General features: G+C 57.8%; 223 protein-coding genes, 4 pseudogenes and 1 riboswitch (2 of these 228 running past the window's edge). Of the genes and pseudogenes, 132 read left to right on the forward strand and 95 right to left on the reverse strand.

What is annotated here, in order from left to right; translation table 11 throughout:
* The 7 genes from VHE58_05380 to VHE58_05410 all read left to right on the forward strand — a co-directional run.
* A protein-coding gene (locus tag VHE58_05380) for a TRAP transporter large permease subunit (protein ID HVS26713.1) crosses the window boundary here: on the forward strand, positions 1–1,579 show its 3' portion. 89 nt of this gene lie to the left of the window's left edge; 1,579 of the gene's 1,668 nt are visible here — the last part of the coding sequence; its start codon lies beyond the left edge, outside the window; the stop codon is at positions 1,577–1,579.
* Between the two features lie 37 nt (positions 1,580–1,616).
* On the forward strand, positions 1,617–2,033 hold the full coding sequence (locus VHE58_05385; protein HVS26714.1) for a hypothetical protein: 417 nt from the start codon (positions 1,617–1,619) through the stop codon (positions 2,031–2,033).
* 80 nt (positions 2,034–2,113) lie between these two features.
* Positions 2,114–3,436: an amidase gene (locus tag VHE58_05390; GenBank protein HVS26715.1), complete on the forward strand. Its 1,323-nt coding sequence runs from the start codon at positions 2,114–2,116 to the stop codon at positions 3,434–3,436.
* A 33-nt stretch (positions 3,437–3,469) separates the two neighbouring features.
* Complete coding sequence (locus VHE58_05395; protein ID HVS26716.1) at positions 3,470–4,339, forward strand: 2-hydroxy-3-oxopropionate reductase; 870 nt, start codon at positions 3,470–3,472, stop codon at positions 4,337–4,339.
* Between the two features lie 552 nt (positions 4,340–4,891).
* Positions 4,892–5,320 (forward strand): CBS domain-containing protein, encoded by a 429-nt coding sequence (locus VHE58_05400; protein HVS26717.1) that lies wholly within the window; start codon positions 4,892–4,894, stop codon positions 5,318–5,320.
* Positions 5,317–6,069, forward strand: a complete 753-nt coding sequence (locus tag VHE58_05405; protein HVS26718.1) for a molybdopterin-binding protein — start codon at positions 5,317–5,319, stop codon at positions 6,067–6,069. The genes VHE58_05400 and VHE58_05405 overlap by 4 nt, the downstream gene beginning before the upstream one ends.
* The gene (locus tag VHE58_05410; GenBank protein ID HVS26719.1) at positions 6,066–6,878 is read left to right on the forward strand and encodes an amidohydrolase family protein; all 813 of its coding nucleotides are present in this window, start codon (positions 6,066–6,068) and stop codon (positions 6,876–6,878) included. Before VHE58_05405 ends, VHE58_05410 begins: the two co-directional genes overlap by 4 nt.
* 60 nt (positions 6,879–6,938) lie before the next feature.
* On the opposite strand, the gene VHE58_05415 is transcribed toward VHE58_05410, so the two are convergent.
* Positions 6,939–7,376 carry a hypothetical protein gene (locus VHE58_05415; GenBank protein HVS26720.1) on the reverse strand — a complete coding sequence of 146 codons (438 nt, stop codon included), beginning with the start codon at positions 7,374–7,376 and terminating at the stop codon, positions 6,939–6,941.
* A 139-nt stretch (positions 7,377–7,515) separates the two neighbouring features.
* On the opposite strand from VHE58_05415, the gene VHE58_05420 reads away from it, so the two are divergent.
* Positions 7,516–7,647 carry a hypothetical protein gene (locus VHE58_05420; protein HVS26721.1) on the forward strand — a complete coding sequence of 44 codons (132 nt, stop codon included), beginning with the start codon at positions 7,516–7,518 and terminating at the stop codon, positions 7,645–7,647.
* Here VHE58_05420 and VHE58_05425 read toward each other — a convergent pair whose 3' ends face one another.
* The 7 genes from VHE58_05425 to VHE58_05455 form a co-directional block, all read right to left on the reverse strand.
* Entirely contained in the window at positions 7,648–8,037 is a 390-nt protein-coding gene (locus tag VHE58_05425; protein ID HVS26722.1) for a S4 domain-containing protein, read from the reverse strand.
* A 29-nt stretch (positions 8,038–8,066) separates the two neighbouring features.
* Positions 8,067–8,729, reverse strand: coding sequence for a class I SAM-dependent methyltransferase (locus tag VHE58_05430; protein HVS26723.1), 663 nt, complete (start codon positions 8,727–8,729; stop codon positions 8,067–8,069).
* A gap of 12 nt (positions 8,730–8,741) precedes the next feature.
* On the reverse strand, positions 8,742–9,644 hold the full coding sequence (gene gluQRS / locus VHE58_05435) for a tRNA glutamyl-Q(34) synthetase GluQRS (protein ID HVS26724.1): 903 nt from the start codon (positions 9,642–9,644) through the stop codon (positions 8,742–8,744).
* An 86-nt stretch (positions 9,645–9,730) separates the two neighbouring features.
* A complete protein-coding gene (locus VHE58_05440) occupies positions 9,731–10,543 on the reverse strand; it encodes a formylmethanofuran dehydrogenase subunit C (protein HVS26725.1) in 813 nt (270 codons plus the stop codon).
* A complete protein-coding gene (fhcD, locus tag VHE58_05445) occupies positions 10,540–11,436 on the reverse strand; it encodes a formylmethanofuran--tetrahydromethanopterin N-formyltransferase (protein ID HVS26726.1) in 897 nt (298 codons plus the stop codon). Before fhcD ends, VHE58_05440 begins: the two co-directional genes overlap by 4 nt.
* 129 nt (positions 11,437–11,565) lie before the next feature.
* Positions 11,566–13,233 (reverse strand): formylmethanofuran dehydrogenase subunit A, encoded by a 1,668-nt coding sequence (locus VHE58_05450; GenBank protein HVS26727.1) that lies wholly within the window; start codon positions 13,231–13,233, stop codon positions 11,566–11,568.
* A 122-nt stretch (positions 13,234–13,355) separates the two neighbouring features.
* Positions 13,356–14,624, reverse strand: a complete 1,269-nt coding sequence (locus VHE58_05455; protein HVS26728.1) for a formylmethanofuran dehydrogenase subunit B — start codon at positions 14,622–14,624, stop codon at positions 13,356–13,358.
* A gap of 304 nt (positions 14,625–14,928) precedes the next feature.
* Here VHE58_05455 and VHE58_05460 point away from each other — a divergent pair, with 304 nt between their 5' ends.
* From VHE58_05460 to fae, 7 genes are all read left to right on the forward strand, one after another.
* On the forward strand, positions 14,929–15,933 hold the full coding sequence (locus VHE58_05460; GenBank protein HVS26729.1) for a beta-ribofuranosylaminobenzene 5'-phosphate synthase family protein: 1,005 nt from the start codon (positions 14,929–14,931) through the stop codon (positions 15,931–15,933).
* 21 nt (positions 15,934–15,954) lie between these two features.
* On the forward strand, positions 15,955–16,857 hold the full coding sequence (locus VHE58_05465; protein HVS26730.1) for an NAD(P)-dependent methylenetetrahydromethanopterin dehydrogenase: 903 nt from the start codon (positions 15,955–15,957) through the stop codon (positions 16,855–16,857).
* Entirely contained in the window at positions 16,847–17,965 is a 1,119-nt protein-coding gene (locus tag VHE58_05470) for an ATP-grasp domain-containing protein (GenBank protein ID HVS26731.1), read from the forward strand. The genes VHE58_05465 and VHE58_05470 overlap by 11 nt, the downstream gene beginning before the upstream one ends.
* Positions 17,962–18,975 carry a methenyltetrahydromethanopterin cyclohydrolase gene (gene mch, locus VHE58_05475; protein ID HVS26732.1) on the forward strand — a complete coding sequence of 338 codons (1,014 nt, stop codon included), beginning with the start codon at positions 17,962–17,964 and terminating at the stop codon, positions 18,973–18,975. The genes VHE58_05470 and mch overlap by 4 nt, the downstream gene beginning before the upstream one ends.
* Positions 18,968–19,882: a RimK family alpha-L-glutamate ligase gene (locus VHE58_05480; GenBank protein ID HVS26733.1), complete on the forward strand. Its 915-nt coding sequence runs from the start codon at positions 18,968–18,970 to the stop codon at positions 19,880–19,882. Before mch ends, VHE58_05480 begins: the two co-directional genes overlap by 8 nt.
* Positions 19,876–20,805, forward strand: a complete 930-nt coding sequence (locus tag VHE58_05485; protein ID HVS26734.1) for a triphosphoribosyl-dephospho-CoA synthase — start codon at positions 19,876–19,878, stop codon at positions 20,803–20,805. Before VHE58_05480 ends, VHE58_05485 begins: the two co-directional genes overlap by 7 nt.
* A 70-nt stretch (positions 20,806–20,875) precedes the next feature.
* Complete coding sequence (gene fae, locus VHE58_05490; GenBank protein HVS26735.1) at positions 20,876–21,385, forward strand: formaldehyde-activating enzyme; 510 nt, start codon at positions 20,876–20,878, stop codon at positions 21,383–21,385.
* Between the two features lie 31 nt (positions 21,386–21,416).
* Here fae and VHE58_05495 read toward each other — a convergent pair whose 3' ends face one another.
* A complete protein-coding gene (locus tag VHE58_05495) occupies positions 21,417–22,148 on the reverse strand; it encodes a HisA/HisF-related TIM barrel protein (protein ID HVS26736.1) in 732 nt (243 codons plus the stop codon).
* A gap of 20 nt (positions 22,149–22,168) precedes the next feature.
* Between VHE58_05495 and VHE58_05500 the strand changes: the two genes are divergently transcribed.
* The 4 genes from VHE58_05500 (at position 22,169) to VHE58_05515 (ending at position 26,770) form a co-directional block, all read left to right on the forward strand.
* A complete protein-coding gene (locus VHE58_05500; protein HVS26737.1) occupies positions 22,169–23,173 on the forward strand; it encodes an ATP-grasp domain-containing protein in 1,005 nt (334 codons plus the stop codon).
* The gene (locus tag VHE58_05505; protein HVS26738.1) at positions 23,163–24,218 is read left to right on the forward strand and encodes a hydantoinase/oxoprolinase family protein; all 1,056 of its coding nucleotides are present in this window, start codon (positions 23,163–23,165) and stop codon (positions 24,216–24,218) included. Before VHE58_05500 ends, VHE58_05505 begins: the two co-directional genes overlap by 11 nt.
* 411 nt (positions 24,219–24,629) lie before the next feature.
* Complete coding sequence (pabB, locus tag VHE58_05510; protein HVS26739.1) at positions 24,630–26,015, forward strand: aminodeoxychorismate synthase component I; 1,386 nt, start codon at positions 24,630–24,632, stop codon at positions 26,013–26,015.
* A 143-nt stretch (positions 26,016–26,158) separates the two neighbouring features.
* Complete coding sequence (locus VHE58_05515) at positions 26,159–26,770, forward strand: aspartate kinase (GenBank protein ID HVS26740.1); 612 nt, start codon at positions 26,159–26,161, stop codon at positions 26,768–26,770.
* Here the strand turns inward: VHE58_05515 and VHE58_05520 are convergent.
* Entirely contained in the window at positions 26,767–26,961 is a 195-nt protein-coding gene (locus VHE58_05520; protein ID HVS26741.1) for a hypothetical protein, read from the reverse strand. The genes VHE58_05515 and VHE58_05520 overlap by 4 nt on opposite strands.
* Before the next feature lie 74 nt (positions 26,962–27,035).
* Here VHE58_05520 and VHE58_05525 point away from each other — a divergent pair, with 74 nt between their 5' ends.
* The 14 genes from VHE58_05525 to VHE58_05590 all read left to right on the forward strand — a co-directional run bounded on the left by VHE58_05525 (position 27,036) and on the right by VHE58_05590 (position 35,276).
* A complete protein-coding gene (locus VHE58_05525) occupies positions 27,036–27,431 on the forward strand; it encodes a phage holin family protein (GenBank protein HVS26742.1) in 396 nt (131 codons plus the stop codon).
* Positions 27,432–27,442: 11 nt separating this feature from the next.
* The gene (locus VHE58_05530; GenBank protein ID HVS26743.1) at positions 27,443–28,489 is read left to right on the forward strand and encodes a phospholipase A; all 1,047 of its coding nucleotides are present in this window, start codon (positions 27,443–27,445) and stop codon (positions 28,487–28,489) included.
* 82 nt (positions 28,490–28,571) lie between these two features.
* Positions 28,572–28,700: a hypothetical protein gene (locus VHE58_05535; protein ID HVS26744.1), complete on the forward strand. Its 129-nt coding sequence runs from the start codon at positions 28,572–28,574 to the stop codon at positions 28,698–28,700.
* Between the two features lie 220 nt (positions 28,701–28,920).
* Positions 28,921–29,277: a hypothetical protein gene (locus tag VHE58_05540; GenBank protein HVS26745.1), complete on the forward strand. Its 357-nt coding sequence runs from the start codon at positions 28,921–28,923 to the stop codon at positions 29,275–29,277.
* A 97-nt stretch (positions 29,278–29,374) separates the two neighbouring features.
* Entirely contained in the window at positions 29,375–30,067 is a 693-nt protein-coding gene (locus VHE58_05545) for an MIP family channel protein (GenBank protein HVS26746.1), read from the forward strand.
* Positions 30,064–30,495, forward strand: a complete 432-nt coding sequence (locus VHE58_05550; GenBank protein ID HVS26747.1) for an arsenate reductase ArsC — start codon at positions 30,064–30,066, stop codon at positions 30,493–30,495. Before VHE58_05545 ends, VHE58_05550 begins: the two co-directional genes overlap by 4 nt.
* 429 nt (positions 30,496–30,924) lie before the next feature.
* Positions 30,925–31,209, forward strand: coding sequence for a hypothetical protein (locus VHE58_05555; GenBank protein HVS26748.1), 285 nt, complete (start codon positions 30,925–30,927; stop codon positions 31,207–31,209).
* Between the two features lie 92 nt (positions 31,210–31,301).
* Entirely contained in the window at positions 31,302–31,775 is a 474-nt protein-coding gene (locus tag VHE58_05560) for a hypothetical protein (GenBank protein ID HVS26749.1), read from the forward strand.
* Between the two features lie 135 nt (positions 31,776–31,910).
* Complete coding sequence (locus VHE58_05565; protein HVS26750.1) at positions 31,911–32,267, forward strand: hypothetical protein; 357 nt, start codon at positions 31,911–31,913, stop codon at positions 32,265–32,267.
* 95 nt (positions 32,268–32,362) lie between these two features.
* Positions 32,363–32,743, forward strand: a complete 381-nt coding sequence (locus tag VHE58_05570) for a hypothetical protein (protein HVS26751.1) — start codon at positions 32,363–32,365, stop codon at positions 32,741–32,743.
* An 88-nt stretch (positions 32,744–32,831) separates the two neighbouring features.
* Entirely contained in the window at positions 32,832–33,461 is a 630-nt protein-coding gene (locus VHE58_05575; protein ID HVS26752.1) for a hypothetical protein, read from the forward strand.
* An 88-nt stretch (positions 33,462–33,549) separates the two neighbouring features.
* Positions 33,550–34,176, forward strand: coding sequence for a hypothetical protein (locus VHE58_05580; GenBank protein HVS26753.1), 627 nt, complete (start codon positions 33,550–33,552; stop codon positions 34,174–34,176).
* A gap of 104 nt (positions 34,177–34,280) precedes the next feature.
* Positions 34,281–34,676 (forward strand): SRPBCC domain-containing protein, encoded by a 396-nt coding sequence (locus tag VHE58_05585; protein HVS26754.1) that lies wholly within the window; start codon positions 34,281–34,283, stop codon positions 34,674–34,676.
* Positions 34,677–35,003: 327 nt separating this feature from the next.
* Positions 35,004–35,276, forward strand: coding sequence for a type II toxin-antitoxin system Phd/YefM family antitoxin (locus VHE58_05590; GenBank protein ID HVS26755.1), 273 nt, complete (start codon positions 35,004–35,006; stop codon positions 35,274–35,276).
* A 57-nt stretch (positions 35,277–35,333) separates the two neighbouring features.
* Here the strand turns inward: VHE58_05590 and VHE58_05595 are convergent, their stop codons facing one another.
* The 6 genes from VHE58_05595 to VHE58_05620 all read right to left on the reverse strand — a co-directional run bounded on the left by VHE58_05595 (position 35,334) and on the right by VHE58_05620 (position 42,433).
* Positions 35,334–36,722: a hypothetical protein gene (locus VHE58_05595; GenBank protein HVS26756.1), complete on the reverse strand. Its 1,389-nt coding sequence runs from the start codon at positions 36,720–36,722 to the stop codon at positions 35,334–35,336.
* Between the two features lie 15 nt (positions 36,723–36,737).
* Positions 36,738–37,442 carry a (5-formylfuran-3-yl)methyl phosphate synthase gene (locus VHE58_05600; protein ID HVS26757.1) on the reverse strand — a complete coding sequence of 235 codons (705 nt, stop codon included), beginning with the start codon at positions 37,440–37,442 and terminating at the stop codon, positions 36,738–36,740.
* A complete protein-coding gene (locus VHE58_05605) occupies positions 37,439–38,014 on the reverse strand; it encodes a DUF447 domain-containing protein (protein ID HVS26758.1) in 576 nt (191 codons plus the stop codon). Before VHE58_05605 ends, VHE58_05600 begins: the two co-directional genes overlap by 4 nt.
* Positions 38,015–38,112: 98 nt before the next feature.
* Positions 38,113–39,519 carry a DUF6513 domain-containing protein gene (locus tag VHE58_05610; GenBank protein ID HVS26759.1) on the reverse strand — a complete coding sequence of 469 codons (1,407 nt, stop codon included), beginning with the start codon at positions 39,517–39,519 and terminating at the stop codon, positions 38,113–38,115.
* 406 nt (positions 39,520–39,925) lie between these two features.
* Positions 39,926–40,477 carry a flavoprotein gene (locus VHE58_05615; protein ID HVS26760.1) on the reverse strand — a complete coding sequence of 184 codons (552 nt, stop codon included), beginning with the start codon at positions 40,475–40,477 and terminating at the stop codon, positions 39,926–39,928.
* Positions 40,478–42,433 carry a sigma-54-dependent Fis family transcriptional regulator gene (locus VHE58_05620; GenBank protein HVS26761.1) on the reverse strand — a complete coding sequence of 652 codons (1,956 nt, stop codon included), beginning with the start codon at positions 42,431–42,433 and terminating at the stop codon, positions 40,478–40,480.
* Between the two features lie 190 nt (positions 42,434–42,623).
* Here VHE58_05620 and VHE58_05625 point away from each other — a divergent pair, with 190 nt between their 5' ends.
* Positions 42,624–42,956, forward strand: a complete 333-nt coding sequence (locus tag VHE58_05625) for a hypothetical protein (protein HVS26762.1) — start codon at positions 42,624–42,626, stop codon at positions 42,954–42,956.
* Positions 42,941–43,471 carry a DUF3280 domain-containing protein gene (locus VHE58_05630; GenBank protein ID HVS26763.1) on the forward strand — a complete coding sequence of 177 codons (531 nt, stop codon included), beginning with the start codon at positions 42,941–42,943 and terminating at the stop codon, positions 43,469–43,471. The genes VHE58_05625 and VHE58_05630 overlap by 16 nt, the downstream gene beginning before the upstream one ends.
* Positions 43,472–43,473: 2 nt before the next feature.
* Here VHE58_05630 and VHE58_05635 read toward each other — a convergent pair whose 3' ends face one another.
* Complete coding sequence (locus VHE58_05635) at positions 43,474–44,328, reverse strand: quinoprotein dehydrogenase-associated SoxYZ-like carrier (GenBank protein ID HVS26764.1); 855 nt, start codon at positions 44,326–44,328, stop codon at positions 43,474–43,476.
* 62 nt (positions 44,329–44,390) lie between these two features.
* The gene (locus VHE58_05640) at positions 44,391–45,359 is read right to left on the reverse strand and encodes a quinoprotein relay system zinc metallohydrolase 2 (GenBank protein ID HVS26765.1); all 969 of its coding nucleotides are present in this window, start codon (positions 45,357–45,359) and stop codon (positions 44,391–44,393) included.
* Between the two features lie 70 nt (positions 45,360–45,429).
* Here VHE58_05640 and VHE58_05645 point away from each other — a divergent pair, with 70 nt between their 5' ends.
* Positions 45,430–46,734, forward strand: coding sequence for an NAD(P)/FAD-dependent oxidoreductase (locus tag VHE58_05645; protein ID HVS26766.1), 1,305 nt, complete (start codon positions 45,430–45,432; stop codon positions 46,732–46,734).
* Positions 46,735–46,740: 6 nt separating this feature from the next.
* Here VHE58_05645 and VHE58_05650 read toward each other — a convergent pair whose 3' ends face one another.
* Positions 46,741–47,520: a pentapeptide repeat-containing protein gene (locus VHE58_05650; protein HVS26767.1), complete on the reverse strand. Its 780-nt coding sequence runs from the start codon at positions 47,518–47,520 to the stop codon at positions 46,741–46,743.
* Positions 47,521–47,653: 133 nt separating this feature from the next.
* On the opposite strand from VHE58_05650, the gene VHE58_05655 reads away from it, so the two are divergent.
* The gene (locus VHE58_05655) at positions 47,654–47,920 is read left to right on the forward strand and encodes a hypothetical protein (protein HVS26768.1); all 267 of its coding nucleotides are present in this window, start codon (positions 47,654–47,656) and stop codon (positions 47,918–47,920) included.
* Here VHE58_05655 and VHE58_05660 read toward each other — a convergent pair.
* Entirely contained in the window at positions 47,904–48,284 is a 381-nt protein-coding gene (locus VHE58_05660) for a 4a-hydroxytetrahydrobiopterin dehydratase (protein ID HVS26769.1), read from the reverse strand. The two genes, VHE58_05655 and VHE58_05660, sit on opposite strands and share 17 nt — an antisense overlap.
* A 371-nt stretch (positions 48,285–48,655) precedes the next feature.
* Between VHE58_05660 and VHE58_05665 the strand changes: the two genes are divergently transcribed.
* From VHE58_05665 to VHE58_05690, 6 genes are all read left to right on the forward strand, one after another.
* The gene (locus VHE58_05665) at positions 48,656–50,470 is read left to right on the forward strand and encodes a methanol/ethanol family PQQ-dependent dehydrogenase (protein ID HVS26770.1); all 1,815 of its coding nucleotides are present in this window, start codon (positions 48,656–48,658) and stop codon (positions 50,468–50,470) included.
* 109 nt (positions 50,471–50,579) lie between these two features.
* Positions 50,580–50,963, forward strand: coding sequence for a cytochrome c (locus VHE58_05670; GenBank protein ID HVS26771.1), 384 nt, complete (start codon positions 50,580–50,582; stop codon positions 50,961–50,963).
* A 61-nt stretch (positions 50,964–51,024) separates the two neighbouring features.
* Positions 51,025–51,876: a substrate-binding domain-containing protein gene (locus VHE58_05675; GenBank protein ID HVS26772.1), complete on the forward strand. Its 852-nt coding sequence runs from the start codon at positions 51,025–51,027 to the stop codon at positions 51,874–51,876.
* A complete protein-coding gene (locus VHE58_05680) occupies positions 51,873–52,901 on the forward strand; it encodes a trypsin-like peptidase domain-containing protein (protein ID HVS26773.1) in 1,029 nt (342 codons plus the stop codon). Before VHE58_05675 ends, VHE58_05680 begins: the two co-directional genes overlap by 4 nt.
* Before the next feature lie 50 nt (positions 52,902–52,951).
* On the forward strand, positions 52,952–53,641 hold the full coding sequence (locus VHE58_05685) for a hypothetical protein (protein ID HVS26774.1): 690 nt from the start codon (positions 52,952–52,954) through the stop codon (positions 53,639–53,641).
* A 27-nt stretch (positions 53,642–53,668) separates the two neighbouring features.
* Positions 53,669–54,040: a thioredoxin family protein gene (locus VHE58_05690; protein ID HVS26775.1), complete on the forward strand. Its 372-nt coding sequence runs from the start codon at positions 53,669–53,671 to the stop codon at positions 54,038–54,040.
* Positions 54,041–54,143: 103 nt separating this feature from the next.
* On the opposite strand, the gene VHE58_05695 is transcribed toward VHE58_05690, so the two are convergent.
* The 3 genes from VHE58_05695 to VHE58_05705 all read right to left on the reverse strand — a co-directional run bounded on the left by VHE58_05695 (position 54,144) and on the right by VHE58_05705 (position 58,987).
* Positions 54,144–57,248 (reverse strand): efflux RND transporter permease subunit, encoded by a 3,105-nt coding sequence (locus tag VHE58_05695; protein ID HVS26776.1) that lies wholly within the window; start codon positions 57,246–57,248, stop codon positions 54,144–54,146.
* An 8-nt stretch (positions 57,249–57,256) separates the two neighbouring features.
* Positions 57,257–58,390: an efflux RND transporter periplasmic adaptor subunit gene (locus tag VHE58_05700; GenBank protein ID HVS26777.1), complete on the reverse strand. Its 1,134-nt coding sequence runs from the start codon at positions 58,388–58,390 to the stop codon at positions 57,257–57,259.
* Positions 58,391–58,555: 165 nt separating this feature from the next.
* A complete protein-coding gene (locus VHE58_05705) occupies positions 58,556–58,987 on the reverse strand; it encodes a MarR family transcriptional regulator (GenBank protein HVS26778.1) in 432 nt (143 codons plus the stop codon).
* Between the two features lie 382 nt (positions 58,988–59,369).
* Here VHE58_05705 and VHE58_05710 point away from each other — a divergent pair, with 382 nt between their 5' ends.
* On the forward strand, positions 59,370–60,083 hold the full coding sequence (locus VHE58_05710) for a serine protease (protein HVS26779.1): 714 nt from the start codon (positions 59,370–59,372) through the stop codon (positions 60,081–60,083).
* Between the two features lie 275 nt (positions 60,084–60,358).
* Here VHE58_05710 and VHE58_05715 read toward each other — a convergent pair whose 3' ends face one another.
* The 5 genes from VHE58_05715 to VHE58_05735 are packed head-to-tail and all read right to left on the reverse strand — an operon-like array spanning position 60,359 to position 63,571.
* Positions 60,359–61,711, reverse strand: a complete 1,353-nt coding sequence (locus VHE58_05715; protein HVS26780.1) for an ATP-binding protein — start codon at positions 61,709–61,711, stop codon at positions 60,359–60,361.
* Positions 61,712–62,428 carry a response regulator transcription factor gene (locus VHE58_05720; GenBank protein HVS26781.1) on the reverse strand — a complete coding sequence of 239 codons (717 nt, stop codon included), beginning with the start codon at positions 62,426–62,428 and terminating at the stop codon, positions 61,712–61,714.
* Positions 62,403–62,681 carry a hypothetical protein gene (locus VHE58_05725; protein HVS26782.1) on the reverse strand — a complete coding sequence of 93 codons (279 nt, stop codon included), beginning with the start codon at positions 62,679–62,681 and terminating at the stop codon, positions 62,403–62,405. Before VHE58_05725 ends, VHE58_05720 begins: the two co-directional genes overlap by 26 nt.
* Positions 62,682–62,731: 50 nt before the next feature.
* Complete coding sequence (locus tag VHE58_05730; protein HVS26783.1) at positions 62,732–63,259, reverse strand: glycine zipper 2TM domain-containing protein; 528 nt, start codon at positions 63,257–63,259, stop codon at positions 62,732–62,734.
* A 39-nt stretch (positions 63,260–63,298) separates the two neighbouring features.
* Positions 63,299–63,571, reverse strand: coding sequence for a hypothetical protein (locus VHE58_05735; protein HVS26784.1), 273 nt, complete (start codon positions 63,569–63,571; stop codon positions 63,299–63,301).
* 201 nt (positions 63,572–63,772) lie between these two features.
* On the opposite strand from VHE58_05735, the gene VHE58_05740 reads away from it, so the two are divergent.
* The 3 genes from VHE58_05740 to VHE58_05750 are packed head-to-tail and all read left to right on the forward strand — an operon-like array spanning position 63,773 to position 65,982.
* The gene (locus VHE58_05740) at positions 63,773–64,471 is read left to right on the forward strand and encodes a pirin family protein (protein ID HVS26785.1); all 699 of its coding nucleotides are present in this window, start codon (positions 63,773–63,775) and stop codon (positions 64,469–64,471) included.
* A 27-nt stretch (positions 64,472–64,498) separates the two neighbouring features.
* A complete protein-coding gene (locus VHE58_05745; protein ID HVS26786.1) occupies positions 64,499–64,915 on the forward strand; it encodes a DoxX family protein in 417 nt (138 codons plus the stop codon).
* A 2-nt stretch (positions 64,916–64,917) separates the two neighbouring features.
* Positions 64,918–65,982: a nitroreductase family protein gene (locus tag VHE58_05750; protein ID HVS26787.1), complete on the forward strand. Its 1,065-nt coding sequence runs from the start codon at positions 64,918–64,920 to the stop codon at positions 65,980–65,982.
* A 7-nt stretch (positions 65,983–65,989) separates the two neighbouring features.
* Here the strand turns inward: VHE58_05750 and VHE58_05755 are convergent, their stop codons facing one another.
* From VHE58_05755 to VHE58_05785, 7 genes are all read right to left on the reverse strand, one after another.
* Positions 65,990–67,204 carry an MFS transporter gene (locus VHE58_05755; protein HVS26788.1) on the reverse strand — a complete coding sequence of 405 codons (1,215 nt, stop codon included), beginning with the start codon at positions 67,202–67,204 and terminating at the stop codon, positions 65,990–65,992.
* 93 nt (positions 67,205–67,297) lie between these two features.
* Positions 67,298–68,026: an amino acid ABC transporter ATP-binding protein gene (locus tag VHE58_05760; GenBank protein HVS26789.1), complete on the reverse strand. Its 729-nt coding sequence runs from the start codon at positions 68,024–68,026 to the stop codon at positions 67,298–67,300.
* A 2-nt stretch (positions 68,027–68,028) separates the two neighbouring features.
* Positions 68,029–68,709: an ABC transporter permease subunit gene (locus VHE58_05765; GenBank protein ID HVS26790.1), complete on the reverse strand. Its 681-nt coding sequence runs from the start codon at positions 68,707–68,709 to the stop codon at positions 68,029–68,031.
* A complete protein-coding gene (locus tag VHE58_05770; GenBank protein HVS26791.1) occupies positions 68,706–69,449 on the reverse strand; it encodes an amino acid ABC transporter permease in 744 nt (247 codons plus the stop codon). The genes VHE58_05765 and VHE58_05770 overlap by 4 nt, the downstream gene beginning before the upstream one ends.
* A gap of 88 nt (positions 69,450–69,537) precedes the next feature.
* Positions 69,538–70,437, reverse strand: coding sequence for a glutamate/aspartate ABC transporter substrate-binding protein (locus VHE58_05775; protein ID HVS26792.1), 900 nt, complete (start codon positions 70,435–70,437; stop codon positions 69,538–69,540).
* Between the two features lie 259 nt (positions 70,438–70,696).
* The gene (locus VHE58_05780) at positions 70,697–70,885 is read right to left on the reverse strand and encodes a hypothetical protein (protein ID HVS26793.1); all 189 of its coding nucleotides are present in this window, start codon (positions 70,883–70,885) and stop codon (positions 70,697–70,699) included.
* Positions 70,882–71,754 carry an alpha/beta hydrolase gene (locus tag VHE58_05785; GenBank protein ID HVS26794.1) on the reverse strand — a complete coding sequence of 291 codons (873 nt, stop codon included), beginning with the start codon at positions 71,752–71,754 and terminating at the stop codon, positions 70,882–70,884. Before VHE58_05785 ends, VHE58_05780 begins: the two co-directional genes overlap by 4 nt.
* Before the next feature lie 85 nt (positions 71,755–71,839).
* On the opposite strand from VHE58_05785, the gene VHE58_05790 reads away from it, so the two are divergent.
* Positions 71,840–72,721: a TraB/GumN family protein gene (locus tag VHE58_05790; GenBank protein ID HVS26795.1), complete on the forward strand. Its 882-nt coding sequence runs from the start codon at positions 71,840–71,842 to the stop codon at positions 72,719–72,721.
* Position 72,722: 1 nt separating this feature from the next.
* On the opposite strand, the gene VHE58_05795 is transcribed toward VHE58_05790, so the two are convergent.
* Complete coding sequence (locus tag VHE58_05795; GenBank protein ID HVS26796.1) at positions 72,723–72,962, reverse strand: hypothetical protein; 240 nt, start codon at positions 72,960–72,962, stop codon at positions 72,723–72,725.
* A gap of 75 nt (positions 72,963–73,037) precedes the next feature.
* Here VHE58_05795 and dnaE point away from each other — a divergent pair, with 75 nt between their 5' ends.
* Positions 73,038–76,508: a DNA polymerase III subunit alpha gene (gene dnaE / locus VHE58_05800; protein ID HVS26797.1), complete on the forward strand. Its 3,471-nt coding sequence runs from the start codon at positions 73,038–73,040 to the stop codon at positions 76,506–76,508.
* A gap of 275 nt (positions 76,509–76,783) precedes the next feature.
* Here the strand turns inward: dnaE and VHE58_05805 are convergent, their stop codons facing one another.
* Entirely contained in the window at positions 76,784–77,053 is a 270-nt protein-coding gene (locus tag VHE58_05805) for an acylphosphatase (protein ID HVS26798.1), read from the reverse strand.
* Positions 77,054–77,098: 45 nt separating this feature from the next.
* Positions 77,099–79,273 (reverse strand): methionine--tRNA ligase, encoded by a 2,175-nt coding sequence (metG, locus tag VHE58_05810; GenBank protein HVS26799.1) that lies wholly within the window; start codon positions 79,271–79,273, stop codon positions 77,099–77,101.
* Positions 79,274–79,379: 106 nt separating this feature from the next.
* Between metG and apbC the strand changes: the two genes are divergently transcribed.
* From apbC to VHE58_05825, 3 genes are all read left to right on the forward strand, one after another.
* On the forward strand, positions 79,380–80,468 hold the full coding sequence (apbC, locus tag VHE58_05815) for an iron-sulfur cluster carrier protein ApbC (protein ID HVS26800.1): 1,089 nt from the start codon (positions 79,380–79,382) through the stop codon (positions 80,466–80,468).
* A gap of 14 nt (positions 80,469–80,482) precedes the next feature.
* The gene (gene dcd, locus VHE58_05820; protein ID HVS26801.1) at positions 80,483–81,049 is read left to right on the forward strand and encodes a dCTP deaminase; all 567 of its coding nucleotides are present in this window, start codon (positions 80,483–80,485) and stop codon (positions 81,047–81,049) included.
* 287 nt (positions 81,050–81,336) lie between these two features.
* Positions 81,337–82,512: a type III PLP-dependent enzyme gene (locus VHE58_05825; protein ID HVS26802.1), complete on the forward strand. Its 1,176-nt coding sequence runs from the start codon at positions 81,337–81,339 to the stop codon at positions 82,510–82,512.
* 47 nt (positions 82,513–82,559) lie between these two features.
* Here the strand turns inward: VHE58_05825 and VHE58_05830 are convergent, their stop codons facing one another.
* The gene (locus tag VHE58_05830; GenBank protein ID HVS26803.1) at positions 82,560–83,096 is read right to left on the reverse strand and encodes a dihydrofolate reductase; all 537 of its coding nucleotides are present in this window, start codon (positions 83,094–83,096) and stop codon (positions 82,560–82,562) included.
* Positions 83,097–83,164: 68 nt separating this feature from the next.
* Between VHE58_05830 and VHE58_05835 the strand changes: the two genes are divergently transcribed.
* From VHE58_05835 to VHE58_05855, 5 genes are all read left to right on the forward strand, one after another.
* The gene (locus VHE58_05835; protein HVS26804.1) at positions 83,165–84,604 is read left to right on the forward strand and encodes an ATP-binding protein; all 1,440 of its coding nucleotides are present in this window, start codon (positions 83,165–83,167) and stop codon (positions 84,602–84,604) included.
* A complete protein-coding gene (locus VHE58_05840) occupies positions 84,601–85,164 on the forward strand; it encodes a hypothetical protein (protein ID HVS26805.1) in 564 nt (187 codons plus the stop codon). The genes VHE58_05835 and VHE58_05840 overlap by 4 nt, the downstream gene beginning before the upstream one ends.
* Entirely contained in the window at positions 85,161–86,516 is a 1,356-nt protein-coding gene (locus VHE58_05845; GenBank protein ID HVS26806.1) for a sigma 54-interacting transcriptional regulator, read from the forward strand. Before VHE58_05840 ends, VHE58_05845 begins: the two co-directional genes overlap by 4 nt.
* A gap of 223 nt (positions 86,517–86,739) precedes the next feature.
* The gene (locus tag VHE58_05850; GenBank protein ID HVS26807.1) at positions 86,740–87,234 is read left to right on the forward strand and encodes a BON domain-containing protein; all 495 of its coding nucleotides are present in this window, start codon (positions 86,740–86,742) and stop codon (positions 87,232–87,234) included.
* Between the two features lie 24 nt (positions 87,235–87,258).
* On the forward strand, positions 87,259–87,792 hold the full coding sequence (locus tag VHE58_05855) for a hypothetical protein (protein ID HVS26808.1): 534 nt from the start codon (positions 87,259–87,261) through the stop codon (positions 87,790–87,792).
* A gap of 55 nt (positions 87,793–87,847) precedes the next feature.
* Here the strand turns inward: VHE58_05855 and VHE58_05860 are convergent, their stop codons facing one another.
* Positions 87,848–88,642, reverse strand: coding sequence for a thymidylate synthase (locus tag VHE58_05860; GenBank protein ID HVS26809.1), 795 nt, complete (start codon positions 88,640–88,642; stop codon positions 87,848–87,850).
* 80 nt (positions 88,643–88,722) lie between these two features.
* Between VHE58_05860 and VHE58_05865 the strand changes: the two genes are divergently transcribed.
* Both VHE58_05865 and VHE58_05870 read left to right on the forward strand, forming a co-directional pair.
* Positions 88,723–90,171 (forward strand): leucyl aminopeptidase family protein, encoded by a 1,449-nt coding sequence (locus tag VHE58_05865; protein HVS26810.1) that lies wholly within the window; start codon positions 88,723–88,725, stop codon positions 90,169–90,171.
* A 525-nt stretch (positions 90,172–90,696) separates the two neighbouring features.
* Complete coding sequence (locus tag VHE58_05870) at positions 90,697–90,888, forward strand: hypothetical protein (GenBank protein HVS26811.1); 192 nt, start codon at positions 90,697–90,699, stop codon at positions 90,886–90,888.
* A 47-nt stretch (positions 90,889–90,935) separates the two neighbouring features.
* Here the strand turns inward: VHE58_05870 and VHE58_05875 are convergent, their stop codons facing one another.
* Complete coding sequence (locus VHE58_05875; protein ID HVS26812.1) at positions 90,936–91,124, reverse strand: hypothetical protein; 189 nt, start codon at positions 91,122–91,124, stop codon at positions 90,936–90,938.
* A gap of 70 nt (positions 91,125–91,194) precedes the next feature.
* Here VHE58_05875 and aroC point away from each other — a divergent pair, with 70 nt between their 5' ends.
* The 20 genes from aroC (at position 91,195) to VHE58_05975 (ending at position 112,088) form a co-directional block, all read left to right on the forward strand.
* Positions 91,195–92,355 (forward strand): chorismate synthase, encoded by a 1,161-nt coding sequence (aroC, locus tag VHE58_05880; GenBank protein ID HVS26813.1) that lies wholly within the window; start codon positions 91,195–91,197, stop codon positions 92,353–92,355.
* 19 nt (positions 92,356–92,374) lie between these two features.
* On the forward strand, positions 92,375–93,535 hold the full coding sequence (locus VHE58_05885) for an MFS transporter (protein ID HVS26814.1): 1,161 nt from the start codon (positions 92,375–92,377) through the stop codon (positions 93,533–93,535).
* 67 nt (positions 93,536–93,602) lie between these two features.
* A complete protein-coding gene (gene leuC, locus VHE58_05890) occupies positions 93,603–95,018 on the forward strand; it encodes a 3-isopropylmalate dehydratase large subunit (protein ID HVS26815.1) in 1,416 nt (471 codons plus the stop codon).
* 14 nt (positions 95,019–95,032) lie between these two features.
* Complete coding sequence (locus tag VHE58_05895) at positions 95,033–95,170, forward strand: entericidin A/B family lipoprotein (GenBank protein ID HVS26816.1); 138 nt, start codon at positions 95,033–95,035, stop codon at positions 95,168–95,170.
* The gene (gene leuD / locus VHE58_05900; protein ID HVS26817.1) at positions 95,170–95,808 is read left to right on the forward strand and encodes a 3-isopropylmalate dehydratase small subunit; all 639 of its coding nucleotides are present in this window, start codon (positions 95,170–95,172) and stop codon (positions 95,806–95,808) included. Before VHE58_05895 ends, leuD begins: the two co-directional genes overlap by 1 nt.
* Before the next feature lie 187 nt (positions 95,809–95,995).
* Positions 95,996–97,060 carry a 3-isopropylmalate dehydrogenase gene (gene leuB / locus VHE58_05905; protein ID HVS26818.1) on the forward strand — a complete coding sequence of 355 codons (1,065 nt, stop codon included), beginning with the start codon at positions 95,996–95,998 and terminating at the stop codon, positions 97,058–97,060.
* Positions 97,061–97,158: 98 nt separating this feature from the next.
* Positions 97,159–98,184 (forward strand): aspartate-semialdehyde dehydrogenase, encoded by a 1,026-nt coding sequence (locus VHE58_05910; protein HVS26819.1) that lies wholly within the window; start codon positions 97,159–97,161, stop codon positions 98,182–98,184.
* A gap of 140 nt (positions 98,185–98,324) precedes the next feature.
* Positions 98,325–100,865, forward strand: a complete 2,541-nt coding sequence (locus tag VHE58_05915) for a FimV/HubP family polar landmark protein (protein ID HVS26820.1) — start codon at positions 98,325–98,327, stop codon at positions 100,863–100,865.
* A gap of 39 nt (positions 100,866–100,904) precedes the next feature.
* Complete coding sequence (locus tag VHE58_05920) at positions 100,905–101,474, forward strand: CbiQ family ECF transporter T component (protein HVS26821.1); 570 nt, start codon at positions 100,905–100,907, stop codon at positions 101,472–101,474.
* A complete protein-coding gene (truA, locus tag VHE58_05925) occupies positions 101,471–102,253 on the forward strand; it encodes a tRNA pseudouridine(38-40) synthase TruA (protein HVS26822.1) in 783 nt (260 codons plus the stop codon). The genes VHE58_05920 and truA overlap by 4 nt, the downstream gene beginning before the upstream one ends.
* Positions 102,254–102,268: 15 nt before the next feature.
* Positions 102,269–102,886 carry a phosphoribosylanthranilate isomerase gene (locus VHE58_05930; GenBank protein HVS26823.1) on the forward strand — a complete coding sequence of 206 codons (618 nt, stop codon included), beginning with the start codon at positions 102,269–102,271 and terminating at the stop codon, positions 102,884–102,886.
* Between the two features lie 89 nt (positions 102,887–102,975).
* Entirely contained in the window at positions 102,976–104,169 is a 1,194-nt protein-coding gene (trpB, locus tag VHE58_05935) for a tryptophan synthase subunit beta (GenBank protein ID HVS26824.1), read from the forward strand.
* Between the two features lie 97 nt (positions 104,170–104,266).
* Positions 104,267–105,070 carry a tryptophan synthase subunit alpha gene (gene trpA / locus VHE58_05940; GenBank protein ID HVS26825.1) on the forward strand — a complete coding sequence of 268 codons (804 nt, stop codon included), beginning with the start codon at positions 104,267–104,269 and terminating at the stop codon, positions 105,068–105,070.
* Between the two features lie 4 nt (positions 105,071–105,074).
* Entirely contained in the window at positions 105,075–105,944 is an 870-nt protein-coding gene (accD, locus tag VHE58_05945) for an acetyl-CoA carboxylase, carboxyltransferase subunit beta (protein HVS26826.1), read from the forward strand.
* Between the two features lie 437 nt (positions 105,945–106,381).
* On the forward strand, positions 106,382–107,647 hold the full coding sequence (folC, locus tag VHE58_05950) for a bifunctional tetrahydrofolate synthase/dihydrofolate synthase (protein HVS26827.1): 1,266 nt from the start codon (positions 106,382–106,384) through the stop codon (positions 107,645–107,647).
* A gap of 26 nt (positions 107,648–107,673) precedes the next feature.
* Entirely contained in the window at positions 107,674–108,267 is a 594-nt protein-coding gene (locus VHE58_05955; GenBank protein ID HVS26828.1) for an SPOR domain-containing protein, read from the forward strand.
* A 5-nt stretch (positions 108,268–108,272) separates the two neighbouring features.
* On the forward strand, positions 108,273–108,764 hold the full coding sequence (locus tag VHE58_05960) for a CvpA family protein (protein HVS26829.1): 492 nt from the start codon (positions 108,273–108,275) through the stop codon (positions 108,762–108,764).
* Between the two features lie 12 nt (positions 108,765–108,776).
* Complete coding sequence (gene purF / locus VHE58_05965; GenBank protein ID HVS26830.1) at positions 108,777–110,303, forward strand: amidophosphoribosyltransferase; 1,527 nt, start codon at positions 108,777–108,779, stop codon at positions 110,301–110,303.
* Positions 110,304–110,325: 22 nt separating this feature from the next.
* Positions 110,326–110,398, forward strand: a riboswitch (SAM riboswitch).
* 47 nt (positions 110,399–110,445) lie between these two features.
* Positions 110,446–111,624, forward strand: a complete 1,179-nt coding sequence (locus tag VHE58_05970; GenBank protein ID HVS26831.1) for an O-succinylhomoserine sulfhydrylase — start codon at positions 110,446–110,448, stop codon at positions 111,622–111,624.
* 197 nt (positions 111,625–111,821) lie between these two features.
* The gene (locus VHE58_05975; GenBank protein ID HVS26832.1) at positions 111,822–112,088 is read left to right on the forward strand and encodes a redoxin domain-containing protein; all 267 of its coding nucleotides are present in this window, start codon (positions 111,822–111,824) and stop codon (positions 112,086–112,088) included.
* Positions 112,089–112,223: 135 nt separating this feature from the next.
* Here VHE58_05975 and VHE58_05980 read toward each other — a convergent pair whose 3' ends face one another.
* The 4 genes from VHE58_05980 to VHE58_05995 all read right to left on the reverse strand — a co-directional run bounded on the left by VHE58_05980 (position 112,224) and on the right by VHE58_05995 (position 115,804).
* Complete coding sequence (locus VHE58_05980; protein HVS26833.1) at positions 112,224–112,946, reverse strand: UDP-2,3-diacylglucosamine diphosphatase; 723 nt, start codon at positions 112,944–112,946, stop codon at positions 112,224–112,226.
* A 91-nt stretch (positions 112,947–113,037) separates the two neighbouring features.
* Positions 113,038–113,529 (reverse strand): peptidylprolyl isomerase, encoded by a 492-nt coding sequence (locus VHE58_05985; protein HVS26834.1) that lies wholly within the window; start codon positions 113,527–113,529, stop codon positions 113,038–113,040.
* 47 nt (positions 113,530–113,576) lie between these two features.
* Complete coding sequence (locus VHE58_05990) at positions 113,577–114,809, reverse strand: L,D-transpeptidase family protein (GenBank protein HVS26835.1); 1,233 nt, start codon at positions 114,807–114,809, stop codon at positions 113,577–113,579.
* A complete protein-coding gene (locus tag VHE58_05995) occupies positions 114,806–115,804 on the reverse strand; it encodes a tetratricopeptide repeat protein (GenBank protein HVS26836.1) in 999 nt (332 codons plus the stop codon). Before VHE58_05995 ends, VHE58_05990 begins: the two co-directional genes overlap by 4 nt.
* A gap of 158 nt (positions 115,805–115,962) precedes the next feature.
* On the opposite strand from VHE58_05995, the gene cysS reads away from it, so the two are divergent.
* The 3 genes from cysS (at position 115,963) to VHE58_06010 (ending at position 121,785) form a co-directional block, all read left to right on the forward strand.
* Positions 115,963–117,390 carry a cysteine--tRNA ligase gene (gene cysS, locus VHE58_06000; protein ID HVS26837.1) on the forward strand — a complete coding sequence of 476 codons (1,428 nt, stop codon included), beginning with the start codon at positions 115,963–115,965 and terminating at the stop codon, positions 117,388–117,390.
* Positions 117,391–117,511: 121 nt separating this feature from the next.
* Positions 117,512–118,687 (forward strand): efflux RND transporter periplasmic adaptor subunit, encoded by a 1,176-nt coding sequence (locus tag VHE58_06005; GenBank protein HVS26838.1) that lies wholly within the window; start codon positions 117,512–117,514, stop codon positions 118,685–118,687.
* Positions 118,684–121,785 (forward strand): multidrug efflux RND transporter permease subunit, encoded by a 3,102-nt coding sequence (locus VHE58_06010; GenBank protein HVS26839.1) that lies wholly within the window; start codon positions 118,684–118,686, stop codon positions 121,783–121,785. Before VHE58_06005 ends, VHE58_06010 begins: the two co-directional genes overlap by 4 nt.
* Before the next feature lie 72 nt (positions 121,786–121,857).
* Here the strand turns inward: VHE58_06010 and dnaJ are convergent, their stop codons facing one another.
* The 6 genes from dnaJ to hrcA form a co-directional block, all read right to left on the reverse strand.
* Complete coding sequence (gene dnaJ / locus VHE58_06015; protein HVS26840.1) at positions 121,858–122,982, reverse strand: molecular chaperone DnaJ; 1,125 nt, start codon at positions 122,980–122,982, stop codon at positions 121,858–121,860.
* Positions 122,983–123,032: 50 nt separating this feature from the next.
* Entirely contained in the window at positions 123,033–123,398 is a 366-nt protein-coding gene (locus tag VHE58_06020; protein ID HVS26841.1) for a four helix bundle protein, read from the reverse strand.
* Between the two features lie 36 nt (positions 123,399–123,434).
* The gene (gene dnaK / locus VHE58_06025) at positions 123,435–125,357 is read right to left on the reverse strand and encodes a molecular chaperone DnaK (protein ID HVS26842.1); all 1,923 of its coding nucleotides are present in this window, start codon (positions 125,355–125,357) and stop codon (positions 123,435–123,437) included.
* 63 nt (positions 125,358–125,420) lie between these two features.
* Positions 125,421–125,978 carry a nucleotide exchange factor GrpE gene (gene grpE, locus VHE58_06030; protein HVS26843.1) on the reverse strand — a complete coding sequence of 186 codons (558 nt, stop codon included), beginning with the start codon at positions 125,976–125,978 and terminating at the stop codon, positions 125,421–125,423.
* Positions 125,979–126,063: 85 nt separating this feature from the next.
* Positions 126,064–127,164 (reverse strand): ferrochelatase, encoded by a 1,101-nt coding sequence (gene hemH / locus VHE58_06035; protein HVS26844.1) that lies wholly within the window; start codon positions 127,162–127,164, stop codon positions 126,064–126,066.
* Between the two features lie 108 nt (positions 127,165–127,272).
* On the reverse strand, positions 127,273–128,292 hold the full coding sequence (gene hrcA, locus VHE58_06040; GenBank protein HVS26845.1) for a heat-inducible transcriptional repressor HrcA: 1,020 nt from the start codon (positions 128,290–128,292) through the stop codon (positions 127,273–127,275).
* Between the two features lie 87 nt (positions 128,293–128,379).
* Here hrcA and VHE58_06045 point away from each other — a divergent pair, with 87 nt between their 5' ends.
* The 5 genes from VHE58_06045 to VHE58_06065 all read left to right on the forward strand — a co-directional run bounded on the left by VHE58_06045 (position 128,380) and on the right by VHE58_06065 (position 132,907).
* The gene (locus VHE58_06045) at positions 128,380–129,288 is read left to right on the forward strand and encodes an NAD kinase (protein ID HVS26846.1); all 909 of its coding nucleotides are present in this window, start codon (positions 128,380–128,382) and stop codon (positions 129,286–129,288) included.
* A gap of 2 nt (positions 129,289–129,290) precedes the next feature.
* Positions 129,291–130,964: a DNA repair protein RecN gene (recN, locus tag VHE58_06050; GenBank protein HVS26847.1), complete on the forward strand. Its 1,674-nt coding sequence runs from the start codon at positions 129,291–129,293 to the stop codon at positions 130,962–130,964.
* A gap of 84 nt (positions 130,965–131,048) precedes the next feature.
* The gene (locus tag VHE58_06055) at positions 131,049–131,702 is read left to right on the forward strand and encodes a hypothetical protein (protein HVS26848.1); all 654 of its coding nucleotides are present in this window, start codon (positions 131,049–131,051) and stop codon (positions 131,700–131,702) included.
* Between the two features lie 61 nt (positions 131,703–131,763).
* Positions 131,764–132,510: an SDR family oxidoreductase gene (locus VHE58_06060; protein HVS26849.1), complete on the forward strand. Its 747-nt coding sequence runs from the start codon at positions 131,764–131,766 to the stop codon at positions 132,508–132,510.
* Between the two features lie 190 nt (positions 132,511–132,700).
* Positions 132,701–132,907, forward strand: coding sequence for a cold-shock protein (locus VHE58_06065; protein ID HVS26850.1), 207 nt, complete (start codon positions 132,701–132,703; stop codon positions 132,905–132,907).
* A 503-nt stretch (positions 132,908–133,410) separates the two neighbouring features.
* Here VHE58_06065 and gloA read toward each other — a convergent pair.
* Together gloA and VHE58_06075 are read right to left on the reverse strand one after the other, a co-directional pair.
* Positions 133,411–133,800 carry a lactoylglutathione lyase gene (gene gloA, locus VHE58_06070; GenBank protein HVS26851.1) on the reverse strand — a complete coding sequence of 130 codons (390 nt, stop codon included), beginning with the start codon at positions 133,798–133,800 and terminating at the stop codon, positions 133,411–133,413.
* Positions 133,801–133,810: 10 nt separating this feature from the next.
* Entirely contained in the window at positions 133,811–133,975 is a 165-nt protein-coding gene (locus VHE58_06075) for a rubredoxin (protein ID HVS26852.1), read from the reverse strand.
* A 48-nt stretch (positions 133,976–134,023) separates the two neighbouring features.
* Here VHE58_06075 and VHE58_06080 point away from each other — a divergent pair, with 48 nt between their 5' ends.
* From VHE58_06080 to VHE58_06095, 4 genes are all read left to right on the forward strand, one after another.
* Positions 134,024–134,857 carry a hydroxymethylpyrimidine/phosphomethylpyrimidine kinase gene (locus VHE58_06080; GenBank protein HVS26853.1) on the forward strand — a complete coding sequence of 278 codons (834 nt, stop codon included), beginning with the start codon at positions 134,024–134,026 and terminating at the stop codon, positions 134,855–134,857.
* A 295-nt stretch (positions 134,858–135,152) separates the two neighbouring features.
* Positions 135,153–135,842 (forward strand): thiamine phosphate synthase, encoded by a 690-nt coding sequence (thiE, locus tag VHE58_06085; GenBank protein ID HVS26854.1) that lies wholly within the window; start codon positions 135,153–135,155, stop codon positions 135,840–135,842.
* Positions 135,839–137,119 (forward strand): glutamate-1-semialdehyde 2,1-aminomutase, encoded by a 1,281-nt coding sequence (gene hemL / locus VHE58_06090; GenBank protein HVS26855.1) that lies wholly within the window; start codon positions 135,839–135,841, stop codon positions 137,117–137,119. The genes thiE and hemL overlap by 4 nt, the downstream gene beginning before the upstream one ends.
* Entirely contained in the window at positions 137,116–137,706 is a 591-nt protein-coding gene (locus VHE58_06095) for a GNAT family N-acetyltransferase (GenBank protein HVS26856.1), read from the forward strand. Before hemL ends, VHE58_06095 begins: the two co-directional genes overlap by 4 nt.
* Position 137,707: 1 nt before the next feature.
* On the opposite strand, the gene ccsB is transcribed toward VHE58_06095, so the two are convergent.
* From ccsB to VHE58_06110, 3 genes are read right to left on the reverse strand one after another with little or no spacing between them, the layout of a single operon-like run.
* Entirely contained in the window at positions 137,708–138,853 is a 1,146-nt protein-coding gene (gene ccsB / locus VHE58_06100; protein ID HVS26857.1) for a c-type cytochrome biogenesis protein CcsB, read from the reverse strand.
* A 1-nt stretch (position 138,854) separates the two neighbouring features.
* Positions 138,855–140,906, reverse strand: coding sequence for a cytochrome c biogenesis protein ResB (locus tag VHE58_06105; GenBank protein ID HVS26858.1), 2,052 nt, complete (start codon positions 140,904–140,906; stop codon positions 138,855–138,857).
* Between the two features lie 42 nt (positions 140,907–140,948).
* Positions 140,949–141,572 carry a c-type cytochrome gene (locus tag VHE58_06110; GenBank protein HVS26859.1) on the reverse strand — a complete coding sequence of 208 codons (624 nt, stop codon included), beginning with the start codon at positions 141,570–141,572 and terminating at the stop codon, positions 140,949–140,951.
* Between the two features lie 125 nt (positions 141,573–141,697).
* Here VHE58_06110 and yihA point away from each other — a divergent pair, with 125 nt between their 5' ends.
* Together yihA and hemB are read left to right on the forward strand one after the other, a co-directional pair.
* Positions 141,698–142,303 (forward strand): ribosome biogenesis GTP-binding protein YihA/YsxC, encoded by a 606-nt coding sequence (yihA, locus tag VHE58_06115; protein HVS26860.1) that lies wholly within the window; start codon positions 141,698–141,700, stop codon positions 142,301–142,303.
* A gap of 379 nt (positions 142,304–142,682) precedes the next feature.
* Complete coding sequence (gene hemB, locus VHE58_06120; protein ID HVS26861.1) at positions 142,683–143,684, forward strand: porphobilinogen synthase; 1,002 nt, start codon at positions 142,683–142,685, stop codon at positions 143,682–143,684.
* A gap of 7 nt (positions 143,685–143,691) precedes the next feature.
* Here hemB and VHE58_06125 read toward each other — a convergent pair whose 3' ends face one another.
* Complete coding sequence (locus VHE58_06125; protein HVS26862.1) at positions 143,692–144,297, reverse strand: UDP-N-acetylmuramate--alanine ligase; 606 nt, start codon at positions 144,295–144,297, stop codon at positions 143,692–143,694.
* Between the two features lie 11 nt (positions 144,298–144,308).
* On the reverse strand, positions 144,309–146,642 hold the full coding sequence (locus VHE58_06130) for a penicillin-binding protein 1A (GenBank protein HVS26863.1): 2,334 nt from the start codon (positions 146,640–146,642) through the stop codon (positions 144,309–144,311).
* Positions 146,643–146,796: 154 nt separating this feature from the next.
* Here VHE58_06130 and VHE58_06135 point away from each other — a divergent pair, with 154 nt between their 5' ends.
* From VHE58_06135 to VHE58_06190, 12 genes are all read left to right on the forward strand, one after another.
* Positions 146,797–147,879 carry a pilus assembly protein PilM gene (locus VHE58_06135; protein ID HVS26864.1) on the forward strand — a complete coding sequence of 361 codons (1,083 nt, stop codon included), beginning with the start codon at positions 146,797–146,799 and terminating at the stop codon, positions 147,877–147,879.
* A complete protein-coding gene (locus VHE58_06140) occupies positions 147,876–148,466 on the forward strand; it encodes a PilN domain-containing protein (protein HVS26865.1) in 591 nt (196 codons plus the stop codon). The genes VHE58_06135 and VHE58_06140 overlap by 4 nt, the downstream gene beginning before the upstream one ends.
* A complete protein-coding gene (locus VHE58_06145) occupies positions 148,463–149,086 on the forward strand; it encodes a type 4a pilus biogenesis protein PilO (protein ID HVS26866.1) in 624 nt (207 codons plus the stop codon). Before VHE58_06140 ends, VHE58_06145 begins: the two co-directional genes overlap by 4 nt.
* Positions 149,083–149,607, forward strand: a complete 525-nt coding sequence (locus tag VHE58_06150) for a pilus assembly protein PilP (protein HVS26867.1) — start codon at positions 149,083–149,085, stop codon at positions 149,605–149,607. Before VHE58_06145 ends, VHE58_06150 begins: the two co-directional genes overlap by 4 nt.
* A complete protein-coding gene (locus VHE58_06155; protein HVS26868.1) occupies positions 149,604–151,727 on the forward strand; it encodes a type IV pilus secretin PilQ in 2,124 nt (707 codons plus the stop codon). Before VHE58_06150 ends, VHE58_06155 begins: the two co-directional genes overlap by 4 nt.
* Before the next feature lie 98 nt (positions 151,728–151,825).
* The gene (locus VHE58_06160) at positions 151,826–152,386 is read left to right on the forward strand and encodes a shikimate kinase (protein HVS26869.1); all 561 of its coding nucleotides are present in this window, start codon (positions 151,826–151,828) and stop codon (positions 152,384–152,386) included.
* A 27-nt stretch (positions 152,387–152,413) separates the two neighbouring features.
* Positions 152,414–153,502, forward strand: a complete 1,089-nt coding sequence (gene aroB, locus VHE58_06165; GenBank protein HVS26870.1) for a 3-dehydroquinate synthase — start codon at positions 152,414–152,416, stop codon at positions 153,500–153,502.
* Positions 153,495–154,622, forward strand: coding sequence for a deoxyguanosinetriphosphate triphosphohydrolase (locus VHE58_06170; protein ID HVS26871.1), 1,128 nt, complete (start codon positions 153,495–153,497; stop codon positions 154,620–154,622). Before aroB ends, VHE58_06170 begins: the two co-directional genes overlap by 8 nt.
* Before the next feature lie 203 nt (positions 154,623–154,825).
* Positions 154,826–159,511, forward strand: a complete 4,686-nt coding sequence (gltB, locus tag VHE58_06175) for a glutamate synthase large subunit (GenBank protein HVS26872.1) — start codon at positions 154,826–154,828, stop codon at positions 159,509–159,511.
* Complete coding sequence (locus tag VHE58_06180) at positions 159,504–160,925, forward strand: glutamate synthase subunit beta (protein ID HVS26873.1); 1,422 nt, start codon at positions 159,504–159,506, stop codon at positions 160,923–160,925. The genes gltB and VHE58_06180 overlap by 8 nt, the downstream gene beginning before the upstream one ends.
* A gap of 195 nt (positions 160,926–161,120) precedes the next feature.
* A complete protein-coding gene (hemE, locus tag VHE58_06185) occupies positions 161,121–162,182 on the forward strand; it encodes a uroporphyrinogen decarboxylase (protein HVS26874.1) in 1,062 nt (353 codons plus the stop codon).
* A gap of 336 nt (positions 162,183–162,518) precedes the next feature.
* Positions 162,519–164,693 (forward strand): primosomal protein N', encoded by a 2,175-nt coding sequence (locus tag VHE58_06190; GenBank protein ID HVS26875.1) that lies wholly within the window; start codon positions 162,519–162,521, stop codon positions 164,691–164,693.
* 128 nt (positions 164,694–164,821) lie between these two features.
* On the opposite strand, the gene VHE58_06195 is transcribed toward VHE58_06190, so the two are convergent.
* From VHE58_06195 to VHE58_06215, 5 genes are all read right to left on the reverse strand, one after another.
* Positions 164,822–165,268, reverse strand: coding sequence for an SRPBCC family protein (locus tag VHE58_06195; protein ID HVS26876.1), 447 nt, complete (start codon positions 165,266–165,268; stop codon positions 164,822–164,824).
* Positions 165,269–165,477: 209 nt separating this feature from the next.
* On the reverse strand, positions 165,478–166,263 hold the full coding sequence (locus tag VHE58_06200) for an SDR family oxidoreductase (GenBank protein ID HVS26877.1): 786 nt from the start codon (positions 166,261–166,263) through the stop codon (positions 165,478–165,480).
* A gap of 68 nt (positions 166,264–166,331) precedes the next feature.
* Positions 166,332–167,333: an NADP-dependent oxidoreductase gene (locus VHE58_06205; protein HVS26878.1), complete on the reverse strand. Its 1,002-nt coding sequence runs from the start codon at positions 167,331–167,333 to the stop codon at positions 166,332–166,334.
* Positions 167,334–167,927: 594 nt separating this feature from the next.
* The gene (locus VHE58_06210) at positions 167,928–168,608 is read right to left on the reverse strand and encodes an ATP-binding protein (GenBank protein HVS26879.1); all 681 of its coding nucleotides are present in this window, start codon (positions 168,606–168,608) and stop codon (positions 167,928–167,930) included.
* Positions 168,609–168,668: 60 nt separating this feature from the next.
* Positions 168,669–169,133, reverse strand: a complete 465-nt coding sequence (locus VHE58_06215; protein HVS26880.1) for a hypothetical protein — start codon at positions 169,131–169,133, stop codon at positions 168,669–168,671.
* 171 nt (positions 169,134–169,304) lie between these two features.
* Here VHE58_06215 and VHE58_06220 point away from each other — a divergent pair.
* From VHE58_06220 to VHE58_06240, 5 genes and pseudogenes are all read left to right on the forward strand, one after another.
* Positions 169,305–170,278 (forward strand): annotated as a pseudogene (locus VHE58_06220) (integron integrase).
* 56 nt (positions 170,279–170,334) lie between these two features.
* Positions 170,335–172,056: an arginine--tRNA ligase gene (gene argS / locus VHE58_06225; protein ID HVS26881.1), complete on the forward strand. Its 1,722-nt coding sequence runs from the start codon at positions 170,335–170,337 to the stop codon at positions 172,054–172,056.
* Between the two features lie 20 nt (positions 172,057–172,076).
* The gene (locus VHE58_06230; GenBank protein ID HVS26882.1) at positions 172,077–172,685 is read left to right on the forward strand and encodes an SPOR domain-containing protein; all 609 of its coding nucleotides are present in this window, start codon (positions 172,077–172,079) and stop codon (positions 172,683–172,685) included.
* Positions 172,686–172,709: 24 nt separating this feature from the next.
* On the forward strand, positions 172,710–173,354 hold the full coding sequence (locus tag VHE58_06235; GenBank protein ID HVS26883.1) for a thiol:disulfide interchange protein DsbA/DsbL: 645 nt from the start codon (positions 172,710–172,712) through the stop codon (positions 173,352–173,354).
* Positions 173,351–174,109 carry an SDR family oxidoreductase gene (locus VHE58_06240; protein ID HVS26884.1) on the forward strand — a complete coding sequence of 253 codons (759 nt, stop codon included), beginning with the start codon at positions 173,351–173,353 and terminating at the stop codon, positions 174,107–174,109. Before VHE58_06235 ends, VHE58_06240 begins: the two co-directional genes overlap by 4 nt.
* 2 nt (positions 174,110–174,111) lie before the next feature.
* Here the strand turns inward: VHE58_06240 and VHE58_06245 are convergent, their stop codons facing one another.
* The 3 genes from VHE58_06245 to VHE58_06255 are packed head-to-tail and all read right to left on the reverse strand — an operon-like array spanning position 174,112 to position 175,962.
* On the reverse strand, positions 174,112–174,372 hold the full coding sequence (locus tag VHE58_06245) for a DUF167 domain-containing protein (protein ID HVS26885.1): 261 nt from the start codon (positions 174,370–174,372) through the stop codon (positions 174,112–174,114).
* Positions 174,369–174,893: an O-acetyl-ADP-ribose deacetylase gene (locus tag VHE58_06250; GenBank protein HVS26886.1), complete on the reverse strand. Its 525-nt coding sequence runs from the start codon at positions 174,891–174,893 to the stop codon at positions 174,369–174,371. The genes VHE58_06245 and VHE58_06250 overlap by 4 nt, the downstream gene beginning before the upstream one ends.
* 4 nt (positions 174,894–174,897) lie before the next feature.
* The gene (locus tag VHE58_06255) at positions 174,898–175,962 is read right to left on the reverse strand and encodes a DUF2235 domain-containing protein (protein ID HVS26887.1); all 1,065 of its coding nucleotides are present in this window, start codon (positions 175,960–175,962) and stop codon (positions 174,898–174,900) included.
* 67 nt (positions 175,963–176,029) lie between these two features.
* Between VHE58_06255 and VHE58_06260 the strand changes: the two genes are divergently transcribed.
* Together VHE58_06260 and VHE58_06265 are read left to right on the forward strand one after the other, a co-directional pair.
* Complete coding sequence (locus tag VHE58_06260) at positions 176,030–176,449, forward strand: secondary thiamine-phosphate synthase enzyme YjbQ (GenBank protein ID HVS26888.1); 420 nt, start codon at positions 176,030–176,032, stop codon at positions 176,447–176,449.
* Between the two features lie 97 nt (positions 176,450–176,546).
* Positions 176,547–177,296 carry a metallophosphoesterase gene (locus VHE58_06265; GenBank protein HVS26889.1) on the forward strand — a complete coding sequence of 250 codons (750 nt, stop codon included), beginning with the start codon at positions 176,547–176,549 and terminating at the stop codon, positions 177,294–177,296.
* A 95-nt stretch (positions 177,297–177,391) separates the two neighbouring features.
* On the opposite strand, the gene VHE58_06270 is transcribed toward VHE58_06265, so the two are convergent.
* The gene (locus VHE58_06270) at positions 177,392–178,396 is read right to left on the reverse strand and encodes a Fic family protein (GenBank protein ID HVS26890.1); all 1,005 of its coding nucleotides are present in this window, start codon (positions 178,394–178,396) and stop codon (positions 177,392–177,394) included.
* Between the two features lie 251 nt (positions 178,397–178,647).
* Here VHE58_06270 and VHE58_06275 point away from each other — a divergent pair, with 251 nt between their 5' ends.
* Entirely contained in the window at positions 178,648–178,788 is a 141-nt protein-coding gene (locus tag VHE58_06275) for a hypothetical protein (GenBank protein HVS26891.1), read from the forward strand.
* Positions 178,789–178,821: 33 nt separating this feature from the next.
* On the opposite strand, the gene glmS is transcribed toward VHE58_06275, so the two are convergent.
* The 19 genes from glmS to VHE58_06370 all read right to left on the reverse strand — a co-directional run bounded on the left by glmS (position 178,822) and on the right by VHE58_06370 (position 198,291).
* On the reverse strand, positions 178,822–180,651 hold the full coding sequence (gene glmS, locus VHE58_06280; protein HVS26892.1) for a glutamine--fructose-6-phosphate transaminase (isomerizing): 1,830 nt from the start codon (positions 180,649–180,651) through the stop codon (positions 178,822–178,824).
* A 10-nt stretch (positions 180,652–180,661) separates the two neighbouring features.
* Entirely contained in the window at positions 180,662–182,026 is a 1,365-nt protein-coding gene (gene glmU / locus VHE58_06285; GenBank protein ID HVS26893.1) for a bifunctional UDP-N-acetylglucosamine diphosphorylase/glucosamine-1-phosphate N-acetyltransferase GlmU, read from the reverse strand.
* A 42-nt stretch (positions 182,027–182,068) separates the two neighbouring features.
* Positions 182,069–183,574, reverse strand: coding sequence for a glycerol-3-phosphate dehydrogenase (gene glpD, locus VHE58_06290; protein ID HVS26894.1), 1,506 nt, complete (start codon positions 183,572–183,574; stop codon positions 182,069–182,071).
* Between the two features lie 78 nt (positions 183,575–183,652).
* Positions 183,653–184,072: a F0F1 ATP synthase subunit epsilon gene (locus VHE58_06295; protein ID HVS26895.1), complete on the reverse strand. Its 420-nt coding sequence runs from the start codon at positions 184,070–184,072 to the stop codon at positions 183,653–183,655.
* Positions 184,073–184,184: 112 nt separating this feature from the next.
* Positions 184,185–185,594 carry a F0F1 ATP synthase subunit beta gene (atpD, locus tag VHE58_06300; GenBank protein ID HVS26896.1) on the reverse strand — a complete coding sequence of 470 codons (1,410 nt, stop codon included), beginning with the start codon at positions 185,592–185,594 and terminating at the stop codon, positions 184,185–184,187.
* A gap of 250 nt (positions 185,595–185,844) precedes the next feature.
* Entirely contained in the window at positions 185,845–186,708 is an 864-nt protein-coding gene (gene atpG, locus VHE58_06305) for a F0F1 ATP synthase subunit gamma (protein HVS26897.1), read from the reverse strand.
* An 11-nt stretch (positions 186,709–186,719) separates the two neighbouring features.
* Positions 186,720–188,261 (reverse strand): F0F1 ATP synthase subunit alpha, encoded by a 1,542-nt coding sequence (gene atpA / locus VHE58_06310; protein HVS26898.1) that lies wholly within the window; start codon positions 188,259–188,261, stop codon positions 186,720–186,722.
* Positions 188,262–188,294: 33 nt separating this feature from the next.
* A complete protein-coding gene (locus tag VHE58_06315) occupies positions 188,295–188,831 on the reverse strand; it encodes a F0F1 ATP synthase subunit delta (protein HVS26899.1) in 537 nt (178 codons plus the stop codon).
* A gap of 6 nt (positions 188,832–188,837) precedes the next feature.
* On the reverse strand, positions 188,838–189,308 hold the full coding sequence (locus VHE58_06320; protein ID HVS26900.1) for a F0F1 ATP synthase subunit B: 471 nt from the start codon (positions 189,306–189,308) through the stop codon (positions 188,838–188,840).
* Between the two features lie 18 nt (positions 189,309–189,326).
* Positions 189,327–189,629, reverse strand: coding sequence for a F0F1 ATP synthase subunit C (gene atpE / locus VHE58_06325; protein ID HVS26901.1), 303 nt, complete (start codon positions 189,627–189,629; stop codon positions 189,327–189,329).
* A gap of 50 nt (positions 189,630–189,679) precedes the next feature.
* Positions 189,680–190,462: a F0F1 ATP synthase subunit A gene (atpB, locus tag VHE58_06330; GenBank protein ID HVS26902.1), complete on the reverse strand. Its 783-nt coding sequence runs from the start codon at positions 190,460–190,462 to the stop codon at positions 189,680–189,682.
* 13 nt (positions 190,463–190,475) lie between these two features.
* Positions 190,476–190,823, reverse strand: coding sequence for an ATP synthase subunit I (locus VHE58_06335; GenBank protein HVS26903.1), 348 nt, complete (start codon positions 190,821–190,823; stop codon positions 190,476–190,478).
* 304 nt (positions 190,824–191,127) lie between these two features.
* Positions 191,128–191,379, reverse strand: a complete 252-nt coding sequence (locus tag VHE58_06340; protein ID HVS26904.1) for a hypothetical protein — start codon at positions 191,377–191,379, stop codon at positions 191,128–191,130.
* Between the two features lie 37 nt (positions 191,380–191,416).
* A complete protein-coding gene (locus tag VHE58_06345; GenBank protein HVS26905.1) occupies positions 191,417–192,262 on the reverse strand; it encodes a ParB/RepB/Spo0J family partition protein in 846 nt (281 codons plus the stop codon).
* Between the two features lie 33 nt (positions 192,263–192,295).
* Entirely contained in the window at positions 192,296–193,078 is a 783-nt protein-coding gene (locus tag VHE58_06350; GenBank protein HVS26906.1) for a ParA family protein, read from the reverse strand.
* Positions 193,079–193,702 (reverse strand): 16S rRNA (guanine(527)-N(7))-methyltransferase RsmG, encoded by a 624-nt coding sequence (gene rsmG, locus VHE58_06355; protein ID HVS26907.1) that lies wholly within the window; start codon positions 193,700–193,702, stop codon positions 193,079–193,081. It abuts the gene before it with no gap.
* On the reverse strand, positions 193,699–195,594 hold the full coding sequence (mnmG, locus tag VHE58_06360; GenBank protein HVS26908.1) for a tRNA uridine-5-carboxymethylaminomethyl(34) synthesis enzyme MnmG: 1,896 nt from the start codon (positions 195,592–195,594) through the stop codon (positions 193,699–193,701). Before mnmG ends, rsmG begins: the two co-directional genes overlap by 4 nt.
* 100 nt (positions 195,595–195,694) lie before the next feature.
* A complete protein-coding gene (locus VHE58_06365) occupies positions 195,695–196,453 on the reverse strand; it encodes a TSUP family transporter (protein HVS26909.1) in 759 nt (252 codons plus the stop codon).
* 5 nt (positions 196,454–196,458) lie between these two features.
* Positions 196,459–198,291 (reverse strand): phosphoenolpyruvate carboxykinase (GTP), encoded by a 1,833-nt coding sequence (locus VHE58_06370; GenBank protein HVS26910.1) that lies wholly within the window; start codon positions 198,289–198,291, stop codon positions 196,459–196,461.
* Between the two features lie 263 nt (positions 198,292–198,554).
* Between VHE58_06370 and VHE58_06375 the strand changes: the two genes are divergently transcribed.
* Positions 198,555–199,547, forward strand: coding sequence for an aldo/keto reductase (locus VHE58_06375; GenBank protein ID HVS26911.1), 993 nt, complete (start codon positions 198,555–198,557; stop codon positions 199,545–199,547).
* A gap of 100 nt (positions 199,548–199,647) precedes the next feature.
* Here the strand turns inward: VHE58_06375 and mnmE are convergent, their stop codons facing one another.
* The 5 genes from mnmE to rpmH are packed head-to-tail and all read right to left on the reverse strand — an operon-like array spanning position 199,648 to position 203,330.
* Positions 199,648–200,988: a tRNA uridine-5-carboxymethylaminomethyl(34) synthesis GTPase MnmE gene (gene mnmE / locus VHE58_06380; GenBank protein ID HVS26912.1), complete on the reverse strand. Its 1,341-nt coding sequence runs from the start codon at positions 200,986–200,988 to the stop codon at positions 199,648–199,650.
* Complete coding sequence (gene yidC, locus VHE58_06385) at positions 200,975–202,618, reverse strand: membrane protein insertase YidC (protein HVS26913.1); 1,644 nt, start codon at positions 202,616–202,618, stop codon at positions 200,975–200,977. The genes mnmE and yidC overlap by 14 nt, the downstream gene beginning before the upstream one ends.
* A gap of 15 nt (positions 202,619–202,633) precedes the next feature.
* Entirely contained in the window at positions 202,634–202,843 is a 210-nt protein-coding gene (gene yidD, locus VHE58_06390) for a membrane protein insertion efficiency factor YidD (protein HVS26914.1), read from the reverse strand.
* Positions 202,825–203,178 carry a ribonuclease P protein component gene (rnpA, locus tag VHE58_06395; protein HVS26915.1) on the reverse strand — a complete coding sequence of 118 codons (354 nt, stop codon included), beginning with the start codon at positions 203,176–203,178 and terminating at the stop codon, positions 202,825–202,827. The genes yidD and rnpA overlap by 19 nt, the downstream gene beginning before the upstream one ends.
* A gap of 17 nt (positions 203,179–203,195) precedes the next feature.
* A complete protein-coding gene (rpmH, locus tag VHE58_06400; GenBank protein ID HVS26916.1) occupies positions 203,196–203,330 on the reverse strand; it encodes a 50S ribosomal protein L34 in 135 nt (44 codons plus the stop codon).
* Between the two features lie 163 nt (positions 203,331–203,493).
* Here rpmH and dnaA point away from each other — a divergent pair, with 163 nt between their 5' ends.
* The 3 genes from dnaA to gyrB all read left to right on the forward strand — a co-directional run bounded on the left by dnaA (position 203,494) and on the right by gyrB (position 208,576).
* On the forward strand, positions 203,494–204,816 hold the full coding sequence (gene dnaA, locus VHE58_06405) for a chromosomal replication initiator protein DnaA (protein HVS26917.1): 1,323 nt from the start codon (positions 203,494–203,496) through the stop codon (positions 204,814–204,816).
* Between the two features lie 208 nt (positions 204,817–205,024).
* Entirely contained in the window at positions 205,025–206,125 is a 1,101-nt protein-coding gene (gene dnaN / locus VHE58_06410) for a DNA polymerase III subunit beta (protein ID HVS26918.1), read from the forward strand.
* Between the two features lie 42 nt (positions 206,126–206,167).
* Positions 206,168–208,576 (forward strand): DNA topoisomerase (ATP-hydrolyzing) subunit B, encoded by a 2,409-nt coding sequence (gyrB, locus tag VHE58_06415; protein HVS26919.1) that lies wholly within the window; start codon positions 206,168–206,170, stop codon positions 208,574–208,576.
* 6 nt (positions 208,577–208,582) lie between these two features.
* Here the strand turns inward: gyrB and topA are convergent, their stop codons facing one another.
* From topA to VHE58_06430, 3 genes are all read right to left on the reverse strand, one after another.
* The gene (gene topA, locus VHE58_06420) at positions 208,583–210,862 is read right to left on the reverse strand and encodes a type I DNA topoisomerase (GenBank protein HVS26920.1); all 2,280 of its coding nucleotides are present in this window, start codon (positions 210,860–210,862) and stop codon (positions 208,583–208,585) included.
* A 100-nt stretch (positions 210,863–210,962) separates the two neighbouring features.
* A complete protein-coding gene (gene dprA / locus VHE58_06425) occupies positions 210,963–212,042 on the reverse strand; it encodes a DNA-processing protein DprA (protein ID HVS26921.1) in 1,080 nt (359 codons plus the stop codon).
* 23 nt (positions 212,043–212,065) lie between these two features.
* On the reverse strand, positions 212,066–213,127 hold the full coding sequence (locus VHE58_06430; protein HVS26922.1) for a LysM peptidoglycan-binding domain-containing protein: 1,062 nt from the start codon (positions 213,125–213,127) through the stop codon (positions 212,066–212,068).
* A 121-nt stretch (positions 213,128–213,248) separates the two neighbouring features.
* Between VHE58_06430 and def the strand changes: the two genes are divergently transcribed.
* The 14 genes and pseudogenes from def (at position 213,249) to VHE58_06500 (ending at position 228,702) form a co-directional block, all read left to right on the forward strand.
* Positions 213,249–213,752: a peptide deformylase gene (gene def, locus VHE58_06435; GenBank protein ID HVS26923.1), complete on the forward strand. Its 504-nt coding sequence runs from the start codon at positions 213,249–213,251 to the stop codon at positions 213,750–213,752.
* A 391-nt stretch (positions 213,753–214,143) separates the two neighbouring features.
* The gene (fmt, locus tag VHE58_06440) at positions 214,144–215,073 is read left to right on the forward strand and encodes a methionyl-tRNA formyltransferase (GenBank protein ID HVS26924.1); all 930 of its coding nucleotides are present in this window, start codon (positions 214,144–214,146) and stop codon (positions 215,071–215,073) included.
* A 75-nt stretch (positions 215,074–215,148) separates the two neighbouring features.
* Positions 215,149–215,994, forward strand: a complete 846-nt coding sequence (gene htpX, locus VHE58_06445) for a zinc metalloprotease HtpX (protein ID HVS26925.1) — start codon at positions 215,149–215,151, stop codon at positions 215,992–215,994.
* Positions 215,995–216,013: 19 nt separating this feature from the next.
* Positions 216,014–217,273, forward strand: coding sequence for a 16S rRNA (cytosine(967)-C(5))-methyltransferase RsmB (rsmB, locus tag VHE58_06450; protein HVS26926.1), 1,260 nt, complete (start codon positions 216,014–216,016; stop codon positions 217,271–217,273).
* Positions 217,274–217,328: 55 nt separating this feature from the next.
* The gene (locus VHE58_06455) at positions 217,329–217,847 is read left to right on the forward strand and encodes a DUF4390 domain-containing protein (GenBank protein ID HVS26927.1); all 519 of its coding nucleotides are present in this window, start codon (positions 217,329–217,331) and stop codon (positions 217,845–217,847) included.
* Between the two features lie 13 nt (positions 217,848–217,860).
* A complete protein-coding gene (locus VHE58_06460) occupies positions 217,861–219,984 on the forward strand; it encodes an ATP-binding protein (protein HVS26928.1) in 2,124 nt (707 codons plus the stop codon).
* Between the two features lie 12 nt (positions 219,985–219,996).
* A pseudogene (locus tag VHE58_06465) lies at positions 219,997–220,344 on the forward strand (response regulator).
* Positions 220,321–220,803: pseudogene (locus VHE58_06470) on the forward strand (sigma 54-interacting transcriptional regulator). The pseudogenes VHE58_06465 and VHE58_06470 overlap by 24 nt, the downstream one beginning before the upstream one ends.
* 273 nt (positions 220,804–221,076) lie before the next feature.
* Positions 221,077–221,265 (forward strand): annotated as a pseudogene (locus VHE58_06475) (helix-turn-helix domain-containing protein).
* Between the two features lie 453 nt (positions 221,266–221,718).
* Positions 221,719–223,710, forward strand: a complete 1,992-nt coding sequence (gene tkt, locus VHE58_06480) for a transketolase (protein HVS26929.1) — start codon at positions 221,719–221,721, stop codon at positions 223,708–223,710.
* Positions 223,711–223,779: 69 nt separating this feature from the next.
* Entirely contained in the window at positions 223,780–224,793 is a 1,014-nt protein-coding gene (gap, locus tag VHE58_06485; GenBank protein ID HVS26930.1) for a type I glyceraldehyde-3-phosphate dehydrogenase, read from the forward strand.
* Positions 224,794–224,822: 29 nt separating this feature from the next.
* Positions 224,823–226,004: a phosphoglycerate kinase gene (locus VHE58_06490; protein ID HVS26931.1), complete on the forward strand. Its 1,182-nt coding sequence runs from the start codon at positions 224,823–224,825 to the stop codon at positions 226,002–226,004.
* 81 nt (positions 226,005–226,085) lie between these two features.
* Positions 226,086–227,519 (forward strand): pyruvate kinase, encoded by a 1,434-nt coding sequence (gene pyk, locus VHE58_06495; protein ID HVS26932.1) that lies wholly within the window; start codon positions 226,086–226,088, stop codon positions 227,517–227,519.
* A gap of 154 nt (positions 227,520–227,673) precedes the next feature.
* Positions 227,674–228,702, forward strand: coding sequence for a class I fructose-bisphosphate aldolase (locus tag VHE58_06500; protein ID HVS26933.1), 1,029 nt, complete (start codon positions 227,674–227,676; stop codon positions 228,700–228,702).
* Between the two features lie 43 nt (positions 228,703–228,745).
* Here VHE58_06500 and VHE58_06505 read toward each other — a convergent pair whose 3' ends face one another.
* Positions 228,746–229,660 carry a LysR family transcriptional regulator gene (locus VHE58_06505; GenBank protein ID HVS26934.1) on the reverse strand — a complete coding sequence of 305 codons (915 nt, stop codon included), beginning with the start codon at positions 229,658–229,660 and terminating at the stop codon, positions 228,746–228,748.
* A gap of 124 nt (positions 229,661–229,784) precedes the next feature.
* On the opposite strand from VHE58_06505, the gene VHE58_06510 reads away from it, so the two are divergent.
* Positions 229,785–230,686, forward strand: the 5' portion of a protein-coding gene (locus VHE58_06510) for a form I ribulose bisphosphate carboxylase large subunit (GenBank protein ID HVS26935.1). The gene runs 574 nt beyond the window's last position; 902 of the gene's 1,476 nt are visible here — the first part of the coding sequence; its start codon is at positions 229,785–229,787; the stop codon falls past the right edge of the window.

Below are 230,686 nucleotides of genomic sequence, written 5' to 3' on the forward strand. Positions count from 1 at the left end.
GTTGGGCATGTTTTTTGGCTTTATTGCTTTCTACGACCCCAGCCAACCGTGGTTCCAGAATAAAATATTCTACCTGATGGTGCAGCGCGCTTACGGGGTGATGACCAACGACGCCTTGCTGTCGCTCCCGCTCTTCGTGTACATGGGCTATATCATCGAGCGCGGAGCGCTGGTGGACAAGATGTTCCACAGCATTCAGGTCGCGTTCCGCAGAATACCCGGCTCGCTTGCGGTAACGACCCTGATCATCTGCACTTTCTGGGGCATCGCCAGCGGAATCGTGGGCGCGGTGGTGGTGCTGATGGGGGTTATCGCCATGAAACCCATGCTGAACGCCGGCTACGATATCCGGCTCGCATCCGGGGTAATCACGGCAGGCGGTACTTTAGGTATCCTGATACCCCCCAGCGTCATGATCATCGTGTACGCTGCTGTCGCGGGCCAATCCGTGGTCAAGCTTTACGCTGCGGCCATGTTTCCGGGCTTTTTCCTTTCTTTCCTGTACCTGCTTTACGTAATCGGGTGGGCGGTGCTCAACCCAAGGGGCGCCCCGAAGTTGTCTCCCGATGAATATAAGGTGACGGTGCCCGCATGGGTGACGCAAATGGTTCAGGCGTACTCGCGCAATGTCTGTCTTAGCCTTGCGCTGGCGATGGTGAATCCGTCCAAGATTGCCGGCAAGGCGTCAACCGAGAAAGGCCCAATCGGATATTACTTCATCGCGAAGAATTTTGCCGCCGCGATGTCCCCGCTGGTTCTGACCGTCGCGACATTCGCAATCGTGTGGTGGTTTGTCGTGATCCATCAGGAGACGCCTCCCGCGAAAGAGTTCTATACCTATTTCTGGGGCACGGCGGTTGCATCAGGCGTCCCGCTCCTGATCTATTACTGGCATATGGGCCCGGAGCGGTTTGAAATTCTGAAGGCGTTGGTCGAATCGGTCATGCCCCTTTCAATCCTCACCTTCGTGGTGCTGGCCGTCATTTTTTTCGGTATCACCACGGCCACGGAATCTGCGGCGGTGGGCGCCGCAGGCGCATTGCTGCTGGCTTGGCAAGCCAAGAAATTGAACTGGGAACGCATCAAGGAGTCCGTGTTTCTTACGGCAAAGACCACGGCCATGGTGTGCTGGCTATTCGTCGGATCCGCCCTGTTTTCCGCCGTGTTCGCCATCTTGGGCGGGCAGCAGCTTGTTGAGACATGGGTGCTGAGCTTTAATCTCACACCGGTACAGTTCCTGTTGATGTCCCAGGCGATCATCTTCCTGCTGGGCTGGCCGCTGGAATGGACCGAGATTATCGTGATCTTCGTGCCGATCTTCCTGCCGATGCTGCACCTCTTTCATGTTGATCCGATCCTGTTCGGCACGTTGGTCGCCGTCAATCTGCAAGCGGCCTTCCTGTCCCCGCCCGTCGCCATGTCGGCGTTTTATCTCAAGGGTGTTTCGCCTCCCCATGTCACTCTCAATCAGATTTTCGCCGGCATGATGCCGTACATGGCTATCATCATCTTGTGCATGGTGATCATGTATCTCTGGCCCGGTCTGACGCTGTGGCTGCCGAACTATCTGTACAGGTAGTTGGATCTGAATAAGTTAGGAAAACGAGGGGATAAACATGTCGGATACCGTGATTTCAGTGATCATCGTCGTGGTACTCTTCGGGGGGATATGGTGGAACTACAGACTTTTTATGAGAGGGAACTGGCCGGAACAAAAAACCAAGGCGATGCTTCCCCAAAATTTCAGCCCGGACTTCTTCCATGTGAAGGCCGATACCTACGTCGGCTACGAGAAAAAGACGAACAAAATCGCAGTGGTCGAGGGGCAGCATGCCAGGATGATTGAACCCAAGGACGTCGTATCCGTAGAACCTGAGGAAGAGAGCATATGGGGAATCCGCCATCAGTGGCTGGTCGTCAGTGTCCGGGACCGCGCTTTTCCCCGGTACAGGATCTGGTTCAGGTTCGACCGGGGAGCGCGGGATGAATGGCGCCAGCGCCTCAAGGAAATTTGCGGTGCGCACAATCTTTGAACAGGCAGTGGGTGCAAACCTGCAAACTGCGTTGCTTTCGCCGCCGGTAGCCATGTCTGCTTTTTTCTTGCTTGTCCGTTATGAAGGAGCTTTTCAAACTTGGTCTGCGCGAAGCGGCGCGGGGCATTGCCGAAGGGCAGTTCACCAGCGCTGATTACGCCCGTTCCTGCCTGCAGCGCATCTGGCTGATGGAGGAGCAGGTCCAGGCCTGGCAATGGCTGGACCATGAGCGGGCGATGGAGCTAGCGGAACAAGCCGACCGCAGAAAAAACGAAGGACAGGCGACGGTTCCGCTGCAGGGCTTGCCTCTAGGCATCAAGGACATTTTTGATACGCGGGTGATACCTACAGAGTTCGGCTCGCCGCTTTTTGCCGGAAACATGCCAAAGACTTCCGCGCGTGTTGTAGAAAAACTGGAAGCAGCCGGCGGCTTTGTCATGGGCAAGACAGTCACCGCCGAGTTCGCCTTCCTTCATCCCGGTAAAACCCGCAATCCTTGGAATCCGTTGCACACGCCGGGCGGCTCCTCCAGCGGCTCCGCCGCTGCGGTGGCGGCGGGTTTCGTTCCCGCGGCGCTGGGAACGCAAACCAACGGCTCCATCATCCGCCCCGCGGCGTTTTGCGGAGTAATCGGCTTCAAGCCCAGCCAGGGCACGATTTCCAATCACGGCACTCTGGATTACAGCCCGACACTGGATCAGAGCGGCGTGTTTACGCGCAGCGTAGCCGATGCCGCCTGGGTGATTTCATGCGTTGCGGAAACGCAAAATCCCGTGAGCCGCGAAATCCAGGCGCTCGCGAAAAAGCCCAAATTGGCCGCCGTGCGCTCTCCGGTATGGACGCGTGCCGAGGAAGCGCAACGCAGAATCTTTGCCGATAACGTGAAAAAGCTCCGTGAAGCGGGGGCGGAGGTGGTAGAAACTGAGCTTCCCGCCGCGTTCAATCAAGCCCACCCCTGTCTGCGGCACATCATGGCTTATGAAGCGGCGCGATTTTTCCGGGAACTGCAGGCGCGGGGCCGTGAAAAAATCAGTGCAGGGCTTAACGTTTTTCTGGATGAAGGCCGGACAATTTCCGATTCCGCTTATCAGGATGCTCTGAGTTTTCGCCGTGAGTTGCAGGAGGATCTTTCCGCCTTCCTGAAAGTGTTCGACGCCATCCTCACGCCGCCAGCCAACGGGGAAGCGCCCGCCACTCTGGACAGCACCGGCGATCCCGCCTTCTGCACCATCTGGACCCTGTGCGGCGTGCCTGCCGTCACGATTCCCACTAGGCTGGGGCCCCAGGGTCTGCCGCTGGGGTTGCAGATGGTTGGGCCTTTTCGGGAAGATGACAAGTTGCTGGGGGTAGCGCAATGGTGTGAGGAACAATTACCATTCAAGTCATTAGTGGGACGGGAATAGTGTTCAAAAGCAACAACTGAAAGGAGAAGCAAGATGAAAGTCGGATTTGTAGGACTTGGCATCATGGGCAAACCCATGGCGCTCAATCTCATCAAGGGCGGCCACTCGCTTTCCGTTTATGCGCGCCGCGCGGAATCCATGAAGCCGTTGAAAGACGCGGGAGCAATGGCTTGCGGCTCACCAAAGGAAGTGGCGGAAAAGTCGGAGGTAACGATTGTGATGGTCTCTGACACTCCGGACGTAGAAGAGGTGGTGCTGGGGTCAAATGGTTTGATTCACGGCGGGAAACCCGGCTCGGTGGTGGTGGACATGAGCACGATTTCTCCCGTCGCCACGCGCGAGATGGCGGAAAAACTCGCACAGAAGAAAGTGGAGATGCTCGATGCGCCGGTCTCGGGCGGAGAAATCGGCGCGATTAACGGCACACTGTCCATCATGGTCGGCGGCAAGCCGGAAGTGTTTGCTCGCGTCAAGCTGCTGTTCGAATGCCTGGGTAAAAACATCGTGCATACCGGCGGCAACGGCGCGGGACAGGTGACCAAAGCCTGCAATCAGATCGTGGTGGCCTTGACCATCGAAGCGGTTGCCGAGGCGCTCACCTTTGCGCGCAAGAACGGCGTGGACGCCGCCAAGGTTCGCGAGGCGCTGCTGGGCGGTTTCGCCAACAGCAAAATTCTGGAGGTGCATGGCAAGCGCATGCTGGATAACGAATTCAAACCCGGCTTCAAGGTGAGGCTGCACCAGAAAGACATGCGCATCGTGATGGAAACCGCGCACAAGCTGGGACTCGCGCTCCCCGGCGCGGCTATGGTGACACAGCATATGAATGCGCTGATGGGCACCGGCGATGGGGAGCTTGATTCCGCCGCGCTGGTGAAAGTGGTTGAGCGAATGTCGCGCTGAGCGCGAGCAAAACGCAAAAGCCATACTCAGACCGCCGCACAAAGGCGGCCCGAGCACAGCAGCAAGTTTACTTGCAGGTTACTTCTTAAGCGGCCCAGGATTGGCGGCCAGCCATTTCTCCATTTCCTCGGGGGAAATCAGGGTGTCATGGTTGGTATCAATCTGGCTTCAATTACGGCCTTGTTCCGTGGACCCAGTTGATTTGTGGTATTTGGCCGCCAGCACTATCGTGGAAGCCAACGCCAGTGCAACAGCAAGAACAACAGGTACGGTCATCTGCTTGGTCATCTTTTGACTCCTTTTTCGAAATTGAAAAAAGATAAGCATAAGCACACAACCCGGGTTAGTGCATGCATACGATGATATTCTCCGCATCAAAAAAAGTTTCCGGCAATATGATATTGAACATGAAGCAGTCGGGCCAGCCCGCTGTATGGTTTTAGGGCGCTGAAGCGAACCGAAAATTTGTTGATAATCTAGCCTTCTACTATCGAACGAACTGGCTATAATAGGATTGATTGCCTGCGTGTCTTGTTAAACCGGGAGCCCAGCATGAAAACTGTAAAGCAAATTTTGCAGAGCAAAACCCATGGTATTCTCTCCATTTCGCCAGACGCCACCGTGTATGATGCGCTCAAGCTGATGGCGGAAAAAGAAGTCGGCGCGCTCCTGGTGATGGAGGCGGACAAACTGGTGGGTATCATCTCCGAGCGCGACTACGCACGCAAGGTGATTCTGCACGGCAAATCCTCCAAGGAAATCCACGTCAGCGATATCATGACCAGCAAAATTGTCTACGTGAACACCACGCAAACCGTGGACGAATGCATGGCGCTGATGACCGACAAGCGCGTCCGGCATTTGCCGGTTTACGAGGGTGACCGGCTCATCGGTGTGGTGTCCATCGGCGACCTGGTGAAGGAAGCGATTTCCGAGCGCGAATACATCATCAAGCAGCTCGAGAGCTACATAATGGGATGACGCATTTCGGCGCCATCATCATTGGCGATGAAATCCTGAGCGGCAAGCGCCAGGACCAACATTTCGGCCAAATCGTCAAAACGCTGGGGGAGCGTGGACTGGAGTTGAGCTGGTGCCAGTACTTGGGCGACGACCCGCAGCTCATCACCGCCACCTTGCGCCGCACCCTCGCCACTCCCGATATTGTGTTTTCTTTTGGCGGCATCGGCGCTACGCCAGATGACCACACCCGGCGCTGCGCTGCGAAAGCCGCTGGCGTGGAGCTCTACCGCCATCCCGATGCGCTTGCAGAAATCGTGGCGCAGTTTGGCGAAGCCGCATACCCCAAACGCGTGCTGATGGCAGATCTCCCTCAGGACAGCCGCATCATTCCCAATCCCTACAACCGCGTGCCGGGTTTCAGTCTAAACCACCATCATTTCCTGCCGGGCTTTCCGGAAATGGCCTGGCCGATGCTGGAATGGGTGCTGGATGCGCATTACCTGTATTTGCAGCATCGGACGCAAATTTCCGAGCAGGCGATTCTCGTGCATGGCGCGAGGGAAAGTTTGCTTTTAGATCTGATGAACGACTGCGTCGCGCGCTTTCCGGAATTAAAGCTCTTCAGCCTGCCGCATCTTGCCGAGAAAAATTATCAGATCGAGCTGGGCGTGCGCGGTGATGTAATGCGGGTGCCGGAAGCCATGCAATTTCTGAAGCAGGGTGTCGTCGCGCTGGGATTCCAGTGGGAAGAGCAGCAGAGCGGATGAAAAGTGAACTTGTAGGGGCGCTTTGGTTTTGCATTTACGTCGTCACCGCATCAGCGGGGGACGAGTTGCCGTTGTTCGACGCACACATTCATTACAACCGCGATGTCTGGGAGGAATACCCGCCCGCGAAAGCGCTGCAAATCCTGGAACAGGCGGGTGTGCAGCAGGCGCTGGTTTCGAGCACGCCGGATGACGGGACGCTCAAGCTTTATGAATCCGATCCGCGGCGCGTCGTGCCATTCCTGCGCCCTTACCGCACGCAGTCTGATTTGCGCACCTGGTTCAAGGACCCCGCGATCCTCGCCTATGTCGAGGAACGGCTCAAGCACAATGTTTACCGCGGCATAGGCGAATTCCATTTGTTTTCCGGAGAGGTCGATACGCCGGTGGTCAGGCGCATTGTCGCGCTGGCAGTGGAAAAAAACCTGATGCTGCATGCTCACTCGGATGAGAAAGTGGTGGAGGAATTGTTCCGGCAGCAGCCCCGGGCGAAAATCCTTTGGGCGCACGCCGGATTGACCAGTATGCCCACAACGGTCGGCAACATGCTGGAGCGTTATCCCGGCCTGTGGGTGGAGCTTTCCTCGCGCGACGATATCGCGCCTGACGGAAAACTGGATGCAGGCTGGCGGGGACTGTTTCTGCGTTACCCGACACGGTTCCTGATCGGGACGGATACCTGGACCGCTTCCCGCTGGCGCGATTTGCCGTTGATTGCACAAACTACACGGCAGTGGCTTGCCCAATTGCCGCGCGAGGTGGCGGAAAATATCGCTTACCGCAACGCGGAAACATTGTTCAAGCCCTAAAAATTCCGGCAAACAAAAACCCGGCGTGAGGCCGGGTTTTTTATTTCACTTAAGCTTGCTTCAGTTTTTGGTTTCCTGCGATTCCTTCTTGTCTTTGTGCAGTTCACGCCGGTCGTGACGGCGGTCATGCCGGTCCTTGTGCAGGTCTTTCTTGTCGGCGCGCAAATCTTTGCGATCCTTGCGGATATCGGCGTTGTCTTCCTTGAGTTCCGCTTTTTCCTTGGCTACTTCGGCCTGGTTGCCCTCGCGCTTGGCTTCGCGCAATTCACGGCGGTCGCGGTTGCGCTCGCGCACCTCCTTGTTGCGGTCGCGCTGGTTTTCGCGGATGTCGCGCTTGTCTGAATTGATATCGCGCCTGTCACTGCGGATGTCGCGAGTGTCCTGGCGGATGTCCTGCCGATCCTGCTTCACGTCGTTATCCGCTGCGAAGCTGGCAGGCGCGGCAACCGCAAAGACGGCAGCCAGTGCAATAGCTAAAATGCTTTTGTTAAACATCATGGGTCTCCTGTTGAGATTTAAGGCGGGGCGCCAAGGCGAATAACGCGCCGTACTCTACACCGTTTACAGTCATTTTTGTGAATTTTGTCACACTTGTCATATCAAACCACGAGTTTTAAGATGAAACCCTGGTGAAGAAATGACGCAATTGCAAAAAACTCTGTTGTGGGTAGTATCGCTGGTGGTGGCGACCGGCATTATTTATCTCTGCTTCAGGGCTTATATCAGCCCGGCCTCGATGATTGACTTTGCCAACACCCAGTTGTGTTGACTAACGATAGTAATCGGTGAATTTCTGCAACTGGCGGCGTGCCCTCTTGGTGGGGCGACCTTTGTGGAACGGACGCGATTGCATCTGCAGTTGGGCTTTAAGCTGCTCCCGGGCTTTTTTGCTTTCTTCATTTTCTGCATAAAGCTGGGAGGCTAGTGCCGCAGATCCCCGGCGATCGGATAACTCCCGCACCATGATGCTGTAGCGGTAAGGCCCCTGGCGGATTTCCAGTGCATCGCCCGGGCGCAGCGTTTTCGAGGGTTTCACCCGCGCGCCGTCCAGCCGCACCTTGCCGCCTTCGACCGCGCCCGCCGCGAGCGCACGGGTTTTGTAGAAGCGCGCCGCCCACAGCCATTTATCGATGCGTACTTTGTCGCCGTTGTCTTGCATGTGGCTGCTCGGGGCGTTTCTGCTCGGGATCAGTTTTTAAGCGCCAGTGTCAATCCGTCGGCAACCGGCAGAAGCGAAAGCGCGACTCGGGTGTCGCTGTGCAGTTTCTCGTTGAATTCGCGCAACGCAAGTGTATCCGCTTCGCGGTTAGCCGGTTCGGCCAGGCGCCCCGACCACAAGGTGTTGTCAATCGCGATTAATCCGCCCGGTCGCAGCAATTTCAAACAGCGCTCGTAATAAGCGGTGTAGTTTTCCTTGTCGGCGTCAATGAAGGCGAAATCAAACGTTCCCGACTGGTTTTCCTCAAGCAGCGCATCCAGCGTTTTCAGCGCAGGTTGCAGGCGCAGCTCGATTTTCTCCGTCACCCCCGCTTCTTTCCAGTAACGGCGCGCGATTTGCGTCCACTCCTCGCTCACGTCGCAGGCGATGATTTTGCCATCTTGCGGAAGGGCAAGGGCGACGCACAGGGAGCTGTAGCCGGTGAAAACGCCGATTTCTATGCATTTTTTCGCGCTCATCAGCTTTATGAGCAGCGCCATGAATTGGCCCTGTTCCGGAGCAATTTGCATGCGGCTGTCGGGCAATTTGGCTGTTTCCCTGCGCAGTCTGCTTAAGATTTGCGGCTCTCGCAGCGACGCCGACAGGAGATAGCTGTAAACGGTGTCGGTTAAGCCAAAGGTCTTGTTGGCCATGATGAGCGGGTTCTAATGCGCCTGCAATGCGCGCGCTTGTGGAATTTTTTTGGCGTCCCAGTGCAATACCGCCCACTCCCAGAAGCTGACAAGACTGGCCTTGGCCAGCCTGGGCGGCGGATTTTGCCCGAGGAAGCGCAATGCGTGGTAAAGCCAGGGCATTTCCTGCCCCAGGCCCACTGCGGGTGCGTAAGTTTGCTTGCTGAGTTTTTTGCCGGAACTGTCGAGCGCCACCGGCAGATGCAGATAGTACGGCGTGGGCAGGCCCAGAAGTTTCTGGAGGTAAATCTGCCGCGGCGTCGAAGTCAGCAGATCCGCGCCGCGCACCACGTGAGTAATTCCCTGCTCCGCGTCATCCACCACCACCGCGAGCTGATAAGCGTAAACCCGGTCCACGCGATAAAGCACGTAATCGCCGATTTCTTTTTCCAGATGCTGCTTGATGCATCCTTGCAGAGCGTCGCTGAATTCGATTGCCCGCTTGTCGGTGCGCACCCGCAAGGAGCGCGCCGTTCTGTCTTTGGGCAGGCCGTTGCGGCAGGTGCCGGGATAGACCGGCCCGTCCGTGCCTTCCACCGCCGAATCGGCGATTTCGTGGCGGCTGCACGCGCACGGGTAAATCAGACCTTGCTGCTGCAGGTTGTGCAATGCGGCGTGATACGCGTCATGGCGCGCGCTCTGGTAAACGATTTCGCCGTCCCAGTACATGCCGCAGGCTTCGAGCACGCGCAGAATCTCGTCGCTGGCGCCGGGCTCTTCGCGTGGCGGATCGAGATCTTCGATGCGCACCAGCCATTCGCCTTGGTGCGCCTTGGCTTCCAAAAAACTGCCCACTGCCGCGACCAGCGAACCGAAATGCAGCGGCCCGGTGGGCGAAGGGGCAAAGCGGCCGCGGTAGTGTGGTTCGGAAGGCATAAGAAAAGCCGGGCACGTTGACCGCGCACGGTGTGAATGGAATAAACGGTTTTAAAGGGTAATTCTGTTTGAGGCGGCACGGGGTGTCAATTTACAAAGACGAGAATCTCGCCTTTGCCTGCGCTGGCCAGATCGCCCATGTGGCGGCGCACGCGGGCGTGCGGTGTCAATTTGGCGAATTTGCTGTCAAGCGATTGCCACGATTTAATCAAGAGCGGCAGGTAATTGAGGTCGTGCACGCCGCAGTCATTAAAAGTGGCGGGCATGGCGGGGACGCTGGAAAGGAGCAGCGTGCCGCGCTTCATGCCGTAGCCGGTAAAACTCCCGGCTTTGCCTAGCACCGCAATCGTTCCCGCCAGCATGCGCGAGCCGCAATAATTACCCACATTGCCTTCGATGAGCACGTTGCCTCGGCGCATGTGATCGCCCACGCGGTCGCCGGCGCTGCCGGTGATAATGACCGTGCCGCCTTTCATGCCGTGCCGGTCGCCGGGGATTGCCGCAGCAAGAAAATCGCCAGCGTCACCGTGAATGCAAATCAGGCCGCCTTTCATGCCGCTCGCGGCAAAAACACCGGCATGGCCGTGCACATTGATCGCCCCGTTTTTCATGCCCAGACCCAGATACGTGCCTGCATTGCCGCGGACCTGTATGCTGCCGCTGCTCATGCCTTGGCCGATGCGGTCGAGCTTATCGCAACTGTTTTTGATAATGAGGTTTCCCGCATCCTCGCCGCTTAATTCGAACAATTCAGCCACGCGAATTTTACGGTTGCCGCTCGATAGTTCTAAAGCAGTGATTTCATTACGATTCATTCCGGCCAGAGCCTCGGGCGTGAGCGGCGAAAGGTCCACCCGCTGCCGCGGAATTTCTTTCAAGGTCAAAGTCAGCGGGCTCATGACATGATCTCGCGCAGCTTGAAGTGAAACTGGCCGAGCTTGCCGCCGTAATTGCCGGCGGAAATGCGGCGTATGCCTTTTTTGCTTCCCAATTCGCACACCGCTTGCATTCCGGCTTGCATGGCGTTGCGCACATCGGCGTCGGTCAAGCCGTCAATCACGATTTCCAGCACCGCTTCGATGCCTTCGGACAATTCGGATTTTGTGATCCCGCGGATGGTGGGGCAGAACGCATCATTGGTCGAAGCTATGAGCGTCTTGTATCTGGAGCCGACCTTGGAGCCGGAGCGCACGATGCCTCCCGGGAAGGGCATGATGACGTTTTGCACCTTGCGCATTGCTTCAATTGCCGCCTCGCCGGCAGCGAGCGCCTGCGCCTGCGATTCGGCGAGTATCAGGAAATTGCCGCCGCCCACCGCTTTTGCCATGCCGGTGGTTTCCTCGCACAGGAATTCGCCGTCCATCACGGGAATACGCCAGTAGCGCTTGCCGTTAATGAGCTTGGAAGATTGAAATCCGTCGCCGAAGTAACGCAGGTTTTTGCCCAGCGGCAGCGGCTCGCCGTCAAGGATTCCCGCGAACGCCGCGCTGGTGGGGCTGGTCAACACGCATTGGCCGATGCGCCGCTCCAATTGCTTCGCCAGTTCCTTGCCGGACATTGCAAACAGCAATATCGCGGCGCCGGGGCGGGCGTCGGGTGTCTCATTGGGCTCGAGCTTGCGCTCGATACCCGCCTCGCAGCCGCAGGCGATCACCGAAGTGGCGAAGCCGGTCGCCGCGAGCGCCGCGTGGTATGCCCATTTCAAATTGTGCGCGGTGATGATGACGCGCGTCGCCTTCATGCCGAAGGCCTCTGCAAAAGTGTCGTCTATAGTGATGCCGTTAATGATCATAAAAGTATTAACTGCAAAGCATTCACCGCAGAGGTCGCAAAGGACGCGGAGGAAAACAAAACCATGAAAATTTATGCAAGGTTTCCTCTGCTTCCTCTGCTTCCTCTGCGTCCTCCGCGGTAAAAGGGTTTACCCGTTTTTCCGGCAGGGATGCAGCAAGAGTTTGTTGCCATGCCCGCACTCGCCCATTTCCTCGTCGCTGATCTTGAAATTGTCCATGCGCAGGGTTTGATAGCGCTCGAAATACGGTTTGAGCTCTTTCTCGATGCTGTTGTCGAATTCCGGTTTCACCACATGCGTGTTGCCCCAGGTGACTTTGATGATTTTACCGTTTTGCGCGACTAGCTCCCCGTCCTTGAACACGTAATCGGGCTTGGTGAACATTTTTTCCTTGTCCGCGTCCTCGCTGTAGACGGTGATGTCGGCGGCGGCGCCTGCGCCGAGATGTCCGCGATCAGAAAGGCCCAGGATTTTCGCCGGCGCGGCGCGGGTCATGATTGCGATTTCATATAAAGAGTATTCGCGGCTGAGGCTGCCCAGAGTCGAGAGCGCCGCGGCATCCGGGTTGACGCCGGCCAGCTTTTCGTTGCGGAAGCTTTTGTCCATCAGCAGCCGGATGAGGTGCGGGTAGCTCACGAACGGCGCGCCGTTCGGGTGGTCGGTGGTGAGAAAAATCCGCCACGGGTCCTCGACCATCAAAAAAATTTCCAGCCCAATCGCCCATTGCAGGGCGTTGACGAAATTCTTGTCGCGATATTTAAACGGCACTACGCCGCAGCCGGCGTCGCATTCGATGTCCATCACCACCCATTTCTTGGGATTGCCGAGCGGCGCATTACGGTGCTGCGCCATGCTGTCGCCCGAAGCGGTGACGGTCTGCCCGAACATGATTTGCCCGACGTCGGCGGAGACATTTTTGTTTTGGTTGATGGCTTCGGCAATGTGCACCGCGCCGGAGGAGAACTTGCGGTCGCCTTCAGTTCCGTAGCTGTGAAACTGGATGTGAGTGAGGTGGATCGGCAGGCCTTCCGCCGCCTGCATCGTCTCCAGCGTGGTGTCCACGTTGCCCGGCACGCCTAGATTGCTCGCGTGCACATGCAGCGGATGCGGCACACCCAAATCGTAAACCGCCCGCGACAGCGTTTTCAGAATTTGCCGCGGTGTGATTTGATAATGCGCATTCGGTTCGTCCACGTCGAGTTTTCTCTGGTTGAACTTGAATGCGGAAATCCCGCCGGGATTCACCACCTTGATACCGATGGCCTGCGCGGCGTGCAGCGTCCAGGCTACGTAATCGTTGATGGCTTTCTGATCGGATTTGGCCGCGAGCATGCGCAGCAGAAAATCGTCACTTCCCAGCATCGCATACGCGCCTTTGTCGACGATGGGCGTATCGCCCATTTCCATGTGCGCCTGGCGCGCGTTGGCCGGCAGCATGGCGGGCTCGAAGCATGAAGTGTAGCCCATTTCGGCGTAGCGGTAGCCGGTGGTGAGTGTAGACGGCACGGCATGACCGCAGCCGGAGCGGGTGAGCGGCGTGCGCGCAACGGCATCGCCACGATGGTCTTCCGGCAGCATGACGCGCGCGATGTTGACCTTGCCGCCGCCGATGTGAGTATGCAGGTCAATGGCGCCGGCCATGACGATTTTTCCGGAAAGATTGTATTCGCGGGCTATGTGTTCATCGCGGTCCGGCGCGCCAGCCATCTTGCCGTCACGCACAAACAGATCGCGCACCTCGCCGTTTATCTGGTTGGCCGGGTCGTAGATTTTTCCGCCGGTGAGTTTTATTAACATGTTTGCAAAAAATTCGAACCGCAGAGACGCAGAGACGCGAAGAAAATCAATTCACATTTTTTTATTTTTGCGATTCTATATAAAACAATTAAATCTTTCTCTGTGCCTCAGCGCCTCGGCGGTTAGACAGCCTTTTCGATTGCTGTGACCACTTCCGCCACGCTGGACAAAGCGCTTTGGCGCAGCTTGCGCAAGCGCAGCGCCACCACGTTGTCGGTGCGGTAGATGTGCCCGGCATGATCTATCCCCGGTGTCGCCACCGGAATGTAAACATCCGGTTCTTTTTTAAAGACCATGCCGTTGCAGCCTAGGACCACGGTGGGCGCCTGGCTTGCGGGCGGAACCCGTTTGGAGTTGAAACTAGAAACCCAAAGCAGAAAATCCGCTTCGCCCGTTTCCAGCATGCGCGGAGCCGAAAAATGGTGCGGATCATATTCGGGATGGCCGCTCCCGAAACCGATGCGCGCCGGATAGCCGCTTTGCCAGGCGCAGACCTGGCTGGCGGTCATGCCGCCTTCATTGCCGCCCAACGGAAAGCCCGAGAAGCGGGTGGCGCGGTTCAAATCCTTGATGAGTTCGCACAGGCTTTGCACCGCCAGCTCGGCGTGAGGAAAATCAAAATCGGCGGCCGACCATACCAGCACGCCGTAACGCGCGTTTTGCATGCGCGAGGCCAGCTTTTGCAGTTCCACCGGCGGCACGTCCGCGATTTTGCCGGCCTGCAGGGTTTTACCGGCAACGAGCGCGCGCAGCGCGCCGGCGAATTCGCCGAGGCGTGCAACATCACAATCAATAACTTCGGGCTTGCGCCCGTCGGGAGAAACGCCCGCTTGCACGTTGAGCCCGCGGCCGAGATAGACGATTTCACGCTTTCCATGCTCGAACAATGAATCGCGGTTCCAGACGTAGCGCTCAAAAAAGCGCGGGAAGCGGCTGACTACGTCGGTGCCGGCCAGTATCAGCAAATCGGCGCGGTTTTTTATTTCGCTCAAAGTCGTGGTCAGCCAACCGCTGTCCTGCAGCGCCAGGACGTTGCGCATCAAAAAAGCGCTGTCCATGTGGTCCACCACCGCGCCGCAGCGGTCGGCGAGCTGAAGCAATGCGCGCATTCCCGCGACATCAGTGCCCAAACCGCCGAATAGCGGCTGCCGTGACGGGCGCAGCAACCGCGCGGCTTCAGCGGCAGTTTCAGCCAGCGTGGCGGTCTTTCCCGCGATCCGCGGGGCGGCGGTCTTGGGCGTATTGAATAAAGCAAAACTTGCGCGGGAAAGCTCGCAGCCGTTGGCCAAAACGTCCAGCCGCCTCACATCGATGCGCAGGTCGTCGCAGGCGAGCCCGCAAAACGGGCACGGCACTTCGTCGCGCACGGCTGAAGAGGTTTTTTGCATCATTGCAGGATTGAGTAAATGATCATTAGAGCCCACAGGCACATACTATGCCATCGCGCGCGCTTTATGGGTAGGCGCCCCGGCTGCGGCGATTTGTCCGCTGCACAAGGGATTTTTGCTATATATTAAGCATATACGTTCAACGCGCGGAACATTGCAGCGCATCACACCAGGCACTGCGAAAGTGACATACTGCTCCGCGCGCGTCGCAACAAACACCTTGGGCCGCCGCGACCGGCTTGAAATACAATGCAAAAACCGAATGGCATGATAGTTGCTGAATTTTTCAGGCTGAAATCACATGATAATGAACGGCTTGCTGAACGCCGATAAAGAAGCCCAGAGCGTAGTGGTGGAAGCCCCGGCGCGCTTGCATCTGGGTTTCATGGATTTGAATGGTGCAACCGGCCGGCGCTTCGGCAGCTTGGGGCTCACGCTCGACGGTTTCAGCACCCGCATCTACGCCGAGCGCGCGGAAAGCTTTTCGGTGGAAGGCGCGCAAACACAGCGCGTCATGAGCGTACTGCGCTGTCTGCAGCAAAAGCTGGGTTTGCGCGGCGCGGTGCGCATGGCGGTAGTGCAGGCGATTCCCGAACATGTGGGTTTGGGTTCGGGCACGCAGCTTGCGATTGCCGCTGGCATTGCCGTGGCGCGGCTTTACCAGCTTAACTTCGGCGCGCGGGAAATCGCGGCAGCACTGGGTCGCGGCTGCCGCTCCGGCATCGGCATCGGCGCGTTTGATCAGGGCGGTTTTTTGATTGACGGCGGCCGCCAAGGCGACGAGCCGCCGCGGATTACCAGCCGCATCGCGTTTCCGCCGCAGTGGCGCATCCTGCTGGTTTTCGATTTGCAGGCGCAGGGATTGCATGGCGCCGAGGAAACCAACGCTTTTCGCACCTTGCCGTCGTTTCCGGAAGCCAGTGCGGCGCACTTATGCCGGCTGGTGCTGATGCATGTCATGCCGGCATTGGTGGAGGCCAATCTGCAGGAATTCGGCAAGGCCGTGACCGAAGTGCAGCAGATGGTGGGCGACCATTTCGCGCCGGTGCAGGGCGGCCGCTACGCGAGCCGCAAGGTGAGCGAGGTGCTGGCCTGGCTGGAAACGCAGGGCGTCGCTTGCCTGGGCCAGAGCTCGTGGGGGCCGACCGGTTTCGCGGTGGTGGATTCGGAAACGAACGCGGCAGCGCTGATGCGCGAGACGGAAGCGCGCTGGGGCCAGGAACGCCGGCTGCGCTTTCGCGTTTGCGCGGCGCGCAACCATGGTGGTGAAGTGCTGCTGCAACAGCGTAGCGTCAAGACCGGCACGGCTTAAAAAATAATTCTAGGGAAGGCTATGCAGAAACCGCATTTGTTGCACATGTTCACACCCACCCCGAATGTAAGCCCTTTTGACGTCAACATGGCGTATGACGCAGGCTATAACGCGGTGATGGCTTACAGCAACGTCACGCTCGACCAGGTCGCGGCGCTGACGCAGGACGCGATTTTCTCGCGCGGCCCCACGGGCGTGAAGCGCACCGGCATTTTCATTGGCGGGCGGGAGATCGGCATGGCGGCGGACATGCTGGATGCGGCGAAGAATGCCATGGTGCCGCCGTTCGAAGTGTCGGTTTTTGCCGACCCTTCCGGCGCTTTCACCACCGCGGCGGCGATGGTGGCGGCAGTGGAAAGACAATTGAAAAAAACGCATCGCCGCGGGCTGAAAGGTTGCGAAGTGCTGGTGCTGGGCGGCACCGGGCCGGTGGGCATGGCGGCGGCGGTGCTCGCCTCCGGCGCCGGCGCCAAGGTGCGCATCGCCAGCCACTCGAGCGCGGTCCGAGCGCGGGTGTCCGCGGAAACGGCGAATGCGCGCTACGGCGCGAAGACCGAACCGGTGGATGCGAGCTCTGAACAAGGCAAGATGGCCATCATTCCCAACGTCGAAGTGGTGCTTGCCACCGCCAAAGCGGGCGTGCGGGTGTTGAGCCAGAAGGAATTGGCGCACGCCAAAAAGCTTTTGGTGGCGGCGGATGTCAACGCCGTACCTCCCACCGGCATCGAAGGCGTGGACGTGATGGATGACAGCGTGCCGTTTGCCGCGGGCTCCGGTAAAGCGGTCGGCATCGGCGCACTTGCCATCGGCAATGTGAAATACCAGGTGCAGCGCAAGTTATTTGAGGCGATGCTAAACACCGAGAAACCCCTCTATCTGGATTTCCGCGATGCATTTGCTTTGGCGCGAAAACATGTCAGCTGAGAAAGCGTATTTAATCGCCGCATTGACCGGCCGGGCGCTGGCGCAATCCGCAAGCCGCGCGCAGCTGCCGGTGGTGGTGCTCGACTTGTATAACGATGTGGACACGCGGCGCGTAGCAACGCGAGCCCGGGCGGTGGTCGCGCATAACGAAAGCTTCGATGCCAAAGCCTTGCTCAAAGCCGCGAAAGAGTTGTGCCCCGTTCAAGCTTGCGCCGGGCTCATTGAGGGCTCGGGTTTTGAAGACCGCCCGGAACTGTTGCGTCAGCTGGCGCACGCACGGCGCCTGTACGGCAACACACCGGAAATAGTGGCGCTGCTCAAGGATCCCGCGCGGTTTTTCCCGCTGCTTGATCGGCTGGCGATTCCGCATCCGGAAGTGAGCCTGCAGCCGCCGCGCAAGGCGCGAGGATGGCTTTCCAAGAAAACCGGCGGCAACGGCGGCGGCCATGTACTGCTCGCGGCGGGCACGGTGGCGGATTCGCAACATTATTACCAGCGCCTCGAATCCGGTCGCAGCATGTCGGTGACTTTTCTCGCCAACGGCAAAGAAGCGCACATTATTGGCTTCAACGAACAATGGACCGTGAGCGCTGGCTCGCCTTTCCGCTATGCCGGCGCTGTCAATCACGCCGAGCCGCCGCAGGCGCTGCGCGCGGAAATCGTGACGAAACTCAATCTGCTGGTGGCAGAAACGGGATTGGCAGGTTTGAACGGCATGGATTTTCTTTTATGCGGCGATCATTACAGCGTGCTCGAAGTCAATCCGCGGCCTTGCGCGACCATGGATTTGTACGACGCGGATTATGCGCAAGGCCTGTTCGCCTGGCACCTGCTGGCGTGCGAGGGGCGCTTGCCGGAGCCGCCGCAGCTTGCGCGCAAAATTATCCGCGCCCATGCCGTGGTGTATGCCGAGCAGGCGTTCAGCATTCCTGCGAATCTGAAATTTCCGGAATGGGCGAGCGATATCCCGCAGGCGGGCAGCGAATTCGCGCCCGGCGCGCCGGTGTGCATGGTGCATGCGGAAGGTGCCTCCTCGTCGCAGGTGAAACGTCTTTTGCAGGAGCGGCGGATGCTGCTGGTGCGCGCCTTAAGAAAGGAAGCGGCATGAGCGCCGTCCGGTCTGTCGCCGACCACACAGTGCTGCACGCCCAGGCAGCGGGCTGGCCGAGCGTCAATCGTTTGGCTTCGCCGTTGACCGAAGCCTTGCTTGGCGATGCGAAGGCGCTGCGGCTGGGTGTCGAGCGCAGCAGCAGAGGCTGCACGGTGGTGGACGCCGGCATTCGGCATCCGGGCGGCATCGAAGCCGGAAGACGCATCGCTGAAATCTGCCTCGGCGGATTGGGCACCGTCAGTGTGCAGCCTGGCGCGGGCCCGCTTTCGATCAATGTTCACACCGGCAATCCGGTGCTCGCCTGCCTGGGCAGCCAATACGCCGGCTGGAGTCTGTCCCACGGCAGCGGCAAGGGCGCGTTTCACGCCCTGGGTTCCGGTCCCGGCCGCTCGCTGGCCTGCAAAGAGGAATTGTTTGGAGAGCTTGGTTATCGCGACCAGGCCGACAGCACCTGCCTGGTTTTGGAAGTGGACAAGGCGCCGCCGCCTGAAATCGAGGAAAAAGTGATGCGCGACTGCGGGGTTGCCGCCGAGCATCTGATTTTTATACTGACGCCGACGCGCAGTCTCGCCGGCATAGTGCAGATCGTGGCGCGTTCGCTGGAAGTGGCGCTGCACAAGGCGCATGCGCTGGGTTTCCCCTTGCAGCATATCGTGGATGGCGCGGGGAGCGCGCCGCTGCCGCCGCCGGCAGCGGATTTTCTCGAGGCTATGGGACGCAGCAATGACGCGATTCTGTTCGGCGCGCAGGTGCAGCTGTTTGTTGACTGTAGTGATGATGAAGCGCGCCAGCTTGCGGAGAAATTACCCAGTTCCTCCTCGCGGGATTACGGCAGGCGCTTCGCACAGATTTTCAAGGATTATCAATACGATTTTTACAAGATTGATTCGATGCTGTTTGCTCCGGCGCGGGTGACGGTGAGCGTATTGAAAAGCGGCAAAAGCTTCAGCGGCGGAAAATTCAATCCGGAACTGCTTAAAGCGTCATTGGGGAATAAGAATGACTAGGCGCATCGCCATCATCACCGACGAGCCGGGCTGGCATGGCAAACAGCTGCGGCTCGCTTTCGCCGAACGCGGCTGTGAATCGCGCTATGTGTCGCTCACCCGCTGCCATTTCGATCTGGCGCATGCGCGCACTTCCGTAGTGATGCCGGGCTACGCACCGAATCTTCCGGACGGGGTATTTGTGCGCGGCGTGCCCGGCGGCACGCTGGAGCAGGTGATTCTGCGGCTGGATATCCTGCACGCGCTGCGCGAGCTTGGCGTGCCGGTGTACAACGATGCGCGCGCGATTGAAAGAAGCGTGGACAAGGCGATGACCAGTTTCCTGCTGCAGCACGCCGGCATTCCCACTCCGCCCACCTGGGTGTGCGAGTCGGCGGCGCAGGCGCGCGCGATTCTGATGCGAGAAACCGCAGCAGGACGCGAGCTGGTGCTGAAGCCTCTGTTCGGCTCGCAGGGCGTGGGCTTGCGCCGCCTGCAAAGCGGCATGGACATACCGGATTTGGGCGAATACGAGGGTGTCGCTTATCTGCAAAGCTTTATCGACTGCGGCGCGGGCAACTGGCAGGACTTCCGCGTGCTGGTGATAAACGGAGCCGCGCGCGCGGCGATGGTGCGCCGCGGCGCCACTTGGATCAACAATGTTGCGCAGGGCGGCGCCTGTGAGAAAATAGAGTTGGATCAAACCCTGCAGAAGCTGGCGCAGGATGCAGTGCGCGCCGTGGACATGGATTATGCCGGAGTGGACCTGATGCGCGACCGCGACGGACGGCTGTGGGTGATTGAAGTCAACAGCATCCCGGCCTGGCGCGGCTTGCAAGGGGTGTGCGAATTCAATCTGGCACAATGCCTGGCGGACGACCTGTTGTCGCGCCGGTTGCCGCAAGCAAGCATGGAAATGGTATGCTAAGAACGATTTCCTCCGCCAAACTGGCCAAAGCGTTTGTCCGGGCGTGTGAGCTAGAAGTGCGCGCTTTCAAGCCGGGCAATGTGAGCGTGATGAGCGCCGGCCACGGCATGACCGCACAGCAGTTTCTGGTCAGCGCACAAGCCGCGGCGGTACCTGTTGCCGCAGCCGGCTTGACCGTTGGCGAGCGAATTTTGCGCGCGGTCGAAGCTACGCGGGAAAAGGTCGGTTGCAACACCAATCTTGGCATCGTTCTGCTATGCGCGCCGCTTATTCACGCTGCGCAATCAGCCTCAGACGAGCGCAAATTGCAGCGTCGCGTTGAGCGCGTGTTGCGCGAATTGACGCAAAAGGATGCCGAATGGGCTTACCGGGCGATCCGCCTGGCCGTGCCGGGCGGCCTGGGCAACAGCGCGCGTTATGATGTAAATGAAACGCCGCAAGTGACGCTGCTTGCGGCGATGCAGGAAGCGAAAGACAGGGACTCTATCGCCCGCCAGTATGCCAACGGCTTTGCCGATGTGTTTGAGTTTGGCGTATTGCGGGTAAAGGCAGCGCTCAGCCGATGGGGTGACGAGGAAGCCGCGATGCTCGCCGTCTATCTGGGTTGGCTGGCGCGTTTCCCCGACAGTCATGTCGAGCGCAAGTTCGGGCGGGCGGTGGCGCGCGAGGTGAGCGCCAGGGCCGCGGCTTTTGATGCGAAGTTGCAAAGCGGCTGCGCGCCGCGCGACTTGCAGGCGGAATTGAGCGCGTTCGACGCGGAGCTCAAGCACGACGGGATCAATCCCGGCACCTCGGCGGATTTGAGCGTGGCGAGCCTGCTTGCATTACGTTTGCAGGATTTATTGCAAAAAAGCTTTACCGGCAGCGAGGCGAAGCTCGCCTCGCACCGTGGTAAAACGAAACCCCAGCATGTTGGCGCCTAGGAGGGCGGCCGCCGCTGAGGTTTCGGAGTAGTGTTTCACCGTTTAACCAGCCAAACTAAGGAGAGGCAAAATGGCTAAAATTGATCGTGTGCTCGTTGGAGAATCACTGGTCGGCGAAGGCAATGAAGTGGCCCACGTCGACCTTATCATGGGGCCGCGCGGCAGCGCCGTGGAAGCGGCGTTCTGCAGTGCGCTGACCAACCAAAAGGACGGCTTTACCTCGCTACTCGCGTTGGTGGCGCCGAACTTGGCGACTAAGCCGAACACCATCCTGTTCAACAAGGTGACCATCAAGGGCGCCAAACAGGCGGTGCAGATGTTCGGCCCGGCGCAACACGCGGTGGCGATGGCGGTGGCGGATTGCGTGCAGGACGGCACCATTCCGGCGAACGAAGCCGATGACGTATTCATTTGCGTCGGCGTGTTCATCCACTGGCTGGCGGAGGACGACAAGAAGATTCACGACTACAACTACCAGGCCACCAAGGAATCCATTAAGCGCGCAGTTGCCCGCGAGCCCAAGGCCGCCGACGTCGTGGCCAAGAAAGGCACGGTCAAGCACCCGTTCTCTCCGAAGTAAGTCGGGGTGCGGGCGGGCGTGGGCAAGCCGCTCACGGCGCGCCCGTTGCTCCGGTGACGGCAGCCCATGCGGCAAGCTCGCCCGGCGTGAGGCGGCGCTCGTGCAGGGCGCGGGCGAGCAGCACGCCGCGCGCGCCTGCTTGCCTTAGGGATTCAAGGTCGCGCGCATCGCGCACGCCGCCCGCGGCGTAGAATTTTTTTTGCGGGGCGCGGCGCTGTATCGAACGCAGCAACGCGAGATCCGGCCCTGCGCCGCTGCCTACGCGGGAGAGCGTCATCGCGATGACGTGCTCAAACCAGAGTTCCGTCCGGTTGAGGAGTTGTTCGTCGCCGCGGAAACGTGAACCCTTGAAATCCAGCGACAGCAGCGGGTAAAGCGCCTCGCCGTCTTGGCCGAGGCGGCGCAGCAATTTCATATCGGGCCTGGATTCGCTGCCGATGACGGCATGGCCCAGTTTTCTTTTTTGCCACGCGGCGAGGGCTGCAAGGTCGGCAATGCCGGCGTCAACCCATAGTTCGAGCGCCGGGAAGCGCGCGCACAAATTCTCGATGATCGCCAGATTGTTGCCGTTGCCTTCTATCGCGTCGATGTCGGCGATGTATAGCGTAGTGAAGGGATGGAGTTGTAGCAGTGCAGAAGCGATTTCGAGCGCGTTGCTGCCTTTGCATAACTGCGATTCAATCGGACGGTAGGCGTGGCGCTCGCCGCGATCGGCGCGCACCACCTGGCCGTGCATTAAATCCAGAACTGGAATAATTTTCATACCCTACTTAACCGCTTCTAATGCGTATCTTCGTATACGAGCATATTACCGGCGGCGGCCTGCTTGACCAAGCGCTGCCTGCCCGGCTGGCGCGCGAAGGCGGCGTGATGCTCACGGCGCTGCTGCGCGACCTGGCCGATATTCCCGATGTGGAAATCATCACCAGCCGTGACCCGCGCCTGCCCGCGCTCAACCAACCCGCAAAAGTCCTGGTTCCGCAAAACGCTGAAGAAGCGGCTTTTGTTTTTCGCGATGGCGTGGCAATGGCGGATGCGGTGTGGCCGATCGCCCCGGAAACCGCTGGGGTTCTGGAGCGCCTGAGCCGCACTGTGCTGGAGCAGGACAAAATTTTGCTTGGCAGTCATCCCGAAGCGGTGCGGCTTGCCGCAAGCAAGCTTGCTACCTCGCGGCGGCTAGCTCGCCACGGGATTTCCGCGGTTCCCACGCACGCCGTAACCGACCGCATTTCCGATACGGCGGAAGGCTGGGTGGTGAAACCCGATGACGGCGCGGGTTGCGGCGACACCCATTGGTTTTCCACGCTTCAAGCGGCCCAACACTGGCTGTCCCGGGCGACCGGTGCGGAGCATTACGTGTTGCAACCGTTCATTCCTGGAAAAGCGTTGAGCCTTTCCCTATTGTGCCGCGCCGGCCAGGCTTTTCTTTTGAGCTGCAATTGCCAGCGCATCGTGATCGAGGACGATAGCTTTCATTTTTTAGGCAGCCAGGTCAATGCGGCGCCCGATTCACAAGGTGCATTTGCCGATTTGGCGCAGCGTGTAACCGCCGCCATTCCGGGGTTGTGGGGTTATGTCGGCATTGATCTGGTGCAAAGCGGAACGGGCGTGGTGGTGATGGAAGTCAATCCCCGGCTCACCACGTCTTACGCCGGATTGCATCAAGCGCTCAACTGCAATCCCGCCGCGCTGGTGTTGCGCCTGCTCGACGAACGGAGCCCGCTGCGTCTGCCCGAATTTTCCGCGTCCAGAGTTGATGTGGAAATCGAGGCCGCGCATGCCGTATAAAACCCCGGATAACTCCATCATCGGGTGGGATGTAGGCGGCGCGCACCTTAAAGCGGCGTTGATCGATGGCAAGGGCCGCGTGCATAAAGTCCTGCAACTGCCTTGCCCTCTGTGGCAGGGCTTGCCGCATCTTGAGCGGGCGCTGTCGGAGGCGCTGAACCAATTGGACGAACCCGATGCGCTGCACGCTCTCACCATGACCGGGGAACTTGCGGATATCTTTCCCAATCGCGCAGCCGGCGTGGCCGCCATTATTAATCTGGCGCAAAAAAAATTGCAGACCGTGAAAGTTTTCGCCGGAGGCAAAGGTTTTGTGCGCCCGGCGCAGGCGAAGAAGCTCGCAGAAGACGTGGCCTCGGCCAACTGGCTGGCGAGCGCTGCATTCGCCGCTGCCCGGGTCAAAGAAGCGCTGTTGGTGGACATCGGCAGCACCACTACCGATTTTATCCTGCTCAAGAATGGAAAAGTGCAAGCGCGCGGATTCAATGATCACCGGCGCATGGTTTACGGCGAGCTGGTGTATGCCGGTGTTACGCGCACGCCGGTGATGGCGGCGGTCTCCCGCGTGCCGTTTGCCGGGGAGTGGGTGGGCGTGATGGCGGAACTGTTCGCGACGATGGCGGATGTTTATAGACTCAGCGGCGAGCTGCCCGAAGCGGCGGACCAGATGCCTGCGGCGGATGGCGGAGAAAAAACCGTGCGCGGCAGCGCCAGAAGGCTGGCGCGCATGGTGGGCCTGGATTTGGAATCCGCGCCGCTCGCGGACTGGAAAGGTTTGGCCGCTTATATCGCTGAGCGGCAATTACAGCGGCTGCTCGCAGCCTGCGTGCGCCAGTTGTCTTCAGGAGTCGTCGGCGACAAGGCGCCGCTGATAGGCGCGGGCGTGGGGCGCTTTGTGGCGCGGAAGCTGGCTCTGCGCTGCAGCCGCGGCTATCGTGATTTTTCGAGCCTGGTGCAATCCCGTTTGTCCGATGCGGAATGGGTGAATGGCTGCGCTCCCGCGGTGGCAGTGGCGCTGCTGGCAAGAAGCGCGGCAGGCGCATAAAATTAGGGAACCTCTAATTATGTCCTTCGTGAGCCGCGTTGCGGTCAAAATGCGGATGGCTGCAAGGCGCGCGACGAAGGTCGTAGTTCGGGCTACGAAGCCGAGGAGCGCAACGATGCAGACACCGCAGTTTGCCGCAACCCGCAAGGGACGGCTGCCGCGACACGGTCAGCGAAGCTTGGGGTGCGGGAGCGGCAGCATGAGCACCCCGTTTAACGGTGTCTCTTGCGGCAGCTTGCGCCCCTTCCCGCGCCACGCTTCGCGAGACCGAGTCCGGGGTGCCTTCCCGGGCGGTCTGCTTTGTCGCTCAGCTTGCCAATGGGGCCCACCATTGGCGGCGCGTCGCTTCGCGCATCCCATCCCGGAAAGCCACCGTCGCAGCCACGCAGGACATAATTAGAGGTTCCTCTCATGCCGCGCATCGCCGAACTCCCGTATTGCGAAGACAGCGCCCGACTGTTCGAGGCGGTGGCCGATTTGCCGTGGGCGGTGTTTCTCGACAGCGGCAGGCACTTCGGCTCGCAATCGCGTTACGATATTCTGGTGGCGGAGCCCTATGCCACGCTGGTCACGCGCGGCAAAGTGACCGAAATACGCCATAACGGCGCAAGTGAGCTTTCCCCCGAAGACCCTTTCATCCTGCTTAAGCGCTATCTCGAGCCTGCGCAGGAAAACCATTGCGGTTTGCCTTTCAGCGGCGGAGCACTGGGTTATTTCGGCTATGATCTGGCGCGCCGGCTGGAACGGCTGCCGGCGATTGCCGAAGACGCGGAGAAACTCCCGGAAATGGCTATCGGCATTTACGACTGGGCGCTGGTGGTGGACCATCACGCGCGCCGCAGCTGTCTGGTAAGCGGGGAACGCGACCCGGAAACCCGGAAAAAATGGGATGAGCTGGCGGCGCGTTTCAGCCAGCCGGCGGAAGAACGCCATCGCGCGCCGTTCCGGATAACGAGCAAGATCGTTTCCAACCTCACGCACGAGCATTATGCGCAGGCTTTCAAGCGTATTCACGACTACATCCGCGCCGGCGATTGCTACCAGGTGAATCTCGCGCAAAGATTTTCCGCCGCCGCCGCAGGCGATCCGTGGCTAGCTTACCAGGCGCTGCGCATCATCAATCCGGCGCCGTTTTCCGCTTATCTCAACACCCCTTACGCGCAAATCCTGAGCGCTTCCCCCGAGCGTTTTCTCCAACTCAGGGACCGTCAAGTCGAGACTAAACCGATCAAGGGCACACGGCCGCGCGCCGGGCATCCGCGCCTGGATGCGGCGCTCGCCGAAGCGCTGCGCGAAAGCGAGAAAGACCGCGCCGAAAACCTGATGATTGTGGATTTGCTGAGAAACGACCTCGGCAAATCATGTGAAACCGGCTCGGTCAAAGTGCCGAAACTGTTTGAGGTGGAGGGCTTCGCCACGGTGCATCATCTGGTGAGCACGGTGACCGGCACACTGGCAAAAGACAAAAGCGCGCTGGATTTGCTGCGCGGTTGTTTTCCGGGAGGCTCGATTACCGGCGCGCCGAAACTGCGCGCGATGCAGATTATCGAGGAACTCGAGCCGCACCGCCGCGGCGTGTATTGCGGCACCATCGGCTACATCGGCTTTGACGGCGGCATGGACAGCAACATCGTCATCCGCACCCTGGTTTATTCCGCGGGCACCATACGCTTCTGGGCGGGAGGCGGCATCGTCGCTGATTCGCGCATGGAAGACGAGTACCAGGAAACTTTCGACAAAGCCGCGGCTATGCTGCGGCTGCTTGAGCAGATTTTGATGGCCGATGTGGGTCATTAGCGAAACTGCGGATTTTGCCTTGATGCTGCGTCGCTGCTCGGTTTACTTGCTCACATACTGTTTGGCTCCGCCGTAAACCTTTGCTGCTCCTTGCCTGAAGCCAAACTTCTTGTTTCGCTCTTTCTAACGCGGACACCCTAATCATGTGGGTCATTAAGCTCGGCGGTAGCCTCGCGAATTATCCCGACGATTTGAGGCGCTGGCTGAAAGAGCTCGCGGCAGCGGGCCGGGGCCGGGTGGTCATCGTTCCCGGCGGCGGAATTTTTGCCGCCGCGGTGTGCGAGGCCCAGAAAATATTGGGCTTCGATGATATCGCCGCCCATGCCATGGGGTTGCGGGCCATGGAGCAGTACGGCCTCATGCTGTGCAAACTGCAAAAGAGCCTGGTACAGGCTTTCACCGAAGCTGAAATCCGAAAGGCACTGCAAAAAAATCAGGTACCGGTCTGGTCGCCGGTCCAAACCCTCGCCGCCGAAGATTTACCTCAAAGTTGGGACGTGACTTCCGACAGCCTCGCCGCCTGGCTTGCCAAGCGTTTGAAGGCAGAACATCTCGTCCTCGTGAAATCTTGCGTGCTGCCCAATGGAAAAGTACAAGCGGCGGAGCTTTCAAAAAACGGGATTGTGGATGTTGCATTCCCGAGCCTTATTCAAGGTGCGGCGTTTGATACCTGGTTGCTGGGCCGGAAAGATTATTCCGGGGTTCGCTCATTGCTCATTGAAAAAAAGGCCGGCGGCGCGGAGGTGTGCTGCTAGGCGGCGGGATTTCTGGTGATGCAGCGGGTTTCCGTGGCCGGTGGCAGAGTTGGCGAGCCTTGCGGCAGGCTTTTGAAATCCACCTGGGTCGTGATTTCCCAAAGACCTTCGCGCATATTCACTTCAGCGAAAAGATCCGAAGATGAAAAGGTCAGGGCCATGGCTACGGCGATATTGATTAAGCGCAACATTTGCGGCCTCCATTTTGTTCGGGTATTATTTCTCACGAAACAAGATCAAAGCAACTCTAAATATCAAGACCTATATGTTAAACAATCTGATTCCGTTCCTCTTGCACTGGGGAATTCTTGCGCTTTCGCTGTGGGTGGCAAGCCATATCTTTCACGGTGTTTCATTTGACAGCAAGTCGGCTTTGATCGTTTCCGCGCTGCTGCTGGGATTCGTCAACGCGATACTCCGTCCGGTTCTTATTCTGTTCACATTGCCGTTGACCGTCATTACGTTCGGATTCTTCCTGCTCGTTATCAATGCGCTCATGGTCCTGCTGGTTTCTTCGCTGGTGCGCGGCTTCAAGGTCTCCGGGTTCTGGACCGCATTCTTTGCCAGCATCTTTATTTCCGTCCTCAGCTTCCTGGTAAGCTTTTTCATATTCGGCGGCGCCTCCGGATTCGAGCCGGCAAGCAGCCATATCTCGGTGTAGGAGTTTTATCAATGAACTTGCGTGCCATTACTTCAACCCATTCCGCCTCAGCAATTTCAATCGCAATTCTTTTATTTACTGCAAATAGTTCTTGGGCCGCTTCGCTTGCTGATTATGCGCAATGCGCGCAGATTGCCGACGAGGCCGAACGCTTGAAGTGTTATGATGCGCTCACAAAAGAAGCCCCCGACTTGCCTGCACCGGCAACTGAAGCAGAATCACTGTCCGCAGCAGAGCAAATAGCCAAGACCATCACAGCTACGCCATTGGCGCAGCGCTGGGAGCTCGATGACGAAACCAAAGGAGGGACGTTCAATCTTCGTCCGCATAAACCGAATTACTTCCTGCCGGTCCGCTACAGCTCATCGCCGAACAACCAGCCCTTCAGCCCGTCGAGCGGTCCCGTGCCGCAGCAACCGGCGCTGGATCATGCCGAAGTCAAGTTCCAGCTGAGCTTCAAAACGAAAATAGCAGAAAATCTGTTCTCAGATCGTGCCGATCTGTGGTTCGCCTATACGCAGCAGTCACACTGGCAGGCATACCAGGAGCATCCCGCATTCCGGGAAACCGATTACGAGCCCGAAATCATGCTGGTGTTCCGCACCGATTACGATTTGCTCGGAATGAAAGGGCGTTTTATCAATTTCGGCCTGGTGCACCAATCGAACGGCCGCCGCGGGGTATTGGAGCGCGGTTGGAACCGGGCCTATCTCCAGTTCGGCTACGAACGCGGCGGTTTCGTATTGATGGTCAGGCCATGGTGGCGAATTCCCGAGAAGACTTCGAGCGACGACAATCCGGATATCTCAAGCTACCTGGGATACGGCGACGTGCTCGCCGCCTACAAACGGGGTGAGCAAACCTATTCCCTGCTGCTGCGGAACAATCTGAGTGTCAATAACAACCGCGGCGCGGTGCAGTTTAGTTGGAGCTTCCCGATCTGGAGCAGATTGAAAGGCTACGTGCAACTGTTCTCGGGCTACGGCGAGAGCCTGATTGACTATAATCATCGCCAAAACACCATCGGGATCGGGGTCGTATTGACTGACTGGATGTAGAAAGTGTTGTTAATTGACCTAACTGACTTATTTTGTACCAGGTTAATAGATAATTTCAATCTGGGTGAGAAAAGAGTTCGTTATGGCGAAAAAGATATTTACCCCTGAACAAATCTTCGCCAAGCTGCGCCAGATTGAGATGAGCGAGCGCTCTAACCTGTCAATCCAGAGCGGACGCGCGCAAGCGCGCGCCGCTGATTTCGAACGTTGAGGCTGTGCAAAAAAACTCTTTGAATTTACCTTTTGGGTTTGAATGACAAGTCGACCTCGTAGAACGGCCTACAAGCATCGATCGGACACCAGGGAATGGCAGAGCACCATCGATTTTTGATATGTGCGACCCCACAGTGGGTTTTTGCACAGCCTCGTTAGGTGTCAGACGAGGCGAGTACGCGAAATTGCGAAGTGCATTAGAGTTGCATGATTCCCGCGTGAGCCGCATAGAGCTGTTGGATGGCCTTGCGATGATCTATTTTTCACACGCCTACGTTCACAAGTCAAAGGGGACACCAGGCAGAGACCCCGGCACGAGCTGGAGTCAGGAAGCGAAGTTAGTTCTGTGGGAGGCGACCGCATCGGCGCCGTTGCCACTGCTGCCCAATACGATATCCGAAGGATTTTTGGAAGTTGGGGGTATTAGACACGAACTCATTCCTCTGCCATTTAAACGTAAAGTTGGTGCAAAGCTCTACCTGACATTTATTGACGGCGTCCAAACGGAAATTGCCGGTAATCGGCCGTTGATAGAATTGCTGGGTACACCGATTTACCTGGAGGATTTTTCATGACACCTAACCCGACGGTGAACACGGACTTGCAAACAGCGGCGCTGCGCGTGCTGTTTGCAAGCCGATTACCTTAGTTCGTTAGGCATCTAAGACACACATGCCATCACTACCGCTCAAACAACTCGGCGCCGAAGCGATCGGCACGTTTTGCCTTGTCTTTGCCGGCACGGGTGCCATCATCATCAACGACATCAGCGGCGGGGTCATTTCACACGTTGGTATCGCGCTCACGTTCGGCCTCGTTGTCCTCGCAATGATCTACGCCATCGGCGATATCTCTGGCGCACACATAAATCCCGCTGTCACGATTGCCTTTTTTGCCGCTCGGCGTCTTCCCGCTCGCTTCGTCTTGCCGTACATCGCCAGTCAAAGCCTCGGTGCGTTGCTCGCAAGCGGTTTGCTCCGTTTACTCTTCTCGACACAGGCCAACCTCGGCACGACAATCCCTGCCGATTCCATCTGGCAATCGTTTGTGCTGGAGTTCATCCTCACTTTCATCCTCATGTTCGTCATCCTTGGAGTATCAACTGGCGCTAAAGAGAAAGGGTTAACCGCCGGAATCGCTGTCGGAGCCGTCATTGCACTGGAAGCCCTCTTTGCTGGCCCGATATCGGGCGCCTCAATGAATCCGGCGCGATCACTCGGCCCCGCTATCGTCTCATTGCAATTTTCAAGCCTATGGATTTATTTGGCCGCACCTGTTCTTGGTGCGATTGCTGCTGTTTCTGCCTGCCGGTGTGTGCGTGAAACCGGTTGTTGCACATCAGCGGAAGCCCAAGGAACACAATGACCGCCCAAACGCCAAAACGCCTGCTGTTTGTCTGCGTCGAAAACGCCAATCGTAGTCAAATGGCCGAGGCCTTTGCGCGCATTCACGGTGGCACACACATTGAAGCGTACAGTGCTGGGTCGCGTCCTGCCGGTCAAATCAACCTCAAAGCAATCGCTGCAATGCAAGAACTTGGTTACGATCTTACGCAACATCATTCAAACTCACTGTCCGATATTCCGAATGTGGAATATGATTTTGTCGCAACGATGGGCTGTGGTGATGCGTGCCCATTCGTCCGCGCCAAGCGACGCGAAGATTGGAATATTCCAGACCCAAAGCATATGGAACTCGACGAGTTTCGCTCCGTACGCGACGACATCGAGCAAAAAGTCAAAAGCGTCCTCACCACGTTGTTGCAAGAAGACGTCGCCCCCAAAGATGCCTAACCAGGCGATGCACCCGACCCCAATCTTCCCCCGATAAAGTTGACACCCTGAGCTAACGAGCTTGGAGGTGTGAGATGGCGAGAGCTGGGCTGAGGAAGATCAACCGGTATAGCGAGGAATTCAAGGCCACGGCGGTGAGGTTAAGCGATCTGCCGGAGGTGCTAATTCAGGATGTGGCGGCGGGATTGCGCACAAGCGGCAAATATGGTTTATTCGTTTGGCATCCAGTCTATTTTTCGGGTATTGGCGAGTTTGTTTGGATAGGTTAATCCAGGCTGTTTTCATGAAATCAGCGTACACTTGCCAATCTGGATTAGGCACCACTTTTGGTGTCCATTTTTAGTTAGAGCGCGCATGGCACTATGCGGCCCCTGGGACACCCGCATGTCGATCCGTAGTGTCGGCGACCTCAAACAAGGGAGATACGTTATGCGCATGATCCTTCCTGGCGTGTTTTCCCTGTTGTTCCTAACAGCCTGCGCCAACTCTTCTGGCGTGTTCCGCGTAGATGACAATACTTACCAAGTTTCTACTCGAGCAACCTGGGAGCTAGGCGGCCGAGCAGGCGCGAAGCGTATGGCACTGGAAGAAGCGACTCGCCACTGTGATGCACAGCGCAGAGCTCTACGTGTTATTAAATCCACCGAAAACTATGGTCACTTCGAAGGTGGTACAGTCGACCTTGTTTTCAGCTGCGAACAGGCAAAGCAGTGACGCTAGCAGATGTCGCGCTCTAACCGCTCGTTCGAGAGCGGACGCACGGCCATGCGGCCGCGCGCCGCCCAACGCGAACGTTAGGCAGTGAATTGGCTATGGAAAACTTTTCAAAATTGGAACCGCCTGTCAGAGACCGACTTATCGGGCATATCGACCGAAGATGGAGACAGCTTTATGAGCTTGAAAAAGAATGGGGCGAAAGAGCTTTAAAGTATCTGTTTCTTACAAATTCTGGTGGTGCTATTGCGACGTTAAGCTTTTTGGGCGCATACGATAAGGCGCTGAATTTGGTCAGCACAAAAATCGCTCTCTTTCTTTTCGTGTTCGGCGTTTTCCTCGCTGGCGTCTCAACAGCAAAAACATTTCATCATATGTCGCGCTTGCTCAAGGAATACAAGCTTGGAGTTGAGCATTTTTATAGTGACAAGGTTTCGTGGGACTACTTGATTGAAGAAGATAAAAAGCGAGCCGAAGCCAGCTTCATGGACTATGCGATTCCATATGCATCATTTGGGTGTTTTGTCGGTGGAAGCATTGCAGGTGCCATCGCACTTTTTGCCTAACGCATCGTTCGAGTCGTTCGCTTCGCTCACTGGGACTGGCCGCCTCCGGCGTCCAGCCCCTCAACTCAAACGTTAGGTGTCAGACGAGGCGAGTACGCGAAATTGCGAAGAGCATTGGAGTTGCACGATTCCCGCGTGAGCCGCATAGAGCTGTTGGATGGCCTTGCGATGATCTATTTTTCACACGCCTACGTTCACAAGTCAAAGGGGACACCAGGCAGAGACCCCGGCACGGGCTGGAGTCAGGAAGCGAGGTTAGTTCTGTGGGAGGCGACCGCATCGGCGCCGTTGCCCCCGCTGCCCAATACGATATCCGAAGGATTTTTGGAAGTTGGGGGTATTAGACACGAACTCATTCCTCTGCCATTTAAACGTAAAGTTGGTGCAAAGCTCCACCTGACATTTGTTGACGGCGTCCAAACGGAAATTGCCGGTAATCGGCCGTTGATAGAATTGCTGGGTACACCGATTTACCTGGAGGATTTTTCATGAAATCAGCGTACACTTGCCAATCTGGATTAGACCCCACTTTTGGGGTAATTAATTGCACCTTTTCGTGTGTCCATTTCTAGTTAGGGCGCATTGACGTGCGAACTGCAGCCGCAATTTTCCTAGTATTCGGGTTTGCCTATCTGGCCTGGGATATCAGTCTCATCGTTGCTCACGGCGTTCAACTTGGCTCCGGATTGATGGTCGTCTTCGCAGCCGCGGTGTTGTATCAAGGTTATGCGCTTTGGAAGCGGGACCCTCGTGTCCGGTGGAGTGCGCTCGTGAGTGCTGTGGCGATTGCGGGCACCTGCGCGTACATTGCCTCAGTTTTCATTGCATCGCCGTTTCCAGAGAGCCTGCTGCATTTGCCGGGCGAGGTGTTGCCGCTGTTTGGCAGTGTGGTAGCGCTGAGCATCGCATTCGGGGTGGCGTCAGTTGTGCTTATCCTGCCTATCAGGCGTCGCCCCAATGCGCCCTAACCACGCGGTCAACACGGACGCCCACCGGCGGCGCTTCGCGCCTTGGTGGTCGCCGGTTACCTTGATCCGTTAGCAGCCAAAGGACGGTATGGAAGAGTTCATCAATGTAATTACTTGGCAACACCTCGCTTTCATATTTGCGTTGGTGTTCATAGCCCTATTCCGTCAACCGCTTTCTGATCTTATTCGCCGAATCACGAAAATTGATAAAAAAGGATTAACTGCTGGTCCGGCTCCGGAAGCGCAGCGAGAGAAATCTGATCCAGAGGCTGTGCAGCAACTTCTTGATGTTGTAGGAAACTCAATCGTAATTACGGACATTGAGGGTCGTATTAAGAACGAGCTAAAAGCAAAAGGTCTCAGTACTGAGGGGGACAGCGTTAAAGTTCTCATTAGGCATTTGGTCGGTACGCAACTACTTTTGTCTTTTGAGCAAATACACAGCCTTATATTCGGCAGTCAGATTTTTTTGCTTAAAAAGCTAAACGAGGTTGCCGGGCAAGGCAGGCCTTTGTCCTTTGTTAACGGTCATATTGATCACGTTAAGACGCTATATTCAAACGCGCTTGGTGATTGGTCTCACAACCAATATCTCGAATTTATGTATGGTCGTTTACTTATCATTCGTCATGGCGACCAAATTCATATTACGAATCTCGGCGTAGAATATTTAACATGGGTAGCACGTAATGGGCGTAGAGAAGACAATCCACTATAAGGCTGCTAATAAATCGCTCAACCCGGACGTGCAAAAGTGGCGCTTCGCTCTGCTTTTGCTCTCTGGTTAGCTCAATCGTTAGAGCGCTATGCCGAAGAAAACTGACCTGACGAAGTTCCGTACGTCATCGCTCAAGGATGTCACTGAGCTTCGTAATCGTTTTAAGGCTTTAGTCGCAGGGCAACCAGCGCCTTCGGTCGACGATCTGCGCTGGTTCACATATATGACGGCAGTGGAGCTACATGCTATCTGGGAAAGGTATGCGGAAGGTCGTCTGGTAGTGGCGCTAAATCACTCACCGGCGCACTTTCTCGCGCAGAATTCAGTAAAGGGAGTAAAAAAGGTGCCTGCGGGTCTCGCCGAATATGTCGTGCGTGGTGGTTCAAAGTACTTCAACTTTCGATCCATTGACGACCTTAACGACAAAGCTAACAAGTTGCTCTCAAGTGCTCACAATCCGTTTGCGCCCCTGACAAAAGTCCACAAAGATCATTTGGATTCGCTAGCCTCGGTCAGGAACCTGATTGTGCACAAAAGCGACGCAGCGAAATCTTCTTACAAGACGAATCTTGGCAAAGTCTTCGGCTTTAAGTCCGCACCTTCTCCCGGTGAGTTTTTGGACTCCATTGACCACCGTACAAGTAGTCCATGCAGAGGGCAGCAGAGAATCTGGACCTTTTTTCATTATGTCAAGGATGCCATCAACAAGAGCTGAGCACTCTAACCTGCGCTTCCACCCGACGCGCGAAAGCGCCGCTTCGCGCTCACTCGCGCGGGTCACCGCGCACGTTAGGCACCGAATCCAAAAGGAATTCGACAATGAGAACTGTCATTCGTCAAACCGTGGTATTACCGGCTTCGGCTGAAGCACTTTTTGAAATGTATTTAGATCCCTCCGCACACGCAGCCATTACGGGTGCGCGAGTCGTTATTGGAGACGAACCAGGTGCCAAGTTCCAGGCTTTCGACTGCGCTTTGACCGGCACGATTCTTAAAGTGGTAAGGCCGAGGCTGATTGTGCAGTCGTGGCGGTCCACCGAATTTAAGTCGGAGAATCCGGATTCCACTTTGATACTGTACTTCTCGCCGGAAGGAGATAAAGGGCGAATTGACCTGATTCACCTGGATGTGCCCGACCATGACTACGATGGGGTAACCCAAGGCTGGGAGAAATACTACTGGGTGCCTTGGCGCAAATATTTGGAAAGCCGGTAAAGGAATGGGGTCGGGGGCATTTTTTCATTGACACTTCGGCTATTCTGGCTATAATCTAGCCAGAATGCGTTTCGAGATCATTTTGGCCCCTGAGGCGGTTGAGGATTTTCGAGCATTGAAAGCCAACCCCCGCGCAGCCGTCCGGGAGGCTCTCGAAACACATCTTCGCCACGAACCGACGAAGACGAGTCAAAGTCGAATTAAACGGTTGCGTGGCTTGTCACGCCCTCAGTATCGCCTAAGGGTGGATGAAGTACGCGTCTTTTACGATGTCACAACGACGACCGTAGAGGTTTTGGCGATCGTACCTAAATCGGAGGCCGCATTATGGCTGGCGAGATTCGGAAATCCCGGAGGAAGGAAATAGCGTTATCGGAAATCAAGGATGATTTGTCCCGTTATCTTCGAGAAGCGGAGAAACAGGAAATCCTGATTACCCGTCACGGAAAACCCGCAGGGGTTCTAATTGGCTTTCAGTCGGAGGATGATTGGTTCGACTACCGACTGGAGAACGACCCTCGTTTTCTTGAACGTGTCGAGAAGGCGCGCAGGAGCCTGCGCGCAGGTCACGGAGTCAAAATCGAGAATCTGAAAGCTTAGAGTCTGTAGCAGAATTAGCTACGTGTGTGCCAGGACAGCTGCATCGCGTTCGTGGGCTTACTGAAATTGAGTGTCGCGGCTGTGGGTAAGCAGCACGTTCAGCAAATTGTCCTGGAAGTTAGTGTTGCCGGTGAGCCGTTCATGGGTCTCGCACAAAGAAAAGGAAAACGCCAGCGGAAAAAACGAGTAATCATGCCGCGGCACCGCGGGGTTGAGGGCATCGCGTCCCAGCAACGAAGGCTTGGTGACCCGGCCGTCCCCCGGCTCCAGCATCAGACTCTCGTAAGGCACGCCGGGGAGAGGCTTGCTGATCTCGCTGGGAAATAACCGGATTACGGATTCGCCGTTGACCTCTTCCACCAGCAGGCGCGCCGGAGTGAGCTCGCAATCGCCGCCGAACACCACGTAGCGGATCGGTACTTCATCAACTCGTATTGACAAAGACCAGACGAATCTTCTCGCCCGCTCCAGGTTCTTCTCGAAATAATGCTGCAGCGTCGTCACGTATTTTTCGCCTTGCTGCGGATCGGCGAGTCGGTCTTTTATCCGCCGGGTGACTTTGGGGTCGAACACCGACCATTCGAAACGCTGCCAGATTTCCCGATCGAACAGATCCCGGTCCAGGGGCTGGCCTTTGGCGGTGATGAGCCAGTCCGTGATCGGATGGGGAAAGAGCTGGTAGACGCTGGGCATGGTGGCGAGCACTTCGGTGGGAATGCTGCCCAGGCCTACCTGGTGTCCTTTCAGAAAGGAATGCAGCGAACTCACGGAGCCCAGGTTGGGAGTGCCCAGCATGATGAATCTGCGCACCCGCTGCGCGCCGTGATGATTGGCAGGAAAATCGTTGCCGTCGAGCACGTCCATGGTGCCGTAGCGCAAGTAGTAGCGCACCACCAGCCCGCCCATGCTGTGAGCGATGATGTCCACCTTCAGCTGCGGATCGTTGTAGTCGCGCCTGATCTGCTCGATGAGCCGATCCAGCTGGCGCGCGGTCTGCACGTTGTCCTGGCGCCAGTCGTGGGGAAAAAGATAGTAACGGGGCCCTTTGGTCTTAACCGGAACTCCGGGCTCGCCCCGCGTATAACCTCCATACCGGCTCAAGGTCTTGATGATTTCCCCATAGAAATCGCGCCCCAGTGCACCCTCGGTGATGGCGTAGGCTTCCAGCGATGAAGGCTTGGGAAGCAGGGTATCCGGGTGGATTTCCAAGCCCAGGTCTTCGTATTTGCCGAATACGATGTCGAGCGTCGAGCCCGGCCAGACTTCTTTTCCCGTGGCGCGGTCGCGCAGCTTGGAGCCGAACAGGCCGGGCACCACGATCACCGGCGGCTGCTCGGTATTCCTTTCGCTCATCTGGTACAGGCGTTTGAAGTCGGGCCGTATCACTTCCGTGCAAGCCGCAAGCGACAGGGAGAGCAGCAGCACGGGAACCAGCAAAGGATGCATGGGAATGCGTTCCGTTCATCTAATGGCCGCCATACTGCTGTCGGCTGACAAGCGGGGAATTGCATGGCGCAAGACGGAGACCCGGGATGCCTGCAAACCGCGGCTTCTTTCTGTTCCCGCGCACAAGGCGCCGCGGAACCCCAGGTAGTCGGGGCCAAGCTTGATCAGATCGGGAACGTCTTCGAGCTGCAGCGATCCGGCAAGGCCGGTGATTAAGCTCAAGCGCTGCGCTCTTTTCACGAAATGGCGCAGGCCGGCGTCGTCCCAATGCCGGCGCAACCCGCCTTGTGTTTTGTCCGCAGTGTCGAGCATGACGCCGGCAAAGCCCGCTTGCGCCAAATCTTCGACGAGGGAGAAATCCGGATTGCAATCCGCGAACAGCACCGCGACGAGGCCAACCCGCCGCGCATGGCGCGCCAGCGCATGGATGCAGGCGCGGGAATCGCCGTGCGGGAAAAACCCGACCTTCACAAAATCCACGCCCGCCGCCGCTTTCTTAACCGCTTGCACCAGCGTCGCGGGTTCCATCGGCAGGTCGCCGAGGGTGGCGCTCACCGGGCAGCGGCGGTTGACCCATTGCACCGCTTCCCGAACGGTGTCGGAAGGCAGCGCGCCCAGCGCGCCGTTGGCCGGATCTTTGAAGTCAATGATGTCGGCGCCGCACTCCAGGGCGATGCGCGCTTCATCCAGCGATTTCACGCTCACCAGGAGTCGGGTCATGCGATGCTGCTGTGCCTGAGTGTCGCGCGGTGCGCTTTGATTTTTTCCATGAGCCAGCCCCAGGCCTCTTGTTCGCGGGGCCCCGCGGTCTTGCTGATGGCGATGGCGAGGTATTTCACCTCGGCTTCGATTTTTTCCCAGGGCAGCAGATGCAAGCGCGAAACCAGGATCGCCGCTTCCAGCACTGCCGCCTGGGCGCGGTTAAAGCCGCGAAACGGCGAGTGGGAGACTTGGTGCATCACCCGGCATAAAAGCCGGGGGCGCAGTTCGTCCTCTTCTATTTTTTCCAGCTTCAATTCCCAGTGAGCCAGCGCCGCCGCGAGCCTGACGCCCGGCACCTTGTCCGCAGAAACAGTCGGCCAATCGCGGCGGTTGGTCAGGCATCCAGCAAAGATGCGCACGTCGTCGCAGGAGTTGAGCACGGCATGGCCGTTGGCGAGCACATTGTCCAAAGTGGTGGAAGGGCGGAAGGGCGTGAGCACAATGAGGCCGCTTTCCTCGCGGATTCCCATCGGCGCGATGTGGATGCGGCGGTCTTGCGCCTGGGTGGTGACGATAGTCTCGTGGATCATAAAAATTCCTAAAAATCTTTAGCCACAGAGGTCACAGAGATCATAGAGCAAGAACTCGCAAGCTTATTTTGTCTACGTGCCCTCTGTGTACTCTGTGGTTATTTAACTTTTGCTTTTTGTCTTTTCGCTTCAAGAGTCGTGCCTGCTGCTTTCTGCTGATTCAAATCTTCGGGTTTACGCTCCACCGCGCAACCCCAGTCCAGTTCCTCGTCCTGATTGTAACGCTTGCCGAGCTGCCAGGCGATTTGCGCGCGCGCCAGTTCCACGCCCAGATAAAACGCGTGCGCCGGGTCGTTTTGCAAGTCGAGCAGAGGAAACAGCGCGAAGGGGTCGGCGGCCACCTGCATCCCGTCGCGGTTGTAGATGTGTATACCCTGTTCGCTGATCTGAATGCGGTAGCTCGGGTCCTTGATGGCGCGGGACAATTCGGCGATTTCCTGCGGCGTGTCGGGAAACGGCTTGCGCGAGTGCAAGGTGAGCAGCGCGGAAGAAAAATCGCGCGGCAGACTCCCGGCTTCGCGCGCGGCATACAGCATGCGCCGCGCTGCATCGGCTTCGCGCACCGCGCGCCGGGCGTGCGGGCTCACTTCGGTGGTGAGGATGTGGGTGATCCGCAATTCGGAAATAACGCCCATCAGCAGCGCGTTGATGCCGGTGGTGTCGGCGTCGGTGAGCTCGGTGAGGTTGCCCACGCCCATCATGATTTCAATCTCGGGGTGGCGGCGCCGCAATTCGTGATAGCGCACCAGCGAATCGGTGAAACCGAAATGAATCGGGTCGAGGACCGAATCGGTGATGAAGCGGCGCTTGCGTTTCATCATGCCTTCCATCGCGCGTTCCAATGAAGCCAAATCTCCGGGCTGTGCCGGAATCAGCACCGGAATGGAAGCGACTTCATCGGCGACCCACAGCGTGTCTTCCTTGAGGCTCAGCAGATAATCCGCGCCGGCTTTGCCGCCGCGCAATAATTCCTCCGGCTCGACCGAATCGACGCTTACCGCAAAACCCGCTTTTTTCAGCGCGGCGACCGCTTCTTCAAGGTGGGGAAACGGCGTTTCCGGCAGGCAGCCGAGATCGATGACATCGGCGCCGTCCTTGCGGTAGCGTTCCGCGCGCTTGAGGATTTGCTCGATGCTTGCCTGCGGCGCGTCAACGATTTCGGCGAAGATTTTCACGTCGTAGCGGCTCAAGTCCTGTTCCCTGCCTTTTTTTCCGAAAAACTGTGGGAGGTCTTTGAGTTCTTCCGGCCCGCGCGCAACCGGCACGCCGTAGCGTTTTGAAAGCGCGTCGAGATCGCCGCGGCAGCGGCCCGGCACCATGATGCGGGTCGAGTTGCCGGGGTTGGGCAGGCGCCGCAGAATCAGGTCTGCGGTCATCAATCCGGCGACGCTGATGCCGATATTGAGCACGTCGTAACCGAACTCGCTCGGATGCATTTCCGCCAGCACCTTGTGCAGGCTTTTTTCGGCAAGCTTGCCGGTAAGAAAAAGAATATGTTCGGGCATACGAGGGAATCTCTGATTAAGTCCTCCGCGGATTGCGTTGCTGGCAAAATGCGGATGGATGCGAGAGGCGCGACGAAGGTCGTAGCCCGGACTACGACACCGAGGAGGGCCCGCGCAGCGTCCGCACCTGCGAAGCTGTGCAGTGAAGGCGTGCCAGCGCTCGCCTTCGCGGTCGCACGTGCCGAGGCTCCACGCTCCGGCGAGCACGACGCAGACACCGCATTTTACCGCAACCCAGCGGGACGGGGCTTTCCGAGCGGTCTGCTTTGTCGCTCGGCTTGCCAAGGGGGTCTGGCCATTGGCTGCGCCTCGCTTCGCGCATCCCATCCCGGAAAGCCGCCGTCGCAACCGCGTGGGACTTAATCAGAGGTTCCATACTATACTCCAGACTCCAGCGGGCGCGGCCTCAGGTCTCAAGTCCAAGTTTTTGCATGCGCGCATTCACCGCGTCGCGCAATTCCTCGACGCGCGAGACCACGGTGACGTTTTCAAAGCTTTTCAGCTTTTCCATGTTGTCGAGATCGATTTTGCGCGGGTACAGCGTCACCCATTCCTTCGGCGCTTCGGTGGTGACCATCGGCTCGGTGTCGCAGGCGAAGACGATGCTGGGAATGCGGCATTTGCCGGCCTGCGCGAAGATATTGGTGACCAGGGTGTCGGAAATGCCCCACACGCATTTGGCCACGGTGTTCGAGGTGGCGGGCGCAATCACCACGGTGTGATAGTGGCCGTAATAGAACAACCCGACCGGGGCGGCGCTGGCGGTGGTGTCGCGGAACACGCGAAAACGGGCGCGCAGCTCTTTCAGACTGTGGGCGTACATGTGCACGACTTCGGCGGACGCCTTGGACAAATACAGGTCCACATGCGGCAGTTGCAGCGCGATGTCCAGCGATTCCTTGAGGTAATGGCCTGAGCCGGTCAGCGCCCAGGCGAGGCGGGGCTTGTGGTCATGCACTTAGTGGACTGAATCCTTGTTGGGATCCTTGATGTTCAGCCGCTGCATCTTGCGGTACAGGGTGTTGCGGCTGATTTTGAGCTGTCGTGCCACGCTGGTGATGTTCCAGTGATAGTTTTCCAGTTCGCGGACGAGGGCGCCGCGTTCCGCGGATTCGAGCGGGTTGAGCGCCGCCGCCGCGGCGCCGCCTTCACGCGCGTGCGCGCGGCCGCCGACGATTTCCTGCGGCAGGTCCTTTACGGTGATTACGTCGCCTTCGCGCAGCGCCAGCACGGTGCGCAACACGTTTCGCAGCTGGCGGATATTGCCCGGCCACAGGTAGTGTTCCAGTTGGCCCAGCGCCGCATCGTCGATTTCCACATTCTGGTCGTCGGGATTTTCGGCGGCGAGGATGTGTTTGATGAGCTCGCACTTGTCGGCGCGCTCCCTGAGCGGCGGCAGTGTCAGGCACAGGCCGTGCAGGCGGTAATAAAGATCCTGGCGGAATTCACCCTTGACGATTTTGTCGGCAAGATTGCTGTGGGTGGCGGAAATGAGGCGGATATCTACTTTAACCGGCACTTCGCCGCCCAAAGGCAGGATTTCGCGTTCTTCCAGCACGCGCAGCAAGCGCGCCTGCAGTTGTATCGGCATGTCGCCGATTTCATCGAGGAACAGCGTGCCGCCGTTGGCCTGGAAAATCTTGCCGCGCTGGCCCTCGCGGCTCGCGCCGGTGAACGCGCCCGCCTTGTAGCCGAACAGTTCCGATTCAATCAGCGTCTCCGGGATGGACGCGCAATTGATGGCGACAAAAGGCTTATCGGCGCGGTTGCTTGAATAGTGCAGCGCCTTGGCGAACATTTCCTTGCCGGTGCCGGTTTCACCGTAGAGCAGCACCGCGACGTCGCGGCTGAGGATACGCTTGGCGGCGCTGATATTTTTTTCCAGCAGCGGGTCGCCGAAAGCCAGTTCATCCAGAAGCGGCACGGTGGTGGCGTTGGAGCGCGCGGACTTGCGCGGCCCGCGCACGGCGGTGGCGACCAATGGCGCAAGGGATTTTGCGCCTTCCGGCTGCTGTGTCACCGCGAAGAAGCGGCTGCCGTGCCGCGCTTCGAAAATTGGCATCGGGTGGAACGAGTTGCGCGCCGAGAGTTCGACCAGCGAATGCAAGGAGGTGTTGAATAGTTCGCCGATATCCTTGCCCACTGCATCGCGCGGCGCCTGGTAGCCCAGCTGGAACAATGCGCTGTGGTTCGCCGCCAGTACGCGGCCTTCGCCGGAGAAGGCAATTGCGCCTTCGCCCAGGGTGCCGACGAATTCGGGACGGCTGTGGAAACGCACGATATAGTCGCGCAAGAAACTCGACAGGAACGCCCGGTTTTCTATCATCTGCGCCGACATGTTGACCAGCACCAGAGTATGCTGCTGCGCGAGGCGCGACTCGCCGGAGGCATCGAGCACCGCAAGGAGTTTTCCCGAGTGGTCGAAAATCGGCGCGGCGGAGCAGGTCAACCCGATGTTGCGCGCGAGAAAATGCTCGCGGTGGTGCACAATCAGCGGCTTTTTCTCGAGCAGGCAGGTGCCCATGCCGTTGGTGCCCTGGTATTGCTCGCTCCAAACCGCGCCCAGCATCAGCCCGGTTTTCGATGCGGTGTGAGTGAACTCCGGATCGCCGAAGTAGTTCAAAAGCACGCCGTCAACATCGGTAAGCATGATGGCGTAACCGGAACCGGCGAGCTGCTGATAGAGGTTGGCCATTTCGATTTTGGCGATGGAGAGCACGTCAGCCATGCGTTGCTGGCGTTCAATCAGTTCGGCTCTATCCACGACCACGGGATTCTGGGTGCTGGCGGGATCAAGGCGGTAATCGTCAATGCAGCGCCGCCACGAGCGGGTGATGCGCTCGTCGTCAATCTTCACTGCGCCCTTGAGCACGGAGTGGATGAATTTGGCGTGGGTGGTTACGAGGTCCGACATGCCGGCTTCCGCCTTTAGTTTAAGGATTTACGCCGCTCCCCAAGGCGCTTCAACCCCGCGATGCGGTGGGGTTTTTAGCTTAAACGCAGCGAGTATGTGTATTATAGTGCTTAACGCTGGAAGTATAAATATGACACGCAACTTGCGATTTTGCAAAAGTTTTTTGTTGTTTTAGTCAAGGAGTTTGCAGATGCGGAAATACCTGGTGTTAGGCCTGATGCTGTTGTCGGGCTCGACGTGGGCCCATGAATATCCCGCGAGCGAGGTGGCGATGTTCGTGCTCCAGTGCATGCAGAAGCACCCCGGCAAGTTCGAGTACCTTTACAAGTGCTCGTGCGTCATGGACACCTTCACCAAGCAACTGAAATACGATGACTATGTCGAGCTGTCCACCGCCTCACGCGGCCAGAGCACCACGGGTGAGGCCGGCGGCGTCTTCCGCGATCCTCCCGAGATCAAGGAAATGGCCAAGCGCTACAACACTATGAAAGCCCAGGCCGAAAAAGAATGCCTGATTCAGTGACGCGGTGGCTCGCCGCCGCATTGCTTTGTGCATTCAGCGCGCCCTGCGTCGCGACCCAGCAGCTTGCCAGCCTTGCCGTGCTGGATTTCGAGCTGATTGACGACACCCTGGATAAAAATCCCGAAACGCTTGCCGCCCAGCAAAAACGGCTGGCGCTCGTCAGCGAACAGCTGCGCAAAGAGTTTAACCAGGCGGGACTTTATCGCGTACTCGACAACACCCCCGCAGCGGATTTCGTCGCGCAGCTCAAAGCCAGCCAGGAGCTCCACTCTTGCAACGGCTGCGAGCTCGACATCGGCAAAAAACTCGGCGCCGATTTCGTGCTTACCGCCTGGGTGCAGAAAGTCAGCAACCTCATTCTCAACCTCAACATCGAAATTAAGAACGTCGCTACCGGACAGAAGGTCCTGAATAAATCAGTGGATATCCGCGGCAACACCGACCAATCGTGGTCGCGTGGCATCAGCTATATGGTGCGCGACATGGTGGAGAAAAAGCAGGGCGGGAGCAAGTAAGCTTAACTGCCTGAGGCAGTCACGCCGGGTTTGACATCGATGTGGCTGTTGAATTGCAGTTCATTTGAGTCGATGACTTGCGCCTTGAGTTCGCCGGTACCGTGCGGCGTGAAGTAGAAGCGGAAATTGGGATTTTCGCTGATTGAGAAGTTCACTTCGGCGGACAGCACCAGCTTGTCGTTGTAGGTCACGTCGATTTTTTTCACGTAACGCGGCGGGATGTACAAGCGCGTCAATTGATCCAGCTGCAGCCCTGAATTGTTTGGGTGGCTGATCATGAGCTGCACGAGATTCGGCTGGTTGAGCGCGATGTCATTGTCCAGGCGGAATTTCATCTTGCCCAATCTTGCCAGCGCCGCCTCCTGATCCTTGCCAGCCGGCGCCGAGCAACCGCCGGACGCCCTGATGTAGCGCGTCGTCATGTAGAGTTTGCCATCGCTGGTTTCCGCGATGGCGCGCACGTGGGAGTATTCCTCGATGCGCACCCGTGTATCAATGTCGGCGCGGCCGCTGTCGGGCGTGAAATTAAACACCGCGGCAATCGGCGAGGGGTTTTTATCAATGATGAGGTAAATGCGCTGCACGAATTTGTCCGCGCCTTGCGCAATTTGCAACTTGATGGAAATCGGCACGGTGGCGGCGTCTTCCGCGCGCACCGGCGTCTCAAGCGCGATGACCGATTCGGCGTTGCTTTCGAACGGCCGGTTTTCAAACAGCGAATTTTTAACCTTCTGCCAGATTTGCGACTGCGCCGGATCCGGATCGGGGTCGGCGGCGAGTACCAGTGTCGCAAAGCACGCCGCGGTAACCGCCAGCGCCAACCGCGGCCACCCCATATAAGAAAGAGCAAATTTCATGTTGTGCTCCTCAAGCCGCATTAGAGCCATTATAGACCTTGCCCGGTCCTCAGGTTAAGACCTCAGTCTTCCCACTCCAGTTCGGCGTAAGCCGCGGTGACATTGCGCCGGTGGAAAGCGTCAAACAACAACCACTGACCGCGTGCCGACAAGCCCACCGTGTCCACCGCCTGCTGCAAGGTGCGCCTTTGCTTGATCGCCTCGCGCACCTCGAGCAGCAAAAGGTTGAGATAATCGGATTCGGGCTGCAATGCCTGCGGCCACGCGGCATCCACCGTGCCGTGGCCGGGCACGACGTGGCGCGGCTGCATCTGGCGCAATTCCTTGAGTGTCTCCAGCCAGCCTTTCAGGCTGCCGTCCACCGCCGGGAGATGGCCGAGAAACAGCAGGTCCGCAAGCCACAGCGTTTGTGTCTCGTCGTCGAACACGGTGAGGTCATTGTCGGTATGGGAAGTGCGCCAGGACTTGAGCTTGAGCGTGCGGCCGCCAAGATCAAGGTCGAGCACATCCTTGACCGTAAGCGTGGGCAGGATGATTTCAGTGCCCGCCGTCATCGTGCCCACGTCGCGTTTCAGCGCATTCAAATAATTGCTCTCGCGCGCCGCCATGGCCTGCGGCAATTTCTCGTGGCCGACAAAAGTCGGAGAGTCCGGCTTGAAAGCGGCATTGCCGAAAATATGATCGGGATGCACGTGGGTGTTAATCACATAGCAAACCGGCACACGGGTTGTGTTTTTAATCGCTTGGCGCAGGCGCCGGCCCACCACGATGCTGCCGCCGGTGTCGATCACCGCCACGCATCGGCTTCCCACGATAAAGCCAATGTTGGCGATGTCGCCGAGGTTTTGCGGCGAGCTTTCCTCCTGCGCGCCGCTGTGCACGTAAACACCCGGCGCAATTTCGGCCATGCTTAGGGCTGGCGTATCAGCGGCGAACACCGCGTTAACCGCAAGCAGCGAGCAGACGGCAATCAGGTGTTTAACGTCGAACCGGAAAGTGCGCATGCCGGCAAGCGAAGGAACGGGCATCATTTCTGATACTATTACACAGACAGCAACTTGCGGAAAAACATTTTGCATGAGCGCGAATAATTTTCCCTTCTTGCACCAAATCGTGATTGTCGGCGGCGGCGCGGGCGGGCTGGAGCTGGCTACGCGGCTGGGGGACACGCTGGGCAAGAAGCGCCTGGCGCAGATCACGCTCATCGACAAAACGCGCACGCATTTGTGGAAACCGCTGCTGCACGAAGTCGCGGCGGGCAGCATGGACTTAGACACCCACTCGCTCGAGTATCTGGCGCAGGCGCACTGGCATCATTTCCGCTTTCGTCTTGGCAGCATGGACGGGCTGGACCGCGCCGCGCGCCAGGTTTACGTTGCGCCGGCTTTCGATGAACAAGGCAATGAGCTGATTCCGCGGGGCGTGATTGGCTACGACACGCTGGTCATTTGCGTGGGCAGCACCACCAACGACTACGGCACGTCGGGCGTGGCCGAGCATGCGATTGCACTCGACACGGCGGAAGAAGCGGAGCGCTTCCGCCAGCGGCTCATCAACGCCTGCACCCGCGCCAACGCGCAAGCCGAGCCCTTGCGCCCCGAGCAACTGCACGTCGCCATCGTTGGCGGCGGCGCCACCGGCGTGGAACTCGCCGCGCAATTGCACAACACCACGCGGCAGCTCATCATCTACGGGCTCGACCAGATCAATCCGGAAAAAGATGTCAAGCTCAACATCATCGAAGCCGCGGAGCGAATTCTACCGGCCTTGCCTGAGCGCTTGACGGGCGCCGTGGAAAAGCAGCTCAAGCGGCTCGGCGTGCAGATTTACACCGACGAGCGGGTGACCCAGGTCACGGCCAACAGCGTGCAAACGCAAAGCGGCAGAATGATTCCGGCGGAACTCATCGTCTGGGCGGCAGGCATCAAGGCGCCGGATTTCCTGCGCGAGCTCGACGGGCTGGAAACCAATCCCATGAATCAATTGATGGTGCGGCCCACGCTGCAAACCACGCGCGACGAAAATATTTTTGCCTTCGGCGATTGCGCCTCGTGCCCATGGCCGGGAAAAAACACCAGCGTGCCGCCGCGCGCGCAGGCCGCGCACCAACAAGCCTCGTTTCTGGTGAAAGCCATCAAGTCTCGATTGTGCGGACGCAGCTTGCCCGCCTACCATTACCGCGATTTCGGTTCGCTGATATCGCTGGGCGAATACAGCACCGTCGGCAATTTGATGGGCTGGATCACCGGCGGCAGCCTCTTTCTGGAAGGCTATTTCGCGCGGCTGATGTATCTCTCGCTCTACAAAATGCATCTTTACGCGCTGCACGGCTTCGTCAAGGTGTTTTTCGACACGCTGGCACGGCTGATGACGCGCCGTACCGAGCCGCCGGTGAAGCTGCATTAGAGCCTCTTAGTTCATTAGCGCCTTGTCTCGGTTCACCGCCTGGTCCCAGCCCTTCACTTGATCCAGGCCCTTGGCGTTTTTGAGTATCGTACCGTCGAGATTGGTTTCAGTGAGATCCGCACCGGTCAAATCCGCCCCGGTGAGATCCGCGCCGGACAGATTGGCGCGAAACAGGTTCGCTCCCTTGAAATTCGCGCCGGAGAGATTGGCAAACGCGAACAGCGCGCGGTTGACATCGGCGCCTGAAAAATCCGCGCCGGCGAGATCGGCGCTGGAGAAATCATTGCGCATCTGGCCCATCGGCTGGTTTTTCAAGTCCACTCCCATGTGCGCCCCGGCAAAGTTCGCTCCGCTCAAGTTGAGCTGGTTGAAGCGCGCGATGATGCGTGCGCCGGCAAAATTGACCCCGCGGAAATCCGGGCGCTCGGCGAGATTAATGTCAAGGCTCGGATAAATTACCGGACCGAACAGGCTGGCGTTGGTCAGATTCGCTTTTGCGAAATTGGCGCGCATCAGCCAGGCGGCATCGAGATTCGCTCCCGACAAGTTCGCGCCGGATAGATTGACGCTTACCAATTTTGTGCCGAACAAATTGGCTTTGGCGAGATTGGCTTTTTTGAAATCGAGCCCGCTCAAGTCGAGGTTGGACAGGTCCTTTCCGGAGAGATCGGCGGGTTTTTCGGCGGTCGAGCGCTCAAGCAGCGCCCGCACCTCGTCGCGCGTGAGGTCGGCGGCGACGGCATTTCCCAGAGCGGCAAGCAAAACGGCTGCACAAAGCGTACGCATGTGATTTATTCCTCAATTTACGGATTTGAAGGGATGACCCTATAATACGCCAAAGGTTTATCTCCCGGCATGAAGCTCTCAATGATGCCTTGCTGGAAGACTGGCGCACCCGCGGCTGGAGCTGGAACGTGAAGTGGCACGCGCCGTGATTGGCCAGGAACAAGCCATCCGCCTCATCAACATTGCCGTCTTCGCTGCGGAGCTCTATCTCAAGCTGCTGGCAGAGGAAACGGGATTGATATCGGCGGCTGCAAAACCGCAGGATTTGAGCGCGGCGTTGAACGATCCCGCGCTCGCCAGAAAGCAAACGGTCGCAACAGATCTTGCGTGGATTCCGGCGTTACTTGCTCTGGTTTGTCTTGTTTCGATGTACGCAATCCAACTTATTCGTCGTATTTGATGTATTTGAACCGTTGATCTTCGTTCGGTGTTCCTTCGAGCGGGCCGTCTTCCTTGCCCGGCTGCCATTGAATCACTTCTTCTATTTTTTTCGCCAGCGTGAAGTCCTTGTCGGTGACGCCCTTCGCCGCGTGGTTGACGAGCTTCACGATGACGAAAGCGTAGGACACCGCAAGATCGGGATGATGCCATGCCGCTTCGGCCAGATGCCCCACCGTGTTCACGACCATGAGCGTGCCTTTCCAGCTTCCGGTGCGGTATTTGCGGCGAATCCAGCCGTCTTCGTAATACCAGTGCGGCAATTCCTTGGCCAGCCGCTCCTTGATTTCCTGCTCGGAGTAAACCTGCTCGGGTTTTCTTTCCATGATTACACCTCTTTTATAAACTGCGTTTGCAGCGTCAACTTGCTGTTATGGCGGAGAGATGCTGGTTATCCGATGCTTTCATTTCTGACACAAGGTGTTAATTCACCGGTATTTCACGTTCATTTCTGACACACCACGGCGACCCTCGCGTTTTTATATAACATGCTGTATTTAAAGTGATAACTGTAGTTGAGTACAAGCGGGGAAACGGCTCTTGCTTCGGGCATGTAATGTGCTATAGTGACGGCAGGTAATGTAACGCGTTACCTCTTCCCTATAAACCGGCAAGTCAATAAAAGTTCGTCCTTTTTAGGGGTCGTAGTCAATAATACTGTGCTTCATATGTATTCTAGCTTAAGGAGGAAGTTGTTATGACGATTAAACCGCAAGTAAAACGTCTGCCGTTGGTATTGGCAGCACTGGCTCTGGCGGTACCGGGCCTGGCGCTGGCAAATGCTGACTCGGCGTCGCTCCAGAAAGATGCAAAAAACTGGGCGCACGCCAACGGCAACTACTGGCAGTGGCGTTACAGCGATCTGAAGCAAATCAACAAGGACAATGTGAAAAGCATGAAAGTGGCCTGGGCTTTCTCGACCGGTGTTTTGCGCGGTCATGAAGGCGGCCCCTTGGTGATTGGCGACACGATGTGGATCCACTCCGCGTTTCCCAACAAGGTATTTTCGATCAACCTAGCCGACCAAACCATCAATTGGAAGTATACCCCGGTGCAGGACCCGAGCGTGATTCCCGTAATGTGCTGCGACACGGTGAACCGCGGTCTGGCCTATGCCGAAGGCAAGATCTTCCTGCAACAGGCTGACACCACCCTGGTGGCCCTGGATGCGAAGAGCGGCAAAGTTGTCTGGTCAATTAAGAATGGCAATCCCAAAAAAGGCGAGACCAACACCAACGCGCCGTTCATCTTCAAGGACAAGGTCCTAACCGGCATTTCTGGTGGTGAGTTCGGCGTGCAAGGTTTTGTTGCCGCGTATGACATCAACAGTGGCAGGCAGGTGTGGAAGGCTTACAGCGTAGGACCAGATGATCAAATGCTGATGGACGGCAACAAGACCATGACTTGGACCAACGGTAAGATGGCGCCGGTGGGTGCAGATTCCTCCCTGAAGACCTGGAAAGGCGATCAGTGGAAAATCGGCGGCGGCACAACCTGGGGGTGGTACGGTTATGACTCAAGCCTGAACCTGATGTACTACGGTTCCGGCAACCCCAGCACCTGGAACCCGGCGCAACGTCCCGGCGACAACAAATGGTCGATGACCATTTGGGCCCGTGACGTGGATACCGGCGTGGCCAAGTGGGTGTATCAAATGACGCCGTATGACGAGTGGGATTTCGACGGCGTGAATGAGATGATCCTGGCCGACATTCCAGTGCATGGCAAGCAAACCAAAGCAGTAGTGCATTTCGACCGCAATGGTTTTGGCTATACGCTGGATCGCGTCACCGGCGCCCTGCTGGTGGCCGAGAAGTATGATCCGAAAGTCAACTGGGCAACCCACGTTGACATGAAGACCGGCCGTCCGCAAGTCGTTTCCAAGTACTCGACCGCGCAAAACGGTCCTGATGTCGACACCAAAGGCATCTGCCCCGCGGCGCTGGGAACCAAAGACGAGCAACCTGCGTCCTTCAGCCCGCAAACCGGCCTGTTCTATGTGCCCACCAACCATGTGTGCATGAACTACGAGCCGTTCAAGGTTGAATACACCGCCGGCCAACCGTACGTGGGCGCGACTCTGTCGATGTTCCCCGCGCCGGGCAGCCACGGCGGCATGGGCAACTTCATCGCCTGGGATGCCGGCAAGGGAAAGATCGTCCAGTCCAAGCCGGAGAAATTCTCGGTGTGGAGCGGCGTTCTGACTACCGCTGGCGGCATTGCCTGCTACGGTACGCTTGAAGGCTATCTGAAGTGTGTGGATGCCAAAAACATCAACAAGGAACTGTTCAAGTTCAAGACCCCGTCCGGCATCATCGGCAACGTCAATACCTGGGAATATAATGGCAAGCAGTACATCGGTATTCTCTCGGGGATTGGCGGCTGGGCTGGCATCGGTCTGGCAGCCGGCTTGGAGAAAGACACTGACGGCCTTGGCGCCGTGGGTGGTTACAAAGAACTCAACAAGTACACCGAACTGGGTGGCGTGCTGACTGTGTTCTCTTTGCCCTGATAGGGAAAGAAACCGTTTGGCAAATTAGTTGAACTGAATAACTGGCATCTTGACTAAGGTTAAGATGCCAGTTTTTTTTGTGGCTTCTGAAACTAAAAAGGTACTACCGTTGAAATCTCAAATTTTCCTTTTTGCCGGTCTGTTGCTGGCCAGTAGTTTTGCAGTTGCGGATGACCTGTACAAAGTGGTGGACGGCAACAAGGTGGATGCCAATACTCTTGCCGGATGGAAAACCTGGCGGGCGATGGCTTGCGAACGTTGCCACGGCGCGAAGCAGGAAGGTCTGGTCGGCCCTTCGCTGATTGACGGCTTGAAAAATTTGAGCAAGGACGAATTCAAAAAGGCCGTATTGGAAGGCCGGCCGGGAACGGTAATGGCGCCGTTCAAGGAAGCGAAAACCGTGGTCGACAACATCGACAATCTTTACGCCTACCTCAAGGGGCGCTCTGACGGGGCCATCAAGCCCGGGCACCTGCAGCTATTGGACCAGTAAGCGGCTCTGCGGCGTACCGGCTTCCCAGTGAAGCCGGACCGCGATTGACAAAAGGAAAAGCATGACTCGTCTCCCGTTCTTGCGCTTGTGCCTGTCGCTCATGCTGGCGGGTTGGACGTCAATCATCAGCCTGCCGGCTTCTGCCGCTGCGGAAGAGGACAAGGTATTCCGCGTTTGTGCCGATCCCAACAATCTGCCGTTTTCCAACAGCAACCGTGAAGGATTTGAAAACAAGATTGCGGAACTGTTTGCCAAAGAACTCGGTTGGCCGGTGGAATACACCTGGTACCCGCAGCGCATGGGGTTTCTTCGCAACACACTGCGATCAAAGCAGGAGAGCGGGCGCTACAAATGCGACATCATAATGGGTGTGCCGTTCAACTACCCCCAAACGGCGACGACCCGGCCGTATTACCGCTCCACTTGGGTGATGGTGTACGTAAAAGGCAGGGGACTCGACGGCGTGCAGGTGCCCAGTGACCTGCTCAAGGTAACCAATCTGAGCTCGCTCAAGCTCGGTGTGTTTGGCGGCAGCCCGGCCGCGGATTGGATGCTCAAGTACAATCTGATGGACCAGCTCGTGCCCTATCGTCCGCAGTCCGGCGCCATCGAGGATTACACCGGCAAGGTGATTATCGATGATTTGCTGCCGGGGAATATCGACGTGCTTTTCATCTGGGGGCCGATCGCGGGTTATTTCGCCAAGAAACATCCCGAGCTCGTCACCGTCTCCATGCAGTCGGAAAACGAAAAGCACAAGGAAGTCATTTTTGACTACGATATCTCCATGGGCATGCGCCAGCCCGACAAGGAATGGAAAGAGCAGATCAACCAGCTGATCGAACGCAATCAGGACAAGATCAATGACATCCTCACCGACTACGGCGTGCCATTGGTCAAATCAGCGAAGTGAGTGGTTCTAGTCAAGCGGATTTGGGCGCACTGCTGCCGCTGGCACTGATGCTGTGTTCGCCTGTTTCCGAAGCGGCCCCTGATTTTGAGCTCTATGCCCGGCTTGCCGCATCTGTGGTGAAAATCGAGGCGCACAATCCCGACGGCAGCACTTCCATTGGCTCGGCCGTGATGGTGGCGCCGGGAAAGCTCGTGACCAGCTGCCATGTCACGCGAAACGCCAGCAGTATCGAAGTGGTTAAATCCGGTTTGCGCTGGGACGCCCAAAAGCAGCAGGGCGATATCGCACACGACCTGTGCCTGCTCTATGTGCCTTCGGCGAGTGCGCCGGTGGCGCAGCTGGGCAGCGGCAAGCTTAAGGTTGGGCAGCAGGTTTACGCCATAGGCTATGTCGGCGGGCTGGGACCGCGCTTTTCCGCCGGATGGGTGCGCGCGCTTTATGATTACGACGGCGGCAAAGTCATTCAAACCACCACGCCATTCCGCTCCGGCGCGAGCGGCGGCGGGTTGTTCGATGAGCAAGGCCGATTGATCGGCGTCGTCGCCTTCCTGTCGCGGCTCGACCAGACTTATCATTTTTCTTTACCGGTGAGCTGGGTTGTCAATAGTCTTGCCATGAACCAGGCCGAGGATGTGGCGCCGCTGCCGGAAGACGGCCGCGCGTTCTGGCAGGAGTCCAACGAGAGACAGCCGTATTTTCTGCAAGCCGCCGCGCTGGAAGCGGCCGAGAATTGGGGTGACTTGTTGGAGCTCGCCGAAAAATGGTCCACGGCGGAAAAAAATAACGCCGATTCGTGGCTGGCGCTGGGTAAGGCGCACTATCACATGCGTCGGCATGATCGGGCGATTGCCGCTTATCGCCAGGCAATTGCCGTGGAACGCGACTACCCGGAAGCTTGGTACAATCTCGGTCTCGTGTATCTGGACGAGCACAGGCAAAACGAGCTCGCAGAAGTGCGCAAGACGCTCGCCGCGCTGGACCAGGAACTCGAAAAAGAATTGGCTAAGGCACAGCCTTTGCGTTAAACCGGAAAGCACATCGTCACGCATGTGTAGGGCTTAATCAGAGATTCCTTATGCACCTGAAAAAACTTTTTGCTACGACCACCGCGCTGCTGCTGTTGTGCGCCGCTCAAGCGCTGCACGCCGATGACAAACATTCGGACGCTGAAGTGTTGCTGTTCGAAACCAATCATCTGAAGAAGGTCACTAAACCGGCGGCTTTGCATTACCGTTTCGTCAAGACGGGCTCGATGGAGGACGGCTTCACCGACAGCGTCGAGATTTTTATCGATAAGATACGCTCAAACGGTACCAAATCGGTTTCCACCAACTACTTAAACGGCAAGAACCATATCGATTTCCCCCCAGTAGAGGAAACGAAAAATGGTGGAAATCCGGTAATACTGTATTTTCTCGAGCGTGATGTTCGCGAAATGAAACGCCTGACCGGTGGAGGCGTAATCTATTTCCGAAAACGTATCAGGATTAACCTTGCCGACAATGCGGAAGTGCGCCCGGTTAAATTCGCTTTCGGTGGCAGGGAAGTGAACGGGAAGGAAATAAATATCACGCCGTATGAGAACGATCAACTGAAAGAGCGTTTCGGCAAACATGTAGGCAAATATTACGTGTTTACTCTCTCCGATGACGTCCCGGGCCAGGTATTTCAAGTGCGTTGCGTGACGCCGGACCCGCAGGCGGGCGGCAAACAGCCGCTGATTGAGGAGACGCTGACGTTCAGCGAAATAGGCAAGAAGGGCTGAAAATACTCAGGGAAAGGGGTTGCCAGCATGGCCACCGTTGAAATCACCAAGGACAATTTCGAGCAAGTCGTTGCCGGCAATCCGATGGTCATCGTGGATTTCTGGGCGCCGTGGTGTGCGCCCTGCATCAACTTTGCGTCGATTTTCAACGCCGCTTCGGAGAAATATCCGGACATCGTGTTCGGCAAGGTCAATACCGACGAAGAACAGGAGCTCGCGGCGTATTTCCAGATCCGCTCGATCCCGACGCTGATGATGCTGCGCGAGCAGGTGATACTGTTCTCGCAGCCGGGAGCGTTGCCGGCATCCGGGCTGGAAGGCATCATCGGCCAGGTTCAGGCCGTTGACATGACCAAGGTGCACGAGGAAATCACGCGGCCAGTGCCGGTCTACGGTTAATCCTGTTTTACGTTTGCATTCTTCGGAGCGGGAAAGCAAGCCCTCCGCCGTTTTTGCTTGAAATGCGGGTTTTCGCTGCCTTCCCAGACTAGATCTCGGTGAATCAATCAGAGGCGCCTAAAGCGCCAATCGAGTCTGGAGTCTTATGAGCTTTTTCCTCCGTGTGATGTTCCCGAGCCAGGACCAAATACATCGCAGGGACCACGAACAGCGTGAATAGCGTGCCGATCGACATTCCGGTTGCGATCACCAGCCCGATGTCAAACCGGCTGATCGCGCCAGCGCCGCTCGCAGTGATAAGCGGGATCACGCCCACCACCATTGCGGCGGTGGTCATGAGTACCGGTCTCAAGCGCACGCTCGCAGCTTCTTCTATGGCTTGACGTTTGCTGAAATGCGCCTTTTCTTTGAGCTGGTTGGCAAACTGAACGATTAATATTCCGTGCTTGCTTATCAACCCGATTAGCGTGATCAGTCCCACCTCGGTGTAGATATTGATGGTTGCGGCACCTATGCTCAAGAAAATCAAGGCGCCTGATATCGACATGGGCACACTGACAAGAATGATCACGGGGTCGCGAAAGCTCTCGAATTGCGCGGCTAGGACTAAGAAAATTATAATGAGGGCAAAGAAAAAGGTGACGATTAACGCGCTTCCTTCCTGGATGTATTGCCTCGATTGTCCGGCATAATCCACGTTGTAGCTTTTGGGAAAGATTTCCTGCGCTTGCGCCTTTAGATAGTCCAAGGCCTGTCCGACTGTCACGCCGGGGGCGGGGACGGCGGACAAAGTGGCTGAATTAAGCTGTTGGAAGCGCTTCAGTTGCTCGGGTTGAACTGTGTTTTTTAACTTGACGATGGTGGACAGCGCGACCAGTTCGCCGCTTGCCGTCCTGACGTGAAATTGATCAAGCTGATTTGGGTTGAGCCGGTAACGTTGACGCACCTGAGGAATAACCTTGTAACTGCGCCCCTGGATGCTGAAGAAATTGACATAGTTGCCGCCAAGCATCGACGCTAAATCTGCCCCCACCCGTTGCATGTCCAAGCCGAGGCTTGCCGCTTTGTCGCGATCGATTTCGATTTCGATTTGCGGGTTATCGTATTTGAGGTCGACGTCTGCGTAGGCAAACAGTCCGCTGCGCCGTGCCCGTTGCAGCAATTCCTGGCTGACTGCGTTGATCTGCAATGGCGGCTCAGTCGATCCGATCACGAACTGGATCGGCAGCCCTGCGCCTGCGCCCGGCAGGGGCGGGCGCGTGAAAGCCACCGATTGCAGGCCGGAAATCCCGTTGATCTTTTGCTGAACTAATGGCAGAAGTTGTGCCTGACTGCGCTCTCTCTCGCTCCAGGGCTTGAGAACCATGCCCGAAATCGCAGAATTAGTGGTTGATGCCGAAGCGCCTCCGCCCAAGCCATTCAAAAGAAAAATATTCGCTGCCTCGGGGAAACCCTGATATATTTTGGTAAGCCCCGTTGTATATCGGGCAGTCTGGTCGAGCGAGGCGTTGGGAGCGGCAATGGCCTGGACAATGATGATGCCCTGGTCTTCGGTCGGCGCCAGTTCGCGCTTGGTTGACACAAACAGGAAATAGCAGCTAGAAAACACGACGGCAGCAAACACCATGGTGACCGGCAGGTAATTCAAGGTATTGTGCAGTATTCCTCGGTAGGCGTTTTTCAAGCGCTCGAACGTGACATCCAGGAAATGCACAAACCCACGCTTGTTGCTGTGCGGCCTAAGCAGCTTCGAGCACATCATCGGTGATAGTGTGAGTGCGACAACTCCCGAAATGAGTACCGAACCTGCGAGCGTCAGGGCAAATTCTGTAAAAAGGCTGCCGGTAAGGCCGCCAATAAACGCGATTGGAGAGTAAACGGCGACCAGTGTGATGGTCATGGCGATTACCGGCCCGCCCAGTTCTCTGGCGCCATCGAGTGAAGCCTTAAGCGGCGACGCGCCATGCTCGATATGGCGGTTGATATTTTCGACAACGATGATGGCATCGTCCACGACCAGGCCAATGGCCAGCACCATGGCAAGCAGCGTCAACAGATTAATCGTAAATCCCATAATCAGCATGAGAAATGCGGCGCCGATCATCGACAATGGCATGGCGGCCACGGGGATGATCACTGAACGCACCGAGCCCAGGAAAAGGTAAATCACCAGCACTACGATTGCCAAAGCCGCAACCAACGTGCGCACAACTTCGTTGATCGAATCGTTAATGTACTTGGTGGCGTCGTACGGGATTCTGGCCTTGAGCCCTTCTGGAAATTGGGATTCAATGTCGGGGAATATGCGCCGGATCTCTTTTACCACGGTAAGTGGGTTGGCGGTCGGCAGCACATTGATCCCGATAAAAGTGGCATTTTCGCCATTAAAGCTGACACTCGTGTCGTAGCTCTCCGCACCCAGATCCACGACCGCGACGTCTTGCAGGCGGATGATCGTTCCATTCTCCTGCTTTACGATCAACCGCTTGAATTCTTCGACCGAATGCAAATCGGTTTGGGCGTTAAGGTTCACGGAGATCATCTCGCCCTTGGTTTTGCCGACCGCGGCTAGATAATTATTGCCGGCAAGAGCGTTTCTCACATCTGAAGGCGTAATGCCGCGCGCCGCCATTTCATCCGGCTTGAGCCAAATGCGCATGGCGAACGTTCTCGCTCCGAGAATTTGCGCCTGCTGTACCCCGCTCACGGCGGAGAGTTTGGGCTGTACCACCCGGGTGAGATAATCGGTAATTTGATTGGATTGCAGGATGTCGCTGTAGAAACTCAAATACATGACCGCCGTAGTGTCTCCCACCGATACATCGATCGTCGGATCCAGACTGCCCGGGGGAAGTTGGTTGCGGACCTTGTTTACTTTCGAGGTAATCTGTGTCAGGGCAATATTCGGGTCATAGTTAAGCTTGATGTGAGCGGTAATCGTGCTTAATCCTTGAACACTGCTTGATTCCAAATAATCTATGCCATCGGCGCTCGCGATTTGCGTTTCAAGCGGGGTGGTGATGAATCCTTGCACGAGGTCCGGGCTGGCGCCGGTATAAACGGTAGACACCGTGACAATTGCGTTTGTAGTGTAGGGGTACTGGCGGACATTCATCAGGTCCAGCGAGCGCATCCCCAGCAGCAAAATGAGCAGGCTAACCACAGTGGCCAACACCGGGCGCTTTATGAAAAGATCGGTAAACTTCATGATCGTTTCTACTGGTCTCGGTCCGGTGTCGGCGAGGGGTTATTGGAGGGCAATACGCTGTTATCAATCCTGATGCTTGACCCTTCCTTGAGTTTGATCTGCCCCGCAGTCACTATTTGTTCTCCAGGATTGATACCCTTCGCGATTGCTATTTGATCGCCGCGAGTCTCTCCGGCTATGACAAAACGGCGCGCTGCCTTAAGCTTGGGCTGGCCTTGTATATCCTTGCCTTCTTCTTTGATGACATAGACCGAATCCCCGTAAGGATCATGAACCAGAGCGGTTTGGGGCAGGGTAATCACAGAAATATTTTGAGGCAGCACTACTTTTGCTTCACCGAACATGCCCGGGTGAAGCAAGCGCTCTTCGTTCTGCAATGTGGCCTGGAGAGCAAAGTTGCGTGTGCCTTCGTTCACTTTCGGGTCGATGGCGCTGAGGTTGCCCTCGAACCGGATATTCGGATAGGTGTTTACTGCCAGTTGCACAGTCTGGTCCAGGCGCACGTCTTTCAGGTTTTGCTGAGGCAGGGAAAAGTTGACGTAAATCGGTGAAATTGCCTGCAGGCTGACAATAACTGTCCCGGGTGCGAGATACTGCCCAAGGTTTATTTGTCGGATCCCCAGTCGACCGCTAAACGGAGCCTTAATGGCTTTTTTCCCGATTAATATTTCCTTGTTCAGAACTTGGGCCTGGTCCTGTTTGTACTGCGAGAGGGCGGCGTCTAAATTTGCCTCAGACACGAAATGCTTGGCCACCAAATCCTGCTGTCGTTTTAGATTCAGGTTGTCGAGTTCCGCCTGGGCTTTCAGCTTGGTTAATTCCGCACGGTCGGCCGCATCGTCGAGTTGGGCCAACAATTGGCCACTTTTGAATTCTTGACCGGACTCGAAATTGATTTTTACGACCATGCCCGCCACCTCCGGACTTACATTCACTCCGCGCACGGCGGCCAAGCTTGCGACGGCGGTAAGTTCCGACTGCCATATTTCTTTCCCGGCTGTCGCGGAGGAAACAGTGACCGGGGGCGGTTCTTGATTGGCCATCTGTTTGGCAATGACATGGCCGACATAGGCTTTCCAGCCAAATATGCCTCCGAAGACCAGCGCCAGACCGGTTATAACGATTAACATCCGCTTGAACATGAATGAACCCACATCAGTATGTTTAGGAAAAACATGGAGCGCTTTACGAAAAACAGCCAGTTTTTTTGAGAAACCTAATCTTGTTCCCGAGTTTTAAAAGCTTTCCTTTGCATGCTGCCGGTTATACCCGGCATAATCCGGATATCATTGCGGCCAGAACAAGTTTTATAATGATTCAATTCGATCGTGAATACGTCTCAAGACCGCAAGGCTTATTGTTAATTCCTTGTCGGGAACAGCGGACAGAACCTCCGTTCGCAGGTCGTTCACTATCTTTCGGATTTTGATCACCACGGGCGCCGCTTTGTCCGACAGGAAGACAAGCTTGCTTCGCCGGTCGGATGCCAAACTCCGTCGTTCCACCCATCCATCCGCCTCCAGGCGATCGAGCAACCTCACAAGAGTCGGGCCTTCGATGCCCATCAACTGGGCAAGCTCCTTCTGGATGATGCCTTTCTTGCATTTTGACAAATGCATGAACGTCAGCCATTTTGCCTGAGTGAGCCCGAGTGGCTTCAGGCGTTCGTTTACTGTAGTGCGCCACCCGCGGGCAACGTCGCATAAAGCCAAGCTGAATTGTTCATGGACATTCTTCATGGCAAGCACGGAGTTCTTCCTGCGGTTCGCGGTTGATTTAAATGTGTTGCTATTGAATAGTATGGCTATCTTATTTTAGATAGTAAAGCTATCTTAATTGGGTGGCCTTGAAGGAAACCCCGCTGAGGGGTTATGTCACAAAAAGACTTTCTTCGCACCAACAGGGTGCTAAAGCCAACGAAATGCACCTGGCAGGCGCAGTCTGGCATGGCAGTCATTCGAGTGCCGGGATTTAGACTGACTAGTGCTGTTTCGTAACTTCCTGTAAAAGCGTATAAATCCTGATAAAAATCCACCAGCGCAATCGCGTGCCTGCGGAACCGCTTGAGGCAGGTACGGTTTATGCGGTTCACCATACTGACCGCTGTTTTGGAGTGGCATTATGCGAATTGCGGTTTTTCTACTTATACTGGGGCTGTCGTCCCCCTTCACGGTTCGCGCCGAGTATGTCTCGGCTGGCGCGTTTATGCCAACCTCGAGCGTTTTCAGGGTTCGAGCACAAAATCCTAATGGCGTAGTTAATATCGGCTCTGCCGTCTTGGTCCAACCGGGTAAATTGGTGACTAATTGCCACGTTACACGGGAAGCTCGGCACATCATGGTGATTCGCGGTTCCGCAGGGTGGAACGTCGAATCCCAATTCCGCGACATTGAACACGACCTGTGTATCCTGGCAGTACCCGATGTTGTGGGTGAAGTTCCCGGCTTTGCTAAAGCAAGCGAACTTAAGGTCGGAGAGACAGTACATGCACTCGGTAATGCCGGGCGCCGCCAGTTGGCCTTCAGCGATGGAGAAGTCATCGCTCTACACTCTTATGATGGCGCGCGGATCATCCAAACGTCGGCATCGTTTGCCTTGGGGGAGAGCGGCGGCGGTCTCTTCGACGAACAGGGTCGCTTGGTTGGGATTATTACCTTTAAAGCACGCGCCAGCGGGGTATTTCACTTTGCGTTACCGGTGGAGTGGGTGCATGCCGTCCTGGCTATGGCCGAGAGCAAGGTCGCGAAGGCCATACCGGAGGCAGACAGAGCTTTCTGGGAACGTCCAAGCGAAGCGCAACCCATATTTTATGCGGGCCGCATCATTCGAATCTGAAAAGAACTGGAGCAGACTTCTTGCATTTGCCCAAGGATGGATCGAGGCTGACACAACCAACGCAGGGGCATGGGTCGCAAAAAGCAAGGCGTTACACTACCTCAACCATGAATTTGAGGCCGCATCAGCCTTCCGGGAAGCGGTGCGGCTTAATCCTTCTTATACACAAAATGAATACCAGCTTAATGTAACCCACGATGATCTGGACGAAAGTACCCAAGCCCGGAACATGTGCACTCTTCTCAACCCGTCTCGTCAGTTTATTCTGATGGAGACTAGGGCTCATTAGCCGTCAAGCTGGGCAGGTCCATAATAAATGCCGCGCCGCCGAGCTCGCTGCGCGCAATCCGAATGGTTCCCTGATAAGCATCAACGATATCGCGTGCTACCGCGAGCCCGATCCCATGTCCCGGGACGGCCTGATCCGCGCGCACGCCACGCTGTAGCAGCAGGGTTGCTTGCGCCTCGCCGATTCCCGGACCGTCATCTTCCACGTTGAGTTGCAGGCGCTGCCCTTGCCGGGAAGCGGAAAGGCGCACGGTCTTTCTGCACCATTTGTGCGCGTTATCGAGCAAATTGCCAAGCAGTTCCACAAGATCGCCTTCATCGCCGCGAAAGCAAGCGGCGCCGTCCATGAAGAGCCGCGAAGTGATGTTTTTATTGGAATAGACCTTGGAGAGCGTAGCGAGGATTTTTTCGGCGACGGGTTTAACCGGCACCGGCGCGGCGATTCTGGATTGGCCTGAAGTGGCGGCGCGCTGCAGCTGGTAGTCGACGATTCTATCCATTCGCGCTACTTGTTCTTCCACTGTGCCTGCGAGCGTATCGCTTGTATTTGATCCCAGCGCGCCGCGCAGCACCGCCAACGGGGTTTTGAGGCTGTGCGCCAGGTCGGCGAGCGCATCGCGGTAGCGCTTCTGCCGCGCATGTTCGTGCTCGATGAGCGTGTTGAGGTTGTTGGTGAGCCGTTTAAGTTCTTCGGGATAATCGCCTTCGACGCGCTCCTTGCCGCCTGATTCAATCGCGGAAACTTCAGCCGCCACTTTGCGCAGGGGTTGCAGGCCCCAGCGCAGCACCAAACCCTGGCCTGCCAGCAACAGCAGCGCCATGGCACCAAGCCAGCCCCAGAGGCTTCCCCGGTATTGCGCCATCTGGTCATCGAACGCTTGCATGTCTTCGATGACGTGGAAGGTAAACTTGTGCGGCGTCGCGCCGGTCAGCCAGTTCACGCCGTAACTTTCAACGAAATAGCGCTCGCCGCCAGAGTCGGTGAGCTCGCCGAAACGCTTTTCTCCCGGCAACACCAATTCGCGGAAGGGCGCGGTGACACCGAGGCTGGAAGGCGAGCGCCACACCACCTTGTCCAGCGCGTCGGTAATCACCGCGTACAGGCCCGAGCCCGGGAGGCTGAAGCGCGCCTCCTCGAGCCTCTGCGGCAGTGTGATGCGGCCCTCTTCACTCACTTCTGCCGCCGCCATCAGCAGAAATAATTCTCCCAGCAGGCGTTCCTGCCGCGCGTTCTTCGCGCTATCCCGGAATGCCTGATCCAGCGCGAATCCGGTAAGTGCAATAAAGACCGCCAGCACCAGTCCGGCGCTTAAAGTGATGCGCGCTTTAAGCGACAACATTTATTTGTCTGCCAGCATGAAGCGGTAACCGCGGCCGCGCAGGGTTTCAATGGGATTAAGCCTGCTGTCGGGATCGAGCTTGCGTCGTAATCTTCCGATCAGAACTTCAATTACATTGCTGTCGCGATCTTCGTCGTGGGGGTAAAGATAATCCGCGAGCTCGTCCTTGGACACCACCTTGTCGCGCTGCTTGACCAGATGTTCGAGCAGACGGTATTCAAAGGTGGTGAGCTCGATGTTCTTGCCGTCAAGCTGCACCGTCTGCGCACCGAGGTCCAGCGTGAGGGCGCCGAGAGCGAGAATGTTCTGAGCGGTACCGGTGGCGCGCCGCAGCAGCGCTTTCAGGCGCGCCAGCAGCTCTTCCATTTGAAACGGTTTCACCACATAGTCGTCCGCGCCGGCTTCCAAACCTTCCACCTTGTCCTGCCAGCGGCCGCGCGCCGTGAGAATTAGGATCGGCAGAATCTTGCCCTGCGTGCGCAGCTTGCGGATGATTTCAATGCCGGAAAGCCCCGGCAGGCCAAGATCGACGATGAGGACGTCGTGCGGATATTCGGCGGCGCGGTAGAATCCGTCCTTGCCGTCGCTGCTGGAGTCGACCACATAGCCTTCCGCCTCCAGGCGCGTCGCAATTTGTTTTTGCAGCAGCAGCTCGTCTTCGATGACCAGGACGCGCATTACAAAGAGATATTTATTGCACTGCGCCGGTTTGGGCATCCACAAAGTACACCCGCACCTCGCCCTGGCGCGTGAGCACCTTGACGCGGTAACCGTCGCGCGCCGGCTGGGCGTCGAGCACGCGCGCGCCGGTTCGACGCTGCACGATTTGCGCCGCTTCGCCAGCCGAGATGCGGCTCCGCTGCGCTACCAAGGATGTATCCCAGTCATCCGCGTCCCGCCCGTGTGCGGCCGTAACAGGCTCTGCCGCACACAAGGCGAGAAGAGTGAATGAGTAGACTAGGTTTTTCACAAGTCTGCCATCTTGGTGGGCACGTGGGGCAAAGTCAAGCCGCCGGCCGGTTAGTGATTATAGTGCGCGGGACCACCCACCGGATCTACGTTCACCCGCACGTGCAATTCGCGGCCGGGATCGTATGGAAGCAAGGCAGTATAAGTCCTGCCCGCGTACTCGTACACCACGTGGTAGCCGATAAGGCGGGATTCGAAGTTATCCACAACTTTGCAACGGCGTACTTCCTGGGTCGCGCCACCGTCGTATTCGGCGCTGCGTTGCATACGATCACCGACTACTGCGCCAAGTACTGCGCCGCCGGCGGTGGCCGCAACGTTGCCGCTGCCGCGGCCCACGGTGTGACCGAGCAGTGCGCCAGCCAAGCCGCCGATGAGCGGACCGGCAAGGGATTCATTGCTGCGATAGCGCGGCGCCGGAACGTACTCGGTGTAGCACTGATTGCGCGGCACGTTGACTTGCTCGTATTGCGGGCTCGCGCTTTTGACGATGGCGATATCTTCATAGTTATTGGCGAATGCGGTCGCAGAAGCGGACGCCAGCGCCAGGGCTGCGATCAGGGGAATGCGCTTGTTCATTTTGTGCTCCTTCCAGTAAATAGTTAAGAGTTAATCGAATCAATAAATGCGATAAATGATGGTCAAGTGATTTCCATAAGCTGGGTAGCTGTAACCATACCCGCCGCCATAGTAGTAATCGCCGCTGTAATAAGACGGGTAGTAATGGTGATGATGGTAATGTCCGTAATAACTGTTTCCCGGATAGACCACCACAGGATAGCCGCCGCCGATGTAAACGCGGTCACGCGCTTGCGCCACCATCGGCACCGCGGCGCTGACTAGCATTGCCGTTCCCAGCGCCAATCCCGAAACAACATGTTTGCTTAACATTTGAAACCTCCTTTCATAAAGTCTCAGGTCTTGCCTGATGACTCGCATCCTACGCGGGGCATGCTGAACGAAAGCTGAACGGGATGCTCGAAGCAAGGTGAAATCCCGGCGGTTTAGGAATATAATTGCCTATCAATGACTTAATGCGGGACAGGCGGGGTCTAAAATGGCTCGCGCCTGTGAATTTCTCAAGGATTTGCCATGATTGTTTTAAGAAAAAGCGCGGATCGCGGCTATTTCGATCACGGCTGGCTCAAGACCTACCATAGCTTTTCATTCGCCGATTATTTCGACCGCGAGCACATGAGCTTCGGCAGCTTGCGCGTCATCAATGAAGATTTTGTTCAAGCAGGAAAAGGCTTTGGCACGCACTCACACCGCGACATGGAAATCATCACTTACCTCCTAGAAGGGCAGCTTGCGCACAAAGACAGCATGGGCAACGGCTCCGTCATCAAGCGTGGCGATGTGCAGCGCATGAGCGCGGGCACCGGCGTGACGCACAGCGAATACAATGCTTCGCTAACGGAAGTGGCGCATCTATTGCAAATCTGGATTCTGCCCAAATTTAACGGGATCAAGCCGGGCTACGAGCAGAAATTCTTCAGCGATGCGGAGAAAACCGGGAAGTTGCGGCTGGTGGCTTCACCCGATGGCCGCGATGGCTCGGTGACGATACATCAGGATGCCTTCATGTATGCGGGGCTTTTGAGCAAAGGCAAGGAATTGAGCCACTCGCCGGCAAGCGGGCAGCGCGCTTACCTCCAGGTAGCGCGCGGCGCACTCTGGGTGAACGGCGAGCGGCTGGAAGCGGGGGATGGCGCGAAAGTCACTGACGAAAAAACCATAACGCTTGCCGCTTCGGAAAACAGTGAATTACTGTTGTTTGATCTTGCTTGAGTGTATTAACTAGAAAGGAGCGCAATCATGAACAAAGCATGCGAAATGACCAAGCAGTATGCACCGCTGGTCGGTCGGGCGCTGCTGTCGTTAATTTTTATTCTTTCCGGCTGGGGCAAGATCACCAGTTTTTCCGGCACCGCCGCTTACATGGCGAGCCAGGGCATGCCGATGCCTGATGTGCTGCTGGTGCCGACCATTATTATCGAGCTGGGCGGCGGCTTGATGCTGCTTCTGGGCTGGAAAGCGCGCTGGGCCGCGCTGGCGATTTTCCTGTTTATCATTCCGACGACGCTCATCTTTCATCCATTCTGGGTAGCGGACGCGGCGCAAATGCAAAACCAGATAAATTTCATGAAAAATCTCGCCATCATGGGCGGCATGCTTTACATCATGGCATACGGTTCCGGCCCCTACAGCCTGGACAAGAAAGATAGTTGCTGAAAATGGCGAACGGGCTGCGCGGCATCAATCATGTCGTGCTCAAGGTGAGCGATTTGCGCATAGCCGACAGTTTCTACCGCGACGTACTCGGCTTGGTGAAGATCGGTGAGCGTTCGGGCATGTGGTTTTACAGCGCGGGCGGCCATCCGCATGATCTGGCGCTGGTGGAAATCGGATCAGCTCCGGCGCAAAACGGCGTGGGTCTTTTCCATTTTTGCCTGGATGTGGCGAATGAAAATTCGCTTGCTGCGCTCTATCGGCGCTGCCGGAAAGAAGGCGTGCCGCTGCTCGGCAGCGTGGATCACACCGTGATGCGCTCGTTCTACGTAAGCGATCCCGACGGCAACGTCGTGGAACTCGGCGTGGATATGCCGCGCGAAACATGGCCGGCAGACCCGTTTGCCTGCGACAAGCCGTACGCCATCGAGTTAACAGTTTGTAGTCAGGAAAAAGGAAATCTCATGCCCGTAACGAAAATCGCACTCACTTCCCAAGCCATTCACGACCTCATCGCGCGGCGCTGGAGCCCGCGCGCGTTCGACAAAAACAAGCCGGTGAGCCGCGAGCAGTTGAAGGCGCTATTGGAAGCGGCGCGCTGGGCTCCGTCCTGTTTTGGCGATGAACCATGGCGCTATCTGGTTTGGGACAAGAGCCGCGATGCGGCAGGCTGGCAGAAGGCGTTTGAATGCCTGGCCGAAGGCAACCAGGCGTGGGTGAAGAACGCGCCGCTGTTGCTGGCCTCCATCGCCGGCAGCCAATTCGCGCGTAACGGCAAACCCAACCGCTGGGGGCAGCACGACACCGGCGCGGCGAGCGAAAACCTGGTGTTGCAGGCGGTCGCGCTGGGCCTGGTTGCGCACCAGATGGGAGGTTTTGATGCCGAGAAGCTGCGCGAACAATTTGCGATTCCTGCGGGCTATACGCCGATGGCTATGATAGTGGTAGGCTACCAAGCGGACGCCGGCATCCTCGAAGGGGAGTTGCAAGAACGTGAGCTCGCGCCGCGCTCACGCGGACCATTGGGAGAAAATTTTTTTGAGGGAGCCTGGGGAAAGTCGGTCGTTTAACTATGTTTCAAGCCGCGCTTTCCTTCACGCGCAACCGCTCCACCTGACGCTCATCTATCGGCCAGTTGGCGAGCGCCGCCACTACGCCCAGACCTATGGAAATGAGCCAGACCAGCCGGTACGAGCCGGTCACGTCATACAAATAGCCGCCCAGCCACACGCCGAGAAAACTGCCGATCTGATGACACAGGAACACGACGCCGAACAGCGTCGAGACATAACGCACGCCGAAAATCTGCGCGACAATGCCATTGGTCAACGGCACCGTCCCAAGCCACAGGATGCCAATCACAGCAGCGAAAATGTAAACCGATGCCGAAGTCAGCGGCAGTGAAATGAAAATGGTGATGGCGACTCCGCGCAAAAAGTAAATTCCGGAGAGCAAGTATTTCTTGGTGTAGCGCCCGCCCAGGTAGCCGAACATATAGGTGCCAACGATATTGAAAAGCCCGATCAGCGCCAGCGCCATGGTGCCCACGAAGGGCGAGAACTTCTGGTCAATCAGGAACGCCGGCAGATGCACGCCGATGAACACGACCTGGAAGCCGCACACGAAAAAGCCGAAGCACAAAAGCCAAAACCCTTTATGGGTGGCCGCTTCGTGCAGTGCCGCTGAAATCGACTGCTGCGGTACGCCAGTGTGCTCGGGTTCGCGTTTTTCCGCCAGCGCGGAAGCGAGCGGGGCCATCAGCACTGCAGTAGCGGCAAGCACCAGCAGCGAAGCGAGCCAGCCGAAATTCGATATCAGCGTTTGTCCGTAAGGCAGCATGATGAACTGGCCGAACGAGCCGGCGGCGCCGGCAATACCCAATGCCATGCTGCGCTTTTCCGGCGCGAAAGTGCGGCCAATCACACCATAGACAATGGTGAAGCTTGTCCCGGAAAGACCGAGGCCGATCAATATGCCGGCGCTCGCGCTCAATTGCAGGCCGCTGTGCGAGAGCGCCATCAGCATCAGGCCGGCGACGTAAAGCAGCGCTCCGCCGACCAGGACGCGTCCCGAACCATAGCGGTCGGCGATGGCGCCTGAAAACGGTTGCGCCGCGCCCCAGATGAGGTTCTGCAGAGCGATGGCGAACGCAAAGGTCTCGCGGCCCCAGCCGAACTCCATGCTCATCGGCGCGAGAAACAGGCCGAAGCTGTGGCGGATGCCGAGGGAAAGGGCAAGGATGACCCCGCCGCAGATTAATACCATGGCGGGAGTGCGCCAGTTGTTGCGCATGGTTGCGCTACTATACCTCAGCAAGGATTGTTGTCCTACTGCGTTTGCAGAGGCTGCGGCGCGCATCGCGAGATGCGTTACGGCTTTAGGTAATCAATGATGGAGAATCTTTGACAAGAACTGCTGCGCCCGCTCCGAGCGTGGCGTGCCGAAAAATTCTCCCTTCTTCGCGTCTTCGACGATCCGGCCCTGGTCCATGAAAATCACTCGGTGCGCGACCTTGCGTGCGAAGCCCATTTCGTGGGTCACGCACATCATGGTCATGCCTTCCTTGGCCAGCTCGACCATCACATCCAGCACCTCGTTAATCATCTCCGGGTCGAGCGCAGAGGTCGGCTCGTCGAACAGCATGGCGATCGGGTCCATCGCCAACGCCCTGGCGATGGCGACGCGCTGCTGCTGACCGCCGGAAAGTTGGCCAGGGAACTTGTGGGCGTGCGCCGTGAGGCCGACACGCTCGAGCATTTTCAAGCCTCGCGCCGTCGCCTCCTCTCGGCTTCGGTCCAGCACCTTGGTCTGGGCCAAGGTCAGGTTGTCAGTGATGTTCATGTGGGGGAACAGCTCGAAGTGTTGGAACACCATGCCGACGCGGGCGCGCAGCTTGGAGAGATTCGTTTTCGGGTCTGCCACCGAGATGCCATCGACGGTCACGTCGCCCTTCTGGAACGGTTCCAGGCCGTTCACGCATTTGATTAACGTGGATTTGCCGGAGCCGGACGGCCCGCAGACGACCACCACCTCGCCTTTCTTCACTTGGGTCGTGCAGTCGGTCAGCACCTGGAACTGGCCGTACCACTTCGAAATGTTGTTGATCCGGATCATGCTCATATGGCGAACCTCTTCTGCAGGCGCTTCACCAGCCATGAAGCCGAATAGGAGATGACGAGATAAATCACGGCCGCGAACAGGTACATCTCGACCAGACGGCCATCCCGCTGGCCGACTTTGCTGGCCACGCCGAGGAAGTCGGCGAGGCTGATGACATACACCAGCGAGGTGTCTTGAAAGAGGATGATGCTCTGCGTGAGCAGCAGCGGGATCATGTTGCGGAACGCTTGGGGCAGGATCACGTAGCGCATTGCCTGGCCGTAAGTCATGCCCAGGGCGTAGGCGGCGGATACCTGGCCGCGCGGAATGCTCTGGATACCCGCGCGGATAATCTCGCAGTAGTAGGCCGCCTCGAAGATCATGAAGGCGATCAGCGCCGAGTAGAACGGGCCGACAATAATGGCCGGGTTCCCAGTGATGGCTTTTAGCATGAAGGGCACCAGGAAGTAGAACCAGAAAATCACCAGCACCAGCGGGATAGAGCGGAACAGGTTCACATAAGCGCCGGCGAGGCTGGAGAGCCATGCCTTGCTTGAAAGACGCATCAGTGCGAGCAGCGTGCCGAATATGATGCCGCCCGTCATCGCCAGGATTAGCAGGGTGAGCGTCAAGCTCATCCCCTGCACGAGAAAGGGGATGGCGCCCGGGATCGAACTCCAGTCGAATTTGTAGATCATCGTTCGCCTCCGCCGATATAGCCGGGCACGCGGTTGCGGTTCTCCAGCCAGCGCATGATGATGACCGCGGTCAACGTGATGCAGATGTAGAGCATAGTCGCGGCAATGAAAGCTTCAAAGGTGTTTGCCGTGTACTCACTGATCTGGCGGCTTTGGGCGGTGAGTTCGAGCAGTCCGATGGTGAGCGCCACAGAGGAGTTCTTGAAGATGTTCATGAACTCGCTGCCGAGCGGCGGGATGATGATGCGGAAAGCCATCGGCAGCAGCACATGGCGGTAAGTCTGGGCCAGGGTCAACCCCAAGGCAGTGCCGGCAGCCTTTTGCCCCTTCGGCAGGGAGTTGATGCCGGCGCGCACCTGCTCGCACACCCGCGCCGCGGTGAACCAGCCGAGACAGAGGAAAGCGGTCAGGTACGCGTTGAGCGTCGGGTCCATCGTCTTGAGTTTCTCGCCCAGTCCCCAAGGGAGCAGCTCAGGCACGACGTAAAACCAGATGAAAAGCTGCACCAGCAGGGGAATGTTGCGGAAGACCTCGACATAAGCGGAAGCGATACCGGCAAGCCACTTGTTCGGGACGGTGCGCATCACGCCCAGCACCGAGCCCAGCGCCAGCGCCATGACCCAGCCGGACAAAGCGACCACCACGGTCCAACCCAAGCCCGAAATTAACCACTGCAGGTAGGTGGCAGAACCGTCGGGCGTCTGCTGAAGGAAAACGCCCCAATTCCAGTGATAGTTCACTCTTGTCCTCTATAGACCGCTTGCCCGCACGACGACATGAAAGGGGAACCGCAGCGGGTTCCCCTTTGCATCCGAACCGATAGGCGCTCTAATCGTAGGCTTTGTCGCTCGGGTTCTTGAACACGGCCTTGAGCTTGTCGCTTATGGGGAAGTTCAGGTTCAACCCCTTCGGCGGGATGGGGCTCAGGAACCACTTGGCGTAAATTTTCTCGATCTCGCCACTCTTCATGATGCCGGACAGAGTGTCGTCCACCAGCTTCTTGAATTGGGGATCGTCTTTGCGCAGCATGCAGCCGTAGGCCTCAAACGACTGGGGTTGGCCGACGATTACCCATTCACCGGGGTCCTTCGCCTTGGCCATCTCGCCCGCGAGCAAGGCATCGTCCATCATGAACGCGGCAGCGCGGCCCGACTCCACCATGAGGAACGACTCTCCGTGGTCCTTCGCGCTGATGATGTTCATGCCCAGCTTCTTCTCTTCGTTCATCTTGCGGATGAGGCGCTCGGAGGTGGTGCCGGCGGTGGTCACCGCGGTCTTGCCGGCGAGGCCGGGAAAATCCTTAATGCCGGAGTTCTTCCTGGTAAGCAGCCGTGTTCCGATCAAGAAAATGGTGTTGGAGAAGGCGACCTGTTTCTGGCGCTCCAGGTTGTTGGTGGTGGATCCGCATTCGAGATCGATGGTGCCGTTCTGGATCAGCGGAATCCGGGTCTGGGAGGTTACCGGATTGAGCTGAACCTGGAGCTTCGGCATGTTGAGCCGCTTTTTCACCGCATCGACGATTTTGTAGGCGATTTCCATGGAGTATCCCACCACCTGCTGTTTGTCGTCGTAGTAAGCGAACGGGATCGAAGATTCGCGGTGGCCGAGAAGAATAGTGCTGGAATCCTTAATTTTCTTGAGGGTGCCGGAGAGTTCCTCGGCGACGGCAGGAGCAGTGAATACCGAGCACGCGACGCATGCCAGAAGCAAACGGGAAAAGTGGTTCATGAGTTTCTCCTCCGGGATATTTTAGGTGATTGTTGTAGGTAACAAGGCGGCATGAGTGAAGGCTGGCCACGTTTTTAATCTAGCTGATGAACATTTTATTGTCCAGCAGTATACATTGTTGATTTGGCTATTTTTATTGTTCTGGAACCTGGCTTGAATGCCGATTCCTTTGAGCCCTATGCTTTTTTGGAATTTGTTTTTAAAAGGGCCAGATGTCCGATGTCGCGGTGAGATATAAAAGAGAACAAACCGTAACCGGTCAAAGATGCACGGCCAATTTTTGGGGGACTTTTATTCCTGCCCCATCATGAGGCCCACCTCGCTGGCGGATAGTCCGCAGCGAAATCAATCCGAGCGTCATCGCGCCCTCGCTGTTTTTGCGCAGGATTTCTCTCGTTCGCGGCTCGGCAGTTTTCCCGTCGGCGTCATCAACTTTCGGGATTTTCATGGCGCGGTCTTTAGAAAATCTTCAATGGCTTTCGCAACCCGGGCGGGCTGGTCGTGATGCAGCATGTGGCCCGCGTCCGCAATCGTGGATTCGCTGAAGTGCTTGAATGCTTGTTTACGCTCGGCGAATTGTTCCAGGCTGTCCTTCAGCCAGTCGCGTATCCAGGAATCAGAACCATAAACCCACAGCACGGGCGCCGTCACGGCTTGCCAGCAGGCCAGCGCTTCCTCAAGCCGGTAGCGCACCGCATTGATGATTTTATGCTTAGGGTCGCTCACCAATACAATTTTTCCGGCGTCGTCCTGTTTTGCCCAGTGGCGGGCGAGAAAAGCCGTTTTGTCAATGGTCAGCCGCGGATTATTTTTTTGCAAACGCTCGGCCACTTCGTCGAAGGAAGCGTAGGGTTTGAACTGCGGCGGGTTGGTGACTTCATCCAGCCATTTGGCGAATTGCGTCGGTGTTTCCGCCGGGTCGGTGCGCGGGACGCCGAAGCCTTCGAGCGAGATGATGCATTTTGCGCGCTGCGGCCTGACTCCGCCGTAGAGGCACGCCACGCTTCCGCCGAGGCTGTGCCCAACCAGATTCGCCGGCTGGTTCGGGCTGTAGATATTTAATAGCGCGTCGAGGTCGGCGAGATAATCCGGAAACCAGTAAACGCCCTGGTTCCACTGCGTGAGGCCGAAGCCGCGCCAGTCGGGGGCAATCACGTGCCAGTCGCGCTTGAGTTCATCCACCAAAAACTGGAACGAGGCCGAAACGTCCATCCAGCCGTGCAGCAGAAAGAGCTTGGGGTGGCGCGGCTCGCCCCAGTTGCGCACGTGGTAGCGCAAGCCGTTGATGCTGTGGAAAACCGAATCGCCGGGTTTCATATTTACCGCGTTTCGTGCGATGATGCGGTGAGCAGTCTTTGAAAAGGCTGCACTGTAACTCACCCCCCTTGTTTTAAGCAACAACATGAGCAAGCTCACTGGTTTGGTCTTGGCCTCATTTCTTGCGCTGGCTTCGTGCTTTGCCGCCGGGGATGACCTGCCTATGCCGTTTTCCAAGGGCTTGCTGTGGAAAGTGGAGAAGGCCGATGCCCGTCCCAGCCACATCTTCGGCACCATTCATCTCGATGATGCGCGCGTCACCAATCTGCCTGCGCCGGTGAGGCAGGCTTTTGCGCACAGCACCAGCTTCACCATGGAAATGATTATTGACGAGGCGAGCACACAAAAATTTCTTACGGCCATGCTGCTCGCAGACAGCAGCTTGCAATCACTGCTGGGCGAGTCTTTGTTTGCAGAAACCGCCGGCTTGATGGCCGAATACGGCATGCCGCAGGAAATCACCGCGCGCTTCAAGCCCTGGGCGGTCATGCTCACGCTGGTCTTGCCCAAGGAGCGGCAGGGCGTCATCGTGGACAATGTACTGTACCAACAAGCGCTGTCGCAGAAGAAGAGTGTGCACCAGCTGGAAAACGTGGAAGAGCAGATTTCAGTGTTCGACGGCCTGCCGACGGACGTGCAGGTGGGCTTGCTAAAACAAACCGTGACCCACCACGACCTGATTCCCGGCATGGTGGAAAAATCCATCCAGGCTTATCTCAAGCGTGATTTGGGCGCGATGTGGGATATCAACAACAGCATCATGGAAACGGACACCGACAAGCGCTTCAACGAAACCTTTCTGCAGCGAGTGCTTTACGACCGGAATGCGCGCATGGTGGAGCGCCTGCAGCCGCGCTTGCAGGAAGGCGACGCTTTTGTCGCCATGGGCGCGCTGCATTTGTACGGAAGTAAAGGTGTGCTGAGCCTGCTTAAGGCCCGCGGCTACCAGATTACACGAATGTATTGATTTATTTATTCTTGCACACGCTGTAGCCATCCTGCCAGCCGGTCATGTACTCGGCGTCCGACTTGTAACGCGCCTGGTCTTTTTTGTTGAGCAGCGACTGTGCGCTGGTGCAGCCGTCGCGGTAGCCGTCCTGAAAACTCTTGGGAAAACCTGACAGATTGACGTTCGGCGTCTGTGAAGGTTTAGGCGGCTCCTGTGCGCACGCCGCGAGCAGCAACAGCAACGCGTAAGATTTTTTCATCGCGGGCAATTCAACCCACCGTTTCGCGACACTCTGTTGGTGGTAAAATTTGCAATCGAGCCGCATTATATCACCATGCCTCAGCCCGCTTTCGTCCACCTGCGTCTGCACAGCGAGTATTCCATCGTCGACGGCATCGTGCGCCTCGACGCCGCAGTGAACAAGGCGGCCGGCGACCGCATGCCGGCGTTGGCGCTTACTGACCTCAACAACCTGTTCGGCATGGTGAAGTTCTATCAGGCGGCGCGCAAAGCCGGCTTGAAGCCCATCATCGGCTGCGATATGTGGATAAGCAACGAAGCTGATCGCGACAAGCCGTTCCGCCTGCTGCTGCTCGCCCAGTCGTATCCAGGTTATCTCCTGCTCTGCCGCTTGATTTCACGCGCTTACCGCAGCAACCAGCACCGTGGACGTCCTGAAATCCGCAAAATCTGGTTCGCCGAAGCGCCCACCGAGGGCCTGATTGCGCTTTCCGGCGCGCTGCAAGGCGACATCGGCATCGCGCTCCTGCAGGATAACCGCAAACAGGCGGAAAAACTTGCGAAAGAGTGGGAGGCGCTTTTCCCGCAACGTTTTTATATCGAGCTGCAGCGCTCGGGCGCGCCGCATGGCGAGCACTATGTGCAGCGCGCGCTGGAGCTTGCCTCCAACCTCAAGCTGCCGGTGGTGGCGACGCATCCGGTGCAGTTTCTCGAAGCCGATGATTTCAAGGCGCACGAAGCGCGGGTATGCATCGCCGAAGGCTACGTGCTCGGCGACCAGCGCCGCCCGCGGCAGTTTACCGAGCAGCAATATTTCAAGACTCAGGCGGAGATGGCGGAGCTCCTCGCCGATATTCCCGAAGCGCTTGCCAACAGCGTGGAAATCGCCAAGCGCTGCAATCTCAAAATCGAACTGGGCAAAAGCCGTCTGCCGCTTTTCCCCACGCCAAACAATGTGAGCCTCGACGAATACTTGAGCCAGCGCGCGCAACAAGGGCTCAAACAGCGCCTGGAAGCGCTTTATCCGGACGCCAAAGAGCGCGAGAAGCAGTTATCCAAATATCAGGAACGACTGGAGTTCGAGACCCGCACCATCGTGCAAATGGGTTATTCTGGTTATTTCCTGATTGTCGCGGACTTCATCAACTGGGCGAAGCAAAACGGCGTACCGGTGGGTCCCGGGCGCGGCTCCGGCGCGGGTTCGCTGGTCGCCTACGCGCTCGGCATCACCGATCTCGACCCCTTGCGCTACGACCTGCTGTTCGAGCGCTTTCTTAACCCCGAGCGTGTCTCCATGCCCGACTTCGACGTGGACTTCTGCCAGGACGGGCGCGAGAAAGTGATTGATTACGTCAAACACAAATACGGCGAGGACAGCGTGTCGCAAATCGCCACATTCGGCACCATGGCGGCGAAAGCGGCGGTGCGTGACGTCGGTCGCGTGCTCGATTTGCCCTACAACTTCTGCGACCAGCTGGCGAAACTCATTCCGATCCAGCCGGGCAAGACCATAACGCTGCAAATGGCGCGTGAGATGGAGCCGCAGCTCAAGGAGCGCGAGCAAAAAGAAGAGGAAGTGCACGAGCTGCTGGCGCTCGCAGAACGAGTGGAAGGCTTAACGCGCAATGTTGGCATGCACGCGGGCGGGGTTTTGATCGCACCGGGCAAGCTCACCGATTACTGCCCGCTATATGTGGCGCAAGGCGCGGAAGCGGTGATGAGCCAGTTCGACAAAGACGATGTCGAGCAGGTGGGCCTGATTAAATTCGATTTTCTGGGCTTGACCACGCTCACTATTCTCGACTGGGCCGTTAAATTCGTGAGGAGTCAGGAGTTAGGAGTTAGGAGTGATAACAAAGACGCCTCACCCCTCACTCCTCACCCTTCACCGTTTTCTTTGGAAAACATCCCGCTGAACGACAAACCGACCTACGAAATATTCGCCAGCGGCAACACCACCGCGATTTTCCAGTGTGAATCGCGCGGCATGCGCGAGATGATGATTAAGGCGCGGCCGGACCGCTTCGAGGACATCATCGCGCTGATTGCGCTCTACCGTCCGGGGCCGATGGAACTCATCCCGGAGTTTATACGCCGCAAGCAAGGCGCGCGCGTGGATTACATCGACCGGCGGCTCGAGCCGGTTTTGAGTCCCACCTACGGCATCATGGTGTATCAGGAACAGGTGATGCAGATCGCGCAGGTGATCGGCGGCTACAATCTGGGCGCCGCCGACTTGCTGCGCCGTGCGATGGGCAAGAAAGACGCGAAGGAAATGGCGCGGCATCGCGCCATTTTCGTCATGGGCGCGGGAAAAAACGGCGTGCCGGAACGGAGAGCCAACGACCTTTTCGACCTGATGGAGAAATTCGCGGGCTACGGCTTCAACAAATCACACGCCGCGGCCTATGCGGTGCTCGCCTACCAGACCGCGTATCTCAAGGCGCATTTCCCGGCGGCGTTCATGGCCGCCACGCTTTCGGCCGACATGGATGACACAGATAAGGTGCAGCTTCTCTACAAAGACTGCCTCGACAACCGTCTCGAAATTTTGCCGCCCGACATCAACCGGAGCGGATACCGTTTCGCGCCGGTGGGCGAAAGACAGATACGCTACGGGCTGGGCGCAGTGAAAGGCACGGGTGAAACGGCGATTGCGGCGATGGTGAAAGCGCGCGAGACCGGCGGGTTGTTTCGCGATCTCTTCGATTTCTGTCTGCGCGTGGACAAGCGCATCGTCAACCGCCGTTCCATCGATTCGCTGATTCGCGCCGGCGCTTTTGATTCGTTAAACCCGCATCGTGCGAGCCTGCTCGCTTCGATCGGCATCGCCATGGAAAACTCCGAGCAGGCGCAACGCTCGGTTAACCAGGTGAGCCTGTTCAACGAGCTCGAGGGCACGGCCATGCAGAAACCCGCGCTGGTGGAGGTGCCGGATTGGCCGGAAACGGTGCGATTGCAAAATGAAAAAATGGCGCTGGGTTTTTATCTGAGCGGCCACCCGTTCACCGCCTATCAGAAGAGCGTGCAAGGCCTCGTGAAAACGCGCTTAAGCGAACTTACGCCGCAGCAGCAGCCGGTTCTGCTCGCCGGCGTCATCTACAGCGTGCGCATCCAGCAGACGCGACGCGGCAGGATGGCGATCGTGGTGCTGGATGATGGCAGCAACCAAGTTGAAACAGTGGTGTTTAGCGAATTGTTCGAAGCGAACCGCGAGTTCCTGAAAGAGGACCAGTTGCTCATCGTTGAGGGCAAGGTTGGCTACGACGAATATTCAGGAGGCTTAAGAATCACTGCCGACAAACTGTATGATTTGACTGCAGCGCGCAACCAATTCGCCCGGGTGATGCGCATCAGGCTCAACGGCGAAGCGAGTGCCTCCAGACTGCGGACATTGCTCGGCCCCTACCGTAAAGGACTGTGCCCGGTCGCGGTCCGTTATTACAACGCACAAGCGATGTGTGAAGTGCAGTTGGGCGAGGAATGGCGGGTCAATCTCGATGACGATTTGCTGCGCGATTTGTGCGAATGGCTGGAGCCTGAGAACGTGGAGGTGGTCTACTAAGGAACCTCTGAATAAGTCCCGCCAAGCCCCGTCCCGTGAGGGTTGCGGCGGAATCGGGCGCTCGCTTTGTGCTCGCCGGAGCGTGGAGCCTCGGGTACGTGCGACCGCGAAGGCGAGCGCTGGCCCGCTCCGCTGCACAGCTTCGCAGGTGCGGACGCTACGCGGGCCCTCCTCGGCTTCGTAGTCCCGGCTACGACCTTCGTCGCGCTTCGCGCGATCATCCCGATTCCGCCAGCAACGCGGCTCACGAAGGACTTATTCAGAGGTTCCCTAAGTCAGCGGCTGCGCAGTATATCAAAGCGCGTGAAATTTCCTTCCCCTTGGTCAATTTCCACATGCTCGACCTGTGCCGTTTCAGGTCCGTGACGCGCCCAGGCGATGATGGCATCCAACGCTTCGGGGGTTCCCTGCACCATCGCTTCCACGCTCATATCGGAACAGTTGGACACCCAGCCAGTGACGCCGAACTTCTCCGCCTGGTGGCGCATGGTTTCGCGGAAAAACACGCCTTGCACCAGGCCGTGAATGCGCAAATGCTTGACCATCTTACTTGTCTGAAACTGAGTGGAAACGCGGCTGCTGGAAGGCGGCTACTTTACTTTCATTCCAGGCTGAGCGCCGGAATCGGGGCTTAACAAATAAATGTCTTTGCCGTCACCCGCAGCCAGCACCATGCTTTCGGAAACGCCGAACTTCATCTTGCGCGGCGCGAGATTGACAACCGCTACGGTGAGACGTCCTATTAGCTGCTCCGGAGCATAGGCCGGCTTGATGCCGGCCAAGACCGTGCGCTGTCCGTTGCCCAGGTCAAGCGTGAGTCTGAGCAATTTGTCCGCGCCATCCACGTGCTCGGCTTTGACGATTTTAGCGATGCGCAGGTCCACCTTGTTGAAATCGTCAATCGTGATCTGCGCCACATTTGCGACGGCTTTTTCTCCCTCTCCCCTGGTGGGAGAGGGCTGGGGAGAGGGGGTGGTCATCATCGTTTCCTTGTTTGCCTTAACCAGCGCGGTGATCTGCTTGGGATCTACGCGGGTCATGAGATGTTGGTATGGGTTGATCTTGTGCCCGGCAGGCAAAAGAGTGTCGGCATCGTGCCACTGGAGAGGCGGCACGCCGAGGAAAGCTTCCACATCCGCTGCGACCTTCGGTAGCACTGGCTTAAGGTAGAGCGTGAGTAGGCGAAAGAGGTTTATCCCAATTGTGCACACTACGTGTAACGGCTCTTGTCGAGCAGGGTCCTTGGCTAACTCCCAGGGCTTTTTGTCATCGACGTATCGATTGGCAACGTCGGCCAGTTCCATTACTTGCCGAACTACCCGCCCGAACTCCCGCTGCTCATATGCGTGCCGAACATCCAGTCCAAGATTGCGGACCCAATCGAACATATCTCCGGCATCGTAGCCTTGGCGAAATACATATCCCTTTCCGACCATCATGGCGCCCTGTCCCTCGCGTTGCCTCCGCGCGATCTCTCGGGCTACTTCCTCATCCGACACCTGTTTCACATACAGAGTGGGATCGACTTTGGGGAGACTACTGGCAAGCCTCCCACCGAAGAGCTTGGTTATGAACCCGGCACATCGGCTCGCGATATTGACGTACTTACCCACCAAATCACTGTTCACCCGCGCAACAAAATCTTCCAAGTTCAGGTCAATGTCCTCCATGGTCGAATTGAGCTTGGCGGCGTAGTAGTAACGTAGCCACTCTGGATTAAGGTTTTGGTCGAGATAACTTCTGGCCGTGATGAACGTGCCGCGGCTCTTGGACATCTTCTCGCCGTTCACGGTGAGAAAGCCGTGGGCGTAGATCTTGGTCGGCGTGCGATAGCCCGAGTGTTCGAGCATCGCCGGCCAGAACAGCGCATGGAAATAAAGAATGTCCTTGCCGATGAAGTGGTACAGATCGGTCTTGGAGTCTTTTTTCCAGAAATCGTCGAAATCAATGGTTTTTTGCTTGCAAAGATTCTTGAAGCTCCCCATGTAGCCGATGGGCGCATCGAGCCAGACGTAAAAAAACTTCTTGTTATCTGTGCCAGGGATAGGAAAGCCGAAGTAAGGCGCGTCGCGCGAGATATCCCAGTCGTGCAGGCCGGCAGCGAACCACTCTTTTAGCTTATTAGCCGCCTTGGGTTGCAAACGTTCGCCCGATTGAGTCCATTCCTTGAGAAACTTTTCGCATTTGTCGAGCTTGAAGAAGTGGTGCTCCGACTTCTTTTTTACCGGGGCTGTGCCGGAAACCGCCGAATAGGGATTAATCAGTTCGGTGGGCGAATACGCCGAGCCGCACACCTCGCAGGCGTCACCATACTGGTCCTTGGAGTGGCACTTGGGGCATTCGCCCTTGATGAACCGGTCGGGCAGGAACATTTCCTTGACCGGGTCGTAGAATTGCTCGATGGCGCGTTTTTCAATCAGCCCCGCCTGGCCGAGCTTGGCGTAAATATCGTTGGCGTAGTACCGGGTTTCGTCGGAATGAGTCGAGTAGTAATTGTCGAACTCGATATGGAAGCCCTGAAAATCGTGCAAGTGCTCACCGTGCATGCGTTCAATCAAAGCTTCGGGTGTAATGCCCTCGGCTTCCGCGCGCAGCATGATGGGAGTACCGTGGGTGTCGTCGGCGCAGACGTAGTAGCACTCGTGCCCCTGCATTTTCTGGAAGCGCACCCAGATATCGGTCTGAATGTATTCGACCAGATGCCCCAGATGAATCGCGCCGTTGGCGTAGGGCAGGGCGGAAGTGACGAGGATTTTGCGCTTCATGAATCGGGATGGCTTAAATTGCTGAATTGTAACAAAGCTATATGCGTGACGGGTATAATTGTTTAAAATTTACAGTCTGGCATTGAGCGGGTTTAGAGGAAAAGTAATGGCCATTACTGAACAGCAGGTGCAAAGCGCGCTTAAGGAAATCACCGATCCTTATACGCACAAGGACTACGTTTCCAGCAAGTGGGCTAAGAACATCAAGATTGACGGCAACGACGTCTCGCTCGACATCGCGCTCGGCTATCCGGCGAAAAGCGTGAGCGAGCAGATCCGCAAACAGGTCATCGCCAGGCTCAAAACCCTTCCCGGCGTCGGCAACATCAGTGTGAATGTTTCGACCAAAATTGTCTCGCACAGCGTGCAGCGGGGCGTAAAGCTCATTCCTAACGTCAAGAACATCATCGCCGTGGCTTCCGGCAAGGGGGGCGTGGGCAAATCCACCACCGCGGTGAATCTGGCTCTCGCCCTTTTGGCCGAGGGCGCATCGGCGGGGATACTGGACGCGGATATTTACGGCCCGTCGCAGCCGACCATGCTGGGAATTCAAGGCCGGCCGGAATCGCGCGACGGCAAGAGCCTCGAGCCGATGGAAGCGCATGGCCTGCAGGCGATGTCAGTCGGTTTCCTGATTGACATGGATACGCCCATGGTGTGGCGCGGGCCGATGGTGACGCAGGCGCTGGAACAATTGCTTACCGAAACCCGCTGGCGTGAACTGGATTACCTGGTGGTGGATATGCCGCCCGGCACCGGCGATATTCAACTGACGCTGGCGCAGAAAGTGCCGGTCACTGGCGCGGTGATCGTCACCACGCCGCAGGATATTGCGCTGATGGACGCGCGCAAGGGGCTCAAGATGTTCGAGAAAGTTGGGATTGCCATCATCGGCATCGTGGAAAACATGAGCACCCACATCTGTTCCAAGTGCGGGCATGAAGAGCATATTTTCGGCGCGGGCGGCGGCAAGAAGATGTGCAAGGATTACAACGCGGAGTTTTTAGGTTCGCTCCCTCTCGACATCAACATCCGCGAGCAGACGGATTCCGGCATGCCGACTGTGGTGGCCGACCCCGACGGGCAAATCAGCCAGATTTACCGCAACATCGCCCGCCGCGTTGCGCTCAAGATTGCAGAGCAGGCGCAGGACCGCAGCGCGCTGTTCCCGAAGATTGTGATTCAGAATACATAACAACTTTTCCCGCCATGTCCATCAAATCCGACAAATGGATCCGCCGCATGGCGGAGCAACACCGCATGATCGAGCCGTATGAGCCCAACCAGATTAAACAGGTGAACGGCCAACGCGTGGTGTCTTTCGGTACTTCGAGCTACGGCTACGACGTCCGCTGTTCGAGCGAATTCAAGCTTTTCACCAACATCAACACCACCATCGTCGATCCCAAGAGTTTTGACGAAAAATCATTCGTGGATATCAAGGGCGATTTCTGCATCATTCCGCCGAATTCTTTTGCGCTGGCGCGCACCGTCGAGTATTTCCGCATCCCGAGAAATGTGCTGACCCTGTGCTTGGGCAAATCCACCTACGCCCGCTGCGGCATCATCGTCAACGTGACGCCGCTGGAGCCGGAATGGGAGGGCTACGTGACGCTGGAGTTTTCCAATACGACGCCCCTGCCGGCAAAAATCTATGCCAATGAAGGGGTTGCGCAAGTGGTGTTCTTCGAGTCGGACGAAGTCTGCGCCACATCCTACAAAGACCGTGGCGGCAAATACCAAGGCCAGCACGGCGTGACCCTGCCGAAAATTTAAGTCCTGACCCCGATTTTACCGGCCCAAGTTGCGGTAATTCAGTCACTTAAAATTTTTCTTGATATTTCTTAATCCCGCACCTACTATTAGTAGTGGTTTCACTCCAAAAATTTGTCTTGCATCCCCCAAAGAGGGGGGTATAATTCGCCCCATTTTCTATTGCGCAGCACCTGGCTCTAGAGGAGGTCATCATGACAAGCAAGAGGAAATACTTCAGCGTGGTTTACAACGAACTGATTAATGTTCACATTCCAGTGACGTAGCGCCTCGACTGAAGGAGTCCCTCAATGCAAATGCGCACTGCTGCTGTACGACGAAGAATCAAACACGAAGAAATCTTCGATACACATCCCGAAGTAAGCCTGGATTTTGAGCACGTCCGGCAAGCCCTCGCCAAGGGTTACAGCAAGCCTTTCCTGCTCGTCGATACCGACATCGTCCGCACCAAAATCCGTCGTTTCCAAGCCGCTTTGCCGCGCGTGCATCCGCACTACGCGGTGAAAGCCAATCCTCATCCGCAAGTGCTGAAGACCATGATTGCGGAAGGCACAGGCTTTGAAATCGCCTCCATCGCCGAGCTCGACATCCTGCTCGGCCTGGGCGTGGCGGCCGGTGGAATCTATTACAGCAACCCGATGAAGTCGCGGCAGTACATCGAGTATGCGGCGGCCAAGGGCGTGGAATGGTATGTGATCGACAGCGTGGAAGAACTGCGCAAGATCGTGAGCGTGAAGCAGGATGCGAAACTGTATTTGCGCATCGACACCCCCAACATCGGCAGCGATTGGCCGCTTTCCGGCAAGTTCGGCGCGCATCCGACCGAAGTGCGCGAAATGATCCGCGCCGCGGTGGAACTGAAAGCCGATCTCGCGGGCGTCACTTTCCATGTCGGTTCGCAGTGCCGCAATCCGCAGAACTGGCGGGTCGGCATCGAGAACGCGCTGAAAGTGTTCCAGCAAATGCGCGTAGCGGGCATGAATCCGCGGCTTCTCAACATCGGCGGCGGCTATCCGGTGCGCCATGTGAAGCCGATTCCCTCAATCGAGAAAATCGGCGAAGTGGTGAACGAAGCGATTGCCCGGGTGCCGGAAACCGTCCGTATCATGGCCGAGCCCGGACGCTATCTGGTCTCCGACGCCGCGTATTTCGTGTGCCGCGTGGTCGGCACCGCGACCCGCGCGGGCAAGCGCTGGATGTACTGGGACGCCGGCGTGTTCGGCGGCATCATCGAAACCCAGGAAGGTCTGATTTATGAAGTGCGCACCGACCGCAACGGCCGGCTCGTTCCCTGGGTGGTGGCGGGCCCGACCTGCGATTCGATGGACGTGCTGATGCGCGATCATTTGCTGCCGGAAGACGTGCAAGAAGGCGATTACATCTACATTCCCAACGCCGGCGCGTACACCAGCTCCTACGCCAGCAACTTCAACGGCTTCCCGCTGCCGGATGTAATCGTTATCTAGTTTTTAATGCGACAAAGCGGATTGCGGCCCGTGCCGCAATCCGCTTTTTATTTGTGGTGCACTGAAAAGATGTAATCGTACGGATTTTTTTCGTCGGCTTTAAATTCTTCTTTCGATATTTGTTTCCAGCCCCTTAAGTCGAAATCGGGCATGATAGTGTCGCCTTCGATTTCCGCCTGCACCGTGGTGAGATAAATCCGGTTGGCAAGCAGCAGCGCCTCTTTAAACAACTGCGCGCCGCCGATGATGAAAATTTCCTCATCGTTGCCGCAGGCCGCAATCGCCGCCTGCAATGAACCCACCACGATGGCGCCGGGCACCCGGTATTTGCGGTCGTGCGTCACAATCACCGTGGTGCGGCCGGGCAAAAGCCGATTCAGCGATTCGTAAGTCTTGCGCCCCATGACAATGTGGTGGCTCATGGTGAGTGATTTGAACATCTGCAATTCGCGCGGCAGGCGCCAGGGAATGCGGTTACTCCTGCCGATCACGCGGTTTTTTGCCATCGCGGCGATGATTGAAATATGCCGTTTTGTCAAATGGGGTGCCAAGGGTGTGAGCAATGTCGCAGAGGGTTTGGCCACGGTTATGTTATTGTATTGCCGGAATGGAGATTTTACGCGAATTATAAATCACGCTGGCGGTTCCCACAGTGAAGCTCTACTACCCCAAATCATTTCTGCAGCTGATTCTGCTGGGTTTTGTCCTGGTGTCCGTGCCGCTGGTTTTCGCTTTTTTCAACGCCGCACTGTACGTTGATCGGCTCGCCAACCAGAGCCAGAAGGCGGTGTACCAGGCGGTGCAGGTGACCCAGGGCAACCGCATCCTGGTCGAGCAGCTCACGCAATTGGAGCGCACGGTACGCCAGTTCATCATTCTCGGCGACCAGAGCCTGCTCGAGGGCTACGCCAAGACGCACCAGAACTTCCGCGAGACCGCATTTGAACTTGCGCGACTGCCGCTCGACGAGGCGCAGAAAAAAGCGCTGGACGAGCTGGTGGAGCGGGAGCAAAAGCTCTATGCCGGCTTGCAAAAAAATCCGCAAGACCCTGGCACCAGCAAGTCCATGGCGCTGGAGTACGTATTGCTCTCCGATCTTGCCCAATCCATTCTGGCGCAAAGCAACCTGCTGATTGACCGCGAAGTGGATGTGCTGCAACAGACCGCGGCACAGGCGCAACGGATTCTGCTGTGGCAGGTGCTGGCGTCCATCCCGATTGCCATCCTGCTGGCGGTGGGTTTCACTATTCTTATCGCGCGGCCGATCCACCAGCTTGACAATGCGATCCGCCAGCTGGGGGGCGAGCATTTTTCCTCGACCATCGAAGTGAAAGGGCCGCAGGATCTGGAGAACCTCGGGCAGCGGCTCGACTGGCTGCGGCAGCGGCTGATTGAGCTCGAGCAGCAGAAAACCCGTTTCTTGAGGCATGTATCGCACGAACTGAAAACGCCGCTTACCGCGATCCGCGAAGGCAGCGAACTGTTGAACGATGAAGTGGCGGGGAAATTGAGCGGAGAGCAGCGGGAAATCACCTCCATCCTGCGCCAAAACAGCCTACAATTACAGAAACTGATTGAAGATTTGCTGAGCTACCATACCAGCAAGTTCCGCAACACCGCTCTCGACCTGAAGGCGGTCGACCTCAAAAACATCGTGGATAAAGTGGCAGAAGACCAGAAGCTGGCGCTGGTGTCGAAAAACCTGCAACTGCAAACGATTTGCTGCGAAACCACTTTTTTGGGGGATCAGGAAAAGCTGCGAGTAATCGTTGATAATTTGCTATCGAATGCCATCAAATACTCTCCGCAAGGCGGAACGATACAGATCAACCTGGAGCGCGACGACAAAATGCTGCAGCTTGATGTGATTGACGGCGGCCTGGGCATTGCCGAGGAAGACAAAAGCCGGGTGTTCGATGAGTTTTATCAGGGCCGGCCGGCGGCCAACAGCGCGGTCAAGGGCAGCGGCCTCGGCCTGGCAATAGCAAGAGAGCATGTGGTGGCGCATGGTGGCAATATCGAAATCATGGACAGCAACGCATCAGGCGCGCATTTCCGCGTGACCTTGCCGTGCAGGCGGGCGGGCGAATGACAGCGAAGCGTTCCTTCCAGGGAATCGCCACGCTGTTTTTGTGCGGCGTGCTGTTGAGCGCCTGCTCTTTGATCAAGGAGGGTCTTGAACGCCCGGTCTATACCGCCAGCGATGCGGACGCTTATCTCGCTTATTTCCGCTATGCTTCCAACCTTTCCAATGATGACCTCAAAAAGGAATACGCGGCGGCGAGCCAGGTTTACGGCAAGAGCAAAAGCGACGGCAGTCGTTTGCAGCTGGCCCTGCTGCTTTCCATGCCCGCCGCGGGTTTTCGCGACGATGCGCGGGCGCTGGGGCTTCTCAAGGAAGTGGTCGCCAACAAAGCCAATGACAATATCCAGCTCAAGGATTTCGCGCTGCTGCTCTCCACTCATATCGCCGAGCACAAGAAGCAGGAAGACAAAATCATGAGCGAACAGGGGCGCGCCGAAGAACTGGAGCAGAAGCTCAAGAGCGAACAGGGGCGCGCCGAAGAACTGGAGCAGAAGCTCGAGGCGCTGAAAGGCATTGAGCGCAGCATCATCGAGCGGCAGCAAACACAACCGGCGAAGATAAAATGAACAAGGCTCGGATACTTTTGGTGGACGACGACCCCGGCCTGCTGCGCCTGATATCGCTGCGGCTGAATGCTTCGGGCTACCAGGTGGAAACCGCGGAAAGCGGCGAGCAGGCGCTGGCCCGGCTTTCCGTTTCCGCGCCGCAACTGGTGATTACCGATTTGCGCATGGGCGGAATGGACGGCATCGCGCTTTTCGATGCGATTCACAGGGTGAGCCCGACGCTGCCGGTGATTATTCTCACCGCACACGGCTCGATTCCCGAAGCGGTGGATGCCACCAAGTGCGGGGTGTTCGGCTTTCTCACCAAACCGTTCGAAAGCAAGGCGCTGCTTGAGCAAGTCGAAGCGGCGTTGAAGCTGGGTGGTGCAATGGGGGTGAGCAGCGGCGAGGGCGACAGCGTCTGGCGCAAGGATATTCTCACCCGCAGTCCGGCGATGGAAGACGTGCTGTCGCAAGCGCGGCTGGTGGCGGAGAGCGACGCCAGCGTCTTGATTCACGGTGATTCCGGTACCGGCAAGGAGCTGCTGGCGCAGGCGATTCACCGCGCGAGTGCCCGCAACGGCAAACCGTTTGTCGCCATCAACTGCGGCGCGATTCCAGAGAATCTGCTGGAGTCCGAGCTTTTCGGCTACAGCAAGGGTTCGTTCACCGGCGCGACGCAGGACCGCAAAGGCCTGTTCCAGGCGGCGCACGGCGGCACGCTGTTTCTCGATGAAATCGGCGACATGCCGCTCGCGCTGCAGGTAAAGCTCCTGCGCGTGTTGCAGGAGAAGCAATTGCGGCCGGTGGGCTCGACGCAAAGCATGCCGGTGGATGTGCGCATCATTTCCGCTACGCACCGCAAACTCGAAGAGGAAATGGCGGCGGGGAGATTCCGCGAGGATTTGTTTTACCGCCTGAACGTGGTGTCGCTCAGGATTCCGGCATTGTCTTCCCGCCGTGAGGATATTCCTCTGCTCGCCGGGCAGTTTTTGCAAAACCTGGCCGGCAAGTACAGCAAGAAGATAAGCAGCTTTGCTCCGGACGCGCTGCAGCTTCTGGTGGGTGCGTCCTGGCCCGGCAATGTGCGGCAATTGCTCAACGTGGTGGAGCAGGCGGTGGCTTTGTGCACGACCCGCATTGTGCCGCTCACCCTGGTGCAAAAAGCGCTGCAGGATGAAGAAAGCCATCTGTCCTCGCTCGATGAAGCGAAGAAACGCTTCGAGCGCGAATATCTTTCGCAATTGCTGAAAATCACCGATGGCAATGTTTCGCAGGCGGCGCGGCTCGCCAAGCGCAACCGCACCGAGTTTTACAAGCTGTTAAAACGCCACGCGCTTGATCCCGTGCTGTTCAAAAACCCCCACGCCTAAAAAGGTTCGCGCTGTCGTCGTTTGGCGACAACAGAAGCCTTCATCAATCAATCACATAAATGCCACACCCGTTGGGCTGTCGTTGCCCAGCGACATTTTTGCCGCCTGTTTTAAGCAAATAGAGTTGTTTTTAAAGGATTTTTATTTTGGCACGAGGGCTGCTGATCCATGGTAAAGGTTGGCGGCAGTCGCGCCGACCCGATGGAAGCAATGGAGGCAGATTATGAGTATCCTTTTTTGCAAAACCGTGTTCGCCTGCGTGTTGCTGGCGAGCGTGCCGGCGTTTGCCGACGATGAGCTGGCGCAAATCAATCCCAATACCGAAGCGTTTTTCAAAAAATACGACGCCAATCACGACGGCTTTCTCACCCGGCGGGAACTGAAAGGACGCCGTGACCTGTTGCGCGTATTTGACGAAGCGGACGCCGATCATGACGGCAAACTCGATCTGGATGAGTACGCCGCCGCGGAAGTGACGCTGCATCGCGCCAAAGCGGAACGCTTCGCCGAAGACAGCCTGATCACCGCGCGCGTCAAGGCCGCCATGTTGAAGGACCCCGACATCAAGTCGCTCGACGTGAGCGTGGACACCTACCGCGGCCATGTGCTGCTCTCCGGCTTTGTCGAGGATCAGGAGCAGGTGCACAAGGCGGAACGCATCGCGTCCGGTGTGCGCGGCGTGGTATCGGTGAAGAACGCCCTGATTGTAAAGATTTAGATAAATCGTTAAGGAGGGAATACCGTGCAGAAGCTGCCATTCAAAACCAGTCCATTGGTTATCATCGCTGCGGTTTCGGTGATCATTTCCAGCCTTATCGGAATTGCCGCGATCGCCGGCCATATCCCCAGTGTCAGTTCCAAAATCAATGAAGCGGATGCGGCGCGGGCCGAACTGCAAAGCGGCAAGCCCTTTGTCTCAAGCGTGGTGCCGTTAGACGCAAAAAGTGCGCCGACGCAGCACCTGGTGGAAGCGGTAAAAGCCTGCCCAAACTGCGGGGTGATCGAATCCATCACGGCGAATCAAGAAAAAGGCGACGCCTATGCCGTCCACGAAGTCGAGAAGAACGTGAACAAGAAAATCACTTACCAGGTCAAGGTGCGCATGAATAACGGCACTTACCGCGTCGTTTCACAGCAAGACCAACCCGTTTTCCGTGTCGGCGAGAAAGTCAAAATCGTCAACGGCACAGTAGTTCAATTCGAAAAGGTAAGGATGATGGACAAAAACCTGATATTTGGGCTGATGCTGGCTACGTTAACAAGTCAGGTTTTTTGAAGGATCGGGGCCTAAGGGGCGGAAGCAATTCCGCCCCTTGTTGTTTTCGGCGGGGCTAGACCGCGATCGGTGCCTTGATCGCGGGATGAGGCTCGTAGTCTTCTAGAGTGAAATCCTGGTATTTAAAGTCGAATATATTTTTTACCGCAGGATTGATGTTCATCATCGGCAGTTTCTTTGGCTGCCGTGACAATTGCTCGCGCGCCTGCTCGAGATGGTTGAGATAAAGATGCGCGTCGCCGAAGGTATGCACAAATTCGCCGGGCTTCAATTCGCATATCTGCGCCACCATCAGCGTGAGCAGCGAATAGGAAGCAATGTTGAACGGCACGCCGAGAAACATATCGGCGCTTCTCTGGTAAAGCTGGCAGGAAAGTTTGCCTTGCGCCACGTAAAACTGGAAGAAAGCATGGCAGGGCAGCAGCGCCATCTTGTCGAGGTCGGCGACGTTCCAGGCCGAAACTAAGAGCCGGCGCGAATCCGGATTTCTCCTTATTTCCTCGATGATCTTCGCAATCTGGTCGATGTGCCGTCCATCGGGCGCGGGCCAGGAGCGCCATTGGTAGCCGTACACCGGGCCGAGATTGCCGTTTTCATCCGCCCACTCATCCCAGATGGTAACGCCGTTTTCTTTCAGATATTTGGTATTGGTCTCGCCTTTGAGAAACCACAGCAGCTCGTGGATGATGGATTTGAGATGGATTTTTTTAGTGGTGAGGAGCGGGAAACCTGCATTCAAATCGAAGCGCAGCTGATGGCCGAAAACGCTCAAGGTGCCGGTGCCGGTGCGGTCATTTTTCCTCGTCCCATTCTCGAGGATGTGCTGCATCAGGTTCAAATACTGCCGCATATCAGCGCCGATGTTCGTAAACGGGTAGCTTGGTTATAATCTCAAGTTCCTTATCATTTTACCCCAACCAAGGACTTTTCATGCTGGCGAGGCTCGAGCCGCATTCCGCAAACCTTTCCGCAACAGCATTGCGGAAAACAGCGCATGTCTTGTTTGTGCTGCCCAAGGTGAAAACGCTTCCGGATGTGCCGGCTGATGAAACCTTGCGCGCCCAGTTCAGGCGCCGCGGCTTGAGGCCGGAGGAACTGGCGCAGACGCCTTTGTGCGCCACGCTCCCGCACGGCGGGCTGGCGGCTTGGGTCATGCTCGATGCTTCCAAACCGGTATTCGAACAGCAAACCGTGCTGCGCAAGGCGCTGCAGCCGCTCCTGGAAGAGAACCCGCAAACGCTTTGCATCTCGGTGCATGGCAACGGGCAGCAGCGGGCGCAGGCGGCGCAGCGGGCTGTTTATGCGGCATGGGTGAATGGTGCGAAACTTCCCAGCAGAAAAAGCAAAACCAAAGCTAAGCCGCTCGCCAGAATCAAACTTCATGGTTGCGGGAATCGAAATGAATTCAATGCACTTCGGGCGCAGGCGGAAGGCAATCTGCTATGCCGCGAGCTCACCGTGCTGCCGCCCAACGAGCTGACGCCGGGCGCGTACCGCAAGCGCATCAGGGAACTCGCCAAGGACTGCGGCTGGCGGCATGAGGAATACGATCTCAGGAAATTGCGCAGGATGGGTGCCGGCGCGTTTGTCGCCGTGGCGCAGGGCAGCCACGAGGGGGACGCCGCCATTGTGCATTTGCGTTACCGCCATCCGCAAGCAAGACAAACGCTGGCGCTGGTGGGCAAAGGCATCTGTTTTGACACCGGCGGACATAATCTGAAACCCGCGCGCTACATGCAGGGGATGCATGAGGACATGAACGGCTCGGCGGTCTGCCTTGGCATTTTGCTCGCCGCAACTCGCGCCAAGCTGCCGGTGAACATCGAGTGCTGGCTGGCGATTGCGCAAAACCACATCGGGCCCAAGGCTTACAAGCAAAACGAAGTGGTGAAGGCGCTGAACGGCACCACCATCGAAATCGTGCATACCGACGCCGAGGGGCGCATGGTGCTGGCCGATACGTTGACGCTGGCGGCAAAAGCCAAGCCCTCACTGATTATCGATTTCGCCACTCTTACCGGCAGCATGGGCGTCGCTTTGGGCGAGCGCTATTCCGGCGTGCTTGGCAACCGCGAGGAATGGCTTGTGCGAGCGGTGCGGGCGGGCAAGTTGAGCGGCGAGCGGGTGTGCGCGTTTCCGCTGGATGAGGATTACGAGCAGCCGCTGGAGAGCAAAATTGCCGATATCAAGCAATGCGCCATGGACAGCGAAGCCGACCACATACTCGCCGCGCGCTTCCTCAAGCGTTTTGTGAATAACTTGCCGTGGCTGCACATGGATTTGTCGGCGAGCAGTTGCAAAGGGGGCTTAGGCGCGGTGGGAACCGATGTCACCGGCTTTGGGGTCGGCTGGGGGTTGGAAATGCTAAGGAACCTCTGATTAAGTCCCACGCAGTTGCGACGGCGGTTTTCCGGAAGGGGATGCGCGAAGCGAGGCGTAGCCAAGGGTCATCCCCCTTGGCAAGCCGAGCGACAAAGCAGAGACCGCCCGGACAAGCGCCCCGGACTCGGTCTCGCGAAGCGTGGTGCGGGCAGGGGCGCAAGCTGCCGCAAGAATCACTGTTAAACGGGGCGCTCATGCTGCCGCTCCCGCACCGAAGCTTCGCTCACCGTGTCGCGGCAGCCGTCCCTCCGGGTTGCGGTAAAATGCGGTGTCTGCGTCGTGCTCGCCGGAGCGTGGAGCCTCGGGTACGTGCGACCGCGAAGGCGAGCGCTGGCCCGCTCCGCTGCACAGCTTCGCAGGTGCGGACGCTACGCGGGCCCTCCTCGGTGTCGTAGTCCTAGCTACGACCTTCGTTGCGCGCCTCGCATTCATCCGCATTTTGCCAGCAACGCAATCTGCGGAGGACTTAATCAGAGGCTCCCTAGCCTTAAGGCATGACTGAATTTATGCAGGAGAAAGCACATGAAACTGTTCACTAACCTCGCCATTGCGCTTTTGATCCTGATTGCGATCGTGCATCTATTGAGGCTTGTTTTTGGCTGGGAGGTCACCCTGAACGGCATGGTGGTTCCCATGTGGGTGAGCGTATTGGGGCTATTAATTCCCGGCGCGCTGGCTTTTTTCCTCTGGCGCGAGAGCCGCGAGAACAAGTAGCCGCTGCGCCAGGATGATTTTGCCGCTGGCGGTCATCAGCACCACCTTCATTTTGATTTCCGGTCCCACACATAGCGCACGAAGCGCTGCCAGCGGTTTTGCTTTTGCAAAAGCGCATTGCGCGTTTTCCGCGCTTCACGGTCGCGCTGCAGGCTCAGTTTCACCTGCTTATGTATTTGCCGCAGAGTCAGTCCACCGGGGCCGGTGGTTTTGTCGGGGTCGGGTTTTGGGCTCATGGCAGTGCTGTCTCGGGCGGGGCTTAGTCGGATATGCTAAACTTTGCGCTGTTTTTTTGCGAGTGAAATCATGTCCGGCAACACCTTGGGGCGACTTTTTTGCGTGTCTTCCTTCGGCGAATCACACGGGCCGGCGATCGGCTGCGTAGTGGATGGCTGCCCGCCCGGAATGGCGCTCTCCGCCGAGGATATCCAAAAGGAACTCGACCGGCGCAAGCCCGGCACCTCGCGCCATGTCACGCAGCGGCGCGAATCCGACACGGTGGAAATCCTCTCCGGCGTGTTTGAAGGCAAAACCACCGGCACGCCGATTGCGCTCCTGATTCGCAACGAGGATGCGCGCCCCAAGGATTACAGCGCCATCATGGATACCTTCCGTCCGGGACATGCCGATTACACCTACTGGCAGAAATACGGCATTCGCGATTACCGCGGCGGCGGCCGGCAGTCGGCGCGCGAAACCGCGGTGCGCGTTGCGGCGGCGGCGATTGCAAAAAAATGGCTGCGCGAAAAATACGGTGTGATGATCCGCGGCTACATGTCGCAGCTGGGTCCGATCGAAATCCCGTTCAAAACATGGGACGCGGTGAACAGCAATCCGTTCTTCGCCGCGGACGCGAGCTTGGTGCCCAAGCTTGAGGAGTTCATGGACAAGCTAAGGAAATCGGGCGATTCCTGCGGTGCGAAAATTACAACGATTGCCGGGCATGTGCCGGTGGGCTGGGGCGAGCCGGTGTACGACAAGCTCGACGCCGACATCGCCTATGCCATGATGAGCATCAACGCGGTGAAAGGCGTGGAAATCGGCGCGGGCTTCGCCAGCGTGGAACAGAAAGGCAGCGAGCATTCCGATGAAATGACGCCCGAAGGTTTTCTGTCGAACAACGCTGGCGGCATCCTCGGCGGCATTTCCACCGGCCAGGACATCGTGGTCAATATCGCGGTGAAGCCCACCTCCAGCATTCGGCTCCCGCGCCGCTCCATAGACAAGCAGGGCAAGCCCGCTATCGTCGAAACGCACGGCCGCCACGATCCTTGCGTCGGCATCCGCGCCACTCCCATCGCCGAAGCCATGCTGGCGCTGGTGCTGATGGATCATGCGCTGCGCCACCGCGCGCAAAACGCTGATGTGAAATGTCCCACGCCCAAAATTCCGGCAAAGGCCGGCAAAAGCGCAGCTTCAAAGGGCAAAGTTGTGCACAAGGAAAATCCCGAGCCGGATGAGGCTTAAATTTTTGAGTCGCCCTGCGGTGTCTCCACGGAACGCTGCGAGAAACTTTCCCTACTGGCGCCTTTCCAGCTTCTACTTTTTTTATTTTACCTTCGTCGGCGCGTTTTCCCCCTACTGGAGCCTGTACCTCAAATCGCTGGATTTCGACGCCGCTGAAATCGGCGTGCTGATGTCGCTGCTTCTAGTGATGCGCATTTTCGCACCCACGCTGTGGGGCTGGCTGGCAGATCACACGGGAAAACGCGTCGGCATTGTGCAGATTGGCGCCGCGCTTAGCGTCCTCTGTTATCTCGGCGTGTTTTTCGGCACCAGCTTCTGGTGGATGTTCGTGGTGATGGCGCTCATCAGCTTTTTTTGGAGCGCCTCACTGCCGCTGGTGGAAGCGACAACCTTGAGCCATCTTGGCGACAGCAGCGCGAGCTACGGGCAGGTGAGGCTGTGGGGTTCCATCGGTTTCATCGCTGCGGTCATTATCATCGGCTATGTGCTAGACATCGCGCCGCTGCGCATTCTGCTGTGGCTGGTGTTGGGCACAATGGCGGGAATTCTATTTTTCTCGCGCTACATCCCCGAAGCGGAAGCCCTCACGCACCATACCGACCATCTGCCGGTATCGCAGATATTCAAGCGCCCTGAAGTGCTGGCGCTGTTTGCCGCCTGTTTCCTGATGGTGGCTGCACACGGGCCGTTCTATACATTTTATTCGCTCTACCTTGTGGCGCACGGCTACAGCAAAAGCGTCATCGGCTGGCTGTGGGCGGTGGGAGTGATTTGCGAGGTCGTGGTGTTCATCTTTATGCCGCATTTGCTGCGGCATTTTTCGCTGGCGCAGATTTTAGGCGTGAGCTTCGCTTCGGCGGTCGCGCGCTTTCTGTTGATCGGCTGGCTGGTGGATTCGGCTGTCGCGATTTTTCTTGCGCAGGTGCTGCACGCCACGACTTTCGGCTCCTACCATGCCGCGGCGGTGGCGGCGATCCACCATTTTTTCCGCGGCCGGCATCAGGCCAAGGGGCAGGCGCTCTACACCAGCCTCACTTTCGGGGCCGGCGGAACCTTCGGCGCGCTGATGAGCGGCTATGCTTGGGAAAGTTTGGGGCCGAGCCTCACCTTCAGCATGGCCTCGTTTTTCGCGCTGTTGGGGCTGATACTGATTAGCTGGAAATTCAGGCTGAAAGCGTGAATTGAAACCTGTTCCTCGCTGTCTCAATATGAGATAATTCCAAGTTTGGTTTTGGACAATTTTCATCATGGGCGCGCAAACTCTTTACGACAAGCTTTGGGCAAGCCATCTGATGCATGAACAGGGCGATGGCACGGCCTTCATTTACATCGACCGCCATCTGGTGCACGAAGTCACCAGCCCGCAGGCGTTCGAGGGGCTGAAGCTCGCCGGAAGAAAACCCTGGCGCATGGACTCGGTGGTGGCGACCGCCGATCACAATACGCCGACCATGGATTGGGACGAAGGGATCAAAGACCCGGTTTCGCGCCTGCAGGTCGAGACGTTGGACGCCAACATCCGCCGGTATGGCGCCAAAGCCTACTTTCCTTTCCGCGACAAGCAGCAGGGCATCGTGCATGTGATCGGCCCGGAGCAGGGCGCGACGCTGCCCGGCATGACGGTGGTGTGCGGCGACTCGCACACCAGCACCCACGGCGCCTTCGCCGCGCTCGCTTTCGGTATCGGTACCTCGGAAGTCGAGCATGTGCTGGCAACGCAATGCCTGCAGATGAAAAAATCCAAGGCGATGCAGATTGTCGTGGAAGGCGAGCTTGGCCGCGGCGTGACGGCGAAAGACATCGTGCTCGCCATCATCGGCAAAATCGGCACCGCCGGCGGCACCGGCTACGTGATTGAATATGCTGGCAGCGTCATCCGGGCTTTAAGCATGGAAGCGCGGATGACGATTTGCAACATGTCCATCGAAGCCGGCGCGCGCGCCGGCATGATGGCGGTGGACGACATCACCGTAAACTACATCAAGAACCGACCCTTCGCGCCGAAAGGCGAGTTGTGGGACAAGGCTATGGCGTATTGGAAGACGCTCAGGAGCGACGAAGACGCGCGCTTCGACAAGGTCGTGAATTTGAACGCAACCGGAATCAAGCCGCAGGTGACCTGGGGCACTTCGCCTGAAATGGTGGGCACGGTGGATGACCGTGTTCCCGACCCCGCGCGCGAGTCCAATCCGGTGAAGCGCGAGGCGATGGAAAGGGCGCTGAAATACATGGGGCTGCAGCCGAACACGCCGATTCAGGAGATCAAGCTCGACAAGATTTTTATCGGCTCGTGCACCAATTCGCGCATCGAGGATTTGCGCGCGGTGGCGCAAATCGTGCGTGGCAAACATGTTGCGGCCAGCATCAAGCAGGCGCTGGTAGTGCCGGGCTCCGGCCTGGTCAAGCGCCAGGCGGAAGCGGAAGGGCTCGACCGAATTTTCCGCGAGGCCGGCTTTGAGTGGCGCGAGCCGGGCTGCTCGATGTGTTTGGGCATGAATGACGACCGCCTGCAGCCGGGCGAGCGCTGCGCCTCGACCTCGAACCGCAATTTCGAGGGGCGGCAGGGCGCGGGCGGCAGAACCCACCTGGTGAGCCCGCAAATGGCGGCGGCGGCGGCGATTGCCGGGCATTTTGTCGACGTGCGCGGAAAATTATGGTGGTAGAGAAAGGACGAAACATGCTGAGAATCGTTTTGCTTGCAACCGTGCTGGTTGCAGTGCTCGCGAGCTGCAATACTATGGAGGGTTTGGGCAAGGACCTCTCCAAGCTTGGCGACAAGATTGAAAAGAAAGCCGACGATAAGAAAAACTACTGATGGAAAAATTCACCCGGCTTGACGGGCTGGTGGCGCCGCTGGATCGCGCCAATGTCGATACCGACTCCATCATCCCCAAGCAATTTCTGAAATCCATCAAGAAGAGCGGCTTCGGGCCGAATCTATTCGATGCCTGGCGCTACCTCGATACGGGCGAGCCGGGCAAAGACAACCGCGGCCGCCCGTTGAATCCGGATTTCGTGCTGAATGCGCCGCGCTATCAAGGCGCGCAGATTTTGCTTGCGCGCGAAAACTTCGGCTGTGGCTCGTCGCGCGAGCACGCGCCGTGGGCGCTGCTCGATTACGGCTTCCGCGCGCTGATGGCGCCGAGCTACGCCGAAATTTTTTACAGCAACAGTCTGAAAAACGGCTTGCTGCCGATTGTGCTGGACTCCAAAGCGGTGGACCAGTTGTTTCGCGAAGTGGCGGCGCAGTCCGGCTACCGGCTCAAGGTGGATTTGCAGGCGCAGAGCGTAACCACCCCCTCGGGGCAGACTTTCAGCTTCAGCATTGATCCCCACCAAAAGCACTGCCTGCTCAACGGGCTCGACGAAATCGGGCTGACTTTGCAGCACGCCGACAAGATCAAGGCGTTCGAGGCGCAGCACCGCGCCCGCCAACCCTGGCTGTTTTCCTGAGTTTTCACCACAGAAGCACAGAGACCAAAGAAGAAAAACTTAATTTCACAGGATTAACAGGATTCTTCAGGATTCACAAGATTCATCCTGTTAGTCTTGCGAAATCCTGTAAATCCTGTCTATTGAGATTTGGTTTTCTCCGTGCCTTTGTGTCTCTGTGGTTAATGTTTTTTGGGAATTAATTAAGATGAAAATCGCGGTTTTGCCTGGCGACGGCATCGGCACCGAAATCATCGCGCAAGCGGTAAAAGTGTTGCAGCGGCTAGCGCGCGATGGGTTGAAAATTGAAATGGAGTACGCACCGGTTGGCGGCGCGGGCTATGACACGTGCGGCGATCCGCTGCCGGAGGCGACGCTCAGGCTCGCGCAAGCCGCGGATGCGATTTTGTTCGGCGCGGTCGGCGGCTATCAATACGACACGCTGCCGCGCCCGCAGCGGCCGGAGCAGGGTTTGCTGCGCATCCGCAAGGCGCTTGGCGTATTCGCCAATCTGCGCCCGGCGCTTCTATATCCCGAGCTCACCCAGGCTTCCACTTTGAAACCGGAAGTGGTAGCGGGCCTCGACATCATGATTTTGCGCGAGCTGACCGGCGACGTGTACTTCGGTGAGCCCCGCGGGCGAAGAAAGAATGCCAAAGACGATCGCGAAGGTTTTGACACCATGGTGTACTCCGAATCGGAGATCCGCCGCATCGCGCAGGTGGGTTTTAACATCGCGCGAAAACGCAAACGCAAGCTCTGCTCGGTTGACAAAGCCAATGTGCTTGAGACCAGCCAGTTCTGGCGCGAGGTAGTGACGGAAGTGGGAAAGCAATATCCCGACGTCGAGCTTTCGCATATGTTGGTGGACACCGCGGCGATGCAGCTGGTGCGCAACCCCAGGCAGTTCGACGTGATTCTGACCGGCAACCTTTTCGGCGACATTCTGTCCGACCAAGCATCGATGCTGACCGGCTCCATCGGCATGCTGCCTTCGGCCTCGCTCGATGCCAATAACAAGGGGCTTTACGAGCCGATTCATGGCTCGGCGCCGGATATCGCCGGTAAAGACATCGCCAACCCCCTGGCCGCCATCCTCTCGGGGGCGATGATGCTGCGCTATACTTTCAATCTCGAAGAGGCGGCGAGCCGTATCGAGCAGGCGGTGAAAAAAGTGTTGAGGCAGGGCTACCGCACCGCGGATATACTTGAGCCGGGCATGAAGAAGGTCGGCACAGAGGAAATGGGCGACGCGGTCGTTTCCGCCCTGTGATGATTTTTTGAACCGCTGAGGCGCCGAGACGCAGAGAGAACATTTGAATTTCTCAGCGTCTCAGCGGTAAATTAACTGTTGAATCAAGGAAAGGTTAGATGAGCAAGAAGTACGATGTATGTGTGCTGGGTGCGACCGGCGTGGTCGGCGAAGCGATGTTTGCCATTCTGGAAGAGCGCGATTTTCCGGTGTGCAATCTTTATCCGCTGGCCTCTTCGCGTTCCGCAGGTACCTCGATTCGCTTCAAGGGCAAGGACATCGAAGTCATTGATGTGTCCGGCTTCGATTTTTCCAAGGCGCGAATCGGCTTGTTTTCGGCGGGCGCTTCCGTGTCGGCCGAATACGCGCCGAAAGCCGCGGCGGCCGGCTGTGTGGTGATCGACAATACCGCGCAGTTCCGCTACGACAAGGACATCCCGCTAGTGGTGCCGGAAGTAAATCCGCATGCGATTGCCCAGTACAAAAATCGCGGCATCATCGCCAACCCCAACTGCTCGACCATCCAGTTGGTGGTGGCGCTGAAACCGATTTACGATGCGGTGGGAATTGTCCGTATTAATGTTGCGACCTATCAGTCGGTTTCCGGCACCGGCAAGGAAGCGATCGAAGAATTGGCGCAACAGACCCGCGACCTGTTAAACCACAAGGACCCGGTGGCCGAGGTGTATCCCAAGCGCATTGCTTTCAACGTGCTGCCGCATATCGACGCGTTCCAAGACAACGGCTACACCAAGGAAGAAATGAAGATGGTGTGGGAGACCAACAAGATCATGGAAGACAATTCCATTAAGGTGAATCCCACAACTGTGCGGGTGCCGGTGTTCTACGGACACTCCGAGGCGGTGCACCTCGAAACCCGCAAGAAAATCACCGCCAGGGAGGCGACCGAGATTCTCAAAAAAGCACCGGGGGTGGTGGTGCTGGACGAGCGTAAGCCGGGGGGGTATCCCACCCCGGCCACTGAAGCCGCAGGCCGCGACCCGGTGTACGTGGGACGGATCCGCGAGGACATTTCCCACCCGCAGGGGCTCGATTTATGGGTGGTGTCGGACAACGTACGCAAGGGCGCCGCTTTAAACAGCATCCAGATCGCGGAGATTTTAATTGAAAAATATCTGGATTAAGCCATAATGGTAAGAGGGAAGTTGAGCTTGCATCTCTAACTCCATGATGTTAATTTAAATACCCCCCTAAAAACTATAAAGGTTAATGAGTGCGAAAATCTGGATTTAAAGCTTGGTTGCTAGTAGGCACATTATTTATATTGCCTTGCTTTGCGCATGCCGCCGGCTTGGGCAGGCTCACGGTCAACTCCAGCCTCGGCCAGGCGCTTGACGCCGAGGTTGAGCTCCTTGGCGTGCAAAAAGGGGAGTTGGATACGCTGGCGGCGAAACTGGCCTCGGCCGAAGCATTCCGTAAGGCCAATGTTGAATTCAGTCCCGCGCTCCCCGCCATCAAATTCAGCATCGAAAAAAAGCCTGACGGCCAGCCTTATCTCAAACTTAAAACGCTGCACCCGGTCAACGAACCGTTTCTCGATTTTCTGATTGAACTTAACTGGGCCTCGGGCCGGCTGGTGAAGGAATACACGGCCCTGCTTGACCCGCCTGGTTATGAGCCGAGGCCCACGCTGGCGCCAGCCGCGCCACTCGCACCGGTCGCCATGCCCGAGGTCCAACCCTTGCCCGAGGAAGCGCTGCAGCCCGAAGTGGCGGGCGTGCCGCCGGACGAAAAAATCGGCGCCGAAGCGCAAGCCGTACCGCAGGAAGCGGCCGCCGCCCCGGAAACACCCGCGCCGCAAGAAGTGGCCGCTGCCCCGGAAACACCCGCGCCACTAGCCGAAGCGGTCGAGGAGAAAAAAACCTATGGACCGATAAAGCACGGTGAGACGCTGCGCAAGATCGCCGAAAGTGTAAAGTCTATCGACTATACTTCGGAACAAATGCTGGTCGGGCTGTTTCGCTCCAACAAGGAAGCCTTCATGGGCAACAATATGAACCGGATGAAAACCGGCCCGATTCTGCGCGTACCGGAAAACACCGAGCTCTCCACCATTGATCCGAATAATGCGGTCAAGGAAGTGCGCGTACAGGCGCGCAACTGGAATGCCTACCGGCAAAAGCTCGCCGAGGCCGCGGGTCAGGTCACACCTGCTGCTACCGCCAAGCAAAGCGCAAGTGGCGAGATTTCCACCAAGATTGAAGAAAAGGCCACACCCAAGGAGCCGGGCAAGGAAGTGTTGAAGCTCTCCAAGGGTGAAGCGGGCACCGGCGGCAAGCCCGCTGCCGGCGACAAGGCGCTGCAGGAACGACTGCGCTCGCTCGAAGAAGAAATCATCGCCCGTGAAAAGGCGGTCAAGGAAGCCAACGAGCGCATCGCGATGCTGGAAAAGAACATTCGCGACATGCAGAAGCTGCTCGAACTCAAAAACCAGAACCTCGCGGAAGTCCAGAAACAAGCGGGCGTGGCGAAACCTGCTCAGCCTGCGCCGCAGCCGCAACCTGCCGCCCAGCCCACGGCCAAGCCGGAGCAAAAACCGGCTCAAGTCGCACAACAGTCGCCGCCGAAGGACCAGCCCAAGCCAAAAGTTGTCACGCCACCGCCGGAGACCTCGTTCTTGGATGATATCCTCGACAACCCCCTGTATCTGGGGGGAGGAGCGGGCCTCATAATCGCGTTACTCGGACTCGGCTACATAGCCGTGAGAAAAAAAAAATCAATAACGCGTTTTGAAGACAGCGTTATCAGCGGCGACCTGAAGACCAGCACAGTTTTCGGCAACACCGAGGGGGGGACGGTCAATACCGGCGACAGCTCAATCATGAGCGACTTCGCCGGCAAGGTCGGCGGCACCATCAACACCGATGATGTCGATCCGCTCGCGGAGGCCGAAGTCTACATCGCCTACGGTCGCGATACGCAGGCCGAAGAAATCCTCAAAGAGGCGCTGAAAAAAGACCCGACGCGCCAGCAAATCCATCTGAAGCTTCTAGAAATCCTCGCCAACCACAAGAATGTGCCGGCGTTTGAGTCAATTGCCAGCGATCTCTATGCGGCATGCGGCGGCAAGGGCCTGCTCTGGAACAAAGCCGTCTATCTCGGCTACAAGATTGATCCCAATAACCCGATGTACGCCTCCGCCAAAGGCGCAGCCGCGGAGATGAGGGAAGAAACTGCACCGCCGCCCAGCCCGCCGCATATGGATTTCAACGTCGGGGTGCCCTCTACCGGTGAGTCGGGTGAAGTCAAACCCGATATCGCCATCGACACCGTCGCGCCCGCCGCGCCGGATAATGTGGATATAAGCTTCGAAGTCCCCACGTCTGAAACTGCGAAGATCATACCCGACATACCATTTGAAATTGCCCAGCCCGCCGATGGCGAAACCGATTTTGATCTCGGTTCGACCGGTGCAGAACCTCCCCTGGCAGCGGAGCCGTTAAAGCCGTCGCAAGAAGCGGAACCCGCGCCGGAAATGATCAGCTATAATTTCGAGCCTTTCAAGCCGGCCAAGGCTCCGGCTCCCGCGCCGGCCACGTCAGGAGCTGACCCGGTTCACATTGACTTTTCCGGCATCAGCCTGAACCTCGACGAGCCGGCGGCCGCTCCGGCAGCGGTGCCTAAGGCTGCCGAAGAAGCCGCCAAGGACCAGCATTGGTACGATGTGCAGACCAAGTATGACCTGGCCAAGGCCTACTTCGAGATGGGCGACAAGGAAGGCGCACGCGAAATTCTGCAAGAAGTGGCGCAGGAAGGCGACGCCAAGCAGCAGGAAGCGGCAAAAGGCCTGCTGGCACAACTCTGATCCGGTTTACCCGCAACACTTTTTATCCCAGCCTTGGTCATGCCATTGCATCCGGCAACCCGAATTGGTATTTGGCTGCTGCTTGCGATCGGCGTGCAAGGACTCCATTCCGCCGGGCTTGCCGCTTTAAGCCTGCTGTTGCTGATCGTGGCCTGCCGTTTCCACGGGTTCCCGCTTTTGCTCAAGCGTGCGCGCTGGCTGTTTCTTTCCTTGTTGGTCATTTATGCCATTGCCACGCTGGGCGAGCTATTGTGGCCGCAAGTCGGCGCGGCGAGTCCGACCGTCGAAGGTTTGCGCGAAGGCGCATTGCAAGCTTGGCGGCTCCTATGTTTGCTCGCGGCATTGGCTTGGTTTTTGGCGGGCACGCCGCGTGATGCGCTGATCGGCGGCTTGTACCGGATGCTCCATCCTTTCTTCGGTAACCATGCCGGGCGCATTGCGGTGAGGATGGCGCTTACGCTTGATTACGCCGAACAGGCGGCAGGTGTTGAAAACTGGAAAAACGCATTCAACGCGGAATTCGATACGACTGATACAGTATCAACGATCAGCCTGCGCCTCGAGCCCTTCACCTGGCGCGATGTGGTAGTGCTGGCGGGGGTAGCGTGAGAATCGCGCTCGGACTGGAATATAACGGCGCCGCGTTTTGCGGCTGGCAAAGCCAGCCCGGCGGCTGCGCCGTGCAGGACGCGGTGGAAGCGGCTCTCTCTCAAGTCGCCGGGGAGAAATTGAGCCTTACCGCCGCCGGGCGCACCGATGCCGGCGTGCATGCGCTTTCGCAAGTCGCACATTTCGATACCGCCGCAGACCGGCCGGACACCGCATGGGTGCGCGGCGTGAATGCGCTGTTGCCGCAAAGCGTGGCGGCGCTGTGGGCGCAACCCGTCGCCGACGATTTCCACGCGCGTTTTTCCGCCATTGAACGTTGCTATCGCTATGTCCTTCTCAACACCGCAGTGCGCCCGGCCTTGCACGAGGGAAAGGCGGGCTGGTTTCATCAACCGCTTGATATGGAAAAAATGCGCGAAGCGGCGACGGTCCTGCTGGGAAAACACGATTTCAGCGCGTTTCGAGCGGCGGAATGCCGGGCGCGCTCGCCGATAAAAGAGCTGCGGCGCATTGACATTACGCGCCAGCAGGATTGGTTGGTATTCGAATTTTGCGCCGACGCGTTTTTGCACCACATGGTGCGCAATATCGTAGGCTGTCTGGTGTACGTGGGCAGCGGCCGTTGTCCCACCCGGTGGCTTGACGAAGTTCTGCAAAGCCGGGATCGAAGCACGGCGGCGCCGACATTCAGTCCCGCCGGGCTGTATTTATCGGCGGTGCGCTATGAAACGAAGTGGCGCCTGCCCGATTTTAATCGTACCATGCTGCTTTTTCCGTAAACCGTAAACCGATTCATGCCTACCCGCGTAAAAATCTGCGGCATTACCCGCGCGCAAGACGGCGCGGCGGCGGGACAATTGGGCGCGCACGCCGTCGGCCTCATGTTTTATGAGAAGAGCCCGCGCTTTGTCTCGCTCGAAACAGCGCGCGAAGTGATTGCGGCGTTGCCGCCGTTTGTTGCGCGTGTCGGTGTTTTCGTCAATCCGGACGAGGCGCAGGTGCGCGCCGTTCTCGACGCCTTGCGGCTTGATTTCTTGCAGTTTCATGGCGATGAAGCGCCGGAATTTTGCCGCCGGTTCGGGGCGCCTTACCTTAAAGCAGTGCGAGTCAAGAAGGGTGTGGATTTGTTACAATACGCATCTCGCTATCACGAAGCCAAAGGGCTGCTCCTGGACGCCCACAGCGAAAGCGTGTACGGCGGCACCGGCGAAGCGTTCGATTGGCGGCTCATCCCGCGGCGGCTACCGCTGCCGGTGATACTCTCCGGCGGCCTTAACGTCGCGAACGTGGCCGCCGCCATCCGGCAGGTCAAACCGTGGGCGGTGGACGTCTCGAGCGGGGTGGAATCGGCGAAAGGCATCAAGGACGCGGCGAAAATCGTCGCATTTATAAAAAAGGTCAGGAGCGCCTAACATGATAAAACGTACTTTGCAACGGTGCCGATTTGGGATGCAGGCCGCAACGCATGCGCGTTTCATTATGTTAGGCGCTCCATATGCGAATGTATGACCTTCCCGACGAGCATGGCCATTTTGGGAAATACGGCGGCGTGTTCGTCGCCGAGACGCTGATTCACGCCCTTGATCAACTGCGTGAAGGCTACCAACGCTACCGCAATGATGCCGAATTCCAGGCGGAATTCGCCGACGAGCTCAAGCACTACGTCGGGCGCCCGAGTCCGGTTTACCACGCCAAACGCTGGTCGCGCGAGCTCGGCGGCGCGCAAATTTTGCTCAAGCGCGAAGACCTCAATCACACCGGCGCGCACAAAATCAACAACACCGTGGGCCAGGCGCTGCTCGCCCGCCGCATGGGCAAGCCGCGCGTGATTGCCGAGACCGGCGCCGGCATGCACGGCGTGGCGACCGCCACGGTGGCGGCGCGCTATGGCATGGAATGCGTGGTGTACATGGGCTCCGCAGACATAAAGCGCCAGGCCACCAACGTCTACCGCATGAAATTGCTCGGCGCCAGCGTGGTGCCGGTGGAGTCCGGCTCGAAAACGCTCAAGGACGCGCTCAACGAAGCGATGCGCGACTGGGTGACCAATGTCGAGAATACCTTTTACATCATCGGTACCGTCGCGGGTCCGCATCCTTATCCGATGATGGTGCGCGATTTCCAATCCATCATCGGGCGCGAGGCGAAAACCCAGATGCAGGAAATGTTCGGGAGACAGCCGGATGCGGCCATCGCCTGCGTCGGTGGCGGCTCCAACGCAATGGGCTTGTTTTATCCTTATATCGAGGAAAAAAGTGTGCGGCTCATCGGAGTGGAAGCGGGCGGCTTGGGGCTGTCCAGCGGCAAGCACGCGGCGACGCTGTGCACCGGCAGGCCCGGAGTGCTGCACGGCAACCGTACTTATCTCATGCAGGATGAAAACGGCCAGATCATGGAGACGCACTCGATATCGGCGGGACTGGATTACCCGGGCGTCGGCCCCGAACATGCCTGGCTGAAAGACAGCGGCCGCGCCGAATACGTTAATGTGACCGATGACGAAGCGCTGAAGGCGTTTCATGGCCTGTGCCACATGGAAGGCATCATTCCGGCGCTGGAATCCGCTCATGCGCTGGCTTATGCGGCGAAAATCGCGCCGCAGATGGGCAGGGAACAACTGCTGCTGGTGAATCTTTCCGGACGCGGCGACAAGGACATGAACACCGTGGCCAATCTTTCCGGCATCAAATTCTAAATGCGTAAGGAGATAGGAGTGAGGAGTAAGGCGTTAAAATCCAGTTACACTCTACGTGCCCCTCACTCCTTACACCTTACCCCTCACTGAATTTACTATGTCACGCATAGCGGCAACTTTCAGCAGACTGCAGCAGCAGAAGAAAAAAGCGCTGATTCCCTTCATCACCGCGGGCGACCCCGAGCCGGGCATGACGGTGAAAATGATGCAGACCTTGTCCGAAGGGGGCGCGGACATTATCGAGCTGGGGGTGCCGTTTTCCGACCCGATGGCGGACGGGCCGACCATCCAGCGCTCTTACGAGCGGGCGCTGAAACACCGCATCAGCCTGAAACAAATACTGGACATGGTGGCGGAATTCCGCAAATCCAACCTGCACACGCCGGTGGTGCTGATGGGCTATGCCAACCCGATTGAAACGCTGGGGTATGAAAAATTTGCGGAAGCCGCGCAAGTCAGTGGGGTGGATGGCGTGCTGGTGGTGGATTATCCGCCGCAAGAATGCGTGGAACTGGTGAAACATTTGGAGCGTCGCGGAATCGATCCGATTTTTCTGCTGTCTCCGACGACGACCGAAGCGCGCATTGAGGAAGTGGTAAAGCTTTCCCGCGGCTACCTGTATTATGTGTCGTTGAAAGGGGTCACCGGCGCCAGGCATTTGGACTTAAGCGATGTGGCGAAGAAACTGCCGCAAATCCGCGCGCGCACCAAGCTGCCGGTGGGCGTGGGTTTCGGCATCCGTGATGCGCAAACCGCCATGGCGGTGGCGGGATTGGCCGATGCCGTGGTGGTGGGAAGCCGGATTGTCGAGGAAGTGGAAAAATCGGCAAAAGACCAGGTGCTGGGCAAGATCGCGGCGCTAATTCAGGACTTGCGCCGCGCCATAGATCAACCGGGGTGATGCCATGAGCTGGCTGCAAAAATTACTGCCACCGAAGATCAAACGCACTCCCTCCGGGACCAAGAAAACGGTTCCGGAAGGCTTGTGGACCAAGTGCTCCAAATGTGAAGCGGTGCTCTACCGTAGCGAGCTGGAGAATAACTTCAATGTCTGCCCCAAGTGCGGAAACCACCATCGTCTGAATGCGCGCGAACGCCTGGAAGCGCTGCTAGATGCGGAGGGGCGCTATGAAATCGGCGCTGAAGTCATGCCGGTGGACACGCTGAAATTCAAGGACGACAAGCGCTACAATGAACGGCTGGAGCAAGCACAAGAGGAAACCGGAGAGAGCGAGGCGCTGGTAGTGATGCAGGGCGGCATCAAGACCGTGCCGCTGGTTGCGGCCGCGTTCGAGTTCCGTTTCATGGGCGGCTCGATGGGCTCGGTGGTCGGCGAGCGCTTCGTGCGCGGCGTGCAGGTGTGCATTGATCAGAACCTGCCGCTGGTGTGTTTTACCTCAAGCGGCGGTGCGCGCATGCAGGAGGGCCTGCTGTCGCTCATGCAAATGGCGAAGACGGCCGCGGCGCTTACGCAACTTTCCGAAGCGAAATTGCCTTTCATTTCAGTGCTGACCGATCCCACCATGGGCGGGGTGTCGGCAAGTTTCGCCATGATCGGCGATGTGGTAATGGCCGAACCGGCGGCATTGATCGGTTTTGCCGGTCCGCGGGTGATCGAGCAGACCGTGCGCGAGACGCTGCCGGAAGGTTTTCAGCGTTCTGAATTCTTGCTGGAGCACGGCGCGATTGACATGATCGTCGACCGCCGGCAGATGCGCGACAAGCTCGCCAACCTGATTACGCTCTTGATGCGGCAACCGGCACCGACGGCCTGAGTCCGCGGCCTCCCTTCATTTTGAAACCTGAGCTGCCCAATCCCAAGCTGCAAAGCTGAGAGCCTCTAACATAATGAAACGGATTTGCGTTGCTGGCCAAAAAGCGATGAATGCGCGACGCGAGGCGCAGCCCAATAGCCATTGGGCAAGCCGAGCAACAAAGCAGGCGCGCTTTTTGGCCGCAACCCGCAGGGACGGCGGTGGCTGCGACTCGGGGAGCGAAGCTTTGGCGCGGGAGCAGCCGCAAGGCGCTCCGCTATGCAACGCATAATACAGCCGCTTGCGCCCCTGCCCGCACCACGCTGCGCGAGACCGGGTCCGGGGCGCTTTCGGCGCATGCCTTTGTCGCTCGCCTGCTTGTTGGAGAATAACCCAACGGCGCGGCTCGCTTCGCGGCCTGCCTCCGAAACCGACGCCGTCGCACTATTCGTTTCATTATGTTAGAGGCTCTAGACGACTGGCTTGCCTATCTGGAAAGCCTGAACCCGCGCTCGATTGCCTTGGGCCTCGAGCGCGTGGCGCAAGTCAAGGAAGCGCTCAGGCTCCAACCCGGATTTCCCATAATTACGGTGGGCGGGACTAACGGCAAAGGCTCAACCTGCGCGTTTCTGGAAAGCATACTCGCGACTGCCGGTTATCGCGTCGGCTGCTACACCTCGCCGCACCTGCTCCAATACAACGAGCGCGTGCGCATCAACCGGGCGCCGGCGGGGGATGCCGCATTTCTGCAAGTGTTCGAGAAGATTGAAGCGGCGCGCAACGGCATCCCGCTGACTTATTTCGAATATGGGACTCTCGCTGCGATGCTGCTTTTCATCGAGGCGAAGCTCGATGTGGCGATCCTGGAAGTGGGCCTGGGCGGCAGGCTTGATGCGGTGAACGCTTTCGACGCCGATTGCGCGGCGGTGACGGGCGTGGATTTCGACCACATGGATTATCTCGGCAACACGCTGGAACAAATCGCCTTCGAAAAGGCCGGTATTTTCCGCGAAGACCGGCCCGCTATTTGCGCCGAGCCCCATCCTCCTGCAACCCTGATTCAGCATGCGCGGAATATCGGCGCGCGACTTATTTCGATTAACCGGGATTTCGGCTACGTGGCGGAAAAAAACCAGTGGCAATACTGGGGACGCCACGGCAAGCGTCACGCGCTGCCTTATCCGGCGCTGCGCGGCGCGTATCAATTGCAAAATGCCAGCGCCGGTTTGGCCGTGCTGGATGAGTTGAAACAGCGGTTTCCGGTGGGCATGGAGGAAATCCGCCGCGGGCTGCTCGAAACCGACTTGCTGGCGCGCTTCCAAGTGCTGCCGGGACGGCCCACGGTGATCCTCGATGTGGCGCACAATCCGCAAGCCGCTGCGGGGTTATCGGAGAACCTTTTCAACATGGGTTTTTACCGCAACACCTACGCGGTGTTCGGCATGCTCAAGGACAAAGATATCGCCGGCGTGGTGCGGCGGCTGGCCCCGCAGGTGGACCGCTGGTTGCTTGCCACTATCCACGAGCGCCGCGGCGCCACGGCGGATGACCTGGCGCGGGAATTGCAGCAGGTGGGAATCCCGCAAAACGCCATGCAAACCTATGACCATCCCGGCGCGGCGTATGGGCACGCCTGTAATCTGGCGGCCGAAAATGATAGAATTCTCGTTTTCGGCTCTTTCCATACTGTTGCCGGGGTGTTGCGCCGGCGCAGCGGCGAGTAAACCTTAGGAAGGAAATGTTTGCGCCTATGGCAAGAACGATCGGCGACGAGCAATTGCAACTCAAGAAGCGCGCCCGGCGGCGCCTGATCGGGGCCATTGCGCTGGTAACATTGATGGTGTTGGTGCTGCCGCTGCTCCTCGATGGCGAGTCCAAGCCGGTAAGCCCCGACATCAGCATCCAGATTGCGCCATGGAACAGCGGCGCTTTTACTTCGCGTGTGGTTCCGGTTCCCGAGAAATCGGGTGAAGCGGTGGCCGCAGAGAAAGTGCAAAAAGCCGAGAACATTGCGCCCCCACCCCCCGCCGCCAAACCGAATACCAATAAACCCGCCGAATCCGCTAAAACCACCGAGGAAAAAGCCGAGAAATCCGCGAAGGTAGAGAACAAATCTGGCGCTTATGTGGTACAGCTCGCCGCGTTTTCCAATAGCGGCAAGGCAAAGCAGTTGCAGCAGAAGCTGACTGCAAGCGGCATCCGCGCCTACACCGAGGTGCTGAAAACAGCGGGAGGAGAAAAAATCCGGGTGCGTGCCGGTCCTTATGAAAGCCGCGATGCCGCGGAAAAAGCGCTGGAGCGCCTGAAAACGCTGGGCATGGACGGAGTGGTGACTTCCAGGTAGCGGACATGACTGTTTTTGATTTCGCGGTCTTGCTGATTATTGTGTTGTCCGTTTTGCTGAGCGTGATTCGCGGCGCGGTGCGCGAAGTGCTGGCGCTGACGGCCTGGGTGGTGGCGTTCTGGGCGGCGCAATCGTACGCGGTGGAAACGGCGGCGCTGGTGCCGGGTGTGTTAAGCAATACGTCGCTGCGGCTGATGGCGGGATTTGCGGTGATATTTCTGACGGTGCTGGTGATCTTGAGCCTGGTCGCGATTCTATGCTCCAGATTCGTGAAAGCCACGGGTTTGAGCGCGGCCGACCGCTGCCTGGGAGCAGTATTCGGCCTGGCGCGAGGTTACTTGATTGTGCTGATATTGGTGCTGCTGGGAGGCCTCACTTCGCTGCCCAAGCAGCCGTTGTGGAAGGACGCGTTATTCAGTTCATCGCTGGAAAAAGTGGTCATCTACGTTAAAACTTGGCTGCCAGAAGGCCTGTCAAAACGGATTAGCTACTCATAGAAGGAAACGGTAATGTGCGGAATTCTCGGCGTCGTGGCGAAGACACCGGTCAACCAGCTCCTGTATGACGGACTGCTGGTGCTGCAGCACCGCGGCCAGGATGCCGCCGGCATCGTCACCGCCGAAGGCAGTACCTTCCACATGCACAAAGGCAGCGGCATGGTGCGCGACGTGTTCCGCACCCGCAACATGCGCGAGCTGCAGGGCAATATGGGCATCGCCCATGTGCGCTATCCCACCGCCGGTTCCGCCGACTCGCCCGCCGAAGCGCAACCGTTCTATGTCAATTCGCCTTTCGGCATTGTGCTCGGCCACAACGGCAATCTCATCAACACCGAACAGTTGAAGCACGATTTGTTCCGTCAGGACCTGCGCCACGTCAACACCAATTCCGATTCAGAGGTATTGCTGAATGTTCTCGCGCACGAGCTGCAGGAGGCCTGCGGCGGCCACGCGCTGGATGCGCCGGCCATTTTCAACGCAGTGTGCGGCGTCTACCGCCGCTGCCGCGGCGCCTACGCCGTGGTGGCGATGATTGCGGGCTACGGTTTGCTCGCGTTCCGCGATCCGCACGGCATCCGCCCGCTGGTGGTGGGGCAGTGCAAGAGTGAGCGCGGCATCGAGTACCTGGCGGCCTCAGAGAGCGTGGCGCTGGATACGCTGGGATTCGAGCTGATGCGCGACGTGGCGCCGGGCGAGGCGATTTTCGTCGACGATCAGGGCAATTTCTACAGCAAGCAGTGCGCCGCCGGCGCCATGCGCAATCCGTGCATTTTCGAGTACGTGTATCTGGCGCGGCCGGACTCGATGATAGACGGCATTTCCGTATACGAAACGCGTCTGCACATGGGCGAGAGCCTTGCCGAAAAGATTCGCCGGCAATACCGCGCCCTTGAAATCGACGTGGTGATCCCGATCCCCGATTCCAGCCGCCCGAGCGCGATGCAACTGGCGAACCGCCTCGGCATTCCCTATCGCGAAGGCTTCATCAAGAACCGCTACATCGGCCGCACTTTCATCATGCCGGGGCAGGCGATACGCAGGAAATCGGTGCGGCAGAAGCTCAACGCGATGGCGGTGGAATTCAAGGGCAAGAACGTGCTGCTGGTGGATGATTCCATTGTACGCGGCACCACCAGCAGCGAGATCGTGCAAATGGCGCGCGAAGCCGGGGCGCGCAAAGTGTATTTCGCCTCGGCCGCGCCTCCGGTGCGCTTCCCCAACGTCTACGGCATCGACATGCCGACCCGCCAGGAGCTGATTGCCAATGGCCGGAACGAGGACGAAGTGGCGCGCGCGATCGGCGCCGACAAGCTGATTTACCAGGATTTGGAGGCGCTGGTGGCCGCGGCGCGCAGGGGCAACCCGCAGATTACGCAGTTCGAGACTTCCTGCTTCAGCGGCGATTACATCACCGGCGATGTGTCCGAGGAATACCTTGCTTACATCGAAGCGCAGCGGCGCGACGGCGCGCGCCGGCAAAGGGAAGACGCCGCTTCCAGCAACCAGCTCGATTTGAATTTGCTTACCGTGGATTGACAATTCGATTTTGGCAGAGTAAGTTACACACTGCGCCGATTTGATATCAGCTTGCGGGCGCGTTATAAATGCCGCTAAAGCGAGGGCCAACCCGTTTTAGCCAAAAGCGAAACGGGTTTTTTGTTTTTTAAAGGGCGGAATCATGTCTGACGAATTTCAATTGGAAACTTTGGCGCTGCGCGCGGGCACGCACCGCACGCCGTTCAATGAGCATTCGGAAGCGCTGTTTCTGACTTCCAGCTTCGTGTTCGACAGCGCGGCGCAGGCGGCGGCGCGCTTTGCCGGCGACGAGCCGGGCAACATTTATTCGCGCTTCACCAATCCCACCGTCACAGCTTTCCAGGAGCGGCTTAGCGCGCTGGAAGGCGCGGAAGCCTGTGTCGCCACGTCGTCCGGCATGTCCTCCATTCTTACTTGCGTCATGGGGCTGCTTAAGAGCGGCGACCACATCATCGCGTCGCACAGCATTTTCGGTGCCACGGTGCAGCTCTTCACCAATATTTTTACGCGCTTCGGACTGGAAACCACTTTTGTTTCCGCGACCGATGTCGGCGCTTGGGAAAAAGCGGTAAAACCGAACACGAAAATGCTGTTCCTGGAAACGCCGTCGAACCCGCTGACCGAAATTTCCGACATCGCCGCGTTGAGCAGAGTAGCGAAAAAAGCCGGAGCGTGGCTGGTAGTGGACAACTGCTTCTGCACGCCGATGCTGCAGCGGCCGCTGGAATTCGGCGCCGACATCATCATTCATTCCGCGACCAAGTATCTCGAAGGACAAGGCCGGGTGCTGGGCGGCGCGGTGCTGGGCAAGCGCGAAGTAATTATGGAAGGCGTGTTTGGTTTTCTGCGCACGGCGGGGCCTACGTTAAGCGCGTTCAACGCCTGGGTGTTGCTTAAGGGTTTGGAGACACTGAAAATCCGCATGGACGCGCATTCGGCAAACGCCTTGGAGCTGGCGCGCTGGCTGGAAAAGCAGCCGCAAATCGAACGCGTGTATTACCCCGGGCTGCCTTCGCACCCGCAGCATGCGCTTGCGAAAACACAGCAGAAGTCCGGCGGCGGCATCGTGTCGTTCATCGTCAAAGGCGGCAAGGCAGCGGCGTGGCAGGTGGTGGACGCCACGCGCATGATTTCGATCACCGCCAATCTCGGCGATGTGAAAAGCACGATTACCCATCCCGCGTCCACGACACACGGGCGCATTCCTCAGGAAGCGCGCAACGCGGCCGGCGTGGTGGATGGCTTACTGCGGATTGCGGTGGGCTTGGAAGCGCTGGACGATATCAAGACCGACCTTGAGCGCGGCTTGAAAAACGTTTAGCGGGCCAAGAACCGACAACATTTACCCGCCGCCTGAAAATCTGCCGCTCCCGGTGGATGACGGCGCGTGTAATCATCTGCCTGGTTTGCGCCTGCCTTCGATAGCCTTGTCCGCAACCGGCGGCGGCAAGGTGGAATTATCGAGTCTGGCCGGAACCGCTTTACTGTTATCCCCGCACCGGCAGGCCGGATCAGGAATTGCCGCCGGGCTGGAACGATATTCCCGGAGCGAGAGGCTGCACGCCGCAGAGTTGCGCCTTTCGCGACCATCACCAGGAACTCCGGCGGCGCAGCGCGTGCGTTTTTGGCTTAAGCACGCAAACCACCGAATACCAGCAGGAAGCCGCGCAAAGGCTGCATCTGCCCTTTGCGTTATTAAGCGACGGGGAGCTTCAATTCGTCAGTGCGTTGCGTCTGCCCACTTTTGACGTGGGAGGGATGACACTGACCAAGCGGCTTACCTGATCGTGCGCGACGGGCGGATTGTGAAAGTGTTTTATCCGGTGTTTCCGCCCGATCAGAACGCGGAGCAGGTCATTCACTGGCTTTTGCGCAACCCAGCGTAGCCACTATTAGTTCGTTTTTCGTGAATAGTTGAGGTTACAGCTTGATGGCGCTGCAGCCGGATTCGTCGCAACGCAGGTATTCGCCGTGCTTGTACCAATCGGACAACACCCAGCGCTCGCAGTTCTTGCCGTCCACCACATGCACGTGTTTCGCCGGGCGATGGGTGTGGCCGTGGATCAGCCGCGGATAATGGTATTCGTGTAGGACTTTGTCCATTGTCGCCGGAGCCACATCCATGATGGCTTCGGATTTCTGGCTCTTCTCCTGCTCGCTTTGCGCGCGCAGTTTTTCAATTGCCGCTTTGCGCTCGGACAGAGGCTGCGAGAGGAAGCCTTTCTGCCACGCCGGGTCCCGCACCTGGGCGCGGAACGCCTGGTAGGCGGTATCATCGGTGCACAGGGTGTCGCCGTGCATGATGAGCGTCGGCGTGCCGTAGAGGTCAATCAGGCTGGGGTCGGGTAGAAGTTTTGCGTTGCAGGCCCGGGCAAACTCTTCACCCATGAGAAAATCACGGTTGCCGTGAATGATGTAAAGCGGCACCTGCTGCTCGGTGAAATTGCGGAAGGCGGAAATCACCTGCGCATTGAAAGAATCATCCAAATCGTCGTCGCCGGCCCAGTATTCGAACAAATCGCCCAGCACATAGAGCGCCTGTGCTTTCGGCGCGATGCGTTCCATGAAAGTGAAGAAAATACGGTTGATGTGCGGGCGGCTCACGCACAGGTGCAAATCGGAAATGAACAGGGTGGGTTTCATAAGGAATCAGGATTCGGGATAAGCACGCATGGCAGAGTTCCACGAGTAGAATTTGGCCTGAACCCTGGCTCCTGAATCCTCAATCCTGCCTTTAGACAACTTCGGCGCGCTCGATGATGACGTCCTGCACCGGCACATCCTCATGCCCGGCGCGCATCCCGGTTTTGACCTTCCTGATTTTGTCGACCACGTCCGCGCCTTCCACCACGCGCCCGAACACGCAGTAGCCGTGGCCTTGTGGCGTCGCCGCGGTGAAGTTGAGGAAGGAGTTGTCGGCGACATTGATGAAAAACTGGCTGCTGGCGGAATGCGGATTCGAAGTGCGCGCCATGGCGATGGTGTAAGCCTCGTTTTTGAGGCCGTTGTCGGCCGCGTTCTTGATTGGCCCGCGCGTTGCTTTCTGCTTCATTCCCGGCTCGAAGCCGCCACCCTGAATCATGAAGCCGTCGATGACGCGGTGGAACAAGGTGCTGCCGTAAAAACCGCTTTCCACATACTGGAGAAAATTAGCCACGGTAAGCGGCGCTTTCCCGGCATTGAGTTCAAGGGTAATGGTGCCGAGGCTGGTGTGGAACTTGACCATTTTTCATCCTTTGCCGGTGGGCAGCGGGAAGGGAACCGGAAACTGGTTTACACCGCGCCTTCGTAAGCAATCTTCCAGCGGTTGTTCTCCTTGATCCAGTATTGCCGTTTTTTCATCTTGGCGGAGAGATTGTTGCTGGAGTAGTCCTGCTCGAAGTTGACCACCGCGAGGTTTTCATAACCGGGGTAGAGGAACATGCTGACGTTGGATACGCCGACCTTGATCCAGATTTTCGAGGCATTTATCTGCCGCTTTTGCCTGGTCCATTGGTTGAAATTCTGGCTCTTGGCGAAAAAATTCCTGGCATAGTGGCGCAAATACGCCTCGGTATCGCGGCTTTCCCAGTCGCGCCGCCAGGCTTCAACTTCCTGCGCCAGGGTATTGCGCTGCGCACGCCAGGCTTCCGGATTAATCCAATCCACACGCTCGCTGATGATGACCGGAGTCAGCCCGATTTGCAGGTTCTTGGAGAGCACCTGCAGGTCCTGGTTGGTGAGCACCACGCAGCCGTTGCTCGAGCGCGGCGGTCGGCTGTAGGTGTCGCTTGGTGTGCCGTGCAGCCAGATGCCATGGCCGTTGCGGCCATGTCGGCGGTCCCACTCGTTCGGGTAGCTGATGGGGTAGGCGCCCGCGCCGTAGAAATCGGAAAGCTGCGCCTTCGGCAGATTGGCGGTGACGAAATACACCCCGCGCGGCGTGCGCTGATCGCCTTCCTTCAATTTTTCAGCGCCGTTCTTGCCGCTGCTGATGTAGTAATCGGCGACATAGCGCGGCTCGCCGTTGACGTTTTGATACAGGTACAGCGTGGACAGTGAAATGTCCACCACCACGGCGTACTGCTGCTGCGGCTGCATCTGCAGCAGGTATTTAGGCAGGCGGTCGAGCGGCAGCGCCAGGCGGTGGCGCTGCAGGCGGGCAATCGCTTCTTCGCGCAATTCGGCCACGCGCTGCCGCGGCGCGTTCGGCGCATCACCGATGGTGCTCAAGGGACGCGCGCGCGCCAGCAGCAAATCGCCCTTGATTAAATGCAAAAGCCGGAAGTTGGGATAGGTCTTGAGCGCGTTGTCTATTTCCTGCATCGCCGCGTCGAGATTATTGCGGCTGATTTCCATGATGCTGTTGACCAGCAGCTTTTCCGGCGTCGGCAGGGGGCGCACCAAAGAAGCCTGCAGGACCTGCTCATTCGTCGAGGATGCGCTGCCCGCCAAAGTCAAAGCCAGCGCCGCGGCGCAGGTGCATTTGAATAGCGTCGCCAGGGACCGTTGTTGCAGTGGGCTCAACGGCCTACCTGTTCCCTTTGGATCAACCATTTGTCCCCCGATCTTACGAGGTGCAGGGTTTTGGCGCTGGTGCTTTTCAGGGTGTTGGAGCGGTAACCCTGCTTGAACTTCACGCTGGCGTGAGTGGCGTCATCGAGCGCAACTTTGGGATCGATGACCGAAACCTGTATCGCTTTGGATTTTGAAATGCGCGCTTTGCGCGATTTTTCCCAATCTTCGCGGCTCTCATTGTTGGGCGTCTTGAAGTCCTGGGCATAGAAAGCGAGATAGGCGTCCGCATCGCCCTTCGACCAGGCCTTGGCCCAGTCGTTTACCGTTTTTATCACCTCGTCATCACTGCTTTTGCTGGCCGTTTTGTTCTCGTCGGCAGCGGGAGCGGCTTTCGCCACTTGCGGGGTTTCGGTTTGCGGCGTGGGTTTGTTCGCCGCCGCTCTTGAGCCGGCTTTGGAGATCTCAGTTTTCGCCGCGACCCTGGCCGCGCGCGGGCTGCCGGAGAAGAGCTCCTTGATGAGCTCCAGCTTGGTCTGCGCGGTAATGTTGTTCTTGTCGAGTTGCAATGCCTTGTCATACGCCTGGGTGGCGAGCTTGGCGTAAATGTCGCCCAGGTTTTCGTGCGCGGTGGCGTAGCTCGGATGAGTGCGTATCGCCGCTTCCAGCGCGGTTCGTGCCTTGTCGTACTGGCCCTGCGCTGCGTACAGCACGGCCAGGTTGTTGTAGGGTTCGGGCAGTTCCGGGTAATCTTCGGTAAGGCCGGTGAAGACCTTGATGGCGTCATCTGGCTGGTTCTGCTCGGTGTAAATCAAGCCCAGCAGAAAACGCGCCTTGGCGTCCTTGGGATGGACGGAAAGAAAGCTGCTGACCTTGTCCTGCGCCTGGGCATGACTGCCCTGCTTGAACAAGGCATAGGCATCCTCCAGGTCGTCGGCTGCCGCGGGCAGGCCGAATGCGAGAAGAGTCAGCAGCGTCAGTGAAGCGGCGATATCGGGCTTTTTCATTGTGGTATACTTTTTCGCCTTTAACAAAATAAGCTGATTCTACCAAGAAGCCCGCTCAATCCACAATCACCCATGATACATGCAGTTGGCTAATCAACCCTGTTTTTCGCCGTTCTGATTCGGGAACACCTCCCCGACCGCCGCATTCTCCGCAACCCATGCTGAAAATCTATAACACTTTGGCCCGCGAAAAGCAGGCTTTCAAGCCGATTCACTCCGGCAGGGTTAACATGTACGTTTGCGGCATGACGGTGTACGACTATTGCCACCTCGGCCACGCCCGCGTGCTGGTGGCGTTTGACATAGTGCAGCGCTGGTTCAGGGCGTCGGGGTATGCGGTGAATTATGTGCGCAACATTACCGACATCGACGACAAAATCATCAAGCGCGCCGCGGAAAACCATGAACCGGCGGACGCGCTGACGGCGCGTTTCATTCAATTCATGGAGGAAGACGCGCAAGCACTGGCCGTGGAAAAGCCGGTATCCGAGCCGCGCGCCACCGCTTTTGTCGGCGACATGGTGCGGACGATAAAGACGCTGGTGGACAAGGGGCTGGCCTACCGCGCGGCCAACGGCGATGTGTATTACGCCGTGCACAAGTTTCCCGGTTACGGCAGGCTCTCCGGCAAATCGCTCGAGGATTTGCGCGCCGGAGAGCGGGTGGAAATCGGCGCGGAAAAGCGGGACCCGCTGGACTTCGTGCTGTGGAAAGCGGCCAAGCCCGGCGAGCCCGAATGGGATTCACCGTGGGGCAAAGGACGCCCCGGCTGGCATATCGAGTGCTCGGTGATGAGCGAGAAACTGCTGGGTCATCACTTCGACATTCACGGCGGCGGCCAGGATTTGCAGTTCCCCCATCACGAGAACGAAATCGCGCAATCCGAGGGCGCCAACGGCTGCACTTTCGTCAATTACTGGATGCACAACGGCTTCGTGCGCGTGGATGAGCAAAAGATGTCCAAGTCGCTCGGTAATTTCTTCACCGTGCGCGAAGTGCTGAAGAAATACGACGCCGAAGTGGTGCGCTTCTTCATTCTGCGCGCGCATTACCGCAGTCCCTTGAATTATTCCGACCAGCACCTCGACGATGCGCGGCATGCGCTGACGCGGCTCTACACCGCGTTGAAAGGCATCGATGCCGCTTCCGTCAAACTCGACTGGCAAGAACCTTATGCCGCGCGTTTCAAGGAAGCGATGGACGATGACTTCAACACTCCCGAAGCCACGGCGGTCCTGTTTGACCTTGCGAATGAAGTGAACAAGACGCAGTCGCCTCAGAAGGCAGGAGTACTGAAAGCCCTGGGTGGAATTTTGGGATTGCTTGAGCGTGAACCCCAGCAGTACCTGCAGTCAGCTCCAAAGGCGACTTCTACAATAGTCCGTGCAATTGGTGGAGGTAAGGTTTCGGGAACTGCTGTTAAGGACTATCCGCCTGAGAGCATCGAACAGCTGATTGCGGCGCGAGCAGGTGCGCGTAAAGCAAAAAATTTTGCCGAATCCGACCGCATCCGCAAGGATCTTTTAGAGGCGGGGATTGTGCTCGAAGACAAACCCGACGGCAAGACAGAATGGCGGCGGGTTTAGCCGCATCGGTTTCCTTCCCTTTAGGCTTTTTAATCCCTCCGGGCAACACCGGCGCTGCCGTTTAGTGTAGATTATGGCAAGTCGCCGGCCGCAACTTTATTCCTTGAATCCTTTCTAATTCTTGACCGCACGCGAAGAGAAGCAAGACGTGTTTTATTCCAACCCAAATCCAAGAGCATCGCCGGTTGCCGCCGCCCTGGTGGCGGCAGGCCTGATCATCCTCCTCCCGGCCTGTAGCGGGCAGGACTCCCAGGCCAAGCCCAACAAGGTGCTCGAACCGGCGGTGCCGGTGACCGTCGCCGCTGTGGAAAAGATAACCATGCCGGTGCGCATTCGCGGCATCGGCAATGTGGAAGCCTACGCTACTGTCGCAGTGAAGGCGCGAGTGGACGGCCAGATCGTCAAGGTGCATTTCAAGGAAGGGCAGGAGGTGCCGAAGGGCGCGCTGCTGTTTGAAATCGACTCGCGCCCCTTCGAAGCACAACTGCGCCAGGCCGAAGCCAATTTGCTGCGCGGCAAGGCGCAGCTGGAAAACGCCAGCGCGCAGGAGAGGCGCTACCAGGATTTGCTGAACAAGAATTTCGTTTCGAAGGAATTCTATGCGCAGATCCGCACCAATCGCGACGCCGCTGAAGCCACCACCCGCGCCGACCAGGCGGCGGTGGAAAATGCCAGAGTGCAGCTGGAATACACCAGGATCCGCTCGCCGATCAATGGCCACACCGGCAAGATCATGATCCAGGAAGGCAATCTGGTGAAAGCGAACGATACCAATTCACTGGTGGTGATCAATCAAATCAGCCCGATTTACGTGAATTTCTCCGTGCCCGAGCAAAACCTAAGCGAAATCCGCCGCTACCAGACGCAAGGGACGTTGAACGTTGCCGTGACCTTGCCCGACACCGGTACGCCGCCGATCACCGGCATGCTCGTGTTTATCGACAACAGCGTGGATCCGGCGACCGGCACGATCAAGCTCAAGGCGCTGTTCGAGAACCAGGAGAAGCTGCTGTGGCCCGGCCAGTTTGCCCATGTCGCACTCACGTTGTATGAGCAGCAGAATGCGCTGGTGGTGCCAAGCCAGGCGGTGCAAACCGGTCCCAAGGGCCAGTATATATTTGTAGTCAAGCCCGATTTCACCGCCGAAGTGCGCAATGTGGCGGTGGCTTGGGCGGACGGCGGACAAACCGTTATTGCCAAAGGCCTGTCGGGGGGGGAAAAAGTGGTGACCAGCGGCCAGTTGCGTCTCACGCCCGGGGCCAAGGTTGAACTCAAAACCACGCAGGCCGGTTCATGAACATCCCTGAGCTTTGCGTGAAGCGTCCGGTCATGACCATCCTGGTCATGGCCGGAATTCTGATTTCAGGGCTCATCAGCTACCGTTTTCTGCCGGTAAGCGCGCTGCCCAACGTCGACTTTCCCACTATCCAGGTTTCCACCAACCTTCCGGGCGCGAGCCCCGAGACCATGGCTTCGGCGGTGGCGACGCCGCTGGAAAAGCAGTTCTCGACGATTGCGGGACTCGATTCGATGAGCTCGGTGAGCGCGCTCGGCAGCGCCCAGATCACTTTGCAGTTTTCGCTGGACCGCGACGTCGATGCCGCGGCGCAGGACGTGCAGGCGGCGATTTCCGCCGCCGGGCGGCAGCTGCCGCCCACGCTGACCAACCCGCCGTCCTATCGCAAGGTAAATCCGGCGGATGCGCCTATTTTTTATCTGGCGCTGACTTCCGACATGCTGCCGCTTTCCACCGTTGATGAATATGCGGAAACGCTGCTGGCGCAGCGCATTTCCATGATCAACGGCGTGGCGCAAGTGCAGGTATTCGGCGCGCAGAAATACGCCGTGCGCGTGCAGCTCGACCCCAATCTGCTGGCGGCGAAAGGCATCGGCATCGACGAAGTGGAGAAGGCGCTCGACCAGCACAACGTCAATCTGCCTACCGGCACGCTCTCCGGCCAGCATCGCACGGTGACCATCCAGGCCACCGGACAATTACAAAATGCCGCCGCCTACCGCGCGGCCATCGTCACCTACCGCAACGGTTCCCCGGTGCGGCTGCATGAGCTCGGGCGGGTCATCGATAGCGTGCAGAACGACAAGGTCGCGGCCTGGTACAACGACGCGCGCGGCATCGTGTTGAGCATTCAGCGGCAGCCAGGCACCAACACCATCGAGGTGGTGGACTCCATCAGGAAACTGCTGCCGACGTTCCGCGCCGAACTGCCTGCCGGCGTGAACATGAATATTCTTTACGATCGTTCTGAATCGATCCGCGCTTCGGTGGGCGACGTGCAGTTCTCGCTGTTCCTGGCGCTGGTGCTGGTGGTGCTGGTGATTTTCCTGTTCCTGCGCAATCTGTCGGCAACGGTGATTCCCAGCCTGGCGCTGCCGCTTTCCATCATCGGCACCTTCTCTTTCATGTACCTCCTGGGCTACAGCGTGGACAACCTGTCCCTGATGGCGCTCACGCTATGCGTGGGTTTCGTGGTGGATGACGCGATTGTGATGCTGGAAAACATCACCCGCCACGTGGAGCAGGGCGAGTCCCCGCTGCAGGCGACGCTCAACGGCTCGAAGGAAATCGCTTTCACCATTCTGTCCATGACTCTTTCGCTCGCGGCGGTGTTCATCCCGGTGTTTTTCATGGGCGGTGTGCTGGGGAAACTGCTGCATGAGTTTGCCGTGACCATCATCGTCGCGGTGCTGATTTCCGGTTTCGTGTCGTTGACGCTCACGCCGATGCTGTGCAGCCGCCTGCTGCGGCCGCAGCTACAGCAGCGGCACGGCCGGCTGTATGCAATGAGCGAGGCTTTCTTTGAAGGCATGAAGCGCCTCTACGACGCGACTCTCAAATGGGTGCTGGCGCACCAGCGCTTTACCCTGCTCATGTTTGCGGCCATTGTGGTGGCTACTGGCTGGCTGTTTGTGAAGATGCCCAAGGGTTTTTTGCCGAGCGAGGATACCGGTCAGCTGTTTGTGTTCACGGAAGCGGCGCAGGACATCTCGTTCGAAGCCATGTCCCGGCAGCAGCAAACAGTCGCCGAGATTATCCGCAACGATCCCAACGTGGAATCGCTCATGTCGTTCATCGGCGCCGGTGGTTCCAGCCAGTCATTGAGCCTCGGGCGCATTTTCATCCGCTTGAAGCCGCGCCATCAGCGGCTGGCCGCCGATGAGGTGATTCAAGAGCTGCGGCCGAAGATGCAGACCATCCCCGGCATCAAGGCGTATCTGCAGAACCTGCCGACCATCCGCATCGGCGGCGTGCTCACCAAGAGCCAGTATCAGTACACGCTGCAGGATGCCGACACCGAAGTGCTTTACCGTTGGGTGCCGCTGATTGAGGAGAAGCTCAAGCAACTGCCGGGATTCAGCGACGTCACCAGCGACCTGCAGATTTCCAACCCGCAGGTGCTGGTGGAAATCGAGCGCGACAAGGCCTCCGCGCTGGGCGTAACCTCGCAACAGATCGAAGGCGCGCTCTACGATGCCTACGGTTCGCGCCAGGTTTCCACCATTTACACGCCGAGCAACGAATACTGGGTGATTATGGAACTCGATCCGAAGTACCAGGCCGACGCTCAAGCGCTGTCGATGCTCTATGTGCGCTCAGGCGGGGGCAAGCTGGTGCCGTTAAGCTCGGTCGCGCGGCTGAAACCTGGCGTGGGCACGCTCACCATCAATCACCAGGGACAGCTGCCGGCAGTGACGATTTCATTCGACCTGCAGCCCGGCGTCTCGCTCAGCGAGGCGATTCAGCGCATTGAAAAAGCGAAAAATGAGATGAACGCGCCGGCGACCTTGAGCGCGAGCTTCCAGGGCGCGGCGCAGGCTTTCCAGTCATCGCTGCAAAACATGGGTTATCTGCTTCTCATGTCAGTGCTGGTGATTTACATTGTGCTCGGCATTTTGTACGAGAGCTTCATCCACCCGGTTACCATTCTCTCCGGCCTGCCCACCGCCGGCCTGGGGGCGCTGCTGACACTTTCGCTTTTTCATTACGATCTGGACATGTACGCCTTTGTCGGCATCATCATGCTGGTCGGCATCGTCAAGAAAAACGCCATCATGATGATCGACTTCGCGATCGAGGCGCAGCGCGCGCATGGCAAGAAACCGTTCGACGCGATTTACGAGGCGTGCATCGTGCGTTTTCGCCCCATCATGATGACCACCATGGCGGCGCTGATGGGAAGCCTGCCGATCGCCATAGGCGTGGGCACTGGCTCGGAAGCGCGCCGCCCGCTGGGGCTCGCGGTGGTTGGCGGTCTACTGTTTTCGCAGCTTTTGACGCTCTACATCACTCCGGTCATTTACCTTTATCTGGAGTCCTTCCAGGACTGGTTGGCGGCACGGCGCGGCATACGCGGCATGCAAGTCGGCGCTTCTTGATATTGTGTAGTCCCGGAATCAGCACATGCTAATTTGGATTACGGGTGGGCCCCCGCCATTTTTTGATTACTGTTATTGTGCGAAAAATTCTTTCACTTTATCCATCCATGACTTTGCGCGCGGGTTGTGGCGCGCGTCGTCACGGATATTGATCGCTTCGAGTTCCTGCAGCAGTTCGCGCTGGCGCGAGGTGAGATTGACCGGGGTTTCCACCATGACATGGCACAGCAAATCGCCATGGGCGCTGCTGCGCACGCCCCGGATACCTTTGCCGCGCAGCCGAAACACTTTGCCGGTCTGCGTTTCGGCCGGAATTTTGATTTTGGCGTAGCCGTCGAGCGTGGGGATTCCGATTTCACCGCCCAGGGCCGCGGTGCTGAAGCTGATTGGCATTTCGCAGTGCAAATCGTTGTGGTCGCGGGTGAACACCTGATGCGGCCGAATGTGGGTCACCACATACAAATCGCCCGGCGGCCCGCCGTTCACGCCGGCTTCGCCCTCGCCGGATAAGCGGATGCGGTCGCCGTCATCTATTCCCGCGGGAATTTTTACAGACAGAGTCTTGTGCTGCTTGACGCGGCCGGCGCCGTGGCAGGTCGTGCACGGCTCGGGAATCATCTTGCCGGTGCCGTGGCACTTCGGGCAGGTTTGCTGGATCGAAAAGAAGCCTTGCTGCATGCGCACCTGGCCGTGTCCGCCGCAAGTAGTACAGGTGACCGGCTTGGTGCCGGGCTTCGCGCCCGAGCCATGGCAGGTTTCGCATACCGCCATGGTGGGAATGCGGATGCGGGTTTCGCTGCCGCGCGCCGCCTCTTCCAGCGAGATTTCCAGGTTGTAGCGCAAATCCGCGCCGCGATAAACGCCGGAGCGCGTGCGTGCGCCGCCAAAGATGTCGCTGAAAATGTCGCTGAAAGCGTCGGCGAAGCCGCCGCTAAAACCCGCGCCCGCGGCGCCCATGCCCGCCGCTTGCGGATCGACGCCGGCGTGGCCGAACTGGTCATAAGCGGCGCGCTTCTCGGGATTGGAGAGAATCTCGTACGCCTGCTTGGCATCCTTGAACTGCTCCTCGGCCCTGGGATTGTCCGGGTTGCGGTCCGGATGAAATTTCATCGCCAGCTTGCGGTAAGCCTTCTTGATTTCCTCATCGGAAGCGTCGCGGTTGACGCCGAGCACTTCGTAGAAATCTTTTTTGGCCATTTTAAGGTGAACGAGTGAACGGGTGAATGAGTACAAGTATTCAGAGACAATTACCGCTTTCGCCGTAACGAAGCAATAGGACCGCTCAATAAACGAAAGACCTGTTCAAGCTTCTGATCAATCTCCTGCCTGTTTGCGAGATATCCCAACCGATACGCGACTTCCAGGTGCGTATCCAATTCAGAGAGTGATCCATTTGCAAAGCTCAGAAAATGCAACAATTCGCCGGTTCCGGTTCGCGCCGCGCCTTCTGCAATATTGGCGGGTACGGAAGTCGCGGCCCGGCGCAACTGCGAGGTTAAGCCGTAAAGCTCCGACTTGGGAAACGACTCGGTTAATCCGTATACGAGCAAGGCGAGTTCAATGGACTCTCGCCAAACGAGCAGATCACGATGCTTTCGCTTCAGATGAGCCACCCGTTCACTCGTTCACTCGTTCACATGTTCACCAAATTACTTTTTATCCTTTACCTCTTCGAACTCCGCGTCGACCACATTGCCGTCGTCTTTCTTGTCGCTGCCAGCGGATGCCGCGCCCGCCTGTGCCTGCTGCGCCTGGGCCTGCGCGTAGATTTGCTCCGCCAGCTTGTGCGAAGCCTCGGCCAATGCTTGGCTCTTGGCTTCGATGCTGGCCTTGTCGTCGCTCTTCAGCGCTTCTTCAGCCTCTTTCAGCGCAGACTCGATCTTGGCTTGGTCGTCGCTTGATAGCTTGTCGCCGTAATCCTTCAGCGATTTCTTCACCGAATGAATGAGGGCGTCGCACTGGTTGCGCGCGTTCACCAGTTCCAGCGCTTTCTTGTCTTCCTCGGCATGCGCCTCGGCGTCCTTGACCATGCGCTGGATTTCTTCTTCCTTGAGACCCGAGCTCGCCTTGATGACGATCTTGTTCTCCTTGCCGGTACCCTTGTCTTTCGCCGAGACATGCAGGATGCCGTTGGCATCGATGTCGAACGCCACTTCGATCTGCGGAAGCCCTCGCGGCGCGGGCGGAATGTCGGCGAGATTGAATTGACCCAGGCTCTTGTTGCCCGCGGCCATGTCGCGCTCGCCTTGCAGCACGTGGATGGTCACCGCGGTCTGGTTATCATCCGCCGTGGAAAAAATTTGCTGCGCCTTGGTCGGGATGGTGGTGTTCTTGTGAATCAGCTTGGTCATCACTCCGCCCAGGGTTTCGATGCCTAGGCTTAGCGGCGTTACGTCGAGCAGCAGCACGTCTTTCACTTCGCCTTGCAGCACGCCGCCCTGGATGCCGGCGCCGACCGCCACCGCTTCGTCCGGATTCACGTCCTTGCGCGGCTCCTTGCCGAAAATCTCCTTCACTTTTTCCTGCACTTTGGGCATGCGCGTCATGCCGCCGACCAGAATCACGTCGGAAAGATCGGAGACTTTGATTCCCGCATCCTTGATGGCGATGCGGCAGGGTTCGACGGTCTTCTCGATCAGCTCCTCGACCAGGCTTTCGAACTTGGCGCGGGTGATTTTGATATTGAGGTGCTTGGGCCCGCGTGCATCCGCAGTGATGTAGGGCAGGTTGATGTCGGTCTGCTGCGTGCTGGAAAGCTCGATCTTGGCTTTTTCCGCCTCCTCCTTGAGGCGCTGTAATGCCAGCACGTCGCTGCGCAGGTCAATGCCCTGCTCTTTCTTGAATTCATCGGCGAGATAATCAATCAAGCGCTGGTCGAAATCTTCGCCGCCGAGGAAAGTGTCGCCATTGGTGGAAAGCACCTCGAACTGGTGCTCGCCCTCGACTACAGCGATTTCGATGATGGAAATATCGAAAGTGCCGCCGCCCAGGTCGTACACCGCAATCTTGCGGTCGCCTTCCTTTTTGTCCAGGCCAAAAGCCAGCGCCGCCGCGGTCGGCTCGTTGATGATGCGCTTGACCTCGAGGCCGGCAATGCGCCCAGCGTCCTTGGTCGCCTGCCGCTGCGAGTCGTTGAAGTAGGCGGGAACGGTAATGACCGCTTCTTCTACCTTCTCGCCCAGGTAATCCTCGGCGGTTTTCTTCATTTTCATTAAAACCTGTGCCGAAACTTCAGGCGGTGCGATTTTCTTACTGTGTACCTCCACCCAGGCGTCGCCGTTGCTGTTTTCGATGATTTTGTAGGGCATGTGCTTGAGGGCTTTCTTCACTTCGCCTTCGCTGAAGCGCCGCCCGATGAGCCGCTTCACCGCGAACAGGGTGTTCTTCGGGTTGGTCACCGCCTGCCGCTTGGCCGGGGCGCCGACCAGAATCTCGTCCTCGTCGGTGTAGGCGACGATGGAAGGGGTGGTGCGGGCGCCTTCGGAGTTTTCAATCACCTTGGGCTTGCCGCTCTCCATGATGGCGACGCAGGAATTGGTGGTCCCCAGGTCGATTCCGATGATCTTTGCCATGATGATTCCTTAACGATGAATGGTTAACAGTTGCTTGCTATATCAGGGTGAAATGCGCGAAATTCAAGTTTCTCTGGCCTTACCCACCACCACCAGCGCGGGGCGGATCACGCGGTCGTGCAGCATGTAGCCTTTTTGCATGACGCTAATCACGGTGTTGGGCGGCGCGTCCGATTCCACCGTGGTCATGGCTTGGTGCTTATGCGGGTCAAACTTCTCGCCTCGTGGGTTAATTTCGCTGATTTTGAATTTTTCAAATGCCGTGCCAAGGAGCCTCAGCGTGAGCTCCACGCCGCTTTTCAGATTCTCCGGAGTGGCGTTTTCCGCGGCCAGCGTGGCTTCCAGGCTGTCTTTCACCGCGAGTAACGCCGTCGAGAAATTTTCAATCGCATATTTGTACGCGCTGGCGATTTCAATTTGCGCACGCTTTCGGATATTCTCGGCCTCCGCTTTTGCTCGTAGCCACGCATCGTGATGTTCTTCCGCTGTGAGTTCGGCTTTTTTCAAAAGCTCTTCCAGGCTGGGCATGGTTTCGGTTTTTTGCTCCACTTTTTCTTGAGCCGCAACCCCTGGTTCAGGCGTGGGCTCTGTAGATAACTGATTTTCATGAGAATTTTGCATCATTCTCTCCTGTTAAACGAAAATAAACTTGGGGGCAATTCGAGTGATTTCAAGGGGAAAATAGAAATTAAAGATTGGAACAGGCTCAGGCTTTGGCGCCCAGGCCCAGCGCGCGCTCGCGCGCCAGTCGTCCCGCCTGTGCGGCGGCTTCGGCGTTGTATTGCACCGAAACCCAGCCGTGCAGGTGCTCGAGCGCGATTTCAGAGAGTGCGTGCATCCAATCGCCGCGCTCGTTGAGGCAGGGGATAAAATGGAATTCCTTGCCGCCGTTGCCCAGGAATGTCGCTTTGCCTTCGATGGCGATTTCCTCCAGTGTTTCCAGGCAATCGCTGACAAAGCCGGGGCAAATTACGTCCACGCGCTCAATGCGTTTTTTGCCGAGCTTTCTCAGTACTTCGGATGTATAAGGCTTCAGCCATTCCGTGCGCCCAAAGCGCGACTGGAAGCACACGCTATAACGATCCTCGTCCCATCCCAGCGCCTCCGCCAAAAGTCTTCCGGTTTTCTGGCATTCGCAGTGGTAAGGGTCGCCTTTATCCAAGGTGTAGCGCGGTACGCCGTGGAAGCTGATGAGCAGCTGGTCGGGACGGCCGTTCTGCATCCAGTAGTCGCTCACGCTTTGGGCGAGAGCCGCAATGTAGCTCGGGTGGTCGTGATAGTGCTTCACCGTGCGCAGCGCCGGCGTGTTGCGCATGCGGCTTAATTCCCTGAACACCGCGGCAAAGCTGCTGCCGGTGGCGGCGGCGGAATATTGAGGATAAAGCGGCAGCACCAGAATGCGCTCGCAAAACTCGAGCCGGGCGAGAGCGGAAGCAATTGAAGGATTGCCGTAGCGCATCGCATATTCGATAGTAAGAGGCGATTTGATGCGCTCGCCCAGGTAGCCGCGCAGGAATTTCGTCTGGCGTTCGGTGTGAACTCTGAGCGGCGAGCCTTCGGCCATCCAGATTTTGGCGTATTTGGCGGCGGTTTTTTTCGGCCGCGTGTTGAGGATGATGCCGTGCAGAATCGGCCACCATACGAGGCGCGGGATTTCCACCACCCGCCGGTCGGAGAGAAATTGCTTGAGGTAAGGACGTAGCGCCCTGGCGGTAGGCGCATCCGGCGTGCCGAGGTTAATCAGCAGAATGCCGGTTTGCGCCGGCACGCCGTGCGTAAAAACCGGTTCAGGCGCGAAGTGACTCATAAGTGAGCAAGTGAACAGGTGAACAAGTGAACCCCCTCACCCCGACCCTCTCCCCCGGTGTGCGGTGGAGAGGGGGTCATTTGCTCGTTCACCCGTTCACCCGTTCACTCAGTGTTGCGACAGCGCGCTGGTAAGCAGTTTGGCGGTGATGTCGACGATGGGAATCACCCGCTCGTAGGCCATGCGCGTCGGGCCGATGACGCCGACCGTGCCGACCACCTGGCCGTCCACTTCGTACGGCGCGGTGACCACGCTGCACTCGTCGAGCGGCACCAGTCCCGATTCGCCGCCGATGAAAATCTGCACCCCGTGAGCGCGGCCGCTGCTGTCGAGCAGTTGCAGCAGCGCGGTTTTCTGCTCGAACAAATCAAAGAGCCCGCGCAGCCTCGCCATGTTGGAAGAAAGATCCTGCACGTGCAGCAAATTGTGCTCGCCGGAAATCACGTAATCGCTGGCTGATTCCCACACGGCCTGGCTGCCGACTTCCAGCGCCGCGGTCATCAACAGGCTCATGTCGCTGTGGAGCTGTCTTAGTTCGTCCTGGACCGCCCTGCGGATTTCATCAAACGTCTTGCCGGCGTAGTGCTGGTTGAGGAAATTCGCCGCTTGCGTGAGCTCCGAGGGCGTGTAGGTTTTGTCGGTGAAGAGAATCCGATTTTGCACATCGCCTTCCGGCGTGACGATGATGAGCAGGATGCGCTTTTCGGCGAGACTCAGGAACTCGATGTGACGGAACGTCGCGCTGTGACGCTTCGGGTTCATCACCACGCCCGCGAAGTGGGTCAGGTCGGAGAGCAGGTGTGAAGCCGAGGCCATGAGTTTTTGCGTGTTTTCGGTCTGCAGCTGGGTTCCCAGCTGGTCAATCTGCTCCTGGTCGAGCGGCTGGATGGTGAGCAGGGTGTCCACGAAGAAGCGGTAGCCGAGCGGCGTGGGCACGCGCCCGGCGGAAGTATGCGGGCTTGCGACAAAGCCCATTTCTTCCAGACCGGCCATGATGTTGCGGATGCTGGCCGGGCTCAAATCCAGCCCGGAGTACCGGGAAAGCGCGCGCGAGCCGACCGGCTGGCCGTCGCTGATGTAGCGTTCCACCAGTGTTTTCAGCAGGATTTGCGCGCGTTCGCTGAGCATCGATTTATTGTAGCAGCTTTCAGCTGTCGGCAATCAGCGGTCAGCACAAACCGCGGCGCGGCTGCGTTACGTTCAAGCTGAAAGCTGATGGCTGATGGCTATAAAATATGCTTTAATGCCCGGATGAATAATTCGTTTAAAATCGTCGCCCTCATCGGCAAATACAAAAGCCCGGAAATCGTCGGCCACCTGCTGCGCCTCGCGCGCTTTCTGGAAGGCCGCGGCGTGACCGTGCTGGTGGACCGGCTCACCTCGGCGCATCTCAAGAAAAACAACTATCCGGTTTTGACACTCGAGGAAATAGGCAAGCAGGCGGACCTCGCCATCGTGCTAGGCGGCGACGGCACCATGCTCAACATCGCGCGCACCTTCGCTCCCTACGATGTGGCGCTGGTCGGCGTCAACCAGGGGCGGCTAGGGTTTCTCACCGACATTTCAGTGGACACCATGCTGGAAACCATCGGCGCCATCCTCGACGGCAAGTATGTGACCGAGGAGCGCATGCTGCTTTCCGCTGAAATCATGAGCAACAGCAAGAGCGTGGTCAAAGTGCTGACGTTCAACGACGTGGTGGTGAGCAAGGGCGCCAAGGGGAGCCTCATCGAGTTCGACGTGCATATCGACAGCCAGTTTGTCTACAACCTGCGCTCCGACGGACTGATAGTGGCAACGCCCACGGGCTCCACGGCTTATGCGTTGTCTTCCGGCGGGCCGATTGTGCATCCGTCGTTGAGCCTGATTGCCCTGGTGCCGGTTTGCCCGCACACCTTGAGCAACCGGCCCATCGTGGTGAGTGGCGATTCCATCGTCGAAATCCTCATGCACGATTCCGGCGATGCGCGCGCGCACTTCGACAGCCATTCGCATTTCGATTTGCGCGACGGCGACAGAATCATCTTGAGCCGTTCCAATGACACCATTCGCCTGCTGCATCCGGTGGGGCACGACTACTACCTCATGCTGCGCGAAAAGCTGCACTGGAGCAAAACCTCGTAGCCATGCTGCACCATTTGGGTATCCGCGATTTCGTCATCGTCGATTCGATGGAGCTCGAATTCAAGCCGGGCTTCACCGTGCTGACGGGCGAAACCGGCGCCGGAAAATCCATACTGATTGATGCGCTGGCACTCACCCTGGGCGAGCGCGCCGACGGCGCGGTGGTGCGGCAAGGCTCAGCGCGCGCCGAAATCACCGCCGAATTCGATATCACAAAACAATCGACGCTTTCCGCTTGGCTGCGCGAGAATGATCTGGAGGGCGATGCCGGCGAGTGCCTGATGCGCCGGATCATCGAAACCAATGGCAAATCACGCGGCTTCATCAACGGCCGCGCCGCCACCGTGCAGCAATTGCGCGAAGCGGGAGAAAGGCTGGTTGAAATCCACGGCCAGCAAGCACACCAGACGCTGCTTAAGGCCGATTCGCAGCGCGAGCTGGTTGACGCCTTTGGCGGTTTAAGCGAACTCGCGGAGCAGGTCGCCGGGCACTACCGCAAATGGCAGGGTTTACGCAAAAAACGGCTGGAATGGGAAACCAACGCCGTGGCCTTTGCCGCCGAGCGCGAGCAGCTGGAATGGCAGGTGCGCGAGCTCAAGACCCTGAATTTTTCCGCAGACGAATGGCAGTCCCTCACCCTGGAACACAGCCGCCTGTCCCACGCCGCAAGTCTGATTGAAGCCTCGCAGTTTGGATTGGATGCACTCTCTGAAAATGAAGCGGCGCTGATTGCGCAGCTTAATTCCTTGATTTCGCGTTTCCAGGGCCTTGCTGAATATGACGCGGCCCTGAAGGAAATCCTGGATGTTCTTGAGCCGGCGCAAATCCAATTGCAGGAAGCGGTGTACGCGCTGCGGCATTATCAGCAAAAACTCGATCTCGATCCGGAACGCCTGAAGGAAGCCGAGCAGCGCATCGATGCGATTCATTCCACCGCGCACAAATACCGCGTCAAACCCGAAGAGCTGACCGAATTGCTGCAGAAGTTCGAAGCGCGGCTGCAGGAAATGGGCGGCGGCGGTGGAGTGGAGGAGTTGAAACAGCAGGAAGAAACGGCGCGCAGCGCGTATGCAGCCCACGCCAAAAAATTAAGTGCGGGGCGCAAGAAAGCGGCAAAGACACTATCTGCAGAAGTCACCGATACGATGCAGAACCTCGCCATGAGCGGCGGAGAATTCTCCGTTGCATTGAATCCGCTTGAAGAAAACGCGGCTTGGGGTTTGGAGCAGGTCGAATTCATGGTCAGCACGCATAAAAGCCTGCCGTTGCGGCCGCTTTCCAAGGTTGCATCCGGCGGTGAATTGTCGCGCATCAGCTTGGGTGTACAGGTCGTGACCAGCAAAGTCGGCGCGTTGCCCACGCTGATTTTCGACGAAGTGGACGCCGGCATCGGCGGCCGCGTCGCCGAAATCGTCGGGCGCTTGCTTAAAAAACTCGGTAAGGAACGCCAGGTGCTGTGCATCACGCACTTGCCGCAAGTTGCGGCGGCGGGCGATCAGCAGTGGCAAGTAAGCAAAACCTCGGTCAACAGTTCGGTCCTGAGCCGCATCGAAGTCATGGACGAAAAAGCGCGCATCGAGGAAATCGCGCGTATGCTGGGCGGCGTCAAAATCACCGAAACCACGCGCAAGCACGCGGCGGAGATGCTAAGCGGCATTACAACCGGGAAGCGCTAGCTTGTTATCTCAATGCCGGATGAATGATCATGGCTGTGGACAAATGGCCATGAGTGGAATAATCCGAAAGACGAAGAATGCCTGATGCGAAAAGTCGTCAAGATTTCGTTTTTTTCGCTGCTGGTGCTTTTGCTTCTGGCCGGCTCGTTGTTTTCCGCGTGGATTTACACGTACAACAGACTGACTGCGGAGACATTAATAGCCGAAATAAGCTTTGACCGGATTGGAAAGCAGGTATACAAAGCCAATTTGGCCAGAGGTGATTTGTGTGCTGTGGAAGCGTATACGATTTACGGAGATCAATGGCGAATCGACGCCGAATTCCTGAAGTGGAAGTACTGGGCAAATTTGCTGGGTTTGGATTCGCTGTACCGCCTGAATCGAATCGAAGGCAGATATCAGAATGTTGAGGATCAAAATAACAAACCGAAACATGCCTATGAGCTGGGCTCAAAAACCGCATTGGATATTGTCGGAATCGCAAAAGCTCTTGGCCGGTTTAACTTCTTATTGGATGCCGCCTACGGAAGCTCCACTTACAAGGACATCGAGACTGATAATATATTCAAGGTATACAAGACGCAGATCGGGATCATTACTCGAACAGCGCCGAGGAAAAAGGATGTGCTTGGCCGAGACCTGCCGAACATCGAAATAACCAATGCATGCAATCTCGAGCCGGGTATCTGGGGGGCCTTCTCCAAGTGGATAAACAAACAAGCAATCAAGTTCCTTTAGCCGGGTTGTCGAGCGCGGCACAAATGGGGGCGAAGCGAGGCCTTGCGGCGTCGCCTGAACCATGAATAAAGTGATGGTCATCACCGGCGGCAGTCGCGGCATAGGCGCGGCTACCGCGCAGCTTGCCGCGGAGCGCGGCTACGCGGTGTGCGTTAACTATATTCACAACCGGGAATCCGCCGATGCCGTGGTCGGCGCAATCGAACGCGCCGGGGGGCGGGCCATCGCCGTGGCCGCCGACGTGGCTTCGGAATCCGAGGTAATCCTGCTGTTTGAAAGCGTAGACAAGAAACTGGGCCCAATCACCGCGCTGGTCAACAACGCCGGGATTCTGGAACAGCAAACGAGACTCGAGAACATGAGTGCCGCCCGTCTGAACCGTATCTTTTCTACAAACATCACCGGCTGTTTCTTGTGCGCGCGCGAAGCCGTGCGGCGCATGTCCACCAAACGCGGCGGCGCAGGCGGAGCGATTGTCAACGTGTCATCGTTCGCATCGCGCCTGGGCTCTCCCGGGGAATACGTGGACTACGCCGCTTCCAAAGGCGCCATTGATACGATGACCATAGGGCTGGCCAAGGAAGTCGCCGAAGAAGGCATTCGCGTGAATGCGGTGCGACCCGGCTTTATCTACACCGACATTCACGCCAGCGGCGGCGAACCGAACCGCGTGGATCGCGTCAAGGAATTGGTGCCGATGAAGCGTGGCGGCACACCTGTCGAGGTGGCCAGGGCGATTCTGTGGCTGCTATCGGATGAGGCTTCGTACACCACCGGGGTATTTATCGATGTGACCGGAGGCAAATAGCCGCCTGACACCACCGGCCAAGTTGTTTTGACAAGCGGGTATAAAGCGCGTATAACGTGCCGGGTGTTTAGTTTCAGGTGTTTGGGGTCTGAATTATTCTGGTTGTTGAATTTTCGTCCTTATTAAGCCTTGAGATTTAGACATCAGGCTTGTCCTGTTTTTTCAATTCAATTTAATTAAGGAACGTGAAATGACGACCGGAACTGTAAAGTGGTTTAACGACTCGAAAGGCTTTGGTTTCATCACCCCGGATGGTGGCGGAGAAGATTTATTCGCCCACTTCTCGGCAATCAACATGCAAGGCTTCAAAACCCTCAAAGAAGGGCAGAAAGTGTCCTTTGAGATCACCGAGGGGAATAAAGGCAAGAAGCAAGCGTCCAATATTCAGGCCGCGTAAACCGCTCAAGCATTTCAGCAATAAAGAAGCCGGGCTTATGCCCGGCTTTTTTTCTGGCGGAACAGGGCAGGCTTACGCACGCGGCGGAGATGCTGGAAATTAAAAGCTGAACCGCAAAGGACGCGAAGAAAAATCAAGTTTGGATGGCGCAATTCGAGCCCTGATCGGCTCCCCCAACAGAGCAAATCTGGCTGCTAAGGGTGGCGCTAAGCTAACGTTTAAGGTTAGCAGGGTGTTGAAAAACTCTCCGGGAGCCGCGTTTGACACGAAAAATGCTCAGATGCAAGGCGCGCGACGAAGGTCGTAGCCAGGACTACGATGCCGAGGAGCGCAACGCAGCATATGGGCATTTTTCGTGCAAACCCGGCTGGGGCGTGGCTTTCCGGGCGGTCTGCTTTGTCGCTCGCCTTGCGAATAGGCAACGGCTATTCGACGCGGCTCGCTTCGCGCATCCCATCCCGGAAAGCCGACGCCGTGGCCCCGTGGAGTTCTTCAACACCCTGCTAGCCGGGCTTCTTCTGGATGAACTCAATTTTGTAGCCGTCCGGGTCTTCGATGAAAGCGATCACCGTCGTGCCGTGCTTCATGGGTCCCGCTTCGCGCGTGACTTTGCCGCCGCGCTTTTTCACTTCCTCGCACGCCCGGTAGGCGTCCGGCACTTCGATGGCGACATGGCCGTAGGCGTTGCCGAGATCATATTGAGCGGTATCCCAGTTGTGAGTAAGTTCTAGCACCGCGGTGCGGTCCTCGTTGCCATAGCCGACAAACGCCAGCGTGAAACGGCCGTCGGGATAATCGTGCCGGCGCAGCACTTTCATATCCAATACCTGAGTGTAAAAATCAATCGACCGCTGCAGATTGCCCACACGCAGCATGGTGTGCATTATCCTCATTCTGGTCCCTTCAGATTTCCACCATCTCAAAATCTTCCTTGCGCGCGCCGCATTCGGGACAGGTCCAGTTTGGCGGAAGGTCTTCCCATTTTGTCCCCGGCGCAATGCCTTCTTCAGGCAAGCCCGCGGCCTCATCATAGATGAAACCGCAGATCAGGCACATATAAGTTTTCATGGGGCTCGCGGTTTAAGTTAAAATGCCATTTTAAACGAAATCCCCTGCATGTCTCAGCCCCCGCCCATCGTGTTGTGCTTCGGCGCCACCGATCCTTCCGGCGGCGCGGGATTACAGGCTGACATCATGACGCTCTCCAGCATGGGCTGCCATCCCTTGTCCATTGTCACCGCCGTCACGATTCAAGACAGCGCGGGCGTGGAGGATTTGCTTGCGCTCGATCCGGAGTGGGTCGCCGACCAGGCGCGCTGTGTGCTGGAAGACATGGCGGTGTCCACGTTCAAGATTGGTTTGCTTGGAAGCGTGGAAATCACCGCGGCAATCGCCGAGGTCGTCTCGGACTATCCAGACATTCCGCTGGTGCTCGATCCGGTGCTGGCTTCGGGGCGCGGCGAGGAGCTTGCCAGCGAGGAAATGATTGCGGCGATGAAGGAACTTTTGATTCCGCAGACTACCCTGATTACACCGAACAGCATGGAAGCGCGGCGCCTGGCTCTGAAAGATAACAACGACAGCGACGACCCGGGCCTTTCCGAATGCGCGCAGCGGCTCTTGGACCTGGGCTGTGAATACGTGCTGATCACCGGCACGCATGAAAACACGCCGCAGGTGATCAACACGCTTTACGCGCAGGAGGGCGTTCTGCGCAACGATTCCTGGGAGCGGCTGCCGGGCAGTTATCACGGTTCCGGCTGCACTCTGGCCGCAGCGGTCGCGGCGACGCTTGCCAACGGCTTGAGCATTTCCGAGGCGGTGCGCGACGCGCAGGAATACACCTGGCATGCGCTGAAAGCGGCGTTCCGCCCGGGCATGGGGCAATACATTCCCGACCGCCTGTTCTGGGCGCGCGAAGAAGAAAATGGTGAAACCGGGCAGGATTAGGGAGCCTCTGATTAAGTCCTTCGTGAGCCGCGTTGCAGACAAAATGCGGATGGATGTAAGGCGCGCGACGAAGGTCGTAGCTAGGACTACGACACCGAGGAGGGCCCGCGTAGCGTCGCACCTGCAAAGCTGTGCAGCGAAACGGGTCATAGCTCGCCGTATTACAGTTTCATGCACGGGCCAGCGCTCGCCTACGCGGTCGCACGTGCCGAGGCTCCACGCTTCGCGAGTCCAAGTCCGGGGCGCCTTTCCGGGCGGTCTGCTTTGTCGCTCGGCTTGCCAAGGGGAGTGACCCTTGGCTGCGCCTCGCTTCGCGCATCCCCTCCCGGAAAGCCGCCGTCGCAACCACGCGGGACCTAATCAGAGGCTCCGTGGTCTTTACGCGATTACGCCCAACGAGGCCGACACTCCAAAGCTGATTCACCAGGTGAAACTCGCGCTCGAAGGCGGGACGCGCTGGGTGCAGTATCGAAATAAAAGCGCAAACAACAAGCTCAGGCGGCGACAGGCGGAAGCGCTCGCCGCGTTGTGCAGCCAGTTCGGCGCCGCGCTCATCATCAATGATGATATCGAACTCACCCGGGCGTGCAATGCGCATGGCGCGCACCTGGGCCGGGAAGACGCATCGCTGGCGACCGCAAGAAGCTTGCTTGGGAAAAACAAAATCATCGGCGCATCGTGCTATGACCAGATCGAGCGTGCCATTGAAGCCGAAGCGCAAGGCGCGGATTATGTCGCCTTCGGCAGTTTCCATCCGTCTTCGGTCAAGTCCCACACTGTGCGGCCGCAAGTGCAATTGCTGGCCCAGGCCAGGACAAAACTTTCGGCGCCGATTGTGGCGGTTGGCGGAATTACATTGGAAAATGCGGGCGTGTTGATAGAAGCGGGAGCGGACGCCGTGGCGGTCATCAGCGCCTTGTTCAACGCGCCCGACATCAAGACGGCGGCCAAAAAATTTAACTGCTTGTTTGCCAGCCGGCAATGACCAACGAGGAATTATTTCAGCGGTCGCAGCAATTCATCCCGGGCGGCGTGAATTCGCCGGTGCGCGCATACCAATCGGTGGGCGGCGTTCCGCGCTTTATCGCACGCGGCCAGGGCGCGACGGTTTTGGACGCGGAAGGGAAAAGCTATATCGACTACGTCGGCTCGTGGGGGCCGCTGATAGTCGGCCATGCCCATCCTGAAGTGGTCGCCGCCGTGCAACAAGCGGCGGAACGCGGCTTGAGCTTTGGCGCCCCCACCGCAACCGAACTGGAAATGGCCGAGTTGCTGTGCAGGTTGGTACCCTCCATGGAGCAGGTGCGGCTCACCAGTTCCGGCACCGAAGCGACGATGAGCGCCATCCGCCTCGCGCGCGGCTTCACCCAAAGAAGCCGCATTATCAAGTTCGCCGGCTGTTATCACGGCCACGCCGATGCGCTTCTGGTCAAGGCCGGCTCGGGGGCGCTCACTTTCGGCCAGCCCGATTCCGCCGGCGTGCCCGTCGAGACTGCCGCGCACACTTTGGTACTTGAATATAACGACAGCGCAGCGGTGGAAAAAACCATGAGCGAATTCGGCAATCAAATCGCCGCGGTGATAGTCGAGCCGGTGGCCGGCAACATGAATCTGGTCAAGCCCAGGCCCGAATTCCTGCAAACGCTCCGGCGCCTCTGCACCCGACACGGCGTGCTGCTGATTTTCGACGAAGTGATGACCGGATTTCGCGTGGGCCTCGGTGGCGCGCAAGGGCTTTATGCAATCAAACCCGAACTCACCACGCTCGGGAAAATCATCGGCGGCGGCATGCCGTTGGGCGCATTTGGCGGCAGACGCGACATCATGCAATGGCTGGCGCCCCTGGGTCCGGTATACCATGCGGGAACACTCTCAGGCAACCCGGTGGCGGTGGCCGCGGGGCTCGCCACGCTTAAACTTGTTCAAGCGCCCGGTTTTTACCAAAAACTTTCCGGGGTGGCCGAACGTCTCACCGCCGGCTTGAGCGCCGCCGCCCACAAGCACGGACTGGCTTTTTCAGCGCAAGCCGCAGGCGGAATGTTCGGCATTTATTTCCGCCCAAACCCGCCGCAAAGCTTTGCCGAAGTCATACAGTGTAACCAAGTCCTGTTTAACCGCTTCTTTCACGCCATGCTCGACCGGAGTGTTTATTTTGCTCCTTCGGCGTTTGAAGCCGGCTTCGTTTCCAGCGCGCACGGCGACGAGGAAATCGCCGCCACGCTCGCCGCGGCGGAACAGGTTTTCGCCGGCCTTAAATCATGACCGTGTTGACCAAGCAGTTGTCGACGTTGAGCCGGGAGGCGTTGCGCCAGCATTTTTTTGCGCTCCCCGCCGACGATATCCGCCTGCGCTTTGGCAGCAGCATGAGCAGGGAGGGTATCGACACTTATGTTGACAAGATCGATTTCGACCGCGACGCGGTGTTCGGGGTGTTCGATGAAAACCTGCGGTTGGTCGGGGTCGCGCACCTGGCCCTCGACCCGGAACACGATGTGGCGGAATTCGGGGTGAGCGTTTTGCTCGGCCGTCGCCGGCAGGGCATCGGCTCGGCGCTGTTTCAGCGCGCCGAGGCACACGCAAGGAACCACTACATCAAGACGCTGTTCATACACTGCCTTACCGAAAACCAGCCGATAATGCACATCGCGCAAAAATCAGGAATGCGAGTGGTGACGGGCGCCGGCGAATCCGACGCGCATCTGGAATTGTCGCCGCCTGCGCCAGCGAACGTCGTAAGCGAATTGATGGAGGAACGGGTTGCACTGTGGGACATCGCCATGAAAGCGCAATTTCTCTCGGCGAAAAAGATCGCCCGGGCGATGGCGGGGAAAAGCGAAAGATCAGTCTGAACTACAGCGTGCCGTAGGAATGCAGGCCGCTCAGAAACATGTTGACGCCGAGAAAAGCAAACAGGGTGACGAATAGCCCCGCCACCGCCCACCAAGCCAGCAGCGCTCCGCGCAACCCCTTGACCAAACGGATGTGCAGCCACGCGGCGTAATTGAGCCAAACGATCAAAGCCCAGGTTTCCTTCGGGTCCCACGACCAGTAGCCGCCCCAGGCTTCCGCCGCCCACATCGCGCCGAGAATGGTGGCGATGGTGAAAAAAGCAAAGCCGATGGCGATGGCCTTGTACATCAAGTCATCCAGCACCTCCGCTGGCGGCAGATAAGCGGCCAGTCTGCCTGCCGCCACCAGCAGATAAGCCACGCCTACCATTGCCGCGAGCGAGAACGAGCCGTAGCCGATGAAATTCGCCGGCACGTGGATTTTCATCCAGTACGATTGCAGCGCCGGCACCAGCGGCTGGATGTGCTGCGCTTCGCGGTCAAACGTGTACCACAAAAGAAACCCCACCGCCGCGGTAATCACCGGCAGCACGAAAGCGCCGAGTTGCTTGGTCGCGTAACGCCGCTCGTAGTATAGGTACAACAGCGCAGTGATGATGCAAAACAGGATGAACACTTCGTACAGATTGCTGATGGGGATGTGCCCCACATCGGCTCCGATGAGATATGACTCATACCAGCGGGTGAGCATGCCGCTCAAACCCATCGCCAGCGCGCTCCAGGTCAGGCCGCTGGCCACGCTGCCCGCAAAAGCGGAACGGGCGATAAGCGCAAGCCAGTAGGCAAAGGTCGCCATTACGAACAACGCGCTCATCCACATGATGGCGGACTGGCTGGAGAACAGGTATTTCAGCCAAAACACCTGGCCGGCGCGGGCGAGACTGCCCTGGTACTCAAAAATCGAGAACAGGCTCGCTGCGGCGATGACCATGAGCAGGGTGCGCAGCGGCTTCCAGTACCAGCCCAGGACGCTGAATATCACTACGGCGCCCAAAAGGAAGCCTTTCTCGTAGGCATCCATGTAGTCGCCGTAGAGGCGCAACGCAGTCACCCCGCCCGTGATGAGCAGCAGCGCGTAGGCCCAGTCGAACCAGGCGAGGTTCTTGAAGAAAGACCTGCGCGCGGGATAGTCCTGGGTTAACTCCATTTTATTCCTTGATGAGTGCGGCGATTGCTTGCCGATGGCGCTCAAATTCGTGCTCGAAGTCCAGCGTCTTGCGGTTGCTGGACATGGCGAATAACAGATTACCGTGTTTGACCAACAACCAGATGCGGCGTTCCCGCAGGTAGAGCATGGCGAACACGCCCAGTACCAGCAGCACCGATCCGGTATATACGATATTCTTACCCGGCGAGCGGGTCAATTGCAGTCCGCTCGCCTTGACTTCCTGGTAGTCCGCGAGCTGCAGATAAACCGGTGCGCCGTAGATGAAGCTGTCGTTGATGGCATTCAAGGCGTCGCCCACAAACAGCACAGTCTGGTCGTTGATTGCCGCCGGCTTCAAGCCCGCGTCGCGGCGCACCATTTGCAGCGCCTCGACTGCCGCGCTTTGCAGAATCTTGACATAAATCGTTGCGACTTTCTCCTGCTCCAGCTGCGGCACCGATTCCTTGAGAAACGCATCGAGCGCGGCATAGCCGTCGCGGACGAACATCTCCAGGACTTTTTCGGTGCTGGCAGTGAGCTTGCTACGCATGGTTTCACTCACCGCATCCCCCTGCATGGCGGTGGCCGCGAACCGGCGCGCGATTTCGTCCCCCGCCTTGGGGTCAAACAACAGCGCCCGCAGTTGCATGTAAGTGTCCAGCGTGCCCTGTTCATCCAGCGGCAGGCGCAAATAGCGGAACGGTTCGTTGGGATCGGAACGCACACCACTTAACATAAAGCCGCGATTATCGATTTGCACCGGCAGCATGTAGTTGTTGAATTCCATAGCCTGGCCTTGCGCGTCGCGAAGTTTATACTGGAAGCTCGGCCCGACATTGCGCAACTGTTTGTTGCCCTCAATATTCGCCGCGGGACCCAGCAATTTTCGCGAGAGTCCCGCTTCCTGGGGCATGTCGCGTCCGCCTATGTTCTCGACGTTGAACGGACGGAAGTCGGTGAATTCCACGTCGTATGCGTTGTTTTCCGTGACCAGGGGCGCCACCTCATGCACCTTGCCCTGCAATCGGGAAGGCTTGCTGGTTTTGGATAACAGCGGCCACACCTGGAGATTCAGGCGGGTGCCGCCGTCGGAAAAACTCGCCTGGTAAATGGCGACGCCCCGGTAAATCAGCGGGTGGTTGACGGTGATGGTGTGTTCAAAGGATTTCCCCGTTTCCCTGTCGGTCACGACCAAATCGCTGGCGAAGGTTTTGGGCTGGCCGGTGCTGTAATGCTCGATGTAAAACTTTTTCACCCCGATGCCGAAGGGCAGCTCCTGCACCATGTAGCCGTCGCGCACGTTGAGGAACGCCACGTCGGCGCTTGCGCCTTCCGGGATGGTGACATTGCCGCGGAACGAAAGATTGGAAGAGGACAAGCGGCTTTGTGGCGGCACCTGGCTTTGCGGGACGTCGCGTGTTTCGATGGTTTTGTTCCCGAGCCATTCCTGCAGTTTCAACGGTACATTGCCGTCCATCAGCCCGCCGATGCAGATAATCACGACTGCCGCATGCGCGAAAATATAGCCCAGGCGCTGCAGGCTCTCGGTCTTTGCTGCAACCAGCAATCCATCCTGACCCGATGCATTGGTCTTGCAGCGATAGCCCCGGGCGCCGAGGTAAGCAGCGGCGCGCAGGGCTACCGCGTCCGGCTTCAATGCATGGGAGAACTCCGCGCGATGGGCGAACAGCCGTAAGGATTTTTCCGTTGCGTGCTCGCGGAAACTTCTCATCTCGCGCAGCATCAGCGGCCCGTTGCGGTAAACGCACAGGCTGGTGGAAGCGACCAGAAAACACAGTATCGCCAGAAACCAGCCGACATGATACACGTCATAAAGCCCGAGCTTCTCGAACAAGGCAAACCAGAACTGGCCGAATTGCGTGATGTAGTTGGGATACGGCTCGTTTTGCCGCAGCACCGTCCCTATCACCGAAGCGATGCCGAGCACGGTGAGCAGGCTGATGGCAAAGCGCATCGAGCTTAACAGCTCATACCAGGCTTGACTTAAATTAGAGGCAGGCTTGACCATGATGCGGACAAAAGAGGGTGACACGAGTCACCCTTTTTTAGTTTCGTCGGGCGTTGAAAAAGAATTTTAGCGCAGTCCGGAAATGTATTCCGCCACCGCGCGCATTTCCTGGTCGGTGAGCTTGACGGCGATGGCGCGCATCATCTTGCTGTTGTCGTCCGCCCGCTCGCCACTCTTGAACGCTCTCAACTGAGCAATCACATATTCCGCGTGTTGTCCGGAAAGGCGCGGAAACTGCGAGGGAATGCCGGCGCCGTTCGGCGTGTGGCAGCCGGCACAGGCGGGAACGGCCGAGGCCGCATTGCCGCCACGGTAAATTTTCTGTCCGAGCGCCACCAGCTCCTTGTCCCTGGCCATGCCCGGCTTGGGTTTCTTCCCGCCGAAATAGGCGCCCAGGTTTTTCATGTCTTCTGGTGTAAGATTGGCGACCATGCCGCCCATCACCGCGCTTTTGCGTTCACCGGATTTGAAACTCAAAAGCTGCTTGGTAAGATACTCGGGATATTGCCCGGCCAGGTTGGGGTTCGCCGAAATCGTACTGTTGCCGTCCGTGCCATGACAAGCAGCGCAAACTTGGTTCACGATGGGTTGCGCTTTCGCCGGGTCCGCCTCGCGTAACGCAGGTTCGGCAAAAACGGGAAATACCGCCATCATTCCCGCAGCCGCCACCAGCGCAATGGATGCGTTCATCCGCGCGAACTCCTTAAATGTATTAGCCGCACATTTTATATCAGCTTGGCATACACGCGCTATCCGCCAGGCGCTTAGGAATTACCGTCGCAACCGCGCGGGATTTAATCAGAGGTTCTCCAGCTTTGAGTAAATTCACGTCCCTATCCCAGCAAGCTTCATTTTTTGTTTCCGTCACGGATTGGCGCGACTTGCCGCCGGAGGATGGCGCGGAGATCGCTTTCGCCGGCCGCTCCAATGTCGGCAAATCCAGCGCCATTAACGCGCTAACCCGGCGTCGCAGTCTTGCTTATGTTGCAAAAACACCGGGGCGCACCCGGCAAATCAATTTTTTCAGATTGGACGATAACGGTTATCTGGTCGATCTACCGGGTTATGGCTACGCCAAGGTGCCGGAAGCCATCAGCAGGCGCTGGGAATTGCTTTTAAGTAAGTACTTGCAAACCAGAATCAGTTTGATCGGCCTAGTGCTCGTTCTGGACGCGCGACATCCCTTAACGCCGCTGGACCAACAGATGCTGGACTGGTTTGCCCCCACCGGCAAGCCGGTGCTTATCCTTTTGAGCAAGGCAGACAAACTGACTAGACAGCAAGCAAATCGCACTTTGCGTAAAGTAAACGACTTGCTGGCGCAATTCTATCCCTGCTCTACCGCGCAGCTTTTTTCCAGCGCCACGCACACCGGGCTGGTCAAAGCCGAAGAAGTTTTGGCTCAATGGCTGAAGCGCTGACGGAGACTTAATTCCAAGCCTTTAAAATAAAAAACCCCCGGCTAAAGGGGAGTAAAACCGGGGGCGAAACGCCTTAATAGGATTAAGGCACCCGCTCAGGGAGGAGAAGCGGGAGACGAAAAAAATCGTCTGCAATTGAGATTACTTCCCCAGCCCACAAGTTCCCCTCCCGATTAAAAAAAAACTATTTTACTATCAATTACTTATTTCCACAAACGAAAGGGCATATGCATGGTGTAAGTAAGCCGGTAGTGGCTTTATTTTAAAACACCCGATCCACAAAAAAACTCTACTTTCTCACCTGCATGCCTGGTTTCCGTCATGTGCTGGATTGTGTCAATATAGCGGCCTGCCTTTACCCGACCAAGCCATGCAGACCTTGGGCAAATATCCGAACAAAAGAATGCGCAGAATGCGCCACGATGATTTCTCGCGCCGCTTGATGCGGGAAAACCGCCTGAGCGCAGATGATCTGATATATCCGGTTTTCGTTGTGGACGGCAAAAACCGCGCTGAGGCCGTGCCCTCAATGCCGGGAATAGTGCGGCAGACGCAGGATAGATTGCTGAAACAGGTGGAAGCCTGCGTAAAACTGGGTATCCCTGCAATTGCGCTCTTCCCGGTGATCGAGCCCAAGCTCAAGACACCGGATGCGAAAGAAGCGTTTAACCCCAAAGGCTTGGTCCCGCGCGTGGTGAACGCGATGAAAAAGCGTTTCCCCAAGCTGGGGGTGATTACCGATATCGCGCTTGATCCCTATACCAGTCACGGTCAGGACGGGCTGCTCGACAAGTCCGGATACGTGATGAACGATGCAACAGTGGCGGCGCTGGCGAAACAGGCGCTGACGCACGCTGAAGCCGGCGTGGATATCGTCGCGCCTTCCGACATGATGGATGGGCGCATCGGCGCCATCCGCCAGGCGCTCGACTCCAAGGGTTTCATTCACACGCGCATTCTCGCCTACTCGGCCAAGTATGCATCCAATTTTTACGGACCTTTTCGGGATGCAGTGGGTTCGGCGACCAATCTGGGCGGCGGCGACAAATACACCTACCAAATGGATCCGGCGAACAGCGATGAAGCGCTGTGGGAAGTCGGCCTCGATTTGCAGGAAGGCGCTGACATGGTGATGGTGAAGCCGGGTTTACCTTATCTCGACCTCGTCCGCCGGGTGAAGGACGAGTTCAAGGCCCCGACGTTCGTCTATCAGGTGAGCGGCGAATACGCGATGCTGAAAGCGGCGGCGAAAAACGGCTGGCTCTCCGAAAAGGAGTGCGTGCTGGAAACGCTGCTGGCCTTCAAGCGCGCCGGTGCCGACGCTATTCTCACTTATTTTGCGCTCGACGCGGCGCGCTGGCTTGCCGAAGAGCGGCGCTAGAAGCCAGTCAAAGCCGAAGCAAGTTTTCCACCACCACGGCTCGGGCGCGCTCCAGGGGTTTGCCGTCGGGTGAAGTTTTCAAAGCGTGGCGCTGGTCATTGGTGGCAAAAACCGCAATTTTCACTTCGACGTCCTCTCCCTCCACCGTAAACAAAGGTATCGTCTGCAGTTCTTCGCCCACATACAGCCGCCTCTCGCCTCTTTTATAGGGAATCTGCCGGTTCAATAGAAACAGTTCGACATCTTTCACGCTGTCCACAAAGAGTTGCAGATTGACATCTGAATGCCGGCCCGCGGTGCCGGAAAGCACCGAGCCGGTCAAATGCGGATTGAAATCCTTAAGCAAACGCATCATCGACAGCGCCTGCTTGCGCAGGTGCTTAAGCACCGTCCGCTGCTCCTCGCCCTGGTAGAGCGACTGATAAGCGCGCAGCGCTTCCTCCACTTCCTCATTGGTGGGAAGCTCGCGCAAATTGGCTACGCCCGCCTGGTACGCCGCCTTGCGCTTGGCCAAGCCAAAATCGGCGATACCGTCCTGCGCCATCAGCCGCGCAGCCTGGTGCGCGATGCGGCTGCGCAAGTGTTGTCGCTTAAGTCCTGAGTCTCTAGGCATCGCCCCCTCGTCTAGAACAACTGATTCTTGATTTCTTCCGGCGGCTTGCCCGGATTGAGCGGGTTGCCGCCCAGACCAAATTCCTGTTCCGACGGCAGATTCTCTTGGTAAAAATATTCGATGATACCGTTATTGTTTTCCGGGTCACGCAAGCCGGTGTCCGGATTGATGCGCGCGGTCATGACGCCGTCCGGTATAGGATAAGTTGCTTCCGGCACGCCTTTCAGCACTTTCCCCATATACTCCATCCAGATGGGCAGCGCCGCCATCGAGCCGGTTTCTTTTTCTCCCAGCGGGTGCGGCTGATCAAAGCCGATCCACGACACCGCCACCAGAGTTGTGTAGTAGCCCGCAAACCAGGCGTCCACGTTTTCGTTGGTGGTGCCGGTCTTCCCGGCCAGATCTTTGCGTCCGAGTTGCATCGCACGCACCCCGGTGCCCTGACGGATCACGTCCTGCATCATCGTGGTCACGATAAAGGCGTTGCGTGCGTCGATCACCCTCTGCGCGCCTTCACCGGGACGCTCCGGCTTCGCCTGCGCAATCACATTGCCGCGCTCATCCTGGATGCGGTCGATGTAATACGGCGTTATACGATAGCCGCCGTTGGCAAACACCGCATAGCCTGCGATCATCTGCCAAAGCGTGGCCGAACCCGCGCCCAGCGCCATGGTGAGATAAGGCGGATGTTGCTTGGGGTCGAAACCGAAGCGCGTGACGTAATCCTGGGCATATTGCGGCGTGATGGCCTGCAAGATGCGTATGGACACCAGGTTTTTGGAGCGGGCCAGCGCCATGCGCAGTCGTATCGGCCCATCGTAGCCGCCTTCGTAGTTTCGCGGCTCCCAGTCCTGGTTGCCGGTCTGTGCGGGATCCACCACCAGAGGCGCATCGTTAATCACGGTGGCCGGCGTAAAGCCTTTTTCCAGCGCGGCCGAGTAAATGAAGGGCTTGAAGCTCGACCCCGGCTGGCGCCAAGCCTGGGTCACATGGTTGAATTTACTGCGGTTGAAATCAAAACCGCCCACCAAAGCGCGGATCGCGCCATCTTGCGGGTTCAAGGACACCAGTGCCGCTTCCACTGCTGGCAGCTGGCTGATTTGCCACTGGTCGCGCTCGTCTTTCTGTACGCGTATCAGGGTGCCCCTGCGGATGCGCTGGTTGGGTTTGGCCCTTGCACCGATGTTCTTCGCCACAAATTTCAGGCGGTCGCCGGTGATTTCTACGATATCACCCCCCTTGCGGTAAGCTTTGACCGATTTTTGACTCGCTTCCAGCGCCACTGCGGGAATCAAATCATCGCTTTCGCTCACCTCGGACAACGCATCTTCCATGATGTCCTCGGCTTCATCCTGATTTTGCGGCAATTCAATATAGCCTTCCGGGCCGCGGTAGCCGTGGCGGCGGTCGTAATCCATCACCCCCTTGCGCAGCGCGCTATACGCCGCGTCCTGATGGGATTTCAGCACCGTGGTATAAACATTGAAGCCCTTGGTGTAGGCCTCGTCCTGGTAGCGCTCGACCATCGCCTGCCGTACCATCTCGGCCACGTAGTCCGCGTGCAGGACGAAATCCTGCTGTTCGCGCCTCACTACAATCGGGTCCTGGTCGGCTGGTCTGAATTGCTCGTCGCCAATCAGCTTGAGTTCGAGCATGCGCCGCAGAACATATTGTTGCCGTTGCTTGGCGCGCTTCGGGTTGGAGATGGGATTGTCGCGCGAGGGCGCCTTGGGCAGACCGGCCAGCATCGCCATTTCTCCCAAGCTCAGCTTGTCCAGTGGCTTGCCGAAATAGGCCTGGGCGGCGGCGGCGAAACCGTAGGCGCGCTGACCAAGATAAATCTGGTTAATGTAGATCTCGAGAATCTGGTCTTTGGTCAAATTGCCCTCGATCTTGAACGCAAGCAGCGCCTCGTTGAATTTGCGCGCCAGGGTCTTTTCCTTGGTCAGGAAGAAATTGCGTGCCACCTGCATGGTGATGGTGCTCGCCCCCTGGCGCGTGGCGCCGGAGGCAAAATTCGAATAAGCCGCGCGCAGCACCCCCAGATAATCCACTCCGCCATGCTGGTAAAAGCGTTCGTCCTCGGCAGCGAGGATCGCCTGTTGCATCTGCTTGGGGACGCGGTCTATTTTCACCAGGTTGCGCCGCTCTTCGCCGAATTCCCCGATCAGGTAGCCGTCCGCGCTATACACCCGCAGGGGTATTTTCGGCTGGTATTGGGTCAGTGCCTCTAGCGAGGGCAGACTGGGGTAGGCCAGGATGGCGGCAAAACCGAGAAGAAGGGCACCAGCCAGCCCGAATCCCAAACCAGCCAATATGAGGTAGCTCAGCCACCGAGCAAACATGAAAGGGTTTATTCTTAAAAAGAGGGCAGTTTTAAAAATTTTCGGAATTATAGGCACTATAGGCCGCAAAAGATATTGCAAAAAAATACTTTACATGCTTTAGGCTTGTTGCTAACATTTAATGTAAATTATACATATCGGGTCTCACTCACCTATGCCCAAAGGAAAATTCAATTTCTTTGAAGCGCGGACTCCGCCTTTGCTTGGGGTGGATATCAGCTCGTCTGCAGTAAAGATGGTGGAAATCTCCGAAGCCGGTAAAGGCGGCTATAAAGTCGAACGCTACACCATCGAGCCGCTGCCCAAGGATTCGGTGGTCGACGGCAATATCTCCAACCTGGAAGCGGTTAGCGAGTCCGTCAAGCGCGGCTGGAAAAACATGGGCACGCGCATTAAAAACGTGGCACTGGCACTGCCGGCGGCGGCGGTGATTACCAAGAAAATCGTACTCGCCGGCGGGCAGAGCGAAGAAGATCTGGAGCTTCAGGTCGAAACCGAAGCCAACCAATACATCCCTTTCTCTCTTGATGAAGTCAACCTGGATTTCCAGGTCTTGGGGCCGGCACCCAGCAATCCAGATGAAATCGAGGTGCTGATTGCAGCCTCCCGCAAGGAAAAAGTGGAAGATCGCGTGGCCGCCGCGGAAGCCGCCGGCCTCAAAGCGTTGGTCATGGACGTGGAGTCTTTCGCCACCCAGTCGGCATTCGAATTGATCGAGTCGCAATTACCGAACAATGGCAAGGAGCAGGTGGTGGCTATAGTCGACATCGGCACCGCGATCATGAACGTCAACGTGCTGCACAATGGGCAATCGGTCTACACCCGCGAACAGCCGTTTGGCGGCAATCAGCTCACCCAGGAAATACAGCGCCAATTCAATCTTTCGGCGGAAGAGGCGGAAAAAGCCAAGCGCAGCGGCAACCTGCCCGAAAATTACCAGACCGACGTATTGCAGCCATTCATGGACACGCTGGCACTGGAAGTGGCGCGGGCACTGCAGTTTTTCTTCACTTCGACCCCGTTCAGCCAGGTGCATCACATCCTGCTTGCCGGCGGCTGCGCCATCATACCGGGACTCGACGACGTGGTGGCGAGCCGCACCCAGGTCAATATCATGATCGCCAACCCATTCGCCAACATGGCGCTTTCCAGCAAAATAAAGCCGCGGCAACTCAGCGCCGATGCTCCGGCCTTGCTGATCGCCTGTGGATTGGCCATGCGGAGGTTTGACGCATGATTCGCATCAACCTTCTGCCGCACCGCGTACACAAGCGCAAGGCGAGGGAACGCCAGTTCTATTTCATGACCGGCCTGTTTGCCGGTTTGGGCATGCTCATCGTGTTTTTTGTACACGGCGTCATCAGCGCCCGCATTTCTTACCAGCAGGAACGCAACCAATACCTGGAAAAAGAAATCACGCTGCTGGACAAGCAAATCGACGAAATCAAGAAACTCAAGGAACAAATCCAGGTGCTGCTTGCACGCAAGAAAGTGGTGGAATCGCTGCAGACCAACCGCTCGGAAACCGTGCACCTGCTGGATCAGCTGGTGCGGCAACTGCCTGACGGGGTGTACCTCAAAAGCGTCAAGCAGAAAGGGTCCAAGGTGGATCTTACCGGTTTGGCCCAGACCAACGCACGGGTATCAACCTTGCTGCGCAATCTTGAATCCTCGCCCTGGTTCGAGTTTCCCAATCTGGTGGAAATCAAGGCTGTGACCCAAGGCAGCACCAGGTTAAACGAGTTCAATTTGAACTTCACCCTCTCTCGGGGCAAACAGGAAGCGCAGGTTGCCAAACCCGGCGCCAAGGTTAACCGGCCATGACACTCGATGACTTAAAAAAGCTTGATCCCAAAAACATGGGCAACTGGCCATTCCTGCCCAAGCTGGCCGCGCTCGTCATCGGCTTTCTCGCCATCGTTTTTGCGGGTTATTGGTTTGACTGGAAGGGGCAGTTTGAAGAGCTGGAGGGTTTCCAAAACAAGGAAGAAGGCCTGCGCCAGGTGTTTATCGACAAGAAGAAGCAGGCGATCAATCTTGAAACCTACAGGAAGCAGCTGGCGGAAATTGAGCAATCCTTCGGCGCCCTGCTGAAGCAACTGCCGAACAAGTCTGAAATGGACGCGCTACTGACCGACATCAACCAGGCCGGACTGGGCCGCGGCCTGCAGTTCGAATTGTTCAAACCGGCGGCCAACGAATCGGACTCCGACTTTTACGCCGAGCTGCCGATCACCATACGCATTACCGGCAACTATCACGAGATCGGGGCTTTTGCCAGCGATATCGCCAAGCTGCCGCGCATCGTGACTTTGAACGATGTCAGCATTAACCCGGGTCAGGCCGGCGTGCTGACGATGGATGCGGTGGCGAAAACTTTCCGCTACCTCGATGAGGAAGAAATTGCCAAGCGGAAACAGGTGGCGAGAGGCATGAAAAAATGAAGCGCAAAGCCTGTACTCTGCTTCTGGGTTTGCTCCTGACCGGCTGCGGCGGCGAGGAGTTCCAGGACATCAAGGATTTCATCAAGGAATCGGAGCAGGGCCTCAAGGGCCGGGTCGAACCGCTGCCCGAAGTCAAACCGTATGAGCCCTTCAACTACAACGCGTTTGATCTTCCCGATCCGTTCAAACCACGCAAGATCGAACCCGTCAAGGGCGGTGGCGGAAAGCTGCAACCCGATGTTAACCGCCGCAAGGAAGCGCTTGAAGTTTATCCGTTGGAAAATCTCAGAATGGTCGGGACCTTGCAGCAAAAAAATGTCATTTATGCCCTGATCAAAACACCCGACAACAATCTTTACCGGGTCAAAACCGGCAATTACATGGGGCAAAATTTTGGCCTCATCACCGATGTCTCTGAAGCCAGCTTGAAACTCAAGGAATTGATTCAAGACAGCGCGGGCGACTGGTCAGAGCGTGAAAGCAGCCTGCAGCTGTTGGATGAACAGGAGCGCAAAAAATGACCACCTCAACTAAGCTATTACATGGAATGCTGTGCCTGATGGCGGGCGTATTTTTGTCTGGTGTGACCTATGCCGCCGAACCGGCCGCAGGCGAAGACAACCCCCAAAATAGCATTCAAGCAATTGATGTAACCCCGCTGCAAGGTGGAAAGCTTGCGGTAAAAATCACGTTAAGCCAGGCCCTCGCCAATCCTCCTGCCGGCTTTACCGTAAACAACCCGCCGCGCATTGCTTTCGATTTTCCCAATACCGCAAACGCACTGGGCAAAAACTCCCAGGACGTCAACAACCCTACCCTGCGCAGCATCAATATCGTTCAGGTAGGCAGCCGCACGCGGCTAGTCATGAACCTGACCAAGGCCGCAGGCTATGATGCCAAAATTGACGGGAACAGCCTGGTGGTCACGCTGCAAGCGGCGGAAAAGGGCGCGGTCACTTCACCCGTTACTTCTCGTTTCGCCGAGGCCCGGCCTTCTACACAAAAACACAGCGTGCGGGATATCGATTTCCGCCGCGGCCCCAACGGCGAAGGCCGCGTGATCATCGATCTTTCGGATACCAACACCGGTATTGATCTGCGTCAGCAGGGGAAAAATGTCACTATCGACTTAATTCAGACCTCGTTGCCACCGAATCTGGAACGGCGCATTGACGTTGTCGACTTTGCCACGCCGGTCCAGTTCATCGATACATTTGCCGACGGTAACAACGTCCGCATTGTGGTGGAGCCGAAAGGGCTGTGGGAACAATCTGCATACCAGGCCGACAACCGCTTTACGCTGGAAGTGAAGCAAGTCGTCGAAGATCCCAACAAGCTGGTAAAGGGTGGCAGGCCTGGCTACAGCGGCGAAAAGCTTTCGCTCAACTTCCAGAATGTCGAGGTGCGTGCGGTGTTGCAGGTCATTGCTGATTTTACCGGGCTTAACATCATCACCAGCGATACAGTGACCGGCAATCTGACGCTGCGCCTGAAAGACGTGCCGTGGGATCAGGCACTCGACATCATTCTGCAGAGCAAGGGACTGGACCTGCGCAAGAACGGCAATGTCGTGCTGATTGCGCCGGCCGATGAGCTGGCCACCAAGGAAAAGCTCAACCTCGAATCAAGACAGCAAATTTCCGATCTTGAGCCCACGCGCACCGAAAGCTTTCAACTCAATTACCAGAAAGCGGACTCGGTGCAAAAACTGCTGACTGACGTCAATCAAAGAATTTTATCCAAGCGTGGCAGCGCCGTAGTGGATCCGCGCACCAATATGCTTTTTGTCCAGGATACACCGACCAAGCTCGATGAAGCGCGCAGTCTGATCAAGAAAATAGACGTGCCGGTACGGCAAGTCATCATTGAGGCGCGCATCGTCGAAGCCAACGACACCTTCAGCAAAAATCTGGGGGTGAAGTTCGGCGGCACCAGCGGGTTTGGCAGCATCGGCAACGTGCGGACCACAGCAGGCGGCAACCTAGCCGACACCGCCAGCCGCATAGGGGAGCCCGGAGCCACCCTCGGCACGATTCCCGATGCCCTGAACGTCAACCTACCCGCCGGCGGCATAGGCGGGGCAGCCGCGGGGGCGCTCTCCCTGGTTCTTTTTAATAACGGCGTCACCCGGTTTCTTAACCTCGAGTTGAGCGCGCTTGAAGCCGACGGCAAAGGAAAAATCATTTCCAGCCCCCGGGTGGTGACCGCGGACCAGGTGGAAGCCACGATCGAACAGGGGACGGACATCCCCTTCCAGCAGGCGACCAGCAGTGGCGCGACCAGTGTTACGTTCAAAAAAGCCACGCTGAGTCTTAAGGTCAAGCCTCAGATCACGCCGGATGACAACGTGATTATGAATCTGCAAGTCAATAACGACTCACGCGGGGCGGATACTACGGCGGGCCCGGCGATCAACACCAGAGCCATTCAAACTCAAGTACTGGTGGAAAACGGCGGCACGGTGGTGATTGGCGGGATTTTCATCCAAGACCAGCAAACGACGATAAACAAAGTGCCTTTGTTGGGGGATATTCCCTATTTGGGGGTACTCTTCAGAAATACTTTAGTCCGGGATAATAAATCCGAACTGCTGATATTTATCACGCCCAAAATACTTAAGGACGCGCTGACCATACGCTAGGCCTGACCGTACCTGCACCAGGCGGGCTGGACACAGCCCGCTTTTGTTTTATAGCGCCATGCGCCCTCACCCTTAAGAATTCCGCTAAAATCCCGCTCATGAAAAGCGGGGGCCCCGATAATTCGAAGCGCTGTGCGCCCGGCGTCATCCCCGACAACATTTTTCTGGTCGGGCTGATGGGCGCAGGCAAGACCACTGTAGGCAAACTGCTCGCCAAGCGCTTCAATAAGGCTTTCTTTGACACCGACCACGAAATCGAGCGTCGCACCGGCGTCAAGATCCCGGTAATATTCGAAATCGAAGGTGAAGCGGGTTTCCGCAACCGCGAGCTTGCGGTTTTACAGGAGCTGGCCGGGCAGCGGAATATCGTGCTGGCTACGGGGGGTGGCGTCGTGTTAAGCCGGGCCAACCGCGAGATCCTCAGGCAAAACGGCAAGGTGATATACCTGCGTGCGATGGCGGGCGAGCTTTGGCAGCGCACACGCCACAACAAGAACCGCCCACTGTTGCAGACCCTCGATCCCCTGGCGAAGCTCAAGGAATTATTCGCGGAGCGCGATCCGCTTTACCGCGAAGTGGCGGACCTGATTGTCGACACCAGCAGGCAAAACGCGCGAACCCTGGCCATGCAGCTTGAAGAGAAGCTGCGGCAACTTTGATTTTTGAACCCGGACTCAAGCCGGAATATGGAAACTTTAAATGTAGCCTTGGGCGAACGCAGCTACCCGATTTACATCGGCGAGCGTCTTTTGACGCGCGCCGAGCTGCTGCTGCCCGCTTTGGTTCAGAAAAAGATCGCGGTTGTCACCAACACCGTGGTGGCAAAGCTTTATCTTGAGCCGCTGACCTCTGCGCTGCACCGCCTTGGCGTCGAAGCGGTCACTATCGTTTTGCCGGATGGCGAGGAATACAAAAACTCGGAAACGCTCAACCGCGTTTTCGATGCTCTCCTCGAAAACCGCTGTGAACGCAAGACCACGGTTATTGCGCTGGGCGGCGGCGTAATTGGCGATCTCGCCGGTTTCGCCGCGGCGGTTTATCGGCGCGGGGTGCCTTACCTCCAGATTCCGACCACGCTGCTCGCGCAGGTGGATTCTTCGATAGGCGGCAAAACAGCGATCAATCACCCGCTCGGCAAAAACATGATCGGGGCGTTTCACCAGCCGAAATTGGTATTGGCCGACACCATGACGTTGAATTCGCTGCCGGAACGCCAATTTTCCGCGGGGCTCGCTGAAGTCATCAAATACGGACTGATCCGCGATCCGGAGTTTTTCGTTTGGTTGGAAAACAACCTGGAAAAACTGGTGCGCCGGGAAAGTGCAGCGCTCGCTTACGCCATTCGCCGTTCCTGCGAAAACAAGGCGGCGGTGGTCGCCGCGGACGAGCGGGAGAGCGGAATGCGCGCGCTGCTTAATCTCGGTCATACTTTCGGCCACGCCATTGAAACCGGCGAGGGTTACGGAAAATGGCTGCACGGCGAGGCGGTGGCGGCGGGGACCCTGCTCGCCGCGCGTCTGTCCCAACGCCTGGGCCTGATCGCGAATAGCGACATTGAACGCATCGCCGACCTGTATCAACGCGCCGGGTTGCCGGTGGCGGCGCCCGATTTCTGCGCCGCGCGTTACCGGCAATTGATGAGCGTGGACAAAAAAGTCGAGGGCGGGAAAATCCGCTTTGTTCTTCTCAGGAAAATCGGCGAGGCCTTCATCACCGGCGACGTGCCCGAGGCGCAGCTCGTGGCATTGCTGGACGGGATTGCCGCCCATGCCTGAACTCGCGGAATACGCTGCCTGGCCCGAGCGTTCCCGGGGCCGGCGGCATCCAGAGCCGCCGGCAAAAGGGCGCAGCGAATTCCAGCGCGACCGCGACCGCATCATCCATTCCACCGCCTTCCGCCGCTTGGAATACAAAACCCAAGTGTTCGTCAATCACGAAGGCGACCTGTTCCGAACCCGGCTCACCCACAGCCTGGAAGTAGCGCAGATTGCGCGCTCGATTGCCCGGAACCTTGAGCTCAACGAAGACCTGGTGGAAGCGATTGCGCTGGCGCACGATCTCGGCCACACGCCCTTCGGCCATGCCGGGCAGGATGCCTTGAACGCCTGCATGAAGGATAACGGCGGCTTCGAGCACAACCTGCAGTCGCTGCGCGTGGTTGATGTGCTGGAACAGCGCTATGCCGCATTCGACGGCCTCAATCTCTGTTTCGAGACGCGCGAAGGCATACTCAAGCATTGCTCGCGCAGCAACGCCAGGGCTTTGGGCGATGTCGGCGAACGCTTCCTGCGCAGGCAGCAGCCTTCGCTCGAGGCTCAACTGTGCAATCTCGCCGATGAGATCGCCTACAACAACCACGATGTCGACGACGGCCTGCGTTCGGGGCTGATTACTCTGGAACAGCTCTCCGCAGTCGACATTTTTCGCCGTAATCTGCAGGCGGTGAAAAAACAGCATCCCAAAATTCCAGAGCGGCGTCTGGTTCACGAAACGGTGCGGCGCATGATCAATACCCTGGTGTCCGACCTCACCGCCCAGAGCTTGAAAGACATCCGCAGCGAAGCGCCGGCCAATTTCGATGAAGTGCGCGCCGCCGGGCCGCTGATTGCCTTCAGCCTCGAAATCCGCGACGAGCAGCAGCAATTGAAGCAGTTTCTGCGCCGCCATCTCTACCAGCATTACCGCGTTGCGCGCATGAGCGGTAAAGCCCGGCGCATCATCGCCGACCTGTTTCACGCTTTCATGGAGGACGCCCGCTTGCTGCCGCCGCAATTCCAGGACAAGGCCGATGGCGGCAAACCGAGAGCGATTGCCGACTACATCGCCGGCATGACCGACCGCTACGCCATCCGCGAGCACCGGCGCCTGTTCTCCGTGGAAGAGCTGTGGTCATAAGCCGTTTCTCTTCAGGCCTTTCCGGACCGGCGGCCCTTCCTGTCACGCGGCCGCTAACCCTGCAGCGTCCAAGTTGAAGCAACCCATTGGAAGATGTAAACTTAAACGCTTCCGCTTTAAATTCCGGGTCTGGCAAAATCCCGAGTTGCCCGCTGTTTAAAGTCCGGCTTTGTCGTCCTGACCGCAGATTCACGAGGTAAAAGGTGAGCTATCCTCCCGTAAAACAGGGTTTGTACGATCCCGCCCGCGAGCATGATGCTTGCGGGGTCGGCTTTATTGCCCATATCAAGGGAGTAAAAAGCCACGCCATCATCGAGAAGGGTTTGCAAATTCTGGTCAACCTCACCCACCGGGGCGCGACCGGCTGGGACCCGCTCCTGGGCGATGGCGTCGGCATCCTGATTCAGCTGCCCGACGCTTTCCTGCGCGCCGAGTGCGGAAAACTGAAGCGCACGCTGCCGAAGAGCGGCAGCTACGGCGTGGGTATGGTGTTTCTGCCGCACGCGACAGACAGCCGCGCCGCCTGCGAAAAACTCATGGAGCAAATCGTCGCCGAAGAAGGCCAGGAAGCGCTCGGCTGGCGCGATGTGCCCACCAGCAACCAGGGGATCAGTGAAGACGCCAAGCGGCAGGAACCGCTGGCGCGCCAGATTTTCATCGCCAGAGGCAGCAACTGCCCAGACCAGGATAGCTTCGAGAGAAAACTCTTCGTCATCCGCAAGAGAATCGAACACACGGTGCGCTCGCTCAATCTTGCCGACGGCAAAATGCTCTACATCTCCTCGCTGTCGAGCCGCACCCTGGTGTACAAGGGCATGCTGCTCGCGAATCAGGTGGGCACCTACTATAAAGACTTGCAGGACCAGCGCATGGTTTCCGCCTTGGCTCTCGTGCACCAGCGTTTCTCCACTAACACTTTCCCGACCTGGGAGCTCGCGCATCCGTTTCGCATGATCGCTCACAACGGCGAAATCAACACGCTGCGCGGGAACATCAACTGGATGGCGGCGCGCCGCCACGCCATTTCCTCGCCGCTTTTAGGCAAGGATTTAGAAAAACTTTGGCCTCTGATTGCCGAGGGCCAGTCGGATACCGCGTGTTTCGACAATGCGCTGGAACTGCTGGTCGCGGGCGGGTACTCGCTGGCGCATGCCATGATGCTGCTCATTCCCGAAGCCTGGACCGGCAATCCACTGATGGATGAAAGCCGGCATGCGTTCTACGAATATCATGCGGCGTTGATGGAGCCATGGGATGGTCCTGCCGCGGTGGCGTTCACCGACGGCCGGCAAATCGGCGCGACGCTCGACCGCAACGGACTCAGGCCGGCGCGCTACCTCATCACCGACGACGACATCGTGGTAATGGCCTCGGAAATGGGCGTGCTCGACATCCCGCAGGAAAAAATCATCAAGAAATGGCGGCTGCAGCCGGGCAAGATGTTCCTCATCGACCTCGAAGCCGGCCGCATCATCGACGATGCCGAATTGAAAGCGCGGCTTGCTTCAGCCAAGCCTTATCGCGCCTGGATCGACCAATCCAAAATCGCGTTGGAAGAATTGCCTGGGCAGGGATACCAGATTGAAGCCGGGGCTACACTGCTCGACCGCCAGCAGGCTTTCGGCTACAGCCAGGAAGACCTGAAATTCATCCTCGCGCCGATGTCGGCGGTGGGTGAAGAAGCCGTGGGTTCGATGGGCAATGATTCACCGCTGGCCGTACTTTCCGACCGGCCGAAACCGCTTTACAACTATTTCAAGCAGATGTTCGCGCAGGTGACCAATCCGCCGATCGATTCCATCCGGGAGGAATTGGTGATGTCGCTGGTTTCCTTCATCGGCCCGCGTCCGAATCTACTGGGCATTGACGTCACCACTCCGAACCAGCGGCTGGAAGTCAAGCAGCCGGTGCTGACGAGCGAAGACATGGGCAAGATCCTGCTCATCGCCGAACACACCAAGGGTGCGTTCCGCTCCTGCGTTTTGAGCATTTGCTATCCCGCGGCGCAAGGCGCGGCGGGAATGGAAAAAGCGCTCGATGCCCTGTGCGAAAAAGCGGAACAAGCCGTGCGTCGAGAGTGCAATATCATCGTGCTTACCGATAAAGAGGTTGGTGCGGAAAACATGGCGATTCCCGCGTTGCTCGCCACCTCGGCGGTGCATCACCATTTGGTGAGAAAAGGGCTGCGCACCAGCACCGGTCTGGTGGTTGAAACCGGTTCGGTGCGCGAAGTGCACCACTACGCCTTGCTCGCCGGCTACGGCGCCGAAGCGATTCATCCTTATCTTGCATTCGAGACGCTGGCGCATCTGGACGATTTCGCGCCCAGGGACTTGAACTACAAGGAAGCGGTCAAGCGCTACACCAAGGCAATTGACAAGGGATTGCTTAAGGTAATGTCCAAAATGGGCATTTCCACCTACCAGTCCTACTGCGGCGCGCAGATTTTCGAGGCGATAGGGCTGAACAGCGCCTTCGTGCAGAAGTATTTCACCGGCACCGCCAGCCAGGTAGAGGGCATCGGAATTCTCGAAGTGGCAGAAGAAACCGTGCGGATGCACAAGCTTGCCTTCAGCGACCATCCGCTTTACCGCAACGCGCTCGATCCGGGTGGCGAATACGCCTACCGCGTGCGCGGCGAAGAACACACGTGGACACCGGAATCCATAGCGAAACTCCAGCATGCAGCTCGCGCCAACAATTCCAAGACTTATAAGGAATATGCGGCGCTCATCAACGAACAAAGTGAGCGGCTGATGACTTTGCGCGGCCTGTTTGAGATCAAGGAATCGCCCAATCCGATTCCTTTGGAAGAAGTCGAGCCGGCCAAGGAAATCGTCAAGCGTTTCTCCACCGGTGCCATGTCGCTGGGCTCGATTTCGCAGGAAGCGCATACCACGCTGGCGATTGCCATGAACCGCATCAAGGGCAAGTCGAACACCGGCGAAGGCGGCGAGGACCCGCTGCGCTACAGGCCCATTACCAAAGGCGGCATGCTCGCCGACACCATGCCAGGGGTGCTGGTGGACATACCGGTGCAGCCAGGCGATTCACTGCGCTCCGCCATCAAGCAGGTGGCCTCCGGACGCTTTGGCGTCACCACCGAATATCTGGTGAATGCCGACCAGCTGCAAATCAAGATTGCCCAAGGCGCGAAGCCGGGCGAAGGCGGGCAATTGCCCGGCTACAAGGTGAGCGCCTACATCGCCAAGGTGCGCCACACGGTACCGGGTGTGGGATTGATTTCACCGCCGCCGCACCATGATATTTATTCCATCGAGGACCTGGCGCAGCTTATTCACGATCTGAAAAACGCCAATCCCCACGCCAGCATCAGCGTGAAGCTGGTCTCCGAAGTCGGAGTGGGAACAGTTGCCGCAGGGGTATGCAAGGCCAAATCCGACTACGTGACGATTGCCGGCCACGACGGTGGCACCGGCGCGTCCCCCTGGAGTTCGATCAAGCATGCCGGCACGCCTTGGGAACTGGGGCTGGCCGAAACGCAGCAAACGCTGGTGCTCAACCGCCTGCGCGGTCGCATCACCGTGCAGGTAGACGGCCAGATGAAGACCGGCCGCGACGTCGTGGTCGGCGCATTGCTCGGGGCGGATGAGTTCGGCTTTTCCACCGCGCCCTTGGTGGTGGAAGGCTGCATCATGATGCGCAAATGCCACCTCAACACCTGCCCGGTGGGCGTTGCCACTCAGGATCCGGAACTGCGCAAGAAATTCACCGGCCAGCCAGAGCATGTGGTGAATTATTTCTTCTTCGTCGCCGAGGAAGTGCGCGAGTACATGGCAAAGATGGGCTTCCGCACCTTCAACGAGATGATCGGCCGCTCCGACATGCTGGACGTAAAGAAAGCCGTGGACCAGTGGAAAGCCAAAGGGCTGGATTTCTCGAAAATCTTCTACCGACCCGACGTACCGGCGGACGTGGCGAGATACCATTGCGAAAAACAAAATCACGGCTTGGAAAAAGCGCTCGACCACAAACTCATCGCCGAAGCCAAGCCTGCCCTCGAGCACCGGCGACCGGTGGCCATTGAGAGCCCTATTCGCAACACCAACCGCGTGGTCGGTGCAATGCTTTCCGGTGAGGTAGCCAAACGCTATGGTTATGAAGGCCTGCCGGACGACACGATTTACATCAAGCTCAGAGGCACTGCGGGCCAGAGTTTCGGCGCTTTCCTCGCGCATGGCGTAACGCTGGAACTGGAAGGCGAAGGCAACGACTACGTGGGCAAAGGCCTCTCGGGCGGGCGCATCGTGGTCTATCCGCCCGCCAACTGCCCGATTGTTCCCGAGCAGAACATCATCGTCGGCAACGTGGTGCTCTACGGCGCGATTTCCGGCGAATGCTATTTCCGCGGTGTCGCCGGCGAGCGCTTCGCCGTACGCAACTCCGGCGCGATTGCCGTGGTGGAAGGCGTTGGCGACCACGGCTGCGAATACATGACCGGCGGCACCATCGTGGTGTTGGGTTACACCGGCCGCAATTTCGCCGCGGGCATGAGCGGCGGCGCGGCTTACGTGCTCGATGAAGAAGGCGACTTCGAGCGCCGCTGTAATTTGGCGATGGTGGAACTGGAAGCCGTGCCCGAGGAAGCGCAGGCTATGGAAGAGCTCGGCGGCGGTGACCTGGAGAGCCATGGCCGCGTCAATGTGAAACAGCTGGGGCAGTCGGACGAGCGGCTGCTTCGCGTTCTGATTCAAAAGCACCTGCATTACACCGGCAGCCAGCGGGCGAAGGAAATTCTCGACCACTGGGAGAAATACCTGCCCAAGTTCGTCAAGGTGATGCCGACCGAGTACCGGCGCGCCCTGAAGGAAATGGCCGCAGCTCAGGAAGGAGCGCAACCCAAGGCTGGAATCGCGCAGCATGGGTAAAACCACCGGATTCATGGAGATCGCCAGGCACGATCTCCCCGCTCTTCCTGTGTCTGAGCGGGTGCGTAACTCCCGCGAGTTCTACCTGCATCTGCCTGATGCCGAGATGGCGAAGCAGGGGGCGCGCTGCATGGACTGCGGCATCCCTTTCTGCCAGACCGGCTGTCCCATCAACAACATTATTCCTGACTGGAACGATCTGGTTTACCACCAGAACTGGCGCGAAGCGCTAGAGGTACTCCATTCCACCAACAACTTCCCGGAATTCACCGGTCGCATCTGCCCTGCGCCTTGCGAAGCGGCGTGCACGCTCAATATCAACGACGATCCGGTCACCATCAAATCCATCGAGCACGCCATCATCGACAAGGGCTGGGAAATGGGATGGGTGGTGCCGCTGATTCCCGCGCGCAAAACCGGCAAGCGGGTAGCGGTGGTCGGCTCCGGGCCCGCCGGAATGGCCTGTTCCCAGCAACTGGCGCGCGCCGGCCATGACGTGGTGCTGTTCGAAAAAAGCGACCGCATCGGCGGGCTTTTGCGCTACGGCATCCCCGACTTCAAGATGGAAAAACACCATATCGACCGCCGTATGGAGCAGATGCGCACCGAAGGCGTGGAATTCCGCGTGAACTGCCACATCGGCGTGAACTATCCCGCGAAAAAGCTCCTCGACGAATTCGATGCGGTAGTGCTGACCGGCGGATCGGAACACCCGCGCGACCTTCCAGTGCCGGGAAGGGATTTAAAAGGCATTTACTTTGCAATGGAATTCCTGCCGCAGCAAAACAAGGTCAACGCCGGCGACACCATTCCCAATCAAACCACCGCCAAAGGCAAGCATGTGGTAGTGATCGGCGGCGGCGACACCGGCTCCGACTGCATCGGCACCTCCAACCGCCAGGGCGCGGCCTCCGTCACCAATTTCGAGCTGATGCCGCAACCCCCGCTACAGGAAAACAAATCGCTTACCTGGCCCAACTGGCCGATGAAACTGCGCACATCTTCTTCCCACGAAGAAGGCTGCGACCGCGATTTTGCCATTGCCACCCAGCGCTTCTCGGGAAAAGGCGGCCATGTCGCCACTTTGCACACGGTAAAGCTGGAATGGAAAAACGGCAAGATGCAGGGGGTCCCGGGCACCGAATTTGAAGTGAAGGCGGACCTTGTGCTGCTGGCGATGGGCTATTTGTACCCGGTGCACGAAGGGATGCTGCAGGAACTCGGCGTGGAGTTCGACCCGCGCGGCAACGTCAAGGCCGATACCAATAAATATCAGACTTCAATTTCCAAAGTGTTTGCCGCGGGCGATATGCGCCTCGGGCAGTCGCTGGTGGTATGGGCGATACGCGAAGGCCGCCAGGCCGCCCGGGCGGTGGACGAGTTCCTGATGGGCAGCTCGGATTTGCCACGTTAATCCGCAGCCCTTACTAAAAAATCAAAAGCATTCACCGCGGAGGACGCTGAGGACGCAGAGTAAATTTTTCGTAGACACGGGTCTTGTTCTAAATTGATGACGCAATCTCGGCAAAACTGGGCCCAAAATCATTAATTCAGAATTTTTAATTTGGTTTTCCTCCGCGCTCTCCGCGTCCTCTGCGGTTAAATCACTATGTCAAAACTTAAAAACGACACCCTGCTGCGCGCGCTGCTGCGCCTGCCCACTCCTTATACGCCGGTGTGGCTGATGCGCCAAGCCGGGCGTTATCTTCCTGAATACAATGAAACCCGAAAACGCGCCGGGGATTTTCTGGCGTTGTGCAAAAATCCCGATCTCGCCTGCGAAGTCACGCTGCAACCTTTGGCAAGATTTAATTTGGACGCTGCGATTCTGTTTTCCGACATTCTCACCATTCCCGACGCCATGGGCCTCGGCCTTTATTTCGTCGAGAACGAAGGGCCGAAGCTTGCCAAACCCTTGCGCGACGAGCGGGAAATCGAGAAACTCAAGGCGCCCGACCCTGACTCGCACTTACGTTATGTAATGGATGCGGTAAGCCAAATCCGCAAAGCGCTGGGCGGCAGTGTGCCGCTTATCGGCTTCTCAGGAAGCCCTTTTACGCTCGCCTGCTACATGATCGAAGGCGGCGGGAGCCCCGATTTTCCTCAGGTCAAAGAGGTGCTTTATCGCCGTCCCGACCTGCTGCATCACATTCTGGCGGTGAATACTCGCGCAGTGACCGCTTACCTGAACGCACAAATTGAGTCCGGCACCCAGGCGGTGATGATCTTCGACACCTGGGGCGGGATACTCTCAAGCCACGCCTACCACGAATTTTCGCTGCGCTACATCGAAGAAGTGCTGCACGGCCTGATCCGCGAGCGTGATGGTATGCGAGTGCCCAGCATTGTTTTTACCAAAGGCGGCGGCGAGTGGCTGGAGAGCATCGCCGCTACCGGTTGCAATTGCGTGAGCCTCGATAGTCTTACCGACATCGGTCTTGCTCGCAGACGCGTGGGCCATAAAGTCGCGCTACAAGGTAATCTCGATCCTGCCGCGCTGCTTTCTTCTCCGGAAATCATCGCCAAGGAAGTGGAAAAAATTCTGGGGAGCTTCGGCGAAAGTCCCGGCCATGTTTTCAATCTCGGTCACGGCGTGATGCCAACCACGCCACCGGAAAATGTCGCGGCAATGGTGGAAGCAGTCCACCACTTAAGCAGAAACCGTCACTGAAACAAGGGTTAAAAAGTGTTTCACAAAAAATCGAGTGTGGTTTCACGCACTTTACTTATGCACATCGGCATTTGCTCTCCCCAACCAAAGCCCTTGCCCAATAAGGCTTTTTCTCTTTGTTTTTAACATGATGATTTATAAGTATTATTTTAAAGCCTAAATTTTAAGCAAAACAACAAAGCCCTTGCCGGAAGAGCAGTTATCAGCTGATTCAAATTTTTATTCACAAAGTTGTCCACCGAATTTGTGCATAAAAAAATAATTTTTTGCGTAAAGAAGTTAGTCGAACTAGGTAGAATTCACTGTAAAAAATTTCCTTAACCTCGTTCTTCCCGCATGAGCATCGCGCGCGTTGCACTCGACGTTCCGCTCGACAAGTTTTTTGATTACCTCGCGCCGGATTTAACGCGCGAACACATCGGCTTGCGCGTGCTGGTGCCGTTTGGCAAAAAACAAATGGTGGGTGTGGTGGTGGACATTGCGGAAAAATCCAACATCGTGCCGCAGCGCTTAAAGCGCATTGTGTCGGTTTTCCACGACATCTCCCCACTCGGTGCGCAAATCCTGGACGTATTCAAATTCTGCAGCGATTACTATCACCATCCACTGGGTCAGGTCATGATCAATGCGCTGCCGGCCCGGCTGCGCCGCAACCGGCCGATTACGCGCAAAACCTCCGGTGTCTTTTGCTTAACCGAGGCGGGGCGGAAGCTCGACCCTTCTGCTTTGCCGGCAAAAGCGGCGGTGAAACGCAAATTATTCGAGCGGCTTGAAAGCGGGGCATTAAAGAAAGAAGAGCTGCGCCAAATTTCGCCAGGCGCGGCCAAGGTGCTCAATGAATTCATCACCCTGGGCTGGGCGTACGAAGTCGCGGCAGCCTCCTCCCGCCCTCCCGGCCAACCCGCCAACCCGCCCCAACTCACGGCGGAACAAGCCGGCGTGGTTGAATCAATTCAACTCGCCGGATTCAGCTGCTCACTGCTGTTTGGCGTCACCGGCAGCGGCAAGACCGAAATCTATTTCAATCGGATCGCACGGGCGCTGGCGGAAAAAAAGCAGGCGCTGCTGCTGGTGCCTGAAATCAATCTTTCGCCACAGCTCGAAGCCTGGCTCAAGCAGCGTTTTCCGCAATCCCGGGTCGTTTCGCTGCACAGCGGCTTGAACGACGGCGAGCGGCTGGAGAACTGGCTCGCTGCCCAATCCGGCGAGGCGCAGGTGATTTTAGGTACGCGCCTGGCGGTGTTCACGCCCATTCCCAAGCTCGGGCTCATCATCGTTGACGAAGAGCACGACGCTTCGTTTAAGCAGCAGGACGGTTTGCGCTATTCCGCGCGCGATGTCGCCATCTTCCGCGCCAAGCAGGCGGATGTACCGGTCATCCTCGGCTCGGCGACGCCGGCGCTGGAAAGCTACCAGCACGCGCTTTCCGGCCGCTACCGCTTGGCGAAACTCGCGCAGCGCGCCGTGGATAATGCGCTGCTGCCTCAATTGCGCTGCATAGACATACGCCGTCTGAAGCTCAACGAAGGCCTGTCCGAGCCCCTGATTGGCGCCATCAGGCAGCGGCTGGAACGCGGCGAGCAATGCCTGATTTTCCTCAACCGCCGCGGCTACGCGCCGGTGCTGATGTGCACCGCATGCAACTGGATTTCCGGCTGCACGCGCTGCGCCGCCGGGCTGGTTTTGCATTTGCGGGAAAAAAAGCTGCGTTGCCATCACTGCGGCCATGAAGAACGCGTGCCCGCCGCCTGCCCGAACTGCGGCAACGCCGACCTTCTGCCGCTGGGGCAGGGCACGCAACGGGTGGAAAGCGCTTTGTCCGCCTTGTTTCCCGGCGCGCGCGTTCTGCGCATTGACCGCGACAGCACGCGCCGCAAGCTCGCCTGGCCGGAAATGCTCAAGCGCATACGCGACCATGAAGTGGACATTCTGGTCGGCACCCAAATCCTGGCCAAGGGCCACGATTTTCCCCAGCTCTCCCTGGTCGGCATCCTCAATCCGGACAGCTCCTTGTACAGCACCGATTTCCGCGCGTCAGAGCGGCTGTTCGCCCAGCTCATGCAAGTCGCCGGGCGCGCCGGGCGCGCGCAAATCCCCGGCGAAGTGCTGATTCAGACGCAGTTTCCCGACCACCCCTTGTATGAAGCTCTGCAGCGGCATGATTACTCCGCCTTCGCCAAAACCCTGCTGGCCGAACGCAGACATGCGGGATTCCCGCCCTTCGTGCACCAAGCACTGCTGCGCGCCGAGGCGACCTGCCTGACCACGGTCATGTCTTATCTTGAAGATGCGGCAAAAATCGCCTCGCGGCTGCGCCACGACGTCACTGTTTACGATCCGGTGCCGGCGGCGATGCAACGCCTTGCCGGCCGCGAGCGCGGGCAATTGCTGGTGCAGAGCGCTTCGCGCAAAAAACTCCAGGCGTTTTTGAAAGAATGGTACGCCAGGCTTGCGGAAACGGCAGGCAAAAAAGTGCGCTGGGCATTGGATGTGGACCCGCTGGAGTTTTAACTGGGTACGCCAGCCAGCTTGACCATGGCGCTAACGCCGGCGCTCACCGGCAACCGATGAGCGATGAGGGTACCGGCAAGCGCAGCGTGCCGGCGTCCGGTGGAGTGAAAGGTTAGGCATCATCAACGCTAGCCGGGAATCTCGGCTTCGACGAGTTGTGCGAGAAGGGTGAGCGATTCTTGCCAGCCGAGATAGCAGGCCTCGGGCGGAATGGCATCAGGTATCCCTTCTTGCACTACGCTCACCTCAGTACCGCAAGAAACCTTCTTCAAGGATACAGTCGTCTGCATTTCTCCGGGCAAGTTCGGGTCGTCGAATTTGTCCGTGTGACGAATGCGTTCGTATGGCACCAGTTCAAGATACTTTCCGCCGAACGAGTGGCTATGGCCGGTGGTGAAGTTTGTGAACGACATCTTGTAGGTACCGCCGACTTTCGCATCTATACGGTGAACCTTGCCGGTAAAACCATTCGGTGGAAGCCATTTGGCCATTGCGTCGGCATCGAGAAACGCCCGATAGATTCTCTCAGGCGTAGCTCGGAGTACGCGGTGAAGCCGGATGGTGTTTGTGGACATGATTTCGTTTCCTTTCGATGCGCGGTGTTGTGATGCAATAATAAATGCTCTGCGATGTCCGATCGCCGCCCAACGTTCGCGTTTTGCCGCGCCGGACAAAGCGCGCAGCGCTGTTAGGCAGGCGTCGGTCAACAACGCGCTGTTAGGCGGCATTGCTAGCCAAACGGTTGACCGAAACGTACTCTGGGAGCTTGTCCCATACCGCCTGCTCATGCGTTCATGATGCGAGAGAAAATGGCTTGGTGTAGCCAGCGTGGCGTGGCCCACATGAAAATCACGGAGGCCTTGTTGGCCCAGCCTGGGACGACGCTGATGCGTCCGGCCTGCAACGCGCGGATACCGGCGCGCACCACGGGGGCCGGCTGCATCATCACTAGCTTCAACCCGGGCGTGATCTTCTGTTGCGCCGCGGTGGCGAATCCGGTGTCCGACATGCCCGGGCAAAGCGCCGTAACCGTGACGCCATCCCGCTTGAGTTCGCGATGAAGGGCTTCACCCAGGCGCAACACGTAGGCCTTGGCCGCTGAGTAGACGGCGAAGTTCTGCACACCTTGGTAGGCCAGCAGACTGGCGACCAGCAGGATCTTTCCACGTCCTCGCTTCCTCATGTCTTGCGCAAAGATGTGGGTGACGGCGGTCAGGCTCGCCACATCCAGCTCCACCATCGCTAGGGTCGCGTCCAACTGGCCATCCAGGAACGGACCCTGCAGTCCGTGGCCAGCGTTGTTGATCAGGATGTCGATCGAAATACCTCGCTCGCGGAGCCGCTGATGCAGTTGGATGACTGCCGCAACATCTGAAAGATCCACCTGCTCCACGATGACCTCAATGCGGTGCTCCTGGAGCAATGCCTTGGCGAGTGCTTGAAGCCGGTCCAGCCGGCGCGCCACCAGAACCAGAGAATGGCCTTGCCCGGCATATTGGCGGGCAAACTCCTCGCCGAAGCCACTCGATGCGCCCGTGATGAGAACCCATGAATTGCCTATTGCCGTCATTTCGTTCACCTGTAGCGACGCCTAACGACCCAAGCTCAGCGACCCGGCCCGGAGTAGGACTGACCGATTCACTTCATCTGGACAACGACCTTCCCTTTGGCCCGGCCCATCTCGAGATACGCAAGCGCCTCCTTCGCTTGATCGAACGGAAATACCTTGTCGATCACCGGCCGAATGTTCCGCACCTTGAGAAGCTCGCCGATCTCTGCGAGTTGGCTACCGTCTGGATTCACGAGCAGGAATGAATACTCGACGCCTCGTTTCTTGGCGAGGCGATGCATCTTATAGCTCAGCAACCACAGCGCGAACACCATGAGAAAGTTCATGCCCCGCGTCCGACCGAACGCGGCGTCAGGTGGCCCGACGATCGAGACGACGATGCTCCCCTGCCTCAGAATCTGGAAGGATTTCTCAAGCGATTCGCCCCCGAGGGTGTCCAGGACGGCATCGTAATCCCGCAGGACATCCTCAAATTTTTGCTTCTGGTAATCGATCACCTCATCGGCTCCCAGGCTCCGCACCAGATCCACGTTGCCGGCGCTGGTCGTCGTCGCCACCTTGGCTCCGAGGTATTTCGCGAGCTGGATCGCGAACGTGCCAATGCCTCCAGCGCCTGCGGGGATGAATACCTTGTGGCCGGGCTTGATGTGTGCACGCTCCTTAAGCGTTTGCCATGCCGTCAGTGCGACCATCGGCATGGAGGCCGCTTGCACGAAGTCCAGGTGTGCTGGTTTCAGCGCGGCGGCGTTCTCGGCTACAACCGCAAACTCAGCGAGAGCGCCCATGCGTAGCCCATGGATGCTGGCGAAGACAGCATCGCCCGGCTTGAAGCGGGTGACACTACCGCCCACCTCCACCACTACACCTGCCAAATCGCTGCCCAGCGTGGCCGGTAACTGAAACCGGAGGATGGCCTTCATTTTTCCACTCCGGATCTTGTTTTCGACCGGGTTTAAGCCAGCAGCGTGGACCTGAATGAGAATTTCGTTCGGCTTGGGCACTGGTCGAGGAATGTCAGCAAACGCGACCTGATCCAGTCCGCCATAACGTTTGAAGACAAGTGCTCTCATGTTTCCCTGTGTTCGAGGTATTCGGACCTAATGGCTGCGTTCACAGCATGCGCGTAGCAGCGCCTAACGTCCCGCATGAGCGGCCAAGCGAGCGGGCGAAGCCCGCTTGCGAAGGTCCGCCTCGATGCGGCGGTTAGTTGGCAGCATGCTTCTGCGGCAAGTTGCGATACCCCCAATGACCCTCGGTCCGAGGTGCCGGAGTGCCGCGCCCACGCTGGCGGTAAACCAACACGTAGCCGACCTGAGGTTCCAAGCATAGCGCCCAAACGACTGTGTAGCCACGACGCGTGAAGTTTATCTTCAAATGACCTCGCGCCTCGAGTTCGATGAGCTTTCGTTCTGGGTCCTTGGGTTTCCGTGGAATTGGCACCATGCGAAGTCCGAGTGTTTGGACGGACTGCCGAATCCCGTCGTAGTCTGCCACTACGCGCGCGAGTTCGGTCGGTGGAAGGGCCTTCATTGGCATGTTCGTCACTCCTAGTGGTTTTCCCAATGCCAACTAACGTTCCCAGCAACCGGCGCGCGCCCACCGCCCCTGGCGAAGCACGACGCTCGCGCGCGCGTCCGGGTTGGCTGGGGGGTTAGTTGTCACCGTCATTGCCCCTTGATAACCAGCATTGGTCGATGTCTTTCCTCGTCGTAGCTCACGGTGACAAGTTCCAGTGGCTCAGTGATATTGCGATCTGACCCAGTATCTCTCATGCGGAGGGTATGGGCGTCACAGCTCTGAACGACACAATCGCTACGCGTCCGGTAGCGCTGGTCGGCTATGTGCTCTGTGCTCCCGAGCTTGTGCTGCACACAGATGACTGTGATAGGCCCGCCACGCATGCGAAGGATTGCAGCGACTTTGTCGTTGCGACTTGCAATTAGCTCTTCAAAGAGCTCGAGAGACGCTGCTACGGACTCTGAACCGCGGCGCACAAAGGCCGGTCCCGAGAAATGCGGGCGGTTCTTGCTGTGAGCAACTACAACCGCGAGCACGGGCTTGCCATCTACGTTCAACACCTCTGAAGCAAATGCGATGGGCGGATAACACACGCGTTCGCACTGCTCTCGGACCGTTTTTTGGAGCTTGTCCGGGTTCTCAACGCCCTGAATCTTTCCGTCGTTGTGTACACCGATAAAGAGAACCCCCGAACTGTCGGGAGGCACACTATTCGCAAATGCTGTGATCGTCTGCCTGATCTCGGAGGCATTGACGCCGTCCGGCTTGCGCTCGACGAAGTTGTCCTCGTGATTCTTGAGCCGTCCCGTCAGAGCGTCTTGGGCCATCTTGGTGACAACTAACGTGTCCGCGTGAGACGCGCGATAGCGTCGTTCTCGACGCGGGGGTTAGCTGGCACGCCAGACTTCATAGAGTGATTTCTCCCCCAAGAGCCAAACGCGACGATACGGACCGTCCTGTGCATCAAGTTGCTGCCGAAGCGACGCGAGAATCATGTCGTCCGTTGCCACAACGCGCGCGTTGGTATAGCACAGCAATTCAAGCGGTCGGTCTGTGCGATAGGTTTTGGCCAGTTTCTTGCGTGCGATCGAGGCAGAAGGGTCTGAGATAGATAGCACGATCTCTCCGCGTCCCTTTAGAAGAGCGGATATGTTGGCAGCGAGCGTGCTTTCGCAAATCTCCGTGAGTTCGAATGCAACGGTGCCTTCACCTTCAATCATGCACGTTATATCTGGTTCGGATTCACCCGAATGCTTGGTAACGGAGTCCGGCACAATCGACAACGCTGCCTTCCTCCGAAACTCTTCGAATACGGATAGCTCGACGGTGGATTGGCGCTCTGCTGAGTTCATGCCAGCTAACTAAAAATGGGCACCAAAAGTGGTGCCTAATCTGGCGAATTCTGCCTTTTGCGGTGTCATCCTGCAAGTAATTCAATCCGTTATAGAGATTCAAGCGATAAAAAATATCGCAAAACACACCAGATGATGAGACAAGTGATTGACAATAAACACCATTCATTAATGCAACCGGCAAAACCCAAGCTGCTTGATCAGGTCCGTGCCGCAATCCGCTGCCGGCATTACAGCCGCCGCACCGAAGACACTTATATCCACTGGATTAAGCGCTTCATTTTCTTCAATAACAAGCGCCACCCGGAACAGATGGGGGAGACGGAAATTACGGAGTTTTTGAACCACTTGGCCGTCGAGCGTAATGTCGCGGCCGCTACCCAGAATCAGGCGCTCTCTGCTTTGCTGTTTCTGTACCGCGATGTGCTGGAAAAAAACTCGCGTGGCTTGATCAAATACAGCATGCGAAGAAACCGGTTCGGCTTCCCACCGTGCTTTCCCCCAGCGAAGTTCAACGGCTACTCTCCGGGCTGGATGGATCAAAATGGTTGATGGCCAGCCTGCTTTATGGCTGCGGTCTGCGGCTGATGGAATGTTTGCAGTTGCGCGTCAAGGATGTGGATTTTGCCTATCGCCAGATAATCGTTCGCGATGGCAAAGGCGGGAAAGACCGCGTAACCGTGCTGCCCGAGCGTTTGCTCGAACCGCTGCGCGACCATCTCGGCAAAGTCCGGCTGCTGCATCAGCTGGATCTTGCTTCAGGGCACGGCGATGTGTATTTGCCGCATGCGCTCTCTGTAAAATACCCGCGCGCCGGCTACCAATGGGGCTGGCAGAATGTGTTTCCGTCGAAAAATCTTTCCGCCGACCCCGAATCAGGCGTCATCCGCAGGCATCACCTTGACGAGAAATCCTTGCAACGCGCGGTAAAGCAGGCGGCTACGCGAGCAGGCATTCTCAAGCCGGTAAGCAGCCACGTGCTGCGTCATTCATTCGCCACGCACCTGCTGCAAAATGGCTACGACATCCGAACGATACAAGAACTGCTCGGTCACTCTGATGTGAGCACTACCATGATTTACACTCATGTGATGAATCGCGGCGGAAAGGGCGTGCAAAGTCCGATTGATGCCCTCCCGCTTTAGGGCCGAGAAGGGCTTCGCGGTATAATAACACCCCTTTGTTCCCTAACTATTAAACCTTGGATTTGAAATCCCATCTGGCTCAACTTTTTGCTGCGGCACTGGGCAAAATCGCGCCGTCTCAGCCAGCGTCCCTGATTCAGCTTGATCGCCCCAAGCAGGAAAGCCACGGCGATTACGCTTGCAATCTCGCATTGCTGCTGGCCAAGCCATTGCGCCGCGGCCCGCGCGATATCGCCGCGGCTTTACTCGCCGCGCTACCTTCATCGCCCCACGTGGAAAAAGCGGAAATCGCCGGCGCCGGCTTCATCAATTTGTTTCTCAAACCCGCCGCCAAACAGCGGGTCATACCGCATATTTTGAATAACGGGGAAGCTTACGGCAGCAGCCGTCTTGGCGCGGGTAAAAAAATCCAGGTTGAATTCGTCTCCGCCAATCCCACCGGGCCGCTGCACGTCGGCCATGGGCGCGGCGCGGCTTTTGGCGCAAGCCTGGCCAACGTGCTCAGCGCCGCCGGCTACAAAGTCTGGCGCGAGTTTTATGTCAACGACGCCGGCCGGCAGATGGATATTCTCGTCTTATCCACCTGGCTGCGTTATCTCGAGCTTGCCGGCGTCCACGTTCCTTTTCCGCAAAATGCCTATCAAGGCAACTATGTGCGCGCCATGGCCAAACAAATCTTTGACAGCCAGGGTAAGCGTTATGTGCGCGAAGCGAAAGCCTTGTTGCAAAGCGCAGTGTCAGCGGATGCCGAAGCACATCTGGACGCCTTGATCGCCCGCGCCAAAAAACTTCTGGGTGACGACTATTCTTCCATCCACCGCTTCGCCCTCACCGAGCAATTGAACGATTGCCGCAAAGACCTGGTCGAATTCGGCGTGACCTTCGATGAATGGTTTTCCGAAAAATCGCTGTTTGACAACAACGCTGTCGCTCGCGCCGTGGCGCAGCTGGAAAAAAACGGCCATCTTTATTTAAAGGATGGCGCCCAATGGTTCAAGTCCACTCAATTCGGCGACGAAAAAGACCGCGTGATGCAGCGGGAAAACGGCGAATACACTTATTTCGCCTCCGACATCGCCTACCATTTGAATAAATTCGAGCGCGGCTTCGAGCGCGTGATCGACATCTGGGGGGCGGATCACCACGGCTATATGCCGCGCGTCAAGGGCGCGCTGCAGGCGCTGGGGCTGGATGCGGATAAACTTGTCGTCGCGCTGGTGCAGTTCGCGGTGCTCTACCGCCAGGGCAAAAAAGTCTCGATGTCCACACGCGCTGGCGAATTCGTTACCCTGCGCGAATTAAGAAACGAAGTCGGCAACGACGCCGCGCGCTTTTTTTACGTGCTGCGCAAAAGCGATCAGCACCTCGATTTCGACCTCGATCTCGCCAAATCACAAAGCAATGACAACCCGGTGTACTACGTGCAGTACGCGCACGCCCGGATTTGCAGCGTGCTTGCGGAATGGGGCGGGGATCCGGAACCGCTGGTGCAGGCCGACACTTCGCTCCTCAGCAGCACCCACGAGCTGGCGCTGATGCAGCGGCTGATGGAATACCCCGAAACGGTGGAGGCCGCGGCAAGGGAGCTGTCGCCGCATCTCATCGCGTTTTACCTCAAGGAACTGGCGGGAGAGTTTCACAGCTATTACAATGCCACGCGGTTCCTGGTGGGCGACGCAAAACTCAAGAACGCGCGCCTGGCTCTGGTCACCGCAATCCGGCAGGTTTTGCGCAACGGGCTGACTTTGCTAGGTGTCAGCTGTCCGGAAAAAATGTAGGATATACGCAGGATATATAAATGACTCGCGATTACAAAAAGACTTCCAGCAAATCGAATTCGGGCAAGAGCGCGGGGCCGTTTCTCCTCGGCCTTTTCATCGGTTTGCTGCTGGGCCTGGGTATCGCGCTGGGTGTCGCCTGGTACATCAACAAAATGCCCAGCCCGTTTGTGAGCAAGGAAAAGCCAACGGTGCTGCTCGGCGCCGAAATTAAACTCGAGCCGCCCGCTCCACTGCCCAAGCAGGAGGAAAAATCGGTCAAAGCCCCCTCAGCCAAGGACAAGCCGCGCTTTGATTTCTACAAAATCCTGCCCGGCGCCGAAGAGCCGGTGACCGACCAGGAGCTGCGGCAGGCGGCCAAACAAAAGGAACCCTCCAAAGACCTATATTTCGTCCAAGCCGGCGCGTTCCAGAATCTCACCGATGCTGACAACCTGAAAGCCAAACTCGCGTTATTGGGGGTGGAGACCGGCATCCAGAGCGCGACACTCGCCGACAAGAGCGTGTGGCACCGGGTACGCGCCGGCCCCTACAGCAAGGTCGACGAGATCAACCGGGTGCGCACCGCTCTGAAACAAAACGGGATCGACACCAGTCTCATCAAGGTGCACGACGCTCAAGCTCGCTAGCCGCAAAAACCAACGGGGATGTGAATGAAATTGCTTAAATACCTGCTGCTCTCATGCCTGTTGGCATTCACCGGGATGACCACCGGCGCATCCGCAGAGCCCAGGCTCGACAAGGATTACCGCCTTATCACTCCGGCGCAGCCCACCGAGACCGGCGACAAAATCGAGGTCATCGAGTTTTTTTACTACGGCTGCCCGCACTGTTTTGATCTCGAGCCCTATCTCAAAAGGTGGAAGAGCAGCATGCCCAAAGACGTCGCTTTCCGTCTCGTTCCAGTCGTGTTCCGCGATTCCTGGGTGCCGCTCACCAGGACTTTTTACACCCTGGAAGCGCTGGGTGAGCTCGCCCGGCTGCACAATGAGGTATTCGAGGCGATTCACCTGAAAAACATCAATCTCAACAACGAGCAAACCTTGTTCGACTGGGCGGAAAAATACGGCGTGGACCGCAAGAAATTCGCAGACGCCTACGAATCATTCGCCGTCAGGAACCGCGTGGTAAACGCGAGAACGCTCACCCTGGCTTACGGCATGGAAAACACACCTTCGCTGGTGGTGGACGGCAAATACCTCACCGGCCCCGGACTCACCGGCTCGCATGAAAGCGCCATCAAGGTGCTCGATGAGCTGATTGCCAAGGCGCGGGAGGCGCGGGCCTCCAAGCGTTGATTAAAGTTGTCATCACCGGCGCGTCGAGCGGCATCGGCGAGACGCTGGCGCGCGAATATGCCAGACGGGGCGCGATACTTGCCTTGATCGCGCGTCGCGCCGACCTCCTCGCCGGACTCAAGAACACGCTCCCCGCGACCGTCGCCACTTACGCCGCTGATGTGCGTGATGCTCAGGCGATGCAGCAAGCGGCCGGTGATTTCGTTTCGCGCTTTGGCTGTCCCGATGTGGTGATTGCCAACGCCGGAATCAGCCGCGGCACGCTCACTGAAAAAGCCGAAGATCTCGAAGCGTTTCAGAGAATCCTGGACATCAACGTGATGGGAATGGTCAAAACCTTTCAGCCCTTTCTTCCCGCCATGCGCGAAGCAGGACGGGGAACGTTGGTGGGCATTGCCAGCGTGGCCGGCTTTCGCGGCTTCCCCGGCGTGGGGGCATACTGCGCCTCCAAGTCTGCCGCGATCACCTATCTCGAAAGCCTGCGCGCGGAACTTCACGGCAGCGGTCTCTCGGTGCTCACGGTTTGTCCGGGTTACATCGCCACTGCGATGACCGCGAACAACCCTTACCCCATGCCCTTCATCATCAGCGCGGAAGCGGCGGCGAAAAAAATCATCCGCGCCATTGAGAGCCAACGCCGGTTCCTGGTCATTCCCTGGCAGATGGCGGTACTCGGGCGCCTTCTGAAAATCCTGCCGGGCGGGCTCTATGATCGGCTGTTTGCCAAAGCGCTGCGCAAGCCGCGCGATGTCTGATTTTACCCGGCAGCCAGCCGCTGCCTGACTTCCGCTTCCGAGATTCCCGCAATTTCCACGACCTTCCTCGGCGAAGCGTGACCGGAGGCGATAAGCACTTGGTCCTTGGGCAAATCAAGCGCCTCGGCCAAAACTTCCCGCACCGCGAAGTTCGCCTTGCCTTGTTCCGGCGCGGCGCTGACGCAGATTTTCAGCGTATCGCCCATCCAGCCCGCAACCGCGTTTCGCGAAGACTTGGGCACCACCTTGATTTTGAGTTTCATGCACGGCGGCCTAAAGCATACAAGCAGGCCCGATACACCGGCTCATCAAAGCACGCGAAATACACCTGCTTTAACGAGCGTTGTTTTTCCAGCGCTTTCAGCGTTTCTCCAGCGGCTATGGCGCAGGCCTGCTCGATTGGATAGCCATAGACGCCGCAACTGATGGCGGGGAAAGCCATGGTTTGAATTCCATGCTGAACTGCGAGCTTGAAGCTTTCGCGATAACAGGAAGCCAGCAGTTCCGGTTCATTGCTCTTGCCGCCTTTCCATACCGGCCCGACCGTGTGAATAACATGCCTGGTTTTCAGGCGATAACCCTTGGTGATTTTCGCCTTGCCGGTTTCGCAGCCACCCAATGTTCGGCATTCGGCAAGGAGTTCCGGTCCCGCTATGCGGTGGATCGCTCCATCCACGCCGCCGCCGCCGAGCAGCGTAGTGTTTGCGGCATTGACAATCGCATCCACCTCGAGCTCGGTAATATCGCCTTTTACCACCTTGATTCGATCAGTTGCCGCAAGCATTGCTTCACCCTTCGTCTTGCACCACCGTGTAGGGATCGGCAGGCTTGTCTGGATTGGTCCGCGTAAGTTTCAGGCTCTGCGGATTGTAGGGCGGGATGCATGATGCCAGGCGCGTTTCCACGCTCCAATGAACCTTCGGGAATTTGTCGAGGCTGTTTACATCGCGCACTTTTCTTTTGGTGAGCGCCATGATGCCTTGGCGCGAATTGCGCAGCTCGCCCCAAGGATTGGGTTTCAGCCGCAAATCTGCAAGCGTATTCCCGTCAAACCCGAGTCCGTTTATTTTGGCCTTGGCGATTATCCAATTCAGCGCCAGATCCGAAAGACCGGTGTCCGCATAACCGCCGCCGACATTCGAATGCACGCCGCAAAACCAGACCTGCTCAATCCCATCGCGGTCATCCCATAAAGTAGGCATGAATTCCGCGCGCTCCTCGTCCAGCGCCACCGCGTGGTAGCCGTGCCTCACCTGCGGATGAAGAGCGGTGTCATGAAAGCGCTCGATCCAGCGGTTAATACCCCTGAAGAAAATCAGCGGGATACCCAGCGCGCCCACGGTATCCCACACGCCTATCATCTCGATGTCAGTATCGTAGGAATGCGCCTGTTTGAACGCTTTCTTCTCCTCGGCATCGCCGTGGCGGTACACAAGATACGCCTCCTGAATGTTTTGCCTGCGCTCCTGGTCCGGCCAGTTCAGGTCATCGCGCAAAACCCCGCACGCCACGATGAATCCGCCCAGACTGCGGGCAGTATAAGCGCCGCGGCTGAAGCCAAACAGGAACAGCCGGTCGCCTGCCTGGTAATTTTTGACGATGAACTCATAGCAGTCCTTGATGTTTTCGGATAAGCCAATGCCAAGCAGGCCGCCCAGAATGCGCGTGCCGAAATTGGTGCCCACGCCCGAATCGTAAAAAAGCGCCTTTCCTTCGCTTTTTGACTCGCGCCCGCTGGTTCCGCCCAGCGCTTTAAAAATCTTGAAAACATTGGTCGGTGCGGGCTTGCCGCGGTCTTTTTCTGACGGCTTGTTCCAGGTACCGTCGGCGCAAACGATGATATCTTTAGGCATGGCTCTATCCGAGAATCTGAGGTATCGTTTTCCTTATCATTCTAGCGCCAAGCAGCGGAGGGACAAAATGAAAACTCATCGCCAGGAATTGCTATTTAAAACCCCCACCAAGGAAGCGTTCATCAACATCACCCCGCAAGTCGAGGAAGCGCTGAAGGCAAGCGGCGTCAAGGAAGGACTGGTGCTGGTCAACGCGATGCATATTACCGCTTCGGTGTTCGTCAATGACGACGAGCGGGGCTTGCACAGCGACTTTACCCGCTTTCTGGAGGGGCTTGCTCCCCACCAACCCATCAAGCAATACCGCCACAACGACACTGGCGAGGACAACGCCGATGCCCACATCAAGCGCCAGCTATTTGGGCGCGAAGTCGTGGTTGCAGTGACTTCGGGAAAACTGGATTTCGGCCCTTGGGAGCAGATTTTCTACGGTGAATTCGACGGCCGGCGTCCGAAGCGGGTGCTGGTAAAAATCATCGGGGAATAGACCGCCCTGCTCCTAAAGGGTATAAGGGCTTACCGCAAATTGCTTCACGGGATAAACTGTCTTTAAATGAAGGTAGAAAGGCGATTCCGGAGGGAACATGAGACTGCATATTCTCAGTAACCTGCACCTGGAGTTAGGCGATTTCGTCCCGCCTGACACCAGCGCGGACGCGGTCATTCTTGCCGGGGATATTCATGTGCAGGAACATGGCATTGACTGGGCAGTTAAACACTTTTCGGTGCCTGTCTATTATGTCCTTGGGAACTACGAGTTCTACGGCGGGCATCTTGAGCGCACGGTGAAGCGGCTCAAGCAAAAAACCGCCGGCACAAACGTACGCGTGCTCGAGTGCGATGAAGCTATTCAGGAGAACGTTCGCTTTTTGGGCGGCACCTGTTGGACGGACTTCTCGGCAACCGGCAATCTCCAGCTGGCCATGTCGGATGCGCGCCAGACGATGAGCGATTACCGCGAAATCCGGGCCGGCATGGGCTTTCGCAAGCTTCGTCCCGAAGACACCCAGAAGAAGCACACCGAATTCAAGGCATGGCTGCGGAAAAAACTCAATGAGCCCTTTGACGGCAAGACGGTTGTGATTACCCATCACGCGCCATCCATTCTGTCAATTGCGCCCGAATACCTGGACGAGTTCACTCACGGTAGCGCGGCTTATGTCAACCGCATGGAGCACCTGATGGGCAAGCCGGTTGCGCTCTGGGTGCACGGCCAGACACACAGCAAGTTTGACTATGAGATTTCGAGTACCCATGTGGTGTGCAACCCGCGCGGCCACCATGGCCTCAGGCTCAACAAGCAATTTGACCCTCGGCTGGTGATAGAGCTTTAAAGTTCGCGCCTTATGAGAGAAGCGAATTTGACGGCCGCCGCTGCAAAAGGGTACTGGTGAAAATCATCGGGGAGTAATGGTTGCGACACCCGGGCTTACGCCAGGAGATACCGGCCGGACTTTCGCGTACCCTCGCGCTTGACCAAATCCGCTTCCATGAGCGGCCGTAGCAAGTCAATCGCGCCTTGCTTGGAGACACCTAACCCATCCCAGATTTCCTTGGGACTCATGCTGCCCCGCTCACGAAGCAGTTGCAGCAATTGCTCCTGTTTGGGTCGCAGCACCAGTTTTTTTCCTTTCGACTGAGCCGACAGACCTTGCACACGCTTCCAGACCTGCTGGAGTGTCAGCAATAATCCTTCCGCAGCGTATTCCAGCCAAGAGGTCAGATCATCGCCTTGCTGCGGCACGGCCCGCAGGGCCGCGTAATAACGAGGCCGGTTCTCCCAGTAGTACTCGTCCACCGAGAAAATGTGGTGCGTATCGAACCCGCGCCGGTACAACTCCCATAGAGCCAGCGCGCGGCCCGTCCGTCCATTGCCGTCAGCGAAAGGATGAATGGCTTCGAACCGATAATGGACGATCGCGGAACTGATAACTGGCGACAATATCCCCGATGTCTTGTTCCACCATTGCAGAAACTCAAACATGAGACCGGATACCTGCTCCGGCGGCGGTGGCACGTATGAGCCCACTCGAACCTGCGTTGTGCGGTAGCGTCCTGCCTCTCCCTGGTTCATCACGTTCCCCGCGATGATTTTGTGAAGCTTGAGGACATCCTCGTGGGTGATGAGACTCTTCTTGGCGTGCTTCTCGAGATGCCGCAGCGCCGCAAAATAATTCAGCACCTCCCGCTTGTCCCGGGTGCTGACCGTCGCCAGTTCGCGGCCCTCCTCAACGGCCCGCACTTGTTCAAGAGTCAGCGGATTGCCTTCAATCGCCGTCGAGGAGTGCGCGAGGCGTGCCCGCGTGTCCTTCTGCAACGTCGGAATCCAAGGCACTTCGACTGCGGCGTTCACAATCCAACCCCGCAGCGCCGCTATTTCTTCGACGCGGGTAAGCAACTGCGGGGTGATGGTGAACTTCGGCTGATAGCTCATGGCGCTGAGCTTACGCCGTAAGTCAAGTATAAGTCAAGTTATCAGTCAACCTGTGGCTCAAGCAGCGGCAAGACTTGCCCTATAGTTCGCCTTTGAACGCATGGTCGAGGATGGGAGGAAGCAGAGCGTCGAGTTCGGCGGCGGTTTCGGCTTGCGGACGTTTAAGCTCGTCGGAAAGTCTCAACCGATTCGTTCCCAGAAAGGGAGCGATAACCCCCAATTTAGGTAATTACGACCTAGCTGCCGAAGTCGTGGTCGCCGTCACCGGCGGCAAGCTCGACTTCTGGCCCTGGGACCAGATTTTCTACGGCGAGTTCGACGGCCGCCGCCGCAAAAGGGTGCTGGTAAAGATTATCGGGGCAAGGCTCGAACTAGGGGCCCGGATTAAATAAAGCCCGCAGACCAAACCTGACGTGTTGCAACGATTATTCCACCGTCACCGACTTGGCGAGATTGCGTGGCTTGTCCACATCGGTACCCCGTTGCAGTGCGGCGTGATAGGCGAGGAGCTGCAGCGGCACAACGTGGAGTATCGGGCTCAAATAACCCGCGTGCTCCTGCATGCGAATGACGTGTATCGCCTCGCCTTCCTGAACGCGGGAGTCGGCGTCAGCGAAAACGTAAAGCTCGCCGCCGCGGGCGCGGACCTCCTGCAAGTTTGACTTGAGCTTTTCGAGCAGCGCGTCATTAGGCGCGACCGCTACCACCGGCATGTCCTGGTCCACCAGCGCGAGCGGGCCGTGCTTCAATTCTCCCGCCGGATAGGCCTCGGCGTGGATGTAGGAAATTTCCTTGAGCTTCAACGCGCCTTCCATGGCGATCGGATAATGAATGCCGCGCCCCAAGAACAGCGCGTGCTGCTTCACCGCGAATTTCTCCGCCCAGGCCATCACCTGCTTTTCCAGCCCCAGCACGTTTTGCACCGCAGTCGGCAGATGGCGCAGCGCTAAGACCCATTCGGCTTCGCGCTCCTTGCTTAAGCGCTTGCGCTGCTTGGCAAGGACGAGCGCGAGCAGAAACAGCGCGACCAACTGGGTGGTGAAGGCTTTGGTCGAGGCGACGCCGATTTCCGGCCCCGCCCGGGTCATGAACCTTAAGCCCGATTCGCGAACCAGCGCCGATTCGGGAACGTTGCAAACGCACAGCGTGTGCACGTGGCCGAGCGATTTGGCGTGCTTCAACGCCGCCACGGTGTCCGCCGTCTCGCCCGATTGCGAAATCGTAATCACCAGCGCATCGGGATTAGGCACGCTGTCGCGGTAGCGGTATTCGCTCGCCACTTCGACGTTGCAGGGCAGGCCGGCCAGTCCCTCCATCCAGTAGCGCGCCACCAGGCCGGCGTGAAAGCTTGTGCCGCAGGCGACCATCAGCACGCTTTTCACGCGCGCGAGAGTTTTCGCCGCGCCAGGGCCAAAGATTGCCGGCGTGAGCGCCGCGCCGTACATCACGCCTTCCAGGGTGTCGGCAATCGCGCGCGGCTGCTCGTGGATTTCCTTTTCCATGAAATGGCGGTAGGTTCCGAGCTCCGCCGTCTCCGGGCTGAGATTGCTCACGTGCACCGGCCGCTCGACCTTTTTCCCCCTGGCGTCGTAAATCGTATAACCGGAAAGCTCGATGTCGGCGACGTCGCCTTCTTCGAGGTAAACCATTTTCTGCGTCACCGGCAGCAGCGCAGACGCGTCGGAGGCGAGGAAATTTTCGCCGACGCCGAGCCCCAGCAGCAGGGGACTGCCTTTGCGGGCGCACACCAGATGGTCCGTCGCATCGCCCGCAATCACGCCTATCGCATAGGCGCCGGTGAGTTCCGCCACCGCTTTCTGCGTCGCGGTCAGCAGATTTTTTTCGCGCTCATAGTAATGATGGATGAGGTGGGCAATCACCTCGGTGTCGGTGTCGGAAGTAAACTCGTAGCCGAGTTTCTTCAGCCGCGCGCGCAGCACCTCGTGGTTTTCGATGATGCCGTTGTGAACCACCGCCAGCGTGCCGCCGCTCACGTGCGGGTGGGCGTTCTTCTCGGTGGGCGCACCATGCGTCGCCCAGCGGGTGTGAGCGATGCCCAGCTGTCCCTGCACGTTTTGTTTTTGCGCCTGGTTGCTCAGTTCGGCGATACGGCCCACGCTGCGGATGCGTTTCAAGCCGCCGTTAATCACCGCGAGGCCGGCCGAGTCGTAGCCGCGATATTCGAGGCGGCGCAGGCCTTCGAGCAAAATCGGCACGACGTTATGGCGGGCAATCGCCCCGACTATTCCACACACGGTTTACTCCTCACTCCTTACTCCTCACGGTTTTCCTCACCGGGCGCTTCCAGCCGCTCACTGATACCTGCTTCACCCGCGAAATCGTGAGCTCTCCCGCCGGCGCGTCCCGGGTCACGGTGGTGCCGGCGCCGATGGTCGCGCCCTTGTGCACGGTCACCGGCGCGACGAGTTGGGTGTCGGAGCCGATGAACACGTCGTCTTCAATTACCGTGCGGTGCTTGTTTGCTCCGTCATAATTGCAGGTAATCGTGCCCGCGCCGATGTTGACGTTTTTGCCGACCGTGGTATCGCCGACGTAGCTTAAGTGATTGGCCTTGCTTTTAAGGCCGACGCGGCTGTTCTTCACTTCGACAAAATTGCCGATATGCGCCCCAGCATCCAGCAGGGTTCCGGGGCGGATGCGTGAATAAGGTCCGACACGGCAATCCCTGCCGATTTCCGCGCCTTCAATCACGCAATAAGGCAGAAGCTCGGTTCCCGCTGCAATTTTCACGTCTTTCAGCACGCAATACGCGCCCACTTTAACATTATTGCCCAAGGCCACGGCGCCTTCGAAGATACAGCCGATGTCGATTTCCACGTCCCGCCCGCAGGCGAGCTCGCCGCGAATATCAATCCGTTCGGGATCGGCAATAGTCACGCCCTGCTCGAGCAGTTGATGAGCGCGCTCCGTTTGATACAGGCGCTCAAGTTGCGCAAGCTGCGCTTTGCTGTTGACGCCCAGCGTTTCCCAAACATGTTGCGGTTGAACGGCGGAAACTTTAACTCCGTCCTTGATCGCCAGCGCCACCACGTCGGTAAGATAGTATTCCTTCTGCGCGTTTTTGTTTCCGAGCTTGCTTAACCAGCCCGGGAGCTGCGACGTGGGAAGCGCCATGATGCCAGTGTTGACTTCGCGGATTTTTTTCTCCGCCGCACTCGCGTCTTTCTGCTCGACAATGCGCACCACATTACCGTCTTTGCCGCGCACGATACGGCCGTAACCGGCCGGGTCATCCAGCTCCACCGTCATCAGCGTGAGTTGGTTGGGCTTGAGCATGCGCTTGAGCGTGTCTGCCGCGATCAACGGCACATCGCCGCACAACACGAGAGTGATTCCGTCCTTGACCAGCTGCGGCAGCGCCTGCTTCAACGCATGGCCGGTGCCCAGCTGCGGTTCCTGCTTCACCATCACCGCTCCATCGCCACCGAAGCGTTCAGGCACGGCGTTGCCGCCGAGGCCGTACACCACGCAGAGTTTCGCGGGCTTCAACGCGCGCGCGCTTTCCAGCACATATTGCAGAAGCGGCTTTCCGGCAAGCGGGTGCAGCACCTTGGGCAAATCCGAGTGCATGCGCTTGCCCAGGCCGGCGGCGAGGATAACGATATTCAACATAGTTTTATCGCGGGATTATCGCACAAGGGCCGGCGGATTTCAGCGCTGTCCTACGCTGCCGCGGTTGAAAGCATAACGCTCGAGCGCCTCTTTGCCCGCGCGGTTGAAGTGCAGACCAGCTTTAGTACGCCGCCACAAAATGTCTTCCGCGTTTTTTGCCCATTCGCGTTCGATGAAATAATCCACTTCCCGCTGGTACAATCCGGCGCCGAAGTGCAGGCCCAAATCCGATTCTTCCCGCGCTTCGCTTAATACTTCACGCGCCAGGCTGCCGTGACGGCGGGCCAAGGCGCGCAACAAGGATTGAGGAAGCTGGGGATAAGTGTCCGTTAAATCGGCGAGGAAGCGCTCGAAATCCGCGATATCGCCGCCAGGCAAAAACGTGCCGGAAGTCCAGGCGGGTTTCATCTGCAAAAACCAGGGAAAAAGCTTGTCCAGCGCCTGCTCCGAAAGCCTGCGGAAAGTTGTGATTTTTCCGCCAAACACCGAAAGCAGCGGCAGTCTTCCCTGATTATCCGTGTCCACGATGAGCTGGTAGTCACGGGTGACCCGGGAAGGGTTGGCGTGACCGTCGTCGTAAAGCGCGCGCACCCCGCTGTAGCGCCAGACCACAGCAGCAGGTGTGATCCTATATGTCAGATAACGGTTTACCGCGTCACAAAGATAGCCGGCTTCAGAATCCGAAATAACGACCGAGGCGGGGTCGCCTTGATATGGAATGTCCGTCGTGCCGATCAGAGTGAATTGTTCCTGGAAGGGAATCATCAGCACGATGCGGCGGTCACGGTTTTGCAGCAAATAAGCATGATCTCCTTTATACTGCCGCGGCACTACGATGTGGCTGCCTTTCACCAAGCGGACCTTGTGCCTGGATGGCTGCTGAATCACGTCGGTAAACAACGCCCGCGCCCAGGGACCGGCGGCGTTGACCAAAGCCCTCGCCTTGACTGCTATATTCTCGGGGCCACGCTCAAGTACTGCATCCCACCACCCGCCGCTGCGTTTTGCCAAAACACAACGGGTGCGGGTCAAAATCTGCGCGCCGAGTTCTTGCGCGCTGCGCGCGTTGGCAACCACCAGCCTGGCATCATCCACCCGGCAATCGGTATAAACGAAGCCTCTTTCGAACTCGGCTTTCAGTGCCGCCCCATATACTGTGCTGCGCAAATCCACGGCGCGCGAGCCGGAAAGCCGGTGCCTGCTGCCGAGATGGTCATACAGCATGAGCCCCAAACGCAGCATCCACCGCGGCCGCAATTCTTTCACATGGGGCAGAACGAATTGAATGGGAGAAATCAGATGAGGCGCGGCGTCGAGCAGGACCTCGCGTTCCGTCAGCGCCTCCGATACCAATCGAAACGCGCAATGCTCGAGGTAGCGCAAGCCGCCGTGAATCAGCTTGCTGCTCGCTGATGAAGTCGCCGAGCCAAGGTCGTTCTGTTCACAAAGCACGACCGAAAGCCCGCGCCCTGCGGCATCGCGCGCAATGCCGGCGCCGTTAATACCGCCGCCGATGATCAGAAGGTCAACCGTGTCCTGCGCCATGGTCGCTAAGCCCGCAAAAAAACAAAAGGCAGCCGAAGCTGCCTCTGCAATTTTAACCGGGGGGCGCTTGCCACCAAGTTACTTCTTGCGCAGCTTGCGGATCGCAGCGAGTTGAGCCGCAAGGGAGGCGAGCTCGGCCTCGACCACCGCCACTTCCTGCTTGTCCTTGGCGTTGCGCCTGGCTTCCTCCGCTTGCTTCATCGCTTCCAGCGCTTTCGCTTCGTCCAAATCCTTGCCGCGGATCGCGGTGTCGGCGAGTACGGTAATCAGGTTCGGCTGCACTTCCAGGATGCCGCCCGCCACAAAAACTAGGATTTCTTCTTCCTGGTTCGGGATTTTCATCCGTACCGCTCCGGGCTTGATGTGGGTCATCAACGGCGCGTGGTGCGGATAAATGCCGAGTTCGCCCATTTCGCCGGGAAGCACCACGAATTCCGCCTCGCCTGAGAAAATGGATTCTTCAGCGCTGACGATATCTACGTGTATGGTATTGGCCATTTTGCTCTGTGAACGGGTGAACGGGTGAATGGTGAACGGGTAAAAAGAGGACGTTATGCCTCGATTTCCTCGTTCACTTGTTCACTTATTCACTGGTTCACGCTCCTCTTCATCACTGCAATGTCTTCGCTTTCTCGACCGCTTCTTCAATCGTGCCGACCATGTAGAACGCCTGCTCGGGCAGCTGGTCATAGTCGCCATTGACAATGCCCTTAAAGCCCTTGATGGTCTCTTTGAGCGGCACAAATTTGCCTTTCTGACCGGTGAAGTTTTCCGCCACGCTGAAGGGTTGCGACAGAAAGCGCTGGATCTTGCGGGCGCGGGACACGATCAGCTTGTCCTCGGGCGAGAGCTCGTCCATGCCGAGAATCGCGATGATGTCGCGCAATTCCTTGTAGCGCTGCAGCGTCGCCTGCACCGAGCGCGTGGTATTGTAGTGTTCCTCGCCAATCACGTTGGGGTCCACCTGGCGCGAGGTCGAATCCAGCGGGTCCACCGCGGGATAAATGCCGAGCGACGCGATGTCGCGCGAGAGCACCACGGTGGAATCCAGGTGGCCGAAGGTGGTGGCGGGAGACGGGTCGGTCAGATCGTCCGCCGGCACGAATATCGCCTGCACCGAGGTAATCGAGCCGGTTTTGGTCGAGGTAATGCGCTCCTGCAAGCGGCCCATTTCCTCAGCCAGCGTGGGCTGGTAGCCCACCGCCGAGGGCATGCGGCCGAGCAGCGCAGAAACTTCAACTCCCGCCAGCGTGAAGCGGTAAATGTTGTCGATGAAGAGCAGTACGTCACGGCCTTCATCGCGGAAGTATTCCGCCATGGTGACGCCGCTCAATCCCACGCGCAGGCGATTGCCTGGCGGCTCGTTCATCTGCCCGAACACCATCGCCACTTTTGATTCGGTCAGATTATCGAGCTTAATGACGCCTGCCTCTACCATCTCGTGATAGAAGTCGTTGCCCTCGCGGGTGCGCTCGCCCACGCCGGCGAAAACGGAGAGACCCGAGCGCGCTTTAGCGATGTTGTTGATGAGCTCTAACATGTTGACAGTTTTGCCGACACCGGCGCCGCCGAACAGGCCCACCTTGCCGCCCTTGGCGAACGGGCATACCAGGTCGATCACCTTGATGCCGGTCTCCAGCAGCTCCTGGCTGGGGGAGAGCTCTTCGAAAGTCGGCGCTTTCTGATGAATCGGGCGCTTCTCGTCACACTTGACCGGGCCGCCTTCGTCGATTGGACGGCCGAGAACGTCCATGATCCGGCCGAGCGTGCCGTGTCCTACCGGCACGGAAATCGGCGCGCCGGTATTTTTCACCACCATGCCGCGGCGCAGGCCGTCGCTTGGTCCCAGCGCGATGGTGCGCACCACGCCATCGCCCAGCTGCTGCTGCACTTCCAGCGTCAGATCGACCTTGTACTGGGGATCAAGCGTGAGCGCGTCATAAATATTGGGCATTCCCTCGCGAGCAAATTCCACGTCGATTACCGCGCCGATGCACTGTACTATCTTTCCTTCACTCATCTTTTCCCTATGTGCTGCAAAACTCGTCGCTCGCGCTAACTTTGTTGCTCGGGCTTCGCAAATCCTCATGTACTGTCGTGTACACTCCGGTTTGCTCAACCCGCGCGCCTCGTTATTGCTTCGCTTTGGAGTTTTGCAGTCCTTTCTTAAAGTAAAAAAAGTTAAACAGCCGCCGCGCCTGGACGATTTGGTCTCGCCGTAACGTGCGCTTCACGCACATAAGTCTCACCCGATCGTCCAGAGTATCGCGTCATACTGCCGCCGCGCCACCCACGATCTCGGACAACTCCTTGGTAATCGCCGCCTGGCGCGATTTGTTGTAGACCAGGGTGAGTTCGTCAATCACGTTGCCGGCGTTGTCGGAAGCCGCTTTCATCGCCACCATGCGCGCCGACTGCTCGGACGCCATGTTTTCGCACACCGCCTGATAGACCAGCATCTCAATGTAGCGCTTCAATACCTCATCCAGCACATCCTTCGCATCGGGCTCGTAGATGTAGTCCCACCTGCCCCCCGGCGCGCCCAGTCTCTCGCCCGAGAATGGCAGCAATTGCTCCATCACGGGCTCCTGCTTCATGGTGTTGATGAAGCGGGTGAAGAAAATCATCAAGCGGCCGAAACGGTCCTGAGTGTAGCCGTCGAGCATAACCTTCACCGCGCCGATGAGTTTTTCCATGTGCGGCTTGTCGCCGAGGCCCACGACCTGCGACACGATATTCGCACCTAGGCGCTGCATGAAGCCAAGGCCTTTGTTGCCGATGCAGCAGACCTCGAACTGCTCGCCTTGGGATTCCCACTCTTTCATTCTGCTGAGGGTGAGCCTGACCACGTTGGTGTTAAGGCCCCCGCACAGGCCCTTGTCGGTGGTAATCAGAATGAGGCCCACTTTCTTCACCGTGTCGCGCTCAACCAAAAAGGGGTGACGGTATTCGGGATTGGCGTGGGAGAGATGCGCGGCGATGTTGCGGATTTTTTCGCCATAAGGACGGGCGTGTCGCATGCGCTCCTGCGCCCTGCGCATTTTTGAGGCCGCGACCATTTCCATGGCTTTGGTTATTTTGCGCGTGTTTTGGACGCTTTTTATTTTGTTACGGATTTCCTTTGAGCCGGGCATGGCAGGTCCTTTTAATATGCCGCGTTCTTCTTAAAATCCTTCATTGCTTCATGCAACTTGCCTTCGTCGTCTTTGGACAAATCCTTGGTGTCCTCGATGCGCTTCACCACGTCTCCATACTTGCCCTTGATGTAATCGCGCATCCCGCGCTCGGCGGAAAGCGCCTTCTTCACATCAATGTCGTCGAAATAACCGTTGTTCACCGCAAACAGCGTCAACGCCATTTCCCACACCTGCAGCGGTTCGTATTGCGGCTGTTTCATGAGTTCGGTCACCATGCGGCCGCGCTCCAGCTGCTTGCGGGTCGCTTCATCCAGATCTGAAGCAAACTGCGCAAAAGCCGCCAGCTCGCGGTATTGCGCGAGCGCCAGGCGCACGCCGCCACCCAGCTTTTTAATCACCTTGGTCTGCGCCGCTCCGCCCACCCGCGAAACCGAGATGCCGGCGTTGATGGCGGGACGGATGCCTGCGTTGAACAGGTCGGTTTCCAAAAAAATCTGGCCGTCGGTAATAGAAATCACGTTGGTCGGCACGAACGCAGTCACGTCGCCGGCCTGGGTTTCAATTATCGGCAGCGCTGTCAAACTTCCGGTCCTGCCTTTGACTTTGCCATTGGTGTAGTGCTCGACATATTCCTCGTTCACCCGCGCTGCGCGCTCCAACAGACGCGAGTGCAGATAAAACACGTCGCCGGGATAGGCTTCGCGCCCCGGAGGGCGGCGCAGCAGCAGCGAAATCTGCCGATAGGCCCAGGCCTGCTTGGTGAGGTCGTCGTAAATAATCAGCGCGTCCCGGCCGCGGTCGCGGAAGTACTCGCCCATGCTGCAGCCGGAATAGGGCGCGATGTACTGCATCGCGGCGGATTCGGAGGCGGAAGCCGCCACCACGATGGTATAGGCCATGGCGCCGTGCTCTTCGAGCTTCCTCACCACGTTGACGACGCTGGATGCTTTTTGTCCTATCGCGACATAAATACAAATCAGGTCCTTGCCCTGCTGGTTGATGATGGTGTCCATCGCCACCGCGGTTTTACCCGTCTGGCGGTCGCCGATGATGAGCTCGCGCTGGCCACGGCCAATTGGCACCATGGAGTCAATGGACTTCAAGCCGGTTTGCACCGGCTGCGATACCGACTTGCGCCAGATCACCCCCGGCGCGATTTTTTCGATGGGCGAGGTCTCCTTGGCCTGAATCGGGCCTTTGCCGTCTATAGGCTTGCCAAGCGAGTCCACCACGCGCCCGATCAGCGCTTCGCCCACCGGGACTTCTAGGATGCGGCCGGTGCACTTCACGATATCGCCTTCGGTGATATGCTCGTATTCGCCCAGCACCACCGAGCCCACCGAGTCGCGCTCCAGATTAAGCGCGAGGCCAAAAGTGTTCTTGGGATATTCCAGCATCTCACCCTGCATTACGTCGGAGAGGCCGTGTATGCGGCAGATGCCATCGGTTACGGAAATCACCGTGCCCTGCGTGCGCGATTCCGCCGAAACCGCGAGGTTCTCGATCTTGTTTTTTATCAGTTCACTGATTTCCGAGGGGTTAACTTGCATTTCTGCTCCTGAACAAAACTGGGGGTTGTGGATTTATCTTGTCAATGCGGTACGCATCGCTTCCAATTTGCCGCGCACCGTGGCATCGAGAACATGGTCGCCGACCGCGATTTTCACGCCGCCAATTAATTCGGGTTCCACACTTACCTGAGTGACGATTTTGCGCTGGTACCTGCCTTCGAGACGGCGCTCCAGTTCGCCCGTCTGTTTTTTGCTCAGTGGAAACGCTGAATCAATCTTCACTTCGAGCACGCCTTCCTGTTCCGCCTTGAGCGCTTCAAACAACTCCCGGATTTCCGGCAGCAAGGGAAGGCGGTCGTTGCGCTCGAGCACTTGCACGAAATTCCTGCCCGTGCCATCGAGTTTCTCTCCACAAATACCCAGCAGCAGGTTTTCGGTTTGCTCCGCGCTGAAATTCGGGTTGCCGATGATGGCTTGTACCCGCGGTTCTGTCACAACCACTTCCAGGTACGCGAGCATGTCCGACCATTTGGCCAAGGTGTTTTTTTCCCTGGCCAGCTTGAATACGGCTTCGGCGTAAGGCCGCGCAATCGTGACGTTTTCCGCCATGGCGTTTTACAGTTCGGTTTGGATGACTTTCAGCAGATCGGCGTGCGCCTTGGCGTCCACTTCACGGCGCAGAATTTTCTCGGCGCCCGCCACCGCCAAAGCCGCCACCTGGCTGCGCAGCGCTTCCTTGGCGCGGCTCACTTCCTGCGCGATTTCCGCCTTGGCGCCGGCGATCATGCGGTTGCCCTCGGCCTTGGCCGCATGCTTGGCTTCCTCGATGATTTGCAGGGCGCGTTTCTCCGCCTGGGCGATGATGTCGGCAGCCCGATGCTTGCCGTCCTGCAGCACTTCCGCAGAGCGCTTGCCGGCCATTTCCAGCTCCTGCTTGCCGCGTTCCGCAGCGGCAAGGCCGTCGGCGATGCGCTTGTTGCGCTCCGCCAGCATGCGGGTCAAAGGCCCCCAAAGAAAGCGTTGAATAAACCAAACCAACACCGCAAAGGTGATCATCTGACCAAAAAGCGTTGCCGTTACGTTCACGTCTCAACTCCTCGAGAATTAACCGCCCGCTGCCTTGATGGCGTTCAGCGCCGCTCCGAGAAACGGATTGGCGAATGTGAAGTACATCGCGAAGGCCAGCACGATGAAGGGGAAGGATTCCATCAAGCCGGCAGTGATAAACATCTGTATGCGCAACACCGGCAGCATCTCCGGCTGCCGTGCAATGCCTTCCATATATTTTGCGCAGATGAGGCCCCAGCCCAACGCGGAACCCAATCCTGCGGCGGCGAGAATAATGCCCACACCCACTGCGGTGTAGGCGTAAATCATGCCGACCAGATTAATCATGCCTGATTCCATGCTTTCTCTCCCTAAAAATTACGGCAAAAAATGATTGAAATCTTCTCTACTCAATGCGCGTCGTCCAAGCTTTGGTGCGCCAACGCTAAATACATGATGGTCAAAATCATGAAAATGAAAGCCTGGAGGGTGATGATCAGTATATGGAAAATTGCCCACAAACTGCCGGGGACCCAGAGAATCCACCAGGGCAATAACGCGATCAATAAAAACACGAGTTCACCCGCAAACATGTTGCCGAACAAACGCAGGCCCAGACTCAGGGGCTTGGCCAGTTCTTCGCTGGCGGTCATCATGAAATTGACCGGCATCAGCCATTTTCCGAAAGGATGAAACAGAAAACCCTTGAAATAACCCCAAGCACCTTTGATCTTGATGTTGTAATACAGCATGAGCGCAAACACAGAGAGCGACATCCCCAGAGTGGTGTAGGGATCAGTAGTCGGCACCACCTTCAGATGATGAATCCCCACGTATTCAGCGGCCTTGGGCAACAGGTCCACCGGAATCAAGTCCATGACGTTCATCAGAAATACCCATAGGAACACGGTAAGGGCGAGCGGGCCAACCAAGGGATTAGGTCCGGGAAAAGTGGATTTTACTTGACTATCCACGAATTCCAGAATCGCTTCCAGTACGTTCTGCGCTCCCCGCGGATTATCGAGGCTCAGGCTGCGCCCCACGCGCCAACTCAGAAAGACAAGAAAACCGGCGAGCAGCCAGCCAAAAATCAACGTATCCAGGTTGAAAGTCCAAAAGCCTTCGCCCACTTGCAGATTGGTTAAATGATGCTGAATATATTCAACCGGATTAGGCTTGCCTGTTTCGCTCATTTTTTTATCTGTTTCATCCCGGCGGCTGCCGGGCGCTTCCTAGATTTACCACAAAACCCAGTTGGGCAAGACCAAACGCAATAATCAAGGGAATGGGCGCAAGTTTGAGCCCGCCTATTCCGACTGCCAGCAGTACCAACGTCACGAAGAACCTGGGAAACACCCCGGCGTACAGCGCCAATTGACTGCCCGCATCGCCTTGCTGCGCGGTTTCGGGAGTGCGCGAAACGCGCCGCCCCAGCAGCCAAGTGCCGATTAAAGCAACCCCTCCGCCATAAAGCGCCGCCAGCGCCGCAGCGCTCCCCTGCAGCGCAAACGCCGCCGCCGCAGTCAACAAAGTCAGTGCGATTTGGCTGAGCAATACTCTACGGATACCCTGATTCAGAATTCCCGCAGCATGACTCATTTGATTTTTACGGCCGACTCGAAGGATTATGCAGACAGCTGCTGCATCGCGCAAATTTACAAGTTTAACTGCCGCGGCATTCAGCGGTCAAGCAACGAGCCCACTTGGTTTAGTGCGCTTTTACACCGCCAAAGCCGCGATTTCATCCAAACTCCGGACATGGTCTGAAATACCCGGTTCCATCAAATTGACCCCCTACCCAGCTCAGCCTGAGGTGGCCGCTTGATATTCGAAGCCAGCGGAAGCGGGCCACAACTGGCTATTCGCTTTCCTGCTCGATTTTGCGCTCGGTTTCTTCCGCTTTTTTCGCGAGTTCCTTTTCCACATCGGCGGCTTTGTTCATGGCCTGCCCAGCTTGCTGCAGGCGCTGCCCGGGAAGTTTTTCCGAATCTTTAACCTTTTGCCGGGAAGGATTTTCTGTTTTTGCGGCCGTATCTTTTTGCTCCCCTTGGCCACAACCGAAGATCAGGATGGCGCCAACAATTGCGGAAAAAAACTTAAAGGCTTTCACGGCGCGCTTCCTGTTATTGGCGCATCACGCGCAAATATCAATGCTTGCACAATTTGCTAATGAGGTTGTCCAGCTCGTCGAGGCTGGCGTAATGGACGATGAGTCTTCCCGTGCCGCGCTTACCCGGTTTGATGTTTACCGTGGCGCCTAATTTCTCCGACAACTCTTCTTGCAGCCTGATAAGGTCGCGGTCGGGTTTTTCGGTTTTCTGGTGAGTGGATTTTTCCCGCTGCCTGACGAGTCGCTCGATTTGCCGCACCGACAGCCCTTTGTGCGCGACCAGATTGGCCAGTTCAATTTGCTTCGCCGCGCTCAAACCCAGGAGCGCCCGCGCGTGACCCATGTCAATCCTGCCTTCCAACAGCAATTCCTGCACGGGGGCGGCGAGATTGATGAGTCTGAGCAAATTGGTGACGCCGCTTCTTGAGCGGCCAATCGCTTCGGCGGCGCTTTGATGGGTCATCTTGAATTCGCTAATCAGCCGCTGGATGCCGCCGGCTTCTTCCAGAGGATTCAAGTCTTCGCGCTGAATGTTTTCAATCAGCGACATCGCCAGCGCCGCCTCATCAGGCACCTGTCTTACCAGCGCGGGAACTTGGCTCAAACCCGCCATCTGCGCGGCGCGCCAGCGGCGCTCGCCGGCGATCATTTCATAACGCCCCTTCGGGAGCGGCCGCACCAAAATGGGCTGCATCACGCCCTGGGACTTGATGGATTCGGCCAGTTCCGCCAGCGATTCTGCGTCCATGCGCGTGCGCGGCTGGTATCTGCCGGGCTGAATCTGGTCTATCGGGAGCGTGGCGAGCTGCTCGCCTTGGTGCGGCGCCTCGTCGTTTCCCGCGAGGAGCGCATCCAAACCCCGCCCCAAACCTTTAATCTTCATTCCTTCTTCCCTGTCACGATTCTTTCTTCCCGGTCACGCCGCGGTCGGCAGCTGGCCGTTGCGGCTTAATAGTTCTCCCGCCAGCGCCAGATAAGCCTGCGCGCCCTTAGAGGTTCTATCGTAACGGATTGCGGGCATGCCGTGGCTCGGCGCCTCAGCCAGACGGATGTTGCGCGGAATAATGGTATCGTAAACCTTGTCTCCGAAGTGCTGCTTTAATTCGTCGGAAACCTGTTGCGCCAGAAGATTGCGCGGATCGAACATGGTGCGCAGCAAACCCTCGATTTGCAGCGCGGGGTTGAGGTTGGCGCGTATTTTTTTAACCGTCGAGACCAGATCACTCAAACCCTCCAGCGCGTAGTATTCGCACTGCATCGGTATCATCACCGCGTGCGCGGCGCACAAGCCGTTCACCGTAAGCAGGTTGAGCGCCGGCGGACAATCTATAAGGATGAAATCGTAGTTGCTTTGAATTTCCTCAAGCGCTGCTTTTAAGCGGTTTTCCCTATCGGGCACTTCCACCAATTCCACTTCCGCGCCGGCCAGCTCGCGATTGGCGGGAATCAAATCAAACCCACCGCTTGGTGATGCAATCTTGACCTCGCCCAGGGTCGCGCTTCCGAGGAGCACTTGATAAACCGTGCGCTGCAGGCTGTGCTTGTCGATGCCGCTGCCCATGGTGGCGTTGCCCTGGGGATCGATGTCGATCAGCAGCACCCGGCAGTTTTCCGTAACCAGGCTCGCCGCAAGATTCACACTGGTGGTGGTTTTCCCCACTCCGCCTTTCTGATTGGTGACTGCAAGAATTTTCGGCATTCAAGCCGCCTTCACGATGACCAAATGCCGCTCGGCCTTAAGCCCCGGCACTTTGAGCGGTATCACTTGCTGCATTTTGAATTTCCGCGGCAACCGGGCGAGCTCTTTGTAAGGATAAACGCCTTTCATCGCGACCACGGTTCCGGTGATCTTGCACAAATGTCCGGCAAGCTCTACATACTCTGGAAGATCGGAAAGCGCGCGCGAAATCACGCAATCGAATTTTTCCTGCGGCTGAAAGTCTTCCGCGCGCTCGCAGCGCACCGCGACATTGGCAAGCTTCAATTCAATCGCCGCCTGCCTGAGAAATGCGGCTTTCTTGTGGTTGCCGTCAAGCAGCGTTACCTGCCATTCCTCGCGCGCAATCGCCAGGGGAATCCCCGGCAATCCCGCACCGCTCCCCACATCCACGATGTTTTGCGCTTCAATATGCGGTACCACGGCAAGACTATCGAGTAAGTGGTGGCTCACCATTTTCTGCGGCTCGCGCACCGCGGTGAGGTTGTACACCCTGTTCCATTTGTTGATCAGCGCGAGGTAATTCAACAACCGCTGCTGTGCTTCTGACGACAGCTTAAGCCCCAAGGCGGTAACGCCTTGTTTGAGCTCGTCCGCCAGGCTCATGCAGTTTTTTTATGCTTGGCGTTACAACCGCGCTTCAAATACACGAGCAACAGCGAGATTGCCGCGGGCGTCACTCCGGAAATTCGCGCCGCCTGGCCCAAAGTTTCCGGCTTGTGCTGGTTGAGCTTTTGCTGCGCTTCGATCGAAAGGCCGCGCACGGAGCGGTAATCCAGGTCTTGCGACAGGCGCGTGTTCTCGTAATTTTGGCGGCGCGCGACTTCGTCGCGCTGGCGCTCGATATAGCCGCGGTATTTGGTCTGGATTTCCACCTGCTCCGCGACTTTTTCGTCCTGCACGGCCGGCCCCGCCCCAGGCAACGTTACGAGCGAGTCATAGGTCACATTGGGCCGGCGCAGCAATTCTTCGAGCGTATATTCGCGCTCTATCGCTGCGCCCAGCACGCGCTCCGCTTCGCTTTGCGGCAAAAGTTTCGGATTAACCCAGGTGCTTTTCAGCCGCTCATGCTCGCGAGCAACCGCTTCGCGTTTATTCTCGAATTGCTCCCAGCGCGCATTATCCACTACGCCGAGACGCCGTCCGATTTCGGTAAGCCGCAGGTCGGCATTGTCCTCGCGCAGCTGCAGGCGGTATTCGGCGCGGCTGGTAAACATGCGGTAGGGCTCGGAAAGGCCGCGTGTAATCAAGTCATCCACCAGCACGCCGAGATAGGCCTCGTCGCGGCGCGGACACCAGGGTTCCTTGCCTTGCACCAAAAGTCCCGCGTTGATTCCGGCGAGCAGGCCCTGCGCCGCCGCTTCCTCGTAGCCAGTGGTGCCGTTGATTTGTCCGGCGAAGAACAAATTTTTGATCGCCTTGGTTTCCAGCGAGCTTTTCAGCCCGCGCGGATCGAAATAATCGTATTCGATGGCGTAACCCGGGCGCAGGATATGGGCGTTTTCCAGTCCCTTGATCGAGCGCACCAGCGCCAGCTGCACATCGAACGGGAGGCTCGTCGAAATTCCGTTCGGATAAACCTCGTTGGTGTTCAAGCCTTCCGGCTCGAGGAAAATCTGGTGCGATTGTTTGCTCGCAAAGCGGTGAATCTTGTCCTCAATCGAAGGGCAATAGCGCGGGCCGATGCCTTCGATGACGCCGGTAAACATCGGCGAGCGGTCGAGCCCGCCGCGGATGATTTCGTGGGTGCGTGAATTGGTGTGGGTGATCCAGCACGGCAATTGCCGCGGGTGCATTTCCGGCCTGCCGAGAAACGAAAATACCGGCACCGGGTTATCGCCCGCCTGAATTTCCATCATCGAGTAATCAATCGTGCGCCCGTCCAGGCGCGGCGGCGTGCCGGTTTTGAGCCGGCCCACCGGCAGCTTCAATTCGCGCAGACGCGCCGCCAGGCTGAGAGCAGGCGGATCGCCCGCACGTCCCGCCTGGTAATTCGATAAGCCCACATGAATCAATCCGGACAAGAATGTGCCGGTAGTGAGCACCACGGCGCGGCCGGAAAAGCGCAGCCCAAGCTGGGTGACAACGCCGGTGACGCGATCGCCTTCCAGAGTCAAATCATCAACCGCTTGTTGGAACAGCCAGAGATCAGGCTGGTTTTCCAAACGGCGGCGTATGGCCTGCCTGTAAAACACGCGGTCGGCCTGGGCGCGGGTGGCACGCACCGCCGGTCCTTTGCTGGAGTTGAGAATTCTGAACTGGATCCCCGCCTCGTCAGTCGCAAGCGCCATCGCGCCGCCCAACGCATCGATTTCCTTAACCAGATGTCCCTTGCCGATGCCGCCAATCGAAGGATTGCACGACATCTGTCCCAGTGTTTCGATGTTATGGGTAAGCAAAAGGGTTTTTTGACCCATGCGCGCGCTGGCCAGCGCGGCTTCGGTGCCGGCGTGGCCGCCGCCTACCACGATCACGTCAAATTGCATTGGAAATTGCATGCGAATAAGCAGTCTCTAAAGAGGCGTAATGATACGCCGGCCCAACTTGGCAGCCAAGCCCAAATTCTTTTCAGGGAGGGTTTTTCAGGCGAGCTGCGTGTTAATTCAGGAAAGTGTCGTAACCGAATTTCAGTATCAGCGCGCTTACCACCAGCAGAAATATCTGTCGCACAAAACCACTGCCATGGCGAATGGCAAGCCGCGTCCCCAGCAACGAACCCGCCATATTGAAAGCAGCCATTAACAGTCCAAGCTGCCAGATCAAGTTGCCGCTGGGAATGAAGTAGAGCAGCGCAGCGAAGTTAGTGGCCACATTCACCACTTTGGCCGCTGCTGAAGCCCGTAGAAAATCAAACCCGAAAAAGCGCACAAACAAAAACACCAGAAAACTGCCGGTGCCCGGGCCGAAGAAGCCATCGTAAAAACCGATGCCCGCGCCCAAAGCGATGGCGAGAAACTTCTCTCTGGCGCCTTCGTGCAACGGCGCGTGGGCCGAACCCATGTCCTTTTTGAAGAAGGTATAAACCGCAACCACGATAAGCAGCGGCACCACCAGCACACGCATGAGGTCAGCAGGAATTAAGCTCACCGTCAGCGCGCCAAGGTAAGAAAATATAAAGGCGGTGATTGCGGCAGGAAGGACAGCGTTCCAGCGTATGTGCACCGTATGGGAATAGCGCAGCGCAGCACTACCGGTGCCAAAAATTGAGGAGAGCTTGTTGGTACCGAACACCGCAGCGGGCGCTGCGTTCGGCATCGCGCTGAAGAGCGCCGGAATTTGCACCAGCCCGCCGCCTCCGACTACAGCATCAAGCAGGCCGGCGACAAGGGCTGCGGCGCAAAGAAAAACGAGATCCAACTACTTTAAAATGACGATTGTAAACGCTCGCGCCGCGCCGCCAATTCCCTAGGCAGGCGCTCTTTGAGCTTATCGAAGAACTCGCTGTGTGAAGCGAGTTCCTGCTTCCACGCTTCTCCATCGAGCGACATGAGGGTGTGGAACTTGTCTGCAGAAATCTCTTCCAGGCCTTTCCATTCCAGGTCTTTGTAACCCGGCACCCAGCCCAGCGGGTTTTCCGCGGCATGGGCCCGCCCCAGGCAGCGCTCAACAATCCACTTCAGCACGCGCATGTTCTCGGCGAAACCGGGCCAGATGAATTTGCCGTCCGGCCCTTTGCGGAACCAGTTGACGCCGAAAATTTTTGGCGGGTGGGCGATAGCGCGGCCCATTTTCAGCCAGTGATTGAAGTAATCCGCCATGTTGTAACCGCAGAACGGCAGCATGGCAAAGGGATCGCGCCTGACTACACCCTGCTGCGCGGTCGCGGCTGCGGTGGTTTCCGAGCCCATGGTGGCGGCGAGGTACACACCTTCATCCCAGGTGCGCGCTTCATACACCAGCGGCACCGCGGTGCTTCTGCGCCCGCCGAAAATGAAAGCGCTGATCGGCACGCCATTGGGATCATCCCAAGCCAGATCGAGCGAAGGGCATTGGGTCGAAGACACGGTAAAACGCGAGTTGGGGTGCGCGGCGGGGCGGCCGCAATCTGGTGTCCATTCCTTGCCCTGCCAGTCGGTAAGCTTTGCCGGCGGGATTTTCGTCATGCCTTCCCACCACACATCGCCCTCGGGAGTGAGCGCGACATTGGTGAAAATGCAGTTTTGCTTGAGCATCGCCATGGCGTTGGGGTTAGTGTGCTCCGAAGTACCGGGTGCGACACCGAAATAGCCCGCTTCAGGATTGATGGCGTAAAAACGCCCGTCATTGTGTGGCTTGATCCAGGCGATGTCATCACCCACGGTGGTCACTTCCCAGCCCTTGAAATTCGCCGGCGGAATCAGCATGGCAAAATTGGTCTTGCCGCAAGCGCTGGGGAAAGCTGCGGCCACGTAAAGTTTTTGCCCTTGCGGCGGCTCCACGCCGAGAATCAGCATGTGCTCTGCCAGCCAGCCCTGGTCCCGGCCCATGATGGAGGCGATGCGCAGCGCGAAACATTTTTTGCCGAGCAGCGCGTTGCCGCCGTAGCCGCTGCCGTAAGACCAGATTTCGCGCGTTTCCGGGTAATGCACGATGTATTTGTGCTCCATGTTGCACGGCCAGCGCGCGTCTTTTTGTCCGGAACCAAGCGGCATGCCCACCGAATGCATGCACGGCACGAACTCTCCGTCCGCGCCCAGCACGTCGAGCACCTTGCGCCCCATGCGCGTCATGATGCGCATGTTGACCGCCACATATGGCGAATCGCTGATTTCCACTCCGATATGCGCGATGCGCGAACCCAGGGGGCCCATGGAAAACGGAACCACGTACATGGTGCGGCCGCGCATGCAGCCGTCGAAAAGCTTATTCAGCGTAGCGCGCATTTCGTCCGGCGCAATCCAGTTGTTGTTGGGCCCGGCGTCGTCCTTTTTCGCGCTGCAGATGAAAGTGCGGTCTTCCACGCGCGCCACGTCGCTGGGGTCGGAAAGGGCAAGGTAGCTGTCGGGGCGAAGCTTGGGGTTGAGTTTGATGAATGTGCCCGCGGCCACCATTTCATTGCACAGCCGGTTATATTCTTCTTGCGAGCCGTCGCACCAATAGATGCGCTCCGGCTTGCACAGCTGCGCCATCTTAGCGACCCATTCCTTAAGCCGCTTGTTCTTCACATAGGCCGGGGCATTGGCCGTTTCAACTGCCGTGGCATTGAACTGATTCATGTTTTTACCTCATCCCTTCAGGTTATTTGGAATGTCAAAGAATCCCCATCCCCCGGCAGTCCGGAATCTCTTCAAAATGGAAACGGATGACGACCGCCCCGCAGGAACTCAAGGCAGCGCGAGGAATCCCTTACAGTTAAACCATTATAATTAAACCTACCGCTCCTTGCCAGCCGCGCTAATCGGCCCAAAGCAATGCAAAAGCCGCAAGGCGCGCGTAAGTGTTCATGCGCTGGAAATAACGAACGGAAGGAGATTTGCGTATGCAACGCCGCAAGCTTGGCACCCAAGGCCTCATGGTCTCGGCCCTTGGCCTCGGGTGCATGGGGATGAGCGAGTTCTACGGCGAGCGCGACGAGGCGGAGTCGATCGCGACGATCCACCGCGCGCTTGAACTTGGCATCAATTTCTTCGACACGGCGGAGATCTACGGGCCTTTTGCCAACGAGGAACTGGTGGGGCGCGCGATCAAGGGCAAACGCAATAAAGTCATCATCGCCACCAAGTTCGGCATTGTGCGCAAGGCGGGCGATCCGAACTACTGGGCGCTGGACAGCCGTCCCGAGCGCGTCCGTGCCTCGTGCGAAGGCTCGTTGAAGCGCCTTGGCGTGGACTGCATCGATCTCTACTACCAGCACCGCCTCGACCCCAAGGTGCCGATCGAGGAGACGGTGGGCACGATGGCAGAGCTCGTGCGGGAAGGAAAAGTCCGCTATCTCGGGCTCTCCGAAGCAGGGCCTGAGACCATCCGGCGCGCGCATGCGGTACACCCGATAACGGCGCTGCAGAGCGAATACTCACTCTGGAGCCGGGAGCCGGAAGACGATGAGGTCCTCCCGACCGTCCACAAGCTCGGGATCGGTTTCGTCGCCTATTCGCCTCTGGGCCGCGGTTTCCTCACCGGGCAGATCCGCAGACCCGAGGACCTGTCTGCGGATGACTGGCGCCGCACCCATCCGCGCTTTCAGGGCGAGAACTTCAAGAAGAACCTCGAACTGGTGGAGCGTCTGCAGGAGATTGCCAAGGCGAAAAGCGCGACACCCGCTCAGATTGCCCTCGCCTGGGTCCTGTCAAGTGGAGATGACGTCGTACCCATTCCGGGCACCAAGCGCCGCACCCGGCTGGAGGAGAACGCTGCCGCCGTCACGATCGAACTCTCGCCCGAGGAGCGGGCTCGTCTCGACGCTGTGTTCCGTCCCGGCGCGGCGGCCGGCGCGCGCTACGGGCCGGTCGCGGCAGCGCGGATCAACCGGTGACCGAAGGCGAATGGTGGGAACACGAGTTCGCCCCACCCCGAAACAAGCCGGTTGGCCACTAAGCGAATTTGCTTCCCCAGCCCCACGAATTGAAGCGAGCTTATTTTCCTATGCAAAACCGGGAAAAAATTTCTCCGAGCAAGTCGTCAGAAGTAAACTCGCCGGTAATTCTGGACAGAGCATTCTGCGCGAGCTTCAGCTCTTCGGCAAAAAACTCGATTTGCGCGCGGTTTTCAAAAGCGGCGGCAAGGCGCTGGTTGGCTTCGTTCAGCGCGCTTAAGTGCCGCTCGCGCGCCATGAACACTCCCTCTCCGGTGGGATTCCAGCCGACCGCTTCCAGCAATTGGGTACGCAATAAATCGACGCCTTCTCCGGTTTTCGCCGAGAGATAAACCCGGGTTTCGCCCGCAACGCTTTCAATTTTCGGTTTGGCGGGCACCAGATCAATTTTGTTGTAGACGCAGATGCGCGAAAGTCTCTGCGGCAGGCGTGCAAAAATTTCCCGGTCATGTTCGGATTCACCCTGCGTGCTGTCTATCACCAACAGCACCGCATCGGCTTTTTCGATCGCCGCCCAGGTGCGGGCGATTCCGATTTTCTCCACCTCGTCCCGCGTATCGCGCAAACCCGCGGTGTCAATCACACGCAGCGGCACGCCTTCGATTTCGATGGCCTGGCGTATCGCATCGCGCGTAGTGCCGGGAACGGCGGTGACTATCGCCACCTCTTCGCCCGCCAGGCGGTTCAACAGGCTGGATTTGCCGACATTGGTGCGGCCGGCGAGCACCACGGTGATGCCTTCGCGCAGAATGCTGCCCTGGCGTGCCGCCTGCAGCACTTTTTCCAGTTGCTGCCGTATCGCCTGTAATTTTCCCGCGGCGTTCGACTCCTCGAGGAAATCCACGTCCTCTTCGGGAAAATCCAGCGTGGCTTCGACCAGAGTGCGCAATTCGATCAGCGCTTGAGTGAGCGTATTCACTTCGGCGGAAAACACGCCTTGCAGCGAGCGCATCGCGCTCTTTGCTGCTTCCGCAGTGGTGGCCTCGATTAAATCGGCGACGCTTTCCGCTTGCGCAAGGTCCAACTTGTCGTTGAGAAACGCGCGCCGGGTAAATTCCCCCGGCTCGGCCAGCCGCGCACCCAAAGCAAGACAGCGCCGCAACAGGAGCTGCAACACTGCCGGGCCACCGTGGCCTTGCAGCTCCAGCACATCTTCGCCGGTGTAGGAATGCGGGGCTGGATAATACAGTGCGATGCCCTGGTCCAGGGTTAACGCGTTTGCGCCGTGAAAATTACAAAGCGTCGCCCGTCTTGCCTCCGGCGTTTTTCCGAGCACGGCCTGCGCGAGTGGTTTTAGATTCGGGCCGGAGACGCGCACCACACCGATGCCGGCGCGCCCGAGCGCAGTGGCGATGGCCGCTATGATGTCAGCGCTTGCCATGAGCGGGCTGGGCCTGCTCGATGGTGCGATTGATCTGCCACTGCTGGGCAATGGAAAGGATGTTGTTTACCAGCCAGTACAAAACCAGCCCCGCCGGGAAGAAGAAGAAAAACACGCTCATCGCCACCGGCATGATTTTCATCACCTTGGCCTGGATCGGATCAGGCGGCGTGGGGCTCATGTAGGTCTGAATAACCATGGTGATGCCCATGATGATCGGCAGTACAAAATAAGGATCGGGTATGGAGAGGTCTTGAATCCACAGCGCAAATGGCGCGTGGCGCAATTCCACGCTGGCAAGCAGCACCCAGTAGAGCGCGATAAACACCGGGATTTGCACCACGATCGGCAGACAACCGCCGAGCGGGTTGATTTTTTCACTTTTGTAAAGCTCCATCATCGCCTGGTGCAGCCGCTGTCGGTCATCACCGTATTGCTCCTTGATCTTTTGCAACTTGGGCGCCAGCATGCGCATTTTCGCCATGGAACGGTAGCTTGTCGCCGAAAGCGGATAGAACAGAAGCTTGATAATCACGGTAAGCATAATGATCGCTACGCCCCAGTTTTGCGCCCATTTGTGCAGCCAGGAAAGCACCCAGAACAGCGGCAAAGCAATCACGGTAAGCCAGCCGTAGTCCACAGTGAGCCCCAGGCCGGGCGCAAGCTTGCTTAACGCATCCTGCTCCTGCGGCCCGGCGTAAAGCGGCACGGAAATGCTCGCGGTTTTGCCCGGCTCGATATTGCTCGCCGGCAAAATCACGCCCACCGAATAGAGCTTGTCATCCAGCTTCTTCATATAAAACTCGCGCGGGGTTTTATCCTTGGGCAGCCAAGCAGCCAGGAAATAGTGCTGCAGTATGGCAATCCAGCCGTTGTCGGCATTCTTGGGGTACTTTGCCTTGCCTTTGACGATGCTGGAGAACTCGATTTTTTCGAATTTTTCCTGTTCCGTGTAGATTGCCGGCCCGGTGTAGGTCGGCACCAGCTTAGTTTCGCCGGCCGGCGAGTTGTCGTCGCGCAAAAATTGAAAATACGAAAACGGCTGAATCGGCTGGGTGCCGCCGTTGCTGATTTCATACGCCACGTCGATCACGTAACTGCTTTTATGAAAGGTGTAGATTTTGGCGACTTTGATTCCCGCGATTTCAGGAGCGCTAAGCCTCACCATCACGCGGTCGGCGCCGGGTTTAAGCTCGTAAATGGTGTTTTCAGCGGAGAAACGGGTTTTGTGGTTCGGCAGGTCCGGCCCGATCAACCCGCTTTGCGCAACGTAGACATGTTCCGGCACGCTTTGCAGCAGCACAAAGTTTATGCTCTTGTCCAGTGTGTCGCGGTGTTTGAGCAATTCCAGCCGCCGCAAGTCGCCGCCCAGGGTATCGACTTCCGCAAGCAGATAATCCGTCTTCACCGAGATTTTATCGCCCGACTGCAAGCTACCGCCTTGGGGGGCGGCTACGACCTGGCTCTTCTCGATTAGCTTCTCCCCGGGTGTCGGCGCAGCCTGCTGCGTTTTGCCGGTCTGCTGCGTGGCGTCTACCGGTGCCGGATTCTTTTCGCGCTGCCAAGCGTCGACGAGCAAATAAACCGATAAGCTAAATACGATGAGCAGAAACAGTTTTTGTGTGTCCATGCTTGTTTTTAAATTCTACGGCACAGGATCGTATCCGCCCGGGTGCCAGGGATGACAACGCAGAATGCGCTTCATTCCCAGCCACGCCCCTTTAAGCACGCCGTACTTGGCGATGGCCTCGCCCGCATATTCGGAACAGGAAGGCGCAAAGCGGCAGTGGCGGCCCAGCAAGGGGCTCAACAAATACCGGTATAGGGTGATTGCCGCTAACGCGAAGCGGGCCATAGTCTGCTCTTGGAAAACAAGGCCAGAAGTTCTTCGCGCATCTCGCGCGCCCTGGCTTTGACGGGTTTTCCCTGCAATTTCACCACGACATCCAGGCCGCTTAAACGCCCCTGCTCTTTGCGAAACTCTTCGCGTATCAAGCGCTTCACGAAATTCCGGTCCACCGCACGCGGCGCGGCGCGCTTGCCGACCACCATCCCCAGCCGTGCGCCCCGTTGCAGGTTCGGCCTGAACCACACCCGGAATACTTCACCGCTTGCTACGGCACTGGCTTGGAATGCTGCAGCGTATTGCCTGGGCGTGGTTAGTCGCGCGGTTTTGGGCAGCGTGTGAATAAAACACCACCCTGACGTTAGACGCCGAGGCGTGTCCGCCCTTTGGCACGCCGTGCGCGGATCACTGCGGCGCCGCCCTTGGTCCTCATGCGCACTAGAAAACCGTGGGTGCGCTTACGCCGGGTGTTCGACGGTTGATAGGTCCGTTTCATTTTCGCCTCGCAATCCAAATCGGGAAAACCGTCTATTCAACCTTTACCCGCCACTTCTGTCAACCCCAAATGAATTTTTTCTCTGCATGGTAGAGTTTCGTTATAATGTCCGAAATTGGTTTCTCTACTCCGTCCTCACTCTTCGCGCTGGTCAGAATCACAAATGGAACGCTTTTGGCTTTCTTGCCTGAACCACTTCGAAAAAGAACTGACCGCGCAGCAGTTTAATACCTGGATCAAGCCGCTCAAGTTTGTCCCCGAAACCGATGCGCTGCTCCTGGTCGCACCAAACCGCTTTGTGTTGGATTGGATACGAGAACGGTTTCTTGCGCGCATCCAGAAAATGGCGGAACTGCATTTCTCCAAGCCGGTGAACCTGGTGCTGGCATTGCCGGAAAAAAGCCCGGGCAAGCCGATCCACACCGAAAAAGCGAAACCCGCCACAATAAAATCTGTAAGTAAAAGCCAGACAAGACTCAATCCCTCTTTTTCCTTTGACAATTTCGTCACCGGCAAGGCCAATGAACTGGCGCGCGCGGCCGCGATTCAGGTGGCGGAGCATCCGGGTACCGCTTATAACCCGCTGTTCATTTACGGCGGTGTCGGTTTGGGCAAGACCCACATGCTGCAGGCCATAGGCAATCTGGTGCATGAACAGAACGCGCAAGCTAAAGTCCGTTACATCCACGCCGAGCAGTACGTTTCAGATGTGGTGCGCGCTTACCAGCATAAGGCTTTCGACGATTTCAAGCGCTACTACCATTCGCTGGATCTGCTGCTCATCGATGACATACAGTTCTTCAGCAATAAGAACCGCACTCAGGAAGAATTTTTTTACGCCTTCAATGCCTTAATTGAGGCGCATAAGCAGGTGGTGATTTCCTGCGATACCTACCCCAAGGAAATTTCCGGCATGGAGGATCGGCTGATCTCCCGCTTTGGCTGGGGGCTCACCGTTTCGATATACCCACCTGAACTGGAGATGCGGGTGGCCATCTTGCTGAAAAAAGCCTCTGTAGAGGGAATCTCGCTTGATGAGGACGTCGCTTTTTTCATCGCCAAGCATATCCAGTCCAACGTGCGTGAGTTAGAGGGTGCGCTGAAGCGGGTTCTCGCTTACTCCCGCTTCTCCGCCCTGCCGCTCTCGGCTGCCTTGGCCAAGGAGGCGCTGCGCGACTTGCTAGCGGTACAGCTGCGGCAAGTTTCTATCGAGAATATTCAGAAGACTGTGGCAGATTATTATAAAATCAAGGTCACGGAAATGTATTCAAAAAAACGCACGCGCGCCCTCGCACGTCCCCGCCAGGTTGCTATGGCGCTTTCCAAAGAGCTTACCGTGCTTAGCCTTCCGGTTATCGGTGATGCCTTTGGCGGCCGCGACCATACCACGGTCATCCATGCTTGCCGCAAAATCGCAGAACTTAAGTCAACTGACGCAGACCTCACGCGAGATTACAATGCGCTTATACAGGTACTGAGGAGCTAATGCTAGATTGGGACAGTGACAGAATTACCTGTGGATTTCTTTCCTCGTCTCTTCTTTTCCCCGATTTTCCACAGTGTGTCCACATTACCGAACCGGGGTTTTCCCCTGCTTTCGCTTCCCGGTTTCCTCAATGGTTTCTTGGGGAAAGACAAAGAGCTCACAGGTAGAGCTGCTGCCTAATAAATATCTTATTACTAAAGGTATAAAGATGATTCTAATTGAAACAGACCGCGATGCATTGCTCAAACCGCTATCCGTAGTATCCGGTATAGTGGAACGGCGACATACCCTGCCGATACTTTCTAATGTTCTTATTGAGCGTAAGGGAGAGAGACTTCGTTTCGCCACAACGGATTTGGAGATTCAGATTACTACTGAAGCACAAAGCGATGGCGCGGGTACGGACACAGCCATAACAACATCTGCTAGGAAGCTACAGGAAATCCTGCGGGCGCTGCCGGAGAAAGTCAAGGTACAACTAGAGCAAAAAGATAATCGTTTGCTTATTAAAGCGGGGAAAAGCCGATTCAGCCTACAAACTTTGCCGGCAGAGGATTTTCCCATACAGACACGAGGAGCCGTGCAATACCAAGAAAAAATGCGGCAGAAAGATCTCAAGCAGCTTTTGTGCTTGGTGCAGTACGCAATGGCACAGCAAGACATCCGCTACTACCTGAATGGTTTGCTAGTAGTTGTGGAAGAAGAGAAGCTAAAAGTTGTAGCTACAGACGGACATAGGCTAGGCTACGCGAGCCTAAAACAAAAGCAGAAGACACGCCTGGAAGTTATCTTACCAAGGAAAGCGGTAACGGAAGCCGGTCGCTTACTTGCAGATACAGAAGACGAAGTAAGTATAGAACTTGCTCCCAACCAGGCAAGAATATCTTTTTCAAACATTGAGTTAGTCACTAAAGTAGTCGATGGTAAATTTCCAGACTACACACGGGTTATCCCGACCGGCAACCAAAAACACTTTCAGATTCCAAGAGTGGTCCTGCAGCAAGCGCTACAGCGCATGGCGATCTTGGCAAATGAGAAATTTCGTGGCGTGCGCTGGGTGCTGACAGATAAAAGCCTACGCATCATTTGCACCAATAACGAGCAGGAGGAAGCGCAAGAGGAGCTAGAGGTCAATTATAAGGGCGACGCGCTAGATATAGGGTTTAATATCAGCTACTTACTAGATGTTCTGAACAACCTGGACTGCGAAGAAATAAGCTGCTCGTTTGGCGACGCGAACAGCAGCGCCTTGATCACTATCCCGGGCAATGAGGATTTCAAGTACGTAGTCATGCCGATGCGTATCTAGGCACAAGTTTCACGTGAAACCATAGAAGGTTAAATGACGGATATGCACAGACCGGAAGACGACAAAAGCGAATACGACTCAAATAGCATCAAAGTGCTCAAGGGCCTCGACGCAGTGCGCAAACGCCCGGGGATGTACATCGGCGACACCGCAGACGGCACAGGACTGCATCACATGGTATTCGAGGTGGTAGACAACGCTATAGACGAAGCCCTGGCTGGCTACTGCAACGAGATTGCCGTGACCATCCATATCGACAACTCGATCAGCGTCATCGACAATGGCCGCGGAATCCCGACTGAAATCCACAAGGACGACGAGCAGGGGCGCACCGCCGCTGAAATCGTAATGACCGAACTCCATGCGGGGGGCAAGTTCGATAACAATTCCTACAAAATCGCCGGGGGCTTGCATGGCGTCGGGGTTTCAGTGGTAAACGCGCTTTCTGAGTGGCTGCGGCTGACCATACGCCGCGAGGGCAAGGCTTATTTCATGGAGTTCCGGCACGGCGAGCCGGTCGTGTCCTTGAAAGTGACGGGGAAAACCGACCGACGCGGCACCGAAGTGCATTTTCTTGCTAGCCGCGAAACCTTTGGTCATGTGGAATACCACTACGACATTCTGGCGCGCCGGCTGCGCGAGCTTTCCTTCCTCAATAACGGGGTGAAAATCCAGTTTATCGACCAGCGCACAGGCAAGGAAGAAAGCTTCGCGTTCGCCGGCGGAGTCAAAGGCTTCGTCGAGTTCATGAACCGCAGCAAGAACGTTCTTCACAGCAACATCTTCCACTCGGTGGGAACCAAGGAAGGTGTTACCGTGGAAGTGGCGATGCAGTGGAACGATTCCTATCAGGAATCGGTGCAATGTTTTACCAACACCATTCCGCAGCGTGATGGCGGTAGTCACTTGACCGGCCTGCGCGCGGCATTGACCAGAACGTTCAACCAATACCTGGAGCAAAATGAAATCGCCAAGAAGGCCAAGGTCGAGACCACCGGCGATGACATGCGCGAAGGCTTGTGCTGTGTGCTCTCGGTGAAAGTTCCCGAGCCCAAGTTCTCGTCGCAGACCAAGGATAAACTGGTGAGCTCGGAGGTGCAGCCCATCGTGCAGGAAATCGTGGGGCAGAAGCTGATGGAATTTCTGCTCGAGAAGCCCAACGACGCCCGCGTGATTACCAGCAAGATCATTGAAGCCGCGCGCGCCCGCGAAGCCGCACGCAAGGCGCGCGAGATGACCCGGCGCAAAGGCGTGCTGGATTCGATGGGGCTTCCAGGCAAGCTGGCCGACTGTCAAGAACGGGACCCGGCGCTCTCCGAGCTTTATCTGGTCGAGGGCGAGTCCGCCGGGGGCTCGGCCAAACAGGGGCGCGACCGCAAATTCCAAGCCATCCTGCCGCTCAAGGGCAAGATCCTCAATGTGGAGAAAGCGCGGCTCGACAAGATGCTGTCTTCACAAGAGATCGTTATTCTTATCACCGCCATGGGCTGCGGTATCGGCGACGACAAAGACATCAACAAGCTGCGTTACCACCGCATCATTATCATGACCGACGCTGACGTGGACGGCTCGCATATCCGCACGCTGCTTCTCACTTTCTTCTACCGGCAAATGCCGGAACTGGTCGAGCGCGGCCACATCTACATTGCCCAGCCGCCGCTATACAAGGTCAAGCACGGCAAGGATGAGCGTTACCTTAAAGACGACCATGAGCTCAAGCATTTCTTGCTGCAACAAGCGTTGAGCGAAGCGCAGCTGGTGACCCGCGAGGGCGCCGAGCCATTAAGCAAAGACGCCTTGGAAAAATTAGCCAAGGAATATCTGCTTGCCGAAGCAGTGGTCGAACGCTTAGGGCGCATCATTGATCCGGGCGTGCTTTACGCGCTTCTCAAACAGCCGGACATCGATTTGTCGGACGAACAATCCACCAGGGAAAGCGCTGGCGTTTTATCCAGGCAACTGGCCGGAGAAGAATTGCAAATCGAGCCCCAGTACGATGATAAAAATGAAAGATATCAATTACTTATAAAGAAAACCCGACATGGCAACCAGCGCGTCACCGTGCTTGATCCGGATTTCCTACAAAGCGGGGACTATGCGCAGATCAAACGCACCGCGCAGATGCTGCAAAGTTTTCTGGGCGCGGGCGCCTATGTAAAGCGCGGCGAGCAGCAAAGGCCGGTTGCTGAATTCAAGCAGGCGCTCGACTGGCTCTTGGAAGAGGTGAAGAAAGGGTTATCTGTACAGCGCTACAAGGGCTTGGGTGAAATGAACCCGGAACAGTTGTGGGACACCACCATGGATCCGGCGAACCGCAGGCTGTTGCGCGTGCAGCTTGAGGACGCGGTCAGCGCCGACGAAATCTTCACCACTTTGATGGGCGACGTCGTGGAGCCGCGCCGCGCCTTCATCGAAACCAACGCGTTGAGTGTGAGAAATCTCGACGTCTAAGGGGCCTTACGCAGCCGCCGCAGGAGCAGGTGTGCTATAGCCGCACCCCTTCACCGGGCAAACCAGTTCTGTTCCGTGGCGCTGGGTGGTTTTCAAAGAGAGGATCGGCCATTTGCACTTGGGGCAGGGCTGGGCCACCGGAGGATTCCACACCGCGTAATTGCACTTGGGGTAGGTGCTGCATGAGTAGAACACTTTGCCGTAGCGGCTCCTGCGCTCGATAAGGCTCCCGCTTGCGCATTGCGGACACGGCACCCCGGAATCGCGTGGCTTGTTGAGCGGCTCGATGAATCTGCATTTGGGATAAGACGAGCAGCCGATGAATTTCCCATACGGTCCGTTCTTGATGGCCAGAGCGCTTCCACATTTCGGACAGGTGCGTCCTTCCACCATAGCGGTTTCTTCAGGTTTTTCCGTTTCGCCGTTGAGGTTGCGGGTGTAGTCGCAATCCGGAAAGCCGGTGCAGCCCACGAACTTGCCGCGTTTGCCCAAGCGCGCGGCGAGCGGCTTGCCGCACTTAGGACAGGCCTCATCCATTTTTTCCTGCGTGACTTCGCGGCGCGAGATGTTTTTCTTGTCCTCGATCAGGCGATGAAAGCCTTTCCAGAATTCCTCCAATACCGGCACCCACTCGCGCTTGCCGTTGGAGATTTGGTCGAGCTGGTCTTCGAGCTTGGCGGTGAAATCGTAATCCACGTAGCGGGTGAAGTGCTCGGTGAGGAATTTGTTGACCACGCAGCCCACATCGGTGGGAACAAAGCGCTTCTTGTCGAGCACCGCGTAATCCCGATCCAATAGCGTGGATATGATGCTGGCATAAGTCGAAGGCCGGCCGATGCCGTGATCTTCCAGCGTTTTCACCAGGCTCGCCTCGGTGTAGCGCGGCGGCGGCTGAGTGAAGTGTTGCTCGCCATAGAGTTTGTCGACCGGCACGACGTCGCCGACGTTGAGGATCGGTAGCTTGTCTTCACCCTCTTCTTCGGGTTCGTCAAGGCCTTCCTGATAGACGGCAATGAAGCCGGGGAAAACCAGGGTTTGTCCGCTGGCGCGGAACAGGTTGTCGGGATTGTTCATGCTGATGTCGAGGCTGGTGACGTCGAACTGCGCCGGGCTCATCTGGCAGGCGAGCGCGCGCTTCCAGATCATTTCGTAAAGCCTGGCTTGCTCCGCGCTGAGGTATGGCTTGACACTCTCCGGCATACGGAAAATCGAAGTCGGGCGAATCGCCTCGTGCGCTTCCTGCACGTTCTTGGATTTGCTCTTGTAATGCACTGCGGTTTTTGGCAGGTACTCGTGGTCGAAGTGCTTGCTCACATAATTGCGAATTTCGGTGACGGCTTCGTTGGCTAGCGACAGTGAATCGGTACGCATGTAGGTAATCAGACCGACGCTGGTGCCGCCAATGTCCACGCCCTCGTACAACTGTTGCGCCACGCGCATGGCGCGCTGCGTACTGAGGTTGAGCTTGCGCACGGCTTCCTGCTGTAGCGTGGACGTGGTGAACGGCGCGGCAGGCAGGCGCTGCTTGCGCTTCTTGTCGGCCTTGACGACCTGCGCGTTCCTGGCCGTGCGCAAATCCGCGATGATTTCTTGCTGGGCCGCATTATCCGGTATGCTGAACTGCTCCAACTTCTCGCCGCGGTACTGGAACAAACGCGCGGAGAATTTCTGTTTCTCCTTGTGGCTGTCGAAGTGAATGGTCCAGTGTTCCTGCGGTTTGAATGCCTCGATTTCCTGCTCGCGCTCCACGATCAGGCGCAATGCCGGGCTTTGCACGCGCCCCGCAGAAAGGCCCGGGCGGATCTTGCGCCACAGCAGCGGCGACAGATTAAAACCGACCAGGTAATCGAGCGCACGGCGCGCCTGTTGCGCGTTGACCAGCGGCATGGAAATATCGCGTGGTTCCTTAATCGCGTTCTTTACCGCTGATTCGGTGATTTCGTAGAACACCACCCGCAGCGGTTTCTTGTTCTTGAGCAGCTTCTTGGAATTGAGGATTTCGGAGATGTGCCATGCAATCGCCTCGCCTTCGCGGTCCGGGTCGGTGGCGAGAAATATCTTACTTGCTTTGGCGACGGCTTTGGCAATCGCGTCGACATGCTTGCTGTTGCGCGCGATAAGCTGGTATTTCATGGCAAAGGCGTGCTCGGGATCGACCGCGCCCTGCTTGGGCACCAGATCCCGAACGTGGCCAAAGCAGGCCAGGATTTCGAAATCGCTCCCGAGATATTTTTTGAGCGTTTTCGCTTTAGAGGGCGATTCGACGATCAGCAAGTTGTCGGACATGCGTGTGTTTGGCGAAACCAAAGCGCAAGATGATAAGAACTATTTGCGGCCTTAGCAAGAAGTTTGCGGAAGGCGCAGAGCGCTTTGTTTACGGCAACAATCAGTTAAGTCGTTGATAAAGGCCGCCGGGAAGCGCGGCAACACGACCCGCAAGCTCGAGCTGGAGCAGCATGGCGGTTACCGCATCGGGAGGCAATTGGCAGCGGGTGCACAAGGTGTCGATGTCGCAGGGATCGAAACCCAAATGCTGCAGAAGCGGCGGGGTATCCGAATCCGATTGGTGCGTGCTGGTGGTATGCCCCGTTGTTTTCCAGCCGATTTCTTCGAGGACGTCCTGCGCGCTTTCCGCGAGCTTTGCGCCCTGCTTGATGAGCGCGTGGCAGCCTTTGGTAAGTGGAGAATGAATCGAGCCGGGAATCGCGAACACTTCACGCCCCTGTTCCAGCGCCTGCCGCGCTGTAATCAGCGAGCCGCTGGAGAGCGCGGCTTCAACCACCAGGCAGCCGCGACAGAGCCCGCTGATGACGCGGTTGCGCCGCGGAAAATTGCTGCCGACGGCCGGCGTGCCTATGGGAAACTCGGAAATCAGCGTGCCCGCGTCTGCTAGCGCGTGCGCGAGCTCGCGATTGCGCGCAGGGTAAACGATGTCCAGCCCGGTGCCAACCACGGCGACGCTCGAAGAAGCACCTTTTAAACCACCACGATGGGCCGCAGCATCTATTCCCAGCGCCAGCCCGCTCACGATGGAAAGCCCCGCGTCACTCAAGGCCTGCGCGAAACTTTCGGCATTGGCTATTCCCTGCGGAGTGGCGTTGCGGCTGCCGACGATGGCCAGCGCCGGCCGGTTAAGCAGCTCGAGCCGGCCTTTGACATAAAGCAAAGGCGGCGGGTCGGGAATCTGCAGCAGGAGTTGCGGATAGTCCCGGTCGGCGAGCGTGACCAGGTGATTGTTGTCATCCTCGAGCCACTTGAGCGCGTCGCGGACCGAGTCGCGATCTAAGTTTTCGCTAATGCAGCGTGCGATTTTGGCGGGGACGATGCGGGTGAGTTCAGCGTAACTTGCCGCGAGAATTTTTTGTGGTTCGCCGAAAGCAACGAGCAGTTTGCGGAAGGATTCATCGCCGAGGCCCGGCATGAGGCTTAACGCCAGCCAGCTTTCGGTCTCCTGGTCAGGCTGCATTGCAGGAAGAGCGGGGTATCAGATCAGGGCGTCTGCGCCACGTCGAGCACATGTACCGGACGCGTGGTCTGCATGACCAGCGCGTAGGAAACCTTTTGAAAGGTGCGGAAAACCATGAGCAGACCGTAGCGTTCATCGGGTATCCTCAGGGTCACTTTGCCACTGGAGTTTTTTACCGGCGGCGCACGGCGGTAGAGCGCGAGCACATGCCCTCTTTCCAGGCCGTCGCGCACACCCTTGTTGAGGGTAACGATGGTGTTTTGTGCGCCTTCGGTTATCCCGCCGTAAGCGGAAATGACGCGTACCTTGATCGCTTTTTCCGGTGCGTGCGGCACATAATTGGCGGCCGCCAGAGACGAGGCAACCACCAGGCGGTCGCCGGTGTTGATTTCCTGCGTGGATTTGGTGATTTCAATCGGGCTGGCTTCGGCAAATTTGATGACCCTGGCTTGTCCCAGGTAAATCGCTTCGTAGCCTAGAATTTCCTGGGTTTCCGGATCAAACAGCGTTTTGCCAACACGGTAAATTTGCCAATCCTCGCCTTTCTCTTTTGGCAGGTCCTGCACATAGGCGTGATCTCCCGCGCCCAGCACCACGCGTTCGTCCTGGCCAGCGACGATGCGGGGCGCGTTTTCCAAACCGTTAGCCTCGATAACCAGCGGCTGGCTCAAGAAAGGTTCGATGGCAGAAGCCGGTATGGCGGGAATCGGTGCGCGCTCTAAGGCTTCGGCGCGAACACGCGGACCAAGCTTGACGGTTTCCCGCCCCCCGACCGCTGTTCCAGCAGTCTCACCCCTTACCAGGCGCAGCGCCGGGGTCTTGCCGGAACGGTCGAGCACAACCACATCGCCCGGGTAAATGAGGTGGGGATTTTGGATTTGCTCGCGATTCATGCCCCAGACCTGCGGCCATTGCCAGGGATCTTTGAGGAAGCGCTTGGAAATGCCCCATAGCGTGTCGCCTTTTACCACGACATAGCGGTCAGGCGGATTGTCCTGCAACTGGACAGGCTCATCTTCGGCGATTGCTCGCGCCGCAGTCAAACCCGAAAGCAGAATCAGCGATATAATAAAAAACTTACGCATCGGAATCCCCGTTTGTAGAAGTTCGACCCGAAATCCCGGAATACTCCAAGTGTAGCATACCTATAAGAAATCAAGGGTTAGTATAAATTCTGCATGTGCTTTGTTAAATTAGCAAGCATAAATGACGATTTTAAAAATCCTCCTATACCCAGATTCCCGGCTCCACACCATAGCCAAGCCGGTTACCAAGGTCAATGATGAGATCCGTACCCTGGTTGCGAACATGGCGGAGACCATGTATGCCGCGCCCGGTGTGGGCCTGTCGGCCACCCAGGTCGATATGCACAAGCAGGTGATTATCATCGACACCTCGGAAACGCGTGACCAGCTCAAGGTTTTCATCAATCCTGAAATCGTGGAAAGCGAGGGAATTTCCGACTGCGAAGAGGGGTGCCTCTCGGTGCCGGGGGTTTTTGAGAAAGTACCGCGCGCCGCGCGCATCAAGGTGCAAGCCCTGGACCGCGGGGGCAAGTCTTTTGCGCTGGACGCGGACGGGCTGCTGTCGGTGTGCATCCAGCATGAAATGGACCACCTCAAGGGCAGGGTGTTCGTCGAGTATCTCTCACGCCTCAAGCAAACGCGCATACTCAGCAGGCTCAGGAAAATGCAGCGCAAGGTTATATAGAACCTATCTCATCAATGGTCACGTGTGCGACGGCGGCGATTTTGGGTGCAGTTCTAGGCGCGAGCGACGCCGTTTGGTCATTCCAAACTAGGAGCGAGCAACGGCGAAATGCGCCAAAGTGCGTCCCGAACTCGGACTCGCGCAGCGTGGCGCGGAAAGGGGCGCGAAGGCCGTCGATGGACAGCGCTTCTTGGGCGCACAGCTCGTCGCTCCCGCACCCAGCTTCGCCACCGGGTCGCGACGGCCCCCGTCCCTTCGGGTTGTGGTCAGAAAGACCGGCTGCGTCGTTGCTCGGCTTGCCTATGTTCAACATATGTCTGCGCCTTCGCGCCTTGCATCCGGCCTTTCTGGCCTACAACGCATCGCGCGACCATTGGTGAGATAGGTTCTTATGAAACTCGCCTTCGCCGGCACTCCTGAATTTGCGGCGCTAGCGCTGGAACAGATGCTGCGCGCCGGTTTTAACCCCGTCTTGGTACTGACGCAACCCGACCGCCCTGCCGGACGCGGGATGAGGGCCGCGGCGAGCGCAGTAAAGGAACTCGCATTAAGACGCGGGCTTAAGCTGCAGCAGCCGCAAACCCTGAAAGACGCTGCAACATTGGAAGAATTGAAGCGGGTGGCGCTCGACGTGATGGTCGCCGCAGCGTATGGGCTGATTCTGCCCAAAGCCGTTTTGGATTTGCCACGCTTTGGCTGCATCAATATTCATGCCTCGCTTCTGCCCAGGTGGCGCGGCGCGGCGCCGATACAGCGCGCGCTGCTTGCCGGCGACGCCGAAACCGGCATCAGCATCATACAGATGGACGAAGGTTTGGATACGGGACCGCTGTTGCTGCAACAGCGTTTGCAGATTGCTGTCGACGAGACCGCGCAAACCCTGCATGATAAATTAGCGCAGCTCGGGGGGGGGTGCATCGTGCGTGTGCTTCAAGCGCTCCAGCGCGGCGAATTGCAGCCGCAACTTCAGCCGCAAACAGGCGCAAGCTACGCCGCCAAGGTGGAGAAAGCCGAAGCGGAAATCGACTGGGAAAAAGAAGCGCGCTTAATCGAGCGCATGGTACGCGCGTTTAATCCCCATCCCGGGGCCTCCACACTGTTAAATAGCGAGCCGCTCAAAATCTGGAAAGCCGGGGTTGAAAATCATGTGATAGGCAACCCGGGCGAGGTGATTGCTGCGAATGGCTTAGGCATCGTTGTGGCTTGTGGCGCAGGGGGGTTGCGCATCGAAGAGCTGCAAAAAGCGGGTAGCAAGCGCCTGCGGGCGCAAGCCTTCCTGGCAGGTTCTGCCTTGAGGCCGGGCACGCGGCTTGGCGCTTGAATTTTTTTGGTTTCAGTCTTATCTAAGGAATCGCCGCCGAACCAAGCGGCAGACTAAGTGAAAGGAACCGCAATGTTGGGAAACTGGCTCAAAACTTCTTTGTTGATGGCCGCCATCATGGCGCTTTTCGGCACGGTCGGCGCGCTGCTCGGCGGCGGCTCGGGAATGGCAATTGCTTTGGTTCTTGGCGGCGCAATGAATCTCTGGGCCTACTGGTTCTCCGACAAGATGGTGCTGCGCCTGTACCACGCCCAGGAAGTGGATGAAACCCGCGCCACCGAGCTTTATGGCATCGTGCGCGAACTGGCGCAACGCGCGAATCTTCCCATGCCCAGGGTGTATTTGATCGATCAGGCCCAGCCCAATGCATTTGCCACCGGCCGCAACCCCGAGCATGCCGCGGTGGCCGCGACCACCGGCATTTTGCAGTTGCTCACCCCGCGCGAGTTGCGCGGGGTGCTGGGGCATGAACTCGCCCACGTCCGGCATCGCGATATTTTGATCTCCACCCTCTCCGCCACTATCGCCGGCGCTGTTTCGTCCGTCGCGCAATTCGGTATGTTGTTTGGCGACGGCAACCAGAATGGGCACGGCGTGCATCCGCTGGCGGCGTTGCTCATCATGATTGTTGCTCCGATTGCGGCAATGCTGATTCAGCTCGCCATCTCGCGGGCGCGCGAATTCGAAGCCGACCGCGGCGGCGCGGAAATCTCGGGCAATCCAGAGGCACTGGCTTCCGCCCTGGAAAAAATCGAGCGTTACGCCCGCGGCGAGACTATGCCCGTCGCCGAAATGCATCCGGAAACCGCGCAGATGATGATCATCAACCCCCTCTCCGGCGGCGGCGTGCAGGGATTGTTCAGCACCCATCCTTCGACGCAGGAGCGCATTGCCCGTCTCTGGGCCACGGCGAGAGCCTGATTCTCGCCAGCCGCGCGCGATGATTGACGCTCAGCGCCTGGCCAGTCTTGCGGTAAGCCAGGTGCTGGAGGGGCGCAATCTCACTTCCACACTCTCCGCGCTTTGGCGGCGCCACCCTTCTTTGGGCGCGCAACAGCGCGCGCAAGCCCAGGAGCTCGCTTACGGCACCTTGCGCTATTGCGGGGAAGCGCAGGCGCTGCTCGGTTTGTTGCTGGAGAAAACTTTGCGCGATGACAAACTGCGGGCGCTGCTTCTGGTAAGTCTCTACCAGTTGCAGTACGGCAAGACGCCGCCCTACGCGGTGGTTTACCAAGCGGTCAACGCCGCGGCAACGCTCAATCAGCGCGCAGCAAAAGGCTTGGTCAATGCGGTATTGCGCAACTTTCTTCGTCACCGCGAAAGCTTGACCCGGCAAGCCCGCGACAATGAAGTCGGCCTCTACTCACATCCGCAGTGGTGGATAGACAAACTGAAAGCGCAATACCCACACCAGCACCAAGCCATTTTGTTGGCTGCCAACCAGCATCCGCCGATGACTTTGCGGGTGAACCGGCGCGCCAGTACCAAGCGCGATTACCTTTTGCGGCTGCAAAGCGCGCAAATCGAGGCCATCGATCTGGGCGGGGATGCGTTGATGCTGAAGCGGCCGCTCATGGTGGAAAAACTGCCCGGTTTTGCCGAAGGCCAGGTTTCGGTGCAGGACGCGGCAGCCCAGCGCGCCGCGCCGCTGCTCGACGTGCGGCCAGGAATGCGTGTGCTCGATGCCTGTGCCGCGCCGGGCGGCAAGACCGCGCATATTCTGGAGCAGGCTGACGCCGAGGTTACCGCGCTGGATAACGACGGCGAACGATTGGGCCGAGTCGAAGAAAACCTGCGGCGCTTAAAACTTAAAGCGCGCATTGTGTGCGGCGATGCAGGTCAACCCGCGACGTGGTGGGATGGCGTGCCTTACCAGCGCATCCTTGCCGACGTGCCCTGCTCCGCTTCCGGAGTGGTGCGCCGTCATCCCGACATCAAGTGGTTGCGGCGCGAAACCGACATCGGAAAGTTTGCCGGGCAGCAGTCGCGCATCCTCGATGCCTTGTGGCAATGCCTGGACGGAGGTGGTAAATTGCTATATGTCACTTGCTCGGTCTTTGCAGAGGAAAACCGTCAGCAAGTTGACGCGTTTCTTGGGCGGCACAAAAATGCCGAGCTTCAGCCGCTCAACACCGACGGCCAATTGCTACCCGACAGCCAGCATGATGGTTTTTTCTACGCCTTGCTCCGTAAGATTTAATCTGCCTTGGAAAAGGTTTTGGCCGCTGTTCAATTTACGCGGATTCGCCTGCGTGATGTTGTTGAGTCTGGCGCCGGCGCCGGTATTTGCGGAGGGTATACAGGTGAAAGCAGCCGCGTTCGAGGCGGACGGCAACGATTATCTCCTGCAAGCGGACTTGGATATCGCGCTTACCCATACGCTGGAAGAAGCACTCAACAAGGGCGTGGCGCTGTATTTTGTCACCGAGTTTGAATTGTCGCGCTCGCGCTGGTACTGGTTCGACCAGAAGCTGGTGCAACTCAAACATCAGTACAAATTGAGTTACAACGCGCTGACCCGGCAATACCGCTTGAGTGTAGGCAACTTGTTTCAGAATTTCGCCACTCTGCAGGAGGCGATGGGACTGATGAGCCAGTTGCGCGACCGGATGGCGGTGGAAAAAGCTGCGCTGGAAAAAGGCAAGACCTATGTCGCGGCGCTGCGCATGAGGCTCGATGTGTCGCAACTACCCAAGCCATTCCAGTTGAATGCAGTTGCTTCCAAGGACTGGAACTTAAGCTCAGGCTGGCATCGTTGGGAGGTCACCCCGTGAGCGGAGAAGCGGCATGAGATATTTCGTGATCCTGTGCCTCGGTCTGGGCGCGGTTCTACTATTTTTGCTTTCCACCGCCAGCGCCAACACGGCGCTGTTTGCCCAGCACTACCCGCTGATTCTGGCGCTCAACGGTGCCATCACGCTCTGCCTTATCGGCGTGGTGACGGTCCAGTTGCTGGCGTTGCGCAAGAAGCTTTCCGCGAAAGTGTTCGGCGCGAAGCTCACCCTGCGCCTGGTACTGCTTTTCTCCCTGATGGCGGTGCTTCCCGGCGCGCTAGTGTACGCCGTCTCGGTGCAATTCCTCGCCAAGAGCATCGAGTCGTGGTTCGATGTGCGCGTCGAAAAAGCGCTGGAAGGCGGCCTGAACCTTGGGCGCACCACGTTGGATAACCTGCTCAAGGATCTCAACAAGAAAGCCGACACGATGGCGCTCTCGCTCTCTGAGCTGCCGGTCGCCGAACACCTGACCGCGCTCAACACCTTGCGCGAGCAGTTGGGCGTGCAGGAAGCCACGCTGTTCAGCCAGCGCGGCACCCTGATTGCTTTTTCCATCAGCGAGAAAAGCGGACTCATGCCGGATTTGCCGAGCTCGGCCTTGCTTAAGCAAATCCGCCGGCAGCAGGCGTATAGCGGCGCCGAGACTATTCCGGGCAAGGGTCTGTACCTGCGGGTGATGGTGCCGGTCAATGTGTTGAACGTGAACGAAGGCATCCGCGTGCTGCAACTCCTCCAGCCGGTGCCCGAGCGGCTGGCGCAAGACGCGGAAACGGTGCAAACGGTTTACCGCGATTATCAGGAGCTTTCGCTTTCGCGCGCCGGTTTGAAGCGCCTGTATGCCATAACATTGACGCTCACCCTGCTGCTCGCGTGGCTGTCCGCCATCGCGCTGGGATTTCTCATCAGCGAACGCATGAGCGCGCCGCTCGAAATGCTTGCCGAGGGCACGCGCGCGGTGGCGCAAGGCGATTTCAGCCAGAGGCAGCCGGTGAAAAGCCGCGACGAGCTCGGCGTTCTCACGCAGTCGTTCAACCTCATGACCCACCAACTGGCGGAGGCACGGATGGCGGCGGAGCGCCATCAAGAGCAACTGCAAACCGCCAAGGCTTATCTGGAGAGCGTGCTGGCCAACCTGTCAGCGGGGGTGCTGGCATTCGACGAAGGATTTCGTTTGCGTTCGGCCAACCCCAGCGCGGGGTATATTCTGGAAACCGAGTTTGCGCAATTGCGCGGAACCCGTCTCGAGGAATGGCGCGCCGGCCGGGCGGCTTTGGGCGTGTTGAGCCTGGAAATATTGCAATCATTCCAGCGAGCGCCCCAGGATGAGTGGGAAAAACAGGTGGAATATGGAGGGGAATCGGGGATCCGGGTGCTGTTATTGCGCGGCACCCGCCTTGCCGGCGCCGCACAGGCCGGCTATGTGGTGGTGTTCGACGACATCACTCATTTGCTGCAAGCGCAGCGTGACGCGGCCTGGGGCGAGGTGGCGCGGCGCTTGGCGCATGAAATCAAAAACCCGCTCACGCCGATCCAGCTTTCCGCCGAACGGTTGCAGCACAAGCTCGCCAACAAGCTCGATCAACGTGATTTGGAAATCCTCAAGCGCGCCACGCAAACCATCATCAGCCAGGTAGCGGCGATGCAGAACATGGTCGACGCGTTCAGCGACTATGCCCGCTCGCCGGAGCTGGCGCTGCACCCGCTCGACCTCAACCGGCTGCTGCGCGAAGTGCTGGCGCTTTATGAATCGCCGGCGCTCGCCATCAAGCTGGAGCTCGCGCCTGATCTGCCCCAGGTTCTGGGAGACAAGACCCAGTTGCGGCAGGTTATTCATAATCTGCTGCAGAATGCGCAAGACGCGCTGACCGAGGTGCCGGCGCCCGGCATCGTGGTGCGTACTGAAGCGGTGGGCGGCCGTATTCAATTGAGCATTCAGGACAACGGCAGCGGCTTCCCCGAACAATTGATGACGCGCTTGTTTGAGCCGTATGTGACGAGCAAACCCAGGGGCACGGGCCTGGGACTCGCCATCGTCAAGAAAATCGTAGATGAGCACAGCGGCATGATTCATATTGCAAACGTTAAACCGCACGGCGCCTGCGTCAGCATCTCGCTGCCGCTGGCGCACGCGGCCTGATGAGATGGACGAATGGCAACGAACCAGATTTTGATTGTGGACGACGAAGTCGGCATCCGCGAACTGCTTTCGGAGATTCTCGAAGACGAAGGCTACCGGGTACGGCTGGCGGAAAATGCCAGCCAGGCGCGCGCCCAGCGTCTGGAAGCGCGGCCTGACCTGGTCTTGCTCGACATCTGGATGCCGGATACCGACGGCATCTCTCTGCTCAAGGAGTGGGCGAGCAGCGGGCTGCTTACCATGCCGGTGGTGATGATGTCCGGCCACGGCACCATCGAGACTGCGGTGGAGGCCACCCGCATAGGCGCCTTCGATTTTCTGGAAAAACCGATCGCCATGCAAAAGCTGTTGAGCACCGTGGGACGGGCGTTGAAGCACGGCACGGCTCAGGTGTTGCCGCCGCTTACGCTTAACAGTTTGGGCAAATCGCCAGCCGTCGCCGATTTGAAAAAGCGCCTGGAGCAGATAGCCAATTTGAATCAGCCGCTGCTGTTGGTAGGGGAGGTGGGAGCCGGCATGGAACTGTGCGCCCGTTTCCTGCATCAGCCCAACACCCCTTGGGTGGCGCCGCAGGACAATGCGCAACTGGCGCAAGCGCCCCAGGATCTGTTAAGCCGGGCGCGCGACGGCCTGCTGTTCTTAAGCGAAATCGGCGAGCTCACCAAGCAGGAGCAAAAAAGCTTATTGCTGGCGACCGACAAACTGGCGAAATACAACGTGCGCCTGGTTTGCGCCACCTCCAGGATGCTGCCCGCACTCGTCAGCCAGGGCGCTTTTGACGCCGAGCTCTACCAAATCATCGGGGCGCTTTCTCTGCGCGTCCCGAGCCTGCGCGAACACCGTGAAGACATACCCGATCTGGCGCGGCTCATGCTCTCGCATTGTATGGAGGCGGGCGAAACGCCGCTGCGCGAATTCAGCACCTCGGCCTTGAACGCGCTGCGCAATTACGACTGGCCCGGGAATCTGCTGCAGCTGGAAAATGCGGTAAAGACGCTCGCGCTTACCGCGCTGGAACAGGAAATCAGCGCCGAGGAAGCGAACCGCGTGCTGGCGCAGTTCGACCTTGAACCGCAAATCGCCGACCACGGGCTGCCGCTGGATGTCTCCTTGCGCGAAGCGCGCGATGCGTTTGAGCGCGTTTACTTCAAGCATCACATCATGAAAGAGCGCGGCAATATGAGCCGGGTGGCGGAGAAAGTGGGCCTTGAGCGCACGCACCTGTACCGCAAGCTCAAGCAGCTCGGCATCAAGCTTGACCGACGCAATCATGAACAATAAGTTTTTTTGCAAGCTTCGCGCCTCACGATAGGTTCCAGTTATAATTGCGATAAAATGTTTAGAACCTATCTCAACAATATCCGCGCGATGCGTTGCGGGTCAAAACGGGATGGATGCAAGGCGCGAGGGCGTAGTGCTACTCAGTAGTAACGCAAGCCCGAGCAACGACGCAGACGCCCGTTTTGGGCGCAACCCGCAGGGACGGGGCGATGGGAGCGCATTTCGTCGTTGCTCGCCGCTTGCAGTGGACGGGCACTGCGGCGCGGCTCGCGCCTAAAACTGCAACCCCCATCGCCGCCGTCGCACACGTGGCTATTATTGAGATAGGTTCTCTTGCCGGAACCCCCGGGCGGGGTAATAATTCGCCAGTCTTTGCTGTTCTTAAATAACCTTTGCTACCGAATCCCCGCCCCTTACTACTGCAGCGGGTGAGATCAATACAGGGACCCGTTAATGGCAACACGCAAGGATTTGACCAACGCGATTCGCGCGCTGGCGATGGACGCCGTGCAGAAAGCGAATTCCGGCCACCCCGGCATGCCGATGGGAATGGCGGAAATCGCCGAAGTGCTGTGGAATCACCATCTGCGGCACAACCCGGCCAATCCCAAATGGCCGGACCGCGACCGTTTTATCCTCAGTAACGGCCACGGCGCAATGCTGCAGTATGCGTTGTTGCATCTCACCGGCTACGACTTGCCGATGGAGGAGCTGAAGCGCTTCCGCCAACTGCATTCCAAAACCCCCGGCCATCCGGAATACGGCTGCACGCCGGGAATTGAAACCACCTCCGGCCCGCTCGGCCAGGGGCTGGCCAATGCAGTGGGCATGGCGATTGCCGAGAAGGTACTCGCCTCCACTTTCAACCGCCCCGGTTTCGACATCGTCAATCATTACACCTACGTCTTCCTCGGCGACGGCTGCCTGATGGAAGGGATTTCGCATGAAGCCTGCTCGCTCGCCGGAACACTGGGCCTGGGCAAGCTCATTGCCATTTACGATGACAACGGCATTTCAATAGACGGCCATGTCGAGGGCTGGTTCACCGATGACACGCCCAAGCGCTTCGAGGCTTACGGTTGGCATGTAATTCCCAAGGTGGACGGCCACAACTTTGATGCGGTGGATGCCGCGATCGAGAAGGCGAAGCAGGTTAGCGACAGGTCCACGCTGATCTGCTGCAAGACAGTAATCGGTATGGGCGCGCCCAACAAGGCAGGCAGCCACGATGCGCACGGCGCGGCTTTGGGCGAAGCGGAAGTCGCGGCCACCCGCGCCAACATCGGCTGGAATCATCCGCCGTTTGAAATCCCGAAAGATGTTTATGCGGGCTGGGATGCGCGCGGCCGCGGCGCCAAGCTGGAGAGCGAGTGGAGGCTCAGGTTTTCCGAATACGCGAAACAATATCCCGGGGAAGCCGCGGAATTCACCCGCCGCATGAATGGCGAATTGCCTGCGGATTTCCGCGAGCATGTGGCGCAATTGATTTCCAAAGCAAACGAAAAAGCCGAGAGCATCGCCACCCGCAAGGCGTCGCAAAACGCTATCGGAGGCTTGGCGCCGATTCTCCCCGAGCTTATTGGCGGCTCGGCCGATCTCACCGGCTCGAATCTCACCTTGTGGTCGGGTTCGCGCGCTGTCGATAAGAAGGATGGCGGCAACTATATTTATTACGGCGTGCGCGAATTCGGCATGGCGGCGATCATGAGCGGGCTCGCCCTGCACGGCGGAGTCATACCTTATAGCGGAACCTTCCTGATGTTCTCCGAGTATGCGCGCAACGCGCTGCGGCTGGCGGCATTGATGAAGATCCGCACGATTTTTGTTTTCACCCACGATTCCATCGGGCTTGGCGAAGACGGCCCGACCCATCAGGCGGTGGAGCAGGCGGCGACGCTACGGCTTATTCCCAACATGGACGTGTGGCGCCCCTGCGATACGGTGGAATCGGTGGTGGCGTGGGCGCAGGCGATCGAGCGCAGAAACGGGCCCTCCTCCTTGTTGTTTACCCGCCAGAACCTGCCTTTCCAAAAGCGCGACGCCGTCAGCCTTGCCCATATCGCGAAGGGGGGTTATGTTCTTGCGGAAACGCCGGGAGGAAAACCGCGCGCGGTAATCATCGCCACCGGTTCGGAAGTCGAACTCGCCATGGGCGCGCAAAAAGCCCTCGCCGAAGAAGGTGTCGCGGTGCGCGTGGTGTCGATGCCCAGCACCTCGGTGTTCGACCGCCAGGAGGAAGCTTACAAATCTTCAGTGCTGCCCAAGGGCGTGATCCGGGTGGCGGTGGAAGCGGGTGTCACCGACGGCTGGCGCAAGTATGTCGGGCTGGAAGGCGCCGTGGTGGGAATAGACCGCTTCGGTGAGTCGGCGCCCGCCGCGGATTTGTTCAAGTACTTTGGGTTTACTGTCGAGAATGTGGTTAAAGCCGTGAAAAGCGTGGTTTGAAACCTCATCCCCCGCGTTCCAGGTGCCCGCTGCAGTAAAATAAGGCTTTTTCCCTGAAGGAGCGAAACAATGGCCATTCGTGTCGCTATCAACGGTTACGGGCGCATCGGCCGCAACATTCTGCGCGCGCTCTATGAATCCGGGCGCCACCAAGAGATCCAGATCGTCGCCATCAATGATCTGGGCAATGCCGAGACCAACGCCCATCTCACCCGTTACGACACAACACATGGCCGTTTTCACGGCACCGTGCAAGTGGACGGCGACAGCATGGTCGTCAACGGCGACCGCATAAAAGTGCTGGCAATGCGCAATCCGGCGGAGCTGCCGTGGAAAGAACTCGCCATTGACGTTGTGCACGAGTGCACCGGGCTTTTCACCAGCAAGGAGAAAGCCTCCGCCCATCTCAGGGCCGGCGCAAAAAAAGTCATCATCTCCGCGCCCGGCGGCAAAGATGTGGACGCCACCGTAGTGTACGGCGTGAACCACAAGATGCTCAAGCCTTCGCACACCGTGATTTCCAACGCCTCCTGCACCACCAACTGCCTGGCGCCGCTGGCCAAGGTGCTGCATGAGAAAATCGGCATTGTCAGCGGTCTGATGACCACGGTGCATGCTTATACCAACGATCAGGTGCTTACCGACGTCTACCACGAAGACCTGCGCCGCGCCCGCTCCGCCACCATGTCGATGATCCCCACCAAGACCGGAGCGGCGGCGGCGGTGGGCCTGGTGCTGCCGGAGCTTAACGGCAAGCTCGACGGTTTTGCGGTGCGCGTTCCGACGATCAACGTTTCGCTTGTCGATTTGAGCTTCATCGCCAAGCGCCCGACCAGTACCGAGGAAATCAACAAGGTGATGAAGGAAGCCGCACAGGGCGAATTGAAAGGCCTCCTCAACTACAACGACAAGCCGCTGGTGTCAGTGGACTTCAACCACGACCCGGCCTCTTCGATTTTCGACGCCACGCTCACCAAGGTGAGCAACGGCACGATGGTCAAAGTGTTGTCTTGGTATGATAACGAATGGGGTTTCAGCAACCGCATGCTGGATGTGACGGTTGCCTGGATGAATGCCAAATGAAACAACGGGTGAATGCCAGGTAAGCCGCGATGCGTATTTTGAAAATGACCGATCTCGATCTCGCGGGGAAACGCGTGCTGATCCGCGAAGATCTCAACGTGCCGCTCAAGAACGGCGAGGTTTTAGACGATACGCGCATCCGCGCGTCAATCCCGACGATTGAGCATGCTCTGAAAAACCGCGCCAGAGTAATGCTCATGTCGCACCTCGGACGACCCGAGGAAGGCAAGTACGATGAAGCCAATTCCTTGAAACCGGTGGCGCGCCGCCTTTCGAAATTGCTGAAGCGTGAAGTGAAATTTCTGAACAACTGGCTGAACGGCGTCGAAGTTGCTCCCGGCGAAGTCGTGCTGTTCGAGAACGTTCGCTTCAACAAGGGCGAGAAGAAAAACGGCGACGAGCTGGCAAGGCAAATGGCCGGGCTTTGCGATGTCTACGTGATGGACGCCTTTGGCACCGCACACCGCGCTGAAGCCTCGACTCATGGGGTTGCTAAATTCGCCAAGGTCGCCTGCGCCGGGTTGTTGCTCGCGGCAGAACTAGAGGCGCTGGGCCGAGCGCTTGAGAACCCGAAGCGGCCGCAGATTGCCATCGTCGGCGGCTCCAAGGTTTCGACCAAGCTCACGGCGCTTAAATCCTTGAGCCAAGTGGTGGATCAGTTGATAGTCGGCGGCGGGATTGCCAATACCTTCATGCTTGCGGTAGGCCTGCCGATAGGCAAATCACTCGTTGAGGCGAGAATGGTTGATGAGGCGCGCGGCATTATCGACTTGGCGCGCGCCAAGGGCGGTGATGTACCCATTCCCATGGACGTGGTGTGCGCGAAAGAATTTTCCGAGACGGCCAAGGCGACTTTGAAAGATGCCAGAGAGGTGGCGGACGATGATTTAATCATGGATATCGGTCCCAAAACCAGCGCGAAATTCGCAAGCGTTTTGGAAAAAGCCGGCACCATTTTGTGGAACGGGCCGCTGGGCGTGTTCGAATTCGACCAGTTCGGCGGAGGCACCCGGGCCCTGGCTCTGGCAATAGCAAAATCCAAAGCTTTTTCCATTGCGGCTGGCGGAGACACGCTCGCGGCAATAGCGAAATACGGGGTAGCCGGGCAGATTTCGTATATTTCCACCGGCGGCGGCGCGTTTCTCGAATTTATTGAAGGCAAGAAACTTCCTGCGGTGGAAATTCTGGAACAGCGGGCGGAGAAACAGTGAGGTGTGATGAGCAAGGTGCCGGGAATTTGCTAAAGTAACCCATCTTTATACCCTTTACTCTCCTTACTCCTCACAACATTTATGTTGCGCAGAACCAAAATCGTTGCCACCCTCGGCCCCGCCTCCAGCGATCCGAAAATCGTGGAACGAATGATTGCCGCAGGCGTGGATGTGGTGCGCATGAACTTCTCCCATGGCACGGCGCAGGATCACCTTTCCCGCGCTGAAACGGTGCGCGAGGCGGCACGCAAGGTTGGCCGCACGGTCGGCATCATCGCTGACCTGCAGGGCCCGAAAATCCGTATCGGCCAATTCGAGCAGGGCAAAATTACGCTTAATTCCGGCGATACCTTCATTCTTGACGCAGATTGCGCGCGCGGCAACCAGGAACGCGTCGGGCTGGATTACAAGGAATTGCCGCGCGATGTTGCGGAGGGTTCGGTGCTGCTGCTTAACGACGGGCGGATCGTGCTCGACGTGCAGGGGGTACGCGGCAACGAAATCATTTGCAAAGTGCGCCACGGCGGCGTGCTGTCAAACAACAAAGGCATCAACCGCCAAGGCGGGGGCCTGACCGCACCGGCGTTGACCGCCAAGGACACGGAAGACATCAAGACCGCGGTCATGCTCAAGGCGGATTATCTCGCGGTGTCGTTTCCGAAAAGCGGAGCCGACATGCGTATTGCGCGCGAGTTGTTGCGCAATGTCAACAGCCAAGCGCTGCTGATTGCCAAGATCGAACGGGCCGAGGCGGTACCCATGCTCCAGGACATCATGGAAGCCTGCGATGGCATCATGGTGGCGCGCGGTGATCTGGCGGTCGAAGTGGGTGATGCCGCGGTGCCGGCGCTGCAGAAGCGCATGATCCGGGTGGCGCGCGAGATGAACAAGCTTGCCATCACCGCGACGCAGATGATGGAATCCATGATCGAGAGCCCGATCCCCACCCGCGCCGAGGTTTCGGATGTGGCGAATGCCGTGCTCGACGGCACCGACGCAGTCATGTTGTCGGCGGAAACCGCGTCCGGCAAATACCCGGTGCAAACAGTGGAAGCAATGAGCCGCATCTGCCTCGAGGCGGAGAAATCAACCGAGGTCACGCTTGATCGGGAGTTTCTCGATCGCGTTTTCACCCGTGTCGACCAGTCGATAGCCATGGCGGCGCTGTTTACCGCCTACCATTTGAAAGTGAAGGCGATCGCCGCGTTCACTCAATCCGGCTCGACCGCATTGTGGATGTCGCGGCTGAATTGCGGCGTGCCGATTTATGCGCTGACTACGGAAGCCTCAACACGATACCGCGTAAGCCTGTTTCGCGACACCTATCCGCTGATGGTGCAATACTTCGGCCAGGATCGCGAGGAGCTGTTGCGTGAAGCGGAAAAAGTGCTTTTGGCGAACGGTGTGGTGCGCGAAGGAGATTTGATTGTGCTCACTATCGGCGAGCCTATCGGCAAGTCAGGCGGGACCAACACGATGAAAATTGTTAAAGTTGGCGCGCACCGCCAAATGTGACAATTTCGGCGGAGGCTAACTTGGCTAATCAAGTTAAGCGCAGCGGCCGCAGCCAAAATCGTCACAGGCGAAAGCGTAATTTATTGACGGCATGCGGCGAGCGCTTTTTCACGGCAGACGTTCGCCGCCAGTATATTAATCAGGAGGTAAGGCTATGTACGCACAGCAACTTGAAACCGCCGCGGCCGCCATGGTCGCCAAAGGCAAGGGCATCCTTGCGATTGATGAAAGCAGCTCCACCTGCAAGAAGCGCTTCGACAGCATCGGCGTCGAATCCACGACGGAAAACCGCCGTGCCTACCGCGAGTTGTTGATTACCGTTCCCGGCGGCGGGCAATACGTGAGCGGCATGATTCTCTTCGACGAGACTATCCGCCAGGCCACGGCCGACGGCACGCCGTTTCCCGCAGCGCTGAAGCGCCAGGGAATTTTGATCGGCATTAAAGTCGACACCGGCGCCAAGAAACTGGCGGGTGCGCCGGGGGAACAAGTGACCGAAGGCCTGGACGGCCTGCGCGAGCGGCTCACAGAATACCGCGGCCTGGGGGCAAGCTTCGCCAAATGGCGCGCGGTCATCAACATCGGTGAAAGCATACCCAGCCAATACTGTCTCGATGCCAACGCGCATGCGCTGGCGCGCTATTCCGCGCTGTGCCAGGAAGCGGGGCTGGTGCCCATCGTCGAGCCGGAAGTGATTATGGAAGGCAATCACACCATCGAGCGCTGCTTCGACGTCACCGAAGCCACGCTGCGCACGGTATTCAATGTGCTTTATCAACAGCGCGTGACCCTGGAGCACATGGTGCTGAAAGCCAGCATGGTGATTTCCGGGGACCAATGCCTGAAACAGGCGAGCGTGGAAGAAGTGGCAAAGCAAACGGTGCGCTGCTTGAAGCGCACGGTGCCCGCCGCGGTGCCTGGCGTAGTGTTCCTCTCCGGCGGCCAAAGCGCCGAGGTCGCGACCGCCCACCTCAATATCATGAATCAGATGGGCCCGCATCCCTGGCCGCTCTCCTTCTCCTACGGGCGCGCGCTGCAGGACCCGGCGCTCAAGACCTGGCGCGGCCAGGCGGGCAATGTAGCAGCGGCGCAGAAGGCGCTTTACCACCGCGAGAAGATGAACAGCGCCGCCTGCTATGGACGCTATACCGCGCAAATGGAACAGGAAAAAGCGGCGGCCTAATCAACTGAAGCGCGAAAGCAAAGACGGCTTCGGCCGCCTTACCTCATGCGCGCGCTTTACGCATCAGTTTCGGCGCTTCCTTGAGCAGAAATTCCTTGAACGCCTGTGCCGCTTTGGTGAGCCGCTTCTGGCTGCGGTGTACCACGTACCAGTGGCGCTTGAGGGGGAAGCTCTCTACATCGAGCACTTTAAGCCGCTTCGTTTCCAGCTCCAGTTCGATGGTGTGAAGTGAAATTATCCCCAAACCCATTCCCGCCTGCACCGCCTGCTTGATCGCCTCGTTGGTGCCCATTTCCATGCCGGTGTTGAGCTTGATGCGGTGTTCGGCGAAGAACCTCTCCATCGCGCTGCGAGTGCCCGAGCCGATTTCCCGCAATAGAAAGGTTTCCTGCTGCAGCCGGGCGCGCGGAATTTTGCGCTGCCGGGCCAAGCGGTGATTGGGCGGCGCAATTACCACCAGCGGATTTTCCATGAAGGACTCGGCAACGAGGTCCAGGCCTTCCGGCGGCTGGCCCATGATGGCGAGATCGGTTTTATTGTCGGCGAGTTGATTAAGCACCACTTCGCGGTTGGAGACGCTGAGACTGACCGCGACCTTGTTGTACTGCTGGCAGAATTTGGCGAGCAACTGCGGAGCGAAATAATTGGCGGTGCTGACCACAGAGATATTGAGCTTGCCGCGCTCCAGTCCCTTCATCTGATCCAGCACCGCTTCCAGTTCCTGCAGCTGCTGCGCAATCGAGCGGCTGTACTGGAACAATTCCCGTCCGGCTTCGGTGAGATAAATGCGCTTGCCCATCTGCTCGAACAGCGGCAGTCCCGCGTTCTCCTCAAGCTGTTTGATCTGCATGGAAACCGCCGGCTGCGACAGATGCAGTTCCTCGGCGGCGCGTGAGAAATTCAGGTGCCGCGCCGTCGCTTCGAATACCCGCAGTTGTCTCAAGGTCAGATGCAGCATGGGAGCTTTTAAATAGATTCGGCAAGCCTAATACTATAATTAAAATCTTATTATAACAATCAAAACATGTGAATATCATTTATGATTAATTGGAGTACCATTACAGCGTGTTTGAATCTAGTTGATGAAGGAGATCAGCATGGGCGGGCCGGACAAAGCACCCAAGGGCAAGGAACGCTATAAATCGGGCGTTATTCCCTATAAGAAAATGGGATATTGGGACGCCGGCTACGTTCCCAAGGACACAGACGTCATAACCTTGTTCCGCATCACGCCGCAAGAAGGCGTGGACCCGGAAGAGGCGGCCGCGGCGGTGGCGGGCGAATCCTCCACCGCCACCTGGACGGTGGTGTGGACCGACCGACTCACCGCTTGCGAAATGTACCGCGCCAAGGCCTATCGCGTGGATCCAGTACCCAACAACCCCGGACAGTATTTCGCATACATCGCCTATGAGCTGGATTTGTTCGAGCCGGGCTCGATTGCCAATCTCACCGCTTCCATCATCGGCAACGTGTTCGGCTTCAAGGCGATTAAGGCGCTGCGCCTCGAGGACATGCGCCTGCCAGTGGCTTTTGTGAAAACGTTTGACGGGCCGCCGACCGGCATCGTGGTCGAGCGCGAGCGCCTCGACAAATTCGGCCGGCCGCTGCTCGGCGCGACGACCAAACCGAAACTAGGGCTCTCCGGCAAGAACTATGGCCGCGTGGTGTATGAGGCGCTGAAGGGCGGCCTCGATTTCGTGAAAGACGACGAGAACATCAATTCGCAGCCGTTTATGCACTGGCGCGACCGCTTTCTCTACTGCATGGAAGCGGTAAACCGGGCTTGCGCCGAAACCGGCGAAGTCAAGGGCCATTACCTCAATATCACCGCCGCGACCATGGAGAACATGTATGAGCGCGCCGAATTCGCCAAGGAACTGGGCTCGGTCATCGTGATGATCGACCTCATCATCGGCTACACCGCGATCCAGTCGATTTCCAAATGGGCGCGCAGAAACGACATGATTCTGCACCTGCATCG

Source organism: Burkholderiales bacterium, assembly GCA_035543335.1.
Taxonomy (GTDB): Bacteria; Pseudomonadota; Gammaproteobacteria; order Burkholderiales; family JAHFRG01; genus JAHFRG01.

Bases quoted from the DNA above. Each gene is read 5' to 3' on its own strand.
- VHE58_05385 (HVS26714.1), top strand. From the start codon at position 1,617: ATGTCGGATACCGTGATTTCAGTGATCATCGTCGTGGTACTCTTCGGG.
- VHE58_05390 (HVS26715.1), top strand. From the start codon at position 2,114: ATGAAGGAGCTTTTCAAACTTGGTCTGCGCGAAGCGGCGCGGGGCATT.
- VHE58_05395 (HVS26716.1), top strand. From the start codon at position 3,470: ATGAAAGTCGGATTTGTAGGACTTGGCATCATGGGCAAACCCATGGCG.
- VHE58_05400 (HVS26717.1), top strand. From the start codon at position 4,892: ATGAAAACTGTAAAGCAAATTTTGCAGAGCAAAACCCATGGTATTCTC.
- VHE58_05405 (HVS26718.1), top strand. From the start codon at position 5,317: ATGACGCATTTCGGCGCCATCATCATTGGCGATGAAATCCTGAGCGGC.
- VHE58_05410 (HVS26719.1), top strand. From the start codon at position 6,066: ATGAAAAGTGAACTTGTAGGGGCGCTTTGGTTTTGCATTTACGTCGTC.
- VHE58_05415 (HVS26720.1), bottom strand. From the start codon at position 7,376: ATGATGTTTAACAAAAGCATTTTAGCTATTGCACTGGCTGCCGTCTTT.
- VHE58_05420 (HVS26721.1), top strand. From the start codon at position 7,516: ATGACGCAATTGCAAAAAACTCTGTTGTGGGTAGTATCGCTGGTGGTG.
- VHE58_05425 (HVS26722.1), bottom strand. From the start codon at position 8,037: ATGCAAGACAACGGCGACAAAGTACGCATCGATAAATGGCTGTGGGCG.
- VHE58_05430 (HVS26723.1), bottom strand. From the start codon at position 8,729: ATGGCCAACAAGACCTTTGGCTTAACCGACACCGTTTACAGCTATCTC.
- gluQRS (HVS26724.1), bottom strand. From the start codon at position 9,644: ATGCCTTCCGAACCACACTACCGCGGCCGCTTTGCCCCTTCGCCCACC.
- VHE58_05440 (HVS26725.1), bottom strand. From the start codon at position 10,543: ATGAGCCCGCTGACTTTGACCTTGAAAGAAATTCCGCGGCAGCGGGTG.
- fhcD (HVS26726.1), bottom strand. From the start codon at position 11,436: ATGATCATTAACGGCATCACTATAGACGACACTTTTGCAGAGGCCTTC.
- VHE58_05450 (HVS26727.1), bottom strand. From the start codon at position 13,233: ATGTTAATAAAACTCACCGGCGGAAAAATCTACGACCCGGCCAACCAG.
- VHE58_05455 (HVS26728.1), bottom strand. From the start codon at position 14,624: ATGATGCAAAAAACCTCTTCAGCCGTGCGCGACGAAGTGCCGTGCCCG.
- VHE58_05460 (HVS26729.1), top strand. From the start codon at position 14,929: ATGAACGGCTTGCTGAACGCCGATAAAGAAGCCCAGAGCGTAGTGGTG.
- VHE58_05465 (HVS26730.1), top strand. From the start codon at position 15,955: ATGCAGAAACCGCATTTGTTGCACATGTTCACACCCACCCCGAATGTA.
- VHE58_05470 (HVS26731.1), top strand. From the start codon at position 16,847: ATGTCAGCTGAGAAAGCGTATTTAATCGCCGCATTGACCGGCCGGGCG.
- mch (HVS26732.1), top strand. From the start codon at position 17,962: ATGAGCGCCGTCCGGTCTGTCGCCGACCACACAGTGCTGCACGCCCAG.
- VHE58_05480 (HVS26733.1), top strand. From the start codon at position 18,968: ATGACTAGGCGCATCGCCATCATCACCGACGAGCCGGGCTGGCATGGC.
- VHE58_05485 (HVS26734.1), top strand. From the start codon at position 19,876: ATGCTAAGAACGATTTCCTCCGCCAAACTGGCCAAAGCGTTTGTCCGG.
- fae (HVS26735.1), top strand. From the start codon at position 20,876: ATGGCTAAAATTGATCGTGTGCTCGTTGGAGAATCACTGGTCGGCGAA.
- VHE58_05495 (HVS26736.1), bottom strand. From the start codon at position 22,148: ATGAAAATTATTCCAGTTCTGGATTTAATGCACGGCCAGGTGGTGCGC.
- VHE58_05500 (HVS26737.1), top strand. From the start codon at position 22,169: ATGCGTATCTTCGTATACGAGCATATTACCGGCGGCGGCCTGCTTGAC.
- VHE58_05505 (HVS26738.1), top strand. From the start codon at position 23,163: ATGCCGTATAAAACCCCGGATAACTCCATCATCGGGTGGGATGTAGGC.
- pabB (HVS26739.1), top strand. From the start codon at position 24,630: ATGCCGCGCATCGCCGAACTCCCGTATTGCGAAGACAGCGCCCGACTG.
- VHE58_05515 (HVS26740.1), top strand. From the start codon at position 26,159: ATGTGGGTCATTAAGCTCGGCGGTAGCCTCGCGAATTATCCCGACGAT.
- VHE58_05520 (HVS26741.1), bottom strand. From the start codon at position 26,961: ATGTTGCGCTTAATCAATATCGCCGTAGCCATGGCCCTGACCTTTTCA.
- VHE58_05525 (HVS26742.1), top strand. From the start codon at position 27,036: ATGTTAAACAATCTGATTCCGTTCCTCTTGCACTGGGGAATTCTTGCG.
- VHE58_05530 (HVS26743.1), top strand. From the start codon at position 27,443: ATGAACTTGCGTGCCATTACTTCAACCCATTCCGCCTCAGCAATTTCA.
- VHE58_05535 (HVS26744.1), top strand. From the start codon at position 28,572: ATGGCGAAAAAGATATTTACCCCTGAACAAATCTTCGCCAAGCTGCGC.
- VHE58_05545 (HVS26746.1), top strand. From the start codon at position 29,375: ATGCCATCACTACCGCTCAAACAACTCGGCGCCGAAGCGATCGGCACG.
- VHE58_05550 (HVS26747.1), top strand. From the start codon at position 30,064: ATGACCGCCCAAACGCCAAAACGCCTGCTGTTTGTCTGCGTCGAAAAC.
- VHE58_05555 (HVS26748.1), top strand. From the start codon at position 30,925: ATGCGCATGATCCTTCCTGGCGTGTTTTCCCTGTTGTTCCTAACAGCC.
- VHE58_05575 (HVS26752.1), top strand. From the start codon at position 32,832: ATGGAAGAGTTCATCAATGTAATTACTTGGCAACACCTCGCTTTCATA.
- VHE58_05580 (HVS26753.1), top strand. From the start codon at position 33,550: ATGCCGAAGAAAACTGACCTGACGAAGTTCCGTACGTCATCGCTCAAG.
- VHE58_05585 (HVS26754.1), top strand. From the start codon at position 34,281: ATGAGAACTGTCATTCGTCAAACCGTGGTATTACCGGCTTCGGCTGAA.
- VHE58_05590 (HVS26755.1), top strand. From the start codon at position 35,004: ATGGCTGGCGAGATTCGGAAATCCCGGAGGAAGGAAATAGCGTTATCG.
- VHE58_05595 (HVS26756.1), bottom strand. From the start codon at position 36,722: ATGCATCCTTTGCTGGTTCCCGTGCTGCTGCTCTCCCTGTCGCTTGCG.
- VHE58_05600 (HVS26757.1), bottom strand. From the start codon at position 37,442: ATGACCCGACTCCTGGTGAGCGTGAAATCGCTGGATGAAGCGCGCATC.
- VHE58_05605 (HVS26758.1), bottom strand. From the start codon at position 38,014: ATGATCCACGAGACTATCGTCACCACCCAGGCGCAAGACCGCCGCATC.
- VHE58_05610 (HVS26759.1), bottom strand. From the start codon at position 39,519: ATGCCCGAACATATTCTTTTTCTTACCGGCAAGCTTGCCGAAAAAAGC.
- VHE58_05620 (HVS26761.1), bottom strand. From the start codon at position 42,433: ATGTCGGACCTCGTAACCACCCACGCCAAATTCATCCACTCCGTGCTC.
- VHE58_05625 (HVS26762.1), top strand. From the start codon at position 42,624: ATGCGGAAATACCTGGTGTTAGGCCTGATGCTGTTGTCGGGCTCGACG.
- VHE58_05630 (HVS26763.1), top strand. From the start codon at position 42,941: ATGCCTGATTCAGTGACGCGGTGGCTCGCCGCCGCATTGCTTTGTGCA.
- VHE58_05635 (HVS26764.1), bottom strand. From the start codon at position 44,328: ATGAAATTTGCTCTTTCTTATATGGGGTGGCCGCGGTTGGCGCTGGCG.
- VHE58_05640 (HVS26765.1), bottom strand. From the start codon at position 45,359: ATGATGCCCGTTCCTTCGCTTGCCGGCATGCGCACTTTCCGGTTCGAC.
- VHE58_05650 (HVS26767.1), bottom strand. From the start codon at position 47,520: ATGCGTACGCTTTGTGCAGCCGTTTTGCTTGCCGCTCTGGGAAATGCC.
- VHE58_05660 (HVS26769.1), bottom strand. From the start codon at position 48,284: ATGGAAAGAAAACCCGAGCAGGTTTACTCCGAGCAGGAAATCAAGGAG.
- VHE58_05665 (HVS26770.1), top strand. From the start codon at position 48,656: ATGACGATTAAACCGCAAGTAAAACGTCTGCCGTTGGTATTGGCAGCA.
- VHE58_05675 (HVS26772.1), top strand. From the start codon at position 51,025: ATGACTCGTCTCCCGTTCTTGCGCTTGTGCCTGTCGCTCATGCTGGCG.
- VHE58_05685 (HVS26774.1), top strand. From the start codon at position 52,952: ATGCACCTGAAAAAACTTTTTGCTACGACCACCGCGCTGCTGCTGTTG.
- VHE58_05690 (HVS26775.1), top strand. From the start codon at position 53,669: ATGGCCACCGTTGAAATCACCAAGGACAATTTCGAGCAAGTCGTTGCC.
- VHE58_05695 (HVS26776.1), bottom strand. From the start codon at position 57,248: ATGAAGTTTACCGATCTTTTCATAAAGCGCCCGGTGTTGGCCACTGTG.
- VHE58_05700 (HVS26777.1), bottom strand. From the start codon at position 58,390: ATGTTCAAGCGGATGTTAATCGTTATAACCGGTCTGGCGCTGGTCTTC.
- VHE58_05705 (HVS26778.1), bottom strand. From the start codon at position 58,987: ATGAAGAATGTCCATGAACAATTCAGCTTGGCTTTATGCGACGTTGCC.
- VHE58_05710 (HVS26779.1), top strand. From the start codon at position 59,370: ATGCGAATTGCGGTTTTTCTACTTATACTGGGGCTGTCGTCCCCCTTC.
- VHE58_05715 (HVS26780.1), bottom strand. From the start codon at position 61,711: ATGTTGTCGCTTAAAGCGCGCATCACTTTAAGCGCCGGACTGGTGCTG.
- VHE58_05720 (HVS26781.1), bottom strand. From the start codon at position 62,428: ATGCCCAAACCGGCGCAGTGCAATAAATATCTCTTTGTAATGCGCGTC.
- VHE58_05730 (HVS26783.1), bottom strand. From the start codon at position 63,259: ATGAACAAGCGCATTCCCCTGATCGCAGCCCTGGCGCTGGCGTCCGCT.
- VHE58_05735 (HVS26784.1), bottom strand. From the start codon at position 63,571: ATGTTAAGCAAACATGTTGTTTCGGGATTGGCGCTGGGAACGGCAATG.
- VHE58_05740 (HVS26785.1), top strand. From the start codon at position 63,773: ATGATTGTTTTAAGAAAAAGCGCGGATCGCGGCTATTTCGATCACGGC.
- VHE58_05745 (HVS26786.1), top strand. From the start codon at position 64,499: ATGAACAAAGCATGCGAAATGACCAAGCAGTATGCACCGCTGGTCGGT.
- VHE58_05750 (HVS26787.1), top strand. From the start codon at position 64,918: ATGGCGAACGGGCTGCGCGGCATCAATCATGTCGTGCTCAAGGTGAGC.
- VHE58_05755 (HVS26788.1), bottom strand. From the start codon at position 67,204: ATGCGCAACAACTGGCGCACTCCCGCCATGGTATTAATCTGCGGCGGG.
- VHE58_05760 (HVS26789.1), bottom strand. From the start codon at position 68,026: ATGATCCGGATCAACAACATTTCGAAGTGGTACGGCCAGTTCCAGGTG.
- VHE58_05765 (HVS26790.1), bottom strand. From the start codon at position 68,709: ATGATCTACAAATTCGACTGGAGTTCGATCCCGGGCGCCATCCCCTTT.
- VHE58_05775 (HVS26792.1), bottom strand. From the start codon at position 70,437: ATGAACCACTTTTCCCGTTTGCTTCTGGCATGCGTCGCGTGCTCGGTA.
- VHE58_05780 (HVS26793.1), bottom strand. From the start codon at position 70,885: ATGAAAATCCCGAAAGTTGATGACGCCGACGGGAAAACTGCCGAGCCG.
- VHE58_05785 (HVS26794.1), bottom strand. From the start codon at position 71,754: ATGAAACCCGGCGATTCGGTTTTCCACAGCATCAACGGCTTGCGCTAC.
- VHE58_05790 (HVS26795.1), top strand. From the start codon at position 71,840: ATGAGCAAGCTCACTGGTTTGGTCTTGGCCTCATTTCTTGCGCTGGCT.
- VHE58_05795 (HVS26796.1), bottom strand. From the start codon at position 72,962: ATGAAAAAATCTTACGCGTTGCTGTTGCTGCTCGCGGCGTGCGCACAG.
- dnaE (HVS26797.1), top strand. From the start codon at position 73,038: ATGCCTCAGCCCGCTTTCGTCCACCTGCGTCTGCACAGCGAGTATTCC.
- VHE58_05805 (HVS26798.1), bottom strand. From the start codon at position 77,053: ATGGTCAAGCATTTGCGCATTCACGGCCTGGTGCAAGGCGTGTTTTTC.
- metG (HVS26799.1), bottom strand. From the start codon at position 79,273: ATGAAGCGCAAAATCCTCGTCACTTCCGCCCTGCCCTACGCCAACGGC.
- apbC (HVS26800.1), top strand. From the start codon at position 79,380: ATGGCCATTACTGAACAGCAGGTGCAAAGCGCGCTTAAGGAAATCACC.
- dcd (HVS26801.1), top strand. From the start codon at position 80,483: ATGTCCATCAAATCCGACAAATGGATCCGCCGCATGGCGGAGCAACAC.
- VHE58_05825 (HVS26802.1), top strand. From the start codon at position 81,337: ATGCAAATGCGCACTGCTGCTGTACGACGAAGAATCAAACACGAAGAA.
- VHE58_05840 (HVS26805.1), top strand. From the start codon at position 84,601: ATGACAGCGAAGCGTTCCTTCCAGGGAATCGCCACGCTGTTTTTGTGC.
- VHE58_05845 (HVS26806.1), top strand. From the start codon at position 85,161: ATGAACAAGGCTCGGATACTTTTGGTGGACGACGACCCCGGCCTGCTG.
- VHE58_05850 (HVS26807.1), top strand. From the start codon at position 86,740: ATGAGTATCCTTTTTTGCAAAACCGTGTTCGCCTGCGTGTTGCTGGCG.
- VHE58_05860 (HVS26809.1), bottom strand. From the start codon at position 88,642: ATGCGGCAGTATTTGAACCTGATGCAGCACATCCTCGAGAATGGGACG.
- VHE58_05865 (HVS26810.1), top strand. From the start codon at position 88,723: ATGCTGGCGAGGCTCGAGCCGCATTCCGCAAACCTTTCCGCAACAGCA.
- VHE58_05870 (HVS26811.1), top strand. From the start codon at position 90,697: ATGAAACTGTTCACTAACCTCGCCATTGCGCTTTTGATCCTGATTGCG.
- VHE58_05875 (HVS26812.1), bottom strand. From the start codon at position 91,124: ATGAGCCCAAAACCCGACCCCGACAAAACCACCGGCCCCGGTGGACTG.
- aroC (HVS26813.1), top strand. From the start codon at position 91,195: ATGTCCGGCAACACCTTGGGGCGACTTTTTTGCGTGTCTTCCTTCGGC.
- leuC (HVS26815.1), top strand. From the start codon at position 93,603: ATGGGCGCGCAAACTCTTTACGACAAGCTTTGGGCAAGCCATCTGATG.
- VHE58_05895 (HVS26816.1), top strand. From the start codon at position 95,033: ATGCTGAGAATCGTTTTGCTTGCAACCGTGCTGGTTGCAGTGCTCGCG.
- leuD (HVS26817.1), top strand. From the start codon at position 95,170: ATGGAAAAATTCACCCGGCTTGACGGGCTGGTGGCGCCGCTGGATCGC.
- leuB (HVS26818.1), top strand. From the start codon at position 95,996: ATGAAAATCGCGGTTTTGCCTGGCGACGGCATCGGCACCGAAATCATC.
- VHE58_05910 (HVS26819.1), top strand. From the start codon at position 97,159: ATGAGCAAGAAGTACGATGTATGTGTGCTGGGTGCGACCGGCGTGGTC.
- VHE58_05920 (HVS26821.1), top strand. From the start codon at position 100,905: ATGCCATTGCATCCGGCAACCCGAATTGGTATTTGGCTGCTGCTTGCG.
- VHE58_05930 (HVS26823.1), top strand. From the start codon at position 102,269: ATGCCTACCCGCGTAAAAATCTGCGGCATTACCCGCGCGCAAGACGGC.
- trpB (HVS26824.1), top strand. From the start codon at position 102,976: ATGTATGACCTTCCCGACGAGCATGGCCATTTTGGGAAATACGGCGGC.
- trpA (HVS26825.1), top strand. From the start codon at position 104,267: ATGTCACGCATAGCGGCAACTTTCAGCAGACTGCAGCAGCAGAAGAAA.
- accD (HVS26826.1), top strand. From the start codon at position 105,075: ATGAGCTGGCTGCAAAAATTACTGCCACCGAAGATCAAACGCACTCCC.
- folC (HVS26827.1), top strand. From the start codon at position 106,382: ATGTTAGAGGCTCTAGACGACTGGCTTGCCTATCTGGAAAGCCTGAAC.
- VHE58_05955 (HVS26828.1), top strand. From the start codon at position 107,674: ATGGCAAGAACGATCGGCGACGAGCAATTGCAACTCAAGAAGCGCGCC.
- VHE58_05960 (HVS26829.1), top strand. From the start codon at position 108,273: ATGACTGTTTTTGATTTCGCGGTCTTGCTGATTATTGTGTTGTCCGTT.
- purF (HVS26830.1), top strand. From the start codon at position 108,777: ATGTGCGGAATTCTCGGCGTCGTGGCGAAGACACCGGTCAACCAGCTC.
- VHE58_05970 (HVS26831.1), top strand. From the start codon at position 110,446: ATGTCTGACGAATTTCAATTGGAAACTTTGGCGCTGCGCGCGGGCACG.
- VHE58_05980 (HVS26833.1), bottom strand. From the start codon at position 112,946: ATGAAACCCACCCTGTTCATTTCCGATTTGCACCTGTGCGTGAGCCGC.
- VHE58_05985 (HVS26834.1), bottom strand. From the start codon at position 113,529: ATGGTCAAGTTCCACACCAGCCTCGGCACCATTACCCTTGAACTCAAT.
- VHE58_05995 (HVS26836.1), bottom strand. From the start codon at position 115,804: ATGAAAAAGCCCGATATCGCCGCTTCACTGACGCTGCTGACTCTTCTC.
- cysS (HVS26837.1), top strand. From the start codon at position 115,963: ATGCTGAAAATCTATAACACTTTGGCCCGCGAAAAGCAGGCTTTCAAG.
- VHE58_06010 (HVS26839.1), top strand. From the start codon at position 118,684: ATGAACATCCCTGAGCTTTGCGTGAAGCGTCCGGTCATGACCATCCTG.
- dnaJ (HVS26840.1), bottom strand. From the start codon at position 122,982: ATGGCCAAAAAAGATTTCTACGAAGTGCTCGGCGTCAACCGCGACGCT.
- dnaK (HVS26842.1), bottom strand. From the start codon at position 125,357: ATGGCAAAGATCATCGGAATCGACCTGGGGACCACCAATTCCTGCGTC.
- grpE (HVS26843.1), bottom strand. From the start codon at position 125,978: ATGCAAAATTCTCATGAAAATCAGTTATCTACAGAGCCCACGCCTGAA.
- hemH (HVS26844.1), bottom strand. From the start codon at position 127,164: ATGAGTCACTTCGCGCCTGAACCGGTTTTTACGCACGGCGTGCCGGCG.
- hrcA (HVS26845.1), bottom strand. From the start codon at position 128,292: ATGCTCAGCGAACGCGCGCAAATCCTGCTGAAAACACTGGTGGAACGC.
- VHE58_06045 (HVS26846.1), top strand. From the start codon at position 128,380: ATGGCTGATGGCTATAAAATATGCTTTAATGCCCGGATGAATAATTCG.
- recN (HVS26847.1), top strand. From the start codon at position 129,291: ATGCTGCACCATTTGGGTATCCGCGATTTCGTCATCGTCGATTCGATG.
- VHE58_06055 (HVS26848.1), top strand. From the start codon at position 131,049: ATGCGAAAAGTCGTCAAGATTTCGTTTTTTTCGCTGCTGGTGCTTTTG.
- VHE58_06060 (HVS26849.1), top strand. From the start codon at position 131,764: ATGAATAAAGTGATGGTCATCACCGGCGGCAGTCGCGGCATAGGCGCG.
- VHE58_06065 (HVS26850.1), top strand. From the start codon at position 132,701: ATGACGACCGGAACTGTAAAGTGGTTTAACGACTCGAAAGGCTTTGGT.
- gloA (HVS26851.1), bottom strand. From the start codon at position 133,800: ATGAGGATAATGCACACCATGCTGCGTGTGGGCAATCTGCAGCGGTCG.
- VHE58_06075 (HVS26852.1), bottom strand. From the start codon at position 133,975: ATGAAAACTTATATGTGCCTGATCTGCGGTTTCATCTATGATGAGGCC.
- VHE58_06080 (HVS26853.1), top strand. From the start codon at position 134,024: ATGTCTCAGCCCCCGCCCATCGTGTTGTGCTTCGGCGCCACCGATCCT.
- hemL (HVS26855.1), top strand. From the start codon at position 135,839: ATGACCAACGAGGAATTATTTCAGCGGTCGCAGCAATTCATCCCGGGC.
- VHE58_06095 (HVS26856.1), top strand. From the start codon at position 137,116: ATGACCGTGTTGACCAAGCAGTTGTCGACGTTGAGCCGGGAGGCGTTG.
- ccsB (HVS26857.1), bottom strand. From the start codon at position 138,853: ATGGAGTTAACCCAGGACTATCCCGCGCGCAGGTCTTTCTTCAAGAAC.
- VHE58_06110 (HVS26859.1), bottom strand. From the start codon at position 141,572: ATGAACGCATCCATTGCGCTGGTGGCGGCTGCGGGAATGATGGCGGTA.
- VHE58_06125 (HVS26862.1), bottom strand. From the start codon at position 144,297: ATGCCTAGAGACTCAGGACTTAAGCGACAACACTTGCGCAGCCGCATC.
- VHE58_06130 (HVS26863.1), bottom strand. From the start codon at position 146,642: ATGTTTGCTCGGTGGCTGAGCTACCTCATATTGGCTGGTTTGGGATTC.
- VHE58_06135 (HVS26864.1), top strand. From the start codon at position 146,797: ATGCCCAAAGGAAAATTCAATTTCTTTGAAGCGCGGACTCCGCCTTTG.
- VHE58_06140 (HVS26865.1), top strand. From the start codon at position 147,876: ATGATTCGCATCAACCTTCTGCCGCACCGCGTACACAAGCGCAAGGCG.
- VHE58_06145 (HVS26866.1), top strand. From the start codon at position 148,463: ATGACACTCGATGACTTAAAAAAGCTTGATCCCAAAAACATGGGCAAC.
- VHE58_06150 (HVS26867.1), top strand. From the start codon at position 149,083: ATGAAGCGCAAAGCCTGTACTCTGCTTCTGGGTTTGCTCCTGACCGGC.
- VHE58_06155 (HVS26868.1), top strand. From the start codon at position 149,604: ATGACCACCTCAACTAAGCTATTACATGGAATGCTGTGCCTGATGGCG.
- VHE58_06160 (HVS26869.1), top strand. From the start codon at position 151,826: ATGAAAAGCGGGGGCCCCGATAATTCGAAGCGCTGTGCGCCCGGCGTC.
- aroB (HVS26870.1), top strand. From the start codon at position 152,414: ATGGAAACTTTAAATGTAGCCTTGGGCGAACGCAGCTACCCGATTTAC.
- VHE58_06170 (HVS26871.1), top strand. From the start codon at position 153,495: ATGCCTGAACTCGCGGAATACGCTGCCTGGCCCGAGCGTTCCCGGGGC.
- VHE58_06180 (HVS26873.1), top strand. From the start codon at position 159,504: ATGGGTAAAACCACCGGATTCATGGAGATCGCCAGGCACGATCTCCCC.
- hemE (HVS26874.1), top strand. From the start codon at position 161,121: ATGTCAAAACTTAAAAACGACACCCTGCTGCGCGCGCTGCTGCGCCTG.
- VHE58_06190 (HVS26875.1), top strand. From the start codon at position 162,519: ATGAGCATCGCGCGCGTTGCACTCGACGTTCCGCTCGACAAGTTTTTT.
- VHE58_06195 (HVS26876.1), bottom strand. From the start codon at position 165,268: ATGTCCACAAACACCATCCGGCTTCACCGCGTACTCCGAGCTACGCCT.
- VHE58_06200 (HVS26877.1), bottom strand. From the start codon at position 166,263: ATGACGGCAATAGGCAATTCATGGGTTCTCATCACGGGCGCATCGAGT.
- VHE58_06205 (HVS26878.1), bottom strand. From the start codon at position 167,333: ATGAGAGCACTTGTCTTCAAACGTTATGGCGGACTGGATCAGGTCGCG.
- VHE58_06210 (HVS26879.1), bottom strand. From the start codon at position 168,608: ATGGCCCAAGACGCTCTGACGGGACGGCTCAAGAATCACGAGGACAAC.
- VHE58_06215 (HVS26880.1), bottom strand. From the start codon at position 169,133: ATGAACTCAGCAGAGCGCCAATCCACCGTCGAGCTATCCGTATTCGAA.
- VHE58_06230 (HVS26882.1), top strand. From the start codon at position 172,077: ATGACTCGCGATTACAAAAAGACTTCCAGCAAATCGAATTCGGGCAAG.
- VHE58_06235 (HVS26883.1), top strand. From the start codon at position 172,710: ATGAAATTGCTTAAATACCTGCTGCTCTCATGCCTGTTGGCATTCACC.
- VHE58_06245 (HVS26885.1), bottom strand. From the start codon at position 174,372: ATGAAACTCAAAATCAAGGTGGTGCCCAAGTCTTCGCGAAACGCGGTT.
- VHE58_06250 (HVS26886.1), bottom strand. From the start codon at position 174,893: ATGCTTGCGGCAACTGATCGAATCAAGGTGGTAAAAGGCGATATTACC.
- VHE58_06255 (HVS26887.1), bottom strand. From the start codon at position 175,962: ATGCCTAAAGATATCATCGTTTGCGCCGACGGTACCTGGAACAAGCCG.
- VHE58_06260 (HVS26888.1), top strand. From the start codon at position 176,030: ATGAAAACTCATCGCCAGGAATTGCTATTTAAAACCCCCACCAAGGAA.
- VHE58_06265 (HVS26889.1), top strand. From the start codon at position 176,547: ATGAGACTGCATATTCTCAGTAACCTGCACCTGGAGTTAGGCGATTTC.
- VHE58_06270 (HVS26890.1), bottom strand. From the start codon at position 178,396: ATGAGCTATCAGCCGAAGTTCACCATCACCCCGCAGTTGCTTACCCGC.
- glpD (HVS26894.1), bottom strand. From the start codon at position 183,574: ATGGCGCAGGACACGGTTGACCTTCTGATCATCGGCGGCGGTATTAAC.
- VHE58_06295 (HVS26895.1), bottom strand. From the start codon at position 184,072: ATGGCCAATACCATACACGTAGATATCGTCAGCGCTGAAGAATCCATT.
- atpD (HVS26896.1), bottom strand. From the start codon at position 185,594: ATGAGTGAAGGAAAGATAGTACAGTGCATCGGCGCGGTAATCGACGTG.
- atpG (HVS26897.1), bottom strand. From the start codon at position 186,708: ATGCCCGGCTCAAAGGAAATCCGTAACAAAATAAAAAGCGTCCAAAAC.
- atpA (HVS26898.1), bottom strand. From the start codon at position 188,261: ATGCAAGTTAACCCCTCGGAAATCAGTGAACTGATAAAAAACAAGATC.
- VHE58_06315 (HVS26899.1), bottom strand. From the start codon at position 188,831: ATGGCGGAAAACGTCACGATTGCGCGGCCTTACGCCGAAGCCGTATTC.
- atpE (HVS26901.1), bottom strand. From the start codon at position 189,629: ATGGAATCAGGCATGATTAATCTGGTCGGCATGATTTACGCCTACACC.
- atpB (HVS26902.1), bottom strand. From the start codon at position 190,462: ATGAGCGAAACAGGCAAGCCTAATCCGGTTGAATATATTCAGCATCAT.
- VHE58_06345 (HVS26905.1), bottom strand. From the start codon at position 192,262: ATGAAGATTAAAGGTTTGGGGCGGGGTTTGGATGCGCTCCTCGCGGGA.
- VHE58_06350 (HVS26906.1), bottom strand. From the start codon at position 193,078: ATGCCGAAAATTCTTGCAGTCACCAATCAGAAAGGCGGAGTGGGGAAA.
- rsmG (HVS26907.1), bottom strand. From the start codon at position 193,702: ATGAGCCTGGCGGACGAGCTCAAACAAGGCGTTACCGCCTTGGGGCTT.
- mnmG (HVS26908.1), bottom strand. From the start codon at position 195,594: ATGCAATTTCCAATGCAATTTGACGTGATCGTGGTAGGCGGCGGCCAC.
- VHE58_06370 (HVS26910.1), bottom strand. From the start codon at position 198,291: ATGAATCAGTTCAATGCCACGGCAGTTGAAACGGCCAATGCCCCGGCC.
- VHE58_06375 (HVS26911.1), top strand. From the start codon at position 198,555: ATGCAACGCCGCAAGCTTGGCACCCAAGGCCTCATGGTCTCGGCCCTT.
- mnmE (HVS26912.1), bottom strand. From the start codon at position 200,988: ATGGCAAGCGCTGACATCATAGCGGCCATCGCCACTGCGCTCGGGCGC.
- yidC (HVS26913.1), bottom strand. From the start codon at position 202,618: ATGGACACACAAAAACTGTTTCTGCTCATCGTATTTAGCTTATCGGTT.
- yidD (HVS26914.1), bottom strand. From the start codon at position 202,843: ATGGCCCGCTTCGCGTTAGCGGCAATCACCCTATACCGGTATTTGTTG.
- rpmH (HVS26916.1), bottom strand. From the start codon at position 203,330: ATGAAACGGACCTATCAACCGTCGAACACCCGGCGTAAGCGCACCCAC.
- dnaA (HVS26917.1), top strand. From the start codon at position 203,494: ATGGAACGCTTTTGGCTTTCTTGCCTGAACCACTTCGAAAAAGAACTG.
- dnaN (HVS26918.1), top strand. From the start codon at position 205,025: ATGATTCTAATTGAAACAGACCGCGATGCATTGCTCAAACCGCTATCC.
- gyrB (HVS26919.1), top strand. From the start codon at position 206,168: ATGCACAGACCGGAAGACGACAAAAGCGAATACGACTCAAATAGCATC.
- topA (HVS26920.1), bottom strand. From the start codon at position 210,862: ATGTCCGACAACTTGCTGATCGTCGAATCGCCCTCTAAAGCGAAAACG.
- dprA (HVS26921.1), bottom strand. From the start codon at position 212,042: ATGCAGCCTGACCAGGAGACCGAAAGCTGGCTGGCGTTAAGCCTCATG.
- VHE58_06430 (HVS26922.1), bottom strand. From the start codon at position 213,127: ATGCGTAAGTTTTTTATTATATCGCTGATTCTGCTTTCGGGTTTGACT.
- def (HVS26923.1), top strand. From the start codon at position 213,249: ATGACGATTTTAAAAATCCTCCTATACCCAGATTCCCGGCTCCACACC.
- fmt (HVS26924.1), top strand. From the start codon at position 214,144: ATGAAACTCGCCTTCGCCGGCACTCCTGAATTTGCGGCGCTAGCGCTG.
- rsmB (HVS26926.1), top strand. From the start codon at position 216,014: ATGATTGACGCTCAGCGCCTGGCCAGTCTTGCGGTAAGCCAGGTGCTG.
- VHE58_06455 (HVS26927.1), top strand. From the start codon at position 217,329: ATGTTGTTGAGTCTGGCGCCGGCGCCGGTATTTGCGGAGGGTATACAG.
- VHE58_06460 (HVS26928.1), top strand. From the start codon at position 217,861: ATGAGATATTTCGTGATCCTGTGCCTCGGTCTGGGCGCGGTTCTACTA.
- tkt (HVS26929.1), top strand. From the start codon at position 221,719: ATGGCAACACGCAAGGATTTGACCAACGCGATTCGCGCGCTGGCGATG.
- gap (HVS26930.1), top strand. From the start codon at position 223,780: ATGGCCATTCGTGTCGCTATCAACGGTTACGGGCGCATCGGCCGCAAC.
- VHE58_06490 (HVS26931.1), top strand. From the start codon at position 224,823: ATGCGTATTTTGAAAATGACCGATCTCGATCTCGCGGGGAAACGCGTG.
- pyk (HVS26932.1), top strand. From the start codon at position 226,086: ATGTTGCGCAGAACCAAAATCGTTGCCACCCTCGGCCCCGCCTCCAGC.
- VHE58_06500 (HVS26933.1), top strand. From the start codon at position 227,674: ATGTACGCACAGCAACTTGAAACCGCCGCGGCCGCCATGGTCGCCAAA.
- VHE58_06505 (HVS26934.1), bottom strand. From the start codon at position 229,660: ATGCTGCATCTGACCTTGAGACAACTGCGGGTATTCGAAGCGACGGCG.